At 68.4% G+C, this 197,462-nt stretch carries 181 protein-coding genes, 5 pseudogenes and 2 riboswitches; of the genes and pseudogenes, 67 read left to right on the top strand and 119 right to left on the bottom strand.

Going from position 1 to position 197,462, the window contains the following annotated elements:
- The 3 genes from ABD793_RS00930 to ABD793_RS00920 all read right to left on the bottom strand — a co-directional run.
- On the bottom strand, positions 1-874 hold an 874-nt coding region (locus tag ABD793_RS00930; RefSeq protein ID WP_344854282.1), incomplete at its 3' end, for an ROK family protein.
- The gene (locus ABD793_RS00925; protein WP_344854281.1) at positions 871-3,726 is read right to left on the bottom strand and encodes a glycoside hydrolase family 2 protein; all 2,856 of its coding nucleotides are present in this window, start codon (positions 3,724-3,726) and stop codon (positions 871-873) included. The genes ABD793_RS00925 and ABD793_RS00930, both read right to left, overlap by 4 nt.
- Positions 3,723-5,162: an APC family permease gene (locus ABD793_RS00920; protein ID WP_344854280.1), complete on the bottom strand. Its 1,440-nt coding sequence runs from the start codon at positions 5,160-5,162 to the stop codon at positions 3,723-3,725. Before ABD793_RS00920 ends, ABD793_RS00925 begins: the two co-directional genes overlap by 4 nt.
- Before the next feature lie 341 nt (positions 5,163-5,503).
- On the opposite strand from ABD793_RS00920, the gene ABD793_RS00915 reads away from it, so the two are divergent.
- A complete protein-coding gene (locus ABD793_RS00915; RefSeq protein ID WP_344854279.1) occupies positions 5,504-6,574 on the top strand; it encodes a J domain-containing protein in 1,071 nt (356 codons plus the stop codon).
- A 52-nt stretch (positions 6,575-6,626) separates the two neighbouring features.
- Here ABD793_RS00915 and ABD793_RS00910 read toward each other — a convergent pair whose 3' ends face one another.
- The 9 genes from ABD793_RS00910 to ABD793_RS00870 are packed head-to-tail and all read right to left on the bottom strand — an operon-like array spanning position 6,627 to position 15,329.
- Complete coding sequence (locus tag ABD793_RS00910; protein ID WP_344854278.1) at positions 6,627-7,412, bottom strand: glycoside hydrolase family 16 protein; 786 nt, start codon at positions 7,410-7,412, stop codon at positions 6,627-6,629.
- Positions 7,413-7,425: 13 nt separating this feature from the next.
- Positions 7,426-7,617: a hypothetical protein gene (locus ABD793_RS00905; RefSeq protein WP_344854277.1), complete on the bottom strand. Its 192-nt coding sequence runs from the start codon at positions 7,615-7,617 to the stop codon at positions 7,426-7,428.
- Positions 7,614-8,162, bottom strand: a complete 549-nt coding sequence (locus ABD793_RS00900; protein ID WP_344854276.1) for an acyltransferase — start codon at positions 8,160-8,162, stop codon at positions 7,614-7,616. Before ABD793_RS00900 ends, ABD793_RS00905 begins: the two co-directional genes overlap by 4 nt.
- Entirely contained in the window at positions 8,159-9,205 is a 1,047-nt protein-coding gene (locus tag ABD793_RS00895) for a polysaccharide pyruvyl transferase family protein (RefSeq protein WP_344854275.1), read from the bottom strand. Before ABD793_RS00895 ends, ABD793_RS00900 begins: the two co-directional genes overlap by 4 nt.
- A complete protein-coding gene (locus ABD793_RS00890) occupies positions 9,202-10,911 on the bottom strand; it encodes a hypothetical protein (RefSeq protein ID WP_344854274.1) in 1,710 nt (569 codons plus the stop codon). Before ABD793_RS00890 ends, ABD793_RS00895 begins: the two co-directional genes overlap by 4 nt.
- Positions 10,908-12,167, bottom strand: coding sequence for a polysaccharide biosynthesis protein (locus ABD793_RS00885; RefSeq protein ID WP_344854273.1), 1,260 nt, complete (start codon positions 12,165-12,167; stop codon positions 10,908-10,910). Before ABD793_RS00885 ends, ABD793_RS00890 begins: the two co-directional genes overlap by 4 nt.
- Positions 12,164-12,517, bottom strand: coding sequence for a hypothetical protein (locus ABD793_RS00880; RefSeq protein ID WP_344854272.1), 354 nt, complete (start codon positions 12,515-12,517; stop codon positions 12,164-12,166). The genes ABD793_RS00885 and ABD793_RS00880 overlap by 4 nt, the downstream gene beginning before the upstream one ends.
- A complete protein-coding gene (locus tag ABD793_RS00875) occupies positions 12,514-14,565 on the bottom strand; it encodes a glycosyltransferase (RefSeq protein ID WP_344854271.1) in 2,052 nt (683 codons plus the stop codon). The genes ABD793_RS00880 and ABD793_RS00875 overlap by 4 nt, the downstream gene beginning before the upstream one ends.
- Entirely contained in the window at positions 14,562-15,329 is a 768-nt protein-coding gene (locus ABD793_RS00870) for a glycosyltransferase family 2 protein (protein ID WP_344854270.1), read from the bottom strand. The genes ABD793_RS00875 and ABD793_RS00870 overlap by 4 nt, the downstream gene beginning before the upstream one ends.
- A 930-nt stretch (positions 15,330-16,259) precedes the next feature.
- Here ABD793_RS00870 and ABD793_RS00865 point away from each other — a divergent pair.
- Positions 16,260-16,943, top strand: a complete 684-nt coding sequence (locus ABD793_RS00865) for a DUF998 domain-containing protein (protein ID WP_344854269.1) — start codon at positions 16,260-16,262, stop codon at positions 16,941-16,943.
- Here the strand turns inward: ABD793_RS00865 and ABD793_RS00860 are convergent.
- Entirely contained in the window at positions 16,897-17,904 is a 1,008-nt protein-coding gene (locus tag ABD793_RS00860; RefSeq protein WP_344854268.1) for an SDR family NAD(P)-dependent oxidoreductase, read from the bottom strand. The genes ABD793_RS00865 and ABD793_RS00860 overlap by 47 nt on opposite strands.
- Positions 17,905-18,153: 249 nt before the next feature.
- Here ABD793_RS00860 and fabG point away from each other — a divergent pair, with 249 nt between their 5' ends.
- From fabG to ABD793_RS00825, 7 genes are all read left to right on the top strand, one after another.
- Positions 18,154-18,915 carry a 3-oxoacyl-ACP reductase FabG gene (fabG, locus tag ABD793_RS00855; protein ID WP_344854267.1) on the top strand — a complete coding sequence of 254 codons (762 nt, stop codon included), beginning with the start codon at positions 18,154-18,156 and terminating at the stop codon, positions 18,913-18,915.
- 5 nt (positions 18,916-18,920) lie between these two features.
- Positions 18,921-19,373, top strand: coding sequence for a MaoC family dehydratase (locus ABD793_RS00850; protein WP_344854266.1), 453 nt, complete (start codon positions 18,921-18,923; stop codon positions 19,371-19,373).
- Between the two features lie 120 nt (positions 19,374-19,493).
- Positions 19,494-20,519, top strand: a complete 1,026-nt coding sequence (locus tag ABD793_RS00845) for a phosphotransferase family protein (protein ID WP_344854265.1) — start codon at positions 19,494-19,496, stop codon at positions 20,517-20,519.
- On the top strand, positions 20,519-21,742 hold the full coding sequence (locus tag ABD793_RS00840; RefSeq protein WP_344854264.1) for an acyl-CoA dehydrogenase family protein: 1,224 nt from the start codon (positions 20,519-20,521) through the stop codon (positions 21,740-21,742). The genes ABD793_RS00845 and ABD793_RS00840 overlap by 1 nt, the downstream gene beginning before the upstream one ends.
- Positions 21,739-22,923: an acyl-CoA dehydrogenase family protein gene (locus tag ABD793_RS00835; RefSeq protein ID WP_344854263.1), complete on the top strand. Its 1,185-nt coding sequence runs from the start codon at positions 21,739-21,741 to the stop codon at positions 22,921-22,923. The genes ABD793_RS00840 and ABD793_RS00835 overlap by 4 nt, the downstream gene beginning before the upstream one ends.
- Entirely contained in the window at positions 22,920-24,014 is a 1,095-nt protein-coding gene (locus ABD793_RS00830; RefSeq protein ID WP_344854262.1) for an acyl-CoA dehydrogenase family protein, read from the top strand. The genes ABD793_RS00835 and ABD793_RS00830 overlap by 4 nt, the downstream gene beginning before the upstream one ends.
- Before the next feature lie 531 nt (positions 24,015-24,545).
- On the top strand, positions 24,546-25,526 hold the full coding sequence (locus tag ABD793_RS00825) for an amidohydrolase family protein (protein WP_344854261.1): 981 nt from the start codon (positions 24,546-24,548) through the stop codon (positions 25,524-25,526).
- 21 nt (positions 25,527-25,547) lie between these two features.
- Here ABD793_RS00825 and ABD793_RS00820 read toward each other — a convergent pair whose 3' ends face one another.
- From ABD793_RS00820 to ABD793_RS00810, 3 genes and pseudogenes are all read right to left on the bottom strand, one after another.
- Complete coding sequence (locus ABD793_RS00820; RefSeq protein ID WP_344854260.1) at positions 25,548-26,162, bottom strand: TetR/AcrR family transcriptional regulator; 615 nt, start codon at positions 26,160-26,162, stop codon at positions 25,548-25,550.
- A gap of 54 nt (positions 26,163-26,216) precedes the next feature.
- Positions 26,217-27,192, bottom strand: a pseudogene (locus ABD793_RS00815) (phosphotriesterase family protein).
- A 286-nt stretch (positions 27,193-27,478) separates the two neighbouring features.
- Positions 27,479-28,270: an SDR family NAD(P)-dependent oxidoreductase gene (locus tag ABD793_RS00810; RefSeq protein WP_344854259.1), complete on the bottom strand. Its 792-nt coding sequence runs from the start codon at positions 28,268-28,270 to the stop codon at positions 27,479-27,481.
- 125 nt (positions 28,271-28,395) lie between these two features.
- Here ABD793_RS00810 and ABD793_RS00805 point away from each other — a divergent pair, with 125 nt between their 5' ends.
- Positions 28,396-29,601 carry a PucR family transcriptional regulator gene (locus ABD793_RS00805; protein WP_344854258.1) on the top strand — a complete coding sequence of 402 codons (1,206 nt, stop codon included), beginning with the start codon at positions 28,396-28,398 and terminating at the stop codon, positions 29,599-29,601.
- Position 29,602: 1 nt separating this feature from the next.
- On the opposite strand, the gene ABD793_RS00800 is transcribed toward ABD793_RS00805, so the two are convergent.
- The 3 genes from ABD793_RS00800 to ABD793_RS00790 all read right to left on the bottom strand — a co-directional run bounded on the left by ABD793_RS00800 (position 29,603) and on the right by ABD793_RS00790 (position 32,617).
- Entirely contained in the window at positions 29,603-30,925 is a 1,323-nt protein-coding gene (locus ABD793_RS00800) for an MFS transporter (RefSeq protein WP_344854257.1), read from the bottom strand.
- A gap of 172 nt (positions 30,926-31,097) precedes the next feature.
- Positions 31,098-31,868 (bottom strand): SDR family oxidoreductase, encoded by a 771-nt coding sequence (locus tag ABD793_RS00795; protein ID WP_344854256.1) that lies wholly within the window; start codon positions 31,866-31,868, stop codon positions 31,098-31,100.
- Complete coding sequence (locus tag ABD793_RS00790) at positions 31,865-32,617, bottom strand: SDR family oxidoreductase (RefSeq protein ID WP_344854254.1); 753 nt, start codon at positions 32,615-32,617, stop codon at positions 31,865-31,867. The genes ABD793_RS00795 and ABD793_RS00790 overlap by 4 nt, the downstream gene beginning before the upstream one ends.
- A 416-nt stretch (positions 32,618-33,033) precedes the next feature.
- On the opposite strand from ABD793_RS00790, the gene ABD793_RS00785 reads away from it, so the two are divergent.
- Positions 33,034-33,285, top strand: coding sequence for a hypothetical protein (locus tag ABD793_RS00785; protein ID WP_344854253.1), 252 nt, complete (start codon positions 33,034-33,036; stop codon positions 33,283-33,285).
- The gene (locus tag ABD793_RS00780; protein WP_344854252.1) at positions 33,282-34,355 is read left to right on the top strand and encodes a tyrosine-type recombinase/integrase; all 1,074 of its coding nucleotides are present in this window, start codon (positions 33,282-33,284) and stop codon (positions 34,353-34,355) included. Before ABD793_RS00785 ends, ABD793_RS00780 begins: the two co-directional genes overlap by 4 nt.
- Positions 34,356-34,916: 561 nt before the next feature.
- Here ABD793_RS00780 and ABD793_RS00775 read toward each other — a convergent pair.
- The gene (locus ABD793_RS00775; protein ID WP_344854251.1) at positions 34,917-35,108 is read right to left on the bottom strand and encodes a hypothetical protein; all 192 of its coding nucleotides are present in this window, start codon (positions 35,106-35,108) and stop codon (positions 34,917-34,919) included.
- Positions 35,109-35,354: 246 nt separating this feature from the next.
- On the opposite strand from ABD793_RS00775, the gene ABD793_RS00770 reads away from it, so the two are divergent.
- Positions 35,355-35,591, top strand: coding sequence for a hypothetical protein (locus ABD793_RS00770; RefSeq protein WP_344854250.1), 237 nt, complete (start codon positions 35,355-35,357; stop codon positions 35,589-35,591).
- A 1,581-nt stretch (positions 35,592-37,172) separates the two neighbouring features.
- On the opposite strand, the gene ABD793_RS00765 is transcribed toward ABD793_RS00770, so the two are convergent.
- Positions 37,173-37,844: a nitroreductase family protein gene (locus ABD793_RS00765; RefSeq protein WP_344854249.1), complete on the bottom strand. Its 672-nt coding sequence runs from the start codon at positions 37,842-37,844 to the stop codon at positions 37,173-37,175.
- Positions 37,845-37,942: 98 nt separating this feature from the next.
- Here ABD793_RS00765 and ABD793_RS00760 point away from each other — a divergent pair, with 98 nt between their 5' ends.
- Both ABD793_RS00760 and ABD793_RS00755 read left to right on the top strand, forming a co-directional pair.
- Positions 37,943-38,248 (top strand): ArsR/SmtB family transcription factor, encoded by a 306-nt coding sequence (locus tag ABD793_RS00760; RefSeq protein ID WP_344854248.1) that lies wholly within the window; start codon positions 37,943-37,945, stop codon positions 38,246-38,248.
- A gap of 101 nt (positions 38,249-38,349) precedes the next feature.
- The gene (locus ABD793_RS00755; RefSeq protein ID WP_344854247.1) at positions 38,350-38,910 is read left to right on the top strand and encodes a YceI family protein; all 561 of its coding nucleotides are present in this window, start codon (positions 38,350-38,352) and stop codon (positions 38,908-38,910) included.
- A gap of 7 nt (positions 38,911-38,917) precedes the next feature.
- On the opposite strand, the gene ABD793_RS00750 is transcribed toward ABD793_RS00755, so the two are convergent.
- Complete coding sequence (locus ABD793_RS00750; protein WP_344854246.1) at positions 38,918-39,184, bottom strand: helix-turn-helix domain-containing protein; 267 nt, start codon at positions 39,182-39,184, stop codon at positions 38,918-38,920.
- A 624-nt stretch (positions 39,185-39,808) separates the two neighbouring features.
- On the opposite strand from ABD793_RS00750, the pseudogene ABD793_RS00745 reads away from it, so the two are divergent.
- From ABD793_RS00745 to ABD793_RS00725, 5 genes and pseudogenes are all read left to right on the top strand, one after another.
- Positions 39,809-40,876: pseudogene (locus ABD793_RS00745) on the top strand (short-chain fatty acyl-CoA regulator family protein); the annotation flags it as partial.
- A gap of 476 nt (positions 40,877-41,352) precedes the next feature.
- Positions 41,353-41,465, top strand: a riboswitch (cobalamin riboswitch).
- Between the two features lie 83 nt (positions 41,466-41,548).
- Positions 41,549-43,066, top strand: coding sequence for an ABC transporter substrate-binding protein (locus ABD793_RS00740; RefSeq protein WP_344854245.1), 1,518 nt, complete (start codon positions 41,549-41,551; stop codon positions 43,064-43,066).
- Positions 43,063-44,013, top strand: coding sequence for an ABC transporter permease (locus tag ABD793_RS00735; protein ID WP_344854244.1), 951 nt, complete (start codon positions 43,063-43,065; stop codon positions 44,011-44,013). The genes ABD793_RS00740 and ABD793_RS00735 overlap by 4 nt, the downstream gene beginning before the upstream one ends.
- Positions 44,007-44,789, top strand: a complete 783-nt coding sequence (locus tag ABD793_RS00730) for an ABC transporter permease (protein ID WP_344854242.1) — start codon at positions 44,007-44,009, stop codon at positions 44,787-44,789. The genes ABD793_RS00735 and ABD793_RS00730 overlap by 7 nt, the downstream gene beginning before the upstream one ends.
- On the top strand, positions 44,786-46,114 hold the full coding sequence (locus tag ABD793_RS00725; protein WP_344854241.1) for an ABC transporter ATP-binding protein: 1,329 nt from the start codon (positions 44,786-44,788) through the stop codon (positions 46,112-46,114). The genes ABD793_RS00730 and ABD793_RS00725 overlap by 4 nt, the downstream gene beginning before the upstream one ends.
- A gap of 32 nt (positions 46,115-46,146) precedes the next feature.
- Here the strand turns inward: ABD793_RS00725 and ABD793_RS00720 are convergent, their stop codons facing one another.
- The 6 genes from ABD793_RS00720 to ABD793_RS00695 all read right to left on the bottom strand — a co-directional run bounded on the left by ABD793_RS00720 (position 46,147) and on the right by ABD793_RS00695 (position 53,075).
- Positions 46,147-46,920 carry an enoyl-CoA hydratase gene (locus ABD793_RS00720; RefSeq protein WP_344854240.1) on the bottom strand — a complete coding sequence of 258 codons (774 nt, stop codon included), beginning with the start codon at positions 46,918-46,920 and terminating at the stop codon, positions 46,147-46,149.
- Complete coding sequence (mmsB, locus tag ABD793_RS00715; RefSeq protein ID WP_344854239.1) at positions 46,917-47,801, bottom strand: 3-hydroxyisobutyrate dehydrogenase; 885 nt, start codon at positions 47,799-47,801, stop codon at positions 46,917-46,919. Before mmsB ends, ABD793_RS00720 begins: the two co-directional genes overlap by 4 nt.
- The gene (locus ABD793_RS00710; RefSeq protein WP_344854238.1) at positions 47,798-48,829 is read right to left on the bottom strand and encodes an enoyl-CoA hydratase/isomerase family protein; all 1,032 of its coding nucleotides are present in this window, start codon (positions 48,827-48,829) and stop codon (positions 47,798-47,800) included. Before ABD793_RS00710 ends, mmsB begins: the two co-directional genes overlap by 4 nt.
- A complete protein-coding gene (locus ABD793_RS00705; RefSeq protein WP_344854237.1) occupies positions 48,826-49,965 on the bottom strand; it encodes an acyl-CoA dehydrogenase family protein in 1,140 nt (379 codons plus the stop codon). The genes ABD793_RS00710 and ABD793_RS00705 overlap by 4 nt, the downstream gene beginning before the upstream one ends.
- 3 nt (positions 49,966-49,968) lie before the next feature.
- On the bottom strand, positions 49,969-51,468 hold the full coding sequence (locus ABD793_RS00700) for a CoA-acylating methylmalonate-semialdehyde dehydrogenase (RefSeq protein WP_344854236.1): 1,500 nt from the start codon (positions 51,466-51,468) through the stop codon (positions 49,969-49,971).
- 169 nt (positions 51,469-51,637) lie between these two features.
- Positions 51,638-51,812: riboswitch (cobalamin riboswitch) on the bottom strand.
- A gap of 927 nt (positions 51,813-52,739) precedes the next feature.
- Entirely contained in the window at positions 52,740-53,075 is a 336-nt protein-coding gene (locus ABD793_RS00695) for a hypothetical protein (RefSeq protein ID WP_344854235.1), read from the bottom strand.
- A 95-nt stretch (positions 53,076-53,170) separates the two neighbouring features.
- On the opposite strand from ABD793_RS00695, the pseudogene ABD793_RS00690 reads away from it, so the two are divergent.
- Positions 53,171-53,919, top strand: a pseudogene (locus ABD793_RS00690) (IS256 family transposase); the annotation flags it as partial.
- A gap of 77 nt (positions 53,920-53,996) precedes the next feature.
- Here ABD793_RS00690 and ABD793_RS00685 read toward each other — a convergent pair.
- Positions 53,997-54,752, bottom strand: coding sequence for an enoyl-CoA hydratase/isomerase family protein (locus ABD793_RS00685; protein ID WP_344854234.1), 756 nt, complete (start codon positions 54,750-54,752; stop codon positions 53,997-53,999).
- A 227-nt stretch (positions 54,753-54,979) separates the two neighbouring features.
- Positions 54,980-56,548 carry a class I adenylate-forming enzyme family protein gene (locus tag ABD793_RS00680; RefSeq protein ID WP_344854233.1) on the bottom strand — a complete coding sequence of 523 codons (1,569 nt, stop codon included), beginning with the start codon at positions 56,546-56,548 and terminating at the stop codon, positions 54,980-54,982.
- Between the two features lie 94 nt (positions 56,549-56,642).
- Here ABD793_RS00680 and ABD793_RS00675 point away from each other — a divergent pair, with 94 nt between their 5' ends.
- Positions 56,643-57,806 carry a PucR family transcriptional regulator gene (locus tag ABD793_RS00675; protein WP_344854232.1) on the top strand — a complete coding sequence of 388 codons (1,164 nt, stop codon included), beginning with the start codon at positions 56,643-56,645 and terminating at the stop codon, positions 57,804-57,806.
- Between the two features lie 30 nt (positions 57,807-57,836).
- Complete coding sequence (locus tag ABD793_RS00670; RefSeq protein ID WP_344854231.1) at positions 57,837-59,528, top strand: AMP-binding protein; 1,692 nt, start codon at positions 57,837-57,839, stop codon at positions 59,526-59,528.
- On the opposite strand, the gene ABD793_RS00665 is transcribed toward ABD793_RS00670, so the two are convergent.
- The 17 genes from ABD793_RS00665 to ABD793_RS00585 form a co-directional block, all read right to left on the bottom strand.
- The gene (locus tag ABD793_RS00665) at positions 59,502-61,166 is read right to left on the bottom strand and encodes a bifunctional 3,4-dihydroxy-2-butanone-4-phosphate synthase/GTP cyclohydrolase II (protein ID WP_344854230.1); all 1,665 of its coding nucleotides are present in this window, start codon (positions 61,164-61,166) and stop codon (positions 59,502-59,504) included. The two genes, ABD793_RS00670 and ABD793_RS00665, sit on opposite strands and share 27 nt — an antisense overlap.
- A gap of 90 nt (positions 61,167-61,256) precedes the next feature.
- Entirely contained in the window at positions 61,257-61,847 is a 591-nt protein-coding gene (locus ABD793_RS00660; protein WP_344854229.1) for a TetR/AcrR family transcriptional regulator, read from the bottom strand.
- Positions 61,848-61,981: 134 nt separating this feature from the next.
- Positions 61,982-62,482, bottom strand: a complete 501-nt coding sequence (locus ABD793_RS00655; RefSeq protein WP_344854228.1) for a flavin reductase family protein — start codon at positions 62,480-62,482, stop codon at positions 61,982-61,984.
- Positions 62,479-63,708: a CaiB/BaiF CoA transferase family protein gene (locus ABD793_RS00650; protein ID WP_344854227.1), complete on the bottom strand. Its 1,230-nt coding sequence runs from the start codon at positions 63,706-63,708 to the stop codon at positions 62,479-62,481. The genes ABD793_RS00655 and ABD793_RS00650 overlap by 4 nt, the downstream gene beginning before the upstream one ends.
- Positions 63,709-63,741: 33 nt before the next feature.
- A complete protein-coding gene (locus tag ABD793_RS00645) occupies positions 63,742-64,917 on the bottom strand; it encodes an LLM class flavin-dependent oxidoreductase (protein ID WP_344854226.1) in 1,176 nt (391 codons plus the stop codon).
- A gap of 35 nt (positions 64,918-64,952) precedes the next feature.
- Complete coding sequence (locus ABD793_RS00640) at positions 64,953-65,786, bottom strand: enoyl-CoA hydratase/isomerase family protein (protein ID WP_344854225.1); 834 nt, start codon at positions 65,784-65,786, stop codon at positions 64,953-64,955.
- On the bottom strand, positions 65,783-66,955 hold the full coding sequence (locus ABD793_RS00635) for a thiolase family protein (RefSeq protein ID WP_344854224.1): 1,173 nt from the start codon (positions 66,953-66,955) through the stop codon (positions 65,783-65,785). Before ABD793_RS00635 ends, ABD793_RS00640 begins: the two co-directional genes overlap by 4 nt.
- A gap of 68 nt (positions 66,956-67,023) precedes the next feature.
- Complete coding sequence (locus ABD793_RS00630) at positions 67,024-68,241, bottom strand: acyl-CoA dehydrogenase family protein (protein ID WP_344854223.1); 1,218 nt, start codon at positions 68,239-68,241, stop codon at positions 67,024-67,026.
- A 25-nt stretch (positions 68,242-68,266) separates the two neighbouring features.
- Positions 68,267-69,442 carry an epoxide hydrolase family protein gene (locus tag ABD793_RS00625; protein WP_344854222.1) on the bottom strand — a complete coding sequence of 392 codons (1,176 nt, stop codon included), beginning with the start codon at positions 69,440-69,442 and terminating at the stop codon, positions 68,267-68,269.
- Positions 69,443-69,482: 40 nt separating this feature from the next.
- Complete coding sequence (locus ABD793_RS00620; RefSeq protein ID WP_344854221.1) at positions 69,483-70,229, bottom strand: SDR family NAD(P)-dependent oxidoreductase; 747 nt, start codon at positions 70,227-70,229, stop codon at positions 69,483-69,485.
- 19 nt (positions 70,230-70,248) lie between these two features.
- Complete coding sequence (locus ABD793_RS00615; RefSeq protein ID WP_344854220.1) at positions 70,249-71,385, bottom strand: acyl-CoA dehydrogenase family protein; 1,137 nt, start codon at positions 71,383-71,385, stop codon at positions 70,249-70,251.
- 36 nt (positions 71,386-71,421) lie between these two features.
- The gene (locus ABD793_RS00610; protein ID WP_344854219.1) at positions 71,422-71,730 is read right to left on the bottom strand and encodes a hypothetical protein; all 309 of its coding nucleotides are present in this window, start codon (positions 71,728-71,730) and stop codon (positions 71,422-71,424) included.
- A gap of 14 nt (positions 71,731-71,744) precedes the next feature.
- Positions 71,745-73,094 (bottom strand): LLM class flavin-dependent oxidoreductase, encoded by a 1,350-nt coding sequence (locus ABD793_RS00605; RefSeq protein ID WP_344854218.1) that lies wholly within the window; start codon positions 73,092-73,094, stop codon positions 71,745-71,747.
- A 37-nt stretch (positions 73,095-73,131) separates the two neighbouring features.
- Positions 73,132-73,530 (bottom strand): Zn-ribbon domain-containing OB-fold protein, encoded by a 399-nt coding sequence (locus ABD793_RS00600; RefSeq protein ID WP_344854217.1) that lies wholly within the window; start codon positions 73,528-73,530, stop codon positions 73,132-73,134.
- Positions 73,530-74,762, bottom strand: a complete 1,233-nt coding sequence (locus ABD793_RS00595; protein ID WP_344854216.1) for a thiolase family protein — start codon at positions 74,760-74,762, stop codon at positions 73,530-73,532. The genes ABD793_RS00600 and ABD793_RS00595 overlap by 1 nt, the downstream gene beginning before the upstream one ends.
- Positions 74,759-75,178, bottom strand: a complete 420-nt coding sequence (locus ABD793_RS00590) for a MaoC/PaaZ C-terminal domain-containing protein (protein WP_344854215.1) — start codon at positions 75,176-75,178, stop codon at positions 74,759-74,761. Before ABD793_RS00590 ends, ABD793_RS00595 begins: the two co-directional genes overlap by 4 nt.
- Positions 75,179-75,570: 392 nt before the next feature.
- On the bottom strand, positions 75,571-76,146 hold the full coding sequence (locus ABD793_RS00585) for a nuclear transport factor 2 family protein (protein WP_344854214.1): 576 nt from the start codon (positions 76,144-76,146) through the stop codon (positions 75,571-75,573).
- Between the two features lie 229 nt (positions 76,147-76,375).
- Here ABD793_RS00585 and ABD793_RS00580 point away from each other — a divergent pair, with 229 nt between their 5' ends.
- Complete coding sequence (locus ABD793_RS00580; protein WP_344854213.1) at positions 76,376-77,716, top strand: MFS transporter; 1,341 nt, start codon at positions 76,376-76,378, stop codon at positions 77,714-77,716.
- 427 nt (positions 77,717-78,143) lie between these two features.
- Here ABD793_RS00580 and ABD793_RS00575 read toward each other — a convergent pair whose 3' ends face one another.
- The gene (locus tag ABD793_RS00575) at positions 78,144-79,541 is read right to left on the bottom strand and encodes an IS701 family transposase (RefSeq protein WP_344854212.1); all 1,398 of its coding nucleotides are present in this window, start codon (positions 79,539-79,541) and stop codon (positions 78,144-78,146) included.
- Positions 79,542-79,913: 372 nt separating this feature from the next.
- Between ABD793_RS00575 and ABD793_RS00570 the strand changes: the two genes are divergently transcribed.
- Positions 79,914-80,753 (top strand): class I SAM-dependent methyltransferase, encoded by an 840-nt coding sequence (locus ABD793_RS00570; protein WP_344854211.1) that lies wholly within the window; start codon positions 79,914-79,916, stop codon positions 80,751-80,753.
- Positions 80,754-81,119: 366 nt separating this feature from the next.
- Here the strand turns inward: ABD793_RS00570 and ABD793_RS00565 are convergent, their stop codons facing one another.
- Both ABD793_RS00565 and ABD793_RS00560 read right to left on the bottom strand, forming a co-directional pair.
- Entirely contained in the window at positions 81,120-81,290 is a 171-nt protein-coding gene (locus tag ABD793_RS00565) for a hypothetical protein (RefSeq protein ID WP_344854210.1), read from the bottom strand.
- Between the two features lie 204 nt (positions 81,291-81,494).
- Positions 81,495-82,412, bottom strand: a complete 918-nt coding sequence (locus ABD793_RS00560; RefSeq protein WP_344854209.1) for an alpha/beta fold hydrolase — start codon at positions 82,410-82,412, stop codon at positions 81,495-81,497.
- Between the two features lie 50 nt (positions 82,413-82,462).
- Between ABD793_RS00560 and ABD793_RS00555 the strand changes: the two genes are divergently transcribed.
- A complete protein-coding gene (locus ABD793_RS00555; protein WP_344854208.1) occupies positions 82,463-83,065 on the top strand; it encodes a TetR/AcrR family transcriptional regulator in 603 nt (200 codons plus the stop codon).
- Between the two features lie 132 nt (positions 83,066-83,197).
- Here ABD793_RS00555 and ABD793_RS00550 read toward each other — a convergent pair whose 3' ends face one another.
- Complete coding sequence (locus tag ABD793_RS00550) at positions 83,198-83,887, bottom strand: MmyB family transcriptional regulator (protein ID WP_344855741.1); 690 nt, start codon at positions 83,885-83,887, stop codon at positions 83,198-83,200.
- 13 nt (positions 83,888-83,900) lie between these two features.
- Positions 83,901-84,248 carry a helix-turn-helix domain-containing protein gene (locus ABD793_RS00545; RefSeq protein ID WP_344854206.1) on the bottom strand — a complete coding sequence of 116 codons (348 nt, stop codon included), beginning with the start codon at positions 84,246-84,248 and terminating at the stop codon, positions 83,901-83,903.
- Between the two features lie 237 nt (positions 84,249-84,485).
- Between ABD793_RS00545 and ABD793_RS00540 the strand changes: the two are divergent.
- Both ABD793_RS00540 and ABD793_RS00535 read left to right on the top strand, forming a co-directional pair.
- Positions 84,486-85,280, top strand: a pseudogene (locus ABD793_RS00540) (alpha/beta hydrolase); the annotation flags it as partial.
- Between the two features lie 295 nt (positions 85,281-85,575).
- On the top strand, positions 85,576-86,274 hold the full coding sequence (locus ABD793_RS00535) for a TetR/AcrR family transcriptional regulator (protein WP_344854204.1): 699 nt from the start codon (positions 85,576-85,578) through the stop codon (positions 86,272-86,274).
- An 18-nt stretch (positions 86,275-86,292) separates the two neighbouring features.
- On the opposite strand, the gene ABD793_RS00530 is transcribed toward ABD793_RS00535, so the two are convergent.
- Positions 86,293-87,057: a crotonase/enoyl-CoA hydratase family protein gene (locus tag ABD793_RS00530; protein WP_344854202.1), complete on the bottom strand. Its 765-nt coding sequence runs from the start codon at positions 87,055-87,057 to the stop codon at positions 86,293-86,295.
- A gap of 87 nt (positions 87,058-87,144) precedes the next feature.
- Between ABD793_RS00530 and ABD793_RS00525 the strand changes: the two genes are divergently transcribed.
- The 4 genes from ABD793_RS00525 to ABD793_RS00510 all read left to right on the top strand — a co-directional run bounded on the left by ABD793_RS00525 (position 87,145) and on the right by ABD793_RS00510 (position 91,622).
- Complete coding sequence (locus tag ABD793_RS00525) at positions 87,145-88,002, top strand: 3-hydroxyacyl-CoA dehydrogenase family protein (protein WP_344854201.1); 858 nt, start codon at positions 87,145-87,147, stop codon at positions 88,000-88,002.
- An 80-nt stretch (positions 88,003-88,082) separates the two neighbouring features.
- On the top strand, positions 88,083-89,273 hold the full coding sequence (locus tag ABD793_RS00520) for an acyl-CoA dehydrogenase family protein (protein WP_344854200.1): 1,191 nt from the start codon (positions 88,083-88,085) through the stop codon (positions 89,271-89,273).
- Between the two features lie 13 nt (positions 89,274-89,286).
- Entirely contained in the window at positions 89,287-90,840 is a 1,554-nt protein-coding gene (locus ABD793_RS00515) for a long-chain-fatty-acid--CoA ligase (RefSeq protein WP_344854198.1), read from the top strand.
- A gap of 2 nt (positions 90,841-90,842) precedes the next feature.
- Complete coding sequence (locus ABD793_RS00510; protein WP_344854196.1) at positions 90,843-91,622, top strand: ester cyclase; 780 nt, start codon at positions 90,843-90,845, stop codon at positions 91,620-91,622.
- A gap of 139 nt (positions 91,623-91,761) precedes the next feature.
- Here ABD793_RS00510 and ABD793_RS00505 read toward each other — a convergent pair whose 3' ends face one another.
- Entirely contained in the window at positions 91,762-93,450 is a 1,689-nt protein-coding gene (locus ABD793_RS00505; protein WP_344854195.1) for a flavin-containing monooxygenase, read from the bottom strand.
- 40 nt (positions 93,451-93,490) lie between these two features.
- Here ABD793_RS00505 and ABD793_RS00500 point away from each other — a divergent pair, with 40 nt between their 5' ends.
- Positions 93,491-94,441: an alpha/beta hydrolase gene (locus ABD793_RS00500; protein WP_344854194.1), complete on the top strand. Its 951-nt coding sequence runs from the start codon at positions 93,491-93,493 to the stop codon at positions 94,439-94,441.
- 31 nt (positions 94,442-94,472) lie between these two features.
- On the opposite strand, the gene ABD793_RS00495 is transcribed toward ABD793_RS00500, so the two are convergent.
- Both ABD793_RS00495 and ABD793_RS00490 read right to left on the bottom strand, forming a co-directional pair.
- Positions 94,473-95,612 (bottom strand): thiolase family protein, encoded by a 1,140-nt coding sequence (locus ABD793_RS00495; RefSeq protein ID WP_344854193.1) that lies wholly within the window; start codon positions 95,610-95,612, stop codon positions 94,473-94,475.
- Positions 95,613-95,666: 54 nt separating this feature from the next.
- On the bottom strand, positions 95,667-96,434 hold the full coding sequence (locus ABD793_RS00490; RefSeq protein ID WP_344854192.1) for an SDR family oxidoreductase: 768 nt from the start codon (positions 96,432-96,434) through the stop codon (positions 95,667-95,669).
- 229 nt (positions 96,435-96,663) lie between these two features.
- Between ABD793_RS00490 and ABD793_RS00485 the strand changes: the two genes are divergently transcribed.
- The 5 genes and pseudogenes from ABD793_RS00485 to ABD793_RS00465 form a co-directional block, all read left to right on the top strand.
- Positions 96,664-97,851 (top strand): LLM class flavin-dependent oxidoreductase, encoded by a 1,188-nt coding sequence (locus ABD793_RS00485; RefSeq protein WP_344854190.1) that lies wholly within the window; start codon positions 96,664-96,666, stop codon positions 97,849-97,851.
- Positions 97,852-97,903: 52 nt separating this feature from the next.
- Positions 97,904-98,266: a VOC family protein gene (locus tag ABD793_RS00480; protein WP_344854189.1), complete on the top strand. Its 363-nt coding sequence runs from the start codon at positions 97,904-97,906 to the stop codon at positions 98,264-98,266.
- Positions 98,263-98,760: a flavin reductase family protein gene (locus ABD793_RS00475; protein ID WP_344854187.1), complete on the top strand. Its 498-nt coding sequence runs from the start codon at positions 98,263-98,265 to the stop codon at positions 98,758-98,760. Before ABD793_RS00480 ends, ABD793_RS00475 begins: the two co-directional genes overlap by 4 nt.
- Positions 98,757-100,028 carry a bifunctional 3,4-dihydroxy-2-butanone-4-phosphate synthase/GTP cyclohydrolase II gene (locus ABD793_RS00470; RefSeq protein ID WP_344854186.1) on the top strand — a complete coding sequence of 424 codons (1,272 nt, stop codon included), beginning with the start codon at positions 98,757-98,759 and terminating at the stop codon, positions 100,026-100,028. The genes ABD793_RS00475 and ABD793_RS00470 overlap by 4 nt, the downstream gene beginning before the upstream one ends.
- Before the next feature lie 213 nt (positions 100,029-100,241).
- Positions 100,242-100,654: pseudogene (locus ABD793_RS00465) on the top strand (IS1380 family transposase); the annotation flags it as partial.
- Between the two features lie 115 nt (positions 100,655-100,769).
- Here the strand turns inward: ABD793_RS00465 and ABD793_RS00460 are convergent.
- A complete protein-coding gene (locus ABD793_RS00460) occupies positions 100,770-101,612 on the bottom strand; it encodes an IS3 family transposase (protein ID WP_344854185.1) in 843 nt (280 codons plus the stop codon).
- The gene (locus ABD793_RS42585) at positions 101,612-101,932 is read right to left on the bottom strand and encodes a transposase (RefSeq protein WP_425548637.1); all 321 of its coding nucleotides are present in this window, start codon (positions 101,930-101,932) and stop codon (positions 101,612-101,614) included. Before ABD793_RS42585 ends, ABD793_RS00460 begins: the two co-directional genes overlap by 1 nt.
- Positions 101,933-102,164: 232 nt before the next feature.
- Here ABD793_RS42585 and ABD793_RS00450 point away from each other — a divergent pair, with 232 nt between their 5' ends.
- Positions 102,165-102,314, top strand: coding sequence for a hypothetical protein (locus tag ABD793_RS00450; protein WP_344854183.1), 150 nt, complete (start codon positions 102,165-102,167; stop codon positions 102,312-102,314).
- Positions 102,315-102,330: 16 nt separating this feature from the next.
- Here ABD793_RS00450 and ABD793_RS00445 read toward each other — a convergent pair whose 3' ends face one another.
- From ABD793_RS00445 to fdxA, 21 genes are all read right to left on the bottom strand, one after another.
- Entirely contained in the window at positions 102,331-104,592 is a 2,262-nt protein-coding gene (locus ABD793_RS00445; protein ID WP_344854182.1) for an ATP-binding protein, read from the bottom strand.
- A gap of 137 nt (positions 104,593-104,729) precedes the next feature.
- Positions 104,730-105,212 (bottom strand): hypothetical protein, encoded by a 483-nt coding sequence (locus tag ABD793_RS00440; protein ID WP_344854181.1) that lies wholly within the window; start codon positions 105,210-105,212, stop codon positions 104,730-104,732.
- A 19-nt stretch (positions 105,213-105,231) separates the two neighbouring features.
- Positions 105,232-106,275: a peptidyl-prolyl cis-trans isomerase gene (locus ABD793_RS00435; protein WP_344854180.1), complete on the bottom strand. Its 1,044-nt coding sequence runs from the start codon at positions 106,273-106,275 to the stop codon at positions 105,232-105,234.
- 3 nt (positions 106,276-106,278) lie between these two features.
- Entirely contained in the window at positions 106,279-108,519 is a 2,241-nt protein-coding gene (locus ABD793_RS00430) for an RND transporter family protein (RefSeq protein ID WP_344854179.1), read from the bottom strand.
- A gap of 90 nt (positions 108,520-108,609) precedes the next feature.
- Positions 108,610-109,152, bottom strand: coding sequence for an RNA polymerase sigma factor (locus ABD793_RS00425; protein ID WP_344854178.1), 543 nt, complete (start codon positions 109,150-109,152; stop codon positions 108,610-108,612).
- Between the two features lies 1 nt (position 109,153).
- Positions 109,154-110,440, bottom strand: a complete 1,287-nt coding sequence (locus ABD793_RS00420) for an MlaD family protein (protein WP_344854177.1) — start codon at positions 110,438-110,440, stop codon at positions 109,154-109,156.
- Positions 110,437-111,696, bottom strand: coding sequence for an MlaD family protein (locus ABD793_RS00415; RefSeq protein WP_344854176.1), 1,260 nt, complete (start codon positions 111,694-111,696; stop codon positions 110,437-110,439). The genes ABD793_RS00420 and ABD793_RS00415 overlap by 4 nt, the downstream gene beginning before the upstream one ends.
- 10 nt (positions 111,697-111,706) lie before the next feature.
- Entirely contained in the window at positions 111,707-113,122 is a 1,416-nt protein-coding gene (locus tag ABD793_RS00410; protein WP_344854175.1) for an MlaD family protein, read from the bottom strand.
- Positions 113,122-114,399, bottom strand: coding sequence for an MlaD family protein (locus tag ABD793_RS00405; protein ID WP_344854174.1), 1,278 nt, complete (start codon positions 114,397-114,399; stop codon positions 113,122-113,124). The genes ABD793_RS00410 and ABD793_RS00405 overlap by 1 nt, the downstream gene beginning before the upstream one ends.
- Complete coding sequence (locus ABD793_RS00400) at positions 114,399-115,778, bottom strand: MlaD family protein (RefSeq protein WP_344854173.1); 1,380 nt, start codon at positions 115,776-115,778, stop codon at positions 114,399-114,401. Before ABD793_RS00400 ends, ABD793_RS00405 begins: the two co-directional genes overlap by 1 nt.
- Positions 115,775-117,013 carry an MlaD family protein gene (locus tag ABD793_RS00395; protein WP_344854172.1) on the bottom strand — a complete coding sequence of 413 codons (1,239 nt, stop codon included), beginning with the start codon at positions 117,011-117,013 and terminating at the stop codon, positions 115,775-115,777. The genes ABD793_RS00400 and ABD793_RS00395 overlap by 4 nt, the downstream gene beginning before the upstream one ends.
- A gap of 1 nt (position 117,014) precedes the next feature.
- Positions 117,015-117,839 carry an ABC transporter ATP-binding protein gene (locus tag ABD793_RS00390; protein WP_344854171.1) on the bottom strand — a complete coding sequence of 275 codons (825 nt, stop codon included), beginning with the start codon at positions 117,837-117,839 and terminating at the stop codon, positions 117,015-117,017.
- 29 nt (positions 117,840-117,868) lie between these two features.
- Positions 117,869-118,711, bottom strand: coding sequence for an ABC transporter permease (locus ABD793_RS00385; protein ID WP_344854170.1), 843 nt, complete (start codon positions 118,709-118,711; stop codon positions 117,869-117,871).
- Between the two features lie 13 nt (positions 118,712-118,724).
- A complete protein-coding gene (locus ABD793_RS00380; RefSeq protein ID WP_344854169.1) occupies positions 118,725-119,582 on the bottom strand; it encodes an MlaE family ABC transporter permease in 858 nt (285 codons plus the stop codon).
- A gap of 1 nt (position 119,583) precedes the next feature.
- Entirely contained in the window at positions 119,584-120,012 is a 429-nt protein-coding gene (locus tag ABD793_RS00375) for an SCP2 sterol-binding domain-containing protein (protein ID WP_344854168.1), read from the bottom strand.
- Between the two features lie 22 nt (positions 120,013-120,034).
- Complete coding sequence (locus ABD793_RS00370; RefSeq protein ID WP_344854167.1) at positions 120,035-120,247, bottom strand: ferredoxin; 213 nt, start codon at positions 120,245-120,247, stop codon at positions 120,035-120,037.
- The gene (locus tag ABD793_RS00365) at positions 120,232-121,464 is read right to left on the bottom strand and encodes a cytochrome P450 (protein ID WP_344854166.1); all 1,233 of its coding nucleotides are present in this window, start codon (positions 121,462-121,464) and stop codon (positions 120,232-120,234) included. The genes ABD793_RS00370 and ABD793_RS00365 overlap by 16 nt, the downstream gene beginning before the upstream one ends.
- 41 nt (positions 121,465-121,505) lie before the next feature.
- Positions 121,506-122,603, bottom strand: a complete 1,098-nt coding sequence (locus ABD793_RS00360) for an NAD(P)-dependent alcohol dehydrogenase (protein ID WP_344854165.1) — start codon at positions 122,601-122,603, stop codon at positions 121,506-121,508.
- Between the two features lie 12 nt (positions 122,604-122,615).
- Positions 122,616-124,058 carry an aldehyde dehydrogenase gene (locus ABD793_RS00355; protein ID WP_344854164.1) on the bottom strand — a complete coding sequence of 481 codons (1,443 nt, stop codon included), beginning with the start codon at positions 124,056-124,058 and terminating at the stop codon, positions 122,616-122,618.
- A gap of 200 nt (positions 124,059-124,258) precedes the next feature.
- Positions 124,259-125,227, bottom strand: a complete 969-nt coding sequence (locus ABD793_RS00350) for an NAD(P)/FAD-dependent oxidoreductase (protein ID WP_344854163.1) — start codon at positions 125,225-125,227, stop codon at positions 124,259-124,261.
- On the bottom strand, positions 125,224-125,565 hold the full coding sequence (fdxA, locus tag ABD793_RS00345) for a ferredoxin (protein WP_344854162.1): 342 nt from the start codon (positions 125,563-125,565) through the stop codon (positions 125,224-125,226). Before fdxA ends, ABD793_RS00350 begins: the two co-directional genes overlap by 4 nt.
- A 370-nt stretch (positions 125,566-125,935) precedes the next feature.
- Between fdxA and ABD793_RS00340 the strand changes: the two genes are divergently transcribed.
- Positions 125,936-126,793 carry a PaaX family transcriptional regulator gene (locus ABD793_RS00340; RefSeq protein ID WP_344854161.1) on the top strand — a complete coding sequence of 286 codons (858 nt, stop codon included), beginning with the start codon at positions 125,936-125,938 and terminating at the stop codon, positions 126,791-126,793.
- A gap of 49 nt (positions 126,794-126,842) precedes the next feature.
- The gene (locus ABD793_RS00335; protein WP_344854160.1) at positions 126,843-127,667 is read left to right on the top strand and encodes a hotdog fold thioesterase; all 825 of its coding nucleotides are present in this window, start codon (positions 126,843-126,845) and stop codon (positions 127,665-127,667) included.
- A gap of 466 nt (positions 127,668-128,133) precedes the next feature.
- On the opposite strand, the gene ABD793_RS00330 is transcribed toward ABD793_RS00335, so the two are convergent.
- The 8 genes from ABD793_RS00330 to ABD793_RS00295 are packed head-to-tail and all read right to left on the bottom strand — an operon-like array spanning position 128,134 to position 136,327.
- On the bottom strand, positions 128,134-129,132 hold the full coding sequence (locus tag ABD793_RS00330) for a PDR/VanB family oxidoreductase (RefSeq protein WP_344854159.1): 999 nt from the start codon (positions 129,130-129,132) through the stop codon (positions 128,134-128,136).
- Complete coding sequence (locus ABD793_RS00325) at positions 129,122-129,646, bottom strand: hypothetical protein (RefSeq protein WP_344854158.1); 525 nt, start codon at positions 129,644-129,646, stop codon at positions 129,122-129,124. Before ABD793_RS00325 ends, ABD793_RS00330 begins: the two co-directional genes overlap by 11 nt.
- Positions 129,640-130,740 (bottom strand): phosphotransferase family protein, encoded by a 1,101-nt coding sequence (locus ABD793_RS00320; RefSeq protein WP_344854157.1) that lies wholly within the window; start codon positions 130,738-130,740, stop codon positions 129,640-129,642. The genes ABD793_RS00325 and ABD793_RS00320 overlap by 7 nt, the downstream gene beginning before the upstream one ends.
- On the bottom strand, positions 130,737-131,531 hold the full coding sequence (locus ABD793_RS00315) for an SDR family NAD(P)-dependent oxidoreductase (protein WP_344854156.1): 795 nt from the start codon (positions 131,529-131,531) through the stop codon (positions 130,737-130,739). Before ABD793_RS00315 ends, ABD793_RS00320 begins: the two co-directional genes overlap by 4 nt.
- Positions 131,532-131,561: 30 nt before the next feature.
- A complete protein-coding gene (locus tag ABD793_RS00310; protein ID WP_344854155.1) occupies positions 131,562-132,422 on the bottom strand; it encodes an enoyl-CoA hydratase/isomerase family protein in 861 nt (286 codons plus the stop codon).
- Positions 132,419-134,017 (bottom strand): class I adenylate-forming enzyme family protein, encoded by a 1,599-nt coding sequence (locus ABD793_RS00305; protein WP_344854154.1) that lies wholly within the window; start codon positions 134,015-134,017, stop codon positions 132,419-132,421. The genes ABD793_RS00310 and ABD793_RS00305 overlap by 4 nt, the downstream gene beginning before the upstream one ends.
- Before the next feature lie 40 nt (positions 134,018-134,057).
- Entirely contained in the window at positions 134,058-135,173 is a 1,116-nt protein-coding gene (locus tag ABD793_RS00300) for an Rv3169 family protein (RefSeq protein WP_344854153.1), read from the bottom strand.
- The gene (locus tag ABD793_RS00295) at positions 135,170-136,327 is read right to left on the bottom strand and encodes a cytochrome P450 (protein ID WP_344854152.1); all 1,158 of its coding nucleotides are present in this window, start codon (positions 136,325-136,327) and stop codon (positions 135,170-135,172) included. Before ABD793_RS00295 ends, ABD793_RS00300 begins: the two co-directional genes overlap by 4 nt.
- A gap of 259 nt (positions 136,328-136,586) precedes the next feature.
- Between ABD793_RS00295 and ABD793_RS00290 the strand changes: the two genes are divergently transcribed.
- The 3 genes from ABD793_RS00290 (at position 136,587) to ABD793_RS00280 (ending at position 139,293) form a co-directional block, all read left to right on the top strand.
- Positions 136,587-137,222 carry an alpha/beta fold hydrolase gene (locus ABD793_RS00290; protein ID WP_344854151.1) on the top strand — a complete coding sequence of 212 codons (636 nt, stop codon included), beginning with the start codon at positions 136,587-136,589 and terminating at the stop codon, positions 137,220-137,222.
- Positions 137,223-137,537: 315 nt separating this feature from the next.
- Entirely contained in the window at positions 137,538-138,092 is a 555-nt protein-coding gene (locus ABD793_RS00285) for a cupin domain-containing protein (protein WP_344854150.1), read from the top strand.
- Between the two features lie 190 nt (positions 138,093-138,282).
- On the top strand, positions 138,283-139,293 hold the full coding sequence (locus ABD793_RS00280; protein WP_344854149.1) for an NAD(P)/FAD-dependent oxidoreductase: 1,011 nt from the start codon (positions 138,283-138,285) through the stop codon (positions 139,291-139,293).
- A gap of 86 nt (positions 139,294-139,379) precedes the next feature.
- On the opposite strand, the gene ABD793_RS00275 is transcribed toward ABD793_RS00280, so the two are convergent.
- Together ABD793_RS00275 and ABD793_RS00270 are read right to left on the bottom strand one after the other, a co-directional pair.
- Positions 139,380-141,824, bottom strand: coding sequence for a helix-turn-helix domain-containing protein (locus ABD793_RS00275; protein WP_344854148.1), 2,445 nt, complete (start codon positions 141,822-141,824; stop codon positions 139,380-139,382).
- Between the two features lie 91 nt (positions 141,825-141,915).
- Positions 141,916-142,371, bottom strand: coding sequence for a MaoC family dehydratase (locus ABD793_RS00270; RefSeq protein WP_344854147.1), 456 nt, complete (start codon positions 142,369-142,371; stop codon positions 141,916-141,918).
- Between the two features lie 281 nt (positions 142,372-142,652).
- Here ABD793_RS00270 and ABD793_RS00265 point away from each other — a divergent pair, with 281 nt between their 5' ends.
- Genes ABD793_RS00265 through ABD793_RS00255 form a run of 3 tightly spaced genes read left to right on the top strand, consistent with a single transcriptional unit; the run spans position 142,653 to position 145,550 of the window.
- Positions 142,653-143,447 (top strand): enoyl-CoA hydratase-related protein, encoded by a 795-nt coding sequence (locus ABD793_RS00265; RefSeq protein ID WP_344854146.1) that lies wholly within the window; start codon positions 142,653-142,655, stop codon positions 143,445-143,447.
- A gap of 12 nt (positions 143,448-143,459) precedes the next feature.
- A complete protein-coding gene (locus ABD793_RS00260) occupies positions 143,460-144,596 on the top strand; it encodes an acyl-CoA dehydrogenase family protein (protein ID WP_344854145.1) in 1,137 nt (378 codons plus the stop codon).
- A 45-nt stretch (positions 144,597-144,641) separates the two neighbouring features.
- Positions 144,642-145,550 carry an SDR family oxidoreductase gene (locus ABD793_RS00255; RefSeq protein ID WP_344854144.1) on the top strand — a complete coding sequence of 303 codons (909 nt, stop codon included), beginning with the start codon at positions 144,642-144,644 and terminating at the stop codon, positions 145,548-145,550.
- A 15-nt stretch (positions 145,551-145,565) separates the two neighbouring features.
- Here ABD793_RS00255 and ABD793_RS00250 read toward each other — a convergent pair whose 3' ends face one another.
- The 11 genes from ABD793_RS00250 to ABD793_RS00200 form a co-directional block, all read right to left on the bottom strand.
- Positions 145,566-146,372: an enoyl-CoA hydratase/isomerase family protein gene (locus ABD793_RS00250; RefSeq protein ID WP_344854143.1), complete on the bottom strand. Its 807-nt coding sequence runs from the start codon at positions 146,370-146,372 to the stop codon at positions 145,566-145,568.
- A gap of 12 nt (positions 146,373-146,384) precedes the next feature.
- Positions 146,385-147,197: an enoyl-CoA hydratase/isomerase family protein gene (locus ABD793_RS00245; protein WP_344854142.1), complete on the bottom strand. Its 813-nt coding sequence runs from the start codon at positions 147,195-147,197 to the stop codon at positions 146,385-146,387.
- 27 nt (positions 147,198-147,224) lie between these two features.
- Positions 147,225-148,010 (bottom strand): enoyl-CoA hydratase/isomerase family protein, encoded by a 786-nt coding sequence (locus ABD793_RS00240; RefSeq protein WP_344854141.1) that lies wholly within the window; start codon positions 148,008-148,010, stop codon positions 147,225-147,227.
- 58 nt (positions 148,011-148,068) lie between these two features.
- Positions 148,069-148,902: a 1,4-dihydroxy-2-naphthoyl-CoA synthase gene (gene menB, locus ABD793_RS00235; protein ID WP_344854140.1), complete on the bottom strand. Its 834-nt coding sequence runs from the start codon at positions 148,900-148,902 to the stop codon at positions 148,069-148,071.
- Entirely contained in the window at positions 148,902-149,657 is a 756-nt protein-coding gene (locus tag ABD793_RS00230) for an SDR family NAD(P)-dependent oxidoreductase (protein WP_344854139.1), read from the bottom strand. Before ABD793_RS00230 ends, menB begins: the two co-directional genes overlap by 1 nt.
- A gap of 33 nt (positions 149,658-149,690) precedes the next feature.
- Complete coding sequence (locus ABD793_RS00225) at positions 149,691-150,635, bottom strand: hydroxymethylglutaryl-CoA lyase (protein WP_344854138.1); 945 nt, start codon at positions 150,633-150,635, stop codon at positions 149,691-149,693.
- Positions 150,632-151,867 (bottom strand): acetyl-CoA hydrolase/transferase family protein, encoded by a 1,236-nt coding sequence (locus ABD793_RS00220; protein WP_344854137.1) that lies wholly within the window; start codon positions 151,865-151,867, stop codon positions 150,632-150,634. The genes ABD793_RS00225 and ABD793_RS00220 overlap by 4 nt, the downstream gene beginning before the upstream one ends.
- Positions 151,867-153,063 (bottom strand): thiolase family protein, encoded by a 1,197-nt coding sequence (locus ABD793_RS00215; RefSeq protein WP_344854136.1) that lies wholly within the window; start codon positions 153,061-153,063, stop codon positions 151,867-151,869. The genes ABD793_RS00220 and ABD793_RS00215 overlap by 1 nt, the downstream gene beginning before the upstream one ends.
- Positions 153,063-153,812: an SDR family NAD(P)-dependent oxidoreductase gene (locus ABD793_RS00210; protein WP_344854135.1), complete on the bottom strand. Its 750-nt coding sequence runs from the start codon at positions 153,810-153,812 to the stop codon at positions 153,063-153,065. The genes ABD793_RS00215 and ABD793_RS00210 overlap by 1 nt, the downstream gene beginning before the upstream one ends.
- A complete protein-coding gene (locus tag ABD793_RS00205) occupies positions 153,812-154,978 on the bottom strand; it encodes an acyl-CoA dehydrogenase family protein (protein WP_344854134.1) in 1,167 nt (388 codons plus the stop codon). The genes ABD793_RS00210 and ABD793_RS00205 overlap by 1 nt, the downstream gene beginning before the upstream one ends.
- An 84-nt stretch (positions 154,979-155,062) precedes the next feature.
- Positions 155,063-156,124 carry an acyl-CoA dehydrogenase family protein gene (locus ABD793_RS00200; RefSeq protein WP_344854132.1) on the bottom strand — a complete coding sequence of 354 codons (1,062 nt, stop codon included), beginning with the start codon at positions 156,122-156,124 and terminating at the stop codon, positions 155,063-155,065.
- 152 nt (positions 156,125-156,276) lie between these two features.
- Between ABD793_RS00200 and ABD793_RS00195 the strand changes: the two genes are divergently transcribed.
- Positions 156,277-156,990, top strand: a complete 714-nt coding sequence (locus ABD793_RS00195; protein WP_344854130.1) for a FadR/GntR family transcriptional regulator — start codon at positions 156,277-156,279, stop codon at positions 156,988-156,990.
- Positions 156,991-157,004: 14 nt separating this feature from the next.
- Here the strand turns inward: ABD793_RS00195 and ABD793_RS00190 are convergent, their stop codons facing one another.
- Entirely contained in the window at positions 157,005-158,948 is a 1,944-nt protein-coding gene (locus tag ABD793_RS00190; RefSeq protein WP_344854129.1) for an AMP-binding protein, read from the bottom strand.
- Position 158,949: 1 nt separating this feature from the next.
- Positions 158,950-160,227 carry an acyl-CoA dehydrogenase family protein gene (locus ABD793_RS00185; RefSeq protein ID WP_344854128.1) on the bottom strand — a complete coding sequence of 426 codons (1,278 nt, stop codon included), beginning with the start codon at positions 160,225-160,227 and terminating at the stop codon, positions 158,950-158,952.
- A gap of 169 nt (positions 160,228-160,396) precedes the next feature.
- Here ABD793_RS00185 and ABD793_RS00180 point away from each other — a divergent pair, with 169 nt between their 5' ends.
- Positions 160,397-161,020, top strand: coding sequence for a TetR/AcrR family transcriptional regulator (locus ABD793_RS00180; RefSeq protein ID WP_344854127.1), 624 nt, complete (start codon positions 160,397-160,399; stop codon positions 161,018-161,020).
- Here the strand turns inward: ABD793_RS00180 and ABD793_RS00175 are convergent.
- From ABD793_RS00175 to ABD793_RS00155, 5 genes are all read right to left on the bottom strand, one after another.
- On the bottom strand, positions 160,995-162,659 hold the full coding sequence (locus ABD793_RS00175) for an AMP-binding protein (protein WP_344854126.1): 1,665 nt from the start codon (positions 162,657-162,659) through the stop codon (positions 160,995-160,997). The two genes, ABD793_RS00180 and ABD793_RS00175, sit on opposite strands and share 26 nt — an antisense overlap.
- 97 nt (positions 162,660-162,756) lie before the next feature.
- Positions 162,757-163,554, bottom strand: coding sequence for an enoyl-CoA hydratase/isomerase family protein (locus ABD793_RS00170; protein ID WP_344854125.1), 798 nt, complete (start codon positions 163,552-163,554; stop codon positions 162,757-162,759).
- The gene (locus ABD793_RS00165) at positions 163,554-164,549 is read right to left on the bottom strand and encodes a zinc-binding dehydrogenase (RefSeq protein WP_344854124.1); all 996 of its coding nucleotides are present in this window, start codon (positions 164,547-164,549) and stop codon (positions 163,554-163,556) included. The genes ABD793_RS00170 and ABD793_RS00165 overlap by 1 nt, the downstream gene beginning before the upstream one ends.
- Positions 164,550-164,554: 5 nt before the next feature.
- Positions 164,555-165,502 carry an LLM class flavin-dependent oxidoreductase gene (locus tag ABD793_RS00160; protein ID WP_344854123.1) on the bottom strand — a complete coding sequence of 316 codons (948 nt, stop codon included), beginning with the start codon at positions 165,500-165,502 and terminating at the stop codon, positions 164,555-164,557.
- A gap of 102 nt (positions 165,503-165,604) precedes the next feature.
- Positions 165,605-166,684, bottom strand: a complete 1,080-nt coding sequence (locus ABD793_RS00155) for an NAD(P)H-dependent flavin oxidoreductase (protein ID WP_344854122.1) — start codon at positions 166,682-166,684, stop codon at positions 165,605-165,607.
- A 101-nt stretch (positions 166,685-166,785) separates the two neighbouring features.
- Between ABD793_RS00155 and ABD793_RS00150 the strand changes: the two genes are divergently transcribed.
- Genes ABD793_RS00150 through ABD793_RS00140 form a run of 3 tightly spaced genes read left to right on the top strand, consistent with a single transcriptional unit; the run spans position 166,786 to position 170,281 of the window.
- Positions 166,786-167,952: a 2-hydroxyacyl-CoA dehydratase subunit D gene (locus ABD793_RS00150; RefSeq protein WP_344854121.1), complete on the top strand. Its 1,167-nt coding sequence runs from the start codon at positions 166,786-166,788 to the stop codon at positions 167,950-167,952.
- A gap of 26 nt (positions 167,953-167,978) precedes the next feature.
- Complete coding sequence (locus ABD793_RS00145) at positions 167,979-169,349, top strand: 2-hydroxyacyl-CoA dehydratase subunit D (RefSeq protein ID WP_344854120.1); 1,371 nt, start codon at positions 167,979-167,981, stop codon at positions 169,347-169,349.
- Positions 169,346-170,281, top strand: a complete 936-nt coding sequence (locus ABD793_RS00140; RefSeq protein WP_344854119.1) for an acyl-CoA dehydratase activase — start codon at positions 169,346-169,348, stop codon at positions 170,279-170,281. The genes ABD793_RS00145 and ABD793_RS00140 overlap by 4 nt, the downstream gene beginning before the upstream one ends.
- A 276-nt stretch (positions 170,282-170,557) precedes the next feature.
- Here the strand turns inward: ABD793_RS00140 and ABD793_RS00135 are convergent, their stop codons facing one another.
- A complete protein-coding gene (locus tag ABD793_RS00135; RefSeq protein WP_344854118.1) occupies positions 170,558-172,216 on the bottom strand; it encodes an AMP-binding protein in 1,659 nt (552 codons plus the stop codon).
- 155 nt (positions 172,217-172,371) lie between these two features.
- Between ABD793_RS00135 and ABD793_RS00130 the strand changes: the two genes are divergently transcribed.
- The gene (locus tag ABD793_RS00130) at positions 172,372-173,154 is read left to right on the top strand and encodes an SDR family NAD(P)-dependent oxidoreductase (RefSeq protein ID WP_344854117.1); all 783 of its coding nucleotides are present in this window, start codon (positions 172,372-172,374) and stop codon (positions 173,152-173,154) included.
- A gap of 131 nt (positions 173,155-173,285) precedes the next feature.
- Complete coding sequence (locus ABD793_RS00125; protein WP_344854116.1) at positions 173,286-174,173, top strand: alpha/beta fold hydrolase; 888 nt, start codon at positions 173,286-173,288, stop codon at positions 174,171-174,173.
- A gap of 382 nt (positions 174,174-174,555) precedes the next feature.
- Here the strand turns inward: ABD793_RS00125 and ABD793_RS00120 are convergent, their stop codons facing one another.
- Positions 174,556-175,053 (bottom strand): VOC family protein, encoded by a 498-nt coding sequence (locus ABD793_RS00120; protein WP_344854115.1) that lies wholly within the window; start codon positions 175,051-175,053, stop codon positions 174,556-174,558.
- 610 nt (positions 175,054-175,663) lie between these two features.
- Between ABD793_RS00120 and ABD793_RS00115 the strand changes: the two genes are divergently transcribed.
- Entirely contained in the window at positions 175,664-176,164 is a 501-nt protein-coding gene (locus tag ABD793_RS00115) for a TetR-type transcription factor C-terminal domain-containing protein (RefSeq protein ID WP_344854114.1), read from the top strand.
- Between the two features lie 256 nt (positions 176,165-176,420).
- Here the strand turns inward: ABD793_RS00115 and ABD793_RS00110 are convergent, their stop codons facing one another.
- From ABD793_RS00110 to ABD793_RS00075, 8 genes are all read right to left on the bottom strand, one after another.
- A complete protein-coding gene (locus tag ABD793_RS00110) occupies positions 176,421-178,169 on the bottom strand; it encodes an ABC transporter ATP-binding protein (RefSeq protein ID WP_344855739.1) in 1,749 nt (582 codons plus the stop codon).
- 17 nt (positions 178,170-178,186) lie between these two features.
- On the bottom strand, positions 178,187-179,857 hold the full coding sequence (locus ABD793_RS00105; protein ID WP_344854113.1) for an ABC transporter ATP-binding protein: 1,671 nt from the start codon (positions 179,855-179,857) through the stop codon (positions 178,187-178,189).
- 86 nt (positions 179,858-179,943) lie between these two features.
- The gene (locus ABD793_RS00100; RefSeq protein ID WP_344855737.1) at positions 179,944-180,741 is read right to left on the bottom strand and encodes an ABC transporter ATP-binding protein; all 798 of its coding nucleotides are present in this window, start codon (positions 180,739-180,741) and stop codon (positions 179,944-179,946) included.
- 98 nt (positions 180,742-180,839) lie between these two features.
- Positions 180,840-181,877, bottom strand: a complete 1,038-nt coding sequence (locus ABD793_RS00095) for a FecCD family ABC transporter permease (RefSeq protein WP_344854111.1) — start codon at positions 181,875-181,877, stop codon at positions 180,840-180,842.
- Between the two features lie 35 nt (positions 181,878-181,912).
- The gene (locus ABD793_RS00090; protein WP_344854110.1) at positions 181,913-182,980 is read right to left on the bottom strand and encodes a FecCD family ABC transporter permease; all 1,068 of its coding nucleotides are present in this window, start codon (positions 182,978-182,980) and stop codon (positions 181,913-181,915) included.
- A 15-nt stretch (positions 182,981-182,995) separates the two neighbouring features.
- Entirely contained in the window at positions 182,996-184,006 is a 1,011-nt protein-coding gene (locus ABD793_RS00085; RefSeq protein WP_344854108.1) for an ABC transporter substrate-binding protein, read from the bottom strand.
- Positions 184,007-184,051: 45 nt separating this feature from the next.
- Positions 184,052-185,041 carry an ABC transporter substrate-binding protein gene (locus ABD793_RS00080; RefSeq protein ID WP_344854107.1) on the bottom strand — a complete coding sequence of 330 codons (990 nt, stop codon included), beginning with the start codon at positions 185,039-185,041 and terminating at the stop codon, positions 184,052-184,054.
- A 27-nt stretch (positions 185,042-185,068) separates the two neighbouring features.
- On the bottom strand, positions 185,069-186,934 hold the full coding sequence (locus ABD793_RS00075; RefSeq protein WP_344854106.1) for an SIP domain-containing protein: 1,866 nt from the start codon (positions 186,932-186,934) through the stop codon (positions 185,069-185,071).
- A gap of 129 nt (positions 186,935-187,063) precedes the next feature.
- Between ABD793_RS00075 and ABD793_RS00070 the strand changes: the two genes are divergently transcribed.
- The 8 genes from ABD793_RS00070 to ABD793_RS00035 all read left to right on the top strand — a co-directional run bounded on the left by ABD793_RS00070 (position 187,064) and on the right by ABD793_RS00035 (position 193,667).
- On the top strand, positions 187,064-188,653 hold the full coding sequence (locus ABD793_RS00070) for a helix-turn-helix transcriptional regulator (protein WP_344854105.1): 1,590 nt from the start codon (positions 187,064-187,066) through the stop codon (positions 188,651-188,653).
- Between the two features lie 96 nt (positions 188,654-188,749).
- Complete coding sequence (locus ABD793_RS00065) at positions 188,750-189,337, top strand: hypothetical protein (protein WP_344854104.1); 588 nt, start codon at positions 188,750-188,752, stop codon at positions 189,335-189,337.
- 294 nt (positions 189,338-189,631) lie between these two features.
- Positions 189,632-190,027: a helix-turn-helix domain-containing protein gene (locus ABD793_RS00060; RefSeq protein WP_344854103.1), complete on the top strand. Its 396-nt coding sequence runs from the start codon at positions 189,632-189,634 to the stop codon at positions 190,025-190,027.
- Between the two features lie 96 nt (positions 190,028-190,123).
- A complete protein-coding gene (locus tag ABD793_RS00055) occupies positions 190,124-190,420 on the top strand; it encodes a Scr1 family TA system antitoxin-like transcriptional regulator (RefSeq protein WP_344854102.1) in 297 nt (98 codons plus the stop codon).
- 101 nt (positions 190,421-190,521) lie between these two features.
- Positions 190,522-191,298, top strand: a complete 777-nt coding sequence (locus ABD793_RS00050; RefSeq protein WP_344854101.1) for an SAV_915 family protein — start codon at positions 190,522-190,524, stop codon at positions 191,296-191,298.
- 3 nt (positions 191,299-191,301) lie between these two features.
- Complete coding sequence (locus tag ABD793_RS00045) at positions 191,302-191,652, top strand: hypothetical protein (RefSeq protein WP_344854100.1); 351 nt, start codon at positions 191,302-191,304, stop codon at positions 191,650-191,652.
- 26 nt (positions 191,653-191,678) lie between these two features.
- Positions 191,679-192,926 carry a hypothetical protein gene (locus tag ABD793_RS00040; RefSeq protein ID WP_344854099.1) on the top strand — a complete coding sequence of 416 codons (1,248 nt, stop codon included), beginning with the start codon at positions 191,679-191,681 and terminating at the stop codon, positions 192,924-192,926.
- A 255-nt stretch (positions 192,927-193,181) separates the two neighbouring features.
- A complete protein-coding gene (locus tag ABD793_RS00035) occupies positions 193,182-193,667 on the top strand; it encodes a hypothetical protein (protein WP_344854098.1) in 486 nt (161 codons plus the stop codon).
- Between the two features lie 80 nt (positions 193,668-193,747).
- Here the strand turns inward: ABD793_RS00035 and ABD793_RS00030 are convergent, their stop codons facing one another.
- The gene (locus ABD793_RS00030) at positions 193,748-194,407 is read right to left on the bottom strand and encodes an IS481 family transposase (RefSeq protein ID WP_344854097.1); all 660 of its coding nucleotides are present in this window, start codon (positions 194,405-194,407) and stop codon (positions 193,748-193,750) included.
- 195 nt (positions 194,408-194,602) lie between these two features.
- Here ABD793_RS00030 and ABD793_RS00025 point away from each other — a divergent pair, with 195 nt between their 5' ends.
- Together ABD793_RS00025 and ABD793_RS00020 are read left to right on the top strand one after the other, a co-directional pair.
- On the top strand, positions 194,603-194,803 hold the full coding sequence (locus ABD793_RS00025; protein ID WP_344854096.1) for a hypothetical protein: 201 nt from the start codon (positions 194,603-194,605) through the stop codon (positions 194,801-194,803).
- A 131-nt stretch (positions 194,804-194,934) separates the two neighbouring features.
- Positions 194,935-195,150, top strand: coding sequence for a hypothetical protein (locus ABD793_RS00020; protein WP_344854095.1), 216 nt, complete (start codon positions 194,935-194,937; stop codon positions 195,148-195,150).
- 380 nt (positions 195,151-195,530) lie between these two features.
- Here the strand turns inward: ABD793_RS00020 and ABD793_RS00015 are convergent, their stop codons facing one another.
- Complete coding sequence (locus tag ABD793_RS00015; RefSeq protein WP_344854094.1) at positions 195,531-196,721, bottom strand: helix-turn-helix domain-containing protein; 1,191 nt, start codon at positions 196,719-196,721, stop codon at positions 195,531-195,533.
- Positions 196,722-196,839: 118 nt separating this feature from the next.
- Here ABD793_RS00015 and ABD793_RS00010 point away from each other — a divergent pair, with 118 nt between their 5' ends.
- Positions 196,840-197,121, top strand: a complete 282-nt coding sequence (locus ABD793_RS00010; protein WP_344854093.1) for a hypothetical protein — start codon at positions 196,840-196,842, stop codon at positions 197,119-197,121.
- A gap of 102 nt (positions 197,122-197,223) precedes the next feature.
- A partial coding sequence (locus tag ABD793_RS00005) for a helix-turn-helix domain-containing protein (RefSeq protein ID WP_344854092.1) occupies positions 197,224-197,462 on the top strand: 239 nt, incomplete at its 3' end.

The following is a 197,462-nucleotide window of genomic DNA, read 5'->3' as shown; positions in this document are numbered from 1 at the left end:
CCACTGCGCCGCGCAACGAGGCGTCCTGCTCGAAGCGGGCGGCGACCAGTTCCGGCGGAAACGGCACTGCCGCGGCGAGGCGTTCCCGCAACGCGGGCATCAGCACGTCAGCCGAGCGGACCAGGCCGCCGCCCACCGCGATCCGGTGCGGATCGAACGCGATCGCCAGGTTCGCCACGTGCATGGACAGCTCGTCCAGCGCCGCGGTGACCAGTTCCTTGGCCGGTGCGTTCTCCCGGGCCAGCGCGAACAATCCGGCCGCGGTCACCGGGCGGCCGAGCACCGCGCTCGCCCGGCTGCCCAGCCCGCGCCCGCCGACGGCCTCCTCCAGTGGCGCCGATCCACCGGCGAAACCCCCGCGATCCTGTGGCGACAGCAGGTTGTAGCCGATCTCGCCGGCGGCGCCGTTCGCACCGGTCAGCAGCCGTCCGCCGATCAGCACCGCCGCGGCGATTCCGGTGCCGAGCGACAGGAACACCGCCGGATCGGCACCGGCCAGCGCGCCCCAGGTCCACTCCGCCAGCGCGGCCGCCTTCGCGTCGGTGCCCACCGTCACCGGGACCCCCGGGAACCCGGCGGACACCAGCTCCGCCAGCCGCAGCCGTTCCCAGCCGGGCACGTTGGGCGCCAGCATGATCCGGTCCGGCAGCACGATCCCCGGGCTCACCACGCCGATCGCGCCGAGGCCCGTCCGCTCGTACTCGACCAGCGCCGCCGCCGCGGCGAGAGCGCGGGTGACGACCTGCTCCGCACCCGCCTCCGCGTCGGTGTCCAGCCGTCGGGTGGCCAGCAGGGTTCCGGCGCGGTCGGCCAGCCCCAGCGCGACCTTGGTCCCGCCGAAATCGATGCCAAGGACACGGTCGTCTGCCCTCACTCGGTCGCCCCGCCGAGCGGTCCGCCGGCCGCGGTGGCGACCGGCTCGGTGTTGGCGCCGCCGACGCTGATCACCGCGGGTGCGCCGTGCAGGTCCGCGCAGCGGTAGGTCACCGTGAGCGTCTGCGATTGGCCGGGCCAGAGTGTGATGTCGTTGTCGTCCCACATCGCCGCCGCGAGCTGGCTGTCCCCCGCGGCCGGCCGGCCGTCCGCATTGCCGCGGCGCACGTCCGCGCGCAGGAAGAACGCGACCGCCGGCGTCTTCGACGTGTTCTTCACCGTCACCGTGGTCGCAGTGTCCGCACCGTCCGGACCGGACGCCGGCCGGGTCGAGGTGGTCACGCCGATCTGCGACTCCGGCAGGTCCCGCAGCGCGGTCAGATCGCCGTACTGGCTCAACGTGGCCTGTGGCTGCTGAAGCGTCTTGTCCCAGTCGACCACGTCCTTCTGCGTGGAAAGCCAGTACACGTTGCGGTCCACGACTTTCCCGCCCTGGCGGACCTGCAGCTCCACGAAGTAGGCCTGCGCCTTGGCGGGCGGGGCGGTCTCCGCGGGCACCTCGGGCTTCAGCACGCCGGTCCGCACGTCCTGGCTGCCCAGCGACAGCCCGCCTGCGGTCTGGTCGTCGAGCACCTTGCCCGCGGTGTCGTAAACCTTGGCCTGCACGGAAAGCCCGGCCTGGGTGTGCGCACCCAGGTTGTCCAGGGTGACCGTGCCCGAGTCGTAGGCATAAAGCGCGTGCAGTGGCTGGTTCGCCTTCTTCGCACCGAAGAACGCACCGGGCTGGTCCCCGTCGTCGTTGTAGAGCGACCACAACAGGGTGGGCCAGCCCTTGTTCAGCATCCAGTACACGACGCCAGTGGCCGGATTGTCCCGGTCTGTCGAATGCGCGAGGAACGATTCGAACTGCGAGCGGGCGTTCTCGTAGTTCGCGATCTGCGCTGATTCCACATAGGACTCGAGTGAATCCCAGCTGCCATACCGGTGCGTGATCGACTGATCGAGGGTGTAGAGCGTGCCGAACGCGTAACCGCCGTGCTCGGCCTCGAAATTGGCGTGGTACTGGTGGTACGCCGGATCCTGCCAAAGCTTCGCCTGTTCCGCCGGGGACAGGAACCGGCGGATCGAATCGAGTGTCGGCACGGTGTGCCCGGCGCTCTGTTCACTCGCGAAACCCCAGGAGCCACCCGCGTTGGTGCGGCTCGGATCGTCGCCGGAGAAATGCGAGGTGTCGTACCAGTAGGACGGCGGGACCCAGTCGTAGGGACCTTCCTTCTCCCCGGAAGTGCCGAGCGTCGGGGTGCTCTTGTACTCCGCGGAGGCGACCACCTGAACCCGGAAGTCGGCGTCGCGGAAGGCATTGAGCGTTTCGCTCTCCTGCCGGGGCAGCGGCTCGTTGTCACTCCAGCCGTAGGTGAACACACTGGGGTGGCTGCGTTCGGCCTGCGCGATCGAGTAAGCCGAATCGTGCAGGATCCGGTAGTCCCGTTCGGTCAGCTTGTCCGGCGCCTCCGGCTGCCAGGCGTCGCAGCAGAGGAATCCACCCATCACCAGCAGCCCGGCCCGGTCCGCCTGATCGTAGAAGTCCTGCGGCAGGTCGTGACCCTCGATCCGCACGCCGTTCAGGCCCAGGTTCTTGATCAACGCGATCTGGTGTGCGGTGTCGGCCCGGTCGTAGCGCAGGAACAGATCCGGTGCGAAACCACCGCCGCGGAAGACGAAGTCCTTTCCGTTCACGGAAAACAGCCGGGCCCCGGCGGGCAGCGGCTCGGACTTGCCGACCAGCTTCGAGGTCACCGTGCGGATCCCGAAGGTGTCCGAAGTGGACGTCGAGGTGACACCACCCTGGGAAACGCCGGTACGCAAGGTGTAGAGCGGCTGCCCGCCCATCGAATACGGCCACCACAGCTGCGGATTTTCGATCTTCAACTGCGAGAACCCCGCGGGCGTGAAGGTCACGGTTTGCTTGTGGTGCGCGGGAACCGTGACCCGCTGCGTGACCACGATCGGCTCGCCGCCACCCGCGGGCGGTTCGATCGTGGCTGCCACGTCACCGGTCTGCGCGGAATCCGCGTTGTTGGTCACGTCCGTCTTCACCGTCAGCGAGGACGTCGAGAGGTCGGCGGCGTTGTCCTGCACGACATGCGCGTTGTCACCGGTGAGCGCGTCGGACAGCTGCAGGGTGGGCGGATACTGGATGCCGGTGCCGTTGTCCGGCGGGAGCTGGCCCCAGTCGACGCCGTCGACGGTGTACATGCTCGTCGGATCGTTGGGATAGACCTTGATCGCCAGGCTGTTCTTGCCCGGCCGCAGCAGTTTCGTCACGTCGAAGCTGTGCCCGGCGAACGCGCCGCTCACCACGTCCTTGCCTGCCACCATCGTCCCGTTGACCCACACGTCGCCCTCGCCGACGATGCCCGGGATGGTCAGCTTCGCGTTCTTCCCCTGCCGGAACCCGGGATCGAAGTCGGTGCGGTACCACCACGGATCGGAGAACGGCTCCGTGGTCACCGGGCCGAGTTTGTCCACGTACCCGAAGCACTTGCGCATGGTGTCGGAGTAGAAGACGTCCGGACACTGCCCGTTCTGCAGCAGCGCGGTGATCTCGGTGCCCGGCGCACCCGCGTCGTCGGGTTTCACCGGTAGCCAGCCGGACGTCGAGTAGCCCGGCTGTGAAACCCGGTCGCCGCCGTCGGCGACTTTCGCGGTGCTCAGCACCTGCCAGCCTGCCGTACCGATGCTGGACTGCCCGTGCGGCGCCGACGGCAGCGACGGCTGCGCGGACGCCGGTGCGCTCAGCACACCCGGCAGCAGGACCAGCGCGGCGATCCCGGCGATCAACGGTTTCCTCATGCCTGCGCCCCTTCGACCGGCGAAGCGAACGCCTCGCGGATCTCCTTCGGCCCGAACGGCCAGGTCTTCTCCGCCGCCGCATAGCCGAGGTAGGCGAGGAGACCGAGCACGATCCAGCCCACCGACAACAGGATCGACAGCGTCGTGGCGGACACGTAGATGTAGACCCAGCCGGCGAGCGCGATGATCGTCGGCACCGGGTAGAGCCACTGCCGGTACGGCCGCTGCAGGTTCGGCCTGCGCCGGCGCAGCACCCAGATCGCGGCGACCTGGGCCAGCGACTGGATGAGCACGAGCACGGTGACCGCCGCGTTGATCACGTCGGTCAGGGTGAACAGCGAGCCGATCGCGGTGATCAGGCCCATCGTGAGCACCCCCGCGGTGGGCATGTTCAGCCGCTTGTGCAGTTTCCCGAACCACGGCAGGAACACCTTGTCGCGCGCGGCTTCGAAGGGCACTCGCGATCCGCCCAGCAGACCGGCGAACACCGATCCGATCGCGGCGACGACGATGAACACCGTGACCACCTTCGCTGCGGCCGAGCCCCACGCCTGTTCGAGCACCGTGGAAGCCACCGACGTCGCGGTCTTCAGCTGTTCCAGCGGGATCGAGCCGAGCACGCCGACCTGCAGCAGGAAGTACAGCGACATGATGCCGAGGATGGAGAAGAAGATCGAGCGCGGGATCGTCCGGCCGGGGGTGCGCACCTCACCGCCGAGGTAGGCGGAGGTGTTGTAGCCGAGGTAGTCGTAGATCGCGATCACCAGCCCGGCGCCGAGACCGCCCCAGAACGCGCCGCCGGAGCCGAACGCGCCGGGGGTGAAGGCAAACGCCCGAGCACCGTCGAAATGGCTGAACGCGGCGGTCACGACGGTCAGCACGGCGGCCAGCATGATCACGAACAGCGCCGTGGTGAGCTTGCCGATCTGCCCGATCCGGCGGAACAGCGCGAGCACGATCAGCACCACGACCGCGATGCCGATGACCTTGCCCAGCGGCGTGACCCCGGCCTCGTCGGTCACCCCCGGCACCAGGTAACCCAGGTACTGGACGAGCCCGATGATGCCGCTGGACATGATGAGCGGGATGAACAGCACCGCGCTCCACACGAACAGGAACGGCATCAGCCGCCCGGTCCGGTACTGGAACGCCTCGCGCAGGTAGATGTAGGTCCCGCCGGCACCGGGCAGGGCCGCGCCCAGTTCGGCCCACACCAGCCCGTCGGCGAGCGCGATCAGCGCGCCGACGATCCAGCCGAACATCGCCTGTGCACCGCCCATCGTCGCGACCATCGCGGGGATGGTCACGAACGGGCCGATGCCGCACATCTGCGTCATGTTGATCGCGGTCGCCTGCAGCGGCCCGATCCGCCGCTCGAGGCCGGCCCGTGGCAGCTCGGTCGCCGTGGAGTCCCCCGGCCGGGTGGATGAGCTCACGTCGCGCCTCCGTCCCGTAGTTAGTAAAGGTTCTTAACATACGGGGTACCGGGACGGGAAGGGCCGCGTCCGGAAAGTTGCCGAAGGACCGGCCGTCCGGCCGCGCGGGTGCCGGCCCTCCAGCACCGGATGCGGCGCCACCCCGGTCCGGACCGGGGTGGCTCACCCCACCGCGGCGACCGGCCGCACCGGCACGTCCGGCGACGGCCGGGAAGCCTTACCAGAGTTCACTCCGGCGCGCCGCGGAGGTGGGTGGCGAGGGGGCCGGCGACCCCATATCGTTGCCTGGCAGCAGTCCGGAGGTGGGTTGCCGCGCCGCAGTCCGGAGGTGGAGCGCGATCGTGGCCGACTACTACGCGGTTCTCGGCGTGGAGAAGACGGCGTCGCCCGCGGAGATCAAGGCCGCGTACCGCAGGCTGGCCAAGGCACGGCATCCGGACGCGGGTGGCAACGCCGGCACGTTCCAGCTGTTGCGCGAAGCCTACGACACGCTCGGCGACCCGGTTCGCCGCGCGCGGTACGACGCCGGGACCGTGCCGGCGCGCCCGCGGGCCCGGCGGCGATTCGGCGAGCAGCCCGGATTCGTGCCGGAGCCGACGGACCTGGTGCCCGAGGACCTGGCCTGGTGGGCGTTCGCCGGAGACGACCCGAGGATGCGGCACGGCAGGCGGCGCGGACCGGGACACACCCCGGTCGTCGCCGCGGTCGCCGGAGTGGTGCTGGTGCTGCTGCCGTTGCCGGCCGGGGTGGACTTCACGCCGCCGGTGCTGATGGTGTGGCTGGCACTCACCGCGGGCACCGCACTGCTCGTGCAGCGGCTGGCCCGCGGTTTCCTCGGCGCACGACGGGCCCGGCACGAGTTCGCCGCGGAGTTCGGCAGCGACGCGGTGTTCGGCACCCCCGGGACCGAGGCCGACGAGCTGGCCGAACGGCTCACCGCCGACCTGCTCGAGCGGTACCTGACCCGGCTGCCCGGCGCCCGCATCTTCCACGGCCTCGCCTGGCCCGGTTCGGTGTTCGCGGACGTCGACCACGCGGTCCTGTGCGGCAGGCGGCTGGTACTGATCGAATCGAAGCAGTGGTTGCCAGGGCACTACGAAACCGGGACGGACGGCAGGCTGCTGCGCAACGGCCGTCCTTTCCGCGGCGGCGGCAGCCGGCTCACCGAAAGCCTCGACCGTTACCGCGAGCTGGTGCCGAACGTGGCGGTGCGCGGCGCGATGATCGTGTACCCCAGCCGCGAGGGCGAGGTGAGCACCGCCGAACCGGACGGCGAACCCGCTCCGCCGCTCACCCCCGAGCTGTTCCTGCACGAGATCGGCGGCTGGCTCTCCGCCGAACCGTCCACTGTGGACCACAGTACGCTGCGGATGCTGCGTGCCCAGGTCACCGGGTCCGGCCGGGCGGCCTGACCCCGGACGACCGGACGCCGGCTTGCGGCCGCCGGGCGGGCGGCCCGCCTGCTCACTTGTATATCTTGACCCAGTCGACGTGCACGATGACCTGGTCCGGGGTGGACGCGTCCGGCGCCGGGATCCAGCTGGGCGCGCCGAACGGGCCGGGCTCCTGCTGGATGACCAGGTGCATCGGATTCTTCGGGATGCCGGGGTTCTGCAAGCTGTACCGGGTGTCGTACACCGTCTGCCCGTCGATCGAGTACTTCACGAAATCCGGCTGCCAGTCCACCGCGTAGGTGTGCCACTGGGTGTAATCGCCCCACAGTTTGCCGCTCTCGCGCTTGCCGTTCGGCAGCGAACCCCAGTGGACCGACGACAGCGCGGTGGTGCGCTTCGGCTGCGCGCTTTCCACCAGGTCCAGCTCGCCGTCCTCGGGCCAGTGGTTGGACTGCGGCCACAGCAGCATCGCGGGGCCGTAGCCCTTGCCGGCGTCGAACTTCGCGCGGACCATCCAGAGCCCGTACGCCTGGTTGCCCGCTCCGCGGCACCAGCACAGCGCACCGGAGCGGTTGGTCTTGCCGCTCGGGTCCCTGCCGTGCCCGTTGATCCGCAGTTCCCCGCCGCCGACGCCGACCTCGTCCGGGCTCCACTGCGAAATCCCGTTGGACGACTTCGCGTTGTAGGGCGACCACTTCGTGGTGTCGAGTTTGGCGCCGGTGAAATCGTCCTCGGCGATCAGTCTGCGGGCATGTGCAGCGTGTTCCTGCCCCTCCGCCGCGCCACCGCCGAGTTGCGCGCCGAGCAGAAGTCCCACCACCGCGGCCACCGCGGTACGCGTCGTCCGGTTCGTCATCGGTTACGCCTCCTCACAGCTCGGCGAGCACCCTCGCCACGAGTGCCGCGACCAAAACCACCACGACCACAACGGCCGCGATGTCCATCCGGCGCAACACCGGTCTGTCGACCGTGCCGTGCTCGGCGACCACCGTCCGGGTCAGCACCAGCGCCAGCAGCCCGGCGAACGCCACCGCCGCCACCCAGTCCAGCCCGCCGATCACGGCGCGCCCACCGGGACACCGGACCGCACCAGCCGCGCCGGCACCCCGGCGTACAGCCCCGGTTCGGGACAGTCCCTGGTGACCACCGCGCCCGCCGCGAGCACCACGTCGTCCGCGATCGTCACCCCGGGCAGCACGGTCACCCTGGCACCGGTCCACACCCGGTCACCGATCCGCACCGGCCTGCCCACCGGCCGACGCGAAACCCCGCCGCCCGCCGCTTCGTGGTGCGACGTGACGACCATGGTCTGCATGCCCAGCTGGCAGTCGCGGCCGATCGAGACCTCCGCGACGAGCTCGAAAAAGCACCCGGTGTTCACGAACGTCCCGCTGCCCACTTCCAGGTTGCCCGGTCTGCCCGCGATCTGCAGCCCGGGGAACACGTTCGGCGTACGCACGGCCATCCCGCACGTCCGGTAGAGCGCCCATCGCAACGGCCGCGGCGTGAACGTGCTCGCCGCGACGACGTTCAGCAGCGCCCGCCGGGTCAGGAACCCGAGTTCCACGCGCAGTTCCCGGACCAGCCGTCCGGCGAGGCCGCTCACCGGGCACCCACCTCGGCGCCGGCCCGGATCCGGTCCAGCTCGGTGTGCAGCAGGCCACGCAGCTCCTCGACGCGGCCCTCGAGCCGTTTCGCTTCGACGTCCCGGCGGCTGCCGAGATCGCTGACGTGGGTGCGCAGGATGTCCGCGTTCACCACGTCCGTGCGCACCGAGGCGTCCTCCGCGCCGATCGAAGCGAGGAAGTCCGCGCACTTGGGCTGGTATTCCAGGCCGACCAGCGGCACCCCGGCGACCGCGCCGAGGACGAGTGCGTGCAGCCGTTCCGCGACCAGCACCGTGCACTCCCCCACCGCGGCGAGGTAGCTGTCCACGGTGCCGGTGGTGCGGACTTCCCCGGGCACGCCGGAGCGCTGCAGCGCGGCACGGGCGAGCGGTTCGTCCTTCGGGTTGATCACCAGGAACCGCACGGACCATCCGTCGGCTGCGGTGCCGCGCACGAGATCCGCGACCGCGTCGACCACCCGCTCGTGGTCGTGGCCCCACAGGTCGTCGCCGAATCCGAGGTTCACGCCGAGCAGCCGTTCCCGAGGTTCGGCCTCGGCGGCTTCGTGCAGCAGCGCGGGATCTCCCACGATCTCGGCGCTCACCCCGGCGTCGGCCAGCAGCGCGGCGGACCGCGGGCCGCGCACGGTGACCCGGTCGAACCGTTCGAGCAGCTTCGGCCAGCGGCCGAGTTCTCCTCCGGCGGAGAACGAATTCCGCCCCTGGAACGCGGGATCCTCCACGCCGATCCCGATCAGGTGCCACGGCCTGCGCCGGGCCAGCACGAGCCCGGTCGCGGTGAGCAGCAGCCGCCAGTTGCGCCTGCCGACCACCGTGCCGCCGCCGACCAGCACCGCACGCGCGCCCGAACCGCGGGCACCGCCGTCGAGGATCCGGCGCGCGAGCGCAGCCGGATCGTGCGGCGCGTGCCAGGACTCGACGCCGGTGAGCCGCGGCAGGAGTGCGTCGGCGATCGCGTCGTCGCCGAGATTGCCCTGCCCGGTCCAGCCGACGTAGAGCAGCCGCGCGGGTGAATCGGTCATCGGGTACCTCCGGATTGGTGGACGAGCAGCACGGAATCACCGATCCGCAGCTGTTCGCGGTAGGCGCCGGACGAGACCAGCTCGGTGTCGACCCTGCGGGTCCAGCCCGCGGGCAGGCCGAGCAGTGTCACGCCGTAGTTGTCCTGCGCCTGGTCGAGCACCACGAAATCGGGCCCGACCCGGCGCACGCAGGAGCCGACGTCCGGGGCGGGCGGACAGGTGCGTTCGAGCGAACCCTGCTTGACCTCCCCGACCCTGGCCCAGTCGAGCGGGGCGTAGGCGGTCAGCGCCGCGATCCGCTGGCCCGGCCGGGCCAGCCGGTAGGCCTCGGCGACCACCTCGCGGTCGGAGGCACGGAAGGCGACGTAGCTGTCGTTGCCACCGCGTGCGCCGACCAGCACCACCGACGACGCACCGAGCACGACGATCACCGCCGCGGTCCCGAGCTTGCGCGCCCGCGCCGTGCGCAGCCAGCGGTCGAGCCCGGCACCGGCGAGCGTGCACAGCAGCGGCAGCGAGTACAGATAGGACCGCAGCAGCATTTCCCCGCCGTAGGACTGGAGAGCGACCAGTCCGGCGGGCACGATCGCCGCCACGCCGAGCACGATCGGGCGCCCGCGCGGGGTGCGCAGGCCCCACCAGCCGGCCAGGGCGAGTACCCCGAGGAGCCCGACCAGCCCGAAGCGGAAGCCGAGCACGGTGAACCGGCCCGGATCGCCGGACACCCTGGCCTGCACGTTCTCCTGCACCGCACCGGAAAGGTCGCCGATGCCGCCGGTGAGCACGTGCAGATGCCCCACCCAGTAGTCGCTCGCGCCGAGCACCAGCCAGGTCAACGGCGTGAGGATCGCGACCGCGAGCAGCCACGGGACCCGCATCTTCCGCGTCACGGTGAGCACGAACAGGATTGCCGCGAAGGCGAACGGCGTGACCTGGTGTGTCGGGGCGAGTGCCACCAGCAGCAGCACGAGCCCGAACGACGCGACGATCCGGCGCCGGGGCGCGACGTCACCGCACAGCCACCGGAACACCACCGCCAGCGCACCGAGGTAGAGCAGGAAAACCAGGCCCTGCGGGGAAAAGTAGTCCTGCTCGACCCAGTTGACGCACAGGAACACCCAGGCCGCCAGCCACGGCACCCGGCCACGGCCGAGCACCGCGGTGGCGACCGCGTGCACGCCGATCGCGGCCAGCCCGGTCAGCACCGGCGGTGCCCACGCCAGCAGTGCTTCCGGATTCCCGATCCCGGCGAGGTCGCTCAGCCAGGCCGTCGCGGCGAAGAACGCAGGCCAGGAGAACCGCGCGTCGAACCCGTGCAGCACCTCGCCGTGGGCACCGATGTAGTCGGCCCAGCCCGCGTGCAGCCAGGCGACCGGCAGCCGGGCGACCGGCTCGGTGATCGAGGGCAGGCCGTACATGCCGACCAGGGCCAGCACGGTCAGCAGGGTGAGCAGCCAGGCACGCCGTTGCGGGGCCCGGACTTCGAGCACGAACGCGGTGGCGAGCACGACGAACGCCACCAGCACCGCCGGATGCACCGCGGCGATCAGGCCGAGTGACCCGAGCTTGCCGGGGTCGACGGGGGCGAGGAAGAGCACGTACAGCACCACCGCCAGCACACCGAGGACCGGCGAAAGCCATCCCCTCCGCCGTGGCGCGGGTTCTTCGGCGACCGTCTCCTCCGGTTTCGTCAGCAGCAGGCTCATCGCGCCACCTCACGCATCCGCCGGATCAGCCCCGGCAGCACCGTCACCGCGACCAGGGACTGCGCCAGCGTGAACCCGAGCGCCGGACCGCCAAGGCCAAGGCCCCCGGTCGGCAGCAGAACCCCGATCACCACGAGCACGGTGCCGGACAGCTGGATCCGCGCCGCACCGAGGCCGTTGCCGTCCATCAGCCGGGCGGCGACGCTGAGCGCGACGACGGTGCGAGCGACCACCCCGACGAGCACGATCCGCAGTGCGGCCGTGCCTTCCTCGGCGTAGGCGTGCCCGAACAGGCTCAGCAGCACCGGCGCCAGCACCAGCCCGACGACTGCGCCGGCACCGACCAGCAGCGAAAGCCGCTTGCCGACCGCGCGCAGGATCGCCGGGCGTTCGGCCGGCTCACCCGAACCGCGCAGCACCATCGAGTTCACGAACCCGTTGAGCGCGTAGTCGGTGGCGGTGAGGCCGTTCCACACCACGAAGAAGACCGCCCCGCTCGCCGGGCCGAACCGGTCGGTGACGATCAGCGGGACCACGTTGTACAGCACCGTCGTGCCGATGGTGGCCAGGTAGGTCGGGCCGAGGAAGGACACCACCGCGCGGCCGGAGGGCAGCTCCACGAGCGCCGGTTCGGCGCGCTTGCGGCGGGCCTGCAGGACGACGAGCACGCTCGCCACCGCGGTGCACACCACCGTCGGGGCCACCCACGAGGTGAGCACGCCGAGCGAACCGAGCGTCGCGCCGAGTACCGGCAGGACCGCGATCCGGGCGAGCCCGAACGTGCCGTTGAACAGCGGCACCCACCAGACCTTGCCGAGTGCGGCCAGCACGTAATCCTGCAGCTGGAACAGCGCCCAGCACACGCTCGCCAGCACGAACAGCGCGGCGAGCGGACCGGGTGCGGCCTGCCTGCCGACCGGCAGCAGCACGAACACGATCCCGCCGGCCACCGCCGTCGCCGCGACCACCAGGTAGCCGCGCCCGACCAGCGCGCCGCTGCGGCCGCCCGCGCCGGGCAGCCAGCGCAGCAGCCCGAGGCCGACGTTGAGCTGCGCGATGCCCGCGATGAGCACGAAACCGGACACGAACGAAGCGGCCCGCCCGACCGCGTCCGGGGGCAGGGTGCCCGCCGCGACCACCCAGCAGACCAGCCCGGCCACGCCGGTGATCATTGCGCTGAGCGAAAGTGCGGTGCCCGCGCCGAGTGCGCGCCGGACGCCGCCGGAGGCCGCGGGCGCGGTTGCCGAACTCGTCACCGGCGACCTCCTGCCGGACGCTGCGCCGTGGCCAGGTGCACGACCAGCAGCACCCCGCAGACGGCCAGCCCGACGGCCGAGGCCAGTCCGGGCTGCCAGCTGGTCAGCAACATGATCTGGGCAGCGAGCAGATCGAGCGCGAGGCTGGCCGCGAGCACCAGCGCCCAGGTCAGCGACGACGTGCCCGGCCGGAAGAACGCCACCACCGACCAGCCGGGGACGGCGAGGAAGAACAGCAGGGTGACGCACAGCCGGACCGGTCCGGTCAGGCCGGCCACCGCGAGCGCCGCGGTGCCCAGCGTGACGACGAGCAGTGCGGCACTCACCGCGGTCATGGTTCGTGCGGTCACCGGGCGCGCTCCCGCAGCAAGGCCAGTGGTGCGGACACGGTTCCCCGAAGCTGCTCGACGATCAGCCTCCGCGGAACCGCAGGCGGCTCAGCGCCGGTCCCGGTGGTCCCGGCATTGTCCGACCGCCTGCCGAGCAGCCGGGGCAGTCCGCGAGGCACCGCAAGGGCGAGCTCGCGAAGACCACCGGGGCGGGCGGCGTGCAGAAGGTACATCGCGGCGAGGCCGGTACCGTACCCGCGCAGCTGCCGAAGCAGCTCCCCTTCGGTGGCACGGTGTTCATGCCGAACCACGGCGTGCGGCGTGTACACCACCCGCTCGCCGGAACGCACCAGCCGCAGGTAGAGGTCGAGGTCTTCGCCGGACTTCGTACGCCGTCCGGGGCCGAGCCGTTCGTCGAAGCCGCCGAGGGCGAGGAAAGCGTCCCGGCGCCAGGCCATGTTGTTGCCCGAACCGAACCGCCCCGGAGACTGCAGGCGGTGCGGGTCCGCGTCGAAGGTCTGCCGCCGGTAGCCCTTGCCGAAGCCGCCGAACGCCTCGAACCACACCTGCGCGGGTGTGTCCAGGCACAACGGCGCGACGAGGCCGGTGACGCACGGCGTGCCGGGCTGCGCCAGTTCCGCGACCAGTTCGACGAGCCAGCCCCGGTCCACCACGGTGTCGTCGTCGGTGAACGCGAGCACTGTGCCGGTCGCCTCGCGCGCGCCCCGGTTGCGTGCCCGGCTCGCGCCCGGCACCGGTTCGTGCAGCAGCCGGATCCGGTCGTCTGTTGTGGACAGTTCGCGCAGCTGCGCACGGGGCCCGTCGGGAACGTTGTCCACGATCAGGATTTCCAGGTCCGGATACCCGGTGGCCAGCAGGCTCCGCACGCACCGGGCGACGTCGTCGGGACTGCCCGCGGTCGCCAGCACGACGCTGACCCGCGGCAGCGTTTCCGGCCGCGGCGGCCGTTCGTCCCGCTGTGCGGCCAGCCTGCCGGCGAGCACGGCGGCGTCCTCGGGACGGCGCACCGAGCCGAGCACCACCTCACCGGAGCGCACGAGCGCGGCAGCCTCGCCGGACCAGTCCACTTCGGACTCGTCGGCCAGATCGACGGTGCGGACCGGAATCGAGGACGTTTCGGGCTCCGGTTCGAACGGACGCAGCCGGCCACGCAGATACCCCGCGCCGGCTGCCGCGGTGGCGACCACGATGCCGCCGACCCCGGCGACGTTTCCTCCGCGCAGCTCGCGCACCACCGCCTTCGGCAGCACGGAACGCAGGTAAGACCGTTCGGTTTCCAACGCGTCCTGTTTTCCGACCAGCCGGGACACCGCGGCCTTGGAAATCCCTTCGGCCCAGCTGCGGTGCCGGATGTAGCCGCGGGCGGTGCGGTTCGGGGTGACCCGGTGCCGCACCGTCGCGGCCGGTTCCAGGACCACCTTCGCCCCTGGGACCTCCTGCCGCAGCCGGATGCACAGCTCGGTTTCCTCGCAGCCGAGCGGAAGCGCCGCGGTGCGGCCGACGCTCTCCGCGAATCCGCCCAGCCGTTCGAGGTGTGCCCGCCGGAACGACATCGCGCAGCCCATCAGGTTCCGCACCTCGGCGCGGGTCTGCGGCTGACCGGTGTAGCCGCAGCCGACGATCCAGTACAGCTCCGGGGTGAGCCACCGCGGCGCCGAACCGTCCGGCCACGCCGGGATCGCCCGTCCGCCCACCGCGGCGACCGCCGGATCCGCGTACGGCGCCAGCATTTCCTCCAGCCACCAGGAATCCGCCGTGGCGTCGTCGTCGAGGAAGGCCACGATCTCCCCCGTCGCGGCTTCATAACCGGTGTTGCGCGCACCGGAGAGACCGGCCCGGTGATGGTTTTCCAGCACCCGCACGGCAGGCGCGCCGAGTGCCTCGCTCGCACGCCGCAGCAGCGCGGGGTTGTGATCGACGACGACGATCAGCTCGGCGGGCGGGCGGGTCTGCCCGCCCACCGACTTCACCGCCTCCACGACGTCGTCCCAGCGGTCCTCGGTGTAGCAGCAGAGCACCACCGACACCGCGGGATGCCGTTCGGTCATGAGCCCACCACACGGTCCAAACCGGACACCGCGGCCTCACCGCGGCGGCGGTTGCGGCGGGACCGCACCGATTCGCGGAAGATCACCCGCAGCACCCGCAGTCCGTCGCGGAAGGTGTCCAGGTTGCTGGTGCCGTAGATCCGGTCGCGCTCGAAGCTGGGCACCTCGGCGATCTTGAGCCCGGCGAGCGCGATCCGGCAGTTGATCAGCGTCTCGACCTCGAACCCGTCGCCCCAGCGGGGCTCCGTGCCCGCCGACGAGGGCAGGCCCAGCGCCGGGATCGCGTCCGCCCAGAACGCGTTGTAGCCGTAGCACAGGTCGGTGAACCGGGTCCGCAGCAACAGGTTCGTCAGTCCACTGAGGACCGCGTTGCCCGCCCGGCGCAGCAGCGTGATGTCGTCGCTCCCGCCGCCGGCGGCGAACCGGGTGCCCTTGGCGAAGTCGGCACCGGCGACCAGTGTCTCGACGAACGCGGGGATCTCCTCCGGTGCGGCGGACCCGTCGGCGTCCACCATCACCACGATGTCACCGGTCACCCGCTCGAACCCGCAGGCGAGTGCGTTGCCCTTGCCCTTGCGGGTCTGCGGGACGATGTCCGCCTCCGGCAGGCACCGCCGCGCGACCTCGACCGAATCGTCGGCGGAATGCCCGTCGACCACGATCACCTGGTGCACCGGCGGCAGGGTGGGCAGCACCACCTCCAGGTTTCTCGCCTCGTTGAGCACGGGTATGACCAATGTGATGCGGGGATCGGGAGTACGCATGGCCACCTTTCACGGGTGTCGGAACGGCGTCGCCGTCGGGCGGCGCACGCACTGGCATCGGAAAACGGGCGGAGCGGGTGGTGGCGGCGGAAACCGCTCCGGATCGGGGAAACCCGGGCACCGGCACCGCTTCGGCGACGTCGTCGGCGCGGGTTCGGCTACACTGGTCACCGGAGGAGATGAGACCGCGGCGCTGCAATGCGCAGCAAGGAGTGAACGCACCACATGACCGGCGAGAAGATCTGCGTGTGCGGGCATCCCGAGGCGGTTCATCGCCACTTCCGGCGGGGCAGCGACTGCGGTAGTTGCGGTGCGCAGAAGTGCCCGCGGTTCAGGCGGGACAAGCAGGCGAGCCAACCTGCCGAAACCGGGCAAACCACACTCCCGGCACCGGGAAACGGTCGACGGTGACCTGATCAGGCTTGTGGTCTTCGCGCATCTCTGCCGAATTCAACGGCTTCCCGGCGGTTAAGCTTCAGCGGGGGGACCAGGAATCTGTGCCACATGAGAAGTCCGAACGGGTTGTCGGGGGATCTTCCGTCAATTGCGCGTGAAGCTGAGAATCACAGGGCGAGCGGACAATGTCAATAACTCACCGACTACTCTGCCCTCCTTTACCCGACGATGGTCTAGACCTGGTCACGAGGGTCTTGCCAACCGCCACGTAGATCATTCATACTTTGTTGTTGGCCACAACGAAACCGGCCTGTGACCAGGGCGGCAGTGCCCGCGGGCGGCGCCGGACACGTCCACTGTGGACCCGATCCCGCCCGGTCCGATCCAACCCCGTCCCCATGACGGTCGGGTATACGGATGGTAAAAGCGCCACGGCATTCTCGTGCCGGGTTCCGGTCCGCCGTCCGGGCACCCGTGCGGTGACCGGGTCATTCGTTCACTCCGGACATATCCCGCACCTGGCAGGCTGACCACATGCCCACCGTGCCCGGGGACCGCCGCCCCGTCCTGCTCCCCCTCGCCGGGGTCGCCGCACTCGCCGCCGGGGCCGCGCTGGTCCTGCTGCTGCAGCTGGTTCCGCCGACCGACGAGATCAGCGTCACCCAGCGCACGATCAGCGAGTACGGGCTGTCGGACAACAAGTGGGTGTTCGACCTCGCCGTCGCGCTCGTGGCTGCGGGGTCCGCGCTCACGCTCACCGTGCTGCGCAGGCAACGGCGGCTGCCGGCCGCCGCGGCCGTGTTCGGTGCGCTGTGGACGATCGGGTTGCTGGTGGTCGTCGCGTTCCCGAAGACCGACTGGACCAACGCCGCCGCTTCCGGCGCGGGCGGCACGCTGCACCGGATCGCAAGCGTCGTGGCGTTCGTCTGCCTGCCGCTGGCCGTGCTCGTCGCGGCCCGCCCGGTGTTCCCGGACTCGCCACGCCGCCGCCTCGCCGCCCGGCTGCTCGCCGTACTGTCGCTGGCCTGGTTCGCCGTGCTCCTCGGCGCCATCGCGGTCGCCGCCGGTACCGATCAACGCTGGTGGCTGATCATCCCGCTGGGTCTGGTCGAGCGCGGAATGGCGCTCACCGAACTGAGCGCACTCGCCGCGCTCGCGGTCCCGGTGCGGGTCACTGCACCGACCAGCCCCCGTCCGACGGCAGTACCGCCCCGTTGATGTTCACCCCGTCGTCACTGAGCAGGAACGTGATCGACGCGGCGAGGTGCTGCGCGGTCGCGATCGGCGGAATGAGCCGGTGGAATTCACGCAACCGCTCGGAGCCGAATTCCGACCACTGCAGATCGCGGGCGATCCCGGTCGCCACCCCGCCGGGCGCAACCGTGTTGAACCGCAAACCTCGCGGCCCGTACATGAATGCGCAATTGCGGGTGATCCCGACGACCGCGTGCTTCGACGCGGTGTAGGCGACCCCCGCCGCCGAACCACGCAGCGCCGCCTCGGACGCCACGTTCACCACCGAACCGCGGCCGGCGTCGAGCATCGACGGCAGTACGGCCCGGATCAGCCGCATCGTGGCGTCCACGTTCACCGCGAAGACCCGCCGCCACATCTCGTCACCGACCTCGTGCGCCGGGGAGAAGTCGTCGGAGACACCCGCGACGTTGGCCAGCCCGTCCACCCGGTCACCGGCCGCCGCCAGGATCCGCTCGACCCCGGCGGGATCGGTGATGTCCGCGGGCACCGGGGCCGCCCCGGTCTCCTGCGCCAGCGAGGTGAGCCCGTCCGCGGCCAGATCGACCGCGACGACCCGGCCGCCCTCCGCCGCGATCCGTGCCGCGGTGGCCCTGCCGATCCCGGACGCCGCCCCGGTCACCACGACCGTGCGGCCGGTGAAGCGGTCCGGGACGATCCGCTCGCGCCATCCGGACTCCGGTTGCTCCTCGGGCAGCAGGCCGCCGTTGACCCGCCGGACCAGACCCTGCACGACCTCGTCCGGCAGCCTGCCCTGGCTCAGCTCGGCCAGCTGCCGCAACGGCAGCCCGCGGGCCGGGGCGAGCACGGCCGGATCCGCCCCGCCTTCCGTGATCAGCTCGCGCAGCAGCGCGCCGCCCTCGGGGTGATCGAGCCAGTCGCCCACCGTGCTGCCCGCGCTCAGCGGACGGGGCGATCCGGACATGGTCGTGCTCCTGACTTTCGAAGCGGGTCCCCGGATAGTGGCGCCTACTGCCTCGTTAAGTCAAATGCCTGAGAAAATTGCCGCACGGGGAAGGGCTCGCGTGGTTCTCGTAATAAGCGTACGCTTAGCCGCCTGCGGCGATCGCCGGAACGCGGCAGACTGCCCAGTGCCCTGCTTTCCCGGCGACTCGCCGCGGAACCGCCGGACGACGGTTCCGCGACGATGTTTCTCGACGATGAGGAGACCCCCGTGAGCGATTCCCCTTCCCGCGTGGCCATCGTGACCGGCGCCGGCCGTGGCATCGGTGCCGCGGTCGCCCGCCGCCTCGCCGCCGACGGGTTCGCCGTCGGACTGCTCGACCTCGACGAGGCGGGCGTGCGCGAGGGCGCCGAGGCGATCGTCGCCGACGGCGGTCGCGCCGTGGGTGTGCCACTCGACGTGAGCGACGCCGACCAGGTGGATGCCGCCGTGACCCGGGTCGCCGAGGAACTCGGCGCGCCGACCGTGCTGATCAACAACGCCGGCATCACGCGGGACAACCTGCTGTTCAAGATGACCGAACAGGACTGGGACTCGGTACTGAACGTGCACCTGCGCGGCTCGTTCCTGATGACCCGCGCGGTGCAGAAGTACCAGACCGAGCAGAAGTGGGGCCGGATCGTCAACCTGTCCAGCACCTCGGCGCTGGGCAACCGCGGGCAGGTCAACTACTCCGCGGCCAAGGCGGGCATGCAGGGCTTCACCAAGACGCTCGCCATCGAACTGGGCAAGTTCGGCGTCACCGCCAACGCGATCGCCCCGGGCTTCATCGCCACCGACATGACCGCGGCCACCGCGGAACGGGTCGGGATGAGCTTCGACGAGTTCAAGGCCGCCGCGGCCGCGCAGATCCCGGTGCAGCGGGTCGGCACGCCCGAGGACATCGCGAACGTGGCCGCGTTCCTCGTCAGCGAGGGCGCGGGTTTCGTGTCCGGTCAGGTCATCTACGTGGCCGGCGGACCGAAGGACTGAGCGCGATGCGTATTTTCCCCGACCTCGCCGCATTCGCCGCCGCCGTGGGCGAGCACCTCGGCGAGAGCGAATGGCACCCGGTCACCCAGGACCAGGTGCAGCAGTTCGCCGATTCGACCGGCGACCACCAGTGGATCCACCTCGACGCGGAACGGGCCGCGAACGGGCCGTTCGGCACCACCATCGCGCACGGGTTCCTCACCTTGTCGCTGATCCCGATGCTGGGCCAGGAGATCTACCGGGTCGACGGGCTGACCATGGGCGTCAACTACGGGCTCAACAAGGTGCGCTTCCCGCAGCCGGTCAAGGTGGGCTCGCGGGTACGCGGCGGCGCCGAGCTGATCGAGATCACCGACGTGCCGGGCGGAAAGCAGGCCGTGGTGCGCTGGACGGTCGAGATCGAGGGCGAGAGCAAGCCCGCCTGCGTGGCCGAGACGGTCTCCAGGCTGATCGGGTGACTCCCCCGGCGCGCACCGATCGGGGCGCGCCGGGACCCGGTCGGGCGAGGGCCGGGTGCTTTCCGGTATGACATACCGACTAGTCGGTACCGCGACGAGGAACCACCCGTAGGAGGCTCGATGACCCGCACCGACCCACCCGGACTCGACCTGACCCGGCTGCGTGCCCATCTGGACCGGGAGCGCCCGGGGCTCGTCGGCGGCGAGCTCACCGCCGAGGTGGTGCAGGGCGGCCGGTCCAACCTCACCTACCTGGTGTCCGACGGCGCCGGACGCTGGGTGGTGCGCCGCCCGCCGCTCGGGCACGTGCTGCCGACCGCGCACGACATGGGCCGCGAGTTCCGCGTGCTCACCGGACTCGCCGGCACCCCGGTGCCGGTACCGCAGACGGTGCTGTTGTGCACCGATCCGGACGTGCTCGGTGCGTCGTTCTACGTGATGGAATTCGTCGAGGGCACGCCGTATCGTTCGGCCGAGCAGCTGACAGAGGTCGGCGCCGAGCGCACCAAGGCGATCGCGGACGCGCTCGTGGACACCCTGGTCGATCTGCACGCAGTGGATCCGGAAGCCGCCGGGCTCGGCGATTTCGGGCGCCCGGAAGGGTTCCTGGAACGGCAGCTGCGGCGCTGGAAGAAGCAGCTCGACGGCTCGCGCAGCCGCGACCTTCCCGGCGTCGACGCACTGCACGACCGGCTGGCCGCGAAGCTGCCCGCGTCCGGGCCTGCCTCCGTCGTGCACGGCGACTACCGGCTGGACAACGTGCTGGTGGACGACCGGGACCGGATCAGCGCGGTGCTGGACTGGGAAATGTCCACGCTCGGCGACCCGCTCACCGACCTGGCACTGCTGGTCGCCTACGCCGAGCGGGACAAGGTTTCCCTGCAGATGGTGTCCAACGCCAGTTCCGCACCGGGATACCCGAGCACCGACGAGGTGATCGCCCGCTACGCCGAGCGGTCCGGACGTGACGTGTCCGCGCTCAACTGGTACGTGAGCTTCGCGTTCTTCAAGCTCGCGGTGATCCTCGAAGGCATCTACTACCGGCACAGCAAAGGCCAGACCGTCGGCGCGGGCTTCGAGGGCATCGGCGACGGCGTCGCCCGCCTGATCTCGCACGGCAACGAGACCCTCAAAGAGGAGAGGTAATGGACTTCGCGTTCGACGACCGGACCGAACAGCTGCGCGGGCAGCTGCTCGAGTTCATGGATTCGCACATCTACCCTGCCGAACCCGTTTTCCAGCAGCAGCTGGCCGAGCGCACCGATCCGTGGTCACCGCCGCCGATCGTCGACGACCTGAAAGCCGAGGCCCGCGGGCGAGGCCTCTGGAACTTCTTCCTCCCCGGCGAGCAGGGGGCCGGGCTGACCAACCTGCAGTACGCACCGCTGGCCGAGATCACCGGCCGCAGCCCGCATCTGGCGCCTGCCGTGGTCAACTGCGCCGCCCCGGACACCGGGAACATGGAAGTCCTGCACATGTTCGGCAGCGAGCACCAGCGCAAGCAGTGGCTGCAACCGTTGCTGGACGGCGAGATCCGCTCCGCTTTCGCGATGACCGAACCGGACGTGGCGTCCTCGGACGCGCGCAACATCGCCACCCGGATCCGCCGCGAAGGCGACGAGTACGTGATCAACGGCCGCAAGTGGTACATCTCCGGCGCGATGAACCCGAACTGCGCGATCTTCATCGTGATGGGCAAGACCGATCCCGAGGCCGCACCGCACCGGCAGCAGAGCATGATCCTCGTCCCGCGGGACACGCCCGGACTCACCGTCCGGCGCGGCATGCAGGTCTTCGGCTACACCGACGGCGATCACGGCGGCCACGCCGAGGTGCTGTTCGAGGATGTCCGGGTGCCCGCGGAAAACCTGATCGCGGAAGAAGGTTCCGGATTCGCCATCGCGCAGGCGCGACTGGGGCCGGGCCGCATCCACCACTGCATGCGGGCGATCGGCATGGCCGAACGGGCACTGGAGCTGATGTGCCGCCGCACGCTCTCGCGCGAGACGTTCGGCAAACCGATCGCCGAATCCGGGGTGGTGCAGGACTGGATCGCCGAATCGCGGGTGCGGATCGAACAGCAGCGGCTGCTCGTGCTGAAGACCGCGTGGCTGATGGACACCGTCGGCAACCAGGGTGCGCACACCGAGATCCAGTCGATCAAGATCTCCACGCCGAGCACCGTGGAATGGATTCTCGACAAAGCGATCCAGGCACACGGTGCGGGTGGCGTGAGCCAGGACTTCCCGCTCGCCGAACTGTGGGCAGGGGTGCGCACGCTGCGACTCGCCGACGGGCCGGACGAGGTGCACAAGCGCTCACTGGCCCGCCGGGAACTGAAGAAGTACCGGGCGGAGGCGGGCCGATGACCCTGACCGCCGACGACGTGCGCGGGCAGGTCGCGGACTTCCTCGCCGCACACGATCCGAAGTCCACCGCCCGCCTGGACTTCCTGCGCGCCCGGTTCGACGCCGGCCTCGCCTGGGTGCACTTCCCGGAGGGGCTCGGCGGCCAGGGTGCGCCGCGGGCCCTGCAGCCCGGCATCGACGCCGCCTTCGCCGAGGCCGGAGCCCCGGACAACGATCCCGGCCGGATCATGATCGGCCTCGGGATGGCCGCACCGACCATCCTCGCGTTCGGCACCGACGAGCAGCGCCGCCGCTTCATCCGTCCATTGTGGACCGGCGAGGAGGTGTGGTGCCAGCTGTTCAGCGAACCTGGTGCGGGCTCCGACCTGGCCGCACTGGCCACCCGTGCGGTGCGCGACGGCGACGACTGGGTGGTGACCGGGCAGAAGGTCTGGACCTCCAGCGCACACAACGCGCAGTGGGCGATCCTGGTCACCCGCACCGATCCGGACGTGCCCAAGCACCAGGGCATGACGTATTTCCTCTGCGACATGACCGCACCGGGCGTCGAGGTCCGTCCGCTGCGCCAGATCACCGGAGAGGCGGAGTTCAACGAGGTGTTCCTGACCGAGGTGCGGATCCCGGACACCCAGCGGATCGGCGCGGTCGGCGAGGGCTGGAAGGTCGCGCAGACCACGCTGATGAACGAGCGGGTGGCCATCGGCGGCACCGCGCAGCCCCGTGAGGGCGGGATGCTCGGCGTGCTCACGAAAACCTGGCGGGAACGGCCCGAGCTGCGCACCCCGCAGCTGCGGGACCGGCTGGTGCAGCTGTGGGTGGAGGCCGAATCGCTGCGGCTGGCCGGTGACCGGCTGCGTCAGCAGCTCACCGCCGGTGCGCCGGGGCCGGAGGGATCGGCGGTGAAGGTGGCCTTCGCCGAGCTGAACCAGAAGCTGAGCGGACTGGAGATCGAGCTGCTCGGCGAGGAGGGCCTGCGGTACGACGACTGGACGTTGCGGCGTCCGGAGAAGGTCGACTTCGTCGGCCGCGAGGCCGGGTACCGGTACTTGCGGGCCAAGGGAAACTCGATCGAGGGCGGCACGTCCGAGGTGCTGCGCAACATCATCTCCGAACGCGTGCTGGGACTGCCGTCCGAACCGCGGGTGGACAAGGACGTCGCCTGGAAGGATCTGCCGCGATGAGCTCGCCGGACCTGCTGTATTCGGACGTCGAAGAGGATCTGCGCTCGTCCGTGCGCGCGCTGCTGACCGACCGGGCAGGCCCCGCCGCGGTGCTGGCGCGGGTCGAGACCGCCGAACCGTACGACCGGCAGCTGTGGCGGACGCTGGCCGCCGACCTCGGCGCCGCCGGTCTACTGGTGCCCGAGGAGCGCGGCGGGCACGGTGCTTCGGCCAGGGAAGTGGCTGTGGTGCTGGAAGAACTGGGCCGGAGCGTGGCACCGGTGCCGTTCCTCGGCAGCGCGGTGCTCGCCACGTCGGCGCTGCTGGCCACCGGCGAGGACGTGCTGCTGCCCCGGCTGGCCGCGGGCGAACTGACCGGGGCACTCGCAGTGCCCCTGTCGACTGCCCCCGGCTCGCCGTTCCCCTCGACGGTGCGGGCCGACGGCACGCTGACCGGTGAGGTGCGCACGGTGGCGGACGCTTCCGTGGCGGACGTGCTCGTGGTGCCCGCGGTGTCCGCAGACGGCCCCGGTCTGTACGCGGTGGAAGCATCCGACGCGACCGTCGTCGAGGCGGTTTCCCTTGACCTGACCCGGCGAATCGCCGACGTGACGCTGTCCGCGGCTCCTGCGCGACCGGTCGCGCTCGGCGCGGCGGCCGAGTCGGCATTGGACGGTGCGTTGACGGCCGCGGCCGGTCTTCTCGCCTCGGAGCAGACCGGGCTCACGGAATGGGCACTGACCGAAACCGTGACGTACCTGAAGGGCCGCTACCAGTTCGGCCGCCCGGTGGGTGGTTTCCAGTCGCTGAAGCACCGGCTGGCCAACCTGTACACCGATCTGGTCAGCGCCCGCGCCACCGCCCGCTACGCCGCGGACGCGCTGGCCGCCGGCCACGACGTACCGATCGCGGTGGCCGTCGCACAGTCCAGGGCCGCCCCGATCGCCGTGCACGCCACCGAAGAAGCCATCCAGCTGCACGGCGGAATCGGCATGACCTGGGAACATCCGGCGCACCTTTACCTGAAACGCGCGAAGAGCAACGAACTGGCCCTGGGCACCCCCGGCCGCCACCGCGCGAGGCTGGCAGAGCTGGTGGAGCTACCCGCTTGACGTACCGGGGTTCTCCCGCCCGGCCCGCGGGTCGGCGGGAGAACCCCCGGTGCGGCTGTCCGGGCGGCCGGGCAGAGGCCGGTCGGCCACGCGGTGACCGCCGTACAGGGCGGGCAGATCACCGGTATCGGCCTGCCCGTCCGGATGTCCTCCGCCCGGCTCCCCTGCCGGCCCGGCCCCGGCGTATGCGGCAGGCTTCACCGCGATGGTCGCCGTTGCGCCGCCTCCGTTCCCCCTGTCGCCTTTTGAGCCCGCCTCCGCTGTGCTATCTCCATTGCGTTGCCGCCGTTGGGCCGCCTCCGCTGTGCTATCTCCGCTGCGCTGCCTCCGTTGCCCTGATCGTCGAGCCGCGGCGCCGCGAAACCTTCACCCGATCGTGATTTCCCTTTCCCCGCAACGTCTTTCCTCGTTGTCCGGCCGTCGGCTGCCGGTTTGTGTCGGGGTGCCTCGCTAATGTCGTGATCATGCCGGAAGCACCTCCGCGGGCCTACGGGATGCCGTACCCTCCACCGGAAAGCGAGAATGCCGACCATGACCCTCATTGCCGTCGAAGAGCACTGGATCCTGCCGGAGCTGGCAGCTGCGCTGGAGGCCGTGCCGCCGGAAACCCGTGACGAAAGCCTCGCCTTCAACAACACGGGCGACCACCGGCAGCGTCTGGAAGATCTGGGCGCGGGCCGGATCGCGGCGATGGACGCGCAGGGCATCGACGTGTCGATCATCGCGCTGACCCCGCCGGGCACCCATCCGCTGCCACCGGGGGAAGCCCTGCGGCTGAGCCGCACCGCGAACGATGTGGCCGCCGCGGCCGTCGGCGCCCATCCGTCCCGGTTGCGGGCCATGTCGACGCTGCCCCTGTCCTCACCCGGCGACGTGGCAGGCGAGCTCGAACGAGCCGCAGGCCTCGGCCACGTCGGCACCATGGTCTACGGCCGCTCGGGCGACCGTTTCCTCGACGACCCGGCGTACTACGACTTCTTCGCCGCCGCGGAGGAGCTGCGCCAACCGGTGTTCATCCACCCGCAGGTGCCCTCGGCCGCCGTGCGCGACGCGTCCTACCGCGGTCTGGGTCCGGCCACCGACCTCGCTCTCGCCACCTTCGGCTGGGGCTGGCACCTGGACACCGCGACCGCCGCACTCCGGCTGATCCTGCGCGGCACCTTCGACCGGCATCCGGGCCTTCAGGTCGTACTGGGGCACTGGGGTGAAATGCTGCTCTTCTGGCTCAACCGGGCCAATGGTCTCGCCAAGGTCGCCGGTCTGCGGCATTCGGTGGCGGACTACGTGCGGTCGAACTTCGTCATCACCACGTCCGGCATGTTCGATCCGGTGCTGCTGCAGCACGCCAGGTCGGTCGTCTCCGCGGATCGGCTGGTCTTCTCCACCGACTACCCTTTCCAGCACCCGGCCGGCGCGGAGATCGAATCCTTCCTGGCGCACTTCCCTTCCGGGCCGGAACGGGAGAAGTTCTCCTCGGCCAACGCGGCGGCACTGTTCGGCATCGACCTCTGACGGGCACCGGAGGCGAACGTGTCAGGGCCGCAGCATCGACAGCAGCAGATCCGCGAACTGGTCCCCCACCTCACGAGCCGACAACGGCCCGCCGCGGCGGTACCAGGTACCCAGGTGGTGCACCGAGCCGAAGAAGAAATCCACCACCAGCTCGGCCGGTTTGTCGGCGCGGAATTCGCCGGTGGCCTGGCCTTCCTCGACCAGGCTGCGGAAGCGCTCGTGGTACTTGCGCCGTTCGGCGCGCACCGCCTGGCGTTTCTGCGCGGAAAGCTGGTGCATGGACTGCAGGAAGATGGTGTTGTCGTCGAGATTCGCCACGCTGCTCACCACCACGTCGGACGCGGCGGCGGCCAGCCGGTCACGCAGCGGGGCGGCGCTGTCGGCAACGCCCTCCAGCTGCGCCGTCTGCCCGCGCAGCACCCGTGCGTAGATCTCGTAGAGCAGATCGTCTTTGGAGCCGAAGTAGTGGTACATCGCGCCTTTGGTGACGCCGGCGGCTGCCACGATCTCCTGCACCGAGGTGCGGTCGAAGCCCTGCTTCGCGAACAGTTTCGTCGCCTGCTGCAAGAGCCGGCGCGGCACCGCGGCCTGCTCGTCCGCAGCGGCACCGGCCTTCCGCACGGTCGCTCCAGGCATCGGGCAGCTCCCTCCGTCGCCCCCGGGAAGCGGTCAGCATACTGGCCGGACGGATCAGTGCGGCTCTGCGTACGCGAGGAACCGGCGCGGATTGCCGACCAGCATCGTCGTCAGGTCGTCCTCGCTGACCCCCCGTGCGCGCAACGCGGGCAGCACGTCGTTCGTGATGTGCAGGTAGTGCCAGTTCGGCAGCACGGCCTCGCGCGTGGGCCGGTCCATCCAGTCGAGGTAGCACGAAGCATCCTGCGAGAGCACCATGCTGCCCGCGTATCCGCGCTCGCACAGCGCGGTGACCGTCGCGACCCGATCCTCGAAAGGCAGGTACGAGTCGATCCCGAAGCGGTCCATCCCGAGCAGCGAACCGCGGTCGGCCAGTCCGGTCAGATACCCCAGATCCGTGCTGTCACCGCAGTGCCCGATCAGCACCCGCCGCAGATCCACGCCCTCGGACTCGAACACGTTCTGCTGCTCCAGCCCACGCCGCGTGCCCGCGTGCGTGTGGGTCATGATCGGCGCGCCGGTCCGCCGGTGTGCCTGCGCAACCGCGCGCAGCACCCGCTCGACCCCGGGGGTAAGGCCCGGCTCGTCGGTGGCGCACTTGAAGCACCCCCGCCTTCACCCCGGTGTCCGCGATGCCCTCGGTCAGATCGCCGACGAACATCTCCACCAGCGGTTCCGGCCCGCCCAGCGGCGTACCGGGGCCGCGCATCGAAAGGTAGTGCGGCACGTCCCGGTAGGTGTAGAGCCCGGTCGCCACCACGATCTGCAGGTCCGTCGCGGCCGCGACCGCCTGCACCCGGGGCAGATACCGGCCCAGCCCGATGACCGTGGGATCCACGATGGTGTCGATGCCGGCCGCCTTGAGCTCGCGCAGCTTGCCGATCGCCTCCGGCACATGCACGGCCTCGTCGAACCCGTCGTGCTCCGGGTAGTTCACCACGAATTCGGGGCTCAGCACGAAGATGTGCTCGTGCATCAGCACCCGGCCCAGTGCCTCGGGCGGCACCGCCCCGCGGACCGTCTCGACCACTTCCCGCCCCTTCCCGCACCGACGGCACCATGGTGCCGCTCCACCGGCAGCCCCGCACAGTGAGCGGCCCAGCCGGCGCCCCACCGCAGCAGAGCCCAGGCGACACCGCACGGCGACAGGGCCAGGCGGCGCCGCACCGCGACAGGGCCAGGCGGCGCCGCACCGCGACAGGTCAGCCCACGCCGCACCGGCCCAGACGACACCACACCACAACAAGCCCAGCCCACACCGCACACCCCAGGCGACACCACACGGCGGCAGTGCTGGCCGCCGCACGGTGGCGGGGTCAGCCGGATCGGGCGCTGATGCCTCCGTCCACCGGCAGGCAGACGCCGTTGACGTAGGCCGCCTCGTCCGAGGCGAGGAAGACCGCGGCGTGCGCGACGTCCCAGGGGCTGCCCATCCGTCCGGTCGGGCTCGCCGCGTCGCGGGCCGCCCGTGCCCGCGCGACCGTCTGCGGATCCCGGTGCAGCTGACGGCCGACCAGCGGGGTGTCGATCAGGCCCGGCAGCACGGCGTTGACCCGGATCCCCTGCCGGGCGTGGGTCAGTGCCAGCGACACGGTGAGCTGGTTGACCGCGGCCTTCGCGGCCATGTAGGCCGGGTAGTCGTACCCGGTGTGGCGGATGCTCGCCAGCGAGGAGACGTTCACGATCGCGCCACGGCCGGCCGCGAGCATGTGCGGCAGGGTGTGCTTGCACGCCAGGAAGACCCCGGTCAGGTTCACCGCGATCGTCCCGTCCCAGTCCGTCCGCGAAAGCCCGGTCGCCCCGCCGGTGAGCGCTGCGCCGACGTTGTTGTGCAGCACCGACGGCACGCCCAGCGTGGTGACCACGGACCCCACCGCGGCCAGCACGTCGTCCTCGTCGGTCACGTCGGCGGTGAGGGCCACGGCCGTACCGCCCTCGTCCTCGATCAGCCGCGCGGTTTCGGCCGCGCTCTCCGCCACGAGGTCCACCGCGGCGACCTTCGCCCCTTCCCTGGCGTAGGCCAGTGCGGCAGCGCGGCCGTTGCTGAGCTCCGCACCACTCGATCCGGCTCCGAAGACCACCGCGATCCGGCCGTCCAGACGCGCCACGGTGCCTCCTTCGTGCGATCAGCCCGTGTCATGGTCGCTCCGGCCACCACCGCGGCGGAAGCACAGGGCGTCGTACATTCTGGGTTCGTCGTTCCACGCTCTGTCGGAGGGAAAGGGGTGCTCGCATGACCGGCCGGGACACGCTGCAGACGCTCGTGGACGACCTCGCCGACGAATTGCGGCGCTCGGTCGCGATCGACGATCCGCTGGTGCGGATGCTGTGCACCAGCCGGCATTTCGGGGACGAGGACGACGTCCGCATCCGGGCGGTCCTCCAGCACGACGCGGGTCCGGACGTCAGCGGTTTCGTGCTCGGCCAGGGCGTGGCGCGGTGGCCACGGCCGGGGATGCTGGCGGGCAGCGCCGAGCTCGGGATGAGCGCCCGGTTCTGCGTTCCGCTGCGCGAACGCGGGGAGCTGCTCGGGCTGCTGATGGTGATCGACGCGGACCGTTCGCTGGCCGGACCCGAGATCGCCCGGATCGAACAGGTCTCGAAGACCGCCGCGGCCCTGCTGCACGGCACCCGGCTCGCCGCCGACGACGCCGAGGCCGGCCGCGAGCACACGCTCCGGCGGCTGCTCGGCCCCGAACCGGACGCGCGGCGGGACGCGCTGGCCGCGGGAACGGCAAGCGGCTGGCTGAGCGACGCCGCACAGGTGGTGGTCACCGTGCTGGAGGCCAGACCGCGGGAGGTCAGTCCGGCGGAGACGGAGGCCGCGCTGCGCAGCGTGCTGGAGTCGGGCGCGAGGCGCCGCCCGCAGCGGCTGTTGCCGCTTCTCGACGGCACGCGCGGGATACTGGTGCACACAGCGGCTCAGCTCGACCACGACGACGTCGTCCGCGAAGCACGGCGGATGACCACCGGTCTCGGGCGACTCCTCGGCGAACCGGACGCCGCGGTCGCCGGAGTCGGTGAACCGGTCGCGGGACTCGCCGAGGCCTGGCAGTCCCACACACACGCCGTCGCGGCGGCGAAAGGCGCGCGCTTGCTGCCCGATCTCGGTCCGGTAGCCGAGTGGGCGAAGCTCGGCGCCTACGCGATCCTGATGCAGATCCCGGATGCTGCCCTGCTGCCCGGCCTCGTACCCGAACCGGTGGCCCGCCTGCTGGGTGATCCCAAAGGTGCCCGGCTGGCGGGCACGCTGCGCACGTTCCTCGACCACGGCGGTTCGATCCCGCGTACCGCCGAGGCACTGCACCTGCACCGCACTTCGCTGTACTACCGGCTCGACCGGATCCGTGCGATCAGCGGACTCGACCTCGACGACGGACGGAACCGGCTGCTGTTGCACACCGGCCTGCTCGTCGCGGATCTGGTCGCGCAGCAGTGATTCAGGACGCCGCAGGCACCTGCTCGTCGCCGAGGCCGTCGGCGAAGTCGTGGTCGCGGGTTTCCGGCAGGCCCAGGATGCACAGCAGGCTGAGCACACCGAGTCCCACCAGCAGCAGCGCGACCGGCACCGACGAACCGGTGGAGGCCCACAGGTCGGTGGAGATCAGCGGCACCACCCCTCCGCCGACGATGCCCGAGACGCTGTAGGCGATCGAGGCACCGGAATAGCGGTAGCGCACGCGGAAGAGCTCCGGCAGGAAGGCACCCATCGGCCCGTACAGCATCGCGAAACACAGCAGACCACCGATGAACGCGAGCGTGAGCAGGATCGGATTCCTCGTCTGCATCAACGCGAACAGCGGGAAAGCCCAGACCACCACGGACACCGCGGCGGCCGCGCTGAGCCGGCGCCGTCCCCACTTGTCCGACTTCATCGCGAACACCAGGGTGCCGACGCCCATCACCGCGGCCGACACGAGCAGGCTGATCAGCACGGTGGTGCGCGGGATGCCCAGCGCCGAGGTCGCGACCGACAGGCAGAACGTGGTGACCGTGTAGAACAGCGCGTGCGCGAGCACAAAGGACAGCGTCGAGAGGATCAGCACCCGCGGCTGTTTGCGGACGAGTTCGAACAGCGGCACGCGGGCCTGTTCGGCCTTGTCCAGCGCGGCCTGGAAGACCGGCGTCTCGGCGATACGGATCCGGATGTAGAACCCGACCACGAGCAGCACCGCGGAGAACAGGAACGGCAGCCGCCAGCCCCACGACTGGAACTCCGCAGCGGGCAGCACCGCACCGAGCAGGAGGAACAGCAGATTCCCCAGCACGAAGCCGATTGCAGGGCCCAGCTGCGGGAACGCCGAGTACAGCCCGCGCTGTCCCGGCGGGGCGTACTCGGTGGACATCAGCACCGCCCCGCCCCATTCCCCGCCGAGGCCGACGCCCTGCACGAAGCGCAGCACGGTCAGCAGCACCGGGGACCAGATGCCGAGCGTGCCGTAGTCCGGCACCGCCCCGACCGCGACCGTGGACAGGCCCATCACCAGCAGCGACGTCACCAGCATCGACTTGCGGCCGAGCCGGTCGCCCCAGTGCCCGAACAGCACCGCACCGACCGGGCGGGCGATGAACCCGACCGCGAAGGTGCCCAGCGAGGCGAGCACCCCGGCGGTCGAGGAGAAGGTGGGGAAGAAGACCTTCCCGAACACCAGTGCCGCGGCGGTCCCGTAGATGTAGAAGTCGTAGAACTCGATCGCGGTGCCGATGAAGCTCGCGACCGCGATGCGCGATCGCGGCACCTCGGGCGGGGCGGGGGTGCTCATGCCGGTTCCCGGTCTCCTCGTGTCCGTCCCGTCGCGACGGCCGCGACGGAGTACGCGCGGCCGGAGCGGGGCCCCGGTGCCGCCGCGGGCAGTATCGACCGCGCCGGTGCCGGGCCGCGACCGCACCCCGTGGGGAGCCACCGCGGGCCCTTCCACGGTTTGTCGGAACCCGTCACTGCTCGGGCAGCTGCTCCATCTTGCGCTGCAGCTTGTTCATGCCGCCGAGCCACCGGTCCGGATCGGTGGCCCGCGCGGTGTAGTAGCCCGCGACCTCCGGATGCGGCAGGACCAGGAACCGGCCCTCGTCGATGGCGGCGAACAACGCGTCCGCAACCTGCTCCGGTTCGATCGCCGAGGCCGCCATCAGCAGCTTGCCGCGTTCACCGGTGCCCTCCAGCATCGCGGTGTGCACGCCTTGCGGGCAGATCGCCTGCACCGTGATGCCGCGGTGGCGGTAGGTCGCGGAGAGCCATTCGGCGAACGCCAGTGCACCGTGCTTGGTCACCGAATACGGTGCCGACCCCAGGCTGGTGAGCAGTCCCGCCGCGGACGCGGTGGCGATGAAATGCCCCTCGCCGCGTTCCAGCCAGGCCGGCAGCAGCTGGCGGGCGGCACGGACGTGCGCCATCACGTTCACGTCCCAGGTGCGCGCCCAGTCGTCCTCTGTGGACTGTTCGCCGCCGAACGGCGCGATGCCGGCGTTGGCGCAGAAAACGTCGATCTCGCCGAGGGTTCCCCGGGCGGCGGCGATCAACGCGCTGACGCCCTCCTCGCTCGCCACGTCGCCGGCGAACGCGGTGCCGCCGATCTCGGCCGCCACCTCCGCCGCCCGGTCGCCGTCGAGATCCGCGACGACGACCCTGGCCCCGTCCGCAGCGAACCGGCGGGCCAGTGCGGCACCGATGCCGCCTCCACCACCGGTGATCACGACCCCGGCGTTCACAGGCCACCGCCCAGCGTCACGCCGCCGTCGAGCACCACGGTCTGCCCGGTGATCCAGCCCGCATCGTCGGAGAGCAGGAAGGCGACCGCGCCCGCGACGTCGTCCGGCACGCCCAGCCGCTTGAGCGGGTACGCCGCGGAGACCTGTTCCTCGCGGCCCTCGTAGAGCGCCGTCGCGAACTGGGTCTTGACCACTGCCGGGGCCACCGCGTTGACCCGGATCCCCGGCCCGAGCTCGACACCGAGCTCCTGGGTGAGCCGGATCACCGCGGCTTTGCTCACCCCGTACATACCGATCCCCGGCGAGGCCCGCAGCCCGGCGATCGAGGCCACGTTGACCACCGATCCCCCGTGCTCGCCCATCCAGGCGTCGCGGGCACCGCGGATCCACGCCAGCGGCGCGACCACGTTCACCGCGAAGATCTTCGCCGCCGCCGCCGGATCCACGTCCAGCACCGGACCGTAGACCGGGTTGATGCCGGTGTTGTTGACGAGCATGTCGAGCCGGCCGAACCGCTCGACCGTCTTCGCGATCGCGTCCGCGCAGTGCTCTTCGTCATCCGCCTTGCCCGGCACGCCGATCGCGTGCTCCGGCCCGCCCAGCTCGGCCACGGCCTCCGCGAGCGGCTCCGGCTTGCGCGCCGTGACGCACACCCGAGCGCCCCGCGCGACGAGCTGCTTGGCGATCCCGAGCCCGATCCCCCGGCTGGCCCCGGTCACCAGGGCCACACGATCCTCGAACGAGTTCACAACACCGGCCTCCTGTCCTGCCGCGGACCGCGGCTAAGCGGCTGCTTACCGCAGATTATCGGTGATGTGTCCCCCCGCGCACCCCGGCCCCTCCACACCATCGGAAATGACGGCACGCAACTGCCAACACCACTCTCCGTGCACCGCGTACCGGCTTGACCGTCGTTCACGTGGCAGCGACCCCGCGAACTCACCATGCCGGCGGTGGTCGGATGTTTGAGCAGCCAGTCGCCGCCGTGATTCCACCGAGGGTTCCGCAGCCATTCGCGAATCCGGGCACGCAGCGGACGTTGCCCCGGGTCCACCCAGGGTCGTTGGCCCCTGGGTGGCGCTACGCGACTGCCCGGATCGACGGTTCCGGCCGGCTTACGGACCGGACGATCCAGCGGACGCTCGGCTGGCCCGCCGGGACGAGGTTGACCCTGACCTCGCCGGACGGCAGGGCCGTGCTCGTGCGACGCGATGACAACGGCCCCGTCAGCCTCACCGATCGCCTCCGTTTCGCGGTTCCGCTAACGCTGCGTGCACGGTGCTCCTTGCGCAGCGGCGACCCCGTCCTGCTGGCCGCGAACCCGCATCGCGATGTCCTCGTCATCTACACCATGCCGTTCGTCGACCAGCTACTTGTCAGTGCCCACGAGACCATGATGTCCGGAGAACAGCCATGACCGATCACAACCGCTCAGCTGAGGTCGCCGCCGCGGCGAAAGCCCTTCTCGACACCCTGGGTGTTTCGCCCGAAGCCCTTGCGAACACTGGCACCACTAGGCCTACGATGCCGACCTTCACTGAATACGTGCCCAAAGCGCTCTCGAACGCATCGCCGAAATCGGCACAGATGTGGACTGTCTACCTCAAAGTCCTGACCGATGAATGGCCGGCGCGGTACATCGACGAGCCCACCGCCACCGACATCACGGGTCTGGCCAAAACGGTCCAGCTGCGCTCGGCGCAACGAAACAATTCCCGCGGCGGCCACGGCGCGCGGGCAAACTTCATTGACGCGGTTAAGTTCCTCTACCGCTGCGCGGTCGCCGACAGGTTGATCTCATCAGCTGACAACCCGGCCCACCTGCTCAGGAAACCGCCGCAGCGGCAAAGCGCACGCCGCCCACTCGCCCCGGCGCAACTCGCCGACATCGCCCAGGCAGCCGCGAACTCCGGCCGCGACCCGGCACTCGACGCGCTGATCCTCCGCCTGCATACCGAAACAGCCTGCCGCCGAGGTGGCGCCCTTCGTTTGCGACGAGGCGATCTCGACACCACGCAACTCACGATCCGACTCCACGAGAAGGGCAACACTGTGCGAGACCAACCCATCTCACCCACCCTCATGCGTGCACTACTGACCCACGCAGACCAACGTGGAGGCGCTCAGGATCCCACCGGCCAACTGCTTCGCCGACGCAACCAGAAGCCCATCACGGAGGACCACTACTACTGGATGTGGCGACGAATCGGCGCGCGCCTTCCCTGGGTCGCTGCACTCGGCGTCTCCTCTCACTGGCTCCGGTACACCACTCTCACCTGGGTCGAACGCAACTTCAGCTACGCCGTGGCGGCCGCCTATGCAGGTCACTCCCACACCAACGCCCGCTCCGGTACCACGCTGACCTACGTCGGCGCCACCATCGAAGAAGTCGCGACCGCGCTGGCCGCGCTGACCGGCGAACCGCACCCCTTGGCCACGTCGACGACCGTGCGGGAACAAGCCCGCACCGATCGCATGCCGGCCTGATCACTTCGCTGCCGCCACGTCGTGGTTGTCATGCGTTCGCTCGACGACCACGACGTGGCGGTTCACACACAGCCAGCGGCATCCTTGCAGTGCTGCGCGGCCACGACACCGGAGCGTCCACCGTGCAGGACAGCGCCCTGGCCCAGCCATCCCACCACTCCCGGCACGCCGTTCAGGCGAGCCAGTGCGGGGCGGGGCGACACTGTCGGCGGCTCCAGCCGCAGCCATCGGCGCCGCTGCCGGGCCATCCTCGTCCTCGCGCCCTGTCAGTACGACCAACTGAACTGAGTTTCATCGAGGTCAGCTCTATGGAAAAGCAGCTACATAGGCCGACTCTCATGGCTGGACACTCGCCGGAGCTTCGATCGGCACGAACAGGAGGGAAGACGATGCGCGATGGGCATGATCTCCAAGGAGGACCCGAGGTCGAAGCGAACCTGTCCCCTCGAACTTCAGCTGACGACGGGGCGGCTGGCCACGATGTAGCGCCTTTGGCCATAGCTGAGACCCGAAGAGGAGCGGGACCCCGGTGATCCCCAAAAGGCGGTCGCCGACGGTAGATCACGCGCGCGTGTCCCGCGGCTCCGGCATCGGCTCGATGCCGCGTTCGATCCTGTCCGCGCGCGCTCGCAGCGCTTCTGCTTCCGGCTTGCCGCCCCAGGCGCTCTCCACCCTCTTCGCCATCTCCCTAAGCCTGGCGATGAACTCTGACTGGGTCTCGCCCGGGTATGGCCGCTCGTCGTCCGCGCTCACTACAGGCTCCCTGCTCTCATGGATTGTGGCCGGTCAGTCGCCACGCACCGGCGCGTTGTTACAGCGGGCGTAACGACTCGATCGTCCCTATCGCTGGCGTGGTAATCGCGCTTGTCACCTTGGCAGCCTGGATGATCACCCCCTCAGCAGGGACAGTCGGCACGCCACTCGCTCTCGACGCTCAGCGTGCTCGCCGATAACGGCAGAGACCCCTGCACCGACACTCACCTGCATGTCTCGTCCGGTATGACGATGGTGATCCACAACGGCCGCGATTCCCTTGTGGCCAGCGCACATTTGAAGGCGGTTCCTGATGAAGACGGCAGCTACTACCTGACCTGGACCGCACCTGGTGTGCCAGTCAGCCAGATCGACAGACAGCAGTACTGGCCGAAGATCGGATGCAACACCGTGTACTTTTCCCGGTTCTCTACGCAAGGTAGGCGCTCAAATCAACGCGGACTGCGGCGCCTTCTTCACTGACCACTGACGCGGCAGGTAACGTCGCTCATGCCGAAAATCTGCGTTCCCAGCGTCGAAGTGCCCCTTCTCGCGAAAAATTGTAGCCCTCCGCTCAGGTCACGTGGCCGCAGCGTAGCCACCTCTGGAACGTGACCGTGCTGGTGCTGTGTCGCTCCCGGAGCTGCCACGAAGCCTGTGCTGCGGCGTCAGTTCGTGACGGTGTTGAAGGTGCCTCCGAGATAGGGTGAGGGTCAGCCAGAATGCCGCTGACCGCGGTGCGCGCCAGCAGCGGTTGCCCGTTCGATCTGGTTGTTCACCACCCGGCGTCGCTGATTCACCACAAGCTCAAGGGTCACGCGGACGAGATACCGTGCGGCGCCGTCTTGCCCGGACCCGGAGGGAGACGACCAACTCATGGGGGTAGACCGCAGCAACCCCGCGAGCCTGGCTGGCGAAACTGAGGAAACTCGGGCGTTCGTGCCACCAGATCTCCACCTCCCCCACGCGAATATCCAGCGCGCCCGCGCGAGATGTCGGGTGAGATGCTCGTCGACGCGAGGACCAATCATGGCTCCAAGAATTCGACGAGTTCGTCCGGGAAAGCGAACTGATCCTGAGACCTAGCCGATCCCCGACCCCGCAGCCACCAACCGCGTATGGAACCCACCCACCATCTCCGCCAACCTGTCCTGCGGATACACCACCAACACCCCCTCCTCCGTCAGCGCCACCAACAACACCTGCGCACCACCCACAATCCGGCACCGCCGCCGCACCCCCACCGGAACCACCAACCGACCCCGCCTCAGCACAACCCCGGGCCCAACCCCACCCGTCACCGCGGCAAGCCCCCGAGCGACCCGCCACACCACCGCACCGCCCTCACATCACCCCAGCGCCCGCAACACCGAGCCAGCGGACAACCCACCCGACGAATTGACCCGCGCGACACCGCACACCAACGACGAATCCCTCAACACCGACGGCAAACCCGCCACCGGAAGCCGCCGAAGCTCACCCCGAGCACGCGGCGCAGGCGGAACAAGCCCCGCAATCACCGCATCCGCAGCCCGACCACCAACTCCACCTGCCAGAACCGGCGACCCATCCTCACCTGCTTCCGACGAAAGACTCACTGGCAACCACACCTCTCCGCGGCCACGCCGCAGCACACCAGAGGAGGGCTCGAACACCGGGACAACCACTCAGCACAACGCCATCATGCCCAGCGGCGGACCAAACTCGCAACGATCGAAACACGTTCAGTGACAACACATCCGGCCGGCCAGCGCCGTTCAGCACGATCGAGTGAGCTGCCAGCGTGTTGCCTTGCTCCGAAATTACGAAGAAGTCGCGCACAATGTCAACGCCGCACGGTTCGGCCGTCAGGACGCGGCAGCGGAGCCCAATTCCCGGATTTCGGGACAGCTCATCCCGGATGACCGAACGCTCATATCGTGCCCGCTGTCCGACCTTCTCGACCGCGTCGACGGCAGACGCCGTCGCCCGGCCTGCGCCAGGCGATACGTGACCCGCTGCTCGGAATCGTCGCTGTCGTCGTACCGGTGGCAGGGCGCGGCCCGCCGGTTTCCCAGATGACGGTCACCTCCCCGCGGCGGACCTATTTCCCCAGCGGTTCCAATGCGTCACCGATTCCGCCGGCACGCGCGGCCCGCGGCGGAAGCTCGTGCCGCGGGTGTAGGCGACCGGGATCATCGCGGTCTGCAGCACGTTGTCGTAGTCGATGCCGAGCAGACCGGCGACCTCGCGTTCGTGGTGCAGGTGGCCGGGCAGGAACACGGTGCCCAAGCCGTGTTCCCGCGCGGCGAGCATGAAACTCCACGCGGCGGGCAGGATCGAACCCCAGACGCTGGACTGCTGCACCACCGACGGGTTCGCCGTGCGCACCATCCGCACGCACGGGATCACCATCACCGGCACCTCGTGCAGCCGGGCGAAGAACTCCTGCGCGCCGTCGAGCACTTTCGCCCGCGCTGCCGGGTCCCAGCGATCGGAGTCGTCGAGGACCACCGGCTGGCTCGGCCGGGTCATCCCCTCCAGGCAGTAGCGCGCCAGCGCCGCGCGCAGCGCGGGATCGGTGACCACGACGAACTCCCAGTGCTGGCGGTTGCGCCCGGTCGGAGCCTGCGTGGCCAGGTCGAGGCAGGCGCGGACCACCTCGGGCGGCACCGGACGGGAGAGGTCCATCCGGCGGCGGACGCTGCGGGTGGTGGACAGGACCTCGACGGCGGACAGGCCCAGCGAATCGCTCATCGGCACGGCTCCCTCGGAAGATTTCGACGACTGTCGAAGTCAGCATGGCAAAGGTTTCGATGAGTGTCAAAATCTCGAATTCTGCTACGGTGTCGAGCATGCGAGCCCTGCACCACCCGGACGTCGGCTCGGTCGAGCTGGCCACCCTGCTGGCCGCGCTGGCGGATCCGCTGCGGCTGCGGATCGTCGCTCAGCTGGCCGAAGCAGGCGGTGTGGTGTGCGGCGGATTCGACGTCCCGGTGAGCATGTCGACGCTGTCGCACCACCTGAAAGTGCTGCGCGAGGCCGGGCTCCTGCGGGTCACACCGGACGGCAGCTTCCGCCGCCACGAGCTGCGCGCGGAAGAGCTGGCGGCGCGCTTTCCCAGCGTCCTGCCCGCAGTAATCGCGAATATCGCGCACTGAGCGGTCCACATTCTGGGAGAACCGGCACCGACGCGACGGTGCGCCCGTCGGTGGTTATCGTCAGGTCCAGGTACCGAAGACCGTTGAGGCGTGGAGTAACCATGACTGTCGAGATTCCGGGATACGTGGCGGGCACGTGGGACATCGACCCGGTGCATTCCGACGTGTCGTTCGTCGTCCGGCACCTGGGGCTGACCCGGTTCCGGCGCGGCGTGGAGAAGTTCGGCGGGCAGATCGTCACCGCGCCGGATCCGCTGGACTCGGCGGTGACTGCCACGGTCGATCTGACCTCTTTGGACACCGGGCTGGAGAGTTTCAATCGGCACCTGGCCGGAGCAGAATTCCTCGACCTGGACAACCACCCGACCGCGGAGTTCCGTTCGAGCGCCCTGCGTGTCGAGGACGACGGGTTCGCCCTCGACGGCGAACTGAGTCTGCGCGGCGCCGCCCGGCCGGTGCGGTTCGCGCTCGAACTGCTCGGGTTCGGCACCGGGATCAACGGCGACCAGAAGGTCGCGTTCTCGGCGGCGGCCACGATCCGGCGGAGCGAATTCGGCATCGTGTTCGACTCGAAGCTGCCCGACGGCCGGCTGATCGTGGGCGAGCAGGTGCAGCTGCTGCTGGAGATCGAGGCCGTGCTGCGCGCGGACGTCACTGGGTAGCACGGCCTCAGACCAGAACCACCGGAGTCGACCCCTCGAAGCGGTACCCGACCCCGCGGACCGTCGTGATCGGGTCGAGGTGCGGCTGCAGCTTGGCCCGGAGCTGCCGGACGTGTTCACCCGGTCCTTTGCCGTTTTGCCGCGGACACAGTTGCTCTTTCAGCACCGCCCGGGTGAACACGCGATCGGGACGGCCGCGCAGGAACCGCAGCTGGGTGGAAGCCGGGCGCCGACGGAGTCCGGGCGAAGAACGGCCAACGACTGGACCTGACATTCACCTACACCGGCGACGATCCGCTCGACAAGGCCACTGCGGGCGCGCCGGCCAAACAGCTCGCACCAGCCGGCATCAAGGTAACCGCACCTCTCCCGTCGGAGAACGACTTCGACTCCGTTAGCGGCCGCAAGTTCGACTTTTTCCTGTCGGGCAACCGTTCTCTCGACCCGTTCGGCGTCCGCAACCTCGATAGGTTCTACGGCAGCACCAGTAACGACAACATCAGCGGAGTCGGCACACCTGACCTCGACCGGGAGATCAAGGCGGCCGCCCAGCTCGCCGACCCCGCACAGCAGATCGCGAAGGCGAACGAGATCGAACGCAAGGGGCCGGCGCTCTACGGGTCCCCTCCCCCTGTTGAGCGGGCCTTCGATCTACGGGGTTTCCCAGGGGCCGGCCAACATCGGCGGGATCGTCTTCGGCACGCCGCTGCCGAGGACGGTGGGCTGGCAGAAGTAGCGAACGTGTGGGCCGCGCGCGGCCCACCACCGAACCTTGGGGAGCCGGCGCCTTCCGCACCGGCGGAACACAGATGACCGCGCCGCTAAGCGATCCGCAATCCGTGGTTCACAGACAGCAGACGCCGCAGCGCAGTGCCGGACCTACTCCGGGCGGGTCCGGCACCGACGGTACCGGGAGTCCGTGGAGAACATCGCCGCACTGGTGTCGGAACAAGGCCTCGACCGCGGCGCGTCGCAGCAACCGCACGAAGAAATCCGCGACTGGTTCTACCAGCGCCGTAACTACGTCACCGAACTCGACGAACCCGCGGAGAAGCTGGCCGCGACGCTGCGGCTGACGCCGGGCGACGTCCGGTCCGGCCTGGCCACGGGCCTGCGCGAGCGCCACGGCGTGCAGGTCGGTCCGGCGCCACTCGGCGCCGACCAGCACCGCTACGACCCCGAACGCAAGACCCTGCACCTCTCGCCCGCGCTACGCCCAGGGCAGGTCGCGTTCCGGCTCGCCTCGGAACTGGCGCTGCTGGAGGCTGGCGACACCATCGACCGCCTGGTCGCCACCGGCCCCTTCAGCGGCGACACCGCCCGCCGGCTCGCCCGCATCGGCTTCGCCAACTACTACGCCAGCGCGCTCGTGCTGCCCTACCGCGTGTTCCTCGGCGCCGCGGAACGCTACCGATACGACATCACGCGCCTGTCCGACCACTTCGGCGTCGGCTTCGAGACCGTCTGCCACCGCCTCTCCACTCTGCAACGCCGCGGCACCCGTGGGGTCCCGTTCTCCTTCGTCCGCGTCGATCGCGCCGGCAACATCTCCAAACGCCAGTCCGCCACCGGCTTCCACTTCTCCCGCGCCGGCGGCTCCTGTCCGCTGTGGATCGTCTACGAGGCCTTCAGCTCCCCCGGCCGCATCCTCACCCAAATCGCCGAACTACCCGACGGCAAGAAATACTTCTGGCTCGCCCGCACCGTCACCCGCACCATCGGCGGCCACGGCGACCCCGGCAAAACCTTCGCGATCGCCCTGGGCTGCGAACTGCGCCACGCCCGCCGCCTCGTCTACTCCGACGGCCTCGAACTCGGCACCAACGCCGCCGTGACCCCGATCGGCATCGGCTGCAAAGTATGCGAACGCCCCGCATGCCCGCAGCGCGCGTTCCCCGCCATCGGCAAAGCCCTGCGAGTCGACGAGCACACCAGCAGCCTGCTGCCGTACCCGCCGCTGGCGTGAGACCTCGAAGACCGCGGCCATTTCCACGGTGCCAGGAGCACTTCTCAGCGTCGAATGCCGACTATGTGGTCACGGATTCACGCGGAACTGGGCGTAGTGGACTGATCGTCCGCGGGATCCGCGAGGAGAACGAGATGGCATGCCCAGCCTGATCGGCGTGTTCGTGCCGCTACCGAAGCGACACGAACTGGATGTCGAAACGCCAGCTTGAGCGCGCCTATCGCGGGCCCGCGGGCCCGGCGTCGGTGGAGCTGCATCACGACGGCCCCGTCGCACTGGCGATCGGGAAGTCCGTGTTCGTGCGCAACACCCCAGTCCCTCAGGGGAGCACCAAGGTCTGGCAGGTTCCTGTCAAGGACATCGATTCGATGATCATGGAGTCGGTGATCACGGAGGCTGTCGCGTCGACCTCGGCAGTGGTCCGGAGAATCACACGACGGCCCGCGATGAGTGTCCATGGGCTACATTCAGCGATACAACTGCATCCGCCCTCTCGCGGGGGAAGCCGGTGTGATTCCGGCGCTGACCCGCAACCGTGACCGGCCGTTAGGCCGGGAGCCGGATCACCTGTGGGAGGCGCGGTCATCAGCCCCTCACCGTCGTGGAGTGCGGAGCGGGGCCCGGGCTCCGTCGGCGGTCCGGGCCGTGGTCCGCCGGTCCGGAGGTAGCCGTATGTCCTCGTTCACGCGCCGCCGCTTCCTCACCGGCGCGCTCGGCACTGTGGCGTTCACCTCCCTGGCCGCGTGCGGCCCGTCCGGATCATCGGGTGGCAGCACCCGGCTCCGGGCCGCCTTCGCCGCCGGTGGGTCGAAGGAGACGCTGGACCCGGCGCTGGTGTCGCAGTTCGTGGACCAGGCGCGGGCCAAGGCGCTGTTCGACACTCTGGCCACGTATGCCGCGGACACCTCATTACGACCGGGACTGGCCGAGTCGTGGGACAGCGACGCGGCGGGGCTGCGCTGGCGGGTCCGGCTGAGGTCCGCCCAGTTCCACGACGGCACGCCGGTGACCTCCGAAGACGTGCTCTACACGTTGAGCCGGATCGCCGACCCCTCGCTCGCGTCCGATTCTCGCCAGTACTTCGCGACTGTCGACTTCCCGGCGAGCAAAGCGGTCTCCGCAACCGAGCTGGAGCTCGTGCTGGCCAGACCGGATTTCGAGTTCCCCTCGGCGTTCGCCGCACCCGGCACCGAGATCCTGCCCGCCGGCACGAAGGACTTCACCGCGCCCGTCGGGTCAGGACCATTCCGATTCGGCTCCTTCCGCCCGGGTGGACCGGCGGTCTTCACGAAGTTCGAAGGCCACTGGGCCGGCGCACCCACGATCGACGAGCTCGAGTTCGTCCCCGTCGACGACGAAGCCGCACGCGTCAACGCCCTGCTGTCGGGGCAGGTGCACTATGCCCACGACCTCGCTGCCGCCAGCGCCGCCCGCCTCGCAGGGCAGGACGGCGTCACTGTCCTGCAGGCCGAGCGCACCACCATGCAAGCCGTGCTGCTGCGTCTCACCCGCCCGCCGTTCTCCGACCCCCGGCTCGTGCAGGCGGTCCTGCTGGGCGTCGACCGCGAGGCGCTGAACCGGATCGCGCTGGCCGGACGGGGCGAAGTGGGCAATGACTTGTTCGGCAAGGGCCTGCGCGGATATGCGGCGGACATCCCCCAGCGCACCCGCGACGTCGACACGGCGCGGCGGCTCGTGCGAGAGGCGGGCGCCGAAGGCCTCGCCATCCCGCTCGAGACCAGTGGTGTCGACCCCGCGTTCGACAGCGCGGCAACGCTGATCTCCCAGCAGCTGAAGGAAGCCGGGCTCACTGTGACTCCGGATCCGCTCGCTGCGAGCACCTACTTCAGCGAAATCAAGAAGAAAGGGGTCGCCGCCCACAGCCGCACCGCCACCCTGCCCGTGCCCACCTTCCTCGGCGAACGCTTCCGCACCGGCGCGTCGAGCAACCTCACCGGTTACTCGAATCCCGAGTTCGACGCACTCCTCGACCGTGCGGCAGGCACCGCTGACGAGGCGACCCGGTTGACATTGTTCGCCGAGGCTCAGCAGCTGACCCACGACGACGGCGGAATGCTCGTGTGGGGATTCAGCGATTGGAACGTCGGAGTGTCCGGTGTGGACGGTGTCGTCGCGGCGCCGCCCAACACCTTCGACTGGGCCCGGTTCGACCACGCCCGCTTGCGGTGATCGGATACCCGCTGCGCCGGGTGGCCCTGGCGTTCGCGCAGGCGTTCGTCCTCCTGGTTGCGACGTTCGCCATGACGGCGCTGCTGCCGGGCGACGCGGCGTCCGCCGTGCTGGGCGAACGGGCCACGCCAGAGCAGATTCTCGTGGTCCGCCACCAGCTCGGGCTCGACGAGCCGCCCGGAATCCGCTTCGGCCACTGGCTGCACGGTCTGCTCACCGGCGACCTCGGTAACTCCCTGATCACCGGGGTGCCGGTGAGCACTGAGCTCGGCGCGCGGCTCGGCGCGACCGCAGTGCTGGCCCTGGTCGCGTTGCTCGTGCTGGTCCCGCTGGCCGCGGCCGTCGGAGTCGGCAGCGGGTTGGCCGAGGGCTCCCGGCTTGATCGCGCGCTCACGGTGGTGACCGCGGTGCTGCACGCCGTCCCGGAGTTCGTGCTGGGGCTGGTCCTGGTGGCGGCTTTCGCCGTCCGCGCGCGGCTGCTGCCCGCGACCGCCGCCGGGATGACCGGCGCCGATCTGCTGGCCGCACCTGCAGTGCTCGTGCTGCCCGTTGTGGTCCTCGTCGCCCGGCAGCTGTGCGACCTGGCCCGGCAGATCCGCATCGGTGTCGCCGAACACGCGCACAGTGAGGTCGCCACGCACCTCATGCTGCTGGGCCTGCGCCGCCGCACAGTCGTGCTGCGCCATGTCCTGCCCGGCGCGGCGGCGCCCGTCGTGCAACAGCTCGCCCGCGCGATCGAAGGTCTTCTCACCGGCACGGTGATCGTGGAGTCACTCTTCGCGGTCACCGGTCTCGGCACGGGATTCGTCGAGGCCGTGCAGAATCGTGACGTGCCCGTCGTGCAGGGCTACGTGCTCGTGTTCGCCGGTGTCGTGCTGGTGGGCAACCTTCTCGCGGATCTCGCCACCCATCGGCTCACCCCGCACCGGGAGCTGCGACCGTGGTGAACCGGGTGATCGGCTGGGTTCTGGTGGCGGTGCCGGCGCTGGTGGCACTCGGAGGCCCGCTCGTCCCCGGCGACATCTCCTCCACGTCGCTTCCCTCGGCTCCACCAGGTGCCGGTCATCCCCTGGGGACGGATGTCCTCGGCCGCGACGCGCTCGCCGTCGTCCTCTCGGGCGGGCTGTCCGTCGTGGGCATCACCCTGGCGGCGTTGCTGCTCGCGTACGCGATGGGCGTGCCGCTCGGGCTGGTAGCAGCGGGACGGGGCCGTTGGCTCGACGAAGTACTGATGCGACTGCTCGACCTCGTCCTGGCGTTCCCGTCGCTGCTGGTTCTCATGGTCCTCGCCGCGACCGGACATCGCTCGGCCGTGGTGCTCGTGTGCGCGGTCGCGGTGGTGCAACTGCCGGCGATCGCCCGGCTCGTGCGGGCAGCAGCGCTCGCGCCCGGCTGCCGCACGGCCGCGGAAGCCCTGCTGCTGCAAGGTGAACCGTGGTGGCGAATCCAGGCCGGCTATGTCGTGCGGTCGGTTGCCGGGCCGGTGGTGACCGACGCCGGGACCCGCCTCGGACTCGTGCTGTATCTGCTGGCCTCCGCGAATTTCCTCGGGCTGGGCCTGCCCTCGTCGGCGCCCGACTGGGCGGTGGTGATCGAACGGAATCGCGACGCCCTCACCACCCAGCCCGCCGTCGTGCTCGTGCCCGCGGCGCTGCTGATCGCCCTGTGCGTGGGTGTGAATCTCCTGTCGGACAAGGCACTCGCTCACCGGAGGCGGTCGTGACGGACCTCGTGCTCAAGGGGGTTCACGCGCAGGCGGGTGGAACCCCCATTCTCGACGACCTCTCGCTGCGCCTCGCGCCCGGCCGGATCCTCGTCGTCCTCGGCGCGTCCGGGGCCGGAAAGACGACGCTCGGCCTGGCCGCAGCCGGTGGCTGCCGGCCCGGGGTCCGATTGTCGGGCACGATCGACGGCCCGGCCGCTGCCCATCTGCCCCAGCACCCCGCCGCGGTCCTGGACCCGGCCCGCCGCTGCGGCGCGGTCCTGACCGAGCTGGCCGGGATCGAACACCCGCACCGCGCCGCTCGCCGAGCCGCCGCCGAAGCCGCGCTGCTCGCGGCCGGCCTCGATGCCGTCCACGGGCGGCGGTTCCCGCACCAGCTTTCCGGCGGCCAGCAGCAACGGATGGCCCTGGCGATGGCTCTCGCCACCGGACGCCGGTTCCTCGTGCTCGACGAACCCACCACCGGCCTGCACCCGCAATCCCGCGCCGCCCTCGTCGACCGCCTGCGCGCACTCGCCGTCGGCGGCATCGGCCAGCTGGTCCTCACACACGACCGGGTCCTCGCCCGCGCCGTCGCCGACGAGACCTTCACTCTCGAAGCAGGCAAACTCGTCCCCGCCATGGCGACCGACGACACACTGCCGCCCCGCACCGTCCGGGCCGCCGCCACCACGTTTCTCGAGTTCCGGGACGTCACCGTCCACAGAGGGCAGAACACCGTACTGTCCGATGTCGCCTTCTCGATCGACGAAGGCAGCCGCACCGCGCTCATCGGACCCTCCGGTGCGGGCAAGACCACGCTCGCCCGCACCATCGCCGGGCTCGTGCGGCCCGCCCACGGCGCCGTCCTGCTCGATGGCCTTCCGCTTCCGCCGGCTCACCGCCGAACGACAGCTCAGCTGCGGGCCGTGCAGTACGTCCACCAAGACGCGGCAGCCTCCTTCGCCGAGCACCGCCCTGTCCTCACCCAGGTCGCCACGACCGCCGTCCGCCTCCGCGGCCTCACCCGCGGCGCGGCCACCGTCGAGGCCGCAGACATCCTTCGCCGCATGGGTATCCCCGACGCACACCGGCTCCCCGGCACCCTGTCCGGAGGCCAGATCCGACGCTGCGCCCTCGCCCGCGCCCTCCTCGCCCGGCCCCGGCTGCTCATCGTCGACGAACTCACCGCCGGTCTCGACCCCGCCACCCGCACGACCGTCCTGACCCTGCTCGACGCCGAGCCACCGGCTCTGCTGCTCATCGGCCACGACCATCCCGAACTCGAAGCGGCGACGGACCGCACACTGGTCCTCGACGGCGGAAGGCTGACCGAACTCGAGTAGCGCCCGGACGGTTCGGCAAGAGCCACCCGCTGTCAGGCGTGGCGGAACTCCGGTGGCCTTTTCTCGGTGAACGCGGCCATGCCCTCCTTCTGGTCGTGGGTGGCGAACAGGGCGTGGAAGACCCGCCGTTCGAACAGTACGCCCTCCGTCAGGCCGGTTTCGAAGGCGCGGTTCACCGCTTCCTTGGCGGTGACGGCGGCGATGTGGGACATCGAGGCGATCTTCGTGGCGACGGCGATTGCTTCGGAACGTAGATCCGCGGCCGGGATGAGGCGGGAGACGAGGCCGGAGCGTTCGGCTTCGTCTGCGGGTATGGTGCGGCCAGTCAAAATCAGGTCCATGGCTTTGGCCTTGCCGATGGCGCGTGTGAGGCGCTGGGAGCCGCCCATGCCGGGGATGACGCCGAGGGTGATTTCGGGTTGGCCGAAGCGGGCGGTGTCGGCGGCGAGGAGAAGGTCGCACATCATGGCGAGTTCGCAGCCGCCGCCGAGGGCGTGGCCGGCGACGGCGGCGATGAGCGGGGTACGGACGCGGGTGAGGGCGTCCCAGCCGGCGAACCAGTCTTCGGCGTGCATCTCGCTGAAGGTGCGGGGTGCCATTTCCTTGATGTCGGCGCCGGCGACGAAGGCACGGTCGGAGCCGGTGAGGACGATAGCACCGACGTCTCCGGAGCGGTCCAGTTCGGTCAGCGCAAGGGTGAGCTCGCGCATCGTCTGCAGGTTCAGGGCGTTGAGGGCCTTGGGGCGGTTGAGCGTGACGAGGGCGACGCGGGGTGCCGGGTGCTCGATGATGATGGTCTCGGTCATGCGGGTCCGTTCTCGCGGAGGGTGGTGATGATGGCGGAGAAGTCGCGGCCCGGGCCGTCGTCGGCGACGAACTCGGTGTAGAGGTCGGTGGCGTGACGGCCGAGTGCCGTCGCCACACCTGCCGAGGACGCTGCGGCCTGGGCCAGGCGCAGGTCCTTGAGCATGAGACCGGCAGCGAACCCGCCCGCGTAGCCACGGTTGGCGGGACTGGTTGGCACGGGCCCGGGTACGGGGCAGTTGGTGGTCAGCGCCCAGCATTGGCCCGAGGCGGTGGAGGCGACGTCGAACAGGGCCTGGTCGGTCAGGCCCAGCTTCTGCCCGAGCGCGAAGGCCTCGCTGACGGCGATCATCGAGACGCCGAGGATCATGTTGTTGCAGATCTTCGCGGCTTGACCGGCGCCGGAGTCTCCGCAGTGGACGAACTTCGCCCCCATGCTCCGCAGATACGGCTCCGCAGTGATGAACGCCTCCGACGGGCCGCCGATCATGAACGTCAGCGTCGCCGCGGTCGCGCCGACGACCCCGCCGGACACCGGCGCGTCCACCGCCAAGTGCCCCGCCTCCCGGGCCAGTTCGGCAGCGGCGCGGGCGTCGGCGACCTCGATGGTGGAACAGTCGAGGAACAGCGTGCCCGGCTCGGCGGTCGGGATGATCTCGCGGTAAAGGTCAAGCACATGCTTCCCGCTGGGCAGCATCGTGATGACCACCGATGCCCCCGCGAGCGCCGCGGCCGCGGAGTCCACCACGGACACTCCCGACGCCCGGGCCGCGTCCGCCGCCGCAGGGACCGGATCGTACCCGGCCACCTGCTCGCCTGAGGTCACGAGGTTGGCGGCCATCGGGCCGCCCATGTTGCCCAGTCCCAGAAATGCGACCGTCATGCGCGCACTCCCGTCAGCTCGTCGTCGCCGAGGTCGGCGAAATAGGACGCCACCAGCTGCTCATCCACCTCGGCCAGGGTGGCCGGCGACCAGTGGGGTGAACGGTCCTTGTCGATGATCTGCGCCCGCACTCCTTCGGCGAACTCGGCCGAGCCGAATGCGCGGTGCGAGATCCGGTACTCCTGGATCAGCGTGGCGGGCAGGTCCATCGCCGCGGCGGACCGCAGCGCCCGCAGCGTCACCTTGAGCGCCGTCGGCGATTTGCCCTCGATCTCCTTCGCCGCCGACACCGCCGCCTCAACACCGTCACGCAGCCGCGCGAGGATCTCGTCCACGGTGTCCGGTTGGTAGCAGTGGTCGATCCACTCCCGAGCCGCAGCCAGCGAGCTCGATGGCGGTTCCTCGGCCACCAGGTCCAGCGCCGCGTCCGGCGTTCGGGTCGCGAGGGCGTCGAACAGGTCCGGCAAGCGCTCCGCGGGAACAAAGACGTCGGCCAGTCCACAGTGGATCGCGTCCGCACCGGATAGCTGGGTCGTCGTCAGTGCGGTGTGCGTGCCCAGCTGGCCCGGCGTGTGCGAGAGCAGGAACGTGCCGCCGACGTCTGGGACGAACCCGATCCCGACCTCCGGCATCGCTATCCGCGACCGGTCGGTGACGACCCGGTGGCTGCCGTGTGCGGAGATCCCGACTCCGCCGCCCATCACGATGCCGTCCATGATCGCCACATACGGCTTCGGGTAGCGCCCGATCAACGCGTTCATCCGATACTCGTCAGCCCAGAACTCCAGCGACGCCGCGCCGCCGGCTCGCGCGTCGTCGTAGATCGACCGGATGTCCCCGCCGGCGCACAACCCACGGTCGCCGGCACCGTCCACCACGACCGCCCGCACGGCCGGGTCGCCGGCCCACTCCAGCAGGTGCTCGGTGACAGCACGAGCCATGTCGTGGGTCAAGGCGTTGAGGGCCTTCGGACGGTTCAGCGTGATCCGACCGAGGCCACTGTGGACAACGAACTCGACGTCGCTCATGATGCCTCCTGCAGCATCCGGCGGGAGATGATGACCCGCATGATTTCGTTGGTCCCTTCGAGGATCTGGTGCACCCGCAGGTCACGGACGATCTTCTCGATCCCGTACTCCGCGAGGTAGCCGTAGCCGCCGTGCAGCTGCAGCGCCTGGTTAGCGACATCGAACCCGGTGTCGGTACAGAACCGCTTCGCCATCGCCGACAGCGCAGTCGCCTCAGGATCCCCACTGTCGTAGGCGTCGGCGGCCCGCCACAGCAGCGTCCGGGCCGCCTCCAGCTCGGTGCGCATGTCGGCAAGCCGGAACCGCAGCGCCTGCGCCTCCCCCAGCGGCGCACCGAACGCGGAGCGCTCGGTCAAATGCCGCACGGCCTTGCCCAGCGCCGTCTGCGCGCCGCCGAGCGAGCAGGCGGCGATGTTGAGCCGTCCACCGTCCAATGCGGACATGGCGACCCGGAAACCGCCGCCTTCGCCGCCGAGCAGTGCCATGGCCGACACGCGCACGCCGTCGAACACGACCTGGCAGGTGGGCTGGGCGTTCCAGCCCATCTTGGCCTCGTTGGGCCCGAACCTCAGCCCGGGTGTGTCCCGTTCGACGATGAACGCAGAGATCCCGTGCGCACCAGGGCCTCCGGTGCGAGCGAGAACCACGTAGACCGCCGACGTGCCGGCACCCGAGATGAACTGCTTCACCCCGTCAAGCACGTACTCGTCGCCCTCGCGCCGGGCCCGCGTAATCAACGCCGCGGCGTCCGACCCGGCCCCGGGCTCTGTGAGACAGTAGCTGCCCAGATCCTCCATAGTGGCCATCCGCGGCAGGTACCGGCGCCGCTGCGCGTCATCGCCGAACTGGTCGATCATCGCCGTGACCATGTTGTGGATCGACACGTACGCGGCAATCGACGGGCACCCACCGGCAAGCGCCTCGAAGACCAGCACCCCGTCGAGGCGGCCCAGCTCGCTGCCGCCGACGTCCTCGGGCAGGTACAGCCCACCGAACCCGACCCCGGCCGCCTTGCGTAACATGCCGGCTGGGAAGTGCTTGTCCCGGTCCCACTCCAGCGCGCGCGGGGCCAGATGCTCGGTCGCGAACTCGGCCGCCGTATCCCGCAGCGCTCGTTGTTCTTCCGTGAGGCGCATCGTCTACGCCATCGTCGGCATGACGAAGCTCGCGCTTTCCTTGGCCCCCGAGGGCCAGCGCGACGTCACAGTCTTGGTCTTGGTGTAAAATCGCACCGAGTCCGGGCCGTGCTGATTGAGGTCGCCGAAGCCGGAACGCTTCCAGCCGCCGAACGTGTGATAGGCGATCGGCACCGGGATCGGCACGTTCACCCCGACCATGCCGGTGTTCACCCGCGCGGTGAAGTCACGCGCGGTGTCGCCGTCACGAGTGAAGATCGCGACACCGTTGCCGTACTCATGCTCGCTCGGCAACCGCAACGCTTCCTCGTAATCGGCCGCACGGGCGATGCACAGCACCGGGCCGAAGATCTCCTCACGGTAGATCCGCATCTCCGGCCGCACCCGATCGAACAGGCAGCCGCCGAGGAAGAACCCGTTCTCATGACCGGGAACCGTGAGGTCCCGGCCGTCCACGACCAGCTCTGCACCTTCGGCGATCCCGATGTCGAGGTAGTCCCGCACGCGTTGCACCGCGGCCGCGCTCACCAGCGGTCCGAAGTCGACACTCTCATCCAGCGACGCCCCGACCTTCAGGCCCCGCACTCGCTTGGCCAGCCGTTCCACCAGAGCGTCAGCCGTGGCCTCCCCGACCGGCACCGCGACCGTGATCGCCATGCACCGCTCACCAGCCGAGCCGTAACCCGCCCCGATAAGGGCTTCCACAGCCTGATCCAGGTCGGCGTCAGGCATCACGATCATGTGATTCTTCGCCCCGCCGAAGCACTGCGCGCGCTTACCGTGCGCGGCGGCCTGCTCGTACACGTACTGCGCGATGTCCGACGAACCCACGAACCCCAGCGCCTCCACCCGAGGATCCACCAGCAGCGTGTCCACGGCCTCCTTGTCACCGTTGACCACGGAGAACACCCCCGGCGGCAGACCCGCCTCCCCGAACAGCTCCGCCAGCCGCAACGGCACGGACGGGTCGCGTTCGGACGGTTTGAGCACGAACGCGTTGCCACACGCGATCGCCGGTGCCGCCTTCCACAAGGGAATCATCGCCGGAAAGTTGAACGGCGTAATGCCCGCGACTACCCCCAGCGGCTGGCGCATCGAATACACGTCGATCCCCGTGCCCGCGCTGTCACTGAACTCGCCCTTGAGCAGATGCGGAATCCCGACGGCGAACTCCACCACCTCCAGCCCACGCTGAATGTCGCCGCGCGCGTCGGCCACCGTCTTGCCGTGTTCGGAAGAAAGCAGCCGCGCCAAGCGATCTTCGTCGGCGCGGACCAGGTCGAGGAACTTCATGAGCACGCGGGCGCGACGCTGTGGGTTCCACCGCGCCCACTCGCGCTGGGCCTCGGCGGCCGCGTCCACCACAGCGGTGACCTCGGCAGCCGAGGCGAGCGGGACGCGCGCCTGCACGGCACCGGTACTGGGGTCGGAGACGTCGGCGAACCGCCCGGACGTGCCCGGAACCAGTTTGCCGCCGACGAAATGGGTGAGTTCAGGGGTCATGGGCCAGCCTTTCGCGAAGGAACGCAGGACGGAGCCACCCGGGCACCGAGGTACGCGGGCAGGCGAAGCCGAAGGAACTACCGCGGATCAGCCAACGGATCTCGCGGTGGCACAGCATCTTTCACGCAGGCAGGTATCAGCCACATGCGTTCAGCTCCATCCTCGTGGACGAACACGGACACCTGCGGCCGGTATCCTGGCTCCCGGATCCGCACCGCCCCGGCCTTCCCGGCTCCCGCCAGTGACCACTCCTCGTGAGGCGGCACTACCCGGTCACAGTGGCGGGACCGCGCCGGACTCACACCGGCTTCCCTGCACCGCAGACCTGAGGACACCATAAAGTAGGAAGTCCTACCATGTCGAGCGTGCCGTACCCCTCATCTGAGTGGCGGATCAAGGAAAGGCCTGTCCCGTAGATAAACCGGCCGAGGACGGAGATCGCGACGGTGTTGGTGGTCGCGCGGCCGGTATCCCAGCCCACAGTCGACGTCAGCCGCGTAAAGACGGTGAGCGGCGGAGGTTGTCCAGCAGCGGCGCGCCCGGCACGTAGGAGAGGTAGCCGTGGTACTTGCCCGAACTCCGTGCCGAAAACACGCTCAGCCAGCACCAGCAGGAGGTACACCGTCTCAATGCCCGCCGCCCCGCGCCGAGCGGCCCGAGCCCGGCGTCAACGGCCGAGAACGTGGCAAGCGTTTTGGTGTCCCTACCGCTTCCGGACAGTTCGCCGGCACGATCACGACCAACAGCTGCATGACCTCGATAAACACGAACGGCACGTGGAGCCCATACTGCATGCTCTGCGGTTCCGCACGAACCGCCAACGGCCAGCTAACATCATCAACCCAACTACCGACACGGATCCGCACGGCTCCACTCCCACAGCCTGGTCATCGCGGCGCTCCCAGCAGCGCCACCTCGACCTCGGCTAGCGCAGTCCGGCCGAGGGCATCGGACGACAGGTGATCTGTGCTCGCGGATTACGCCGGCCAGGATGTCCGGTTGCGTGTGTTGAGAGCCGAGCCTCCCCCTCGCCGGGGTCAACCCGGGACGGGTTGCAATGGTGGGCGATGGTGCGTAGCGACAGGTGGCCTTCGAGGGCGCATCCCTTTCCGGTGCCCATGCGCAGCAAAGTGTGACCGCAGCGAGTCGTGCCACCCATACGTTCGGCGCAGGCAGCGCGAAACAGGTAGGTGCGCAACACACGCAACTGCGTTTGGCGTGCTGATCGCCTTCCGGACCGCAGATGTCGGGCCCACCCAGGGCCTCCTCTATCACTGCTTGAGCTGCCTGCGGTTGGCTGTCAGGACCTCGTCGGACAGTCCGGGATCGACCTCGGCGACAGCGCGGGAGACCACTAGCGCGCCGACCGTCTGGCAGAACAGTGCTACTGCCTGCTTTCGGGCTTCCGCCACGCTCAGTTCGGTGCCGGATTGGTGCGCGCGATCGAGCAGCATCGCGGTGATGGCACTGATGTAGCCCTCAAGCCCGCTCTGGTACTCGACCTGGGCTGCGACGCCGTGGCGTCCGGTGTCAGCTGCCAGGGCGGCTGACGCGCAGCCGGTTTCCGGGTGATCGCAGTGGGCGGCGGTGACGTATCCGTCGACCATGTCGTGCAGGCTGCGCGGGCGGAGCGGGGATGAGCCTTGCAGATGGCGGCGAGCACATCCAACGAGTCGGCGAAACCCTGATGGTAGACCTGGCGGTCTACCCAGTGATCTTCATCGACGCGATCCACGTGAAGATCCACCGACGGCAAGGCCGCCAACCGGCCGATCTATGTCGCGCTGGCGGTGACCTGCGAAGGCCGCCGAGACATCCTCGGGTTGTGGGCCGGCGACGGCGCCGGCGCACAGTACTTGCTGCACGTGCTCACCGAACTCAAGAATCGCGGTGTCGCCGACGTGCTCATGGTCGTGTGCGACGATCTGAGCGGACTGCCGGACGCGATCACCGCCGTCTGGCCGCAGACCATCGCCCAGACTTGCGTGGTGCACTTGCTGCGCAACAGCTTCCGCTACGCTGGCTGTCAGCACTGGGCCGCGATCGCCAGGGCGCTCAAACCTGTTTACACCGCGCCGACCGATGCCGCCGCCCGCGAACGGTTCGCCGGGTTCGCCGCGACGTGGGGCGCACGAGACCCGGCCATCGTGCGGTTGTGGGACAACGCGTGGGCGGAGTTCGTGCCGTTCCTGGCGTTCGATCCCGAGATCCGCCGGGTGATCTGCTCGACCAACGCGATCGAGAGCGTCAACGCCCGCATCCGCCGCGCGGTGAAAGGCCCGCGGGCAGTTCCCGAACGAGCAGGCCGCACTCAAGTGCGTCTACTTGGCGATCATGAGCCTCGACCCACCGGCACCGGCCGGAAACGCTGGACGATGCGGTGGAAACCCACGCTGAACGCGTTCGAGATTGCCTTCGACGGCCGCCTGGCCACCGGACGCAAGTAGTCCCCTTCAACCCGAGTTACACCGCTCGTTTGACAGACCCGCCGCAGTTGCCGGAGAAATGCCTCCGGAGAGCCGGTGCCGCTAGAGCGACAGCGCGGCCAGCGCTTCGTGAGCGAGACCGAGGCTGAGCTGGTCCTGGACCAACCGTTTGATCTCGCGGGTCAGGACCACGCGCGCGTAACGACGAGTCAGATCCGGCTTCGCAGCGATGCCGCGGGCCAGTTCCATGGCACGGTCGAGCACCTGGGCCCGGGGAACCACTTCGTTGATGGCGCCGTAGTCGAGCGCCTGCTTGGCTTCCAGCTTCTGATCGGTGAGCAGAAAGTACCGGCCACGCTGCGGACCGAGGATGTGCGTCCACACCGTGTGTGCGCCGTCCCCTGGGACGATGCCGGACGGGAAATGCGGCGAGTCCTGGAACGTCGAGTGGTCGGCGGCGATAGTGACGTCCGAGAGCAACGGGACTTCCGGATGCACCAGCACCGGACCGTTGATCGCCGAGATGACCGGGACCTCGATCAGCAGCAGGTTGTTGATCAACCTCTGGCCCTCGAAGAGGATGTGCGCCCAGTCCGCTGCGGTACCAAGGTTGAACTTCGCGAAATCGATCTGCGCGCAGAAAGAACCGCCCGCACCGGTGAGCACCACGACCTTGTTCCCCGGATCGCAGGCGATGTCGTTGAAGCAGTAGGCGAGCTCATCGTGCGCCAGTCCGGTCCACACCAGACTGTCGCCATCGGTGTGCACCGTCACCTGCAGGATGCCGTCGTGACGTTCGAGCCGCACATGCTCGTACTTCGTCGCGTAGTCATCGAGTTTGGGAGCGATCGACGTCATTGTACGTGCCCTTCAAACGAACAACTGTTTGTTTATTGACAGTAGCAGTACTGTCAACTGGGTCACAACATCCCGACACGCCGCACGCCGATGGTACGATAGTAAACAGCCTGCACCAGGAGAAATGGTGTCGGCACGAGGTTAGCTCGATCCAAGTCATGGGCCTGGATCACCGAGCGAAAACTATTGTTAGTTTTGACTTAGATGGCCAGTTCTGTGCAGCTTGATCACTCCGCCAGTGCCAGCTCGTCCCGCAGCCGACGCTTGAGTACCTTGCCATAGGCGTTGCGCGGGAGCTCGTCAACCCACTCGATTCGCTTCGGCACCCGGTAGCCCGCAAGCCGCTCCCGGCACGCCGCCACGACCGCCTCGTTATCACGATCGTCGCCTGCCGGTACGAGCACGGCGGTCACCGCCTCGCCCCACACCCGGTGCGGCGTACCGATCACTGCGGCTTCCTTGACCGCGGGGACGCCGAGGAGGACTTCTTCCACCTCCCGGGCGTAGACGTTCGAACCGCCGGTCACGATCATGTCCTTGGTGCGGTCGACCACGAAGAGGTAACCGTCGCGGTCGAAGTAGCCGACATCGCCGGTGTGCAGCCATCCTTCGCCAAGTGCCTTCTCGGTCGCCTCCGGGCGGTTCCAGTAGCCGTTCATCGTCTGGGGCGCTCGGGCGAGGATCTCACCGGCATCCCCGTCCACCGCCCGGCCTTCCTCGTCGACGATGCGCAGCTCAACACCGGGAAGCACCCGCCCGGCCGACTTGATCAGCGGCGAATCCGGCGTACGGATCGCTTCTCGGTGATCGTCTTCGGTCAGGACGGTGAAGAACATCGGTGATTCCATCTGCGCGAAGGATTGCACCAGCCGTCCGGCGAACACTTCGGTCACCTCGTGGAAAGTTCCCCGATCGATCGGTGAGCCGGCGTAGTAGATGCGCCGCAGCCGCTCTGGCACCGGTTTGTCCTCCGGCCACGCGTCCAACAGCATCCGGATCATCGAAGGCACCAGGAACGTCCCGGTCACCCCGAACTCGTCGAACACCTCGACTGTGCGCGAACCGGTGAACGAAGCGCACACCAGGTTGTGACCACCGAGGCGGATCGTAGGCAGCAGCAGGAAACCGGCACCGTGGGTAAGTGGTGCAGCGTGCAGGATCACCTCACCGTCACCCATCCTCAGCACCTCGATCGCGCGCTCGGCGATCACGTCCCAGGCGCGGTCACTGAGCACCACGGCCTTCGGCAACCCGGTCGTGCCGCTGGTGTACATGAGACTGGCGGGTGCCTCGGCTTCTCTGGACACCGGCGCCGGAAGTGGTTCTGCCTCCCGAGACAAGCGGTCGAGCTCCGGCTCGGTCGCGTCGGCGCCGTCCGCGCGCACCACGACCACACCCGGCAACACCGTCAGCTCGGGCGCTCGTTCCAGGAACTCACCCGTGGTGATCAGCACTGTGGCACCGGAGTCCTCGATCATGTGCCGGTAGTCCACCGCTAGCAGCCGGACGTTCAGCGGGACCACGACCAGACCGGCAGCGACCGCGCCCAAATAGCTCTTTACGTACGCGATGCTGTTGTGCAGCAACAGTGCCACCCGGTCCCCGTGTCCGAGGCCCAAGCCCTGAAGCGCGCCGGCGGTCGCGGCTGTCTCGTCGCGCAGTTCACGATAGGTGAGGCTGCGTCCGCCGGCGGAGTCGAGATCGGTCAGTGCGGTCGAGTCGGGAAACGTCTCCGCGCCACGCCACAGATCCTGGGCCGCGTTGACAACGCTATCGGTTCGCTCGGAGCTGGACATACCTGGACGCTAGCCAGCCGAACTCCCCCGAGATATGGATAATCTCCAATACTGAAGGCCCCTTCCGAGAGGTTCCTCCAAGGCGGAGGTAGGCATGCACGCTCACCACAGCTTACTGGCGACCATCGCCGACCGGTTGCTCGTGCGCCGCGCCGCACTGGTCGACGCGCAAATGACCCAGCTGCGCACCTTCCGTTCGTACAACCGGGTACCCGACGACGATCTGCTTCGTTCCTGCGAACGCAATGTGGCGCGAGTCGTGGCGACGCTCGAACAGCGGGACTCCCTCCCGCCCGGGATCGAAGAGGACGAGCGAGATTCGGGCCGGCGGCGCGCACTCCAGGCCATTCCTGCCGACGACGTGGTCAAGGCGTATCGAGCCGTGCTCAGAGTGCTCCGTGACGCGTTCATCGAGGAAGCAAGCGCGGTCTCCGCAGATCCCTGGGATGTGCTGGCCGGCACCCGCAAGCTCTGGGAACTCACCGATCGGTACAGCGATGTCTTGGTAGCCGCCCGGCAGCAGGCCGACATCGACAGCGCGCGCCGCGAAGAGCAGCACCGTATGGCGCTGGTCCAGCGTCTGGTCAGCGGCGCAATCGAACCCGGTGAGATCCTCCCCGGCGGTGCCGTGCACACCGTCCTGCCCGACCGCGAATACTGGGTGGTGCGAGCTCATGCGGACACCGCAGACCTGCCGCAGCTGAGCCACCACCTCGAATCGGCAGGACCGGCCGCGAGAACGCTCATCGCGCCATTCGACAACGACGTCGTCGCCATCACTGCCGCCCGGCCGACAGCCTGCGACAGCGCGGTGATCGCCGTCGGTGGACCAGTGCGGTTGACCGAGATCCCGCAGGCGTTCGCCGAAGCGACCCGAGTGCTCAGAGTCGCGCTCCGTTACCACCGCGAGGGTGTGGTCGACAGTTCGAGCCTCTCGGTGCGACTCGCCGTCGAGCAGCACCGGGAACTCGGTGAACAACTGCACCGGCGGTATGTGGACCCGGTGCTGACCCAGCCGGGCGCGCACGAAATCCTCACCACCATCCGCACCTATTTCCGCACGCGCAGGTCCATCGCCGACACCGCCGCGGCCTTGTCCGTACACCAGAACACTGTCCGCTACCGGCTCTCCCGGTTCGAGACTCTAGTCAGCGCGTCGACAGCCGACACCGACACCCTGGTCGAGGTGTGGTGGGCACTCGAGCACGACAGCATCCGCGGCGACGTTGACGGCTCACCTTCACACGTGGCATTTTGAACTAACGATTGTTCGATTACGGAGGCTGTCGTGCCCCAAGAAGCGCCTGCCCCCGCCACGGCACCCCGGCGATACGCCGAGGAGTCCCGGCTGCTCCGTGGCAGCGGCCCCGGTCCGGGTCCGCTGGCTCAAGCTTTCCCTTACGAGCAGCGGACCATGCTCCACGTGCTACGTCATCGAGCCGAGCATTCCGCCGACCAGGAGTGGCTCGTCTTCGACGGCGCCGACCGCCTCACCTTCGGACAGGCCGAAGAGCAAGTCCGGCGGTTCGCCTCTGCCGTCGTCACAGCAGGTTTCCGGAAGCCGCGGGTCGCCCTGCTGCTGCGAAACCAGCCGGAGTTCATCCCGGCGTTCTTCGGGGCACAGCTTGCCGATGGCTTCGCCGCGCCGCTGAACCCGGAATCGCGGGGCCCCATGCTGTCCCGGCTGCTCATACGGTGCGAAGCGCAGATTCTCGTCGTGCGCAGCGACCTGCTCCCCGTGCTGTGCTCCGCACCGTCGCTCGGGCAGGTCGCGCTGGTGCTCGTCTGCGGCGACACGAACACCTCGAGTGAGATCCACGGCGTGCCTGTCCGGGGCTTCCGTAGCTGGTACGCCCACCACTCCCCGCTCCCCTTCGAGCACCTCCCCGAGCCAGGTGATTTGGCGGCGCTGGTCTTCACCTCCGGTACCAGCGGCGGCTCGAAGGCCGCGATGTGGACCCATCACTACCAGTACTTCAGTTCCGCTTCGGTCAGTGACGCACTCGGCCACACACCCGGTGACGTGCTCAGCACCCCGCTGCAGATGTGCCACATCGCGGGACTGCAGAACTTCGCGAACTCCGCACTGCACGTCGGCTGCACCGCGCACCTGAAGTCGGCGTTCTCGGCGAGCCGGTGGTGGGACGAAATCGCCGCGGACGGAGCGACTTTCGCGATGCTGATGGGCCCGATGGCCGGGATGGTGCTGGACCGGGTTCCACAGGCTCCGCGGCACCGCCTGCGCACGGTGTACATCCTGCCGCAGCCTGCTCGGCGCGCGGAATTCGAGCAACGTTACGGGACAACCGTGGTCTGGCAGGGCTGGGGCATGACCGAGATCTTCCCGCACGTTCCTTCGGCCACCCGGCTGGAAGATGTTCCCGCCGACACGATCGGCCCGCCACCATCCTGGACGGACTTCGGGGTGGTCGACGAGAACGATCGCATGCTCGCCCCGGGCGAGCTCGGCGAGATGGTGTACCGGCCGCTCATCCCCTGCGCCATGGCGAGCGGCTACTACGGCGACCCCGTGGCGACGAACAAGGCGTTCCGCAACTTCATGTTTCACACCGGCGACCTCGGCTACTACGACGAGACCGGCCGGATCCATTTCGTCATGCGCAACCAGGACGCCATCCGCCGCCGCGGCGAGAACGTGTCCGCAGTGGAACTGGAGCAGGTGGTCCGCCAGCACCCGGCCATCGCCGACGCGGCCGCGTACGCCGTGCCGGCCGATCTCGGTGAGCACGAGGTCAAGCTCGACCTGATCGCTCGCCCGGACGCTCCGCTGAACCTCGACGAGTTCTTCGGCTGGCTCACCAACCAGCTGCCGAGGTTCATGCTGCCACGCTACCTCGAGCAGCGCACCGAGTTCCCCCGCACTCCGAGCCAGCGAGTACAGAAGTACCTGCTGGCCGAGGAGAAGCTCGATCGCCCGCAGGTGCGGGAATTCCTACCGCCGGCTCGACGAACGCGCTGACTGTGCGGCCGCCTCGGAGGTCGCGCCGGTGCGCGGCTGCCAGTCACGCGCGAGTGCACGGATCTCGTCGAGATCGCCACGGATCTGATTGACCAGCGCCCCGGCCGAGTCGAAGGCGAGCATCGGGCGGAGAAAGGCGCGTGGCACAACCATCAGCTCACGCCCGTAGATGTCCCGGTCGAAATCGAGCAGGTGCACCTCGAAGCGCTGCTCGACACCGGCGAACGTGGGATTGGTCCCCACGCTGATGGCCGCGACGTACGCGGTCGCGTCACCTGGTTCGTCGCCATGGACCCACGCCAACCCGCCGTAGACGCCGTCGGCGAGTTCGCACTCGTCGATTTCCAGGCTGAGATTCGCAGTCGGGAAACCCAGGACCCGGCCACGTGCGTCGCCGTGCTCCACAATGCCGATCACCGCCTCCGGCGGGTCCTGAACCCCCGGGAACCGGTGCCCCAGCCGAGCACGCTTGGTCTCCAGGTACGCCTGGTTGTACTTGGTCACCCGCGCCGGCGGCGGTGTCATCCTTTCGACCGCGACCCCGTGCTCGCGCAGCGCGCGCAGCTTGGCTGGATTGCCGCTGAGCAGCCGGATGGAGCGGATCCCGAGATCGTGCAGGATCGCCGCAGGTGCAGCGTAATCGCGTGCGTCGACGGGGAGCCCCAACGCAAGATTCGCGTCCACGGTGTCGCATCCCCTGTCCTGCAACCGGTATGTCTCCAGCTTCCGCAGGAGCCCGATGCCGCGGCCTTCGTGTCCACGCACATAGACCACCACCCCGCGGCCGGCGGCGACGATCGCGGCAAGCGCATCCTGCAACTGCGGCCCGCAATCACAGCGCATCGAACCCAGGACGTCACCGGTGAAGCACTCGGAGTGCACGCGCACCAACACATCCTCCGCGCCTTCGAGCTCACCGAGAACGAGGGCAATCTGCTCGACGCCGGTCACGTCGCGATAGCCCAGCACGTCGAACGGCGCATCGCACACCGGCAGCCGCGACCGGGTGACCCGCTGGACCACCCGCTCTCGCCGGTAACGCACGATGTCGTCGACGCTGATGATCCTCAGATCGTGTTCCCGTGCGAACTTCTGCAGCTCCGGCAACCGGGCCATCCCCGTCGGATCCAGCTCGCTCACGACCTCGGCCAGCACGCCGGCCGGGCGCATGCCCGCGAGCGTCATGAGGTCGACCGCCGACTCCGTGTGCCCTCGGCGCTCCAGGACTCCACCACGGCGTGCGCGCAGCGGCACCACGTGCCCAGGGCGGGTCAAATCCGTGGCCTGGGAACCGGGATCGGCCAGCACCCGCGCTGTGCGTGCCCGGTCGCGTGCCGAGATCCCGGTGCCGACACCGGTGCGCGCGTCGGCCGTCACGGTGTACGCAGTGCCTCGTGGATCCTCGTTGGACGTGACCATGGGAGGCAGATCGAGCCGATCGGCAGCCTCGCCGGGCATCGCCACGCAGAGATACCCCGACGAGTGCCGGACAAGGAAGGAGATCACCTCGGAGGTGGCGAACTGCGCGGCGCAGATGAGATCGCCCTCGTTCTCCCGGTCCTGGTCGTCCACAACCACGACCGGCTTTCCCGACCTCAGGTCGTCAAGGACCTCCGGCACGCTGTCGAATGACGTCACGTCCAAACCTCCTCATCCCACGATGTAAACAAACAATAGTTTGTTTACATCGTGAAGTCACCCTCGGAAGCCCACGTCACCGAAGCCGAGCTAGCGTCCCCGGACGCCCAGCAGGATTGCGTCGGCAATGCGCTCGCCGATCTCTTCCCCGGTGTCCGGGCCATCTTTTTTGTACCATTCAGCAGTCCAGTTGAGCGCTCCGAGCAAGCTCAGCACGGACGTCTTGAGGTCCAGCTTGTCGTTGAAAAGCCCGGTGCGGAAACCGTCCTCGACAACGGTGGTGATGATCGCCTCGTACTGGCGCCGCTTCTCGACCACGCGTGCCAGGTTCTCACCGGTCAGGTACCGCCATTGGTGGAAGACCACCAACGTGCGCTCGGCGTTCTGCGCCACGATGGCGACATGGCCCTTGATCAGCTGGCGCAGCCGGCTCTCCGCGCTGTCCGGCCCAGCCACCGCGGCGTAGCCGAGCGCGAGAAACTTGTCGATCCCGCCCTCGACGATCTCCAGGAGCAGGGTTTCCTTGCCGTCGATGTGGGCGTAGAGACTTCCCGGAAGCAGGCCGACCGCATTGGCGATGTCGCGCATGGTCGTTCCGGTGTAACCTTGCGCTCCGAAGAGCCGGGTCGCTTCCTCCAGGATCGACCCGCGGGTCTGCCGGGTGCCTGCTCGTCGGGCCACGACTCGTCCTCCCACCAAGCCCGCCTCGGACGGGCAGCCGGCCGTCGGCTCGTGCCAAGCGGACGACGATGAACTAACAGTTGTTCTACTCTGGTTACGATACTAGGGACCGCCCGATCCGGAATCCTGCGGGTTCACGATTCGGCGAGCTTCGCGTAACCCCCCTTGTAGAACACCAGCGGTCCGCCACGCCCGGGATCGGCGGACAACGCGGTGACCTTCGCCAGCACCATCCAGTGGTCACCGGCGTCGTCCTCACGCGCAAGGACGCAGTCGATCCAGGCCGGTACCCGCGGCAGTACAGGATGCCCGGAGGGAGTTCGGCGCCACTCGAGGTCGGCGAACTTGTCTCCGCCCGAGACGGCGAACCGCCGGCCGAGGTCCTCCTGGTCGTGGCCGAGGATGTTGATGCAGAACGCACCCGCATCGCGGATCCGGGGCCAGCTGGTCGACGTCTTCTGCGGGAAGAAGCCGACCAAGGGCGGGTCCAGGGAGACCGAGGTGAACGATCCGATCACCAGTCCCGCCGGGCGGCCATCGGGGCAGGTTGAGGTGATTGCCACCACTCCGGTCGGGAAATGCCCCAGCACGTGGCGGAAATCCCCGCCATCGATCTCGGAGACCTGCTGGATCATGACTGCGTCACTCCTTCCGGATCGACCGCTGCCGTCCGCTCGCCGGGCGTCACGTTCTGCCGGAGCACCTCGTCCAGCGCTTCCCCTGCGATTCCGGTCTCGGCCAGCACCTCAGCGGTGTGCGCCCCGACCTTGGCAGGCCACCTCGGCCGGGTGCCCAGCGGCTCGAAGGGCAAGCGGACCAGCCGCTCGCCACCCGGTGCACCAACCGGATCGAGGAGAATCCCCCGCTCGGCGGTGAGCGGATGCTCGAGTGCGTCCTTGACGGGGTTCACCGGGGAGACTGGCACCTCGGCCGCCAGTAGCACCTTCTCCAGCTCGGCTCCGGTGAAGCACACCGTCCGCTGTTCGAGCAGCTCGTGCAGCTCCGCCCGCCGGGTCACCCGTTCCCCGACCGACACGAACCGGGGGTCGTCAGCGAGCTCGGGCCGCCCCAGCGCGGCGCAGAGCCGCCGGTAGATCGCGTCGTTGCCGGCCGCGATCATCGCCCAGCCATCGGCCGTCCGGAACGCCTCATACGGCGCCGAAATGGAGAACCCGGATCCGCTCGGCCCGGGCGAGACCCCGGTCGCGAGGACGTTGAGGATCTGGTTCGACAGCAGCGCCATCCCGGAGTCGACGAGGGTTGCGCCCACCCGCTCGCCTTGGCCGGTGGCGTGTCGCCTCTCGAGTGCGGCCATCACGGCGATGGCCGCCCACATGCCGGTGCTGATGTCGATCAGCGAGACCGGAACGCGTGCCGGTTCGCCACCCGGGTGGCCGGTTGCCGCCATAATCCCGGTGAAGGCCTGGACCACCGGGTCATAACCGGGCAGACCGCGCCCCTGGGGACCGTCGCCGAAGGCGGAGATCGAACAGTACACCAGGCGGGGGTTCCTCCGGTGCACCGCTTCCCACGAGAGTCCCAGCTTGTCGAGCTTGCCCGGGCGGAAGCTCTCCACCAGCACGTCGGCCTCGTCGATCAAACCGAGGACTGCTGCCCGGCCCTCGGACGTGGTGAGGTCGATCGCGACGCTGCGCTTGTTGCGATTGAAAGCGAGGAACACAGTGCTCGTGCCGTCGACGAAGGGAGGCATGTGGCGGCTGTCGTCGCCCCGCCCCGGGCGTTCGACCTTGACCACATCCGCACCGAGATTGGCCAGGACCATGGTGGCCATCGGCCCCGCGATCACGTTGGTCAGGTCGACGATCCGCAGTCCGCGATACGTGGTGTCCGGTAATGTCATCGGCGGCCTCCTTTCTTGCTCCCGAATGCCCAGTCAGCGGGCCTGCGCTGCCCCGCGCTCTTTCTGCCACTGCTCCTGTGCCGCCGTCCGCGCAGCCGCGGTCGAGGACCGGTTCGCCTCCGTCTCGGCCAACACGTGCTCATACGAACTGCGCACCGGCCGCAAGGATCCGTTGAAGTGCGGGATGACCCGCTCGGCGAACAACTCGAAGCCACGCAGTGTGTCTCCCCAGTTCGCGATGTCGAAGCCCTGGAACAGGTAGGTGCCGAAGCCGCCGGACCGGTCGATGAGTCGTTCGATCTGGGCGATAGCCATTTCCGGTGTGCCGATGACGCCGCGGCCGGTGTCGTTGAGCAGCTTCGCGAGTTCGGCGGTCGTGGCCGGCGCGGAAATCGCCGACGGGGTGATGTGCGAGAGGTACTCGTAGTGCCAGCGCAGGCCGTGCTCACAGTCTGCGGACGCCTTTTCCACACTGTCCGCGACGTGTATCGGGCCCATCAGCCGCCATTGGTCGCGATCGACGGTGTGCCCGGTCCGCCCCGCCTCCTCCTGCACGATCTGCCAGTGCACCGGCAGCTGGTCATTGCCCGTCGGATCGGTGGCGGCCAGCGACAGCAGCCCCAGACCGTGGCGCCCGGCGAGTTTGGGACCCGAGGGCGACACCGTGCCCACGACCGAGACCTCCAGGTCGCCATACGGCGCAAGCTGGAGCGACGCATCCTGCAGCGTGAACCATTCGCTCTTCACCGTCACCGTTTCACCGGCCAGCAGGCGGAGGATGACGTCGATCGACTCCTCCATCCGCGGACGCAGGTGCGTGGTGTCGATGCCGAACATCTTCGCGTCGGTCGGCAGCTGGCCGGGTCCGGCACCGAACAGCACCCGGCCACGGGTGAGGTGCGTCAGCTGCACGATCCGCTCGGCGACCTGAAACGGGTGGTGATACGGCAGCGAGATCACCCCGGTGCCGAGCTTGATGTGGCTCGTCCGCTGTGCGGCGGCGGCGATCATCAGCTCCGGCGAGGCGACCAGTTCGGCACCGCCGGAATGGTGCTCACCGAACCAGATCTCGTCGAAGCCCAGCCGGTCGAGGTGTTCGGCCAGCTCGACGGCGCGGTTGATGGCGAGCGTCGGGTTGAGGCCGACGACGTTCTGCGGCGGGATGAAGACACCGAACTTGACCCGTTCGTTCGCGATAGTTGCGGCCATGGCGGTCCTCGATTTCGAAAGTCGGTCGTTGTGGATCACGGCAGCTGCGTGCGGTCGCGGTTGTACCGCGGTGGTCGTTTCTCCAGTGCCGCCACGACGCCCTCGTGCAGGTCGTCGGTGTGGTGCAGTGCCGAGGTCACCCAGAAACTGGTGTTCATCGCGGTCGTGAGGTCCTGCGACCAAGCGGCCCGCAGCGCTTGTTTGGTGGCTTCGATTGCGCGGCGCGGGCGGGCAGCGAGCTTGGTGGCGAGCGCGACCGCATCGTCGACGAGCTCGTCCGGTTCGGCCAGGTGGTTGACCAGCCCGATGGCCAGCGCTCGCTCGGCGTCCACGACGTCACCGGTCAGCGCCAGCTCCGCGGCCATTCCGCTGCCGACGAGCCGAGGCAGGAAGTAGGTTCCTCCGTTACCGGGTGCCAAACCGACCTTTACGTAGGTTTCGCCCATTTTCGCGCGCCGGGAAGCGATCCTGAGGTCACAGGCCAGCGCGAGATCGAGGCCGCCCGCAGTCGCACCGCCGTTGATCGCGGCCACGATCGGCAACCGCGAGGTGGTGAGGCGCTGTGTCAGAGGGAAGAGGATCCTCGCGTTGAACGGTTCCTGCTCGACCGGCAACCGCTCCTCGAGGTAGGTACGCATGGCCTTCAGATCCGCGCCCGCGCAGAACTGCCGCCCTGCCCCGGTCAGCACCAGCGCACGAATTCCGTTGTCCGCCTCCAGCCGGTCGAGCAGCCGGAGGAAGTCACGCACCAGCTCGGGAACCACACCATTGGCGAAGTCAGGACGGTTGAGTGTCAGTAAGGCGACGCCCTCGGCGGGGAACGCACAGCGCATCGTGTCGAGTTCGACGCTGTCCTGGGTCGTGGTCATTGCAGTGCCTCCAGCACCGTGCCCACCGCCACGGCGTAACCCCCGCCCATCCAGCCGCCGGTGTTCACCGCGAGACCGACACGAGCGTTCTCGACCTGACGCTCCCCCGCTCGCCCACGCAGCTGGACCGCGAGCTCGGCGAGCTGGGCGATACCGGTCGCGCCGAGCGCGTGCCCGCGGCTCATCAGCCCGCCACTGGTGTTGACCGGGATCCGCCCACCGATCGCAGTGGACCCGTCACGGATCAGCCCCGCCTCCTCGCCCTCGGCGCACAGACCGATCTCGGCGTACTGGATCAGCTCGGCCGGCGCGGCGGCGTCGTGCAGCTCGATGACGTCGGCCTCGTCCACGCCGATCCCCGCCGACCGGTACACGGCAGCCGTCGCCTCGGTGACCGGGAGCGTGTCCTTACCGCCCTTGAGCTCGCAGCCACGGACCCGGAGCAACGAGCCGATCGATCGATCCCGTGCGTACTGCTCTGAGCAGACCACGACTGCAGCCGAGCCGTCTGTGGTCGGCGAACACATGGGCAAAGTGAGCGGATCGACGACCATCCGACTGCGCAGCACTTCCTCGATCGTCTGCTCGGCACTGAATTGGGCGAGGGGGTTCAGGCGCGCATGCATCCGGTTCTTGACCGCGACACGCGCGAAGTCCTCGACCGTCGCATCGGATCGGGTGAGGAACGCCCGAGCCTCCTGAGCGTAGAACTCCATCAGGATCGAGCGGGTCCAATCCTCGTCCTCACCGGCCTCTCCGATCTCGAAGACGTCGGTGGACCCGCGTAACGCGCGGAACGGGCGGGTCTTGTCGGCATGCGTCAGCTGCTCCGCGCCGACTGCCAGCGCGACGTCGTACTGCCCGCCGGAAACAGCGTGCACGGCGAGATGGAAAGCAGAGCTGCCCGACGCGCAGGCGTTCTCGACGTTGATCACGGGGTGCCCGGCCAGGTCGCTGTGCCGGAAGGCAACCTGGCCCCGGATCATGTCCTGGCCCGTGACCGTTCCGGCGACAGCGTTGCCGAAGTAGACGATCTCGACGTCATCGGCCGAGACACCGGCATCTTTGAGCGCCTCGGCCGAGGCCGCATTGGCCAGGGCCCGGATACCGGTCCCCGGCCGCCGCGCGAACGGGGTCATCCCCACGCCCGCGATCACTACGTTACGCATACCTCAACTCCAGCAATCGAACGAGAAATAGTTTCCACCGTGCCCGTACGCCCCCTCGTGCGACCGCCTCAGCCGAGCAACCCGAACTCCGCCTTGCCGACGTGGTCGTAGAGCTGGTCTGTGCCAAACGAGTGCAGTAACCCGGCCCGCGCATCGCGGAAGAGCCGTTCCAGTACGTTGCCCCGGCGGAACGAGGCTCCACCGACCAGCCGGAGCGCGCCGTCGGTGACACTGATGGCAGTCTCGGTGGCGTTGACCTTCGCAATGTCCCAGTTTGCTTTGCGCATCGACGCCGGCCACGGGTCGTCCGCACCGTCGATCGCGGTCTGTGCAGTCTGTTGGAGGACCCTCGCCGTGACCACGATGCTGGTGTACATCCGGCCGAGGCCGTGCTGGATGTAGCCTAGCTGTTTCACGTCGGTGTCTTGACCCGACGCCGTCGCACCCAGATGTTTCTTCTTCAGAAACTCACGCGCCTCGAAGTACGCCTTTTCCGCCAGTCCCAAGTAGACGCCGGCGAACCCGAGCGCGGCCCATTCTGCCTCGCCCACCAGTCCTTGCCGAAAGTTGCCGCCGTAGGCGTCGGGGCCTGCGAACACCTCATCCAGCACCAGGGTCTGGCTGCCGGTCGCCCGCATGCCGAGGGTGTCCCAGGTTTTGTCGATCGAAACACCTGGGGAGCCGACCGGGACGATGAACATCGACTCCCGCTCGGCGTGTTCGTGGTAGTCCTCGGGGATAGCGCCATCAGGATCGGTAATCGTGGCGTTGAGGGCAATCAGGTCACACCCCTCGATCAGGGTCGACCAGTTCTTCTTGCCGGTGATGCGCCATCCGCCGTCCGGCTGCGGGACAGCCACGGTGTCGGCAAGGCCGCTCAGACCGGCGCGTGCCTCGCTGAACGGACCGCAGAGCAACAGGTCCTCCTCCGCGATCCGGGCCAGGAGCGCGGCGCGCTTGTCCTCGTCGAGAGAGGGGGTCGTCCGGAAGATCCCGACCATCGTCTGGTGCATGTTGAACGAAAGCGCGATCGCGGGATCACCTTTGGCCAGTTCCCGTCCGATCGCGGACACCGTCCCGATGTCGGCGCCCAGTCCGCCGTGCCGCTTGGGCACCGCTGCCGAGGCGATCCCACTCTCCTTGTACAGCGGGACCAGCTCCACCGGGAACCGATTGGCGACATCACAGTCCTTGCCCACAGCGGCGAACTGCTCGGCAAGGCCAGCGGCCTTCTCCAGGATCAGGGCACGCTCGGCGGCGGTGATCTCCGGCGTGTGCTTGCTCATGCCGTTACTCCTCTTCAATGTGCGATCAGGTCAGTGGCCGGAAGAACTCGCGCAGCTCGTGCACCACGGACTCGGGTTGTTCTGCGGGTGCGAAGTGGCCACCACGAGGCAGCACCGTCCAGCGTCGGAGGTCGGTAACACGTTCGGCGAGCCGTCTCGGCAACAACAACAGTTCCTTCGGAAACACACCGAAACCGGTTGGCGCGTCGATGGCCCGTGTCCGGGTATGCCGTGGCTCGGGTGGGACTCCGCCGCGGAAATGCTCGTGGTAGATCCGCGTGGACGTGGCGATCGAGCCGTTGATCCAGTAGATCATCGCGGTGGTGCACAGAAAATCGAGGTCGAACAGCTTGAACACATCGCCGTCGTGATCGCCCCAGTCGCGGCGGCGGCCCAGCACCCAGGCCGCCGTGCCGACCGGCGAATCTGCGAGTGCATAGGCAAGGGTCTGCGGCTCGACCTGGTGCACCGTGCGGTGACTCTGGATCAGCGGTTTCGCCTCCGCCATCCGCTCCCACATCCATTGCTCGTCCGGGCCGAAGTCCTCGGCGGTCAGGACGCGAAGGTCGACCCCCGGCACGTACGGCAGGGTGAGCCAGACCCCGTGCAGCGAATCGCCGAATCCGTGCCCGATCTCGCCGGTGATGATCGAGCCCCAGTCACCGCCGGCCGCGCCATAGCGCTCGTAGCCGAGCGCATCGGTCATCAAGGCGTGCCACAGTTCGGCAATCCGACGAGCACCGAGCCCGGTCGTGGCCAGCGGAGTGGAGAACCCCGAACCGGGAAGGGAGGGCACCACGACGTCGAACGCGTCCGCCGGATCCCCGCCGTACCGAGCCGGGTCGGTCAGCGGTCCGATGACGTCCTTCCAGTCCCAAAATGTCCAAGGCCAGCCGTGCGAGAGCAGGAGCACCTTCGCTCCCGGCCGTGTCGCCTTCACATGCAGGAAGTGGATCGGCACGCCGTCGATCTCGACCCGGTACTGGGGAAAGGCGTTGATCGACGATTCTTGGGCGCGCCAGTCGAATTCATGCCGCCAGTGGTGCACGACGTCGCGTAACCAGGACTTCTCCACGCCGTAGGACCAGTCCTCGTTGCCGAAGTCGGCCGGCCACCGAGTGGCGTCAATTCGCCGGTGCAGATCGTCCAATTCTGCTTGCGGCACCTCGACGTGAAAGGGCTCCGGTTCCGTCGTTCTCATTCTCATTCCTTTCCGCCGAGCACGGTTTCCGGCGCCGGCGTCACCCGAGACCCCGGATCGTCATGCCGCCATCCACCACGACGGTCTGCCCAGTCACGTAACTGGCCTCCGGCGAAGCGAGGAAGTGCACCGCCGACGCGACCTCGTCCGGCCGCGACAGCCTGCCGAGAGGGACTTCGGCGGCGAGACGCTGGACCCGTCCCGGGTCGGCGGTGGCCATCCGCCGATCGAACCCCTCCGTGCGCACATAACCCGGCGCCACAGCGTTCACCCGCACCTCTGTCGGCGCCCACTCGACGGCGAGCGTCCTGGTCAGGCCGATGATCCCCGCCTTGGCCGCGCTGTAAGCAACCCGGCCCGGCATACCCAGCACAGCGGCGGCGGAGCTCATGTTCACCACCGCGCCGGACCGCTCGACGAGCTCCGGGTAAGCCCGCCGTGCGCATCGCAGTATCCCGTGGAGGTGGACATCGAGCATTCCGCTCCACTCGTCGTCGGTGACTGATTCCGCCGGCTGCGAACCGGGAACTCCAGCGTTGTTCACCAGTACGTCCAGGCCACCGAACCGCTCGACCGTCTCAGCAACCATACGATCGACCGACGCGGTATCGGTTACGTCGACGAAGGCTGCGACCGCGTTCCGCTCGAACTCGTCGGACACGACTTTCCGAACTCGGTCACCGTCCACATCGGCCAGTACCACCTGGTAGCTACGTTCGTGCAGGTACCGCGCGACGGCCAGCCCGATACCGCCGGCCGCGCCGGTGACCACTGCCACTCTCGCCATGATCTCGCCCCCTCGCGCACTACAGGCCCATTTCCTTGGCAATGATGCTGTGCTGGATCTCGTTGGTGCCGCCGCCGACCATGCCGTGCTTCGCCTCGCGGAAGTACCGTTCCATGTCGTACTCGGGCACCTGGGCGTAGCCGCCGAGAGCCTGCATCCCGTTAAACGAGACATTCACGGCGGTCTCCGCGGCGATTACTTTCGCCATGGAGACCTCCTTCAGCGCACGCTTGCCGCGCGCGATCCTCGCGGCGGCGCTGTAGACCAGCAGGCGCGCCGCCTCGACTTCGCATTCGTTGTGCGCCATCCGGTGCTTGAGCACCTGGAACGACGAGAGCGAGCGGCCGAACTGCTTACGGTCCTTGGTGTAGGCGATCGTGTCGTTCAGCGCGGTGCGCGCATTGCCCACATAGGACGCCGCGAGTCCAAGCCGCTCCCACTCCAGGTGTTCGCTGAGATACGACCAGCCCTGGTTCACCTCGCCGAGCAGGTTCTCCTTCGGCACCCGCACGTTGTCGAAGAACAACTCGGTGGTGCCCAGCGAGCGCCGCACGATGGTGTCGAGCTTGCGGATCGTGAGGCCGTGCGTGTCGTTGGGCACCAGGATCATGCTGATGCCCTTGTGCTTCTCCTCACCGGTCCGTGCCATCAGCGCGATCACTGTGTTCGGGTGGTGCGCACCCGAACACCAGGTCTTGTTGCCGTTGATCACCCACTCATCGCTGTCGAGAACTGCCTTCGTCTGGAGGCTCGCGGCGTCCGAGCCCGAGTTCGGCTCGCTGATCGAGATCGCGAACTTCGTATCCCCGCGAAGGAACGGCTCCAGGTACTGCTTCTTCTGCTCCGCAGTCCCATGGGTGGCGATGTTCGTCGCGGTGAACATCGGCGTCATCAGGCACGCGGCGGTGTCGAGGCTGTACTTCGCCATTGCTTCGCAGAAGATCGCGTACATCACCGGGTCGGCGGCAAGGCCGCCGACCGCCTCCGGGAGCAGCAGGCCGAGCCACCCGTTCTCCGCCACCTTCTGGTAGAGCTCTCGGGGGAATTCCCGAGCTTCGTCGTGCTTGCGGGTGTACTCACGGCCTACTTCGTTCTCCATGAAGGAGTGCACGGTGTCGTGCCAGAGCTGTTGTTCCTCATCGAACGAGAAGTCCATTGGTGTCTCCTGATTCTCGGAATCGGGGCGCAGCGGTCAGGCGAAGGCGAGGTGAGCACGGATGGCCCGATCACGTTCGCGCCACCAGCCTCTGGCTGTGGCGTACCGGAGCATCGCCTCGTACTTCTCCGCCCAGCCAGGATCGACCTCGTCGGACGCGGCCGCACGGACCGCATCCGACAAGATCCAGGCATGGTCGCCCTCGACCTCACCCCAGCCGTTCGCGACGAGTGCGCGTCCGACGTCTGCCGGATCGGTCTCCCACGGCGCTTGCACCGAGAACGACGTGAAGTCCAGAGGCTCGCACAGGTCGACCTGCCCATCGGCGGTGATTCGCACGATCATCGCTCGTTCCGCGGTCAGTGCGACGGAACGCGGGTGGCGTACCGGTTGGCGGGGGTCGTCAGCCCGATGTTCTCCCGCATCGTCGTGCCCCGGTACTCCTCGCGGATCAGCCCGCGTTTGCGGAGGATCGGAACGACGAGTTCCACGAAATCCGTGACGCCCTCGGGCACGTGCGAGATCTGCAAGATGAAGCCGTCGCACGCCTCGCTCTCATACCATTCCTGGAACTCGTCCGCCGCCGCCTCGGCAGAACGGGGGTAGATGTTGGTCCCGTTGAACCCGTACACGAGCTCGCGCATGGTCAGCTTCTCGTCGCGCGCGCGGTTGAGCATGTATTCCTGGTGCGCACGAGGCATGCCCCGGCCCACTTCCGGGAGCTCGATCTCCGGCACGAGTTCGTCCATCGAGTACCTCGAGAGATCGATCCCGAAGTAGAGCTCCGCGAAGATGCGCGAGACGTCGTCGTCGAGCAACTCCTGCATGGCCTGGTACTTCTCCTGCGCCTCTTCCTCGGTGCGTCCGATGACCGGGTTGATCGAGGCGAGCACCCGCACGTCGTCGGGATCGCGGCCGGCGGCGACTGCGCCCCCCTTGATCGCGCGGTAGTAGTCGCGAGCGCGGTCGATGCTGCTGTTGACCGAGAACAGCAGCTCGCCGTTACGGGAGGCGAAGGCGATGCCCTCCTTGGACGCACCCGCCTGGCAGATGACCGGACGGCCCTGCGGTGGCCGCTCCATATTGAGCGGCCCGGCGACCTTGAAGTACTGGCCCTCGTGGTTGAGCGCGTGGAATTTGGCCGGGTCGAAGAACTGGCCGGATTCCTTGTCTCGGAGCATCGCGTCGTCTTCGAAGGAATCCCACAATCCGGTGACGACGTCCAGGAACTCCTGTGCCTTGGCGTAGCGGTCCGGCCGCGCCGGGATCTTCTCCAAGCCGTAGTTGTGTGCCTGGTCGTCGGTGTAGGAGGTGACGACGTTCCACCCGACACGACCACCGGAGAGGTGGTCCAGTGAACCGATCTGACGCGCCAGGTTGAATGGTTCGCTGAAGGTCGTGGATGCGGTGGCCACCAGGCCGATGCGGTCGGTCACCGCGGCCAGCGCCGCGGTGAGCGTGATCGTCTCCAATCGGGCGGCACGAGCCGTGCGCGCGAGGTACTCACTCGGCAGTGGCCATGCGTCCAGCCGGTCACCGAGGAAGATCACATCGAATTTACCCCGTTCCGCTTCCTGAGCCATCCGCTTGTAGTTGCCGAAGCTCATCAGGTCCGCGCCGGTGCTGTTCGGCAGCCGCCACGCGCCATGATGATGTCCGCCCGGCCAGAGGAACGCCGCCCAGACCGCCGGACCGTTACGTCGCACCATGCTCAGTCTCTTTTCTCCCGCTTGCCGGCCATCGGGTTCATCCGCGCCGCCGGAACCAGGCGATCGGCCGAGCCTCGTCCCCGGTGGCACCTTCGGGAACGAATTCGACGGGGTCGTCGCAGGAATAGCCATGCCAGTCACCATCGGCGTCGGCCTCCAGCCGGCCGAGGAGCTGCACCCCCTCCTCCAGCTTCACCACCGCCAGCGCGTAGGGAAGCTCGTCTCCGAACCCAAGGGGAGCGCCGATCCGCGAGACCGTGAAGGAAAGCAACACACCTTTACCACTCACCTTCTGCCAGCCGAGCTCTTCCGACTGACAGAAGGGACACGCGTAGCGCGGGTACATGTTCAGACGAGCGCACTCGGTGCACTTCTGGACCACCAGTTCGCCGCGTCCGAGGCCAGTGCGGTAGTCGCCGGTCAAGGTGTCCGCCATCAGTTGCCAGTCCTCACGTGTTCGAGCAGGAGCACCTGCGAGTCCATGTAGCTGCCGCCGCTGCCGCCGACAAGCGCGCGATCGTGTTTGGCCACCTGCCGCTCCGGCTCGGCCCGGCCGAGCAACTGCCGGACTCCCTCGGCCAGCAGCGCGGTCCCGCCGCCGACCCCGGTGTGGCCTGCCGAGAGCAGCCCGCCGTTGGTGTTCATCGGCAGCTCCCCACCGGGCCCGGTAGCGCCGGAGGACACCCAGCGCGCACCCTCGCCGGGCTTGCAGAAACCCAGGCCCTCCAAAGCGATCGTGGTGACCGCGGCGTAGGAGTCGTAGATCTCGACGAAGTCCGCCGACTCGGGCCCCCAACCGGACTGGGCATACGCCCGTTCGGCCGCGGTCTTCCAGCCCAGGGTTGCCAGGTTCGTCTCCTGGCCGATGCTGTAGTGGCTCACGCAACCGCCGGATCCAACGATCCGGACACTGTCCTGGCCGCGGCGCTGCGCGTCCTCGTGGGTGGTCATGACGAACCCGACGCCGCCGTCGGCGAGCATCGGGCACTCCATGGCGTGCAACGGATCCGAGATCATCCTCGACCCCAGCACCTGCTCCACGGTCAGGTCCTTGTCGCGGTACATCGCGTTCGGGTTCAGTCGTGCCCACTTGCGCAGCGCGACACAGACCCCGGCCATGTCCTCCGGCGTCGAACCCGTCTCCGCCATGTATCGCTGCGTGATCAAGGCACCGATCGCGTTGAAGTGCAGCCCCGACGGGCGCTCCCACTGTGCCGGGATGCCGTTGTAGCTCAGCATCGTGACCATCTCGGTCAGGTCGGCCGAGCCCCAGCACTCGGCCTGCAGCACCAGCACGTTCCGCGCGTGCCCGGACGAGATCAGCCCACTTGCGACACGCACCGCGTTGTCACTGGTCGACCCTCCGGAGTGGATCATGAAGCTGGCTTTGGCCCGCCCGTTGAGCCCCAGCTCCTCGACCATCCGGGAGAAGACGAGGTCGGCCTGCTGGTCGGCGGAGTGCAGGTTCGGGATCAGCAGGATCGTGTCGATGTCGGCCGGCTTCATCCGGGCGTCGCGCAGAGCCCGGACGGCGACCTGGGTCAGGCTCTGGATGAACGTGCGGTCGGGGTACCTTCCCGAAGGGATCTCCCCCACCCCCACGAAGACCGGATCGGTCGGTGCCCCCGGTTCGATCGCCAGCGGGTGGACCTCAGTCGGCACAGTCACGCCTCGTTTCCCTTCTTGCATTTGGCTAGCATCTTCTGCTCGAAGTACATGACCTCTTCTTCACGCTGGTTGAGCACCGAGTATCCGACGGTGATGGCACCGAAGCGCGATCCGTCGCGGTGCTCACGCGCAAGCACCGTTCCGCGCACATGGATCGTGTCTCCTGGCAGGACCGGCATTTTGGCCCGCAATCCGTCGATCCCGAGCAGCGCGACGATCGCGTCGCCGTAAAACCCGCTCAAACCGACCAGCCCGACCGCGAGGGAGAAAGTCAGCGGACCGTGCGCGATACGCGTCCCGAACTGGGTCTTCGCGACGGACTGCTCGTCGGTGTGCAACGGATAGTGGTCGCCGGTCAGTCCCGCGAACACCGTCAGGTCGCCGACATCGACGGTACGGCCGCGCGTGACGACCACGTCGCCCTCCGCGAAGTCGTCGAACCACCGCACCGCGGGATCCACCCACTCACTCACCATTGAGCCTCCGAACAAGTATTTGTTTTATTTTCACCGGCGGCGTGTCCCGGTGTCAAGGGGAAGCACAAGCTGCGACGCACTCACGGCTCATGTATTAGCAGGTCAGGCGATCAAAATGCGCTCAGCCCCGGCAGTCGACGGCAGCGAAGCCAGCAGTGTCGACCCGAACGCACGTTCCGTGTGCCGTCGACCGCCGGCCAAACCTGCGAGATCGCTCAGCCACCGCGGCGAACCTCGGCTCCCTGTCGAAACCACCGCTCGGAGACCATCAGCGGGCGAGCATAGGAGAGGTCCGGCGTTCGCGACGAGAGACCGCCGACCCGGCCAGCAGCTCACGGACCGGAGCAGACAAAGCGCGTCTGATTGCAGTCAGCACAGCCGGGTCGTTCATGTCCGGTCGTTCGTTCACCGTCACCCAATCGCGCAGACACACTCGCGAGGCAATCGCCCACCGCCCGTTGCGCTGCTCGAATCGGTCGACCGTACCGGCCACCGCTGAGCGGCCACGGCGGCCCGGTCCGGTTCATCCCCGCGAACATGAAGTACGTCTCCGTATGCGCCACGTAGCCGTCGAGTTCGCACGAGTGGTTGAGCAGGCAATGCTGATGCGACAGGTGCGTGCGAGCACGCATCTCGATAACCCAGTCGGTGAACTCCAGGGGACCACCGACGCATATGCCGTGATCGTCGATCGCGTCGTCGTGATGCACCGACAGGAGCAGGTCCCGATCCAGCCGGTCGACGCCCGGCGAGTACGCGATCAGGCACGCCAGGATCTCTTGTCGATCTTTCAGCGCACAGACTTCCCGCCCGAGCCCACCCTGGTCCGCGCCGACCTCCACCTCGTCAACCCGGGTCCGACCGCAAATCGGCTGGGCTATCACATTGGAACGAATGATTGTTCGCATCTCGCACAGCGAAGGTCAGGACCGACGGCCACCGCCGATCGACCTTAGACACGCCTCCTACCAGTTCATGATCTTGCTCGCTGCGCCATGGCCACCTTCGGCGTCCTTGCAGCACCACGGTCAAGATGGTAAACAATCGATTGTTTTTCTTAGTGGACTGTTCGCCGCAGCATCAATGCCTTCGCCTGAACCTGGACAACGCTCGATCACCGCCGATGGGGGCAACGTCATGACCAGCAGCCGAGTAGTCCCGGAACCCGGTGACGACGGTGCCACGAGCCACTCCGGCGCACCCGCCGGCCCGCCGGAACCGAGCGGATCCCGGGCGAGGGTCGTCTTATCCTCCTTCCTCGGGTCGACGATCGAGTGGTTCGACTTCTACATCTACGGCTTGGCGAGCGGCCTGTACTTCGCGAAGGAGTTCTTCCCCGGCGCCAATCCCCTCGTGGGACTGATCGCCGCCTTCGGTGCGATGGCAGGTGGTTTCCTCGTTCGGCCGCTGGGCGGCATCATCGGCGGGCACTTCGGCGACAAATACGGCCGCAAGCGCGTGCTGGTGGCGAGCATGATCGTCATGGGCGCGAGCACATTTCTCGTCGGACTGGTCCCGGGTTACGCCAGGATCGGGGTGTGGGCCCCGATCCTGCTGGTCCTACTCCGGCTGGTCCAAGGCATCGGCGCGGGTGCCGAATGGGGTGGTGGCGCACTGATGGTGATCGAGCACTTCGCGCACCGGCGCCGCGGTTTCTGGGGCAGCATCGGCGTGCTCGGGGTCTATTCGGGTATCACCATCTCGACCCTGCTCTTCTACGCGGTGTCGAAGCTGCCCGCAGACACACAGCAGATCGCGTGGCGGATCCCGTTCCTCTGCTCGGCTGTCCTGATCGTCATCGGGCTTTGGATCAGAGCGGGAGTCGCGGACAGCCCGGCGTTCGCGCAGCGGCGCACCCACGCGAAAGTCCCGGTCTTCGCGCTGCTCCGGCGCCGGTGGCCACGGGTGCTGCTGGGTATCGCGCTCGCCATCGGGCCCGCTGTCCCCTATCAGGTCTACGTGACCTTCGGGAACTCCTACGGCAAGATGATGGACTTCCCGGTTTCGACGCTCCTCCTGATGCAGCTGGTGGCATCCGTGCTCGCCATGGTCCTCGCACCGGCTTTCGGCGCATTGTCCGACGTGCTGGGAAGACGGCCGGTCGTGATCGCGGGATGCGTGGTGCTGTGTCCATCGGCGTTCTGGTTCTTCACCGCCATCAACGACGGGAACGGGGCAACCGCGATGGCCGCGCTGATCGTCCTGGAGGTCGGTCATTCGATGCTCTACGGGCCGCAAAGCGCCATGCTGTCCGAGCTCTACGACACCGGCGTCCGGTATACCGGCGTTTCCGTGGCATACCAGATCGCCGGGGCGCTCAGTGGGCTCGCACCCATCATCTCGGCAAGCCTACTCGAAGCGGCGGGCGGACCGCCCCACGTCCTGTGGGTGCCCGCGGTACTCGTCGTGACATCACTGGGCACCGTCATGGCTGCCGCGGTGACCAAAGAGTCCGCACGCCATCCACTGCCCGCCTGAGCTCGGTGAAAAAGGCAATTCCCTGTACCGAATGCCCAAACACGTCGCCGTCGTCGGCGCCGGGCTGGCCGGATTGCGCACGCTGGAACCTGAGCCGCATTCAAGTGCGTCTACCTGGCGATCACGCCCCCGGAGCCGACCGGCCCCGGATGCAAAAGCATCGACCATGCACTGCATACCGACTTCGCCGTCGAAATCGCCCCCAACTGCCGCTTCGGCCGTCGGACGCAAGCCTTCGACCCGAGTTACACCGATCTCGTTTGGCTCTGGCAGGTATGCGGTGATGATGATGCGTGACGGGTCCGGTGCTGCGCCAGGGTGAGCGCTGTACGTTGGTGGCCGCCGTCGGTGTGATGCTGTCGTGTACCACCTCACGGCTCATGACATGTCAATCTTGCTCTAGTAGGGCAGCCGCATTTTGATCGTGTCATGTTTGGGTGATTTGTCGGCGGATTCGGGCGCGGTGGTGGAACCAGCGGGCACGGGCCTGATGACGGCGTCGCCACCAGATCCAGTGCAGGTGGTGAGCCTGGGGCAGGACTCGATGGGTGACCAGCATGAACAGGCGTTTGACCTCGGCGACGGTCAGCGCGATCAAGCCCGGATCGTCAGGTGGTTGCTGGTCGGGTGTGGTGGGCAGGATCGGTGCTGGCGTCTGGGTTCTGGCCTGGGCGGCGGTGACCGCGCACACGGCCAGTGCGGCGAGGGTGAGCACGATGTGCCGCGACAACGCCGTGTAGAGCCGAACCTGCGAGTGGTCGAGTCCGAAGTGGTCTTTGCCGAACTCGAATCCTTCCTCGACCGGCCACCGCAGACACGCCACCCGCACCAGCGTCATCAGCGTGACCGGGCGGCCCTCGGGCACGTGGCAGTAGTGGTAGGCCAACTTGCCGGTGCGCAGGTGTTGGTGGATCAACAGGAAGTGGCGTGGGTTCGTGGTCGCGATCCAGGCCCAGGCGTAGGCGCGTTCACCCTTCGAGCCGGTCACCGAGCGGACCTGCCAGGCGTCGGTGGCGACATGGCGGGTTAGCACATCCTCGGCGCGGGCACTGCCGCCGCCGGGCCTGACGGTGACATGGAAGGCGCAGCCGACCCGCATCACATAGCCGATCCGGTTGTCTTCCAAGAAGGAACGTAACGCTCCCGAGCGGACGTACGCCTCGTCACCGGCCACCCAGGGCGGCATGGTGTGGTAAGCGACCATGTCGCGGCAGATGTCCATAGCCAATTGGGGTTTGGTGCGGAAGCCGACCTCGGCATCGATGCCGCACGCGGTGCGGCGGTCCGGGTCGGCCATCTGATCGGCCAGGACGTAGATGCGGGCACCGACCAGGGCGTGTCCGCGCGGGGTGGCGTAGCAGCAGTAGGCGGTGTTGACGCCGTTGGCGATCCGGCCGACGCAGCCGATGTACTGCCGCTGCACGCCGACCGTGGCATCGCCGGTCTTCTCCTGTCCGGCCTCGTCCAACGCCGCCACCACCAGCGGTTGATCGGCCAGGTGCTCGACCACGAACCCGCGCACCAGCGTCATCGCCTGGTCGTTGTCCCGCACCGCGTGGTTGAGTAGCCGCTGAGTCGGGTCGGGTGTGGTGTCCCCGGCGTGCTCGGCGATGGTCCAGCCATTCTTGCGGGGCAGGTCGCTCATCAGCGCCGTGAGGTACTTGCGGGCCTGGGCATGGGGCCGGGAACGGGCGAAACACGGGCGCCGTCGTTGGTGCAGTACGGCCAGGTTCGAGGCGGCGCGCTCGCCCTCTACGATGGCAGCCGCAGCCGCCTCACGATGTCTTGCCTCACAACATGATGATCTTGAGGCGGTTGCCCTCATGATCACTCGGGTCCCGTGAACCCTCTTGTAGGGTCGCATCGCGCGTGACATGTCGATCTCGTTTGGCTGCGGCCTTTCTGCTTGTCTCAAGGTCACATCATCAAGATCAGTCTCAGGTTCATGGCATTTCTTCAGGTTGACCCCGGCCAAAGCTCGTCCTGATTACCGCATGGCGCCGGCCAGAACCGTCGTCACGGCTTTCCACCCGGCCTCGGGCCGGGGTGGGCTGTCCTTCTGCTCGGCGAACAACACAGATACCGTGGCACCGACTGACGCGGGTCACGCAGCGCCACACCAGTCGGCACCGCGCAGCCCTTCCGCCGAAAGCGAACGCCGCCACCCGGGTGGGCGCATGCCCATTAGAGTGGGCGCATGGTCGCTGTACCGCCGGAACCCACACCGGGACTGCACAAGCACCGCCGCATTGCAGAGTCGTTCGGGGTTGACCCCGAACGGTACGACCGGGCCCGAGCCGCGTATCCCGAGGCCATGATCGAGCGGATCGTGTCCGCCGGTCCCGGCCCCGACTTCCTCAACGTCGGCTGCGGTACCGGCATCGAGGCCCGCCAGTTCCGGGCAAGCGGCCGCACAGTGCTCGGTGTCGAGCCCGATCAGCGGATGGCTGACTTCGCGCGAGGCACCGGTCTCGATGTCGAGGTCGCGACCTTCGAGGCGTGGGAGCCGGCCAGGCGCACCTTCGACGCGGTCGTGTCCGGGACGGCCTGGCACTGGATCGACCCGGTCGCGGGCGCAGCCAAGGCGGCACGGGTGCTGCGGCCGGGAGGAGTGCTGGCGCCGTTCGGGCACGTATCCGAGCTTCCGCCCACCGTGGCGGAGGCCCATGCCACGGCATTACAGCGGGTAGCTCCCGACTCACCGGTGGGCTTCAACCGCCGGTCCGGGGCGTCGATCTTGGACGCCTATCGCGGGCTCTACGCCAGGGCCGCAGACGGAATCCGGGAGGTCGGCGGGTTCGACGAGCCTGTGCTGTTTCGCTACGACCGGGAGCGCACATACAGCCGCGACGAACTACTGGACGGGATACCGACGTCCGGTGGCCTCACCAGCTTGGCGTCGGACCAGGTGGCGGAGGTACTAGCTGCCGTGGGCGCGGCGGTCGACGAGTTGGGCGGCATCGTCACGATGCCTTACGCCACCTGGGGCCTCATCGCGATCCGCACCGACGTCCCACCCCCGCCAACCGAAGAATGAGGGCCACGAGCCACCGACCCTGACCGATGCCCGCGCCTTACCGCTCGCCTTCGTCACCTGCGCGCGCATTTCCGTTCGTGGCCGGGCGTGGCCCGTCTCATATTCGCTTCGTAAATGAAGTGGAGATGAAGTAGCCAGTGAGAAAATGAAGCCAGTCGCGCGACCCCACACCTCTCACCAGCCATGATCCACAAAGTGCGGCTGCCCTACTAGCAGTTAATTCTTTGTTGTCTCAGGAGTGTTCTTTTAGCCTGAGTCTTGGTTCGGTTTCATTTCTCTGGTCTTGGTTGCGGCATCTCGAGTTGCCCCCCAGTCCGGAATTCTGGCTGTAACCGGTTGTTGTTGGTTGAGGTGACTGGCCAGTTTTCAGCGTGTGAGTGTGATGATGGGTAGTGAGCCGAAGCCGGTGGTGAGGGCGAGGAAGATCAGAGTTGCCGCGGCGCGGTAGCTGCGCGATTGGTGGCGGTCGATGCCTCGAACGAGCGCGATGAACAGGAACGGGTCTGCCAGACCAGCGATGGCCAGTGTGATTGTCACCCACACGGGAAGGGGTTGACGGCGAGTCCAGAGGCGGTGAGGGCGGTGCCCATGAGCAGGGCAGCGAGTGGGCTTGGTAGAGCGCTCGCGGCGCGACGATACCGAGTTTGTGCAGTGACGTGGGGCGTTCTTGAGCGAGTGCGCCGAGGGTGAGATCGAGGATCCCGATGTGGCTGAGGAACGGCATGGGTGCGGGCATCCCGGTTAGGCAGGAGCCGGTGTTGGACGGATGAGGAATTGGGTGAGTTCGTGGTTGAACGCGGCTGGCTGTTCGAGCATGGGCGAGTGGCCGGTGTCGTCGAGCAGGACTGTGCGTTCGACGGTGTTGTGGCGGGCGAATTCATGGAGGTCGGCGGGTGGGGCGATGGTGTCGTGGGTGCCGCCGATGAGCAGGATGGGGTGACGGTGGCCGTGGAGCGCGGTGCCGGGGGTGTAGCGGAATCCTTGGCGCAGGGTGGGAAGCACTGCGGGTGCGCCCGCGCCGTCGAGGAGTCTGGCCGCGAGGTCAGGTGCCAGGTGGTCGGGGTGGGCGAAGTACGGGGCCATTGCCAGGCGTCGCGCCCAGGGGCGGTTGGCGATCTGTCCGCGGAGCGTAGCGGGCAGCGGTAGGCCGGCGGTGAGTGCTTCGATGAGGAAGCCGGCTACCTGCGGGTGAGCACGCAGTGTGGTGATGGGTGCGTGGAACAGCCGGAGCACGGACAGGATCGGCCCACCGGTCAGCACGAGACGCCGCACTCGGCGCGGAGCGTGTGCGGCGAATGCGCAGCCCAGCACGGTGCCCAGGGAGTGTCCCACCACGTCGACGGCGTCCAGATTGAGATGGATACAGAGGTCGCCGAGGGTACCCACAATGGCGTCGATACTGTGAATGGTCGCCGGTTCGGATGCGCCGAAACCGGGCAGATCCACGGCAATGACTCTGCGGTGAGGCAGCAGCGCGGGGACGGTTTCTAGCCACCACTGCCACGAGGCCGCCAGACCGTGGATCAGCAGGCATGTCTCGGGCGCCTCACCAATGTCGATATACGTCAGGCGGCGCCCGGCGATGACGACATCGTGGCGGTGGGCCGCCCAGTCGATGCCGCGCCAGTCCGACACCGCGGCGGAGACGGAGTGCTCCATACCGCAGTTATATAACGAGCATTCGTTATGTGTCTAGTAGTGTTTCAGCCATGACTGCCCGGCGCACCCAGGAACAACGCAGGACCGAGACCCGTAGCCGGCTGCTGGCGGCGGCAGCGCGGGTGTTCGCCGAGCGCGGCTATGCCGCGGCGTCGGTCGGCGAGATCGTGCGGGCGGCCGGTTGTTCGACCGGAGCGTTGTACGCGCACTTCCGAAGCAAGGACGAGGTGTTCCTGGCCTTGCTGGACCAAGCCATTCCCCGCTGGGGAGACAGCTATGTCGAGCAGGTGTCGACCGAACCGACGCTGGCAGGGCAGCTGCGTGCGGCCGTGCGGCATTGGGCAGAGCTGCTCGACCAGCAACCGCAGACCACGATGCTGTTCATCGAGTTCTGGTCCGCCGCGATGCGCGATCCCGAGTTGCGCGGCGAGTTCGCCACTCGCCACGACGAGGTCAAGCAGGCGATGACCACGCTGATCGTCGGCGCGGCACAGGAACTCGACATCCCTCTCGACCAACCACCCGAAGCGCTCGGCGCGATCGTCACCGCGCTCGCCGACGGGTTCGCGCTCCAACGACTCGCGAATCCAGACTCCGTACCCGACGAACTATTCATCACCGCCCTGCGACTCTTGCTCGATCGACGACACTGAACGTCGACATCGTGAGGACCTTGTCCCGCCCGCCGCGAGTCCGGCGGAGCATGTCCAGAACTGAGGCCACTTCCCGTATGCACTGCTCGCCAGCAGGAGCCAGGCTGATAACACCTGCCTCAAGGGTCGTTTTCAGTAGGGCGGCGCCGACTGCGTGTTCGAGGTGGTCGACTTGGCGTGCGAGGGCGGCTTTTCTGACGCCGAAGTGTTCGGCGGCGTGACGGAGGTCGGGATGTCCGGGAATTGCGAGGAGCCGTTGGATGCGTTGTTCGGCTCCGCCGGAGGCGAATACGGTCCACATGGTGGTGGAGAATGCGTTGGGCCCACCCTGGTTGGCGAGGATGTGTTGGTGCGCGGTGACGCCGCGGCGGGTCGCGAGTCCGAGCTTGCGAGCGTGTCGAGCCAGATCGGATGCCGGGACGTCGAAGTCGGCGGCGATCTGGACGTGAGCAGGGCGAGTTTTTCGTGGCTCTCCGTGCCCGGACTGGCGGTGAAGATGAGCAGCGACTGTCCTTGGTCAGGTTCGAGCAGGAGCTGGCAATAGAGGTCCAACCGTCCGAGTTGGTGATGAACGAATCGTTTGGTGTCAATCCACCGGAGGCCTACCTCGTGGCGCTCCCACAGCTGGGCGAACTCGTCGCTGGTGCGAACGAGAGTGCCGGCGAGGTCCGCCGCGAGGGAACCGGGCCCATCCCGGGTGACAGCGCCGCGGAGCAGCGCGACGTTGATCCGGCTGTTCTCGCCGTGATCCTCGGGATGGTACCGCTCTCGGTCGGTCGGATCGGTGAACCAGCGGTATGGCGCGTAACGCGCATTGCCTATGTGCTGCGTCTGGTCACCCAGCAGTGCGACCGCGTGGTGTCTGCAGCAGTGTCTCGCCCAGCGGGCCCATAACCTGTGCGGTGGAGCCGGCCAGGCCGTCCATGACGCGCATCAGCCGGGGGCTCACGTGCGTAGCCCGCAGGTCCCGTGGAGCGGCGCGGTGGCCAGCGAGCAGAAACAGGTGATCGCGTTCATCCAGGGTCAGCCGTAAGCCGCCGGCGACGGCCGCGACCATCTGCTCCGACGGTTGCGGACCGTCACCTCGTTCCAGCCTGGCGAAGTAGTCGGCAGACATGCTGCACAGCTCCGCCACCTCCTCGCGACGCAGGCCCGGAGCGCGCCGGTGCTGCCCTCTCCGCAACCCGACGTCCTCCGGTTGCAGCGCCGCACGCCGAGTGCGTAGGAAGGCGCCTAGAGCCGAGCGGACGGTCCATGATTCTCATCGTCGGCCATCCGGCGTGGCTCAGCCACGACCTGCCATTCAGCGGTCGCGTGTGTCCTTACTGCGGCCGTGGCGCGGCGCATTCACTGACGAGGCGATCACCCGTCGCATCGAACTGCGAACTACGGAGCTGAGACCCATGACCAGGCCGACCGCTACCGGGTATACGCGGTGGACCTGCGCGGTCAGGGCCGGTCCACCTGGACGCCAGGGCGCTACAGCCTGGACATCTTCGGTGGTGACCTGGTCCGCTTCATCGACCGGGTCATCAAGCGACCGGTCGTGGTCTGCGGGTTGTCGTCCGGTGGCGTCATCGCCGCCTGGTTGTCCGCTTTCGCGGCACCCGGCCAGGTCCACGCTGCGGTCTACGAGGGTGCTCCGCTGTTCGCCTCGCAGACCGATCCCGCGGTCGGCCCGTCCATCCGGCAAGGTGCCGGGCCGATGTTCCGGCTGTGGCACAAGTGGCTCGGCCCGCAGTGGACCATCGGGGACTTCGCCGGGATGCAGGCGTCGATGGGCCGCGAAATCCCCGCCTGGATGCTCGCCGCACTGCGGCAGATGGCACCAGACGGCACCGCAGGTCCTCCGGCCGCTCCGCCGCAGGACCTCCGGGAGTACGACCCCGAGTGGGGCGACGCGTTCGTCTCCGGGCGGGCCACCGTGAACTGCGACCACGAGTCCATGCTGCGCCAGGTCAAGGTACCGGTCCTGTTCACCCATCACTTCCACCACGTGGACCCGGACACCGGGAACCTACTCGGCGCGATCACCGACCTTCAGGTGCGACGGCTGCGACAACTGATCGAGGAGACCGGCAACTCCTTCACCTACCGCGCGTTTCCCAGCATGCCGCACTCCATGCACGGCTACGACCCGACCACCTACGTTGCCACGATCACCGGATGGGCTTCGAAGGTAGCCGCCGGTCCCGCGATCGCCAGGAGCACCTGATGGGAGAGCAGCCGACCGTCGACTCCGTCTCGACCTGTTCCAGCCGGACCGGATCGGTCACAGCCAATCCGCTTGCGCAGCGCCAACGCGGATGTCGGGTGCGGTTTCCAGAAGCCTGGTACTGACGACGCATTTGGACAGGGCGAAGAAGCGTCGCCGGTAATCGAGCGCGAATCGGCACCCGGATCGAACGCGTCGGCCCCCGTCGAGCACGTCAACCCGGTATCGGAGGTCTGGCCCCCGGTCGGCCGTCCCGTCACCGGCTCGGCGACCACGGGCCGCTAGGCTCGTGCCCATGGTTAACAAGTCCGCCGGGAAGGGTGAGGCGTCCTCCAGCGGCATCGGCCGCCGCCGGGCGGCCGCGAAGGACGAGGGCACGGCCGCATACGCGGAACGGCGGGCGGAGATCAAGGCCGCCGCCGCCGATCTGTTCAAGAAGAACGGGTTCCGTGGCACGAGTATCGGGCGGGTAGCGCAGGCGATGGGCATGGACCGCGCCACGCTGTACTACTACGTTGGCAGCAAAGAAGAGCTTTTCGACGACGTCGTGACGAACGCGGTGCGCGCCAACCTGGAAGTCGCCGAGGCCATTCTCAAGGACAAGGGCACCGCGCTGGACAAGATCTTCCGGCTCGTAACGTCGCTGATGAACAGCTACGCCGAGCACTATCCCCTGCTCTATGTGTTCATCCAGGAAAACCTCGGGCACGTGGGTGGTTACCGGGCGGAATGGTCACGCGAGATGCGCCGACTGAACAAACGCTACGAGCAGGTCGTCGTCAAGATGATCCAGACCGGGATCGACGAGGGCACGATCCGGCCGGTGGCCGACGCATGGGTGATGGCGTACGGGCTCATCGGGATGGTCGGCTGGACGAACCGGTGGTTCAACCCGCAACGGTCGCCGGTCGACGCGGACACCGTCGGCCGTGCCTACGCCACCATGCTGGTCGCGGGCATGGCGGTCGACCCCGGCGAATGGACCGACCCCTGACCGGGTTCTCCCCACGATTCAGCGGCCGGTCCAGTGGGGTGAGCGCTTTTCGGCGAAGGCGGCGGCGCCCTCGCGTGCGTCGTCTGAGGCCAGTACGTGGTCGAGTAGTTCCTGCTGCCGGTCCCAGAGCGTGTCGGCGGGCCAGTCGGGTGCCTGTGTCACGACCTCCTTCGTGACCCGGACTGCCAGTGGGCCATTCGCGGCAATCCGCTCCGCCAGCTTCAGTGCCTTGTCGAGCGCACTGCCGGACGGCGTCACGGCGTTGACCAGGCCCCAGCCCGCCGCCTCGGCCGCTCCGAACGACTCCCCGGTCAGCGCGTACTGCAATGCGACGCCCGGCGGGATCCGGCGTGGCAGCCGAACCAGCCCTCCCGCGCCGGCGATCAGACCGCGCGTGGTCTCGGGCAGTCCGAAGGTCGCGTCCTCGGCCGCCACGATCAGGTCGCACGCCAGCGCCAGCTCCAGGCCGCCGGCCAGCGCGTAGCCTTCGACCGCGGCGATCAGTGGGGTCTGCGGCGGGGTCCGGGTGATCCCGCCGAGGCCGCGCCCCGGAACGTCCGGGACATCCCCGGCCAGAAATGCCGCCAGGTCCATCCCCGCGCAGAAGGCACCGCCAGCGCCGGTGAGCACGCCGACCACCAGCGAAGGGTCGGCGTCCAGCTCGTCCATGGCAGCGGCCAGCGCGCGTGCCATCGTGCCGTTCATCGCGTTGCGCCGGCGCGGCCGGTTCAAGGTCACGACCAGCACGGCATCGTGCCGGACCACCTCAAGTTCTTCCGTCATCTCACACACTTCCGGGGCGGTTTACAGTTGCCGGATACTCAGTCAACATACACGTTGACTCCACTGAGCGGGCAACGAGGAGACGGTATGACGAAACGGGTCGCGGTGATCGGCGCCGGCACGATGGGCATCGGCATCGCCTACGTCTTCGCGGCGGCAGGCTGGCCGACCACGGTGGTCGAGCCGCAGATCGCGCGGATGACCGCGCTGCGGGACCAGATGGCGACCGCCGCCGAGGGCGGGGTGGCCCGCGGACGCCTGAGTGCCGCCGCGGCAGCCGTGCTTCCCGGACTGGTCACACACCTGCCCGAGGTCGCCGAGCTACCGAGCGGCCTTGACCTGGTGATCGAGACCGTGCCCGAATCCCTCGAGCTCAAACAGCGGGTCCTCGTCGCCGCGGAACGGGCCGAGCCGCTCGTGCTGGCCAGCAACACGAGTTCGTTGTCGATCGACAGGCTGGCCGGCCGGCTGACCCGTCCCGCATGCTTCCTCGGCATGCACTTCTTCAACCCGGTCTGGTCACTGCCGCTGGTCGAAGTCGTGCGGGGTGCCGCCACTGACGAGGACACGCTGCGCCGCACCATCGCCGCCGCCGAGGCGGTCGGCAAGCAAACTGCCGTGGTCCGGGACATGCCCGGGTTCGCGACGAGCCGTCTGGACGTCGCAACGTCGCTCGAAGCCATCCGGATGGTGCAGGAGGGCGTCGGTGAGCCGGCCGAGATCGACCGTGCGGTGCAGCTGGCCTACCGGCATCCGGTCGGGCCGCTTCGGCTTGCCGACATCGTCGGACTGGATGTGCGCCTGGACATCGCGCGAAGCCTATCTGTCTCATTAGGACCTCGGTTCGAGCCGCCACGGCTGCTGGTCGACAAGGTTGCCGCGGGTGAACTGGGCCAGAAGTCAGGACAAGGCTTCTACCAATGGGACGAGCAGGCCGATCGTTGACGCCCGACCGCCTCGCGCCTACTGTCAACTAGAGTGTTGACGCGAAGGGGCGACGAAGCCCAGGCAGAGAGAAGACCTCAGTGAGCGGACAGCCAATCGGACTCGGCCGGTCGTCGAACATCTGCGACGACAACGAAGAACGCCGGGCACTACGCGACAGCGTGGCGAAACTGGTCGGCGGCTACGGTCGTTCGTACTTCAAGGATGTCGTGGCCAGAGGCGCGAAGCCCGACGAGTTGTGGGCGGAGATGGGCGCCACCGGTTTCCTCGGTGTGCACCTGCCGGAGGAGTACGGCGGCGGGGGCGGCGGGCTGGCCGATCTCGCCGTGGTCATCGAGGAGATGGCGGCACAGGGCTGCCCGATGTTCATGATCGTAATCTCGCCGGCCATCTGCGGTTCGATCCTTGCCGCGCACGGTTCCGAGGTACTCAAGCGACGCTACCTGTCGCGGATCGCCGAAGGCACAGCCAAAATGGCGTTCGCGATCACCGAACCCGACGCCGGATCGAACACCCACAAGATCACCACGACGGCCCGCCGAGACGGCGAAGGCTGGCGCATTTCCGGGCAGAAGTACTGGACGTCGGGGGTGGACGAGGCCGAGGCGCTGCTGGTTGTCGCCCGCGACGCCGAGCCCGCGCCGGACGGCAGGCACACCTTGTCACTGCTGACCGTCGAGACGAGTGCGCCTGGCCTGACGCTGCAGCCGCTGGACTCCGCGCTGCAGCTGCCGGAAAAGCAGTTCACCTGCTTCTTCGACGACGTCCCAGTCGCCGCCGACGGGCTCATCGGCGAGGAGGGCCAAGGGCTCAAGCAAGTGTTCGCGGGGCTCAACCCCGAGCGCGTCGCCGCGGCCTGCGTGGCCAACGGCATCGGGCGCTACGCGCTGGCCCGCGCCGCGAGCTACGCCAAGGACCGGACGGTCTGGAAGGCACCCATCGGGACGCACCAGGGTGTGGCCCATCCATTGGCCGAGGCGTACATCGCCGTGGAGCAGGCGCGGCTGATGGCCAAGCGCGCAGCGGAGCTGTTCGACGCCCGCGCCGACGCTGCCGAAGCTGCGAACATCGCCAAGTTCGCCGCCGGCGACGCGTGTACCCAGGCACTTGACCGGGCGATCCAGGTGCACGGCGGCAACGGGCTGTCGAATGAGTACGGACTCGCGGATCTGTGGTTCATCGCCCGGATGTTCAAGACGGCACCGGTCAGCCGCGAAATGATCCTCAACCACATCGCCCAGCACAGCCTCGGCCTTCCCAAGAGCTACTAGAGCGGAGCAGACCGTGACCGTCCACTCGGGTTCTTCCACGGCAGCCGGCTTCACGCTCGCTGGTATGCTGCGCGAACTGGCCGCCGCGCGGCCGCACGCCCCGGCGGTCAGCTTCGAGGACCGCACGATCGATTTCGCAACGCTGCACGCGCGCAGTTCCCAGGTGGCGCAGGCGTTCCGTCGAACCGGCGTCGGGGAAGGCGATCGCGTTGCCATCCTGGACAAGAACGCTCCCACTTTCTATGACGTGGTCTTCGGTGCGGCCAAGCTGGGCGCCGCCACGATCGGGCTCAACTTCCGGCTCGCCGCCCCGGAGCTCGCGGCGATCCTGGCCGACGCGGAACCCAAACTGACCGTCGTGGCCCCGGAGTTCCGGCATCTGCTGCCTGCCGAGCTCGATGTGGTCGAACTGGGCGACGAGTTCGAGAAATGGCGGGCAGCCGAGCAACCTGACGACCCGGAGATTGCTGTCGATCCCGAGGCCGTCGCACTTCAGCTGTACAGCTCCGGGACGACGGGCAAGCCGAAGGGCGCCATGCTGACGCATGCCAATCTGGCATGGACGCCCCGGATGGGGCGTGAGTTCTACGGAATGAGTTCGGAGAGTGTGAACCTGGTGCCCTCTCCGCTGTTCCACATCGGCGGTGTCGGTTATGGACTGACGACGATGGGCCAGGGCGGTCACACCGTGCTGGTCCGTGACGTGGACCCTGCGGCGCTGCTGGAGGCGATTGCGCGCCACGGGGTCACGCACACCTTCGTGGTGCCTTCGGTGATCCAGATGCTGGTCGAGCATCCCGGCCTGCCCGGCACCGACCTGAGCAGCATGGTCCGCATCGCCTACGGTGGCGCGCCGATGGGCGAAGCACAGTTGCTCCGTGCCATCGAGGCCTTCGGCTGCGACTTCATGGGTGTCTACGGGATGACCGAGACCACAGGTACCGTCATCGCGCTCGACCCGGCCGACCACGATCCGGGCGGCCCACGCGCACATCTGCTCCGCTCGGTCGGGCGGGGTCTCCCGTGGTTGTCAGTGCGCGTCGTCGATCCGGTTTCTGGTAGGGACAGTCCGATCGGGACAGTGGGCGAGATCTGGGTGCGCGGGGGCCAGAACATGGCCGGGTACTGGAAGCAGCCTGTGCTCACCGCCGACGCCCTCGTCGAGGGCGGCTGGCTGCGCACCGGGGATGCGGCCTACCTCGATTCCGAGGGCTATGTGTACATGCACGACCGGATCAAGGACATGATCGTCTCCGGCGGGGAGAACATCTATCCGGCCGAAGTCGAGAACACGCTCTACGGCCACCCCGACGTGAGTGAGGTCGCGGTGATCGGCGTGCCGTCGGTGAAATGGGGCGAGACCGTGAAGGCCATGGTAGTTCCGCGCTCCGGCGCGACCATCGACGAACCGGCGCTGCTGGCGTGGACCCGTGACCGGTTGGCGCACTACAAGTGCCCGACCAGCATCGACTTCATAGACCTCCTGCCGCGCAACGCGTCGGGGAAGATCCTCAAACACCAACTGCGGGCGCCGTTCTGGGCCGGCAGGGAACGGGCGGTGCACTGACCGTGACGACTTCCATCTCTCCGATCGTCGAGGTCGCCAGGCGTTTCGCGATCGACTGGCTCGACCGCGCCGACACGTCCGTGCCACCGACGATCATGACTCCCGGATACGTCGTGCACATCGGGGACGTAGAACTCGAGGGCTTGCCCGCCTACACCGACGGGACCGTCGGCCAACTGCGGCAGTTTCCCGGACTCGGCCTGACAGTGCACGAGGTCGTGACCGACGGCGAGCGGCTCGCCCTGGTCTTCACCGAGCACGGAGCGTCCACCAAGCATAGTGGCAACGCGGCCGCGTGGTCCGGTGTCGCGCTGTTCCGGTGGGACGGCGAGCGGCTGGTCGAGAACTGGACCCAGGAGGACTACTACGCGCGCCGGCGGCAGCTTGCCGAAGGTGTCCCCGACGTAATCCGGCCGCCCGCACCCGCACCCTGGACGACACAGCCACGGTCGTCCGATCCGGGGATCGAGCGGGTCGTCCAGGATTGGCTCGCCAAGCCCGAGCTGGACCACGTCACGGTGGACGACGGGCGCGACAGCGGGCTCGTGCTCGAGGTCGGCTCCGTCGAGGTGCTCGAGCGGTTCTCCGCCGGGGACCAGGTGGCGTTCGCGGCTGTCTGGACCGGAACGTACCGGGGCGGGCTGGACGACGTGCCTTCAGGAACGGATCCCGTGGGTCTCGGCGTCGCCGGTGTGCTGACGGTCGGTAGCGGCGGGGTCGTCGGCGGCTCGATCGTCACCGACCGCCTCGGCCTCCGCAGGCGCCTGCTCCCGCCGCGCTGACTCGTGCCAGCGGCCCGGCCCGGAAACCTGCCGGACCGGGCCGTACTTCCTGTTCGCACAACCGAAGGAAGCTCGTGCACCCGCGGGTCGCGGCGTCGGCCGCGGGTGCCGGGGACTCGCGGCCCCCGGCAGCACCGCGTCAGTTCCGGATCAGACCGGGATAGCCGTCGCGCGCCACCTTGTCGCATTCGCGCCGGTACCGCCGCAGACCGCCGGCGTAGGGCATGAAAACCCTCGGCTTGCCGGGCACTTCCGCGCCGAGGTAGTAGGAATTCGCGGCGGTGTAGAGCATGTGCGCAGCGGTGTCGTTCACGTGGCGAACCCAGTCCTGCTCGGCTCCGGGCGCGGTGTCGATGGTCGGCTTCCCTTCGGAGCGGGACCGGGTCAGCAGGTCGGAGATCCAGTCGACGTGCTGTTCGATCGACACCAGCACATTACCCAGCAGAGACGGGCTTCCCGGACCCGCCACGATGAACAAGTTCGGGAATCCCGAGGTCGTCACGCCGAGATAGGTCAACGGCCCGGCTCGCCAGTGTTCGCGCAGGGTCACCCCGTCGTGGCCGCGGATGACCGGCTTCAGCAAGGAGCCGGTCATGGCGTCGAACCCGGTCGCGAAGATGAGGACGTCGAGTGAGTACTCGGCTTCGGTGGTGCACAGGCCGTTCCGCGTGGTCTTGACCAATGGAGTGCTCAGCAAGTCGATCAGTTCGACGTTGGGGCGATTGAACGTCTGGTAGTAACCGTTGTCCACACAGGGCCGCTTCGCGCCGTAAGGGTAGCCGTGCGGCATCAGCTTTTCGGCGAGCACAGGATCGTCGACCTGCTCGCCGATCTTGGCCCGGATGAACTCAGCAGCGGTGTCGTTGGCCTCCTGGTTGGTGAGCAGATCGGCGTAGCACAGCAGGAAGCCGAACCCAGCCGAATCCCACCACTTCTCGTAATGCGCTTGCCGTTCGGCCTCGTCCACGTCCAGTGCCGACTGCGGGTTCGGGGTGACCGCGGCCAGCCCTGTCGGGGAAAGCCGGGCCCGTTCGCGGCGCTGCGGGTATTCGGCAATGATGGCCGCGCGCTCGGCGTCGGTCAGCGGCCGGTGCCGGGCGGGCACGCTGAAGTTGGGCGTGCGCTGGAACACGTGCAGCCGGCCCACTTCGGCGGCGATCTCCGGGATGACCTGGATGCCGGAGGAGCCCGTGCCCACGATGCCGACCCGCTTGCCGGCAAGGTCCACCCCTTCGGCGGGCCAGTCCGCGGTGTGCACGACCTGACCGGCGAAGTCCTCGATGCCGTCGATATCGGGCTGTTTGGTGGTGGAAAGGCAGCCGGTGGCCATGATCAGGTATCGCGCGCTGATCCGGTCGCCGGGTTCAGTGCGGACCTCCCATCGCGAACCGGCTTCGTCCCAGTGCGCTTCGCTCACACGCGTGTCCAGTGTGATGTCGGGTCGCAGTTCGAACCGGTCGGCGACGTGCTCGATGTAGCGCAGGATCTCCGGCTGGGTGGCGTATCGCTCGCTCCAGCGCCATTCCTTCTGCAGTTCGTCCGAAAACGAGTACGAGTAGTCCGTGCTGTCGACATCACAGCGTGCGCCGGGATAGCGGTTCCAGAACCAGGTTCCGCCGATTCCCGACCCCGCCTCGACGACATGGGTGTGAAAACCCTCGCCGCGCAGCCGATGCAGCATCGCGAGGCCGGCGAAACCGGCACCTACCACCAGGACGTCAACCTTGGCGGGCGGTGCCTGCCTCGTACTACTCGCCATCATCAGTCCTCTCCGGAGTTTCGATCCGCCTGCAACCACGCTAAGTACCGGATCCACCGTTGTCAACATAGGTGTTGATTTGATCGTCGTCGCGGTGGATCCTGGTGCGATGACGGAATATGGCACCGGTCTGCACCCCGAAGCACGAGCATTGCTGGACCAGTTCGAGCGGGACGGGATCCGTCCCTACGACCAGTTGAGCGTGCTGCAGGCGCGCGCCGCGGTGGCTGCGGCCACCCGGCTGCAGGGAGTGCGGACACCGCTCGCCCTGGTGCGGGACCTGCTCATCGACGACGCACTGCCCGCACGGCTCTACCACTCCCGCCCTGAGACCATCGCACCTCTTGTCGTCTATCTGCACGGCGGCGGGTTCGTCACCGGGAGCGTCGCAGCCGCCGACCGGCCATGCCGGGCGCTGGCTGCCGCGTCCGGCTGCGCCGTGCTTTCCGTGGAATACCGGCTCGCACCGGAAAACCCGTTCCCGGTGCCGGTGCACGACTGCCTCGCCGCGATCCGGTGGGCATCCGCGCACTCGAGGGAGTTAGGAGCAGATCCGGCGCGAATGGTGCTCATGGGCGACAGTGCGGGTGGCGCGCTCGCCGCCGCCTGCACGGCCGCTGTCCGGGATTCCGGCGATTCCCCTTTAGCAGGCCAGATCCTGGTCTATCCGACCCTGCGGCCCACCCGTGGAAATCCAGCGCCTTCCCTGCAGTCCAACGGCGAGGGCTATCTGATGACCCGCGGCTCACTCGAGTGGTTCTGGGGCCACTATCTGCGAGGTTGCCAGGACACCACCGACCCGCTGGCCGCACCGCTGCTCGCCGACGACCTGAGCCGGCTGCCCGCAACAACCGTTGTCGTGGCCGAGTTCGACCCGCTGCGGGACGAAGGGCTGGCCTATGCGGACAGGCTGCGAGCAGCCGGCGTGCCCACGACGACCCACCTCGTGCCCGGCGCGCTGCACGGTTTCTGGTGGATGGACGGGGTACTCGCCCAGGCTCGCGACCTGACCGAGTACCTCGCCCATGACCTGCACACCCGGTTCGGGTTCGACGATTAGGCGCTGTTCGCCAGGCGGCGCACGGTGCGGCTCAAACCAGTTCGAGAATCGTGGCGTTGGCCTGACCGCCGCCCTCGCACATGCTCTGCAGTCCGTAGCGGATTCCCTGGTCCCGCATGTGGTGCACGAGCGTGGTCATGATGCGCGCCCCGCTGCCGCCGAGCGGGTGGCCCAGCGCGATCGCTCCGCCGAGCGGGTTCACCAGCTTCTCGTCGGCGGCGAAGTCGTGCAACCAGGCCAGCGGGACCGGGGCGAACGCCTCGTTGATCTCGAAGGCCCCGATCTCGTCCAGCCGCAATCCGCCACGGTCGAGCACCTTGCGGGTGGCGGGAATGGGGGCGGTGAGCATCTTGATCGGATCGTCGCCGGCGACCGCCGCGCTGTGCACGCGGGCAACCGGGCGCAGGCCGAGCTCCTTCGCCTTTTCGCTGGTCGTCATGAGCAGCGCCGCGGATCCATCGCTGATCTGCGATGCGTTGCCGGCGGTAACGACTCCGTCGGGCCGGAACGCAGGTTTGAGCTGCGCCAGCTTCTCGACGGTCCCGCCCCGGCGAATGCCCTCGTCACGGGTGACGAGTCCGGCTTCGGTCTCGATTCCGACGATCTGCGCGTCAAACCGGCCCGCGTCTTGCGCAGCGGCGGCGCGCTCGTGCGATCGCAGGGCCAGCTCGTCCAGCTCCGTTCGCGAGAAGCCCCACTTCTCGGCGATCAACTCGGCACCCTCGCCCTGATTCGGGAACACCCCGTAGCGTTCGGCGAACAGCGAGCCCAGCGGGTCCCTCTCGTCGAGCGAGGAGCCCATGGGCACCCGGCTCATCGATTCCACGCCGCCCGCGACGACGACGTCGTAGTGGCCCGCAACCAGCCCTGCCGCCGCGAAATGCACCGCCTGCTGCGAGGACCCACATTGGCGATCGACCGTGGTGCCGGGCACGCTCTCCGGCCACCCTGCGCCGAGGACGGCGTTACGGGCGATGTCGTAGGTCTGCTCGCCGATCTGGGACACACAGCCCCATACGACGTCGTCGACCACCGCGGGATCGATGGCGCTGCGCTCGGCCAGCGCCCGCAGGACATAGGCGGACAGATCGGTCGGATGCACCGCCGACAGCCCGCCGTTTCGCTTACCCACCGGTGTGCGGACCGCTTCGACGATCACGGCGTCACGCATGACGTTCTCCCTTGTCTGAGCTGGTTGGAAAAACTCGGTCGCAGTGCCATTCCCTCACCAGACGGTCGCACCACCGTCGACCAACAGGTCTACCCCCGTGCAGTAGGAGCCCGCGGCGCTGAGCAGGAACACGGCTGGCCCAACCAGCTCATCGGGCTCGGCCATCCTGCCAAGCGGGATGTCTTTCACGTACGCCTGCACATGTGGCCAGACCTCGGGGTGTCGCGCCATCGGCGTCGCGGTGTAGCCAGGGCTGACGGCGTTGACCCGGACGCCACGGCCGGACCACTCGACGGCAAGGGACTTGGTCAGATGCACGACCCCGGCCTTCGCGGAGTTGTAGTGCACCTGGCTCAGGCCCCGGTTGGCGATGCTCGCCGAGATGGAGCCGATGTTGACGATGCTGCCGCCGCCGTTGCGCATCATCGCGATGCCTTCGGCTTTGCAGGACAAGAAAATACCCGTGAGGTTCGCGTCGATGAGGTCCTGCCAGCTCGTGCGGGACATCGACTCCGCGGGCACCTGGTTGTTGATCCCGGCGCAATTGACCGCGTGCGTCAGCGGCCCCAGCGTCGCCTCGACCTCGGCGACGGCTGCGGTCAGCTGCTCCTCCGCACGCACGTCGGCGAAAATGGCCGCCGACTTCCCGCCGAGCTCGCCGATCGCCTCGCACGTCTCGTCCACCGCGGATCCGGGCAGGTCGACGCAGCCGACCGAGGCGCCGAAACCGGCCAGCCCCGACGCGATTCGGGCCCCAATCCCGCCGGACGCACCGGTCACGAGCGCGACAGCATTCTCGAGCGAGAACAGCGATGGGTTCATGGCACTCCTCGGATCTGACGCACGGAAGACGGCGGCGGCTCGGCCGCACAGTGAACGTCGCACACCCGCATGCCGTCGTCAACATGGTAGTTGACTGCGAACGTCCACGTGCGACTCGCCGCGAGTCAACTATGGTGTTGACAGACCTGATCCGGTGTGATGCTGTGATGGTCAGCACCACACCGCGGACACGCGGCAAGTACAGGTCCACCCAACGACGGGAGCCACTGTGACTCGACGACGGCTACGGTTCGGCGCGTTCATTCCGCCCCACCACGTCCCGACCATCCAGAACCCGACGTATGCGCTCCAGCGTGACGTCGAACTCTGCCAGCTGATGGACCGGATGGGTTTCGAGGAGGCGTGGTTCGGCGAGCACCATTCCTGCGGCGTGGAGCCGATCGGTGATCCACTACTGTTCATTGCGCACGTCGCACAGGTCACCCAGCGGATGAAGCTGGGCACCGGAGTGCTTTCGCTGCCGTACCACAACCCGTTGTGGGTAGCCGATCGTGTGGTACTGCTCGACCACCTGACCCGGGGCCGCGCAATGTTGGGGCTGGGTCCTGGTGCGCTGGCCACGGACGCCAACATGATCGGGATCGAGTCCAGCGAGCAGCGCGACGCGCTCGAGGTGGACACCGAGGTGCTGATGCACCTGCTGACCAACGACGAGCCTCTCACGATCGAGACCCCGCGGTACAAGCTGAAGGACGCCCGCCTCCAGCTCGACACCTACACCAATCCGCTGTTCGAAGTTGCAACCGCCGCGATCGTGTCGCCGTCTGGGCCGCGGTTGGCCGGCAAGCACGACCTCGGCATGATCTCCATCGGCGCGACCAGCGCCGGTGGTTTCGACGCCGTAGCGCACCACTGGGGCACGCTCACCGAGCGAGCCCAGGAGTTCGGGCACCAGCCCGACCGAAGCCGCTGGCGGCTCGTCGCGCCCTTCCACATCGCCGAAACGAAGGACCAGGCCGTCAAGGATGCCGCCTACGGCATCGACGCCTGGTGCGACTACCTGCAGCACACCGCATCGACCCCGCAGATGAAGGTCGAAGGCACGACCACCAAGGAACGTATCGACTGGGTGATCGAAAGCGGCACCGGCGTGATCGGCACCTACGAGGACGCGATCGCCCAGATCGAGCGACTGTGGGACCAGAGCAACGGCGGCTTCGGCGCCATGCTCCTGTTCGACCACAACTGGGCACCCTGGCGCGCGAAGCAGGAGCACTACCACCTGTTCGCCAACTTCGTGATGCCCTACTTCCAGGGCACCACGCGCCGCCTGCAGGCCAACGAACAGTGGACCCGCGGCGTTCGTGAGGACCTGACCGCCAAGAACTGGGCGGCCATCGAGGCATTCAGCAAGAAGCACGAAGACGAGACCGCGGCGAAGGAAGCCGCGCGTTGAGGCGCCGGTGGCCCGCACGCCGCACGCGTGCGGGCCGTACCCAGGAGGAGCCATGCAGACACCGGATCCGGTGACTATCGGCAATGTGCTGTACCCGGTGGCCGATCTGCCCGCAGCTGTGGAGTTCTACGCCGGTCTGGGGCTGCCGTTGTCGTTCCAGGACAAGGAGCGCTTCGCCGCCTTCGACGCCGGCACGATGTTCGCGCTGACCGCCGGGGCCGAAAACCTGACCCTTGGCCACGCCGCGGTCTCCTTCCGCGTGGCCGACGTCGACGCTGCCATGACCGTGGCGACCGCCGCGGGCGGCAGCGTGATCGCACCCGCTCATGACGGGCCGCACGAACGCCGTGCCGTACTCGAGGATCCGTGGCACAACCTCTTCGTGGTCTACGAAAAAAGCGGAGGCAGCCGATGACGTCTCTCGATGAGATCCAGACCTCCTTCCGGGAGGTGATGGCGAGCGTGTGCACGCCGGTATCGGTGGTGACAACTATGTCCACCGACCATCCACACGGGACGACCGTGTCGGCGTTCACGTCCCTTTCGCTGTCACCCCCGATGGTTCTGGTCTCGCTCGACCGTGGCTCGGACCTCCTCGCGCTGGTCCGCGAGACCGGGACGTTCGGGCTCAACGTGCTGGCCGCGGATCAGGCACCGCTGGCACTCGCCTTTGCGGGCAAGGGAGACCACAAGTTCCAGGGCGTCGAATGGCGCAGCCACAACGGAGTGCCCCGGATCGAGGGTGCACAGGGCTGGATGGCCTGCCGGGTGGCCAGGTTCATCGAAGGCGGCGACCACCTCGTCATACTCGGTGACGTGGTCGCTGCAGACACCGCGTCGGGTCCGCCGTTGACCTATCACGCCCGCGCCTTCGGTACCCATGCCGCGCACGCCGAGCCGGTCCGATGAGCGCCGACCTGCCTGCCGGGGCGGTCCAGCACGCCGTCGCCGCACTGGCCAACGGTGAGCCAGTGGTGGTGCTCGACGACGCCGACCGCGAGAACGAAGGTGACCTGGTGCTGGCCGCCGAACTGGTCACCGACGAGAAAATGGCCTTCCTCGTCCGGCACACCACCGGAATCGTCTGCACGCCCATGGACGGTGAGCGTGCCGACTCATTGTCGCTGCCCCAGATGGTCACGGACAACTCCGATGCCCACGACACGGCGTTCACCGTCACCGTCGATCACATCACCACCAGCACCGGTGTCTCGGCCGCCGACCGCACACGGACGGTGCACGCGCTGGCCGACGCGGCTACCCGGCCCGCGGAACTGCGCCGACCCGGTCATGTCTTTCCGCTGCGGGCGCGCGAAGGAGGAGTGCTCGTCCGCGCGGGCCACACCGAGGCCACCGTCGACCTGCTTCGGCTCGCCGGGCTGTCCGGCACCGGCGTGATCAGTGAGATCGTCGCCGACGACGGTTCGATGCGCCGTGGCAGCGATCTGAGCGCTTTCGCCGCGGAACACGGCCTGCAGGTGCTGTCGATCAGCGATCTCGTCCGGTACCGACGGGCCAGCGAACGCCTCGTCGAACCGACCGCGAGCTGTGCGCTGCCCACCCGGTACGGCGACTTCCGCGCTGTGGTGTACCGGTCCTCCCTGGACGGCATCGAGCATCTGGCGCTGGTGCTGGGCGATGTCGCGGCGGCAGGCGCCACCGCGGCGGGTGTACTGGTCCGTGTCCACAGTGAGTGCCTGACCGGCGACATCCTCGGTTCGTTACGCTGCGACTGCGGCGGCCAGCTCGAACAGGCCCTGCAAGTGATCGCGGCGGAAGGGCGCGGCGTGGCCGTATACCTGCGCGGACACGAAGGTCGCGGAATCGGCCTGTCGCACAAGATCCGGGCCTACGCACTCCAAGAAGACGGCATGGACACCGTGGAAGCGAACATCGCACAGGGACTGCCCGCCGACTCCCGCAGCTACGGAACCGGCGCACAGATCCTCGGCGACCTCGGCATCCGACGGCTCCGTCTGATCACCAACAACCCCGCGAAGTACGGGGGTCTCGACGGTTACGGCCTCAAGATCGTCGAGCGGGTCGCGCTACCGGTACTCCAGAACGCCCACAACATCGAGTACCTGCGGACGAAACGCGACCGGATGGGGCACGAACTCGACCTCGGCCCGGCCGCCACAGCCGGGGCAACAGCGTGGAAAGAATATCTTCCATGACAACGGTCAGACGGCTCCCGGGCCGCGATCCTGCACGGTACTACCCAACGACCGACGGCCAGGTCGAACGATCTCAGTGAGGCGGGCAGCGCTGAGCCTGGCTCCGCCGACCGATTGGCGACTGTCGGGTGTCGTAAACGGGAAAGTGCCCTCTGAGCTGGGATCATCGCTGATGTCTAGGCGGCAGCCACACGGCTCGAGAGGGTATTTCGAGTGCGGGTCTCGCACAGATTCACCGCAGAGTCCGCGGCGTTCGACGGACACATCCTCGTGTCGCTGGCCGGGCTGGTGCCGGTAATGGCATCGGCCGGGCAGACCGAGCTCAGTACGCTGCTGGCGTAGAAGGTCTCGACCACCACGCCGAGGATCAAGTCCGGATCAGCCGATCCGACACCCAAGCTGACCATATTGATCGCGGGAATGTGCGCGGCGCGGACAGAATCGACGACCTCGACCTGCTGCGATCAGGTGGCATGAAGGCACTGTTTGACAGCGTGTACGCACGTTCGACAACCGGAACCATGTTACTGGATTTCAGTTTCGGACACACCCGGCGACTGGAATCCTTACTACGCGAGCATCTTCGCCACCTCTGCCACCGGGTTGACCTGCTTCCCGGCTCCGACCAGTGAGGTTCACCCCGAATGGTGGACAGGGGTTTACGAGGGTTAAGCGGCCGCGTGGAGCGACTACTCGAACTTGTCGGGACTGAGCATGCCGATCGCGGAGTGCCGTCGTTCACTATTGTAGAAGTAGATCCAATTTGTCAACCGCGGCAACGCGTTCTGTCTTTGTGGCGTAGGCACGTCGGTAGTAGCGCTCGTGTTTGAACGTCGGCCAGAACGATTCCGCCGGGCTGTTGTCCCAGCAGATCCCGGTCGCACCCATCAACCGTCGCAGTCCGTGGCGGAAACACGTCGTCGCGGTCAGGCGCGCGGTGCGCTCCCCGCCGCGATCGGAATCCAGGGTCGTGCCACGACATCTGCCACCGCGGGCAGCGACGGCAGCATCGATCGCGTCTGTGACCATCTCTGCGCTGATGTGGTCGGAAATGCTGTAGCCCAACACTTTCCGGGTGCATCCATCCCGGACCGCGCAGACGAACATGTCTCCCTCGCCGCACGTGAGATACGTGATGCCGGTCAGCCAGACCGCGTCGGGCCGGCCCTGGTCGAAGTGCCGGCCCACCAGATCCGTCGGGAACGACGCGCCCGGGTCGACCACCGTCGTCTTCACCGTGAAGGAGCGCGGGCTGATGCCCTCCAGCCCGATCGAAGCCATGATCTTGGCAATGGTCTTCGCCGTAACCACCTCGCCCTGATCGCGCAGCTCCGCGGAGATCCTCGGCGACCCGTAGGTCCCGCCAGGCTCCTGGTGCACCCGGGCGATTTTCACCTCCAGATCGGCCCGGCGTTGCTGCCGCGGCGTCAGCACCGTTGCCGCGGCACGTTTCACGTGCGCGTAGTAGCCGGACGCCGACACGCCCAGCAGCCGCGCCCTGCGCCGGACCGAGAACCGCGTGCATGGCGGCGAGGCGACGCCGGCGGCCCCGGTGAACTCATCGGGGCCGGCGTACTTGGCCATCAGAGCGAACCGGGCCGATTCTTCTGCATCGCGGCACAGTGCGCCGAGGCTTTATCAGGAACGCGTTGTCCTTCTCCAGCTCGGCCACCTGCCCGCGCAGGCGCAGCAACTCGTCCCGTGCGGCGGCCTCCAGGGGTTTGTCCCCGTGGACCTCTGCCGCGGCGATCCTGCGTCGTTCGTCTTTGACCCGACACGAACATGCCCGCGTCGATGCCCAGCTCGCGAGCGACCTCGGAGATCGTACGGCCGGAATCGATCACGCGATGAGCAGCCTCGACCTTGTACTCGGCCGTGTACGAACGGCGCTTGCGAGGAGGCATGCGGACATCCTTTCAACAGGACAACAGGTCCTGCTAACTCGGTGTCCACTCCCGGAGTGAGCCTCAGGCCATTCCTCGCACACACATGGCGCAGTCGCCACACGCCGGATGCGGAAGCTGCACGACCCCGTCGGCTAGCCGCCATTTCATCACATTCGCTGGCCTCGCCGAGGGCGGACCGGTGACGGCGACTGTGGTTGGGATGAAGTCGTTACGCAGAAGGGGCTCTGAGATGAGCGCAGTACCCGGCGAACAACCGACGACCGGTGTGGTCGGCCTGGGCGTTATCAGCAACGGGGTCCCGGGTACCTGGCTCGCAATAGCCAGGAAGCCGCCGCCGACTGAAGCCGACCGGCTCGTCGCCGAAACCGTCCCCGACTGAGACCTGTGGCAGGCCCTCACGCGCGCGTGGCGACCCACGCGGCGACCTGAGCGCGCGAGGCGAACGACAGTTTCGCCAGCACGTGCTCCACGTGCCCTTCCGCGGTTCGCTGCGAAATCACCAGCCGGGTGGCGATCTGCTTGTTCGTCAGGCCCTCCGCGATCAGCTCGGCGACCTGCTTTTCCCGGCGGGTCAACCGCGGCCCGCCGGCCGGCTCCGGCGCCCCCTCATCGCACGCGAACGACAGCACCTCCGAGACCGACATCTGCTCGCCCACAGCGTGGCATTCGCCGAAGACCTTGTCGTCCAGCGCCAGTTCGAGGCGTTCCACGTACCCGTCGTGGATGTCCAGCAGTTCCGCCGAGCCGAACAGCGGATGCCCGATCGAGGCCCACAACGCCTTGGCCGCACCGAGAAGCTGGGCAGCACGACGGGAAGTGCCTGCCTCGCATGCGGTCCACGCAAGCAGTTCCGCGCAGGCCGACATGCCGAGCCGGTCGTCGAGCGCGTGCTTGGCCCGCAGCGAATCGCGGAGCGCGACCGCCGCCTGTTCGAAGCGGGCAAGCGTCCAGTAGGCCAGCCCTCGCACCCAGTGCGCCCAGGACAATGCCCACAGTTCACCGTGCGCCTCGCTCACCGCGGAGCTTTCGTCGCACAGCTCGAGAGCCCGGCCCGCCTTGTCCATCAGGCACGACACAAACCCCAGCTGCGCCGTCGCGAGGACCGTCAGCGAGTTCACCAGGCCGCTGCGGCGGTGCGACCGGACCGCCTCCTCCAGCAGTACCTCGGCCTCTTCCAAGTTTCCCTTGAACTGCTCAGCCGAGCCGCGGAACTGCTGGCAGTACGCGCGCGCCACCGGGTCGTCCAGCTGCGCGGCCAATACGAGGCAATCGGCGAAAGCGGTCATCGCCGCGCCGTTGTCGCCTTGGGTCATCGCTACGTATCCGTTGACCCACAATGCCTTCGCCTTCTCCGGCGACGGTTCGGCGGCAGCCGACAACACCCTGCCGAGCCAATACCGCCCGTCCTTGAGGTGACCGCACGCGTTCCAGAAGAACACGAGGGCGCCCGCCATCCGCAAGCCCGACGCCGATTCCCCCGGCGTCGCCAGGCAGAAGTCCAGCGCGGCCCAGAAATTGGCCTGTGCATTCTGCAGCCTCGTGCACCAGCTCACCTGGTCACGGCCGAACCAGCCGTCCTCGCTGCGCTCTGCCAGCCCGAGGTAGTAGTCGCGATGCCGCCGACTCAGCGCCACGTCCTCGCCCGCCGCAGCCAGCCGCTCGTGGCCGTACGCCTTGATGGTCTCCAGCAAGCGGTAACGGGACTGCTCGTCCACCCCCTCGCACAGCACGATCGATTTCTCGACCAGGCTCGACAAGATCTCGAAGACGTCCTCCCGCTCGATCTCGCCGCCGGCGCACACCTCCTCCGCGTCCTGCAGGGCGAAGGACCCGGCGAACGCCGAAAGCCTCGACCACAGCCGCCGTTCGCGATCGGAGCACAGGTCGAAACTCCAGTCCACCGCCGCGCGCAAGGTCTGGTGCCGCGCCGGCCCGCCCCGGTTTCCCGTGCTCAGCAAGCGGTACCGGTCCTCCAGCCGCGCGACGATCTGTTCCAGCGAGAGCGCACGCAGGCGCACCGCGGCCAGCTCGATCGCCAGCGGCAGACCGTCGAGCCGACGGCACAGCTGCGCGGCCGCGGCGCGGGAAATCGGCCCGATCGTGAACTCGGGGCGCACCGTCCTGGCGCGTTCCTCGAGCAACTCCAGCGCCTCATAACCGTAGACGTAGCCGCCCCGCGCCGGAGCCACGTTCGCCAGGTCCGGCATGGACATCGGCGGCACCGGCCAGCTGTGCTCACCGAGCACCCCGAGCGGTTCACGGCTGGTCGCCAGGACGACGACCCCGGCGGCCGATCGCAGCAGGTCGCTGACGAGCGCCGCGCACGCCTGCAGCAAGTGCTCGCAGTTGTCCAGGATCAGCAGCAGTTCCCGCTCGGCGAGATACTCGGCGAGCGCGGACTGCGGCGACAGCGCGGACTGGTCCGGGACACCGAGCGCCTCCGCGACGACGTTCGGCAGCAGCGCGGGCTCGGAAGCCCGTGCCAGATCGACGAACCACGCCCCGTCGGCGAAGCTCTTGGCCAGTCCCTGGCCGACCCGCCGCGCGAGGCGCGTCTTGCCCACCCCGCCCACCCCGACGAGGGTCACCAACCTCGTCGAAGAGAGCACGATCTTGAGTTCGGCGATTTCCTTGCGGCGACCGATGAAACTGGTCAAATCGTTGTCGAGAGTGGCACTTCGTGGACACACCGGCACTCACATCCCTTACCGACGCACCGTTGCGCAGGCACGGGAAATTCTATCCCATCGACGGCCCGAACCGGAATTCCCCGGCCGGGAAAAATCGCGGGAACTCAGCCGCCGACCAGTTCCGCCGCGGCGTGGTTCGCACACACTGTGCAGGCGGTGAATTTCTCGTCCTCGGCCTCGTCCAGGGTCAACTGCTCCGCGTCCCTGCCCTCGAGCAGGCGGCATCCGGCGAGATGGAAGCGCATTCGCCCCGGCACCACGAAAACGACCTCGCCGTCCTCCACCGTCGCGACGGGAAGGACGTCGCCGCGCTCGTCCACCGGATCCTCCTGCTGCTCGACCGGATTCGCGTCCACCTCGTCGTCATCCGCATCCCCGGCCTCGGCTTCCTCCGGTTCGGCTTCGTCGGCTGTTGCAGCGGCTTCGGCCGCCTTGGCCGCCTTCCGGCGGCGCAGCGCCTCCACCAGAACGAGCACGAAGCCCGTGGCCGAGACACCCAGCGCGACATAGACCAGCACCACTTGTCCCAGCAGCCAGCCGAGCCCGAGACAGATCCCCGCGGCCACCGCCGCGATCAAAGCCAGCACAATTGTCCTCCTTTTCCTTCTACTGACCGTCCACGGGCGGCGCGTCCGGGTCGGGCGGCAGGTATTCGGGGGCGTATTCCACCCTCGCGGACTTGATCCGGGAAACCAGGAAATCGTCCCAGACCTTCAGTTTCTCGTCATTGTCCAATTTGGTCTTGACCGCGGCCTTGACCTGGTCTAAAGACATCGGGCTGCCGGGGTGGACCGCGCCGACTCGTCCCACGTTCCAGCCCTGCTGGGTCTGCACCGGGCCGAACACCGCCCCGGCAGGCGCGGCGAACGCCGCTTTCGCGTACCCCGGGTCGAGCTGGCTCGCGGTCACCTTGCCCAGCGAACCCCCGTTTCCCTTGGTGCTGCCGTCGATCGAGTACTGCCCGGCCAGCGCCGGGAAATCCTTGCCCGACCGGGCCTGCTGCGCGACGAGCTGCGCCTGGTCGGGCGACGACACGACGATGTTGGCGAGATCGCGCTGCTCGGGCGAGACCATCTGCGCACGATTCGCGTCGTAGTAGTGCTGCGCGTCCGCATCGGTGGCGGCCTTGACCCCGGCGGTGGCCTGCTGGAACAACCGCGCTCCCGCCTGCTGCCGCTTGACCTCGTCCAGAACGTCCTTTTCGGACAGACCGTGCGCGCCGAGCTGCTGGACGAACGACTTGCGGTCGGTGCCGTTGTCGCTGACCGTCTTGTCGAGCTGGTCGCTGGCGGCCTTGTCGGCGATGACGATGCCGGAACCCCGTGCCGCGTCGTCGACGATCATGCTCACCGCGACTGCCTTGGCCACCGCGCGCCGGAACCGGTCCGTCCCGGCGGGATCCGAAGGCTGCTGCACCCCGTAGAGCAATCCCATGACGTTCACCCGCTGCTGCAGCTGTTCCTGCGACACGACGACGTCGCCGACCCGGAACGCCGACCCGGCGGGCAGCTCGTGGAGCGCGCGTACGACGAGATTCCCGCCCGACCCTCCGGCGATGGCGACCAGCGCGGCCGCGAGCACCCCCTGGGCCCGCAGTCCGGCCGGCACCGCCGTCCATCGCCGGAAGAACCCGGCAACCCGGAGTTTCACTCTCTACACCTCCACCAATTCGGCTTTCAAAGGAGCCGTCGCCTGCTTGCCTGATCCTGCCCTGCGTCCCAACGACGCACAGGCGAGAGCGGCCAGATAGGACACGACTACGGTCGCGGCGAGCGTGAGCCCGAACTCGCGGAGCAGACCGATCCGCGACAACGCGAGCACCAGATACCCGAGGACCGACGTCGCGCAAGCCCACCGCACGACCCGTCTCGGGCGGGCGTCGTCGAGCAGCAGGATCGTGAACTCGGCGGCGGTGACCGTGGCCAGCGAGCCGAGCGCCACGGTGAGCGGGCTCAGGGATTGGCCGACGGCCCACAATCCGGCGATCGTCCAGCCGGTGGCGAGCACCGCCGCGAGAACGGCCCGTAGCGCGTCAGCCCGCCGGCGCAAGCCGCACAGGAGCACGATCCCGGCGGCGGCGATCCCGGCGAGATTGGCCGGATACCGATCCCAGCGCACCAGGTCGTAGGCGCGGGCAGCGGCCATCGGCAGGCCCACTACGTCCGCGTGCGCCCTTGGCGGCGGAGGCGGCAAGGATGCGCGCACATCGTCGAGAAGTCCGGCCTGCTTCCCGAGATCCTGCAGCTTCAGCCCGAAAGTGAGCAGTGCCTGAGTTCCGTCCGGGGACAGCACGGACGAAGTGAGGTACGGCGGCATCAGCTGCAAGCCGGCGGCGATCTCCCCCGAAGTGGGCTTGTCGCCGAGGAAACCGAGCAGGTCCGGTGCCGTGACGATCGGGCGGAGCCGGTCGCCGAAACGCGCGATCACGCCGTCTTGCGCCTGGTTGAGCCACTTCATCGCCGCCGGGTTCTGCACGTCGTTGCCGCGCAGCACAACGCTGACCTCGCCGGAGGAACCGAGCACCTGTTCGGCGTACCGGGCTTCGTCCAGCGCCGGCAGCCCGCGCGCCACGTCCTCCGGGCTCGCCCGGACCTCGAGCCGGGGCAGCACCGCCCATCCGGTCGTGGCGACCGCCGCCAAGCACCCGATCAGCACCCACCGCCGGACCCCGCCAACGGCGCGAACCCGCTTGCCGGGCTCCGGCGGGGACGGCGCGAAGCGGCGGCCGAGCAGCAAAGTCGCGCCCACGGTAAGCAGGACGCCGAGGCCCAGCGCCAAGCCGAGCTCACGGACGAACGGCAGCGGCGAGATCGCCAGCGACAGGAACGCCGCCGCGCTCGCCGCCGACATCACGACCACCTTGCGCCGGTCGGCGACCATGCCCAGGTACAGCGGGAACGAGCTGCCGATGCCCAGCAGCAGCGGCAGGAGCACGATGGCACCGAAGGACATCGGAACGCCCGCCCAGCCGAACGCCGCCAGGGTCAGCACTCCCCCGATCAGCGCGGCGGCCAGCGGCCACAGCCTGCGCAGGAGGCGCTCCCTCCGGCCGGCCAGCAGGAACCTGCCGAGCAGCACCACGACGGCCAGTGCGCCGATCAGCGGGATTTCGCCCACCGCCTCGTCCGTTACCGCGGAGGTGACCACCGGGACGCCGGTGACCGTGACCCGGCTGGTGGCCAGCCCGGCATGGCCGACCGCGTCGCGGACCGCGGACACCAGCCGCCGCGTGCCTGCCTCGTCCAGTCCCTCTCGCGGCCGTACCAGCACCGAGACTGCGTTCGGCGCCGGCACGACGAAATGCCAGCGGGGCCGCGGGTTCCCGGAGCTGTCATAGATCACATTCCGGACGAAGCCCGGGTTGTTCGTCGTGGGCAGCCCGGCAGGCAGGCCGCGCACGAGCAGCGCCCCATAGCGGCGGTCGAAGTCCGTCACCGCCGCGTTCCCCGCCGCGGTGACCGCACTCGAGGTCAGCCCTTTCCCCTTGGCTTCGCTCTCGGCCTTGGCCCGCAGCCCGTCCCGGGTTCCGCTCAGCCTCGCGAGCATGTCCTGCGAAGTGATGGCGAGCTGGTTCATGATCGTCGCCGGGCCGTAGACGGTCGCGACGTCGGGCAGGCGCCCCAGTGTCCCTTCGAGCCGCATGAGCGTGGGCAGCCGGCCGTCGCCGAGCAGAAGTCCTTGCGGCTGCTGGGATTCCAACAGGACGACGATGGGGTCGCCGCCAAAGGTCCGGGCGTTGTCTCCCAGCGCCGTGACAGCGGGGTCCCCCGCGGGCAGGAACGAGTCGACGGTCGTCTCGACGCGCAGCTGCACGAGCCCGGCAGCCGCACCCGCCAGCGCGGCCAGGGCAAGCACCGCGCCTGCCACCCGGACACCGATCGTCCTGCGGCTCATGTGCACCGACCCCTTCGCTGTGACGGCGGTCACCGTAACCGCGCTGCTGCAGATAGTCAACAGCGCCTGCTACTCAGTTCCTAACCTTGTCTAAGATCCTCCGGGCGCGACCGTGGCGGGCAGCAGCGATCCCAGCCGCATCAGCGCCCGGTACTGCAACTGCCGGACCGCGGTTTCGGTCCGGTCCATCTGCTTCGCGGTCTCGGCCACCGAGCAGCCGTCGCCGAAGCGCAGGTCGAGGCACCGACGCTGCGCCTGGCTCAGCCGCGCGACGCACTTGCCGACCTCGGCGACGAGCCACTTCCTGGTCAACCGGTCCTCGAACAGCTCGTCGTACGCCGGTTGCTCGGGCACCTCGTCCAGCACCACCAGCCGCCGGGACCGGGCCGACTTCCGGTCGTCGAGGATGACGTTCTTCGCCACCCGGTACAGCCACGGCACGACGCTGTCCTGCCGCTGTTTCAACGTCAGCACGTGCCGGGCGGCGCGCAGGAAGGTCTCGCTCACGAAGTCCTCCGCGACGGACGGGCTCACCGACCAAGTGCGGACGTAGCGGTACACGTCTCGATGGCACCGCCGGTAGACCTCGGCGAGCCACTCGGGATCGGCGATCGCTTGCGCGGACACACTCATCTCAGCCTCCAGCGGGTTCGAGCCGGGTGAACGAGCGCCCGTCGGGGGCCAGGCTCTTCCCTGGCGCCGGGTACGGGTTGCGGTTGGTCAGAATCGCCGGAAGCGGGACCGGCACGCCCTTGACGATGCTCTCGTTGCCCAGATCCGGCTCGAGGCGGAAGAAGTGGATGCCCGCCTCGTCCACGTAGTTCAGCATCGCCCCGAAGTTGGAGAAGAACGCGCCCAGCTCCGGCCCGTACGGCGAGAGGTAGCCCAGCATCGGGTTGAGGTGGCTCATTGTCGTACGGAGCTGGGGCACCAGCGCCGTAGCGTCACCGGCGAGCGTCGGCACCCGGTCCAGCGTGGCCGGTGCCTCGTGCAGCGTGGCAGTGAGATCGGGGAGAAGACCGCGCAGATCCCGGGTGGTCGCGGGCAATTGCTGCAGCGCGGTCGACAGCGCGGGCGCTGCCTGGTTGAGATCCGCCGCAACCGGGCCCAGTGCAGTCGACAGGTCGCGCAGGCGGCCGGTAGCGGTCTGCGTGCTCGTCAGCAACGGCGGAAGCTTCCGCACTGTGTCGGTGAGATTCTGCTTCTGCCCGCTGGTGGCCGTCGTCAGTTTCTGCGCAGCCGCGACGAGATCCCCGATCTGTCCTTCGCCGGTATTCAACGCCTCGAGCACAACGGTGGTCTGCTTGGCGAGCGCGGTGAGGTCTTTGGACTGCGCGGCGACCGCATCGATCGCGGTGTAGCCCTGGCGGCCGAGCGCGCCGAGCCCAGACAACGCGCTCGACACATCGTCTTTGGTGCCCACGGTCGCCGCGCCCGCGGTGCGCAGCACGCTGCCCAGCGCGTTCCGGGTCTTGGGGTCGAGCGAGTTGACCACGTCGCGCAACTGCACCGCGGGCTTGACCGCCGAGTCCGCCAGCTTCGTCCCGGACGGCAGTTCCGGGCCGGAGCCGTCCTGGACGTCCACATAAGACTCCCCGGCAAGCGACTTCGCGCCGACCCGGACCGTCGCGCCCTCGTGCAGCGGTCCCGCCTCCGGGTCCAGGGCGAGGCGGACCGTCGCTTTCCCGTCCCGGTTCGACACGTCCTCGACCCGGCCGACCCGGACGCCGGCGATGTCCACGTCGCCGACCGGAATCAGGTTGTCGACGTCGCCGGTGTCGAACGACATCGTGTACGCCGCTGCCTGGAACGGGCCGGCGACACCCGCCCGGTCGAACAGGTAGCCGAGATAGGCCAGGGACAGGACGAAAAACGCGCCCAGGACGAGGAGTTTTCCCAGCGTGCCCTTGAAGATTCTCATGGGTGGCTCCCGCCGGTGTTGCCGCTGTGCGTGCCCGGAAGCACGCCGGCGTCGGGCAGCGGGACCGCGACGTGGCCGCGGATGAAGCCGCCATTGGCATCCGAAAGACTGAACGCGCCGTTGGTGTTGTAGATGAAGGCCTGGAGGTCGCCCAGGTAGGAGACCAGCAGAGCCGAGTCGGGGATCAGGTCCCGCGTGACGGGCTCGAGGTCCGCGAGCGAGCGGTGCACGTCGCCGACCAGGGGGCTGACGTCGCGAACCACGGGGCCGGCTGCGGAGACGACCGGTTTGGCCGCGGATACCGTGGCGCCGAGGCTGTCCACGGTGCCGCCCAGCTTGCGCAGGGTGTCCGGCAGCTGGGCGGAGGCCTGGTCGAGGTGGTCGAGCACCGGGTTGAGCCGGCTGGTCAGCCCGCTCACGCTGTCCATCGCGTGGCGCAGCTCGCCGGTGGTCCCCGGCAGTTCCGTCAGCGTCGCCTGGACGTCTGCGTTGTGCTGGGCGAGCACGGAAAGCGTCGACTGCGTGGAGTCGAGCAGCTGTGCCAGCCGCGCGTCGTTGTGCCCGACCGCGCCGCTGATCCGGGTCAGCCCGGTGACCAGTTTCGCGATGTTGTCCCGGCGCGCCGCCAGCGCGTCCAGCACCGGTTTGACCGCGGTCACCGTGCCGTCGGCGGCGCGCAACCCGCCCGGCAGGTTCTGCGGAGCGTGGGCGAGTGCGACGTCAGAGGCCGACAGCAGGTTCGTCAGTGCGGCGCGGCTGCGCTCGTCGAGATGGTCGAGCACCTCGTCCGGCTGCACCGGACGCTCGGTCTGGCCGACCGGGATCACCCCGTCCGGCGGCAATGCGGGAGCGGGCGGTCCGCCGGGGTCGACCTCCACGTACATCTCGTTCAACGGGTTGGTGGGCCGCAGGACTAGATGCGCGTTGCGATACACGGTGTTCCCGGGGTCGAGCGACATCGTCAGGCGCGCGGTGCCGCCGCCGGTCACCTCGCTGCCGGTGATCTGCCCGACCTCGACCCCGGCGATGCGGACCTTCGGCTGCTGCCCCGGGTTGACCGCAGGAGCCTGGGCGAAGTCCGCGGAGAACACGTACCGGTCCGACCAGGGCGGGATGAAACGCTGATTGCCGAGGATCACCGACGCGCTGACCGCCCCGAGCACGATCAGCACCAGCACCGTGAGCACGTTGCGGCCGAGACCGGGAACGGTGCGGACCCGTTCCCACGTCCGGTGGATCGAGAATTGCTTCTTCACCGCATCGCTCCTAGTTCGATCGCAGGGGGATCGGCGGAAGGGCACCGGGCAGGACCTGGCCCTGGCCGGGCGAAGTCGCCGGCTGCGGGTGATAGGTGTCGCCGGAGTTGTCCGGCGGCGGGAGAAGCTGGGCTCCGCCAGGGATCAGACCGAGCGACTGCAACAGTTTTGCCGTGCCCGGGTCGTTGCCGCCGACGCTCGAGACTCCGACCCCGAGAGCCAGGCCGAGCATGCGGCCGTTCTTGTTGCCGTACTGGGACAGGTTCGCCGTGTGGGCCGCGAGGTAGCCCACCTCCTGGTAGAACAGGTGGCCGTTGCCGCCGTCGCCGGCGTAGGCGCCGGTGCCCGACCATGGCGACAGCACGGTCTTCGCGATCGGCCCGTTGACCCGGTCCAGCACCGGCCCGCGAACGTTGTTCAGCGTCGAGGTCGCCCCTTTGGCGGTCGGCACGAGCTCGTCCGCCAGCGGACGGACCTGCCGCAGCAGCGGCCGCAGATCCCGGACCAATGGCAGTGCCTGCGCTACGACCGGATTGGCCTTCTGCAGCAACGGAGTCAGTTCCTTGACCGCGGGCGCCGCCTTGCCCGCGACCGCGATGACCCGGTCCAGGCTCCCGCTCAGCGCGTCAAGTCCCTTGCGCGTGGAACCGAGCGTCGCCGGCAGCCGGCCGACCGTGTCGGCGAGCGGTGAGCGCTGCGCGGCGAGAGTCGCGCTGACGTCGCGCAGCGAGTCGATCACCCCGGCCAACTGCCCTTCCTTACGGGTCATCGTTTCGGTAGCCGAGTCCAAGTCGGGCACGAGCTGGTAGAGATCCTCCTGCGGACGGGTTCCCCGCGCCGCGGACAGCACGTCCTTCGCGGGGGCAAGCGCTCCGGGGGCGTCCCGGACCAGGTCGCCCGCTGCGTCTCCCGCTCCCGCTTTGAGCGCCTCGTCCGTCAGGCGCGTGCTGGCCTGGACCGACTCCCGGGCCCGGCCCGGCAGCGTGGCCAGCACCTGGTCCAGCTCGGCCGGGACCGACGTACGCGCCACCGGGATGGGCTGGGCGGTGTCGTAGGCCCGCCGGTCCCCGCCGGGCACCAGTTCCAGGTAGTAGTTGCCGCCGAGCAGCGTGGTCGGCCGGATGATCGCAGAGGGACGGCTGCCCAGCTTGCCCACGGTGCCGTCGTCCACCTTCATCGTCACCAGGGAGTGCCCCTGACCGGCCTTGCCGACCCCGGTGACCGTGCCGACCACCACGCCGGCGACCTTCACCTCGGATTTGTTCGGCTCCAGCCGGTATTCCCTGGCGAACTCCGCGCGGACGACGTCGCCAGAGGAAAGGACCGTGCCGATCCGCTCCTTCTGGTACACCCCGAACAGCGCGCCGACGACGAGGAGCAGCAGGACGGCGCCGAGCACCACTGGTCTGCGCATTCTCAATGCCATCAGTTGTTCCCTCCCGGCAACAGGTTCACCGGCGACTGGGTGTGCTCCCGGTCCGCTTGGCCGGGCGCGGGGTAAGCGTCCTGCCCCTGCAGCGAGTCCGGCAGGAGCCCGCCGGTGGCCGCGGACAGCCCCTCCACTGCGACGCCCACCCGCGCCCCGTGCACCCCTGGCGAAACCTCGGTGGACACCATGCTTTCGATGCGCCGGAAGAACTCCACGACCTGAGTGCTGTACTGCGCCAGGGTGTTCACCGGCGACGCCAGGTCCACGAGCCCGCGCGACAGCGCCGGCGCGAGCGGGCGAGCGTCGGCCAGCGCCCCGGTCAGATCCTTGATCGCCGGCTCGGCCTTCTTCGCCACACCGGGCACCGCACCGAGCGGCGTCGGCGCCTCCCCCAGCACTCCGCGCACATCGGGAGTCGCCTGGCCCAGCGCTTGCGCTCCCGGCCGCACCGCCGACAGCGCGCCGTGCAGATCGGTCAGCGGGCCGCTGAGCGAGTCGAGTGCGGACTTCGCCCCGGTCAGGGTGCCCGGAAGCTTCGTGAGCGTGTCCTCCAGCGGCTTGCCGTCGTCCACTGCGAGTGCACCCGCGGTGTCGCCGACCTGACCGACCAGATCGGCCAGCTGCTGCTGGTGCCCCTGGAAGGAACCGGACAACTGGTCGGCGCGCTGAAGCAAGGCGGAGAGGTCCGCCTTCGGCGCGGTCAGGGCGTCCGCCGTCCTCCCGAGCCCGGTCAGCTCGGCGGGCGCGTGCTCCAGGAAGTCGTGCAGGTCCTTGCTGTGCCCCGCCGCGCCGTCACCTGCCTCCCGGACCGTGCCGGTCAATGCTTCTCGGGTCGGCGGGTCCAGCACGTCGAGCACCTGGTCCAGGTCGGCCGAGTCCACGTTGCGATCCGGCGCGATGACCCCCTCCCTCAGTGGCCCGGCTCCGGCGTGCCCTCGGTCGAGCTCCACGAGCTTCTTCGCCAGTGCTGATTGATCCCAGATGGCGGCACGGGCATCGGCGTACACGGGCACCGTGCCGTCGAGTTCGAGGGTCACAACGGCCTGCTTGCCGTCGTAACGCAGATCCGCTACGCGGCCGATACGCGAGCTGTTCTCCCGGACGTCGTCACCGACCTTGAGCGACGCACCGACATTGCGGAAAGCGGCCCGCACCACCGTTTTGGCCGTTCCGGGCACGCCGGAGCTGGCCGTCATGCCGAACAGGACGGTCACGACGAGCACCGCGATACCGACGAGCCCGATGCCGAATGATCGGGTGGTGACCGAACGCATCACAGGCCTCCGAGCAGTTGGTCGAGCAGCGAACTCTCCTGGTTGCCGGTCAAGCCGGTCGCGCTGCCCGGGTCGCCCGGCGGAGGACCGGCCGGAGCGGGCAGATTGAGCGGCGGCTGCTGCGGCTGCGACGGCGACGACTGCAGGGCCTGTTGCTTGGCCGGCGCGGGCGACGCGGCCAGTGGCTGTGACGCAGCCGGATTCGCCGGCCCCAGTCCCGCACCGGGGATTTGCAGCAGCGATTTCGGCGTGGTGACAACGAAAGCGCGGAAGTAGTTGCCCAGCGCGTCGCGGCCGTTGGTGCTCATCGCCCAGTACTTCACGAAATCCAGTGCAGTGCCCAGCGCCGGGGTAAGGTCGCCGACCAGCCGGTGCGCCGAAGCGCTCACCCCGGGCAGCACTGCCCCGCCGGCGCCGAGATCGCGCACCACCGGCGCAGCTTGGTCGAGCAGCTCCTTCGCACGGTCGAGCACGGCCGGGAGCGAGGACAGCGCCGGATCCGCACTGTCGGCGAAAGAGTTCAATTCGGCCGTGATTGCACTGAGGTTGTCCGTCACCGGGCGAACCGAGTCCAGCGCCGGGATGCCCTGTTCGGCCGCCCCGGCCGTCTCGGACAACACCTGCCGCGCGGTGCGCAGCGTGCCGGGCAGCTGGCTCAGCGCCTGCTGCATCGACTGGCGCTGCGCCGCCACCGCGGCCAGCATCCGGTTGCCCGCGTCGACAGCCTGGTCCAGGTTCTTGCCGTTGCCGCCCGCGAGTGCCTGCGCAACCGGCGTGGTCCGGTCGACCAGCTGGCCGAGCACCGCGTTCTGCTGGTTCAGCACGGCCGCGAGCTGCTGGGTGTTCTGCATGGCCGGGGCGAGGGCTTTCAGCGCCGCGTCGACGTTCGGCCCCTGCCCCGCGGTCCCTTCGCCGAGCGTCGTCACCAGTGCGGCGAGCGCGGTGCCTGTGGGATCGTCGACCGAGTTGAGCACCTCGTCCAGGTCGACCGCGCGGCTCGTGTGGTTCGCCGCGATCACGCCCCGGTCCAGCACCGGGGCCTGGCCCGAACCGCGATCGAGGTCGATGTAGCGCTCGCCGAGCAGCGTGACCGGACGGATCTTCGCGGTCGCGTCCTGGTGCACCGGCAGCACGGCCGCGTCCAGCTGCATGCGCACGGCCGCCTGGCCGTTTCGCAGGCTGACCGATTCGATCTCGCCGACCTGGACGCCGCCCATCCGGACGAGGTTGCCGGGGATCAGCGGGCTCGCGTCAGCGAACATCGCCGTCAGCTCGACCTTGCCCGAGCCGGACCGCGACCCGAGATACCCGGCCACGGCCGCCGCGACGACCACCACGACGGCTCCGATCCGGATACCGCGTTTGACCACAGTCTTCATCGCGGTGCACTCCCATTCGCGTCGATCCACGGCTGGCCGGAGGCCATACCCGGGGCCGGGGTGGAACTCGGCCCGCCCTTCAACCCCGTGTTCACGCCGGGGTTGTCGTCGAGAATGCTGGTACTGACCTGCACCAAGCCATGGAAGTAGTGGCCTTGCGCGTCGTAGTTCGCGAACGCCGCGCCCCAGTTCGTCAGCCAGCCCGTCAGGTCCGGCGTGTAGGGCCGCAGGAACGCCACCGCGGGGTTGAGCTGGGCCGCTGCCTGGCTGACCCCCGGCAGTACCCCGTGCGCGCTGTCGAGCAGCGCCGGCGTCGTCTGCAGCAGAGCGGTCGCCGAGCGGAGCGTTGGCCGCAAGTCGGCGATGGCCGGGCGCAGGTCGGTGAGCAGCGGGCTGAGGTTGTGCGCCACGGACGTCAGCTGTTTCGTCGCCGGCTGCGCGTCCTGCAGCAGCGGCACCGCGGCGTCCACCGCGCCCGGCACCCGGTCGACGGCCTGCTGCGTACTGTCCAATGTGGAGGGAAGTGCGCCAAGAGCCTGCGTCAGCTGGGACTGCTCGGCCGCGAGCGTGTCCGTCGCGCTGGTCAGGTTGCCGATCACCTGGCGCACCTCCTGCTGCCGTGCGACGACCGGGTCCATCAGCTTGCGCAGATCGGCGATCAGGTTCTGGACGGCGGGACCGTCCTGGCCGACTGCCTTCAGCACCGCGCCAAGTTCGTTCACCGCCGGCCCGGCTGTGCTCAGGGTCGCCTTGATGTCGTCCGGATGGGCTTTGAGGCTCTGGTCGAGCTGCTGCACCACCGAGTTCAGGTGCGTCCTGGTCCGCGGGTCCAGCGCGGCCAGTACCTGGTCGAGCTCCACCTGCTCCCCGCCCGCGGGCAGCATTGCCCCGGACGGGATCACCGGGTTGGCGACCGGGCCGGGTGTCAGCAGCACCACGCGCTCCCCGAGCAGGCCGCGCCACTGCACCTGCGCCGTGGTGCCTGCATGCAGCGGCGCGTGCGCGTCCTCGACCGAGACGGTCACTAGTGCGCTGCCGTCGCGCGTCGCCAGGCGGGTGACCTGCCCGACCTCGCTGCCGCTGATCTCGACCCGCGAACCGTCCAGCAGGTTGGCCGCGTTCGGCATCACCAGCTGGATCTCATATCCGTTGTGCTGCATGGCGAACAGGTAGCCGCCACTGATGACGGCGACGGCGAGCACCGCCGCGCCGGCGAGCCATTTCGCGACTCTCATGTCAGTCCATCCCCAGCGGACCGACCGAATCGCCGGCCAGGAATTGCCGCACGAACGGGTCGTCCGAGGCGAACGCGTCGTCGGCGGCCCCGTAGTAGACCACCCGGCCCTGCCAGATCAGGCCGACGTAGTCGCTGACCTTGCGCGCCGTGCGGATATCGTGCGTGACCACAACATAGGTGCCCTTGTCGTCGCCGTGCACCTTGAGGATCACGTCGTTGAGCAGGCTCGTGCGTACCGGGTCGAGGCCGGAGTCCGGCTCGTCGAACAGCACGATCTCCGGGTTGAGCACCAGCGCCCTGGCGAACCCCGCGCGCTTTTTCATGCCGCCCGAGATCTCGTTCGGCGCCTTCTTCTCCGCCGCCTCCAGGCCGACCTCTTTCAGCCGCTCCATCACGATCTCGCGGATCTCGGCCTCCGGCAGGTCGGTGTGCTTGCGCAACGGGAAGGCGACGTTGTCGTAGACGTTCATCGAACCGAACAGCGCACCGTCCTGAAACAACACGCCGAACCGCTTGCGCAGTGCGGCGCGTTCGCGCTCACGCACTTTCCAGATGTCCTCGCCAAAGATCTCCACCGTGCCCGAATCCGGTTCGAGCAGGCCAACCATGTGCTTCAGCAGCACGCTTTTCCCGGTGCCGGACGGGCCGAGGATCGTGGTGATCGCCCTCGGCTTGAACTCCAGCGTGAGGCCTCGCATGACCTGGAACGAACCGAACGCTTTGTACAGGTCCCGGACCTTCGCGACCGCGCCCGTCCCGCGGCCGTCCTGGGGGACGGCAGGGAGCACGTCGGTGCTGTCGCCACCGCGACTCTGCGGATCCATCGGAACTCCTCACCGCCGCCGCGGGCGGTCTAGTTGGCTATCGGGGTCTGGATGGTCGTGCCGAAGAAGAGCTGGTAAAGGATCGCCGCCGCGCCGGACACGACGATCATGTTGACCATCATCGATTTGGCGGTGTTGCGGCCGACGCCCACCGGGCCGCCGGAGGCGGTGTAGCCGTAGAAGCAGCCGACGAGGACCACCAGAGTGGCGAGCAGCACCGCCCAGATCAGCGCGTACAGCAGGTCTACGGGCGTCTGGAAGGACCAGAAGATGTTCGAGTAGCCGCCGGGTGACGTCGTCTCGAGCATCGGCTGTACCACCGCCCAGGAACCCAGGTACTGGCACCCTTCCCCTGCAATGAACATGAAGGGGGCCGCGAGCCACATCGCCCACAGCCGGGTGCCGGCGAGGTAAGCGCGGGAATGGATGCCCATCACCTCGAGCGCGTCGATCTCGTCGCTGATCCGCATCGAGCCGATCTCGGCCACGTAGCCGCAGCCGACCTTGGCCGCCAGCACCCAGCCCCACATGGAGGTCGAGTCCGCCTTGAGATCGCCGATCGAGGTGAACACCCCGACGTAGCCGGACGCACCGACCTGGTCGAGGATGTAATGGCCCTGCAGACCGGTTTCCGCGCCGATCGCGAACATCATGAACCAGATGATGATTCCGCTGGACCGGATCAGGATGGCCGCCTGCCGCAGCACCTCGGAGAAGTAGAGCCCCAGGGTCAGCGGCATCTCCGCCAGCACCCGGAAACCGAACCAGGCGAGGTCGCCGACAGTTTCGGCGGCGTTTCGCAGGACATTGGACCGCCGCGGGACCGGGGTGCGCAGGTCCGGCAGCTTCGCGGTGTTCTCGACTGTCGTCATCGCCGGCCGCCCTTCACCGCAGCATCAGCAGGTTCGGGTTGAGCCCCTGCGCGATGGCGTTGAAGAAGAAGTTGAACACCCAGACCATCGCGAAGCAGATGACCACCGCCTGGTTGACCGCCCGGCCGACGCCCTCCGGCCCGCCGCCGGCGTTGAGGCCCTTGTAGCTGCAGATCACGCCGATGAACAGACCGGTCAGGAGCGTCTTCAGCTCGGCTCCCCACACGTCGGCGGCGTACAGGTTGTGCGACATGCTGTCGATGTAGGCGCTCGCAGTGGTGTCGGCGAGCGCGCTCACCGCGACCAGGCCGAGCAGCACCCCGACGAAGGAGGTGAGGCAGTTGAGCAGCGCGCACATCACGGCGGTTGCGATCACTCGCGGGATCACCAGCATCCGCAGGACGTCCATGCCGAGCACCTTGAGCGCGTCCAGCTCCTCGCGGGCCCGGCGCGCGCCGAGGTCCGACGTGATCGACGTGCCGATCACGCCAGCCACGACCATGCCGACCATGAACGCGGCGATCTCTCGGATGTCGGCCATCACCCAGAACGCGCCCATGCGGTTCGCCGCGCCGAGCAGGCTGAGCAGGCCGACGCCCATCACCGTGATCAGGAACCCGAACCCCGCCATCGAGATCGTCGCCGGCCAGAAACACAGGCGCAGCAACGCATACATCTCGTCGAGCGTGTCTTTCCAGTAGCCGCGCGGGCGCCGGATCGCGCTGGCCAGCACCTGCCCCAGCAGCTGGCAGATCTGGCCCACCTCCAGCACTGCCGTGCGCACCGGTCCGGGCAGCACGCCGATGGCGCGTTCCGTTCCCCGGACCCGGCGCCGCGGCGGTGCGGCGCCGGGTTTCTCCACCGTGGTCACGTCAGTTCACCGCGTCGACCAGATCGGCGCGCCCGGCTTCGCGGAGGATGTTCTCGTACGTGCCGAACAAGGGCTTGGTGATCGGGACCACCTTCATCACCGCGGACACCTTGCCCTTGGTCTTGATCTGGCCCCTGGCCATCGCCAGCGCGACATTCACCTTGCCCAGCCAGAACCGGTGCGCGGTGTCGGCCAGCATCTCCAGCTCGGCGTCGATCGGACGGGTCACCTCCGCCCCGCCGTCCTTCCCCAGCTGCACCACGCCCTCGCCGAAATCGATCACGATGGTCGACTCCGGGTCGGACTGGTTGAGCTTGAGCACGGAACCGACCTTCCGCAGCTTCGGCCCCAATTCGGAATCGGCCAGGCTCACCTGGAAAATCCTGCCCAGGTAGCGGTAGACCTCGTCCTCGTCCTTGAAGACACCCACGAGAGCTCCTTTGCTCGAAACGCTATTCGTCGTGAAGGGAGATCGCCCGCTCCGGGCACGTCTCGACCGCTTCGTCCGCCGCTTCGCGCAGTCCGGGCGGGACGGTGTCCACCAGTGCGATGGACTTGCCCTGGTCGTCGTCGACGTCGAACAGTTCCGGCGCGCGCACCGCGCACCGCGCGTGGCCCTGGCAGCGATCCGAGTCGATCGCGATCCTGATCACTGTTCCGGCCATTCGTCGAACACCACCGGCACCGTCTTCACGCCCCATGTGTTGCCGGTGTGCCAGACGGCCTCTTTGCCCGGCTCGATCCGGTAGCGCGGGACGCGGTGCAGGAACTCCCGCAGCAGGGTCTTCAGCTCCAGCCGCGCCAGATGCGAGCCGAGGCACCGGTGGATGCCGGAGCCGAACCCGAGGTGGCGGTTGGGCTGGCGGTCGAAGACCAGCTCGTCCGGGTTGTCGAACTCCTCCGGGTCGCGGTTGGCCGCGGGCCACAGCAGCAGGAGCCGGTCGCCCTGTTCCAGCTGCTGCCCGGCGAACTCGCACGGCTCCGCGACGTTGCGCGCCACGCCGGGCTGCGGCGGCATGAACCGGACCAGCTCCTCGACGGCGAGGTCCAGCTTGTCCGGGTCGTCGACGATCCGCTCCAGCTGGTCGCGGATCTCCGGTTTCTCCGCGAACATCAGCAGCAGCCTGCTCAGCACGCTGGCGGTCGTGTCGAAGCCGGCGGGCACCAGCACGAGACAGAACCCGTAGATCTCGTCGTCGGTCAGCCGTTCCCCGTCGAGCTCGGCCTGGTCGAGATGGCTGATCAAGTCGTCGCCGTACCCGTTGGTGCGCCGCTGTTCGAGCATCTCGGCGAAGTACATGGTGCAGTTGAGGCCCGCGGCCATCGACCGCTCCATGTTCTCCTCGTCGGTGGACTCCGGATCCGGCTGGAGCATGTAGAGGAACTCGTCCTTGAGCTTTTCCCAGTCCTTCTCGGGAACGCCGAGGTACAGCTCGAGAATGCCGCGCAGCGGAAGCGGGATCGCCACTTCCTTGGCCAGGTCGGCGCCCTTCTTGCCGACCAGCCCGTCGATGATCGTGCGGACCATCTCCTGCATGTGCGGTTGCAGCGCCTCCACCGACTTGGGGCTGAACCGGGCGCCGACGAGCGTCCGGTACTTACGGTGCATCGGCGGGTCCGACTCGATCGGGATCATCGGGGTCGGATTGCCGAACGGCGGGATGGTGACAGGGAACGAGGAGAACTGCTCCGGCTTGTGCGCGGCCTCGTAAACGTCGCGGTAGCGCGAAAGCGCGTAGAAGCCGCCATGTTCGACGCTGTGCGCGACCGGACACTCGGCGCGCATCTTCGTGAAGATCTCGTCCTGGTGCTTCTGGCAGTCCCGGTCATGCAGGCTGAAGTGTTCGATCAGCTTGCCGAGGACGCCGTCGTCGACAGTCACGATGTTTCCTTTCCGTTGCCGTAAAAGAGAACCGGACCGGATCAGACCAGCCGGAGAACCGGCTTGACCGCCTTGCCCGCCTCGGAATCCGCGCAGGCCGCGTTGATGTCGGCGAAGTCGTAGCTCGTGATCAGCTTGTCGAACGGGAACCGGCCCTGCGCGTGCAGTTCCAGCAGCCGCGGGATGAAATCGTCGGGACGGGCGTCACCCTCGGTCACCCCGGTGATAGTGCGGCCGGTCATCAGCAGTTCCAGCATGTCGACCCGGACCTCGGTGCCCGCCGTGCCGAAACCGAGCACCGCGCAGGTGCCCTTGGGCGCCAGCGCGCTCACCGCTTGACCGACGACGGACGTCACGGCGGTGGTATCGACCGTGAAATCGGCTCCCCGTCCGGTGATCCGCTGGATCTCTTCGACCGGGTCCTTCGCCGAGGCGTCGATGCTGTGCGTGGCGCCCAGTTCCTCGGCGAGCGCCAGCCGGTCCGGCACCAGGTCCACGGCGATCACCTTCGTGCACCCGGCCGCGCGAGCGGCCATCAGCGCCGCGATACCGACCGCTCCGGCACCGAACACGGCGAGGCTCGAGCCGGTCTCGGGGCGGAGCCGGTTGAGCACCGTGCCCGCACCGGTCTGGATGCCGCAGCCCAGCGGGCCCACGATCGACAGGTCCGCGTCCGGGCTCAGCTTGACGACGTTGTTCTCGGTCGCGATCGAATGCGTCGCGAACGAGGACTGGCCGAAAAAGAAGCCGTGCACGTCGCCCTCACCGTGCAGCGCGTTGGTGCCGTCCGGGCGGGAGCCCGCCACGTTGCTCACGACGAACTGCTCGCAGTAAGCCGGATCGCCCTGCAGGCACATCCGGCAGCGGTGGCAGGACGCGAAGGTCAGCAGGACCTTGTCCCCCGACTCGACCTTGGTGACGCCAGAGCCGACCGACTCGACGACGCCGGCACCCTCGTGGCCCAGCACCAGCGGCAGCGGCACCGGGAGCCACTGGTTGCGGACGCCGATGTCGGTGTGGCAGACGCCGGTGGCGTGGATCTTGACCAGTACCTCGTCTGCCCGGGGCTCGTCGAGTTCCAGTTCCTCGATCCGGAAAGGATGGCCGGCTTCGCGCACGACCGCGGCCTTGACACGCATGGGAAATCTCCTTCAGGCAGGCAGGTAGATCGACTTGAGCTGGAGGTAACCGGACAGGGCTTCCGGGCCGAATTCGCGCCCGATGCCGCTGGCTTTGACCCCGCCGAAGGGCGCGTTCAGGTCGAGCACGTACCCGTTCACGCCGATGGTGCCGGTCTGCACGCCCCGGGCGACCGCCGTGGCCCGCTCAGCGTCAGCCGACCAGACGCTTCCACCGAGGCCGTATTCGGAATCATTGGCGATGCGCACCGCTTCCTCGTCACCGTCGTAAGAGATGACCGACAGCACCGGGCCGAAAATCTCCTGCCGCGCGATCGTGGAGCCGTTGTCCACGTCGGCGAACAGGGTCGGCTGGACGAACCAGCCTCGGTCGAGTCCCTCGGGACGACCGCCGCCGAGCACCAGCCGCGCGCCTTCCTCTCGGCCCTTGGCGATGTACCCCTCGACCCGGTCACGATGCTCGGCCGAAGCGAGCGGGCCGACCTGCGTCGATGGCTCCAGCGGATCGCCGACCTGCAACCCGCCCAGCCATCCGGCCAGCGAACCGACCACTTCGTCATAACGACTGCGCGGCGCGAGGATCCGGGTGCACGCCATGCAGGTCTGCCCGTTGTTGGCCAGCGAAGCGAAGAAGAGTCCCTCGGTCACCTTGTCCAGATCGGCATCGTCGAGGATGACCGCGGCCGACTTTCCGCCCAGTTCCAGCGAAACAGGGCGCAGCAACGCGCCACAGCGTTCTCCGATCGCCCGCCCGGCAGCGGTCGAACCGGTGAAGGCGATCTTGTCCACGCCGGGGTGCGACACCAGGTACGCACCGAGCTCCCGCCCGCCGGGGACCCAGTTCAGCACGCCCGGCGGCACGCCCGCTTCCTCTGCCGCCTCGGCCAGCAGGAAACTGTCCAGCACGGTACCCGGCGACGGCTTGATCACGACGGTGCAGCCCGCTGCCAGCGCGGGCGCGATCTTGGTGACCGCGAGGACAACCGGGTAGTTCCAGGGAACGATCGCCCCGACCACGCCGATCGGGCTGCGCCGGACCAATGTGTCGAACCCGAGCGGCGACGGACGCCGCTCCTCGAACTCGGTCGAGGTGGCCAGGCTCGCGTAGTACCGCAGCAGCGCAACCGCGTAGCCGCCTTCGAACTGCTCGCTCAGGCTCAGCGGCATGCCGTTCTGCAGGCTGACCGTCCGGGTCAGCTGCTCACCGCGCTTTTCCAGCGCGTCCGCGAACCGGTTGAGCACGTCCGCTCGCTCGGCGGGCGACGCGGTGGCCCAAGGGGAATGGTCGAATGCCTGGCGCGCGGCGCGCACCGCGCTGTCGACGTCTTGTTCGCTTGCTTCGGGAACGCTGCCGAGCGGTTCCTCGGTCGTCGCGTTGACGACCTCGATCCGCCGGTCGGAAGCGGACTCCGTCCAACTTCCTCCGATGAACAAGCTGTCATACGCAATTGCCATGTTCAGCTCCTTTGCTGTGGCCCTCGTGCAACGCGATTCCGCCGAATGACGCCGCTCGAGCACCAAAGCTATGGCGGCGGTGACGCAGGCAACAACACGTAGATCTACGTGCTTTCGGCCGGGTACGCGGATCCGCGTACCCGGTAAACGACGACGGCCGGCAGACAGGCGGAACCCGCCTGTCTGCCGGCCGTCCGTGCTCAGCTGGCCCCGGCGTCCGTGGAATGACCAGGGAAAACCGGTTGACCGGGATCGATGAAATGCGCCGCGTTGTTCACCGCGGTGGCGGCCTCGCCGAACCCGACCGCGATCAGCCGCACTTTCCCCGGGTAGTCGTTGATGTCGCCGGCGGCAAAGACTCCGGGAAGGCTGGCGGCCATCGACGGGCCGACCGGGATGTGCCTGCGGTTGTGGACGTCAACGCCCCACTTCAGCAACGGCCCGAGATTCGCGGTAAACCCCAGCGCAGCGATGATCCGCTGGCAGGGCGACGTCCACGCCTCGTCGCCATGCGTGATCTCCACGCTCTCGACCGCTTCGTGCCCGATCACTTTCGTCACCTGGGCACCGGTGACGATCTCCACCGGGCTCGCCCGAACCGCGGCGACAGTGCCGGGATGGGCCCGGAAAGTGTCCCGCCGGTGCACCACCGTGACCGACTTCGCCAACGGGTGCAACGCTTCCGCCCAGTCGAACGCGGAGTCGCCGCCGCCGACGATCACCACGTCCGTCCCGGCGTAGTCGTCAAGCCTGCGCACGAAATACGCCAGCCCGGTCCCGGCGAACTGCTCGGCCGCGGGCAGCGGGCGAGGGGTGAACGTGCCGATCCCGCCCGCGACGATCACCGCCTTCGCCGTGATCCGCGTGCCGCGATGGGTGGTGACAGCGAACCCGGGTTCGAGGGTTTCGGCCCGGTGCCCCAGCAGGTACCGGGGCCGGAACGGGGCCGCCTGCTCCAACAGCCGCTCGACCAGCTCACGGCCGCGAATCGCCGGGAAGCCGGCGATGTCGGAGATCCGCTTTTCCGGGTACATCGCGGTGATCTGGCCCCCGGGCTCGGGCAGCGAGTCCAGCACCGCAACGGAAAGCCCGCGGAAACCGGCATAGTAGGCGGCGAACAGGCCGGCCGGCCCGGCGCCGACGATCACGACATCGGTCTCGTGGTTCATCCCGCGCCCCCGAATCCCGAGACCAGCTCGGTGTCCACCCCGATGGCCCCGGTGACCGCCGCTCCCCCCGGCGCGCCGACGGCCTCGCCGCGGCCCGGCAACGGCTCCTCGAAGAACCTCGCGTTGTCCTCGGCGAATTCGGCTTTGCCGCTCGGCACCTTCGTGTCGAGGGAGATCGCGGTCACCGGGCAGGCGGGCTCGCAGGCCCCGCAGTCGATGCATTCGGCGGGATTGATGTACAGCTTGCGTTTTCCCTCATAAATGCAGTCGACCGGGCATTCCTCCATGCAGGAACGGTCCATCACGTCGATGCAGGCATCGGTGATCACATAAGGCACGACAAGGTCCTCTCGTTCACGGAAAAGACACGGCGGACTCGCCGGAGTGAATCGCGGAATCGCACAGAGGGTGGACGGGATCGTACCCGCGCCGCCCGTGCGCTGTATAGGTTCTCCGGGATTTCCGCCGATGCGCGCCGGTCGTGCGCCCTCTCGGAAGTCTGTCCTGTTGCGGACTCCGAAACCCATCGCGAGCGCCGAATGCGCGCCGGCTCCCACGCGGCTCGGTACCGTGGTAGGCGAGCACCCCGGTCTTCGACGCACCCGAGCGCAACGCAACCTACACCGTGCCACACTCAGTCGCGCATGATGTAGAATGTGGCTGCCGGACCGGGCGAGCAGCCGCGCGACATGGAGATGAGGAGGCTACATGCCAACACCCGAGGCGCTCGACGCGCTGTCGCCCGGAAGCGCGGAGGCGCCTCTCGCTCACGGAAGTGCGCGGTCGTTGCTCATCACGATCCTCGGCGAGCTGGTGTGGCCCGCCGGGCGGCCGGTGTGGACCTCGACGCTGGTGCACATCCTCAAGGGTCTCGGCATCGAGGAGCAGACCGCCCGCCAGGCTATCGCGCGCGCCTCGGCTTCCGGATGGCTCGAGCCGGAGCGCCAGGGACGCGAAGTGTGCTGGACACTGACCGAGAAGCTCGTCCACATCTTCGAAACCGGTTCGCGCCGAGTTTACTCGCTCAGCGATTCGTTCAGCAGCTGGGACGGGTCCTGGCTGGCGCTGTGGACCACGATCCCCCAGTCGATGCGCCGCGCCCGGCGCCCGCTCTACGCGGGCCTGACCTGGGCGGGCTTCGGCAACCCGGTACCCGGGCTGTGGCTGACCCCGCACGTCGAGCGGGTCGCAGAGGTGCGGCGGCTGCTGGAGGAGCTCGAACTCGAACGGCACACCTTCGCCTTCACCGGCAACGTCAGCGCCATCGGGATCTCCGCCGAAGAGATCGTCGAACGCGGGTGGAACCTCGACGACCTGCGCGCTCGGTACGACCAGGTCTGGGCGGCGATGAACGACCTGCGTCCGGCCGGGCCGGACGAAACCCTCTTCGCACACATCCGGCTGATCAGCGAGTGGCAAGAGTTCCCGCGAGCCGATCCGCAACTGCCCGAAGCGCTGCTGCCGGACTGGGCGGGCAGGCGGGTCGCCCGCCGGATCGAGGCGTTCCGCGCGCAGTGGACCCCGATCGTGCGCAAGCGGTTCGCCGAGCTGGACGTCACGACCTGACGCTTTAGACCACCTCCCCGCACAACCCGTCACCATTGGGAGAACCTTCTTGGCCACCACCGCCTCGCCCCGAAAGCCGGCTTTCCTGCCTCGCGGACCCGAATCGCTCTTCGCCGTCGACGGACTCGTCTGCCGCGACGGCGAAGTCTCGGCACGGATGCGGCTGGGGCCGTGGTCGGCCGGACCGGGCGGAACCGGTTCGATCGGGGTGCTCGCGGACAACATCCTCGGCTACGCCCTGATCTCGCGGGCCCCGGAAGGGCGCTCGTCGGTGAGCACCGAAATCTCCCTCGACTTCCTTCGGCCACTGTCCGAGCCCGGAACGTGGCTGTCGGCGCTGGGGCGGGCAGTGCACGCGGGCGCCACGGCCGGACTGGCCGAGGGGTCCGTTTTCGACGCGAACGGCCGGCTCGTCGCCAGGACCCGCCAATGGGGAAGATTCGTCCGCCGTGGCCCCGGACCGGACGAGGTCGAGGCCCACAACGGAAACGCACCCTCCGGGAACCACAGCGGGACCGACCCCGGACTCCTCGCCGACCTGCGCGAAAAGGTCAACGCGGCCGACGGGCGAGCCCGGCTCGGCGTCGAGATCACCGACGAGCTGGTCAACTTTCACGGCACCTTGCACGGCGGAGTGACTCTATGGGCGGCCGGACTCGCGGCCGACGCGGCCCTGTCCACCTCCGCCGTCGGTCTCGTCCCGGCATCGATGACCGTCAGCTATCTTCGGCCGTTGCCGCACCGGGACCTCGCTGATTTCAACGCCGACGTGGTGAGCCGCGGCAGGAGCCTCGCCCTGACCCGCGTCACCGGCCGCAACCGGGCGGGCGAGCCGTGCATCGTAGCCGCCGTGCACCACCACAGCCTTGGCTGACACCGCGAACAGCGTCCCGACGGTCCGGCGTTGAGTGGATCAGGTGTCCGGCGACGGCAGTGATGGGTCTTCCCAGGGGTTTGGTTGACAACCGAGGGGGCTCCGGCCTCGCTCGAGCGGATGTCGTCGTGCCCAAGGCTCGCGCGTGTGTGAACTGGCCGCGGCTGATGCCCCGGTGCGGATGCCGTACGAGGATTCGCTGTGGCGCAGAACCTCGTGCGGCGGATCTGCTCGGCCATCTGCACCGTCGTAGCAGCGGCCGGAAACTGTCGGCACCGCCCCGCTTCGGTCTGGAACGGCAGCGACCCGAACACCGGGCCAACGGGCCCGCCGACGCGGCGAGCCGCCCGCCGTCGAATCCGTGGCCGCCGGGTCGACCGTCGTCGCTTTTCAAGGGGTAAGCTCAGCGGAGTGCGCGGGCTTTTCGACCGTATTCCCGTCAGGCCGACGACCCGCGGAGCGCCGGTCAAAGGTCCAGGGTCATCCGCGGCGTACGAGAACGCGAACAGCACGGGGTGATCAGTTCGCCGGAGGCTTGCTCGTCCTCGGCCAGCACGGCGTCGCGGTGTTCGGGATCGCCTTCGATCACCCGGGTGATGCAGGTGCCGCAGACCCCTTCGCCGCACGAGACCGGAACGTAGATGCCCCGTTCCTCGAGTACTTCGACGATCGTCCGGTCCGGGGGCACGTCCACGGTCACACCGGACTGCTGCGCGACGACCTGGAAGGTCTCCGCACCGGCGGCGGATCCGCCGGTCGGGGCGTCCGCCCGGAACCGTTCGACATGCAGTGTTCCCGGCGGCCACGACCGGCACCGCCGCTCGAGTTCGGTCAGCAGCCCTTCCGGGCCGCAGGCGTAGATCGCCACGCCGATGCGCGGTTCGCCCAGGATCCGGTCAAGGTCGAGCACGCCCGACTCGTCCTCGGACACGATCTCGACGCGCTCCCCCATCTGTTCGAGCTCGTGCACGAACGCCATGGAAGACCTGCTGCGGCCGCCGTAGGCGAGCTGCCAGTCGACATCCGGCTGCCCGCGGGCGGCCTCGATCATCGGCAGCAGCGGGGTGATCCCGATCCCGCCCGCGATGAACAGGCAGCGCCGGGCGGGCGCGAGCCGGAAGTTGTTGCGCGGCCCGCGGACCGGCAACACGTCGCCCGGCTGGACGCAGGTGTGCAGCCAGGCCGAGCCGCCCCGGCTGTCGGGGGTGTGCAGTACGGCGACCCGCCAGCGCATCCGGTCCGCCGGCGAACCGCACAGCGAATACTGGCGGATCAGGTTTTCGGTCATGAGGAGGTCGACATGGGCGCCCGGCTGCCAGTCGGGCAGCGCGTCCCCGTCGAGCGAGACGAGGGAGATCGCGACGATCGCGTCGGCGATCTTGTCGACGCTCTCGACGCGGACCTTGCGGATCGGTTCGCCGGTTTCGGCCGGTGCGACGGCGCGCACCGGGGAGTCAGTTGTCATCGTGGGTCCCCGCGGCCTCGCCTGCCCGGGCGACCAATCGCCGGTGCAGGCCCGAGACCATGCTCGTCACTGGGCTCAGGGCGGTGGAGGGCAGATCGCGATCGTGCCGGAGCGCGGCCTGCAGGTCGGCGAGAATCTCCTGCAGTGCGTGGTTGACGGTCATCAGGTGCGCCAGGCCCGGGTCGTGCACCCCGGCCTCCGCCGCGCTTCCCGCGATCTCGCGCTCCGGCAGCCGATTGCGAACCCGGTCGAAGCGGGTCCGCAACCGGGCATAGCCGGTCCCGGCTTCGGCGGGCAGCGCCCGCAACGCCCGGTCCAGTGTTTCGGCCAGATCGAGGTTGTCGGCCTCGAGGTACGTCGCCTGCAGGTCCCACGACCGTTCGAGCCGCCGCAGGAGGTGAAGTGCGGATTTGAGCTGACGGCGGGGTGCACCGTCGGCGAGCGCGGGCAGCACCTGGCCGGCGAGCTGGATATGCACCGCGCGCAGCAACTCGCCGGTCGTCGGCCTCAGCACAGTGCTCCTTTCGGCAGGGATTCCCATTCGGCGGCCAGATCGAGCGCAAGAGCGAGCGAAGTGGTCACGGTGGCGGCCCGATCGGCGAGGCGCAGGTTGGTCGTGGTCCCGTCGGCGAAGGCACGGGCCGCGCGGATCGAGATCGCCGCGAACTTCGCTTCGGCGAACACCCGGTGGTAGAGCAGAGCGGCCCGGTCGACCGGCGCGCCGCCCGCCTCTTCGTACCGGCGCACGAACGAACCGAGGTCGAGGAACCGTTGCGGGCTCCACAGCGGCCGGAAGATCCACGCGAGGTCCTCCGCCGGATCTCCGACGTGCACCATTTCCCAATCCAGCAAGGAAACGAGCCGGGCATCCTCGTAAAGGAAGTTGCCGGGACGCAGGTCGCCGTGCACGAGGGCGACCCGTGCCGGTGCCGGCACGTTGTCCAGCAACCAGTCGAAGAGCCCGGCGAGCACCGGCAGCGGTTCCAGCCGGCAGCCGAGGAAAACCGACTGCCAGTACTCGATCTGGGCGGCGACGGTGGATTGCGGGTCGATGTTCCCGTCCTCGGACACGACCCCGCCCAACCGCTCGGTCAGCCCCGGCACGTCCCGGTGCACGTCGACCGCGTGCAGCTCGGCGGCGGCGCGGGCGAGATCGGCGGTCAGTTCCCGCGCCCGCGCGCGATCGCGGGAACGGAGGAACGCGACCGGATCGGCCCGGCCGGGCATCCGTTGCAGCACAATCGAACTTGTACCGGTCACGGCGCCATCGCGGTCCGCCGCGAAAACCCGCGGGGCGCGCACGGACGTTTCGGAGAGCGCGCGCAGAACGGCGTACTCGCGCTCCGGATCGGCCTGGACCTGCGAACCCGGTGCGCGGCTGAGCATGATCACCGGTTCCCGCCGTCGCCTGGCGCTGGGTTCGGTCCAGGTCGCCGTCCCGGCGAGGGCCTGGCGGGCATTGCCGCCGAAGACCTGCTCGACCTGTTCGACGCCCACGTCCCTGGCACCGGGAAGCTGCTCACGCAGCAGCTCGGCCAGCTGCGCGGCGGCTCCCGGACCGCCCGGGTCGGCGCCCGTCGCGGACGGCTCGGGAGAGGATCCGTTCACCGGACCCCCGCCGCTACTCGCAGCGTCTCCCCGGTGATCGCGTCGGACTGGGGTTCCAGCAGGTAGGCGATGGACTCGCCGAGGTCTTCGGGGCGGGCGAGGTCCCCGAGCGCGGTGTAGGCGAGGTGCCGCTCCAGGTAGCCCTCGTCGATCCACTCGCGAACCCGGTCGCTGAGCACCAGCCCGGGAGCGACGCAGTTGACCCGGACACCAGTGCGGCCCATGACCAGGCTCAGGCTCCGGGTCAGCCCGATCACCGCGGCCTTGGCCGAGTTGTAGGCCGTGTTGCCCAGTTCGGGGCGGTTCGCGAACGCGGCCAGCGAAGCGACGTTGACGATCTTGCCGTAGCGCTGCCCGGAGAAGTGCGACTCCAGCGCCTTGCTCATCAGGAACGCGCTGTTGACGTTGAGCGCGAAGGTGTCGAGGAAGTAGTCCAGCGAGATGTCCGAAAGCGGGAGGTCGTAGACATCGCGGTCGATGTTGGTCATCCCGCCCGCCACGTTGGCGAGTCCTTGCACGGAGCCGAACTCGCCCAGCCCGAACCCGACCGCCGCCAGGGTGTCCTCCTCCTTGGTGAGGTTGGCCTTGAACCAGCGGAACTGCCCGGGCAGATCCTTGGTCTGCCGCTCGGTCTCGCCCAGCCGCCGGGAGCTCAGGTCGACACCGACGACGTTGGCGCCGGTCCGCAGCAGCCGCGCGGCCGCGGCGCCGCCGATGCCGCCGCCGGCACCGGTGACGACGTAAGTCCGCTCGTGAGGTTCGAGCGCGGAGTGCAGGGGCACAGCGTTCATGGGGATTCCTTTTCTCCGGAACGAAAGGGGTCAGATGAAGGAGCGCTGGCCGAACCGGGGCGGCCGCTTCTCGCGCAGCGCGGCGAGGCCCTCGCGGGCTTCCGGGCCGGTAAAGCCGAGAATCCCGAAGGCGAGCGAAGCCTCGAACGACGGCCACGCGGCCCGCACCCAGTTGTTGAGCGACTGCTTGGTCCAGCGGATCGCGCTCGGCGCACCGTTGGCCAGTTTGACGGCGACCTCCAGCGCCTTGGCTCCGACCTGGTCGTCGTCGACGCAGAACGTGACCAGGCCGATCCGCTCGGCCTCCTCGCCGGTGATCGCGTCGCTGGTCATGAGGTAGTACTTCGCCTTGGACAGCCCGCACAGCAGCGGCCAGATCGCCACGGCGTGATCGTCGGCGGCCACCCCGAGCGTGGTGTGCCCGTCGACCAGCTTCGTGGTGCGCCCGGCGACACTGACGTCGGCGAGCAGGGCCGCGGCCAGGCCGCCGCCCGCCGCCGGGCCGCGGATCGCGGAGACGACGGGCTTGCCGCAGTCGAGCATGTTCTGCACCAGCTGGCGGCCTTCCTTCCACATCAGGCAGCGGAAGTCGTAGTCGTCGATGATGCGCTGCACCATGTCGAAGTCGCCGCCGGCGGAGAACGCCTTGCCACGCCCGGTGAGCACCACCGCGGAGACAGTCGGGTCGGCGTCGATCAGCCGCCAGATTGCGCCGAGGTCCTGGTGCAGCCGGATGTCGAGCGCGTTCATCGTGCCGCGGGCCAACGTGATCCGGAGGACGTGTGGCTCCGGGCGGTCCAGTTCGATGCTCTCGTAGTCCGGGTAGACCACCGGCGGCACTTCCGATTCGGTGACGGCGCCCGCGGTCTGCTCGCTGCCGTTGAGCGTCATGAGTTCTGTCCTCCTGAGAGTTCGAGCGATGCTCCGGTGCCGAATTCCTCGCGCAGCGCGTCCTTGCGCACCTTGCCGTAGACCGCGCGCGGCAGGTCTTCGCGGAAGACGATGCGGCTCGGCCGCTGGTAGCGCGCGAGTTTCCCGTCGCCCCAGGCGCGCAGGTCCTCTTCGGTCAGGTCCGAGCCGGGCCGGGGAATCACCACCAGCAAGGGAGTTTCACCCCACTTGGGGTCGGGAAGGCCGATGGCGGCCACCTCGAGCACGTCCGGATGGGCCATGAACACTTCTTCGATGTCGGCGGCGAAGATGTTCAGCCCGCCCGATTTGATCATGTCCTTGGCCCGGCCGGAGACGTAGAGATAGCCGTCCTCGTCGAGGTAGCCGACGTCGCCGCTGCGCATGTAGCTGCGGCCGGTTTCCGGGGAGTACCAGATGATCTCCTCGGTCAGCTCCGGATTGTCGAGGTAGCCCTTCATCATTCCGACGGAGTGCGCGACGATCTCGCCGATCTCGCCCGGCGGCAGCTCCCGGCCGTCCGTTCCGGAGATGATGCGCACGTCGTCCAGCAGCACAGGTTTGCCCACCGAACGCCGTTTGCCCCGGTCCGCGTCGCCGGGAATCCGCAGCGTCGCGAATCCTTCGGAGAATCCGTAGACCTCGTAGATCCCGGTCCCGGCGAACGTGCGCTCGAGTGCCTGGTAGGTGGTCTCGGCGATCGGCTGCCCCGAGGTGACGAGGCAGCGCATCGAGCTGACGTCGGAGTCGGCGAGCCGCGGTTCGTTCAACAGCGCGATGAACTGCGTGGGAACGAGGAACGCGTGCGTGCCGTGCTCCTGCTCCACGGCGGAAAGGAACGCGCTTGCGCTGAATTTGGGCAGGATGACCAGGGTGCCGCCCCGGTACATGGTCGGCATCATGGTGATCCAGGTGCCCGACGCGTAGGGGGGCGTCGCGACGATGGCAACGGAACTGTGGTCCACCCGCAGGCCCATGCCGAAGCCGAGCGGGTACATCAGCCGGCTGAAGTGGCTGTGCTCGATCCCCTTGGGGATGCCGGTGGTCCCCGACGTGTACAAAACGGTGATCGAGTCGTCCGGTCCGATGGTGACCGGCGGCGCGGCCGCCGACGCCGCGGCCGCCAGCACGGTCACCGACGTCCAGCCCTCGCTCTCCTCCCCGGCGGTCAGATACCGCCCGTCTTCGACGGACGGCAGCCGGTCGCGGATGCTGTCGAGGGTCGCCGTGGTGCCCGAGTTCGCGATCACCGCACGGGCGCGGGAGTCGCCGAGCAGCCGCGCGAGTGAGCCGGTGTCGAGCAGCACGTTCAGCGGGACCGAGACGAGCCCGGCCTTAATGACTCCCCAGAAGGCAATGAACGAGTCGAGACCGGCCGACATCAGCAGCGCGACGCGATCCCCGTGCCGGAGCCCGGAATCGAGCAGAGCGTTGGCGAAGCGGTTCGTCTCTTCGTCCACTTCGCGCCAGGTGAGCCTGCGGCCCTCGCATACCACGGCGAGGTCGTTCGCGAACACGCGGGCGTTGTGAGTGATCACCTGGTGGCACAACAAGTCGAAGTCGTACTTCAGCGGCATGGTTCCTCTCTCCTTTGAGATGGTCGGAAATGCTGCGGGCTCAGAGAAAGGCCCATCCAGGCGTGCCTCGTTTGCACGCCTCGTAGGCATCGGGTTCCAGCGGCTGCAGGACGCCTGTAGTGCTCCGGCCGTCCCAGCTGATCCGGCAGTGGTGCTCGTCCAGTCCGCGAAGCCGAAGACGGGTAGCGGGATCGGCGAGGTCGTAGGTGTCTCCTTCGACCAGCACCTCGGGCAGGTCGCCCCCGCGGTAGTGCCCTTGGTGGACGTCGCCGTCCGGAGTTCCGCCGTACATGGCGCATCGCATGAACGCGGTCTGGAGCCCGAGGCGTTCGAACCGCACCTGCCGGGTGCTGCCGTCGTCGAAGGTATAGTCGAGCACCCCTTCGGCGAAGATCTTGGTCTCTTCGTCGAACCGCAGCCGCCGGTCCACCCGCGCCACCCGGCCGGCTCCGGGCCGGGGATCGCCGAACTCGTAGAGCACCCGGCGGCCCCACACGGCGAAATCGTCGAAACGGACCCAGTTGCCGCCCTTCCAGCCCGCTTTGACGGCATGGCCGCCGTTCATCGCGGGACCGCCGACCCCGCGCCCGATCCCCCAATGCCGGTCCCGGGTGCCGCGGGCGTCGCCGGCTCGCCAGTCGATCCGCTCGCCGCCGACCCGCACCCGGCCGGTGACCTCGCCGAACCCCTCGAAGCCCGCCGTCATCACCGGCTGGCTGCCGGGCACCGGTGCACCGTAAGTGGCGTCGTAGACCTGACGGGTGCGGTCGGTCCACTCCAGATCGAAGGAGATGTCCCAGGCATTGGGCTCCAGTACGAGCCGCCAGCTCCGCAGGCCCTCCAGGATCACCGGCCGCAGCGGCCCGACGCTCAGGTCCATCCGGTCCGCGCCGAGACTGCGGAACGCGCGAACCGAATGCTGCCGTCCGCGCAGCGTGACGACAGCATAGGCCTCGGCGCTGTCGAGGTTCGGATAGAAACTGCCGCCGACGGCCAGCATCAGATCGCCGGTGTTGTCGTGCAGCACAAACCAGTAGCGCTCGTAGAAACGCGGATCGCTCGACCACGCCACCCGGACCGGATCCGGCGTCTGGTGGATCAAGTGGTCGTCGACCGGAGCCAGCGGGAACTGCTCGGAGAGGAAGTCCGCTGTCATCGGCCCCACCTGATCGGCAGCCGGGTCGGGCCCCGCGCCACCATCGAATTGGTCCACGGCACGTTCTCGAGCGGCTCGGCGAACTCGTAGCCAGGGAATCGCGTGACGATCTCGCCGAGCGCGATCTGCGCTTCCAGCCGGGCGAGCGGCGCACCGAGGCAGAAGTGCACCCCGGAGGAGAACGACAGGTGCTTGTTCGGTTTGCGGCGCAGGTCCAAGCCCGCGGGATCGGCGAAGACCGCGGGGTCCCGGTTGGCCGCGACCAGCAGCCCGAAGACCCGCTCGCCCGCGGCGATCCGCTGCCCGCCGAGTTCGCTGTCGGCCACCGCGAGCCGCGCCGTCGACAGGACCGGGCCGTCGTAGCGCAGCAACTCCTCGACCGCGGTGGGGATCAGTTGCTCCCGGTCCTCGCTCAGCGCGGCGAACTGGTCCGGATGCGCGCGCAGCGCCAGCAGGGAATTGCTCAGCAGGTGCGCGGTCGTCTCCTGCGCGCCGTTGGCGATCATCATCATCGACGCGATCAGCTCGTCGTCGGTCAGCGTCTCGCCCGCGACCTCGTGGCTGATCATCCGGGTCAGCGCGTCGTCCCGCGGTTCGGCCCGGCGCTGCGCGATCAGCTCGCGGAACAGCTCCGACATCGACTGCGCGCCGTGCTTCGCCCGGCTGTACTTGTCGGTGACCTTGCGGGAGCTGCCGATGAACAGCATCATCTCGTCCGACCACGACTTGACCTCGGCGAGCCGGTCGCGGGGCACTCCGAGCAGGTCCATCACCACGAATCCGGGCAGCTTGAGCCCGAACTGGGTGTAGAAGTCGAACGGCTCGTCCCGGGGCAGCCGGTCGAGCAGCAGGTCGGTGACCTCCTGCACCGGCTCCCGCAGGCTGCCCACCGTGCGCGGGTTGATGACGCTGAGCATGTGCCGGCGCACCCGGGTGTGCTCCGGCGGGTCCTGGAACACCATCCAGATCGACAACCAGCGCAGCACGTCGCCCGCGGTCGCCCTCGCGGCTTCGGGAAGGCGTTCGACCACCGGTGTCAGCCGGTTCGCGGAGAACACTTCCGGGGTGGAGACCATCTGCTGGACCTCGGCCCAGCCCAGCACCAGCCAGCCGGAGATCTCCGGGCTCCAGTGCACCGGCCCCGCTTCCCGCATCCGTTCGAAGATCGGGTAGGGAGCGCGGAGATGGGCGGCGTCGGACGGATCGAAACCGGTTGTCGCGGATCGGGACGCGGGGCTGGGCGAGTAGGCGGGCAAAGCTGCTCCAAGGGTCCGGTTGGTTCGGTTCCCAGGCTTGCACAGCTGGGTGCGGCGGGAGCCGGCCGCGAAAGCCGGATGTTGGACGGCGCCACAAGACGCTCGCGCCCGAAGCGCCGATCAGCCGCAACCGGCAGGCCTGGTGCGCTGACCCCATTTGCTGGGGGGCTGGCACAAGCCGGGTTTCGCGGGAAGCGCCCTTCCTCGCCGGACTCTACGACGATCGCCCCGCATCCGGACACGGTGTGCTGAATCCCGTTTCCGGGAACCTTACGCTGACGCAAGGAGAAGCCAGACGAGCAAGCCGGTACTGCTGGTCCACGGCGCTTTCACCGGAGCATGGGCATGGCGGGACGTGATCGAGACGCTGCGCAAGCGCGGTGTCTCCGCGACGGCGATCGATTTGCCGAGCCGAGGCCCGGCGAGGACGCTCGCGGCGGATGCCGAAGCGGTTCGGTCGGCGCTGACGAAACTAGGTGAGCCGGCGGAGCTGGCCGGTCACTCGTACGGGGGCAACGTGAGCGCCGGTGCTCGACGCGCTGGGCTCCCACGAGCTGGCGACCTTCGGGGAACCCGTGACGAAACTCGGCTGGGCGCAGCACCCCGTCCACCTACGTTCTCTGCACGCGGGACAAGGCATTCTCACCGGCGCTGCAACACGAGTTCGCCAGTCACACCACCACCGTCGCGGAGATCGACTCCGGGCACGGCCCGATGCTCACCCAGCCCGGGAAACTGGCGGACGTCATTGCCGCGGCCGCGAGCTGACACCGCGGCTCCGGCGCTCCCGTAACGTTCTCCGGTTGCGGCTAGGGATTCTTCCGTTCTCGCGCAACCGGGGTTCGCCGGGCCGGACGCGAACCGACGTGTCAACGTTGTTCCCCGGACCGGCCGTGAGCGGCACACCGGTCCGCGGGACGCGAGGAGTCCGGGACCAGCGGCGGGTTCAGGCCCTCCGCACCCGACCGATAAGCCCGCACGACCGCCGGATTCCTGCACTGAGGGACATCGCTCCGTCGAGCAGGATCGGCGTGTTTCTGGAGCCGCGCACAAATTCCGGAATGCGGCCGGCTGCCCTCTCCAGGTGAACCGTGTCACAGTCCCTGCCATGGCTATCCCGATCAAACGAGTAGTGACTGGCGTCGACGAAAAGGGCGCCTCGATCCCTTACGAGGACGCGACGCTGCACCCTGTCGAGCTGGACATCATGCCAGGCGTCCAGATCTTCCCGGTGTGGTCGACCGAGGGCCCGCTCGTCAGCCCGGCCGCCGACCCCGCCCCGGCCAGCAAGAGCTTCTTCCCCGGTCCTGGCGGCACCCGTTTCGGCCTTTTCCGCCTCCCGCCGGACTCGGCTGTGCCTGCCGACCACGCACAGCCGGACGAGGCGACCGTAGCGGCTCAGGTCGCGGCCGCAGAGGAGGCGGTCCCGGGACTGCTCGCCGCGTTCGAGCCCGACGCCCCGGGCATGCACCAGACGGTCACCGTCGACTACGTCATCGTGATCGAAGGCGACCTCTGGCTGGAACTGGACGACGGCGTCGAGGTTCCGTTGCCCGCCGGCACCTGCGTGGTGCAGAACGGCGCCAGGCACGGGTGGCGCAACCACGGCAGCACGCCGGGCACGCTGGCCTACGTGATCCTGGACGGCGGCAACCCCGAATAACCGGCCGCGGCACCGCATCCAGCCGATTCCCCTGAGCCAAAGTCACCATCCACTCCGAAAAGGACTCTGTCGCACATGCCTACGCAAACTCTTCCTGAGGTCGACGCCGTCGTCGTCGGCGCGGGCTTCGCCGGTCTTCGGTCGATCCACACGCTTCGCAAGCATCGCCTCGGTCGCCGATCACCTGACCGTGTTCCAGCGCACCCCGAACTACGTCATGCCGGGACGCAACCACCTGCTCTCCGATGAGCAGCGGACCGAACTCCGGCACAACTTCGAGGGCGTGTGGCGCAAGACTTTCGACCATGTCTTCGCCTTCCCGATGGAACCGGCCAACCGGCTCGGCTCCGACTTCGACGACGCGGAGCTGGAGCGGGTGCTGGAGGCGGGCTGGGAGGCGAGCGGCTTCCACTTCGTCTTCGAGACCTTCGACGACATGTTCGTCGACCAGCGGGTCAACGACCGGGCCGCCGAGTTCGTGCGGCGGAAGATCCGAGCGATCGTCAACGACCCGGAGACGGCCGAGCTGCTGTGTCCCCAGGCGCACCCGATCGGCGGGAAGCGGCCGCCGCTGGGCACCTTCTACTACGAGACGTTCAACCGCCCGAACGTGAAGCTGATCAGTGTCAAGGACGACCCGATCCAGGAGATCACGCCCGCCGGCCTGCGCACCGGCACCGCCGAGCACGAGTTCGACGTGATCATCTTCGCGACCGGTTTCGACGCGATCACCGGCCCGCTCGCGAAGATGAACGTCCACGGGACCGGCGGCCGGACGATCGCCGGGGAATGGAAGGAAGGCGCGAAGGTGTTGCTCGGCGTCTCAACCCCGGGCTTCCCGAACCTGTTCTCCATTCTCGGGCCCCAGGCGCCGTTCGCCAGCCACCCGCCGGTGATCGAGGCCCAGGTCGACTTCATCGGCCAGGTGCTCGCCCGCGCACAGGCCGACGGGATCGAGCGAGCGGAGGCGACGGCGGAGGCCGCGCAGGCCTGGTCCGACCAGTGCGACGCGGTGCTGGACGCGACCATCCTGCACCAGGGCGAGGGCAGGCCGTGGTTCCTCGGCGAGAACGTGCCCGGCAAGCGCCCGGGAACTCTCTGCTACCTCGGCGGGATGGGCAACTACGTCGCCGAGGTGAACAAGCAGGTCGAGGACGGCTTCCCCGGCTACGTGCTCACCGGGTCACGAGTCCCGGCCTGACCGGAGCGCACTGAGCGGCTGCCCACGAGCGATCGTCGCGGGCAGCCGCTCAGTGCTGCGACCGGACGGCGCGCACAGCGCACGGGCTACTGACCGCCCGGCAGCCGAAGCGCGGGCCGGGGCGCGGCTTCCCCGCCACGGCCGCTGAGCCGCACGATCGTCATCGCGACCTGCGCCGTCATGTAGTCGCCGTCGTCGGTGGTCACGGCGAGATTCGTCAGCCGCTCGATACCGCTCAGCCGATAGCGCACCGTATTCGGGTGCACGCCCAGTTCGTCCGCGCAGTCGCGGACGTGCCGACCCAGCCGGAGGAACGACTCGAGCGTCGAGAGCCACTCCCCGTACTTGACCGTCCGCTCGCTGAGCAGCGCGCCGAATGTGTCCTGCGCGAACTGCCTCGCCTCGTCTGCGTGCGCCGAGGCGAGGAAAACCCGGGCCACGCCGATGTCGTCCGCGGCCAGCACCCCGGCCGCGGCGTCCGACAGGTGCTCCCGGATGCACCGCAGCACCTGCTGCGCCTCGCGGTAGGCACGCGAATCGTCCCGCGGACCGTTCACCAGCGACGAGATCGCGACGCAGCACCGCCCGTCCGGGCTCAACGCTTCGAGGACGCCGGCAAGCCGGGCACGCAGCCAGTCCAGAGCGGCACGCGGGGTGTGTTCTCCCGGCACTTCGAGGATGAGCGCAATTTCGCTGCCCAGCCACGCAGCGAGCGCCGCGGACGGGGCGTCCTGATCCGTCATGAGCTGCGAGAGATGCTGGGGAGACAACTCGACCGGGCTGCTCGCGTCGCGGGCGGTCACCAGGCAGACCGCGCGCCGGGCGGTCAGGTCGACTCCCAGCGCGTCAGCTCGTGCTTCGACGTCCCGGTACTCCCCGCGGATCAAACTGCCGGTGAGGGATTCGACCGCGCGCCATTCCATGTCGTTCTCGAGCCGGCTCCGGGACCGCTCCAGTGCGATGTTGTGCGCGACGCGCCGGACGATCACCTCGTCCAGCCTGCCGAAGCGGCCGGACGCCTCGGCGACGACGACGTAGCCGAGCTGCTCTCCGTTGAGATCGATCAGCGATACCATCAACCGGTGGTCGATGCCGAGCTGAGGAAGCGGAGGGACGCACTGGGGACGGCCGGGCCGCAACGACTCCAGCACCGGGGCCACCAGCCGGTGGTCCCGGAGGTCGCCCAGGGTCCGCAGTTTCAGGCTCAGCGCCGCCGTCGCCCCGCTGTCGGCCAGGCAGCGGAAGTCCGCGTCGTAGATCGCGCAGGGCTTGGACAGCAGCCGCCCGATAGCCTCGCTCAGTTCCCGGATTCCCCGGCCGCGCAGCACGATGTCGGTCAGCTGCCCCTCCATCCGGCGAGCGCGCTGGAGCATCTCCAGCTGCTTCGACTGGACCTCCAGACTCGCCCGTAGCCGCGAGGTGAGCTGCACCTGGTTGATGGCGGTGGCCGCGAGTTCGGCGAACGAGACCGCGAGCTCCTGGTCGATCTGGGTGAATTCCGATGCGGTGTCCTCGGTGTCCAGGCACAGGATGCCGATCACTTCCGCGCGCAGCTTCATCGGCACGCCGAGCACGGAGCGCGCTTTCCAGCGCCGCATCGCGGCATGCACCGATCGCGGGTCGAGCAGCGCGTTGATCAACGCGACGGGCTCGCCGGTCTCGAGGATTTCCTTCGTGAAGTCGTCGCCTGGCATCCCGCTGACCAGCCCCTTGACCGCGGTGTCGATCTCCGGGATGCCGTGCGCGGCCTGTCCGTGGAACAGCCCGGTTTCGCGGTCGAGCAGGTGCAGGCTGCACCGGGCGGCCCCGGTCAGGTCGCTCAGTGTCGTGACGATCAGATGAAAGATCGAGTCGAGATCGCGTTCCTCGGCGAGCGCGGCGGCGAGCTTGCGGAAAGCCGCCAGTTCCTGACGGCTCCGTTCCGTGCTGGCCGAGCCTCCGGATGCGCCGTGCGCGTGCGACCCGGCCGGTTCGGCAACCGCTCTTGCGTTCACACTGCAGACTCCAGCCATGTCCCGCGCGCGTCGTTGCGTCGTAGGTTCCTTACGTACCATAGATAAGCAGGCGCAGCGCCGCAATGCGCCACGGACTTTCCCGCTGACGAGATGCGGCGCGAGCGCTTGCCGCGCCCGCCCCTCCCGGAGCACGGCATCCATGGACGCGGAACCGCGGAGCAGCGTCGATGCGGTCGGGGCCTGTTCCCCCGGTCGTCTGCCGAGCGCGGGAAGCCAGCGGGAACAGTCGCGATTACCAGGCCGAGTGCGTGTCTCCTGCGGAGTTTCCCGCAGCAGGCGCGGAAGTGGCGGGCTTCGTGTTCGCAGCGCGAGGCCCCGGGATCCGGTGAACCAGACCGTCGTTCGTTCGATCGCCCAGTGGTATTTGCCGTGCCGCTGGCCGTATTCGATGCCTTTGCGGGCGGGCGGATCATGCGCGAGCGAGATCGCCGGTCTGCCCCGCGTGTCACCGCCGAGCCCGACACGGCGTGCGGCCATCGCCGCGACGGCTTCGCCCGCCTCGGCTACCGCAACCACGGCCGCCGGTATCCGACAGTCAGCTACTGCACCCGCACGAGTTCCGTGTCGACTGTCACCACGACCTCGCCGAACGAGTCAAAAATGCAAGCTACCGCACGTAGGTCACGAAAATCGACTCGCCGACCATCGCGGGCCGCTGCCTGCCCTTGATCTCGACCCGAAGGGCAACGCGGTACTGCACGCCGCCATCGCTCCGCCGGGCCGCCGAAGTTACTACGCCGGCCAGCCGGATCTCACTGCCCACCGGCACCGGCGACGGGAACCGCACCTTGTCCAGACCGTAGTTGAGCCCCCGCGCGTGATCCTTGATCACCAGGATCTCCTTGAACATGGCAGGCACGAGCGAAAGCGTGAGATAGCCGTGCGCGATGGTGCCCCCGAACGGGCCCCGTGCCGCGCGCTCGGCGTCGATGTGGATCCACTGGTGATCGTCTGTGGCATCGGCGAACGTGTCGACCCGGGCCTGCGCCACCCGGCGCCACGCCGAGGAGCCCAGATCCAGATCCCTGGCATCGGCGAGTTCCGCCACCGTCAGTTCGAGCACAGGTTCCTCCACTCATCCAGGTCGTTGCCCCGTCGCCATAAAGGTCTAACCTTTCAGACAGTCGCGAGATAATCAACAGTAGGCGGACCTCGCTCAGGCCGGACTCTCGGCCCGGCTCGCGGCAGTAATGCCAGGCCAACAGCTGATTTATCTCGCTTCACAGCCTCGCAGCGCCGCCACCGCAGCTCCGGCTTGTAAACGATCGTTATCACGACTACAGTCACAAATGGTCAGGCCAAAAGAAGGCGCCTGCGTCGGCAACGGAGCGGAAAGGCAGGTCGATGGACAACTTCACCGACATCACGTACGAGGTCGAGCGCGGTCTCGCCTGGATCACCATCAACCGGCCGGATCGCTACAACGCGTTCCGCGCCAAGACGGTCGACGAGCTCGTGCTGGCGTTCAAGCGGGCCTGGGCCAGCGACGAGGTCGGCGCGATCTGCCTGACCGGCGCGGGCGAGAAGGCGTTCTGCTCCGGCGGCGACCAGAAGCAGCGGATGGAAACCGGCGATTACGGTCCTTCACAGAGCGGACTGTTCGAGGTCGAGTCGCTGCACCGGGTGATGCGCGACGTCCCCAAGCCGGTGATCGCAGCGGTGAACGGCATCGCCATCGGCGGCGGCCACGTGCTGCATGTGCTCGCGGACCTCACGGTCGCCGCCGACACCGCGACCTTCGGCCAGAACGGACCCCGGGTCGGCTCGTTCGATGCCGGACTCGGCTCCGGCTATCTGGCCAGGGTGATCGGCGAGAAGCGCGCTCGCGAGATCTGGTTCATGCTGCGCCGGCTCTCCGCCGAGGAAGCGCTGGACTGGGGCCTGGTCAACCGGGTCGTGCCTGCGGACAAGCTCCACGACGAAGTCCGGGCCTGGGCCGACCAGATCCTGCAGTACTCTCCCACCGCGCTCAAGGTGCTCAAGCAGTCCTTCAACACAGACACCGAGCACATGGTCAGCATCGGTAACATGGCGTACACGACGCTCAAGCTGTTCGGCGAGACGGACGAGTCGAAGGAAGGGATTCGCGCGTTCAACGAAAAGCGCCAGCCCGACTTCTCCGCCTACCGCGGGAACTGACGGGCCCGGCCGATGCGACTGACCGCGGAGCAGAACGATTTCGCCGAAGCGATCCGCGATTTCTGTGCGCGCGAATGCCGGACGCAAGCCCAGCGCGACGCTCTCACGGAGAACGGGACGCTGGCGAACAGCCCGCGTATCCTGGCCGAACTCGCCAAGCTGGGCTGGCTCGGCGTTTCACTGCCCGAGGAGTACGGCGGTGGCGGCGCCGGGTTCGTCGACGAATGCGTCTTTCTCGAGGAGACCTCGCGCGGCCTCGCCCCCATCACCGCTTACTCGAGCAGCCTCACCGCGGCGCAGACCTACCTGAAGTGGGGCGGCAACGACCAGAAGAAGACCGTGGTCGGCAACATCGTCGCCGGAAGGCTGGAGGCGATCGCGCTCAGCGAGCCGGAAGCCGGATCCGATCTGGGCGGAGTCCGGGTCAAGGCGGTTCGCGACGGCGACGACTACGTCGTCAACGGCCAGAAAACGTGGATCTCCGCGGCGCACATCTCCGAACACCTGCTGGTGCTCGGCCGGGAGGACGCCACCCACGGCAAGCACCGCGGGCTGACCTTGCTGATGGTGCCGAGACACACGCCCGGCATCGAGATGCGGGAGGTGCCGACGATGGAAGCCCGCACCTGCAACGACGTCTTCTTCACCGACGTCCGCGTGCCCGCCTCCGCCGTGGTCGGGACGGCGGGCGAGGGCTGGAAGCAGCTTATGCGCGGGCTGGGGGTGGAACGGCTGATCATCGCGGCAATGAGCGTGGGCAGCGCCCAGCGCTCGCTGGACGACGCGATCGCGTTCGCCACCGAGCGGGAGGCGTTCGGCCGGAAGATCGCCGGGTTCCAGGCGCTGCGGCACCGGATCGCGGACCTGGCGACCGACATCGCCTTCGCCCGCTCCTTCCTCTACGACGTCGCCGAGCGCATCGACGCCGGGCAGGAGGACCGGCTGGCCGAGGAGAGCGCGATGGCGAAGATGCGGTGCACCGAAATCGCGAAGCACACCGCGCTGGAAGCGATGCAGATGATGGGCGGTTACGGCTACGCCCACGAGTACGGCATGGAGTTTCAGGTCCGCAGAGCGCTGGCGCCGCCGATCTACGGCGGCACCAACGAGATCCAGCGGGAGATCATCGCCAACCGGCTGCTCCCCTGACCGTTCGACGGTCCGTACCCGAATGCCCAGCACGAAAGGCGAGCCATGCCGAACCCCCCGGCCCGTTCTCCGTACCGGCCCGATCTGCTTGCGGGCAAACAGTTCCTCGTCACCGGCGGGGGTACCGGCCTCGGCCGGGCTCTCGCGGGGCATCTCGTGGCGCACGGCGCGAACGTGCACCTCTGGGGGCGGCGGGAGGCGGTGCTGGCGGAGGCTGCCGAGGAAGCCGGTTCGGCACGGCCGGGGAGCGTGCACTTCCAGCCGGTGGACGTCCGGCAGCACGATTCGGTCGACGCGGCGATGGCGGCGATCTGGGCGGAGCACGGGCCACTCAGTGGAGTGGTGAACAACGCCGCCGCCAACTTCATCGCCCAGAGCAAGGACCTGAGCCCGCGCGCGTTCGAAACGGTGACCGGAACAGTCATGAACGGCTCGTTCCACACGACCCTGGCGGCGGGCAAACGCTGGATCGCCGACGGCCTGCCGGGCAGCGTGGTGTCCACCCTGACCACGTGGGTCTGGACCGGTTCGGCGTTCGTGCTGCCCTCGGCGATGGCGAAGGCCGCCGTGCACTCGATGACCATGTCGCTCGCCGTCGAATGGGCCCGGTACGGCATCCGCGTCAACGCGGTCGCGCCCGGCCCGATCCCCACCGAGTACGCGTGGGCGATGCTCAACCCCACCGACAGCAGCGGTATCGGCGCGACCCAGGTCGGCCAGATCCCGGCCGGGCGCGCGGGCACGGTCGAGGAACTGGCCAACCTGACCATGTTCCTGTTGTCCGACGCTTGCGGCTACCTCACCGGCCAGACGATCGCCATGGACGGCGGGCAGATGCTCGCCGGCCCGGGGACGTTCGCCGGGCTCACTGCCTTGTCCGAGACCGATTGGGCGGAGGTCAAGCGGAGCAGCATGGCCGTCACCGCGGCGAGCAAGAAGCAGCGGTCGGTTTGAGACCACGCTCGCCGGTCACTGCCCGGTGAAGCGCGGCGGCCGCTTCTCCTGGAACGCGGCCAGCGCTTCCGGCATGTCCGAGGTGCGGGTCAGCAGCGCCTGGCCGCGGTTCTCCAGTTCGAGCGCGGCCGCGTACGACGTGATTTCCTGGTTGCGCTGAATGGCCCGTTTGGACATCCGCACCCCGCCCGGCGAGTTCGTCGCGATCTGGCCGGCCAGCGCGAGCGCTTCGTCGAACAGCTCCTCGCCGGGCACCACCCGGTTCGCCAGGCCGATCGCCACGGCCTCGTCCGCCTCCACCAGCCTGCCGGTGAATCCGATTTCCGCCGCTCGTGCCGGGCCGACGAGCCGGCTCAGCGTGTAGGACGTGCCCAGTTCGCCGATCGAAAGGCCGACCTTCACGAAGGCCGCGCTGAACCTCGCCGACGGGGCGATCAGCCGGACGTCGGCGGCGAGCGCCAACGCCATCCCGCCACCCGTCGCGGGCCCGTGCACGGCGGCGATCACCGGGAACGGAAGGTGTCGGATCGCCGCGATCCCGCCCGTCGCGGCCTCCTGGAACTTCAGGAACTCCCGGACTCCCATGCGGGTGATGACGTCGATCTCGGCCAGGTCGAACCCGGCGCAGAACGCTCGTTCCCCCGCTGAGGTCAGGATCAGCGCGCGGAGCCCGCTGTCCCGCAAGGCTCGCGCCGCCAGTCCGTATTCGTGGAACATCCGCACGGTCTGGGAGTTCATCCGCTCCGGCCGGTTGAGCCGCAGCACGCCGACGGAGTTCGCAACCGTTTCGAAGGCCAGCGTTTCCAATTCGGGAAAGTCCATGACGCCCCTTCGTCAGGTGCCGGTGAACCGGGGCTTGCGCTTCTCCTTGAACGCAGCCAGCGCCTCGGGCATGTCGGAGGTGCGGGTCAGCAGCGCTTGGCCGCGATTCTCCAGTTCCAGCGCGGCCGCGTACGAGGAAATCTCCATGTTGGCCTGCAGCGCGCGTTTCGACAGCTGCACGCCGCCGGGCGAGTTGGCGACGATCGTCTCGGCGATGGCCAGCGCTTCGGCCAGCAGCGCGTCGGGAGCGACCACCCGGTTGACCAAGCCGAGACGCGCCGCTTCGTCCGCGAGCACTATCCGCCCGGTGAAACAGATCTCGCTCGCGTGCGCGGGTCCGATCAGCCGCGTCAGCAGCCAGGAGGCGCCGAGATCTCCTGCGGACAAGCCGATGCGGACGAACGCGGCGTTGAACTTCGCTTCGGCGGACGCGAGCCGGAGGTCGGCCGCCAGTGCGAGCGAGAGGCCGCCGCCCGCCGCCGCTCCGTTGACCGCGGCGAGCACCGGCACCCGGATCGAACGCACCGCGAGCAGCGCACGCGCCGCGCGTTCCTGCTGGTCCAGCATGCCCAGTGCGCCGAGTTCGGCGAGCTTCTCGGCGTCGGCGAGGTCGTAGCCAGCGCAGAATGCCTTGCCTGCACCGGTCAGGACCACCGCCCGGCAGTGGTCCTCCTCGCCGAGGGTGATGAACGCCCGTTCCAGCTCGTCGAACATGGTGGTGGTCATCGCATTGGAGCGGTTCGTGCGGTTTAGCGTCACCAGCGCGACACCCGGGCTGGGCTCGGCGAGCACCAGCGTCTCGTAAGCCTCGTCCGCGATCTTCACCAGCTCGCTCCTTCCGTCGCGGCCGTCTCAGGCGAAGTTCGGCGGGCGCTTCTCGACGAAGGCGGTGATGCCCTCCGCCGCCTCACCGTCGGTGAACAGCGCTTGTTCCTGCGCGGCTTCGTAAGCGATGCCCTCCGCCAGTGGCAGCTCGAACGCGGCGTCGACAGTGCGCCTGACGGCCAGCTGTGCCGGCAGCGAGGACGGCACGATCTCGGCCGCCAAGGCCAGCGCTGCCGCCAGCGCGTCGCCGTCGGTGCGCCGGTCGACCAGGCCGATGGCGAGCGCCTCATCGGCAGGCACCTGGCGGGCGGTCAGCATGATGTCCAGCGCCCGCCCGCGACCGACGAGCTGCGGCAGGCGCTGCGTTCCGCCTGCTCCCGGGATCAGCCCGAGCTTGACCTCGGGGAGACCGAACTTCGCCCGGTGACCGCACACGCGAAGCGTGCAGCCCATCGCGAGTTCGAGCCCACCGCCGAGCGCGGCGCCGTCGACCGCGGCAATCGAGATCCACGGCGCGGCGGCGAGCCGGTCGTTGACCGACCGCATGCGGTTGCCGTACGCGAGGAAGGTCCCGGCGTCGATGGCGGACAGGTGCTTGATGTCCGCGCCCGCCGCGAAGAAGCCGGGCAGCGCCGACTCGACGATCATCACCTTGACGTCGCCTGCTTTCTCCGCGGCATCGAACGCCGAGTGTAGCCCGTCGAGGATCGGCGGGCCGAGCGCGTTGGCCGGGGCCCGGTTCAACGTGACGACCACGACCCCGGGCGAGTCGGTGCGCCAGGTGACGACTTCGGTCGATTCGGGTTCGCTCATCGCGCCTCGCTCAGGTGGCCGGAAAGGGGGTTCGGACAAGGGATTCGCAGTCGGGCGGTCAGGCTCGCCGGGGATACTGCCCGAAGTCGGGGGTGCGTTTCTCCTTGAACGCCTCGCGTCCTTCCTGGGCTTCCGCCGATCCGTAGAACAGCAGGTTGGCATCGTGGGCCAGCTGCTGGATCCCGGCGTAGCCGTCCTCTGCCGCGTGGAAGCTGGCCTTCATCAACCGCAGGGCGAACGGCGAAAGCTCGAGCATTTCCCGGCACCAGCGCACGGTTTCCGCTTCCAGCTCCGCCAGCGGAACGACCGTGTTGACGAGCCCCATCGCCTCGGCCTTGGCCGCGTCGTAGCGTCGGCACAGGAACCAGATCTCCTTGGCCTTCTTCGGCCCGACGAGGTCGGTCAGCAGGCTCGCCCCGAAGCCGCCGTCGAACGAGCCGACGCGTGGCCCGACCTGTCCGAACACGGCGTTGTCGGCGGCTATCGTGAGGTCGCAGACCAGGTGCAGTACGTGCCCGCCGCCGATCGCGTACCCGGCGACCATGGCGACGATCGGCTTGGGGCACCGCCGCATCTGGACGTGCAGGTCGGTGACGTGGAACCGGCCGGTGCCGCCCGCCTCGGCCTGGTATCCGCTGTCGCCCCGGACCCGCTGGTCGCCGCCCGAACAGAACGCGTTGTCCCCCGCGCCGGTCAGCACGACAACGCCGATCGACTCGTCCTCGCGGGCCGCGGTCAGCGCATGCGAGATCTCGATCAGGGTCTGCGGCCGGAACGCGTTGTGCACTTCCGAGCGGTCGATCGTGATCTTGGCGATGCCGTCGGCCGTGGTCGCGTACCGGATGTCGGTGTAGTCACCGGATTCCTGCCAGCCGACTTCATTCTTCCCCATCACGCCATCGTCAGGCCGCCGCTGACCGACAGCGTCTGGCCCGTGACGAACCCGGCGCCGTCGGAGGCGAAGAAGGCGACCGCCGGGCCGATGTCTTCCGGAGTTCCGAGGCGCTTCATCGGGACCGTACGGGTCATCCCGCCGATCACCTTCTCGGCGTCGCCTGCGCCCTCGGCGAATTTCCGCAGCGCCGGGGTGTCGGTGGGGCCGGGGCAGACCGTGTTCGCCGTGATCCCCTTCGTCGCGACCTCGCGGGCGAGCGTCTTGGTGAAGGCGATGATGCCGCCCTTGGCTCCGGAGTACACAGCTTCCAAGGACGACCCGACCCGGCCGGCGTCGGAGCCGATGTTCACGACGCGCCCGAAACCGCGCTCCGTCATCCCCGGCACGACGGTCCTGATCACGCGCAGCGCGCCTTTGAAGTTGAGGTCGAGGATCTTGTCCCAGAACGCTTCGTCGGTCTTCACGAACGGCAGGAAGTCGTCCCAGCCCGCGTTGTTCACCACGACCTCGACCGGCCCGAACTCCTTTTCGACGGTCGCGACCGCAGCCTCCACCGATTCGGTGCTGGTGACGTCGATCCCCACGGGGAGTGCGGCCCCGCCTGCCGCGCTGATCTCCTTTGCGGTCTGCTCGGCGGCATCGGTGTTGAGATCGGCGACAGCGACCCGGAATCCCTGCGATCCCAGCGTGGCGGCTATGCCCTTGCCGATGCCCTGGGCGCTGCCGGTGACGAGGGCGACGCGGTTGCTCATGTGACTTACGCTCCTGTGTCGGTTATCGGGTGGTCAGCCGACCGGGGAGGCCCAGGTGACCGGGCCCGCGACGATCGAATGGCTGGTGAGCTTGCGCCCCAGCACGGACTGGGCCGTCTTGGCTGCCTCGATGACGCCGGGCAGGTCGACCCCGCTCGCCACGCCCATCTCGTGGAACATGCTCACGAGGTCTTCGGTGGCGATGTTGCCTGTCGAGCCGGCGGGCACCGGGCAGCCGCCCAGTTCCCCGAAGCTCGACTCGAAACTGCGGCACCCTGCCTCGAACGCCGCGTAGGCGTTGGCCAGACCCTGGCCGCGGGTGTTGTGGAAATGAGCGGTGATCTCGATTCCCGGCAGGCGCTCGAGCGCCGCCGCGAAGAACCGCGACGCGTAGGCCGGATTGCACATGCCGGTCGTGTCGCCGAACCCCAGCTCAGTCGCGCCTGCCTCGGCGAACTGCTCGGCGAGGTCGAGCACCCGGTCCAGCGGGACCTTGCCCTCGAACGGGCAGCCGAACGACGTCGCGATCACCGCGCAGAAGCCGAGGTCCTCGGCGACGATCCGCCTGCCCATCTTCGTGACGTCGGCCATGGTTTCGGCCACCGGCCGGTTGATGTTGCGCTGGTTGTGCGTCTCCGACGCGCTCACGAACAGTGCGACTTCCTCGAAAAGGTCGCGATACCCCAGCGCGTTGTCGAGGCCGCGGCTGTTCGGAACGAGCACCAGCCGGTCGACGTCCTCGGGCAGCTCGATGCCCTTGAGCACCTCCACCCCGTCCGACAGCTGCGGAATGACGTCCGGCCGTACGAAACTCGCGACCTCGATGCGCTTGAGGCCACCCCGGCCCAGCGCGTCGATCAACCGGATCTTCTCGGCTGTGGGGATGGTTTCCGGCTCGTTCTGGAACCCGTCCCGGGGCCCGACCTCCCGGATCTTCACCGTGCGGTGCTCGTTTTCCGCCGCGTTGGGCAGGGTCATGGCAACTCCTGGTCTGCGAGGCTGCGTTCCAACGCGCTCCGGTACCGCGGCGCGGCGACCTGGACGAGCCGTCGGGCCCGTTCCGCGACCGTGCACCCGGTCAGGCGCGCAACGCCGTGTTCGGTCACCACAGCGTCGACGTCGACCCGCGCGGTGGTGACGACACCACCGCGCAGTGCCGGCGAGATTGTGGACTCTCCGCCGGATTCTGAGCGCAGCGCGATGATCGACCGGGAACCGGTGAGCGAAGCAGCCCGGCTGAAATCGACCTGGCCGCCGACGGCTCCGATGTGGACTCCCCGGCGGATTTCCGCTCCGACCTGGCCCAGCAGGTCGACCTCGATCGCGGAGTTGATCGAGACCAGCGACCGCAGCCGGGACAGCACCGCGGGCGAATGCGTGTAGCTCGCCGGCCGGAACTCGACGGGAAATTCGCCGAGCCGTTCATAGAGCCCGGCCGTGCCCAGCGCCGCACCGGTGACGACGATTCCCCGGTCGATTTCCTTGCGCGCGCCGGTGAGCACGCCCTTCTCGACGAGGGTCAGCACCCCGTCGGTGATCATGCCGCTGTGGAAACCGAGATCCCGGTGGCCGGACAGCGAATCGAGCACCGCGTTCGGCAGCGGCCCGACCCCCATCTGCAGGGTGTCGCCGTCGTCGACGAGCCCGGCGACGTTCTCCGCGATGGCCTGGTCGACCGCGTCGGCAGGGCGGGCAGGCGTTTCGGCGAGCGGCCGCTCGGTTTCGATCACGGCGGCGAACCGGTCCAGCGGTAATCGCGCATTTCCGGCGGTGGAGGGCATCCGGTGGTTCACTTCCGCGACGAGCACCCGGCTGTGCGGAATGGCGTCCGCGGCGTACTCGACGCCGATGCCGAGTGACACCGTGCCATCGCGGTCCGGCGGCGAGACCTGCACGAAGCCGACGTCGGCGGGCAGCTGGCCGCGCGCGAACATGCGCGGCAAGGCCGAGTAGTGGCAGGGCACGACATCGAGCAGGCCGTGCCTGCTGAGCCGGCGCAGCTCCCCCAGCCCGCCGTAGGACAGCACGGTGAGTTCCTCGGGAAGATCCCCGGCCAGCCGTGGATTCCAGGTCAGGCCGCAGAAAGCGCGTACCTCGCCGATCTCGCGGACCTGGTCGAGCAGGGCATTGACCAGCGGTTCGGGTTCCGCGCCGCCCTGGCCCCACCAGATGCCGTCCCCGGCGGAGACGTACGGGCGCAGGTCGATCATCAGCGGACCCGCTGCACGAGCGCGGCCGTGCCGAGGCCGCCGCCACAGCACATGGTGACGAGCCCGAGTTCCGCGTCGCGGCGCTCCATTTCGGCCAGCAGCGTGCCGAACAGGCGCGCGCCGGAGGCGCCGACCGGGTGGCCGAGCGCGATCGCGCCGCCGTTGACGTTCACCTTCGCCATGTCCGGCTTGAGTTCGCGTTCCCAAGCGAGCACGACCGAGCTGAACGCTTCGTTGATCTCGACCAGGTCGATGTCGTCGATCGTCAGACCGTTCCGCTCGAGGAGCTTGCGCGTCGCGGGAATCGGGCCGGTGAGCATGATGATCGGGTCGACACCGACCGTCGTCTGGTCGAGCACCCGCGCCCGGGGCGTCCAGCTGTGGCGTTCGGCGGCCCCACGGGACGCGAGCAGCACGCCTGCCGCGCCGTCGCTGAGCGGCGACGAGCTGCCCGCTGTGACCCGGCCGTCCTCCGGGCGGAACACCGGCTTGAGCGCCGCCAGCCCCTCCGCCGACGTGGTCGGGCGGATGGCCTGATCGCTGACGCGCTGTTCGCCGTCCAGCTCCATCGGGATCATCTCGCGACGGAACCGTCCGGCGTCCACTGCCGCGGTGGCGAGGGCGTGTGAACGCACCGCGAACTCGTCCATCTCGGCGCGGGTGATCCCCCACCTGTCCGCGATCAGCTCGGCGCTTTCGCCCTGCGGCACGAAGTCGTACCGCGCCCGCAGCTCCGCTGGCCACGGATCGCCGTACAGCTCGGAAATCTTCGCCGGCGAGTTCATCGGCACGTGCTGCATGTGCTCAACCCCGCCTGCGACGACCACGTCATGCGTTCCGGACGCGACCAGCGCGGCGGCCACCTCGACCGCGGTCTGCGCGGAACCGCACCGGCGATCGAGCACCGTCGCCGGCACCTCGGGCGGATAGCCCGCTTGCAGCCAGGCATTGCGGCCGATGTTGCGAGACTGCTCCCCGAACGGCGCGGTGCAGCCGATCACCAGATCCTCGACCGTTTCCGGGACGACTCCGGCCGATTCCAGCAGCGCGGTGTAGACCGCGCCGAGTATCGCGTTCGGATGGGTGTCGCGGAACCACCCCTTTTCGGGATGGGATTTACCCATCGGCGTGCGCAGCGCGTCGACGATGAGCGCCTCGCGGGCGTTACGGGTCAAGGGGCTGGCGAAGCCGGACATCAGATGACCGTCCCTCCGTCGACGGGCAGGACCTGCCCGGTGATGTATCCGGCCGCGGGCGAGGCGAAGAAGACGAAAGCCCCGGCGATCTCCTCGGGCTCCGCCCAGCGCCGTAGCGGAATGCGTTCGAGCGTCAGCTTGGCCAGCTTCTCGTTGCTGCGGATGTTCTCTGTCATGCTGGTCGCCGCCAGCGGAGCCAGCGCGTTGACCGTGATACTCCGCTTGGCCAGCTCGCGGGCGAGGGACTTGGTGATGCCGACGATGCCGGCTTTGGCAGCGCTGTAGTTCACCTGGCCGATCGTGCCGACCAGCCCGGCGGCGGAGGTGACGTTGATGACGCGGCCGGTGCCGTCCTGGGCGAGATGCGCCACCGCGGCCTGGCTCACCGTGAACGTCCCTCCGACGTGGACCCCGAGCACGAACTGGAATTGCTCTGCCGTCATTTTCGGGAACATCGCGGGCGCGATGGCTCCCGCGTTGTTCACGAGAATATTGAGTGTCCCGCCGCCGAGACGCGCGGCCTGCTCGGCGGCGTCGGCGGCTTGAGCGGCGTCGCGGACGTCCAGGGCGGCGGATTCGGCGCGCCCGCCCGCCGCGGCGATCTCTGCCGCGACCGCCGCGGCGGCGTCCTTGTCGAGGTCGGAGACGAGCACCGCGGCCCCGGCCGCGGCGTAGGCCTTGGCGACGGCGGCCCCGATGCCGTTGCCCGCGCCGGTGACGAGAGCGGACCGTCCGGACAGTGAGAACATCAGTAGCTCCTGGGCATTCCGAGCACGTGCTCGCCGAGGAAGTTCAGGACCATTTCCTGGCTCAGCGGCGCGATCCTGGTCAGTCGGGCTTCCCGGAAGTACCGGGATACGTGGTATTCCTCGGAGTACCCCATGCCGCCGTGTGCCTGCAACGCGCGGTCCGCGGCCTGGAAACCAGCGTCCGCGCTCAGGTACTTCGCGGTGTTGGCCTCGCGGGCACACTTCTTTCCGTTGTCGTACAGCCACGTTGCCTTGCGCAGCACAAGTTCGGCCGCGTCCAGCCGCGCCAGCGAATCGGCCAGCGGGAACTGGAGGCCCTGGTTCATCCCGATCGGCCGACCGAACACTTCCCGCTCGTTGGCGTAGCGCACGCCGCGGCGCAGCGCCGCGCGGCCGATGCCGAGCGCTTCCGCGGCCACGAGCATCCGCTCCGGGTTCAGCCCGTCCAGGATGTACTTGAACCCCTTGCCTTCCTCGCCGACGCGGTGCGCCTCCGGGATGCGCAGGTCGTCGATGAACAGCTCGTTCGAGGTCACCGCATTGCGGCCCATCTTCTTGATCGGCCGGATGTCGACGCGGTCGCGGTCGAGGTCGGTCAGGAAGAGCGTGAGCCCGTCGGTCTTCTTCGGCGAGTCTTCGAACTTCGCGGTGCGGGTGAGCAGGAGAACCTTTTCCGACTCCATCGCCTTCGAAATCCACACCTTGCGCCCGTTGACCACGTAGTCGGAACCGTCACGGCGGGCGAAGGTGGTGATCCGGGTCGTGTCGAGGCCGGCCCCCGGCTCGGTCACGCCGAAGCACACGTGCAGTTCGCCGTTGACGATGCGCGGCAGGCATTCGCGCTTCATCTCCTCGGACCCGTGCACGATCACCGGGTGCATCCCGAAGATCGACAAGTGCAGCGAACTGGCGCCGTTCATGCCCGCGCCGGAGGCGGCGATCTCCTCCAGCAGCAGAGAGGCTTCGGTAATCCCGAACCCGTGCCCGCCGTATTCCTCGGGCGTGGTGATGCCGAGCCAGCCGCCATCGGCGAACGCCCGGTAGAACTCGTGCGGGAACTCGTGCGCCGCGTCCTTCTCCATCCAGTACTGGTCGTCGAACTTGGCCGCGAGCTCCGCGACCGCCCGGCGGATCGTCAGCTGGTCTTCGCTGAGCTCGAAATCCACGGCGTCCCCTCGGCTGATCTTCAGGTTACGGTCTGATTCTAACAAAAGGACTGACCAAAAAACAGGCATGGTCGGCCCGGTGCGTCACACCAGGCGCAGTCCGTCCGCTATCCGCTCGTTCCACTGCGCCGGCGTGCCGAACAGGTACTCGTCGAGCTTGGCGCGCTTGAAGAACAGATGGAGATCGTGCTCCCAGGTGTAGCCGATCGCGCCGTGCATCGTCAGCGCACTGTCCGCCGCGCGAGCGCTCTCCGCGGTGATCTGCGCTTTCGCCGCAGCCGCGTACAGCCCGCAGTCGGACTCGCCGGCGTCCACCGCGGCCGCGGCGTAGTAGAGCACCGAGCGACCGGCTTCGGTCCCGACCAGGATGGTCGCCGCCGCGTGCTTGACCGCCTGGAAAGACCCGATCGGCACCCCGAACTGATGCCGCTGCTTGCTGTACTCGACCGCGAGGGCGAGCATCCGTTCCGTCGCGCCGAGCGCATCCGCCGCCGCCAGCACCGCGGCCCGGACGGCGTATTCGCGCAGGAACGCCTCTCCCTCTGCTGGCAACGGCTCGGAAGGAACCGATTCGAGACGGACGTCGGCCACCGAACGGCTGCGATCAAGCAAGCGCCGCGCGGACTTCTCGACGGCATCCGCCCGCACCAGCCGCAACGCCCGGCCTTCCCCGGCCCGCACGACAGCCACGAACGAGTCCGCACACGAACCGGCCAGCACGCGGGGCACGCTCCCGCTGAGCCGTCCCGCCGCGTCCATCGCGAGCACCGGCGCGGCGTCCGGCACTTCGTCCGCGGACGCCAGCAGCGCGACCGGCTTCCCGTCGAACGCCTCTCCGAGCGCTTCCGGGCTGCCCGCAAGTGCGGGCACCGTGAGCACAGTGGCCAGCCACGCCGACGACGGGACAGCCGCACGAGCCAGCTCCTCCGCGGTGAGCACCAGCTCCACAAGACCGCCACCCTGCCCGCCGAGCGCCTCCGGGATCCCCACTCCGGCCCAGCCCGCCCGCCCGAAGTGGCCTTCAAAAGCCTGCTCGTCGCCGTCGTCGAGCCAAGCGCGCACCGCGGCGACCGGAGCCGTGTCCGACAACCATCCGCGCAGCGTCTCCTGATAAGCGCTCTGTTCGTCGGAAAGTTTCCACTCCATGAACAATCCTCTCGGCGCCCCGGCGGCTCCGCTGCCCGGGACGAGATCACTGGTACTTTAGGTACGACCAAATTTGTGGAACAGGACGTGAGATGGCAGAGCCAGCGAATAGCACGAACGGAACGATCCGGAATCCTGTGCGGCTGTCACCGATGCAGGTGCCCAAGGCCTCCGACGTGCTCGCGAACGACCTGCGCGAACGCATCCTCCGCGGCGAGTTCGCCGAGGGAACGGCGCTGCCGCCGGAACGCGAGCTCGTCGTCCAGACCGGGATGAGCCGCACCACCGTCCGAGAAGCGCTGCGCATCCTGGAGGTGCAGGGCCTGGTGCGGGTCAAGACCGGCCGTGCCGGCGGGGCCTTCGTCCAGCACCCGGGGGAAGAGTCGGTCGCCGAATCGGTCGACCTCATGATCCGCGGACGCAAGATCCGGATCCCCGCGCTGCTCGAAACGCGCGAGGCGATCGAGCCTGCATGCGCCCGGCTGGCCGCGCACGCCCGAACCGAGGAGGACCTGGACCGCCTCGAGGTCGCCAACGACGACATCGTCGCCGCGCCCGATCTGGAGGCCTTCCTGCAGGCCAACATCGACTGGCACGTGGGCGTCGCGACCGCCAGCCACAACGAGCTGCTGACCGGGTTCATGCTGGCCCTCTCACGCGCCATCTACGTCTCCACCCGCAACACCCAGTTTGTGGACGCGGAGGTGCGCGCCACCACCGTCCGCGCCCACCGTTCGGTCACCGCGGCCATCCGCGCACAAGATCCCAACGCCGCCGTACGACGGATGACCCGGCACGTGCACACCTATGCCGAGGCCGTGCTCAAGGTCGAGGAACGCACCGATGTCGACGTCCAGGACGGCTGACCCGCGGGCGGCGTTCACCGCAGCTCCTTGAGCCGGGCGGCGATTTCTTCGATCGCCTGCGGGTTCTCCGCCCCGGAGAGATCTCCGGGATCCTGGTCCAGCACCGCGGCGCGGATCGCCCGGCGCATGATCTTCGCCGAGCGGGTCTTGGGCAGCTGCGCCACGCGCACGATCCGGCTGGGCGCGAACGGCTTGCCGACCTCGTCGGCGACCCTCGCACGCAGGCGCTGCGCGACCTCCTCGGAGTCGGCTTCCGCTCCCGGCCTGCCGACCCAGAAGACCCATACGGCCTCCCCCTTGCCCGGGTCCGGCACGCCGACCACCGCGGACTCGGCCACGGCAAAGTCCTGGCCGACCACCGACTCGATCTCGGCGGGCGCGACCCGCTTGCCCGCCACGTTCATCACGTCGTCGGAGCGGCCGAGGACGAACCAGTCGCCCCGCTCGTCGACCAGCGCGTAGTCCCCGTGCCGCCAGATTCCCACGAAGGTCGACCAGTAGGCGTCCTGGTACTGCTGGTCGTCTTGCCAGATCCCGCGGGTCATGGCGGGCCACGGCTGGCGGCACACGAGTTCTCCCACCCGGCCGCGCAACGGCCGGGCTTCGTCGTCGACCACGTCGACGTCCATGCCTAGCGCGGGTCCGCCGAGCGAGCAGCTGGCGATCTCTTCGACCGGGTACGGACACAGGAACGAGCCGCCCACCTCGGTCCCGCCGGAGAAGTTGACGATCGGTACGCGCGAGCCGAAGACGTCCCAGGCGAGCCATTCGTAGGACTCCGGATCCCACGGCTCGCCGGTCGAACCGAGGATGCGCACCGAAGACAGATCCGCGGCAGGCCGCGCGTCCGCGGCCCGCAGCGCCCGGATCAGCGTCGGCGACACGCCGAGCATGCTCACCTGGTGCGCTTCGGCCAGCTGCCACAGCCGCTGCGCGTCCGGCACGTCCGGGGAGCCCTCGTAGAGCAGCAGCGTGCCGCCGCAGGCGTGCGTTCCCAGGATGGACAGCGGGCCCATGATCCAGCCCATGTCGGTGATCCAGCAGAATGTCCGGCCCGGCTTGATGTCGAAGGCGTAGGCCGCTTCCATCGCCACCTTCGCGAGGAAGCCGGCGTGCGTGTGCACTGCCCCTTTCGGACGTCCTGTGGTGCCTGAGGTGTACGCGAGCATCAGCACGTCCGAAGCGGACGTCGGCTCTACAGTGCGATCGGGCTCGGAGGCGAGCAGCTCCGCCCAGGCGACCTGGCCGTCGGACAGCTCGGCTTCGCCGTCCGCGTTCGGCACCACGACCACGTGCTCGACCCCGGGACACGATTCCAGTGCAGCCGCCAGCTGCGGCAGCATCTGGACAGTCCGGCCCCGGCGGATCGTCGCGTCGGCCGTGATCACCGCGCGCGCGTCCGCGTCCCGCAACCGCGAGGCGATCGCCCTCGTCGCGAACCCGCTGAACAACGGGACTGCGACCGCCCCGATGCTCGCGATCGCGTAGAGCGCGACGATGGCCTCCGGTGTCATCGGCAAGTAGATCGCGACCGCGTCCCCGTGCCCGAGGCCGCGGGCACGAAGCCCGCCGCGCACGGCGGCGGCTTGCTCGTCCAGATCCGCGAAGGACAACCGGCGCACCGTGCCGTCCTCGGCCTCGTGCACCACGGCGAGGGCGTCCGGATTCTCCCGCGCCCAGCGGCCGAGGCACGCGTCGGCGACGTTCAGGCCACCGCCGACGAACCAGTCCGGATACGCGATGCCCCGGCTGGTATCCACGACGGCCGAATACGGCGGGTCGAACGGCAGGCCGAGATCGTCGACCACGGCCTGCCAGAATGTGGCGATGTCGGCTACCGACCGGGCGCGCAGCTCGTCCGCGGTCAGCACGTCGAAGGCTCGCATCAGCCTCGCGACATTGCTGTTTTCGAGGTAGTCCGCGGTCGGGCGCCAGACGTAGGGATGCTCCGTGGTCATGTCAGCTCCTGGGCATGCCGAGGATGCGCTCGGCCACGATGTTTCGCTGGATGAAGGTCGACCCGCCCGCGATGGCGGTGCCGCGGGCCTGATTGGCCAGGCGGAGCCAGGCCCGGGTCTCGTTCGGCTCGTCGTCGAGCCCGAACTGCCCGCCGCACGGCTCGAGCGACAACCGGAAGTCAGCCAGGTCCTCGACCAACGGGCAGAAGTAGAGCTTGCCGATGGAGGTGACCGGCCCCGGCGGGCCGTCCGCGGCGGCGCCGGTGACCACCCGCTGGCTGATCGTGCGGTGGACCAGCGCCCGGGACCACAGGTCCGCGACCCGCTGCCGCACCAGCGGGTCCGCGCCGAGGGGCCGCCCGGCCGCGTCCCCGCGCCCGCGGATGTCGTCGATGATGTCGCCGATGGCCTTGCCGGTGTTCACCCGGCCCGTCGCGATCGCCACGCGCTCGAAGCCGAGCGTGCCCATCGCGACTTTCCACCCTCCGTCGACGGCGCCGACGACGGCGGAATCGGGGACGAACACCTCGTCCAGGAAGACCTCGTTGAACTCGGCCTCGCCGAGCATGTGTGCCAGCGGGCGGACAGTGATGCCGTCGCTGTCCATCGGCAGCAGGAAGAACGTGATCCCCCGATGCCGCTCGCCGCCGCCGGTGCGGGCGAGCAGGATGGCATGGGCCGCGATCTGGGCGCGGCTGGTCCAGATCTTCTGCCCGGAGATGCGCCAGCCGCCCTCGACCTTCGTCGCTTTGGTGCGCAGTGAAGCCAGATCCGAGCCCGCTTCGGGCTCGGAGAACAACTGGCACCAGATCTCCTCACCGGTGAGAATCGGGCGCAGGTACCGCTTCTTCTGCTCGTCGGTGCCGAAGTGCACAACCGTCGGGCCGCCGAAGTCCTCGCCGATGATGTTGAGCCGCTCCGGAGCCCCGGCACGATCGCATTCCTCACCGAAGACGGCGCGCAGCCGCTCGTCGAACCCCTGTCCCCCGTACTCTTCCGGCCAGGTGAGGCCGGCATAGCCGCCTTCGAAGACCATTCGCTGCCACTGCTGCCAGAACCGGACCCGCTCGACCAGATCCTCCGGCTGCGGCCAGCTCAGCCGGGGGAGGCTCTCCTCGAGGAACTTTCGGACCCCGGACCGGAACCGGCCCTCCTCGGGAGTATCGCTCAGGTCCATCTTCGCACCCTTCAGGATCGCCGCGTCCCGGCCGGGACGCACCGCTCCCCAAAAGACTACAATGGTCAGACCTAATCGACAACCGGGGCGCAGACGAAGCACGGGGATGCCTGCCCGGCCCCGCCGCTCCCGCAACGGCCATTTACCCGGCAGCCCAGCAGTTTTGCCCCCGACCGCGCCGCCGACCCGGACGGATCCCCCGCGGAAAGCCACCCGGCAGTCTCTCCCCGACCAGTAAACGAACGTTCCGTATCCTGGTAAGCTGCATCGGGTGGACAGGGAGCGCAGAATCCTCGACGCCGCCACCGAAGCCTTCTGCGAGAAGGGTTTCCACGGCGTCGGGGTCGACGAGATCGGGAAACGGGCAGGACTCAGCGGCCCGTCGCTGTACCGGCACTTCTCCGGCAAGGACGAGATCCTCGCCACCTTGCTGAACGAAGCGCTGGACGAGCTCGTCAGCGCGACGGTGCCCGTCCACGGGGATCCCGAACAGGATCTCGACCGCGCCGTCCGCCACCACATCGCCTTCGCCGTCGAGCGCCGCGAGCTGGTCAACCTGTACCAGCGCGACGTGCGTTCGCTGGCCGACCCGTGGCGTCGCCCGTTCGATCGCCGCCGCAGCCAGTACAGCGCGCGCTGGGAAGAGCTGCTGAGCCGCCGCTATCCAGCCGCTGGGTCCCGCGTTTCGGTTGCGGCCCAGTCGATTCTCGGCATGATCTTCTCGGTCTCGAACTGGCCGCGGCGCACCGCGCAAGCCAAGGACGTCGAGAAAACGCTCCGCTGCCTCATCGGCACCGGGCTGCACGGGCTGGAAGACGGCGACCGCCGTTCCGGCGACCGTGCCGACCCGGTTCCTGACCTGCCCGGCGTCAGCTCGAACCCAGCTTCTTCCTGATGTCTTCCCGGAGTTCGTGCTTCTTCACCTTCCCGGTGGCCGTCATCGGCAGCTCGGAAACCACTTCGAGCCGTTCCGGCAGCTTCTGCGCCGCGACGTGCCGCGCCCGGAGGAAATCGGTGATGTCCCGCAGTGTCGGAGCCGCGCCCGCTTCGGCCGGGGTGACGTAGGCGCACACCTTTTCGCCGAGCCGCTCATCCGGCATCCCGATCACCGCGACGCCGTCGATGCCGCGGTGGGCGATCAGATGGTCCTCGACCTCCCTGGCGCTGATGTTCATGCCGCCCCGGATGACGATGTCCTTCAGCCGACCGGTGACCCGGACGTAGCCGTCGGGATCCATCCGCCCGAGGTCTCCCGAGCGCGAGAACCCCTCCGGAGTGAACAACGCCTCGGTCTGGGCCTCGTCGCGAAAGTACTCCAGCATGTGGCTCGGCCCCCGGTAGGAGATGTCGCCCTCCTCGCCACGAGGGACCTCGTGCCCGTCGTGGTCGACGATCTTCACCTGCGCACCCGCCACCGCCGCGCCGTCCGAATCCGCCGCCCGCCCGACCGGGTCGGCCGCGGTGCACATGGTGGTCACCATATTCTCCGACCGCCCGTACAGGCTGAGGGTCCGGCATCCCGCGAACAGCTCGCTCGCCTTCGCGATGACCGCGCCGGGGATCGGCGAACCCGCGCACACCCAGAACCGGAGGCTGCTCGCGTCGTGCTTTTCCGGATCGTAGGCCGACATCAGCATCTGCAGGAACGGGGTCGCAGTCACCGCTACGGTGCAGCCGTACTGTTCAATCCACCACAGCGCCGCTTCCGGCTCGAACACCTCCATCAAGCACGAAGTCGCGCCCGTCAGCAGCGGCAGCACGACACTCGTGACCAGTCCTGTACTGTGGGTGATCGGCGAAGGTCCGAATTGGACGTCCCGCTCGTCGTACCGCAGCCCCTTGGCGATCGCCGCCGCGCTCGCGCGCAGGGTGTTGAACGTATGGAAGCAGCCCTTGGGCCGCGAAGTGGTCCCGGACGTGTAGACGATCAGGAACCCGTCGTCCGGCCCGCTACCGGGACCCGCTTCCGCTTCCAGCGCCTCGATGTTCCCCTCGGCGACGAGAGCCGAGAGCGGCGCGGCGGCAGCCGGGTCCGGCTCCCGGTCCGGCCGCGCGGCGTACACCCGCCGCAGATCCGGGATCTCCCGCTGGAGCCCTTCGAACATCGCAAGGTGGTCGAACTTGCGGAACAGCCCGCAGGTGACCGCGGCGACGGCGCCCGAATTCCGCAGGACGTAGGCCACCTCGTCTTCCCGGTAAATCGGCATGATCGGCACGAGAATCGCGCCGATCCGCGAAAGCGCCGCGGCCAGCACGGGGAATTCGGTCCAGTTCGGCAGCTGCACCGCCACCCGGTCGCCGCGGCCGATGCCCGAGCGGAGGAGGCCGACCGCGAGCCGCAGCGACTGGTCCCGGAATTCGGCGAAGGTCACCGACGACGTCGAGTCGACCAGGAACCGCCGGCCGGGGTGCGCCGAGGCCCGCTGCGCGGCCAGCTCGGCGAAGCTCGTCGATTCCCAGAGCCCCGCCTCGTAATAGGCGGCGATCTCCCTGGCGCCGTACCGATCGTGGACCGTCGCGAGCTTCGCGTCCATGCGAATCTACCGCCCTCCAGCTGACACTACCGGTACGACCATACAATGGTCTGACCGTTAATTCAACGGCTTCGGCGGCCATGCGGGAGAGCCGGGCTCACCGCAGCTTCCAAGCGGGCTTTCGCTTCTCCCGGAACGCTGTTACGCCTTCCACGATGTCCTCGGTGGTGAGCGCCAGGGCGAGCTGAGCACGCAACGCCTCTAGCGCGTCCGGCAGGCTCATGTCCCGGGTGGCGTTGATCGCGTTCTTGCCCATGCGCATGAGCAGCGGCGACTTTCCGGCGATCTTGCGCGCCCACGCCTGGACCTCGGCGTCGAAGCGGTCGGCCGGGACCACTGCATTGACGATGTTCAGCCGTACGGCTTCAGCCGCGCCGATCAGCTCGCCGAGCATCATGAGCTCATTGGCCTTCAGCCGGTCGACGTTCCGGTAGATGAGGCTGGAGATCATGAACGGAAAGACGCCGACGTTGATTTCCGGGCAGCCGAACCGAACGCCCTCCTTGGCGATCACCAGGTCGCAGGCCAGGGCCACCCCGAACGCCCCGGCGAGGACGTCACCGCCGGCGGCGCAGACGACCGGCTTGCCCAGCCCGCCGATGGCTTGGTAGAGACGCGGGAAGCGATCCAGGCCCTGGTATTTCGCGATCGTCGGAGCGTCGCCGGCGAAGGCCTTCAAGTCGCCGCCCGCCGAGAACACCTTGTCGTGCGAGGAGCCCAAGACGACGACGCGGACCCGCTCGTCCTCCCGCGCCGATTCGAGCGCAGCCAGCAGCTCGTCGAGCATCGCGTCGCTCAAGGCGTTGCGGGTCGCCGGGGAGTCCAGCGTCAGGTACGCCACGCCGTGGTCGTCGAGTTCACTGCGGACGAGTTGCTCCGCTGCCGCTTCGGTCATCACGCGTTTCCCTCCGCCTCGGCACTGAGCACGATCTTTCCGAATCCCCGGCCGCTTTCGAGGTATTCGTGCGCGGCCGCCGCCCGCTCCAGCGGAAAGACCCGGTCGATCACCGGCGGTGGGACCTCCCGCTCCGCGCGCAACCGCAGCAGCCCTTCGAAATCGCGGGCGCTGCCCATCGTCGTGCCGAGGAGGTCGTACTGCCCGAAGTAGAACGGGCGGACAGCGAGCGTGACCGACTCGCCCCGCGAAGCGCCGAGCACCACCAGCCTTCCGCCCGTGCGCACGGCGGCGAGCGCGTCCGCCCAGGATCCGACCGGATCGAGGACGACGTCGAATCCCCGTCGACCCGGTGACATCGCGACGGCGGCCTCGACCCATCCCTGGCGGTCGTAACGGACCCCGCCCAGCGCGCCGAGTTCGGCCGCACCGGCGATCTTGGCATCGGACGAGGAAGTCACGGCGACATGAGCCCCGGCAGCCGCGGCGAGCGAGACTGCCATCGTCGCCACTCCGCCACCCGCGCCGAGCACCAGCAACGACTCACCGGCGCGGAGCCGCCCCCGGGCGAACAGAGCGCGATACGTCGTCAGACCTACCAGGGGAAGAGCGGCCGCTTGAGCCCACGTCAGGGCCGCCGGTTTCGGGAAGACACAATCGCGCGGCACCCGGACCTTTTCCGCGTACGTGCCGTGTCTGCGGTCCCCCAGGATTTCCCAGTCCGGCCCCGGTGCCGATTCCTCGTCGCCCCACCGAAGCGAAGGAAGCACGACCACCTCGGCACCGGTCTCGCTGTCGACACCCGCCCCGTCGGCGCCGGGAACGTGCGGCAGCGGAGAACCGTACTGCCCGCGGCGGACCAGGACGTCATGCCAGTTGAGCGCGGCTGCGCGCACCTCGATCACCGCGTGGGCCCGGTCGGGCCGGGGGTCGGCCAGCCCGGTCGTCTCGAGGACACCAGGACCGCCGTACTGGCGCTGAACCGCCGCCCGCATCGGATTCAGCCCCGCCCGGCGGACGGGATGCCCAGCAGGTCGCGGACCTCTCCGGCCATCTCTATCCCGTCGTGCACCGATTCCGCCGCGACGACCAGGGTCAGCTGCCGCGCCCCGGCGTCGATGTACGGCTTCAGCGCCGCGGCGACCGTCGCCGGCGTGCCCGCGGCGGTGAGATGCCGGAACTTCTCCGGGGGCAGGCGGTAGAGCGACTGCATCCGTTCGCCGAGCAGCCGCTGTGCGGCCAGGTCGGCCCGCCCCAGGCCCACCCACATGCTGAGGCCGAACCACGAGACCTCCCGGTGCCGCGTCTCCGCGGCCGCCCGGATCTTCCGGACCGTGTCCTCGAATCGCCTCGCCGAGCAGAAGATCCCCATCCAACCGTCGCCGTGTTCCGCGGTGCGCCGCACCGCCACGTCCCCGGAGCCGCCGATCACGATCGGCACCCGCGGAGCCGGCGCGGGGAGGATCCGCGCGTCCCGCAGGCGGAAGAACTCGCCTTCGTGGTCCACCGGTTCGCCGTCGGCAAGGCGCCGCAGCACGCTCAGCGCCTCGTCCAGCCGCCGGCCCCGTGTGCGCGGATCAACTCCCGCGTTGGCGACCTCGCTGCGGTCCTCGCCGCCGACTCCGGCCCCGAGCACGAGACGACCGGGGGCGATCTGGGACAACGTGGCCACCTGACGTGCGGCCGCCATGGGGTGGCGCAATGCCAGCTGGTAGACGCCGATCACCGCACGCAGCGAGTCGTGCCCGGCCAGGACTGACGTCGCGGCGACCATCCCGTCGAACCCCGTGCCGCCGTGAAAGCTGATGTGATCGCCGACCGTGACATGCCCGAGCCCGGCTTCGGCGATGTGATTTACCAGCCCGCGGCGTCTCGGCCCGTCGGCGATCAGCAGCTCGTCGTTCACCGCCACGCCGACTTCGAGCGCCGGGCTCCGCCTCGTCGTCACCACGCCGCCCCTCTCCCCGGCCTCGGCCCGGAAAGCCGTCTCGCATCAGAACGGACTGACCAAACATACCATTACGCCGAGCTGGAGAAGCGGTGCTCTTCTTCACCGGTCCGCGCTCGCGGGGACCGGCTCGCCGACGCTGCCGCCCAGCCGGTTCGCCAGCGACCGCAGGATTTCGGCAGCCTCGGTGGCCATCCGGGGGACGAACTCGGCGACGTCCACGAGGTCACGGATCGCGGCGGCCACCTGCCCGGTCATCACCAGGCTGTTCGTGACATCGCCCTCGGTCTGCGCACGCTGCATCGATTCGATCTTCCACCGGGTCAGCTCGACCTGGTCCACCTCGCCGTCGCGATGCCCGGCCGCCTCGGTCAGCTGCCGGGACGCCGCGTTCCGCAGGCCGCGGCAAGGGCCGTACACGCCGTCGAACGCGACATCGTCGCCTTCGTCCGCGTTCAGCAACGCCTGGACATACGCCGGATGCCAGTCGGAATTGGCAGTGCTGGTGATGAATCGCGTCCCCATCGCAACCCCCTCGGCCCCGAGCGCGAGAGCGGCGGCGAGCCCGCGGGCATCCCTGGCGCCGCCGGTGAGCAGCACTGGCACCCCAACCGCCTCGGTGACGTTCGGGATGAGAACGAAGGTGTGCACTGCCTTGCTCGGAGCGTGGCCGCCCATCTCGAACCCTGCCGCGATCACCACGTCGACTCCCGCAGCCTCGGCTTTGACCGCTTGCCGTGTCGAGCCCACCTTGTGCTGATGCACCATGCCCGCGTCCTTGATCGCAGCGACGTAACCGCCGGGGAAACCGGCCGAGGTCGTCAGCACCCGCAGCCGCCGCGCGATCACCGGGTCGGCTTCGCGAGCCTCCAGCGCCGTGCGGATATACACGTCAGTAAAGGGAAGCACCTCCCCTTTGCTGTCAACTCCGACCGGGATGTTCACCGCGAATGGCCGGTCCGTGAGCGAGGCGCACTCCTCGATGTGCGCTCGGAAGGTGCGCGCACCCTCCGAGATGTCCTCGGGCATGCCGGGCATCGAGACAGTACCGAGACCGCCCGCGTTGGACACAGCAGCGGCAAGCTTCGGGGTGCGGAACGGCCCGAGACCTTCCTGGACGATCGGGTGCTCGATACCCACGAGCCGGGTGTAGCGGTTGACGATCGGCAACGCAGACGACACGACAGCCTCCTCACTTAATCCTGCTGACTAATTACATTCATTGTGTCTCAGTTACACGCGGCGTAGAGTATCTGACAAAACCCAGGAGAGGAACCATGCTCATGACCGACGCGGCTTCCGAGGCCATGGAACGACTCGTCGGCGTGGCCCGCGATCCGCGCGCCTACGTCGAGCGGTGGCGAGCCGGACATCCCGGCGGCGCCGTGCTCGCCGTCCTGCCCATGAACTTTCCGAGAGAACTTGCGCACGCCGCCGGCGCGCTGCCGGTGATCGTGCAGGACGACCAGCAGCCGATCACCGAAGGCCGGGCGCTGCTGGCCGAGTTCTACTGTGGGTACACGCGCAATCTCGCCGACCAGGTGGCTACCGGCCGGTTCGACCTCTACGACGCCGTCTTCACCGCAGACCACTGCATCCAGCTGATCGGCGCGGCCGAAATCGCCCGGACCCTCAAGCCGGACACCACGGTGTTCCTCGGCATGCTGAACTCGTCGATGAACGATTCGTGGGCTCCGGCCAAAGTCACCGAGACGATGGCGGAGATCCGGGCCGAAATCGAACGCTTCACCGGGAACGCGGTCGAAAACGGCACACTGGCCGAAAGCATCGAAGCATTCAACCGCGGCCGCCGCCTGGTCCGGCAGCTGCTCGACACCCGCAGCGCGGGTGGGGCCGCGCTCAGTCCGGTCCAGCTCCAGGACATCATCGTCTCGAGCATGGTCATGGACCCCGTTGAACACCACGCGCTCCTGCTCAAAGCGCTAGCGGGACTCCCCCGCGCCGACCGCGACGACCGCGTGCGCGTGCACCTGTCCGGCCATCTCTGTCACGCACCGCGACGCGAGCTGCTCGAAGTGATCGAAGACAGCGGGACGATCGTGATCGACGACGATCTCTATCACGGAAGGCGTTACGTCTCCACAGATGTCCCGGAGGAAGGCGATCCGATCGCCGCACTGGCCGAGTGGTACGCACAGCGCAACGTCTCGATCCCGTGCCCGACCCGGGTGCAGCAGGACGCCGACTGGGACACCTACCTTCTCGACGCCGTGCGGCACAACGGCGCCGAAGCCGTCATCCACCTCGTGCCGAAGTTCTGCGAACCGCACATGCTGTACTACCCGGAACTCCGCAAAGCCCTCGAAGCCACCGGCATCCCGCAGCTGCAGCTCGAAACCGAGCACGAGGGAATGCCGCTGGAGTCCTTCCGCACCCGCATCGAGGCATTGGTCGAGCGCGCGCTCCGCCGCCGGCCCGTCCACGTCTGAAACACCAACCACGGGAGACGACTGAAATGCTGGAAAGCATCGAAAAGCCGGTCGAGGACAAAAGTAACCGCCTCGGCATCACACGGGTCGGCGGCAAGCTGATCGCCGACTACTGGGAAGACCTCTTCACCGCGCGCGAGCAGGGCAAGCAGATCGTCTGGTACAACGGCGGGGCGCTCAACCCGATGTTCCAGGCCGCCGGGCTGGCCTGGTGCCACGGCGAGGCGTTCGCCGCGCGCCTGGCGGCACAGCGGCTCGAAGGCCCGGCTCAGCTGGCCGGCGCGGAATACGGCTACAACGCCGAGCTGTGCTCGTATTCCCGCACGCACCTCGGGTGTTCCGTGCTCACCCTGCAGGGCACTGAGGGCGATCAGACCGGCGTCGTCGGCGCCCATGACCAGGAAGTGCTCGCGGCGAAACTGCCCGCGCCGGACTTCTTCGTCAACAACTACGCCGGATGCAGCACCGGCCAGCAGTGGGATGGGATCTCCTACCGCGTCTTCGGCAAGGAACTGCCGATCTTCAACATCTCCCACCCGTTCCTCTGGGGCAACAAACCGGACTCCGGCTACCTCCGCGGCGACGAATGGGAGCAAGCCTCCCGGTTCGTGGCGAGCCAGCTGCGGGAACTCATCGGCTTCCTGGAGCAGCGGACCGGCCGCCCGTTCGATTACGACGCGCTGAGCGAAAGCATGACCTACATCAAACGGGCCGCCGAACTGCGGCGCGAAGGACTCGACCTGTGCAAGGCCAAACCGGCCCCGGCCACCTTCTGGGACTGGATCGCCAGCGTCGCGCCCATCAACTTCCTTCCGGGGAACCAGGCTCTCGTAGACTATTTCGCCGCGGTGCGCGACGAAATCCAGGGCCGGATCGACAACGGAGTCTCCGCGGTCAAGGACGAAAAATACCGCCTCTACTTCGACGGCATCATGAACTGGAACAAGCTCGGCTACCTGTCCCGCAAATTCGCCGAGCACGGCGTCGCGGTGCTGGCCGGCCGCTACATCCAGAACGCGTTCTGGCAGGAACCGCACCTGATCGACACCAGCGACCCGATCATGGGCATGGCGCAGCACTACCTCCTCTGCCCCACCAACCACGGCGCGAAAACGCTGGAATACCTGACCTTGCGCGACTGCGAGGAGTACGGCCTCGACGGTCTCGTGTTCCACTCCACCCGCACCTGCCGCGCCTTCACCGGACCGCAGCGGCTCCTGGCCAAGTCCGCGCAAGACAAGCTCGGCATCCCGTCCATCTTCTTCGAAGGCGACGTCGCGGACGCGGCGTTCTACAAGGACGGCATCCTCGAGAGCCGCCTCGTGGCCATGCTGGAAGCGATCGACGTGCGCCGCGAGCGCGGATCGCTGCCCGACGGGTTCAGCGCGTTCGCATGACCGGCCATCACCTCGGCGTAGACCTCGGCTCGACCACCGCGAAGGCCGTGGTCGTCAACGACGACGGCGCGATGCTCGGCACCAGCGTCGTCCAGATGGGCGCAGTGAGCCGCCAGGGCATGCAGCGGGCCGTCGACCTGGCGCTCGCGCAGGCCGGGATCGGCGAAACGGAGATCTCGGGAACGGTGTCGACCGGGTACGGGCGCAAGCTCGTGCCCGGCGCGCACCGCACTTTCACCGAAATCACCTGCCACGCCAGGGGAACCGCCGCGATGTGCCCTGGCGTCAAGCTGATCATCGACATCGGCGGCCAGGACAGCAAGGCGATCACCGTCGACGACGACGGCCTGGTCAACGACTTCGCCATGAACGACCGATGCGCGAGCGGCACCGGCCGCTTCTACGAGGTGCTCGCTCGCGCGCTCGAATGCGACATCGAGCACCTGGGCGACCTGGCGGCGCAAGGCACGGCCGACCTCGAAGTCAGCAGCATGTGCGCGACGTTCGCGGAGACCGAGATCGTCTCCATGCTGGCGGAGGGGCTGCCCACCCCGGACATCGCGGCCTCCGTGCACCGCGCGATCGCCGGCCGGACGCTCGCACTGGTGGCCCAGGTCGGGCGGCACGCCCCGATCGTCATGACCGGCGGCGTGGCGCAGAACCCAGCCGCTGTCGACTTCCTGGCGAGTGCGCTCGGCATGGAGGTCCGGGTGCCGGAGCACCCGCAGATCACCGGCGCATACGGAGCCGCGCTGCTGGCTCTCGAATCGGCCCACCGGCCCACCGGCCCACCGCCGGGCCAGGACGCCGACACCGAAATTGCGTTGTTCCCGAGCGCCCATTCGGCTCCGGGCCACTCCTGCGCGGGCTGCGACGGAACCGCGGGCGGGGCGGTGCATCTCGGTGCGTCGATTGCGGTTCGCCGGAGCTGATCCGCACCAGCCCGGAGGCCGCTCCGCAATCGTGTTCGGCAGCCGAGGCGACGCTGCCCCGGCTGCCGAACTGTTCTCACCCGGCAGCGCGGACCACCGCTGCGAGCGATGCCCGGCACCAACGGGGAAACTGCGGTCGGACATCCTTCCCGGAGATCAGCCGCCCCTGCCGGCAACGCTGTCGCATGGACCGAACCCGCGATTTTCTCGCAACCGGGCAAGTCTTGCCGGGCAACTGCACCAGCTGAACTCGACCGATGGTTCCCACGGAGGCAGTCAAGCCTGCGCTCCTACGTTGTCGGCGCGCGCGGACCTCACGAAGTCGAAACTGAGCGTGCCTTCCTCGGCCTGCTGACGCAGGACGAATTTTTGGATCTTGCCGCTCGGTGTGGTCGGCATCTCCGCCACGAAGGACCAATAGACCGGGGTCTTGTGCGGCGCGATCTCTGTCCGCAGGTAGCCGGTGAGCTCCTCCACCGAAGGCCGTTCGGCACCGCGCCGCAGCTTGACCACGGCGCCGATCTGCTCGCCCCACTTATCATCGGGCACGCCGATGACCGCGGCGTACTCCACGGCCGGATGGTCCCCCAGCGCGGCCTCGATCTCGGCCGGGTAGATATTCATCCCGCCCCGGATGATCATGTCTTTGATCCGGCCGCGGATCTTGACGAAACCGCGCTCATCCATCGATCCGAGGTCGCCGAGATGAAGCCAGCCGTCCTCGTCGATCGCCGCACTCGTCGCGGCCTCCATCCGGTAGTAGCCGAGCATGTTCTGGTAGCCGCGGCAGCAGATCTCCCCCGCTTCATTCAACGGCACCGGGTCCCCCGTCTCCGGGTCCGCGATCTTCACCTCCAGCTGCGGCAGCGGCTGCCCCACCGTTTCCGCTTGGTCGTCGGGCGAGTCGGTGACCCTGGTCTGGCTGACGACGCCGTGCGCTTCGGTCTGCCCGAACAAAATCGTGAACTGGCAGTTCAGCTCTTTCTGGGTCTTGCGCACCAGCGACGCGGGCACCGATGCGGCCCCGCTCAGGATGGCCTGGAGGCTCGACAGATCCCGCCGCGTGCGATCCGGGTGGTCCAGCATCGCGATCAGCATGGTCGGGACGACCAGGGTGTGCGTGCCCCGGTAGGTCTGGAGCGCTTCGAGCAGGAGCGCGGGTTCGAAACCAGGAAGGATCACGAAGGTACCCCGCTTGGCCCATGCGCCGAAGGAAGTCACCGCGCCGCCGCCGATGTGGTACATCGGCATCGCGTTGACGTATACCCCGCCCTCGGCCATGCCCGCGCGCTCGGCGACGTGCCGGGCCTCGTTGAGGAGCCCCTTGTGGTGCAGCATGGCACCCTTCGGGAAACCAGTCGTCCCGGACGTGTACTGGATCTGGATGACGTCCTCCGGGCGCGTCTCCGGAAGCGGCTGCTCCGGATCGCCGCTCGCGGCGAACGACTCCCACTCGTCGAGGACGACGATCGCCTGCAGCTCCGGAGTCTCCTGGCGGATGCTGTCGAGCATGCCCACCATGTCGAACTCCCGGTAGGTCCGCGGGCAGAACAAGCCGACCACCCCGGACTGCTCGAGCACGAAGGCCACTTCCCTGGCCCGATACGCGGGATTGAGCGCTACCAGCACCATCCCGGCCATCGCGATCCCTTGCTGGAGAACGATCCACCGCGCACTGTTCGGAGCCCATACGGCGATCCGGTCGCCCGGCGAGAACCGCTTCAGCAACGCACGCGCGACCCGTTCGGCGTCCGCGACGAACTCGGCGTAGGTCCAGGTTTCCCTGGCCCCGGCGTCCGCCACGCAGTCGACCAGTGCCAACCGGTCCGGCACTGCCGCGGCGGCGGAGCGAAGCGTCTCGCAGACAGTGATGTCGTGGACAGCTCCGGGCTCCGCGGGCCAGTAGGACGTCTCCAGAACCTGCACGCCGACCATCCGCTACTCCCTTGTATCGAGGTGAGTCAGGCCATCGAAGTGTACCCCTAAGGTCCAACTATGCAAATGGTCTGTCCTTTGTGGCACACTGGTCGGACGGTTCCGCAGCAGGTAGGAACTGAACTGTCTCCACACCCGACGCCCCGGAGGTTTCTGTGCCGCTCGTCCGCGATTACCCCGAGTCCGCGGTGCTCGTCGCCGGGGGGACTTCCGGCGTGGGGCTTGCCAGCGCCTTCAGGTTCCTGGCAGCCGGAGTCAGCCGCGTCGCGCTGCTCGCCCGGAACGCCGAACGCGGGAACGCGGCCCGCGAAGCGCTCCTCGACCGCAGTCCCGAGGCCGAAGTGGTCTTCGTCCAGACCGACGCCCGCGACGTCGGCCAGGTGAACGCTGCCGTCGACGAGGCACGCTCGGCCCTCGGCACGATCGATGTCCTCGTGAACTCGGTGACCGCAACCTACCGGCCCGAACTCCTGCACCGGACGCCGCAATCCGACCTCGCCGAGATCCTGAACCAGCAAGCGCTCCCGCCGATGCACCTGACCCGAGCGGTCTTGCCGATCATGCAGGAGCAGGGTGGCGGCAGCATCGTGAACATCGCCTCCGACGCCGCCAAGGTCCCGACACCGGGCGAAGCGGTGCTGGGCGCGGCCATGGCAGCCATCGTCATGTTCTCGCGGGTCACCGCGATCGAGGCCAAGCGCAACGGCGTGCGGGTCAACGCCGTGACCCCGTCGTTGATCGCCGGCACCCCGACCGCCGAAAACGTGCTACGGGACGGGTTCAGCAAAGCGCTGTTCGAAAAGGCCGCCGCCCAGGCACATCTGGGCGTCGCGGAACCGGACGACCTCGCGTCGCTGATCGTCTTCCTCGGCGGCCCCGGCGCGGCCAAGCTGACCGGCCAGGCCATCAGCGTCAACGGCGGTATTTCCGCCGGGTGACCGGGGATCATTTTGACTGCCCCAGCCGGAGACTGAGCCATTCAAAGGTCTGGCCAAAGATCGGCCCGACCGCCGCCGTCCGCCACGGACCCGCAGCCGACGCCGTACCCCCGCGATTGAAGGACCCTGTCATGTACACCGAACGCTTCACCTATCCGGGCGCAGGCGATCTCGACATCTCCGCGTACCGCTGGGATCCGGCAGCAGAGCCACGGGGAACGGTCCAGCTGACGCACGGCATGGGCGAGCACGTCCTGCGCTATGACGAAACCGCACTGGCTTTGACCGCCGTCGGTTACGTGGTCTACGGCCAGGACCACCGCGGCCACGGCAACAACGCCGCCTCCGAGGACGATCTCGGCAAACTCGGCCCGGACGGCTGGCACCGCCTCGTCGAAGACATCGGCAGGCTGTCGAAGCTGATTCACACGGAGCACCCCGGGCTTCCCCTCGCAGTGCTGGCGCACAGCATGGGTTCCTTCGCGACCCAGCAATACCTGCTCGACCACAGCGATCAGCTCGACGCCGTCGTGCTCACCGGCACCGCACTGCTCGACCTGCTCGAGCCGGGACTCGATCTGGACCAGGAACTCGACCTGGCCATGTTCAACGCGCCGTTCCAGCCCGCGCGCACCGAATTCGAGTGGCTGACCCGCGACGACACGATCGTCGACGCCTACCTCTCGGACCCGCACTGCGGCTTCGGCCTGGACCGCAATTCGGTCAAAGCGATGTTCGCCGAGGCCCGCCGCCTGGCCGCACCGGAGGCGCTCACGACGATGCGCGCCGACCTTCCCGTGTACATCGCCGTCGGAGAACAGGATCCGGTAAACGGACAGCTCGACCTCGTCAAGCCACTCGTAGACCGCTACCGGGCGGCCGGCCTCACCGACGTCACGCTCGTTACGTATCCAGGTGCCCGGCACGAGATCCTGAACGAAACCAATCGTGCCGACGTTCTCGCTGACCTGGTGACCTGGCTCGATCGCGCGCTCACCACGAGGCGAGCGCAGCGGTGAAAGCGTGAGATCTTGGCGGCAGCACTCGCACTCGAACAACCCGCGTGCGCCAGGCAACCTGTTCGGGAATCAGCAGTCACTGAAAGGTGCTGCGGCTGACGCACTCGCCACAGACTGGCCAGGGGCCAGCTAACCGCTGACGGTGCGCGTTCGCGGGTGCGTCGTGGCGGGTATGCGTTGGAGGAGGCGGCCTCGACCCGGAAACGTAGGTCGACGGCGGCGAACGGGATCGGGTTGGCGGCCGGCCAGTGGTTGGATCGCTGGTTTGACGGGACAGCCGCCAATCCGCGAACTGACAATGACCGAAAACCCGCGCCCCTCAGGGGTCCGCTTGCCGGCAGACACGGAGCGGCAGGGCGCGTGATGCGGGCCGGGTGATGATCTACAGGCTTGGCTCGTCGACGTCGTCGGGGCTTGGGCGATGTTCGAGGTACTCAACGAGCAGGCCGTCGGCATGCCGGATCCGGGCGCCGCGGCCGGTGGGAGCGGCAAACGGTTGAGCAACGATTTCCGCACCGTTCGCGACACTGTCCGCAAGCGCGCTATCGAGGTCGGAGAAGATCATAGTCACGGGTGTCTGGCGGGCTTGTTCGGCGCGTTCGAGCAACTCCGGATCGAGATCGAGAATCAGAAAGGGGCCCACGGCGACGATGTACAGGCCAGCCTCGCGGGCATCGAGATCCATGTCGAGCCGAACGCCGGTGACGTGCTCGTAGAACCGGACGGTGTCTTCGAACTGGCCGTGATCAGGAAACACCCGAGCCAACACGCGCGGCGTGAGGAAGCCGGACGAGTCGGTCTGTCGCCGGTAGAGCCTGACCACCACTTCGACGATAGCGCCGCCGTGCACCAAGGTCAACTCAACCTGCCGCACCGGCACCGCACAGCGCATGGGACTGCCCCGTTCTCCACACGAGGTCGGCCACCCCACTCAGCCGAACCCGCTAAGACCCTTCAGCGACAGCTGCACTCAACGGACGCGGGCACCTTTTCGACACTGGTAGCGAGCCAGACACAGTGGGCGTCTAGCCCACCCCGCAACCTGAGCACGTGTCGTTCATTGAGCCTGACATATTGCCCGAAGCGTGGATCCGGCAACGGCCGGGTCGACTGCCACCGGCTTCCACCGCGCGACCGCGGAGGACCCTGCATCCGTCGCGGCACAACCTGCGCGGGCAACAGCCTCCGGACAGGCATTCCGACCACACAGAATGCCTGCACGCCAACCGGAACATGCACGTCTTCCTCAAACCGGGGATCGACTACGCGGGCCACCTCAGCATGGCGGTCGGCCCCAACATCGCCGGCCTGATCACCCATTATCTCGACCCGGATCGCCCGCGAAGCCCGGATGCGTCTTTTTCGCAGCCTCGGCATGTGATCGCCCAGCTGTCCGCAGCGGGTCTGGGCGACCGACCGCCTCACGACTCGGCGACATCCGTGATGCCGCACTCGACCTGTTCGCCCGACACGGATTCGAGGGCACCACCATGGGCGACATCGGTGCCGCGGTGGGGATGCGCGCTCCCAGCCTGGATAAACACGTCGCGTCCAAACAGGACCTGCTCGCCCAGATCATGGTTTCCACCATGAATAATCTGCTCGCCGCACACCGGACTGCCATCGCGAGCCCATCCGACCCGATCGAACGGCTACGAAGGGCGACCGAGGCCCACATCCGATACCACGCCCGCCACCGGCTCGAGGCCTTTGTCGGCACCCGCGAGATCCGCAGCCTGACCGAACCTCATCGAAGCCGAGTACGCAACCTGCGCACCGAGTACGAAGCATGCTTCCGCTCAGTCGTCCAGACCGGCGTCGATGCCGGCGTCTTCCACGTGGATTCCGTTGGCCTGGCCTCCTACGCACTCCTCGACCTCGGCATGGGTGTCGCGGTCTGGTTCCGCCACGACGGAGAGCACGCCGAAGATGCCGTGGCCTGGCAGTACAGTCAGTTCGCCCTCCGCCTCGTAGGTGCTTCGTCCACCTGATGCCACGAGGCCAGGACAGTCGCACTGAGCGGCGTCGAGACCATAGAAGGGCATAACAACATAGCCGATCCGTCCAAGTTCGCCACGGATCGCTTTCAATCGCCTGGCAGCGAGCTCTCCTTGGGCCGTCGAAGGTCTGCATCGGACACCAGGCAGCATGCGGCGGCCCGACGAAGGAACAGGCAGTCTCGTCGCGCCATCGGTCGAGAGCGATGTCGTGCAGGCGGACCAGGTAGATCGGGCTCGTGCGATCGAGTCATTCCGACCCGCACGCACCACCGAGGGACTTGCCCTTGCGCCACGTTGCCCACAACCCGGCATACACGCCGCCGGCAGCAACCAGCCCATCATGTGTTCCGGTTTCGATGATCCGGCCGTGCTCCATCACCACGATCCGGTCGCAGGCTGCTGCCTGGGAAAGTCTATGGGCGATCACCAGCCCGGTCCGCCCACGCAGAGCTGCCTCAGCGCCCCGGTCGAGCAGCGCAGCGTGCGTGGAGCCGGCCTCGGCGGTGGCTTCGTCGAGGATTACCAGCTCGGGATCAACCAGCAGCAGCCGCGCCAGCGCGACTTGTTGCGTTTGGGCGTCGGTGAGCTGATGCTCGCCAGAGCCGACGAGTGTGTCCAGTCCGTCGGGGAGAAGGTCGAGGATCGCGGCGGCACCCGTTGCTTCGAGAGCTGCATGAATTTCTCGCTCGTTTGCCTCGGGCGCGGCAAGGGTGAGGTTGTCCCGGATGGTCCCGGCGAAGACATGCACTTCCTGGGTGATCACCGCGGTCCGGGCGGGTCGGGTCACGGTCCCGGTGTCGGGTGGATGGATTCCGGCGATCACAGCCGCGAGTGTGGTCTTGCCCGCTCCGGAGGCACCGACGACAGCTACATGCTCACCAGCGGTGATGTCGAGGGTGATGCCGTCCAGCACGCGAGGACCGTCCTCGTAGTGGAACGCAACTTCGCGGAGCCTGACCGTGGTGTCCCCGGTCATCCCCGGTTCGCCGGCTTCGGTGCCGGGAGTGGTGGTGATGCCGATGATGCGGCTGAGCGATGCGGCGGCGGACTGGATGATGTCGAAGACGAACAGCAGCTGGTTGATCGGCCCGAGCAGCCGCAGCACGAGCAGCATTGCGGTGGTGGCGGCACCCACGGTCGAGGAACCGTGGTGGATGAGCAGGAAGCCGGTGATGAGGACGGTGGCCAGGGACAGGCATTCGGCGAGGTTGAGGCGTGCGTTGAACATGCTTTGCACGGTGCGTGCCCGCAGCGTGTGGATCGCGACTCCCCAGGACGCTTTCATGACCGTGTGATGGCGTTGTTCGCCGAGTCCGAACCCGAGCACAGTGGCGTAACCCCGTTGGGATTCAACGATCTGCTGGGCTCGTTTACTCATCGCCGCCCGTTCGACGCGATACACCTGGGGGCCGGTGCGGAGATACCAGCGCATCGCCATCGCGTAGACCGGTAGGACGATGAGGAATGCGGCAGCGTATGGCCATTCCAACGCCACCAGGCCGGCCAGCGACACGATGACGGTGAAGGCGGTGGCGGTGAGCGCCCCGATCACCGTGGGCGCGGCATCGGCCACAGCGGTGACATCGTCGCTGGTCCGGGAGATCAAGTCTCCGGTGCCAGCACGCTCTACGAGATGCTGCGGGAGTGCCAGCGCGCGGCCCACCAGTTGTTCGCGCAGCCTGGCGAGGATGGTCTGGTAAAGCCAGGTGGCCAGCACGGTCGTGGCCGCGGTCCCGCCCGCTGCGACGACCGCCGAAACACCCATGACCACGGTGATCGTCAGCACGGTGCCGAGGTCGGCGGTGCCGGCGTGAACCCGGTCGATGAGAACCCCGACCACGGCCGGCGGAATCAGGTTGACGGCGGTGCTGGCGATTCCCGACACCACGACGGTGACCAGCCGGGCCCGGTGGCCGCGGCTGAGTCGCCATACCTCCCGAACGGTTTGCCGGCCGTTCGCGACCGGCAGCCTGGACTCGGTCACGGAAACGGGCATCGCTTCGGGTGCCGTGGTCATAGAGCCGCCGCCTTGTCGAGTGCCGGCTTGTCGGCGTGCAGGTCGATGACGCGGTCGCAGCAGCCGAGCAGGGCTGGGGATGAGGCGATCAACAACGTCGAACGCCCCTCCCGTATGCCCCGTAGCCGGTCGGCGATGGCCTGTTCGGTGACCGAGTCCACGGCGGTGGTCGGATCGTGCAGCACCAGTATGGGTGCGTCGGTGGCGAAGGCGCGGGCGAGCGCAACCCGCTGACGCTGGCCACCGGAGAGTCGGTTGCCGTTCTCCCCGACCAGACTATCCAGGTCGGTGGCGAAGTCCTCACATGCGGCAGCCTCGACCGCTGTGTTCAGCTGGTCGGGTGCGCTGGTGGGAGTGGTGAGGTTGTCGCGGATCGTGCCGGTGAACAATGTCGTCCGGTGCGGTGCGACGGTCACCTGCAAGCGGTATTCCGCCGGGGTCAGTTCTTTCGCTGGATGCCCGCCGAGGCCTATGGCCACGTAACGGTCGTCGTCCGGGTTCAGGAGCGCGTCGGCGATGCAGGCTGCGGTCCGGTTGTCGGCACGTATCCCCACCAGCTCACCGGGCTCGACCCGGTGCGTCGCACCGGACACGCAGATGTCCAAGAGGCAGGCGTCCAGCGCGGACACGTCGAGTGTGGGCGGCTTCGCGCTGCCTGGTCTCATCCGCTCGTCGGGTCCGGGCTCCACGGCGCGGGTGTTGTCGAGGGCGTCGAGGATGCGTGCGGCCGAGGCGTGGGCACTTGCGAGGTTGGGGATGGACGTGCTCGCGATCGCCTGGATCTGCGGGAGCAGTGCTTGGGTGAGGCCGACCGTGGTGATCAGTCCGCCGATGCTCAACCGGCCGTCGACCGCGAACCAGCCTGCCAATCCCGTCACAGCGGCGACAAACACACCGTTGACCACGCCGGAGACGATCTGGAACCTGCCCAGCAGCCCGGCGTTGCGTTTCGCACCGTCCAGGGTCTCCTGGCTGGCCTGTTCGTAGCGTCGGGTTGCTTCCGTTTCGGCGTGTATTCCTTTGATCACGCGGTAGCCGGCGACCAGATCGGTGGCCCGCCCGATGGCGGCCGCCAACAGCCCTTGATACACGCGGGTGCTGTGGGAGAGTCGCTTGCTGAGCATCCCCATCAGCCACACCACCGGTGGTGCGCCGACGAGCACCAGGACACCGAGGAGCCGGTGGGCGGCCAGCAGCGAGCTGGCGATGAACCCGATGGACGCGATCCTCGAGATCGGCAGGGTCGCGAGCAGGCCACCGTTGGCCAGGCGGCCGACGTCGTTGGTCATGGTCGAGACGACATCGCCGCCGGGGGCGCGGACGGTTCCGCGGATGGGGTGGAGTACCTGCCTGGAGAGGGTGGCCCGCAGCCGGTGTTGCAGCACTTGCAGTGCATAGACGTTCAGCCGGTTGGTGAGTCTGGCCGCAGCCGTCAACGCGACGTACAGGGCCGCCAGCACCCCGATCCACAGCAGCAACTGGCCGGTGCTCCCGGTGGCCACGGCCCGGTCGATCGCAAGCCCCGTCACGACCGGGACCGCGGACTCGCCGACCTGCCACACGATCGCCAACATCATGGCGGGGATCGTGATCCGTGGGATCGAGAAGACCACCCGCGCCAGGAATCGGCCGGGCGTGTCCCTGCTCTTGCCCCCGAACAGGCGCACCCGCGGAGGTTTGGCAGGTGCCTGACCCAGCACCGGCAACCACCGGGTCAGCAGTCCCCGGCCAAGCCCAGCCGGGTCGGTCCGTCTCATGGCCGTTCCCGGGTTCGCTCGCGGCCCAGCGGCACCACAGACGGTGTGCCCACCACCGGATCCGGCATCACCAGGCAACGCAGCCCGAAGACCTCCTCCACCAGGTCGGCGGTGACAATCTCGCCGGGCGGGCCTTCGGCAACAACGTTGCCGTCCTTCATGGCGATCAGGTGTGTGCCGTAGCGGGCGGCGTGGTTGAGGTCGTGGAGAACGGCGACCAGGGTGTGGCCGATGTGGTTGAGGTCGGTGAACAGCTCCAGGAGTTCGATCTGATGGGCGATGTCGAGGAAGGTCGTGGGCTCGTCCAGCAGCAGGAGGTCGGTGTGCTGCGCGAGCGCCATCGCCACCCAGACCCGTTGCCGCTGCCCGCCCGAGAGCTCGTCCACGGGCCGTCCCGAAAGGTCGGTGACGGCGGCGGCGTCCATCGCCCTCAGCACGGCCTGCTCGTCGGCCTCGGTCCACTGCCGGACCAGCTTCTGGTAGGGATACCGGCCTCGCGCCACGAGGTCGGCGACCGTGATCCCGTCCGGCGCGATCGAGGTCTGCGGCAGCAGCCCTACCCGCCGCGCGACCTCTTTGGTCTGGTAGGACCGGATGTCCGCTCCGTCGAGGACGACGAGTCCTTCGGAGGGCTTGAGCAGCCGGGACAGCGCGCGCAGCAGCGTGGACTTGCCGCACGCGTTCGGTCCCACGACCACCGTGAACGACTGGTCCGGAATCGAGACCGACAGGTCCCTGGAGACTGCGCGCTTGTCATAGCCGATCGTCGCGGCATCGATGTGCAGGCGGGACAGCCCTTGCGATCCTGCGGCAGAGGCGCTGGACGCGAGGGGATCGGGAATGGCTGAGCGATCTTTCGACGTCACGGAACGGAGCGGACCGATGGATGTGTTCACAGGCGTCTCCTCGCTTCGGTGAACAGCAGCCAGCCGAGGTAGCCGCCGCCGAGCAGCACCGTGATCACCCCGACCGACAGCGGGGTCGGTACGACGTGCTGGGCGATGAAGTCCGCGGCGCCGAGCAGCAACGCCCCGGTCCAGGCAGCGGGGGCGAGAGTGATGCCGGGAGTGCGGGCCAGGCGGCGCGCGATCTGCGGGGCGGCGAGCGCGACGAACGCGATCGGGCCGGACGCCGCGGTCACCGTCGCCGTCAACGCGACGCCGACCACGACGATGGCCAGCCGGAAGGCACCGACGCGCACGCCCTGGGCTGCCGCCGCGTCGTCGCCGAGCTCCATCTGCCGCATCGGACGGCTCACCAGCCCCGCCAGTACCGCCAGGACGACGATGACAGTGCCGCCGATGGTGACCTGGTCCCAGGTGACCGCGTTCAGCGAACCCGCACCCCATGCGGCAGCAGCCATCGCGACGTCGAGGTCGGCCTTGAGGATCAGCCAGGTGTTCACCGAGCCGAGCATCGCCGATACGGCGATCCCGACAATGATGAGCCGGAAGCCCTGCACCCCGCGCCGGTAAGCGAACACGTAGACCAGCACCGCGGTGGCGATACCACCGACCAGGGCACCAAGGGCGACCGAGGCGTAGCCACTGCCGATCAGCAGGATCACCACCAGCGCACCGGTGTAGGAGCCGGTGGAGAATCCGATCACATCCGGTGACGCGAGTGGATTGCGGGTCAGCGACTGGAACATCGCGCCACTGACCCCGAGCGCGGCGCCGAACACGATCGTCGCCGCGACGCGCGGCAGCCGCCACTCGACCACGATGTCGTGCACGAGCCCGGACTCGCCGCCGGTCAACGCCGACAGCACCTGGCCGGCGCCGAGCCGGTACGAGCCGGTCGCCAAGGCCAGCAGGCCCACCGCGATCACCACGGCGAACAGGGCTGTGCAGATCACGACGCTGCGCAGGTCGATCCGCAGTCCCGCACGGCCGCGCCGGAGCACCAGCGTCCGGCGTCCGAACTCCACCCGGTCTGCACGGCCGCGTGCCCGCACACCCGCACTCACAGCCGGCTCGCTTTCTTGCGGCGGACGAGGACGACGAGGATCGGGGCGCCGAGGAATGCGGTGACGATGCCGACGGGAATCTCGCCGGGGTACATGGCGACGCGGCCGAGGATGTCGGAGGCCAGCAGCAGGCTGGGTGCCAGCAGCAGGCTGCAGGCGAAGATCCACCGTTGGTCCGGGCCGACGATCCAGCGGGCCACGTGCGGGATCATGAGCCCGACGAACCCGATGGGTCCGGCGATCGCGGTCGCTCCACCGGCCAGCAGGGTCAATGCGAGCACGGCCAGGATGCGGGTGCGGACCAGCCGCGCCCCCTGAGCCGCCGCCAGCTCATCGCCCAGGGCCATCGCGTTCAACGAGCCGGAGACCGCGAACGCGAGAAACAGTGCGAGGGCAAAGAACGGCAGGATCGGCCACACCACATCGAGGGGACGTCCGACGACGGAGCCGGCATGCCAGTCGCGCATCTGGTCGAAGGCATCCGGGTCGATCAGCGTCAAGGCGGTGGTGGCCCCGCCGAACATCGCGCCCACCGATACCCCGGCCAGCACCATCAGCACCGCCGACCGGCCTCGCCGGGTCGAGCCGAGCAGCAGCACCATGATCGTGACGATCAGCGCGCCGGCGAACCCGAACCACAGGTACCCTTCGATGCTGGTGATCCCCAGCAGCCCGATCGCGACCGCTACCGCGAACGACGCGCCCGCGTGCACGCCGAGAATCCCAGGCTCCGCCAACGGATTCCGGGTCAGCGCCTGGATCAGCGCCCCGGACAATCCCAGAGCCGCACCCACCACCAGTCCTACGACCGTGCGCGGCAGCCGGTAGTCGCTGACCGAGAACTGATCGGGAAGGGGCGACGGGTCGAACAGCGCATCCCACACCACCGACGGCGCGATCGCCTTCGACCCGATCAGCAGGCTCAGCACCGCCACGACCACCAGCAGCACGAGCGCCACGACCAGCCCGGCCGCTCGCCGACGAGCCGGGGAGCAACGAACGGGCGTCGGGGACGACGAGTCACCTCGGTGGGTCGTCGTCCCCGACGCGTTGGCGAGTGTCATCCCTTCACCGCGCAATCAGCCGGGCAGTCCGCGCAGGGCTTCACGCAGCCCGGTGAGGTTGAGGGTCCCCTGATGGAATCCGGACAGGCTGGTCGGGTATTTGACGCCGATCGCACGGCCCGCGGTGACCTGCGGGAGGGACTTCCAGACGTTGGATCCGAGCACCGGCGCGAAGTCTTCCGTCGGCGTGCCGCCGGGGCCTAGCGGGTAGATGATCACGTCCTCCTCGGCAAGCTCGCTCAACTGTTCCATCGAGAGTGCGCAGCGGGTCTTTCCGCCGGGGCATTCGGCGATCTTAAGTCCAGCCTCGGTGGCGTAGCGTGCCGCGAATTGCCCGGAAGGCTGCATCTCGACTTGTCCCTCAGGCGTATTCGCGTAACGGTTCAAGTACACAAACGTCAGTGACTCGATCTTCGAGGCGAACTCCTTTTTCAGCTCGGCAACGAGAACGTCATACTCCTGACTCAGCGATTCGATCGCATCGCTCTTGCCCACGGCGTCCGCAAGCTGGGTGTCGTTCGCTTTCCAATCGGCGGAGGTCCCGACGAGCACGGTGGGTGCGATCGACTGAAACCGATTCTCGTTCGAAGCCGCGGAGGACTGCTTCCAGACCTGGAGCGGGGTCTGGATCACGATGAGGTCCGGCTTCACCGCGGCGATGGCCTCGAAGTCGATCTCATCTACTCCGGACCCGACCTTCTCGGCGGACTGATAGGCGGCGGTCTCCTCCTTCGAGAACCACGTGGCCTGGTTGGTGAAGAAGGTCGATGCGGTGACGCCGACCGGCTTGACGCCGAGGTCGATGACCGACCCGACGGCGTTGCTGATCGCAACGACCCGCTGCGGACGGGCGGGGATCGTGACGGTGCCGTTGTCGGCGTGGAACTGACGGGTCTCGCTCGACGTGCCGCTCTGGGGTGTGCCGCTCCCCGAACCGCCGCTACAGCCAGCGAAGGTGAGCGCCGCACTGAGCAGCGCCGCGGCGGTCGCCGCAACGCGCCGTCTCCGAGGAGGGGCCATGGTCATGGGCGTGCTCTTCTTTCTCTATTCCGGGAGAAGGGGCCAGTGCGGTCACTTGCCAGCCAATTTGCTGAGGCCTTGTTCGAGCGACTCCAGGCTGGTGATCTTGCTCGGATAGGTGAGCGTCGTAGCGCACTTCACGCCGAGCGCTCGACCGGCGGAAACCTCGGGGAGCGATTTCCAGGCGTTGGACTCGACGACCGTCTCGAATTCCCGTTTCGTCTTTCCATCGGGCGTGAGGGGATAGAGGATCGCATCGACCTTGGCCAGATCGCCGAGCCGTTCCATGGAGACCGTCTCGTTGTCGATCTTCGTGCCTTTCGCGGTTTGTCCCCCGACGATGTTCAATCCCGCGTCCCCCGCATATCCCGAGCAATACCAGGCGCCGTACTCGCGGTTGAACGAGCCCTCATCCGTGGTGGTGTAGCGATCCACGACCGCGAACGTCGTCGAGCCGAGGAGGGACCGGTACTTGGTCTTGATCTCGGCAGTGAGCCGGTCGTAGGCTGCCTTGTCCTCGTTGAACGCACCGTGTTCGTCGACCGCGTCGGCGACCCGCGCGCCCTGGGTCTTCCATTTGGTGTTGTCGATCTCGATGTAGACGGTCGGTGCTATCGACGCCAGCCGATCGCGGTTGTAGGACTTCTTCCAGGCGAAGTCCGGGACATTGACAACGATGAGATCAGGTTTCAGGGCCGCGATCTTCTCGTAGCTGATGTTCGGGTACGCGCCGATGTCGGCCGCGGCGTCCTGGTTCGCCTTTTCTTCCGCGCTGAGCCAGGCGAGGTTGCTGCTGCCGGTCACCGGGGTCATCCCGACCGGCTTGACCCCCATCTCCAGAAAGAGATTGGCCGAGCCGACGGTGACGATCCGTTTCGGGTGGACCGGGATGTGGACGGTGCCGTTGTCGGCTGTGAAGCTGCGCATCTCACTGCTGCTCTGGGGCGTGCCGCTGGAACTGCTGCCGCATGCGGTCAGTGCGAGCGTGGTGCTGAGCAGCGCTCCGGCGAACAGCGCGGCTCGTCGTCTGAAGGGGGTCATGGGTGTCTCGCTTCTCACGGAGGGGGGTCAGTGGGTGCCGTCGGGCACGAGTTCGTGGATGGCGGTGCCCCAGCCGACCGCGTGAATCGCGGTGCGGACGAGCCCGGCGCGGGTGATGACGGCGTCGAGTTCAGCGGGGGTGCGCAGGCCGGAGCCGTGGCAGGTCAGGGCGAGCAGGTCGGCTTCGCCGTCGTGCTCATCGAGGTCGCCGGTGTCGAAGAGTTCCTCGATCAGCAGCACGCGGCCTCCCCGGCGGAGGTTCTCAGCTGCTCGGCACAGCGCGTGGGCGGCATCCGGGTCGGGGAGGGCTTTGAAGGCGCGGCTGATGAACACGGCGTCGGCGGCGGGGCTGGGCTCGAAGACGGATTGCTCAACCACGCCGACCCGCGCACGCTGCTGCTCGTCGGGGATGGCAGCGGGCAGGTCGCGGCGCAGCCAGCCGGCCTGCGCCGGCAGTGCGCAGATCGTCACGCGCAGGTCTTCGTGGGCGGCGACGAACTCGCGGGCCTGGGCGCCCGCACCGCCGGAGTGGATCACCAGGTGCCGGACCCCGGCGAGCAGATCGGACTTGGCGATCGGCTCGGCCAGCGCGGGCTGGAACTTGGCCAGGCGCTCCAGGTAGCGGTCCTCGTAATCCTGGTCGGCCCGCACGTCCGTGAAGGTCTGCCCGGTGACCGAGGCGTAGGAGGGCCGGCCGGTGCGGACGGACTCGGTAAGCCCGTGGATGCCGAGCATCTCGCGGCCCACCACGCCGGTGGGCCGCAGGGCGTCTGCGACGAACTCGTTGGTCAGGACCTCGCCGACGGGCGTCAGGCCGTAGTGGTCCGGCTCGGTCTCGGTCACGATGTCCAGGGCGTGCAGGTAGCGCAGCAGCTTGCCCAGCGCCCGCTCCTCGGCATCGGCCTTGACAGCCAGGTCCGCCACGCTGGTGACGCCGCGGGAGATCAGCTCGGGAACGCCCAGCTCCACAGCGGTGCGGATCGCGATCGGCGGGACCAACTCGGTCAGCTCGTGAAGCTTCTGGAACGGGGTGACCGTCTTCTCCGGGTCAGGCACAGCCGCGTCGGTCTCCAGTGCGACGGCCTCCCCTCGGCGCCAGTACCCGGTGAACTCGATGTCCTCCTTCGGCAGGCCCCGGTCCTCGACCAGGTGGCGGCGCAGATCCCGCACAGCTGTGTGCTCCCCGGCGAGCCACGCGAACAGACGGCCTTCCCTCCATTCGCTGTTCTTGACCGCGTCCAGCAGGAGGGTGGTCGTCCCTGCCTCAGCGCCACCTCGCACCAGCCAGGTCACCTCGACGTGCGGCAGCGCCCGCAGTTCCATTCGGTGAGCATTTTCGGCGACCTCGACGAACACCTGCGCCCGCGCGTCGTCAGGCAACTCGTCAAGCAGGCGGGCGATCGCGGGGATCGCCGTGTCGTCACCGGCTGCCAGGAGCCAGTCCGCATCGTGCGGGAGCGCCCGCGAGGTGCTCGGACCGTAGAAATGGATGCAGTTGCCTGGCTGGGCTCGGTAGGCCCAGGTGGTGCCGACACCGATGCCATGCTTGACGAAGTCGACGTCCAGTTCGCCGGTCTCGGGGTTCCAGCGGCGAATTGTGTAGGTCTTTGACAGTGGCCGGGGATCCCTCGGCAGGTCTAAGCCCTTCGCCTTCTGCACCGGCAGCACCGGCTCGGTCTGGCCCGGGTAGCAGAACACCAGCCGGATGTCGTCGTCGAAGCCGGATGAGTCGAACGCCGGCTGCGCCAATCCGTTGGCTGAGGTGAACTCACGAAGCTGCTCACCGGCCAGCGTGATCCGCCGCATCCCCGGTGTCAGGTCCGCCACCCGGACGACCTCGACCTCCCGCAGGGTCAGTGGATGCACGGTGAGCCGGCGCGAGGTCTTCGGCATGCTGAAAGCAGCCCTTTCCGATCGTTTCGAGGATGACAAGGCCGCGCGTCACCATCGGTAACACGGCCACGCTTAGGTTAGGTAAACCTCACTTGCAATGGTGTGCGCAGGCTGCCGTATCGTTAGGATGTGGCGAGTTCGTTCCCGACCACTCTGAGCACGAGCGGCCCGCCGCCGATTCCAGGAGCGCGGTCCGATTCGACAGGACATCCCCGCCGTCCACTGCTGATCTGGGTCCGCACTGGCACAGCGCACCTGCGCATCGACGATGCCGAGGCGTTCCACCTCACCACCGGGCAGGGCGCCTGGATTCCCGCGGACGGCTGGGAGCACCGTGCGATCGTCACTGAGCCGGGCACCGTGGCTTTTCCGCTGTGGCCCCATCCCGGTGCCGGATCGTTGTCGGAACCGAGGAGATTCGAGGTTCCCGATGGATGGCAGGACTGGCTGATCCAGCACTTCAACCTCCAGATCACTCCGCTGAGCGGTCGCGGATACTCCCAGGACGCGATCACCGGTCTCCTTCGCCGTTCCAGCTCGCGCCCGTCCGCATCTGCGCGCGTGCCTTCGGCATTGCTCGATCTGCCGGCGATGCCGAAAACACGTGGCGCCAGAGCGGTTGCCGAGGAGTTGATCCGCGACCCTGCGCTCGATCTCACCGTCGAGCAGTGGGCGACCCGGGTGCTCTCCAGCCCACGGACCCTGCGCCGCGACTTCCTCGCCGATGCCGGGCTCACCTTCGAGCAGTGGCGGCTGCACTGCCGGCTGACCGCGGCCGTGGGGTTCCTGGCGTCGGGGCACGACGTCGACCAGGTGGCCGCACGGGTGGGCTTCGCCAGCCGCAACGGCTTCACTCGCGCGTTCAAACAGCAGTTCGGACTGACGCCCCACGAGTTCAGCCGGAAGCTCTCCGCCAGCTCCGCCACCGCCGACCTGACGCAACGCGCCACCTTGGCACGTCAGACCGACGATCTCGTACGCATGGTGCGGGGAGACGGCGCTTCCGCGACCGCGCCCGACCTGCTGCCCGCTGCCCGCACACCCCGGCACGCCAACGACATGCATGTGCTCAGCTGGATGTATCGCGGCAGCGGATACCTCGATATCGGCGATCGTCGCTATGAGCGGCAGCGCGGCGTCGCGACCTGGATACCGACTGACGTGGAGCACACCACCGGCATCCGCGAGAACTCCATATCCCTGCCGCTCGGAAACGCCAGCACCGCCAGCCTGCGGCTGACCGAGCCGCTGCAGGTTCAATTCTCCCCTGCTTGGGACAACTATCTGATGTACTGCTCCATCAGCGCCCGTTCCATTCTCCGTCCAGACGACTACGATCCGCGCCATATCGTCGATCTATTCACCGAACAGCTGACCGCACAGCGGGCCTTATCGGTGCCGATGCCTGTCGATCCGCGTGCGCGTGCAACGGCGATGGACTACCTGCGACGCATCGACGCGTCAAGCGAATCAGCAGTGTCCGACTTCCCCGCTGAGGTCCACCGAGCCTTCCGCGACGAGACCGGCATGACCGTCGCCCGCTGGCGTTACGCGGCCCGCATGCGCATCGCCCGTGACTTGCTGGCCGGCGGCGCGAAGCCCAGTGCTGTCGCCCGCCGCGTCGGCTACCGCCACCTCCCGACCTTCAGCGCCGCGTTCTCCCGCTTCCACGGCATCTCGCCACGTGAATATCAGGAACGCGAGACCGGGAAAGCCTGACCCACGTCTCACGCGGCAACAGCCGATCGCCGACCGCGCCCAACGAGCCGGCGAGCAAGCGGACGACCCCTCCGGTTGGCCGGTGCGCGCTGGAACTTGACGCAGGTACTGCTGGCAGACAAGCGTGCCGATGCAGCGGAGGCCGTCGCTATGTCGGCAGTGGCGGACGTGCGCGCCGACCTCAGGGTCGAGAACTCCGACGCAATGGCGGTGTCTGGCGCGCTTCTGCTCATTGCCGCCGTGGCCGCCGTCCGCGACGGCAAGGTCTGGGCTGGTCGCGACTATCTCCGGCAAGTTGCACCGTTGGCCGACCGCATCGGCAACCGCAACGTTTGCTGGACCGCGTTCGGCCCGGTCAACGTCGCTATGTACGCCGTCTCCATCGAGGTCGAGTCGGGCGAAGCCGTTGAAGGACTACGGCTGGCCGCCAAGGTCGACCACGAACGCTCACCTTCGATCGAGCGGAGGGTGGCGTTCCTGCTAGAACAGTCGAAAGGCTACCTCCAGCGGCGAGAGTACAAAGAAGCCCTGAACCTGCTCGAAGCCGCCGAAACAGATGCACAGGAAGACGTCCGTTTCCGGCCGGCGGCGCACGCCCTGGTTCGTTCTCCCATGGAACGTGGACGTCGCAGCGAAGCGCACGAGGCAGCCCGGCTCGCCACCCGTATCGGCCTTCCGGGCTGACAGCCCCGTCCAGTTCGCGGGTAGCCCGAACCCACAGTTCGGGCTACCCGCCGGTTACCGACGTAGCGTCTCTTCGAGTTCTTCTCGTACTGGTAAGGGGCGCAGGTGACCGGCTTGTCGAGCACGACCCGTCACGGCGATGGAGACAGATCATCGTGCCGGGCTGCATGTGCCCTGTCGAAAGGGCCGGTGAGCTGCACGTGAACTGATGGATTTGCGACGACGGCACAGAGGTCGACACCGACCCCGAACTCGGCGAAATCATCGTTGCCACCAACGAACAAGGCATGCCGAGTGAGCCAGCTGAGTAACTATGGCCGCCCTCGCATCACCATCCTCGGAGCGGCCCTGCGCAAAGCCCGCAAGGACGCGAGCGACGGACTCCGCGAGCTGGCGCGACGCATCGACGCGAACCCAGCACTGCTGTCGAACTGGGAGTTCGGGCAACGCACCCCCAGCCTAGAAGACGTAGCCGCCATCCTCGGCGCCCTCGGTGCCTCCGGCGACGACAAGAAGTTCATCCTGCACCTCGCACGAACCACCGAACCGAGCGTGATCATCCTCGGCGACCAGGACAACCCGGGTCACGCAATGGCCCTTCGTGCCTGCGACGACGCCGCGTCTTCGATCACCCTCTGGAACCCGATGGCGGTACCAGAGCTGCTGCAACTGCACATGGAACATGCGTAGAGAGCGCCGAGTCATCTTCGCTGGTCGGGACGCCAAGCCCATCAACGCCTACCTGGGTGAAGCCGCTCTCGCCGGGCGGATCGCGCACCCGACACGATGGCCCGCCAGCTACGGTTTCTCTGCAAACTGAACACCACGGCGAACGTCACAGTCCGCGTCGTTCCGTCCGGCATTAGCGAACACGCCGGATCGTCCGGCTCGTTCACTTTGTACGACCTGCGCCAGGGCCTCATCGGCTACCTCCGCCATCACGCCGCCGGCTCCTTCATCCCTGATCACGACGGGGACTACCGCAGCCTCGTCAACCAGCTCGACCAGCTCGCGCTGCCCAAGCAGCAATCCTCCGCCGCGATCTCCCAGCTCGCCGTGGGACTTGACCCGAACACCGGGTAGCCACCGCAAGGTCCGGGTCTGGCTCAAGCCGTCCGAGTCTGTCAGCGCTCAGGTAACACCACCGTCGGCTCGGTCTCGTATATTTGCTGGCGAGACCAATCATGAACGACGGCGACTGTTTACGATCTGCTGACAACCTCTGCTCTCATCGCTACAGTGACTGCGCGGCCACGGACGGTCGCGCAGTGCAGGGGGAGGGAAAGGTGGGGCGATCAGCCGCGTCCAATGTCGTCCAGGCTCTGGTACGGCTCGATGACATACCCGAGCGGCTGCCGGACCTGGTGTTCGTGCTGGTCACGCTGGGCGAAGGCGGGCAACCGGGCGGGCTTGAGGTACGCCCTACCGCGCGGAAAGAGCTCGCGGTCGCGGCGTATTCGTCGATCGACCGAATGGTCGACGCCTGCGGGAGCGGGCAGCCGTGGGCGCAGCTCACCCGGGATCGGCTGATCGAGGTCTGCCATGAGCTGGGGATCGGCGTCGTAGTCCTCGACGCCATACTAGATCTCGCGCCACGCTATCCGGAGACCGACAGTCGCGACCAGCCGCCGCTGGAGCCGGCTGATCCGCTAGACGAGCAAGACGGCTATCTCTACGTGCCATCCCGACCTGTTCGGACCGGCCAGTACGTGGTGGAGCTGGAACTGCAGCCGGTCCGGAGCGGGCGGCCAGTGCTGTTCGCCTACACCTCACCGGAGCTGTTGACCGCGGGGTGCGGCCCGTATCAACCGTGGGTGGCGATCGACGCTGACGACCTCGAAGCTGTCGTGCATGAGTCTGGCGCACACGGGGTGCTGCTCAATCCCGTGCTCGCCGAAGAGTCCCGGCACACTGCGCCCGTCCGCAACTGGACGTCACGGTCGGCAATCGGAGGGGAGTAAGGCATGTCTATGCCCTATGGGGACACCGGCAGTGGCTACAGCTTCACAGAAGGAGCGCTCACCGGCATCGTCGGCCAGCTCCGCGATGGGGAGAAGGTGCTCGACGACACCACTTCACGAGTGGTGCTGGCTGTCGATGCAGGCGCGTCGTCCGCCATCGTCGGGACCGTCCTGGACGACATTATGAAGATGGGTGTCGGCGCCGCAGGTGCAGCGGGTGGGTCTGCTGCGAAGGTCCACGCGGCCAACGGCGCCTACGACGACATCGAAAACAACAACGCCGGGCAACTCAAGCTCAACGGCCAGCACGACGACGATCCAGACACCCAGCGCGAAATACACGTCCACGGCTAAAATCCATGGCTGAAGGGGAGAGCAGCATGGGACAAGCACTCAACACCACCGTCAACGGCTCATCCGGCACCTGCACCGCCGCCGCGGACTGGCTGCACACCGTCGCCGACGCCGGACATCACGCCGCCGGGAACGTCCGCGCGGCCCGAAGCGCGGCCGAAGCCGGCTGGCACGGCCCAGCCAGCCAGGCATTCCGGGAATCAATCGACAACATCGACGTCACCGCCGACGACATGGCCAACTGGGCGGCCACCACCGAACGCGGCCTGCGCGAGTTCGCCTCCTCGCTGGGCGCTGTGGTCGCCCGCATGAACGAAGCACTGGCCAAAGCCCACGCAGGCGGGCTGCGGGTCGACGGGCCGTTCATCGTCGAACCCGACCCGATCCCGATGGTTAAGCCCGGCACCCCGATCGAGGTCTGCACCGCGGGCGGTGCGACCCGCGCCGTCGGCACCTATCAAGGCGACATCAAGCAGTACAACAGCCTCGTCTCCCAGCACAACGCCAAAGTCGCGATCTACAACGAATGCAAAGCCATCGTCGACGCCGCACGCACCACTGAAGGCAACGCACACCAAGCACTCCGCCAAGCGATCCAGCCGCCATCAGGTCGCCTCGACATCGACGCCTACAAGGTCGGCACCACCACCATTGCCCGCGTCAACAGCTATATCAGCTCCTTCGAAAATCCCCGCATGGAAGCCCTGCAGAGAGCTCAACGCGCCGCAACCAGCGCGCAATTCTTCGACGGTTGGGCCAACGGCACCCTCATCAACATGACGCCCGAGGACAAAGCTCTCCTCAAATGGGCAGCCGACGAATCGCGCGGCAATAAGGCGTCCTACGAAACCCGTGCACAACAATTTGAACAGTACGTCAATAAGGTGCCAGAGAAGGCGCGCGAGTGGATCGCAAAATATCCAGGAAAGGGGAGTATTCATGTTCTCCCAGACGACGCAAGTCTGGGCTTGAAAGCCGGACAGAAACTACTCAAGGGGATGCCATACGTTGGCAGTGCCCTGACGGTCGCAAACGAGTCGATCGGAGCTGCTAGCGGTGAGCAATCGTGGGGTAAGGCGGTTGCAGACTCCGGCGGTTTGATCGTAGGGGGCGCGGTCGGTGGTGCGCTTGCGAGCGCAGGGGCCAGCGCAGCCGCGGGCGCTGTCTTTGGCGCGCCACTAGGCCCATTTGGCTCTTTCATTGTCGGCACGGCAGGCGGAATCGCAGGCGCAATTGGCGGCCAGGCAGTGGCCGACTGGCTTGTGCCGAAATAAGTAGAAAGCCAAGGTTATATGACGACCGATGCGCCAGACTCAGGTAGCGAGAGCGGGCCAGGCGAACTCCCTCCGCGCCCAGATTCCGATACCGGGGAACCATTCCCGCCGCACGGACTCAGCTATCTCGGAGGCAAGCAGCAACCGCATTACACTGACCCTACCCGCGAGCAACGACTCTCCCATAGGCCGGATCCCCCGCCTGGCAAAGGTCCTGTTCTCGCATGGCACCGAGAGAGTCGCAGCGGGAAGGTTATGAACGTTATTGTCGCTTTCCTGCTGATGCTTGCACTGGTGGCTGGCGTTTCCCTAGTTCGCGGAGAGGGACTAAGCGCGTTCCAGTATTGGCAGCTGTGGATTGTCATTGCGGTATTTACCTTCTTGACAAGCAGCCCATTCACCTACTTGACTTATGCAGCCGGTGCAGATTGGCTGATGGTGGAACGTTCGCGCTGGGGTGTCAAGAAGCGCACCTGGATTGACTTGTACAATCTCACCAAGGTCGACGCTTCCTACGGGGGGACAACGTTCCATCTATGGCTTCACAGCAAAGAGGGCGGGTTCTCTCGCAGTACGGAAGAACTTCAACGAGATCGCCGAATATGGGACCTCACATATAACGGAATTCTGCATTCGGTGGCCAGCGGTGCACAGGTCAGCAATCAAGCAGTCGGCATCCTTCAGTTGAACAAGACACCCGCCCTAAAGCTTCGGGACACCGGAAAACGCTACAACCTGTAGTGTATCTGCGGCGGATCCGGCGCCCACCCTCCCCTCGCGGAGCCGGAACCTGTGTGTGCCGAAAACCACCTCCATGCAGGTCAAGCCGCATTCCGATACTCATGAACGACTCCGCCGAGACAGTCCCGTCGGCGGATCGCGAGGCGGTCGAACCGATCGGGTTCACGAAGGCCGGGCCGGGCTCGCAAAAGTGCCGCAGCGGCAAGCGATCGGTGGGTTCGGTGCAGGTTTTGGTGCCGCTCGTCCTCGCGCAGCGCGTGCCGGAGATAAGTCTGGTTCCAGATCAGCGTGCAGCCCAGCAGTTCCGCGCGCAGCGTCTTCACCCAGCGTTCCGTGATCGCGTTCACGCGAGGCATCCCGACACCGATCAACACCGTGGTGATTCCCGCGCCGTTGAGGATCTTGTCGAGCAGCGCGGGATATTTGGCATCGCGGTCACGGATGAGGACCCTGACCCGCGCAACGCCCCCGGTGTCCTCGAAGTCCATGAGCAGATCGCGGACGGCTTGCGTGATGACCCAGGCATGGGTGCGGTGTGCGATGGTGCCGAGAATGCGGACACGCCGGCCAGCCTGGTGGACGGCCGCGAGAATGTACTGGCACTGCCCGGCGAACGTGACCGTTTCGATGAAGTCCATCGCCAGGATCGCCGCAGTCTGCAAGCGCAGGAAGACCGCCCAGGTAACGGTCGTCCGGTGCGGGGCGGGATCGACGCCGGCAGTCTTGAGGATCTCCCACACGGTGGAGGCGGCGATCGTGATACCCAGGAGCGCAAGTTCGCCGTGAATGCGCCGGTACCCCCGGAAGGGTTCTCGGTTGCCAGGCGCAGGACGAGGCGGCGGATCGACGCGACTGTACGCGGACGCCCGAGCCTACGGTGCTCGCTTGTGCGCACGTGGCGATGCCTCGCCAGCTCGCGATGCCACCACAGCACCGTGCCCGGGCCGACCAGCAGCCCGGAGCCGGCGCAACGTCGCCCGGCCCAGGGGCGCGAGCAGGGCCGCAAGCCACGCCCTGTCCTCAAACCGCAGTCGTGCGCGCTGATCACCGAGTTGTCTGCGCAAAACCGTGAGTTGATGGCGCAGAGCGAGGATCTCGACATCCTTCTCGCGGTCGGTCATGCACAGCAGCCGTAGCGTGGCGAAGGCATGGGCGACGGCGAGACAGGAGAAGCGGACCAGCACGAGCCACGATCATGCCGGATGGCAACCGGCCACACGCCGACGTCTGCTGACCTGCACAAACGCATTTCTCGGCACGTACACCCATGACCGGCACCCGCCGCGACCTCAGCCAGGAAGAACACGAAGCATTCTGGACCTGGGCCGCCGTCGAAGTGCTGCGCCACACCGGAATCCGGATCGAGGAACTCACCGAGCTCACCCACCACAGCTTCGTGCAATACAAGCTGCCACCACCGGCGAGCTCGTCCCGCTGCTGCAGATCGTCCCGTCCAAAACCGACGCCGAACGGCTGCTGCTGATCAGCCCGGAACTGGCCGACGTGCTCCGCCGATCCCGCACACGGTGGCCGACCGCACCACGGCCGTGATCCGGCACGTGCCCTCGCCCACCGACACCCCGAGTACGCGGGAACCCGCCGGGCGTCCGGGTCCCCGGCGGGCACGCAGCTTCTCGTCACGAGCGAGAGGCAATCCACCATTACTGATCGTCCAGCGCACACCCAGACCGTCCGCGCAGCCCTAGGCGAAGCGCCGCTATGGCCGTCCTGGCGGCCGGCCGCCAGCCTCGACCGCGTATGGAGCGCCACGCTCGGTGGCGCCCTGGTCGGGCAGCCTCAGCGGACGTGAAACGCACAAAGGTCTCACCTCCCGGGACGAGGAGGTGGGGCACTGCTGTGTGATCAGACCTTGATTCCGGCCCAGCGGGCGAACCCGGCCAGTGACTCGGTGCGGCGGCGTTCGGAGGTCGCGAGCGCCCGAACAGTCTCGGTGACCGACGGATGATGCCGAGCGACGTTCGGCGCAACCCTGCGCGCGGCGTTCAGCTCGGTAAGGGTCCGACCACGGTCACCGTGCAGCATCCACGCCCGAGCCATATCGATGTGGTGGTGCCCGACCCGCTCGGGACGACGGGGGTCCTCCACAGCAACCTGAGCGGCGCGGCGAACAGCCTCCGCACCATCATAGTTCTCGACCGGCGCGGCGCACCAATGCACGATGATGTTCGTCGTGCTGGCGTCCACGCCGTAGTACGGGACGGCTGGCGGCTGGAACTCCCTCGCGAACCCCTGCGCCTCCGACAGGTAGCCGTCGGCCTCATCCGGGTCACCTGCGCGCGCTGCGAGGATCGCCGCGCGCAGGTCGAGCTGGATCGTCACGGCGCGATCGTTCGTCCCGGTACCGACGTTCTGGCGGGCCCTGTCGAGCAGCCTCAGCCCAGTGCGGTAATCACCGTGCTGCAGGTATCGAGTGCTGCGGTGATAGGCGCTGATAGCGATGCGGAGCGGATCCCCCGTAGCCGGTGCCAGCTGGATGTGGCGTTCAGACGCGATCGCCGCAAGTTCCGCCTGCCGGTAACGGCCGGCTACGGTCGCCGAAACCCGGTAGGCGTCATGCAGCGCCGAACGCGCCCGCTCGCCCGCGTGGCCCGGCTGGTCAGCAAGGATATACAGGTGATGTAGCAAGTTCGGCAACTCGGTAAGAACGTCCGAATTCCGGAGGGTCAGCACCTGGTCCGAGGCCGCGGCAAGCCGGGCCATTATGGCGTCGGTGGTGAGCGGGGCGCCTTCGGGATGCGGGTCGTCGTAAGCGTCGAGCGCACGGCGCAGCTCGGCGATGCCAGCAGACTCGGCGCTGGGCTCGTCGATCACCTCGTTCTCGCGGGTGCCGTAAAGGGTCGAGATCTTCACGCCAAGCGTGCGCGCCGCACCGGCGACGAACGCCGCGCTCGGCGGCTTCGCGCCCTGCTCAACCTTCTTGACCAGCGAGTGAGAAAAGTTCGTGCGCTGCGCCAGCTGCGCCTGACTCAGCCCCTTGAGCTTGCGGGCCGCCTTGAGCCGGTCGGCGACGCTATCTCCGGAGAGATCGTGCATTCAGTGCTCCTGCCGTCGGCCGGGGACAGTGTCCCTTCGGTGTCCCTCCAGCGTAACAACCGCTCATAGCCTCAGACTCGGTAACTGCCAGCTATCGAGCCTGCATGGAGGGTGCACGGTGACGATGCGGATCACGGGTGAGCTGCCTGCCGAGGACGTGACGGCGGTGGCCTACGTCGTGCGGCGGTGGGCGAAGGATGGCCGGAATCACCGGTTCGCGCGTGAGCAGGACGGTGCCGAGGTGTGCTGGCCGAGGTGCACGCGGGGGAAGCCGATCCCGCAGCGCACCTGCTTCCGCGATGAGCTGTCGCCCGAGCTCGGCGACGATCGCGACCGGTCGGTGGACTGCCGGACGTGTTTCTTCACCGGGCCACGCACGCCGCGAAAGCCGTTGTGGTGACGATGGGCAAGTGGGTCACTGATGATGGGGCCGTGGTGCTCGACGGCAACGCCGAGACCGGCGATGACGAGCCCCACGCCGAGAACGAGTGAGGCGCGATACGTGAGCGATCAGAAACCAGGACCATCCCGCAACGTGCTGCTGGGCGTCGCGCTCCGCGCAGCACGGGGACGCGCCCACTTCGGACTCCGGGAACTGGCCCGCCGGGTCGGGACCAACCCCGCCCTGATCTCCAACTGGGAACTCGGCCAACGCACCCCCTACGTGGTCGACGTCGCCGGCATCCTCGGCGCCCTCGGCGTCACCGGCGACGACAAACGACGCATCCTGCAACTCGCCCG

Source organism: Amycolatopsis ultiminotia, from assembly GCF_039536925.1.
Lineage (GTDB): Bacteria > Actinomycetota > Actinomycetes > Mycobacteriales > Pseudonocardiaceae > Amycolatopsis > Amycolatopsis ultiminotia.
The sequence above is the reverse complement of the archived record's forward strand: the minus strand, read 5'-3'. Positions and strand labels throughout refer to the sequence as shown.

Bases quoted from the DNA above. Each gene is read 5' to 3' on its own strand.
- ABD793_RS00925 (WP_344854281.1), bottom strand. From the start codon at position 3,726: ATGAGGAAACCGTTGATCGCCGGGATCGCCGCGCTGGTCCTGCTGCCG.
- ABD793_RS00910 (WP_344854278.1), bottom strand. From the start codon at position 7,412: ATGACGAACCGGACGACGCGTACCGCGGTGGCCGCGGTGGTGGGACTT.
- ABD793_RS00895 (WP_344854275.1), bottom strand. From the start codon at position 9,205: ATGACCGATTCACCCGCGCGGCTGCTCTACGTCGGCTGGACCGGGCAG.
- ABD793_RS00890 (WP_344854274.1), bottom strand. From the start codon at position 10,911: ATGAGCCTGCTGCTGACGAAACCGGAGGAGACGGTCGCCGAAGAACCC.
- ABD793_RS00875 (WP_344854271.1), bottom strand. From the start codon at position 14,565: ATGACCGAACGGCATCCCGCGGTGTCGGTGGTGCTCTGCTGCTACACC.
- ABD793_RS00870 (WP_344854270.1), bottom strand. From the start codon at position 15,329: ATGCGTACTCCCGATCCCCGCATCACATTGGTCATACCCGTGCTCAAC.
- ABD793_RS00865 (WP_344854269.1), top strand. From the start codon at position 16,260: ATGCCCACCGTGCCCGGGGACCGCCGCCCCGTCCTGCTCCCCCTCGCC.
- ABD793_RS00860 (WP_344854268.1), bottom strand. From the start codon at position 17,904: ATGTCCGGATCGCCCCGTCCGCTGAGCGCGGGCAGCACGGTGGGCGAC.
- ABD793_RS00850 (WP_344854266.1), top strand. From the start codon at position 18,921: ATGCGTATTTTCCCCGACCTCGCCGCATTCGCCGCCGCCGTGGGCGAG.
- ABD793_RS00845 (WP_344854265.1), top strand. From the start codon at position 19,494: ATGACCCGCACCGACCCACCCGGACTCGACCTGACCCGGCTGCGTGCC.
- ABD793_RS00840 (WP_344854264.1), top strand. From the start codon at position 20,519: ATGGACTTCGCGTTCGACGACCGGACCGAACAGCTGCGCGGGCAGCTG.
- ABD793_RS00835 (WP_344854263.1), top strand. From the start codon at position 21,739: ATGACCCTGACCGCCGACGACGTGCGCGGGCAGGTCGCGGACTTCCTC.
- ABD793_RS00830 (WP_344854262.1), top strand. From the start codon at position 22,920: ATGAGCTCGCCGGACCTGCTGTATTCGGACGTCGAAGAGGATCTGCGC.
- ABD793_RS00825 (WP_344854261.1), top strand. From the start codon at position 24,546: ATGACCCTCATTGCCGTCGAAGAGCACTGGATCCTGCCGGAGCTGGCA.
- ABD793_RS00820 (WP_344854260.1), bottom strand. From the start codon at position 26,162: ATGCCTGGAGCGACCGTGCGGAAGGCCGGTGCCGCTGCGGACGAGCAG.
- ABD793_RS00805 (WP_344854258.1), top strand. From the start codon at position 28,396: ATGACCGGCCGGGACACGCTGCAGACGCTCGTGGACGACCTCGCCGAC.
- ABD793_RS00800 (WP_344854257.1), bottom strand. From the start codon at position 30,925: ATGAGCACCCCCGCCCCGCCCGAGGTGCCGCGATCGCGCATCGCGGTC.
- ABD793_RS00780 (WP_344854252.1), top strand. From the start codon at position 33,282: ATGACCGATCACAACCGCTCAGCTGAGGTCGCCGCCGCGGCGAAAGCC.
- ABD793_RS00770 (WP_344854250.1), top strand. From the start codon at position 35,355: ATGACGATGGTGATCCACAACGGCCGCGATTCCCTTGTGGCCAGCGCA.
- ABD793_RS00765 (WP_344854249.1), bottom strand. From the start codon at position 37,844: ATGAGCGATTCGCTGGGCCTGTCCGCCGTCGAGGTCCTGTCCACCACC.
- ABD793_RS00760 (WP_344854248.1), top strand. From the start codon at position 37,943: ATGCGAGCCCTGCACCACCCGGACGTCGGCTCGGTCGAGCTGGCCACC.
- ABD793_RS00755 (WP_344854247.1), top strand. From the start codon at position 38,350: ATGACTGTCGAGATTCCGGGATACGTGGCGGGCACGTGGGACATCGAC.
- ABD793_RS00750 (WP_344854246.1), bottom strand. From the start codon at position 39,184: ATGTCAGGTCCAGTCGTTGGCCGTTCTTCGCCCGGACTCCGTCGGCGC.
- ABD793_RS00740 (WP_344854245.1), top strand. From the start codon at position 41,549: ATGTCCTCGTTCACGCGCCGCCGCTTCCTCACCGGCGCGCTCGGCACT.
- ABD793_RS00720 (WP_344854240.1), bottom strand. From the start codon at position 46,920: ATGACCGAGACCATCATCATCGAGCACCCGGCACCCCGCGTCGCCCTC.
- mmsB (WP_344854239.1), bottom strand. From the start codon at position 47,801: ATGACGGTCGCATTTCTGGGACTGGGCAACATGGGCGGCCCGATGGCC.
- ABD793_RS00710 (WP_344854238.1), bottom strand. From the start codon at position 48,829: ATGAGCGACGTCGAGTTCGTTGTCCACAGTGGCCTCGGTCGGATCACG.
- ABD793_RS00705 (WP_344854237.1), bottom strand. From the start codon at position 49,965: ATGCGCCTCACGGAAGAACAACGAGCGCTGCGGGATACGGCGGCCGAG.
- ABD793_RS00700 (WP_344854236.1), bottom strand. From the start codon at position 51,468: ATGACCCCTGAACTCACCCATTTCGTCGGCGGCAAACTGGTTCCGGGC.
- ABD793_RS00695 (WP_344854235.1), bottom strand. From the start codon at position 53,075: ATGGTCGACGGATACGTCACCGCCGCCCACTGCGATCACCCGGAAACC.
- ABD793_RS00685 (WP_344854234.1), bottom strand. From the start codon at position 54,752: ATGACGTCGATCGCTCCCAAACTCGATGACTACGCGACGAAGTACGAG.
- ABD793_RS00680 (WP_344854233.1), bottom strand. From the start codon at position 56,548: ATGTCCAGCTCCGAGCGAACCGATAGCGTTGTCAACGCGGCCCAGGAT.
- ABD793_RS00675 (WP_344854232.1), top strand. From the start codon at position 56,643: ATGCACGCTCACCACAGCTTACTGGCGACCATCGCCGACCGGTTGCTC.
- ABD793_RS00655 (WP_344854228.1), bottom strand. From the start codon at position 62,482: ATGATCCAGCAGGTCTCCGAGATCGATGGCGGGGATTTCCGCCACGTG.
- ABD793_RS00650 (WP_344854227.1), bottom strand. From the start codon at position 63,708: ATGACATTACCGGACACCACGTATCGCGGACTGCGGATCGTCGACCTG.
- ABD793_RS00645 (WP_344854226.1), bottom strand. From the start codon at position 64,917: ATGGCCGCAACTATCGCGAACGAACGGGTCAAGTTCGGTGTCTTCATC.
- ABD793_RS00640 (WP_344854225.1), bottom strand. From the start codon at position 65,786: ATGACCACGACCCAGGACAGCGTCGAACTCGACACGATGCGCTGTGCG.
- ABD793_RS00635 (WP_344854224.1), bottom strand. From the start codon at position 66,955: ATGCGTAACGTAGTGATCGCGGGCGTGGGGATGACCCCGTTCGCGCGG.
- ABD793_RS00630 (WP_344854223.1), bottom strand. From the start codon at position 68,241: ATGAGCAAGCACACGCCGGAGATCACCGCCGCCGAGCGTGCCCTGATC.
- ABD793_RS00625 (WP_344854222.1), bottom strand. From the start codon at position 69,442: ATGAGAACGACGGAACCGGAGCCCTTTCACGTCGAGGTGCCGCAAGCA.
- ABD793_RS00620 (WP_344854221.1), bottom strand. From the start codon at position 70,229: ATGGCGAGAGTGGCAGTGGTCACCGGCGCGGCCGGCGGTATCGGGCTG.
- ABD793_RS00615 (WP_344854220.1), bottom strand. From the start codon at position 71,385: ATGGACTTCTCGTTCGATGAGGAACAACAGCTCTGGCACGACACCGTG.
- ABD793_RS00610 (WP_344854219.1), bottom strand. From the start codon at position 71,730: ATGATCGTGCGAATCACCGCCGATGGGCAGGTCGACCTGTGCGAGCCT.
- ABD793_RS00605 (WP_344854218.1), bottom strand. From the start codon at position 73,094: ATGGTGCGACGTAACGGTCCGGCGGTCTGGGCGGCGTTCCTCTGGCCG.
- ABD793_RS00600 (WP_344854217.1), bottom strand. From the start codon at position 73,530: ATGGCGGACACCTTGACCGGCGACTACCGCACTGGCCTCGGACGCGGC.
- ABD793_RS00585 (WP_344854214.1), bottom strand. From the start codon at position 76,146: ATGCGAACAATCATTCGTTCCAATGTGATAGCCCAGCCGATTTGCGGT.
- ABD793_RS00580 (WP_344854213.1), top strand. From the start codon at position 76,376: ATGACCAGCAGCCGAGTAGTCCCGGAACCCGGTGACGACGGTGCCACG.
- ABD793_RS00575 (WP_344854212.1), bottom strand. From the start codon at position 79,541: ATGAGGGCAACCGCCTCAAGATCATCATGTTGTGAGGCAAGACATCGT.
- ABD793_RS00570 (WP_344854211.1), top strand. From the start codon at position 79,914: ATGGTCGCTGTACCGCCGGAACCCACACCGGGACTGCACAAGCACCGC.
- ABD793_RS00560 (WP_344854209.1), bottom strand. From the start codon at position 82,412: ATGGAGCACTCCGTCTCCGCCGCGGTGTCGGACTGGCGCGGCATCGAC.
- ABD793_RS00555 (WP_344854208.1), top strand. From the start codon at position 82,463: ATGACTGCCCGGCGCACCCAGGAACAACGCAGGACCGAGACCCGTAGC.
- ABD793_RS00535 (WP_344854204.1), top strand. From the start codon at position 85,576: ATGGTTAACAAGTCCGCCGGGAAGGGTGAGGCGTCCTCCAGCGGCATC.
- ABD793_RS00530 (WP_344854202.1), bottom strand. From the start codon at position 87,057: ATGACGGAAGAACTTGAGGTGGTCCGGCACGATGCCGTGCTGGTCGTG.
- ABD793_RS00525 (WP_344854201.1), top strand. From the start codon at position 87,145: ATGACGAAACGGGTCGCGGTGATCGGCGCCGGCACGATGGGCATCGGC.
- ABD793_RS00505 (WP_344854195.1), bottom strand. From the start codon at position 93,450: ATGTTGACAACGGTGGATCCGGTACTTAGCGTGGTTGCAGGCGGATCG.
- ABD793_RS00500 (WP_344854194.1), top strand. From the start codon at position 93,491: ATGACGGAATATGGCACCGGTCTGCACCCCGAAGCACGAGCATTGCTG.
- ABD793_RS00495 (WP_344854193.1), bottom strand. From the start codon at position 95,612: ATGCGTGACGCCGTGATCGTCGAAGCGGTCCGCACACCGGTGGGTAAG.
- ABD793_RS00490 (WP_344854192.1), bottom strand. From the start codon at position 96,434: ATGAACCCATCGCTGTTCTCGCTCGAGAATGCTGTCGCGCTCGTGACC.
- ABD793_RS00480 (WP_344854189.1), top strand. From the start codon at position 97,904: ATGCAGACACCGGATCCGGTGACTATCGGCAATGTGCTGTACCCGGTG.
- ABD793_RS00475 (WP_344854187.1), top strand. From the start codon at position 98,263: ATGACGTCTCTCGATGAGATCCAGACCTCCTTCCGGGAGGTGATGGCG.
- ABD793_RS00470 (WP_344854186.1), top strand. From the start codon at position 98,757: ATGAGCGCCGACCTGCCTGCCGGGGCGGTCCAGCACGCCGTCGCCGCA.
- ABD793_RS00460 (WP_344854185.1), bottom strand. From the start codon at position 101,612: ATGGCCAAGTACGCCGGCCCCGATGAGTTCACCGGGGCCGCCGGCGTC.
- ABD793_RS42585 (WP_425548637.1), bottom strand. From the start codon at position 101,932: ATGCCTCCTCGCAAGCGCCGTTCGTACACGGCCGAGTACAAGGTCGAG.
- ABD793_RS00450 (WP_344854183.1), top strand. From the start codon at position 102,165: ATGAGCGCAGTACCCGGCGAACAACCGACGACCGGTGTGGTCGGCCTG.
- ABD793_RS00430 (WP_344854179.1), bottom strand. From the start codon at position 108,519: ATGAGCCGCAGGACGATCGGTGTCCGGGTGGCAGGCGCGGTGCTTGCC.
- ABD793_RS00425 (WP_344854178.1), bottom strand. From the start codon at position 109,152: ATGAGTGTGTCCGCGCAAGCGATCGCCGATCCCGAGTGGCTCGCCGAG.
- ABD793_RS00420 (WP_344854177.1), bottom strand. From the start codon at position 110,440: ATGAGAATCTTCAAGGGCACGCTGGGAAAACTCCTCGTCCTGGGCGCG.
- ABD793_RS00410 (WP_344854175.1), bottom strand. From the start codon at position 113,122: ATGGCATTGAGAATGCGCAGACCAGTGGTGCTCGGCGCCGTCCTGCTG.
- ABD793_RS00405 (WP_344854174.1), bottom strand. From the start codon at position 114,399: ATGCGTTCGGTCACCACCCGATCATTCGGCATCGGGCTCGTCGGTATC.
- ABD793_RS00400 (WP_344854173.1), bottom strand. From the start codon at position 115,778: ATGAAGACTGTGGTCAAACGCGGTATCCGGATCGGAGCCGTCGTGGTG.
- ABD793_RS00395 (WP_344854172.1), bottom strand. From the start codon at position 117,013: ATGAGAGTCGCGAAATGGCTCGCCGGCGCGGCGGTGCTCGCCGTCGCC.
- ABD793_RS00390 (WP_344854171.1), bottom strand. From the start codon at position 117,839: ATGGATCCGCAGAGTCGCGGTGGCGACAGCACCGACGTGCTCCCTGCC.
- ABD793_RS00385 (WP_344854170.1), bottom strand. From the start codon at position 118,711: ATGACGACAGTCGAGAACACCGCGAAGCTGCCGGACCTGCGCACCCCG.
- ABD793_RS00370 (WP_344854167.1), bottom strand. From the start codon at position 120,247: ATGGCCGGAACAGTGATCAGGATCGCGATCGACTCGGATCGCTGCCAG.
- ABD793_RS00360 (WP_344854165.1), bottom strand. From the start codon at position 122,603: ATGCGTGTCAAGGCCGCGGTCGTGCGCGAAGCCGGCCATCCTTTCCGG.
- ABD793_RS00355 (WP_344854164.1), bottom strand. From the start codon at position 124,058: ATGGCAATTGCGTATGACAGCTTGTTCATCGGAGGAAGTTGGACGGAG.
- ABD793_RS00350 (WP_344854163.1), bottom strand. From the start codon at position 125,227: ATGAACCACGAGACCGATGTCGTGATCGTCGGCGCCGGGCCGGCCGGC.
- ABD793_RS00340 (WP_344854161.1), top strand. From the start codon at position 125,936: ATGCCAACACCCGAGGCGCTCGACGCGCTGTCGCCCGGAAGCGCGGAG.
- ABD793_RS00330 (WP_344854159.1), bottom strand. From the start codon at position 129,132: ATGACAACTGACTCCCCGGTGCGCGCCGTCGCACCGGCCGAAACCGGC.
- ABD793_RS00315 (WP_344854156.1), bottom strand. From the start codon at position 131,531: ATGAACGCTGTGCCCCTGCACTCCGCGCTCGAACCTCACGAGCGGACT.
- ABD793_RS00310 (WP_344854155.1), bottom strand. From the start codon at position 132,422: ATGACGCTCAACGGCAGCGAGCAGACCGCGGGCGCCGTCACCGAATCG.
- ABD793_RS00305 (WP_344854154.1), bottom strand. From the start codon at position 134,017: ATGCCGCTGAAGTACGACTTCGACTTGTTGTGCCACCAGGTGATCACT.
- ABD793_RS00300 (WP_344854153.1), bottom strand. From the start codon at position 135,173: ATGACAGCGGACTTCCTCTCCGAGCAGTTCCCGCTGGCTCCGGTCGAC.
- ABD793_RS00295 (WP_344854152.1), bottom strand. From the start codon at position 136,327: ATGCGGGAAGCGGGGCCGGTGCACTGGAGCCCGGAGATCTCCGGCTGG.
- ABD793_RS00285 (WP_344854150.1), top strand. From the start codon at position 137,538: ATGGCTATCCCGATCAAACGAGTAGTGACTGGCGTCGACGAAAAGGGC.
- ABD793_RS00265 (WP_344854146.1), top strand. From the start codon at position 142,653: ATGGACAACTTCACCGACATCACGTACGAGGTCGAGCGCGGTCTCGCC.
- ABD793_RS00260 (WP_344854145.1), top strand. From the start codon at position 143,460: ATGCGACTGACCGCGGAGCAGAACGATTTCGCCGAAGCGATCCGCGAT.
- ABD793_RS00255 (WP_344854144.1), top strand. From the start codon at position 144,642: ATGCCGAACCCCCCGGCCCGTTCTCCGTACCGGCCCGATCTGCTTGCG.
- ABD793_RS00250 (WP_344854143.1), bottom strand. From the start codon at position 146,372: ATGGACTTTCCCGAATTGGAAACGCTGGCCTTCGAAACGGTTGCGAAC.
- ABD793_RS00240 (WP_344854141.1), bottom strand. From the start codon at position 148,010: ATGAGCGAACCCGAATCGACCGAAGTCGTCACCTGGCGCACCGACTCG.
- menB (WP_344854140.1), bottom strand. From the start codon at position 148,902: ATGGGGAAGAATGAAGTCGGCTGGCAGGAATCCGGTGACTACACCGAC.
- ABD793_RS00230 (WP_344854139.1), bottom strand. From the start codon at position 149,657: ATGAGCAACCGCGTCGCCCTCGTCACCGGCAGCGCCCAGGGCATCGGC.
- ABD793_RS00225 (WP_344854138.1), bottom strand. From the start codon at position 150,635: ATGACCCTGCCCAACGCGGCGGAAAACGAGCACCGCACGGTGAAGATC.
- ABD793_RS00220 (WP_344854137.1), bottom strand. From the start codon at position 151,867: ATGATCGACCTGCGCCCGTACGTCTCCGCCGGGGACGGCATCTGGTGG.
- ABD793_RS00215 (WP_344854136.1), bottom strand. From the start codon at position 153,063: ATGTCCGGCTTCGCCAGCCCCTTGACCCGTAACGCCCGCGAGGCGCTC.
- ABD793_RS00210 (WP_344854135.1), bottom strand. From the start codon at position 153,812: ATGTTCTCACTGTCCGGACGGTCCGCTCTCGTCACCGGCGCGGGCAAC.
- ABD793_RS00200 (WP_344854132.1), bottom strand. From the start codon at position 156,124: ATGGAGTGGAAACTTTCCGACGAACAGAGCGCTTATCAGGAGACGCTG.
- ABD793_RS00195 (WP_344854130.1), top strand. From the start codon at position 156,277: ATGCAGGTGCCCAAGGCCTCCGACGTGCTCGCGAACGACCTGCGCGAA.
- ABD793_RS00190 (WP_344854129.1), bottom strand. From the start codon at position 158,948: ATGACCACGGAGCATCCCTACGTCTGGCGCCCGACCGCGGACTACCTC.
- ABD793_RS00175 (WP_344854126.1), bottom strand. From the start codon at position 162,659: ATGGACGCGAAGCTCGCGACGGTCCACGATCGGTACGGCGCCAGGGAG.
- ABD793_RS00170 (WP_344854125.1), bottom strand. From the start codon at position 163,554: ATGACCGAAGCGGCAGCGGAGCAACTCGTCCGCAGTGAACTCGACGAC.
- ABD793_RS00165 (WP_344854124.1), bottom strand. From the start codon at position 164,549: ATGCGGGCGGCGGTTCAGCGCCAGTACGGCGGTCCTGGTGTCCTCGAG.
- ABD793_RS00150 (WP_344854121.1), top strand. From the start codon at position 166,786: ATGACCGACGCGGCTTCCGAGGCCATGGAACGACTCGTCGGCGTGGCC.
- ABD793_RS00145 (WP_344854120.1), top strand. From the start codon at position 167,979: ATGCTGGAAAGCATCGAAAAGCCGGTCGAGGACAAAAGTAACCGCCTC.
- ABD793_RS00140 (WP_344854119.1), top strand. From the start codon at position 169,346: ATGACCGGCCATCACCTCGGCGTAGACCTCGGCTCGACCACCGCGAAG.
- ABD793_RS00135 (WP_344854118.1), bottom strand. From the start codon at position 172,216: ATGGTCGGCGTGCAGGTTCTGGAGACGTCCTACTGGCCCGCGGAGCCC.
- ABD793_RS00125 (WP_344854116.1), top strand. From the start codon at position 173,286: ATGTACACCGAACGCTTCACCTATCCGGGCGCAGGCGATCTCGACATC.
- ABD793_RS00115 (WP_344854114.1), top strand. From the start codon at position 175,664: ATGGGCGACATCGGTGCCGCGGTGGGGATGCGCGCTCCCAGCCTGGAT.
- ABD793_RS00110 (WP_344855739.1), bottom strand. From the start codon at position 178,169: ATGCCCGTTTCCGTGACCGAGTCCAGGCTGCCGGTCGCGAACGGCCGG.
- ABD793_RS00090 (WP_344854110.1), bottom strand. From the start codon at position 182,980: ATGACACTCGCCAACGCGTCGGGGACGACGACCCACCGAGGTGACTCG.
- ABD793_RS00085 (WP_344854108.1), bottom strand. From the start codon at position 184,006: ATGACCATGGCCCCTCCTCGGAGACGGCGCGTTGCGGCGACCGCCGCG.
- ABD793_RS00080 (WP_344854107.1), bottom strand. From the start codon at position 185,041: ATGACCCCCTTCAGACGACGAGCCGCGCTGTTCGCCGGAGCGCTGCTC.
- ABD793_RS00075 (WP_344854106.1), bottom strand. From the start codon at position 186,934: ATGCCGAAGACCTCGCGCCGGCTCACCGTGCATCCACTGACCCTGCGG.
- ABD793_RS00055 (WP_344854102.1), top strand. From the start codon at position 190,124: ATGGCCCGCCAGCTACGGTTTCTCTGCAAACTGAACACCACGGCGAAC.
- ABD793_RS00050 (WP_344854101.1), top strand. From the start codon at position 190,522: ATGAACGACGGCGACTGTTTACGATCTGCTGACAACCTCTGCTCTCAT.
- ABD793_RS00045 (WP_344854100.1), top strand. From the start codon at position 191,302: ATGTCTATGCCCTATGGGGACACCGGCAGTGGCTACAGCTTCACAGAA.
- ABD793_RS00040 (WP_344854099.1), top strand. From the start codon at position 191,679: ATGGGACAAGCACTCAACACCACCGTCAACGGCTCATCCGGCACCTGC.
- ABD793_RS00035 (WP_344854098.1), top strand. From the start codon at position 193,182: ATGAACGTTATTGTCGCTTTCCTGCTGATGCTTGCACTGGTGGCTGGC.
- ABD793_RS00020 (WP_344854095.1), top strand. From the start codon at position 194,935: ATGACCGGCACCCGCCGCGACCTCAGCCAGGAAGAACACGAAGCATTC.
- ABD793_RS00015 (WP_344854094.1), bottom strand. From the start codon at position 196,721: ATGCACGATCTCTCCGGAGATAGCGTCGCCGACCGGCTCAAGGCGGCC.